Here is a 223,949-nt window from a genome sequence, read left to right on the forward strand (position 1 = left end):
CGAGATCACCACAGCGCTGGAGGCGGGGCCGAACGCGGTGCTGGTCGCCCCGCCGGGCGCGGGCAAGACCACTCGGGTGCCGCTGGCGCTGCTCGATGCGCCGTGGCGCGGCGATGGCAGGATCATCATGCTCGAACCGCGTCGCCTGGCCGCCCGGGCCGCGGCCCGGCGCATGGCGCAGACGCTGGGCGAAGCGGTGGGCGAAACCGTCGGCTATCGTGTCCGCCTTGACACCCGCGTGTCGGCCCGCACCCGCATCGAGGTGGTCACCGAAGGCGTCTTCACCCGGCTGATCCTCGACGATCCCGAGTTGACCGGCATCGCCGCTGTCCTGTTCGATGAGTTCCACGAGCGCAGCCTCGATGGTGATCTGGGGCTGGCGCTGGCGCTCGACGCCACCGCGTTGCGGCCCGATCTGCGGCTGCTGGTCATGTCGGCGACCCTCGATGGCGCGGCGGTCGCCTCGCTCCTGGGCGAAGCCCCCGTCATCTCGTCCCAAGGCCGCGCTTTCCCGGTCGAAACCCGCCACATCGTTCCCGCGCCCACGGCCCGCATCGAGCAGACGGTCACCGCCGCCGTGCGCCGCGCGCTTGATGACGATACCGGCTCGATCCTCGTCTTTCTCCCCGGTCAGGCTGAAATCCGCCGCACCGCCGAGGCGCTCGCTCCAATGCTTGGCCCCGATACCGATATCGCGCCGCTGTATGGCCAGTTGACCGCCGCCGAGCAGGATCGCGCCCTCCAGCCCAGCCCGCCGGGGCGGCGCAAGGTGGTGCTGGCCACGTCCATCGCGCAGACCTCGCTGACCATTGAGGGCGTGCGCATCGTCATCGATTCCGGCCTGTCGCGGCTGCCGGTCTATGAGCCGGGCACCGGGCTGACGCGGCTGGAAACCCGGAAAGTATCTCGCGCCGCCGCTGATCAGCGCCGGGGCCGGGCAGGGCGCACCGAGCCGGGCGTGTGCTATCGTCTCTGGCATGAGGGGCAGACGGCCAGCCTCGTCGCCTTCGATCCGCCGGAAATCCGCGAGGCCGATCTCACCGGCCTCGTCCTCGATCTCGCCGGCTGGGGTGTCAGCGATCCGGTCAGCCTTGCGTTTCTCGACCCGCCGCCCGCGCCCGCCTGGGCCGAAGCGGTTGCGCTGTTGCAAGGCCTTGGTGCGCTCGACGTCAATCAGCGCATCACCGCCCACGGCACGCTGCTCGCCCGATTGCCCCTGCATCCGCGGCTTGGCCACATGATCGCCCGCGCCGCCCCGGAAGGCGCGGCCATGGATGCGGCATTGCTCGGGGTTCTGGTGGGTGAGCCGGGACTGGGCGGCAGGGACACCGATCTCTCCACCCGGTTCGATCGCCTTCGTCATGACACCTCAAAACGCGCCGCAGAGGCCAAGGCGCTCGCTGCCCGCTGGGCCAAGGCTGCGAGCGGAGGCGGGGGACTACTGGGGGCCGATCTGGGCCGCCATCTGGCCCGCGCCTGGCCCGATCGCGTCGCCCAAGCGACGGGGCAGGGGCGGTTTCGCCTCGCCAATGGCCGTCAGGCCCGCCTCGATGAAACCGACAGCCTCGCGCGCGAAAAATTCCTCGTCGTCGCCGAAATGACCGGCACGGCGGCGGGCGCCGTGATCCGCGCCGCGCTGCCCGTCGATCTGGCGACTATCGAAGAAGAATTTGCCGGTCAGATTCACTCTGTCACCGATCTGGCCTTCGATCCGGCGTCCAAAGCGGTGCGCGCCCGGCGTCAGCGTCGGCTCGGAGCCCTGCGCCTCGAAGATGGCCCTGCCGCCATCGATGATCCGGATGCTGCCGCCCCGCTCCTTGCGGCAGGCATCGCCAGTCTCGGCATCGGCAAATTGCCCTGGAGTCGCGAGCAGACCGCGTTGCGTGAGCGCGCCACCTTCCTCTACCGCACGCTCGGGCCCGATTGGCCCGATCTCTCCGATGACGCTCTGGCCGAAAACGACGCAGACTGGCTCGTGCCCCATATCACCGGGCTGGCCCGGCTCGATGCGATCACCGCTGACAATCTTGCCGCCGCGCTGTTCGATCTGTTGCCCTGGGACAAGCGCGGCGAAATCGACATCCTGCTGCCCTCGCATTTCACCGTGCCTACCGGCAGCCGCATCCCCATCGATTATGCTGCCGAAAACGGCCCGGTGCTGGCCGTGCGGGTGCAGGAGCTGTTCGGCCTCGACACCCACCCCTCGATCGCCGGCGGCAAGGTCAAGTTGCTGCTGTCGCTGTTGTCGCCCGCCCGTCGTCCCATCCAGACGACACGCGACCTGCCCGGTTTCTGGCGCGGCAGCTGGAAGGATGTGGCCCGCGACCTGAAAGGCCGCTATCCGCGCCACCCCTGGCCGGATGATCCGCTCGCCGCCCCACCCACCAACCGCGCCAAACCGCGCGGCTAGCGCATCGGATCTAGATTTCCGCCGCTTTGCCCATCGCGCGCCAGCGCTGGCCGAGGATCAGGTCGGTGGCCTCTGCGGCAGGCAGGGGCGCGCCAATGGCGTAACCTTGCAACACGGCGCAGCCCATATCCGCAAGGATGTTCATATGTTCGCGCGATTCCACGCCCTCGGCGATGGCTTCGATGCCCAGCGACGCGCCGATCTCGATGATCGAGGCGACCAGCCGCCGCTGTTCGATTGATCCGGTGATCGGGCGCACCAGTTGCCGGTCGATCTTGAGCCGCCTCGGACGCATCTGCAACAGGCTGACGATCGAGGCATAGCCGGTACCGAAATCGTCGATTTCGACATCGATGCCCAACTCCTTGATCTGGTCGATATTCCACGACACCGGCGTGTCGCGTTCATCGAGATAGATCGATTCCACCAATTCGAACGCCACGGTTCCCGGCGCGATAGCAAGGGTTTTCAGCGAGTCTATCAGCCCCGGCTCATTGAGCCGCTGCGCTGAAATATTGACGGAGATGCGCGGCACCACCAGCCCCGCCGCCGTCCAGTCCCGGTGCTGGGCCAGCGCCTGCTCCAGGATGATCTTGTCGATGGTCGCCACCACATTGAGGTCGTCGGCAACCGCCAGGAACGCGTCGGGCTGCAACAGGCCCCGGGTCGGATGCCGCCAGCGCACCAGCGCTTCCACCCCCACGATATCGAGGGTCTGCGCATCCACCTGCGGCTGGTAGTAGGCGACGAAATGATCATTGTCGATCGCGACGAGAACATCGTCGGCCACCCGCTTGGCGGTGATGATTTCGGCCTGCAACTGCTCGGAAAAGAATTCGGCCCGGCTCCGCCCCATCCGCTTGGCCCGATACAGCGCGATATCGGCATTGACCAGCAGGGATTTGGGCGCCACCCGATGCGCATCCCCGGTGGCGATGCCGATGGACACCCCGAACCGGCACTCATGGCCCTCATAGGCGACCGGGCGGCGCATGGCGGCGATGATCCGTTCGGCGATAGCCAGAAGGCTGGCGTCGGATTTCTCGCCGATGCACAGGATGACGAATTCGTCACCGCCGATCCGCGCCACGAAGTCCGAGGGCCGCACCGCGCCCTTGAGCACATTGGCCGCGTGGATCAGCATGGCATCGCCCGCCGCATGCCCCAGCGTATCGTTGATCTGCTTGAACCGGTCGAGGTCCAGATGCAGGATCGCCATTCTGCCGGGGCTGTCGGTTCCGCGCCGGCTGAGCATGTCGAGCACATCGTCGAGATAGCGCCGGTTGGGCAGACCGGTCAGCGGGTCGTGCATGGCGTTGTGCTCGATGCGTGCCTTTGCCGTTTCCAGTTCGAAATTCTTGGCCTCGGCCTGAATCTTGGCCTGCAACAGCGCGTCGGCCAGCCCGGCATCGGCGGTGGTGTCCCAACTGACGCCCACGACGCGTGGCGAGGTTCCCGGCTCCTGGAATGCCGTGCCGATGGCCCGGATGTGGCGCACTTCGCCATCGGGCAAGACGATCCGGAATTTGGATTGGTAATGGCCGCCCGAGCGGATCGCCTCGTTGAAATCGCGCTGGGCCCGATCCTGATCGTCCGGGTGCAGGCGGTTTTGCCAGTCGTCGTAATCGCGCGGTCCGCCATCGACCGGGTGGCCGTAAAGCTCGTTCATCCGGCTGTCCCATGCGAACGTGCCGGTTACGATATTGAGTTCCCACACGCCCATTTGCGAGGTGGCCAGCGCCAGTTCCAGCCGCCGCGAAAGGCGCGAAAGCTCGATCTCCCGGCGCCGCTGGTCGATCATGCGCCGCCGCCGCTCTTCATTGAGCCGGCCCAACAGGATGACCGGCACGAGGATCAGCGCCGCCGCCAGCCCCATGCCCACCCGCAGGGCCGCGGTGTTGGGCGGGGTCTGTTCCCACCCCCCGGCGGGCACCGCCGCGATCGACCATCCGCCCCAGGGCAGCGCCACGTCGGCCCGCACCGGGTTCTGCGCGACGATTCCGGCGTCGCCGTAAAACACCCGGCTGTCGCTTTCATTGCCATCGCGCCCGGATATGGCGATGGCGATCCCGTCATCGAGCGCGCTGATGCCGGTTTCGGCATAGAGCCGGTCCGCGTCGATCACCGCCGAAACGATGCCCCAGAACGTCTCTTGCCCCGCTGCGTTGGTATGAAAGACCGGAAACCGCCCCACAAAGCCGCGTCCGCCCTGCACCAGATGCATCGGCCCGGCGAGGATGATGTCGTGAGTGTCGCGCGCCCGCAAGGCCGCGTCGCGCTGTTCCGCATTGGTGGTGTAATCGAGCCCCAGAGCTTCCCGGTTGTCGTCTTCGGGATAGACCATTTGCACCACAAGATCGGGTGCCGCCGCGACGCTGCGCAACTGGTTGTTCTGGGCCAGCAGATAGCCCGCCAGCGCCGCAAAGCGCTCCTGATCCATGTCCGGCTCGGTGCCGATCACGCTGACCAGCCCGTGCACCAGCTGCAGGTTGGAATTGATCCCGCCTTCGAGCAGCGCCCGCACAACGCCCACCTTGTCGAGCACCATGGTGCGCTGGGCCTGTTCGTAGATTTTCTGGTTCTGGTGTTCGGCGTAAAGAATGGAAACCCCGATGACCACGAGGGCAATCAGCGTCGGAATATTGCTGATCGCCACCAGCGTCCGCCACGCCCGCCTCAGCCTGCCCTGCGCTTTGCTTGCCACGGAGCGCCTGCCCCCACCGCCATTTCAACGCTCCATTATCGTCGATTATGACTTAACGGCCCCTTTAAGCCCCTCACGCCCGGTCCCAACGCTTCCACGCACCCCTATCATCCCGGACCTGATCCGGGATCCAGTACCCGGCAGCGCTCCGGCTCTTGCCTTCCCGCCTGCCACAAGAGCCCCCTTCTACCCTTGTGGGAGAAGGGCCGGGGATGAGGGGTCGCTGAATCTCCGCTCGCACCACCGAGCATACTGGCTCCCGGGTCTCCGCCCGGGATGACTCCGATGGGTGTAATCGATCTGAGTTGCCCACCCAGTCCCACCCCCCAGCCCTGTCATCCCGGACTTGATCCGGGATCCAGTACCCTGCAGCGCTCCGGCTCTTGCCCTCCGGCCTGCCAAAACAGCCCCCTTCTCCCCTCGTGGGAGAAGGGCTGGGGATGAGGGGGTCGCTGAATCTCCACTCGCACCACCGAGCATACTGGCTCCCGGGTCTCCGCCCGGGATGACCCCGGTGGGCGTAATCGATCCGGAGCCGCCCCGCCGGCAGCGCAAGCAATGTGTCTCTCGCCCAGCTCTACCCCCCAAGCAGCCATTCATGCTCGGGCTGATTATGAAACCGCCACACCCGGTGCGGCCCCGCCATCACGTTGAGATAGTACAGATCATACCCATGGATGGCCGCGCAGGGGTGGTAGCCGCGAGGCACCAGCGTCGTCACCCCATCCTCGATCAACAGCGTTTCGTCGAGCGAGCGGTCGTCGGTATAGACCCGTTGGAAGGCAAAGCCCTGCGGTGGGTTGAGCCGGTGGTAATAGGTCTCTTCGAGATAGGATTCGTGCGGCAGCGCGTCCCGGTCATGCTTGTGCGGCGGATATGATGACGTATGCCCGCCCGGCGTGATCACCTCGACCACCAGCAGACTGTCGGCCACCCCGTCGGTTTCGGGCAGGATGTTGGTGACGTAGCGCGTATTGGTGCCCGCTCCGCGCGTTTCCTGGCTCATGGTCTTTGGAGAAATCACCGTCACGGCCCGCTCTGAGAGGGCAGGGGCCGAACATACCGCCAGTTCCACCGGCCCGCGCGCCGTGACGCGCCATTCGCTGTTCCCGGGGACATAAACGGCGGCCGGTTTGCCCTCGAACGGGCTCATCCGCCCACCCATTTCGCCCAGATCGACGCCACCGGCGCTGATCCGCGCCACTCCCGAAATCAGCACAAGGCACACTTCGCGATCGCCGGTCGCAGCGCTGACCTCTTGCCCCTCGGCGAGCTTATGCACCGCAAACCCCACATAGCGCCACCCGGCGCTCTGCGGCGTCACCTCGATCACCTTCCCGGTGCCTCCCGAGGGCTTGATCAACAAGTCCATCACGTCCTCCTCACTCCCCCAACCGCGCCTGTTCATCCCCCAGCCTTCCCCCACTCTCCACCGTCATCCCGACGTTGCCCCACCCCCAGCGCTGTCATCCCAGACCTGATCCGGGATCCAGTACCCGGCAGCGTTCCGGCTCTTTCCCTTCCGTCCGCCAAAAGAGCCCCCCTTCTCCCTCGGGGGAGAAGGGATGGGGATGAGGGGGGCCGCTGGGTCTCCATCCGCACCTCCGAGCATACTGGTTCCCGGGTCTTCGCCCGGGATGACCCCGGTGGGTGTGTTCGCCCCGGAGCTGCCCCACCCCCAAGCGCTGTCATCCCGGACCCGATCCGGGATCCAGTAACCGGCAGCGCTTCGGCTCTCTCCCATCCGCCCGCCTCACGCTCCCGTGCCCTCTGCCCTCACGTCACGATCGAAAACCCCGCCCGCTCCAGTTCCGTGCGCAAATACCCATATCCCATCTTGGCATAATCGAACGGATTGGCCTTTTTCGGGTCCTGCTCGGCCTCGACCACGACCCAGCCCTCATACCCTTCCAGTTCGGCAAACACCGAAGGATAATCCACCGCGCCATCGCCGGGCACGGTATAGACCCCTGCCAGCACCGAGCGCAGAAAGCTCCAATCCTCGGCATTGGCCTTGAGCATCACCGCCTCGCGCACGTCCTTTGTGTGCACATGGCCGATGCGCGCCCTGTGGTTACGCGCCACCCGCGCTGGATCGCCGCCGCCCCAGGTCACGTGGCCGGTATCGAGCAGCAGCCCCACCGCATCGCCGGTCGAAGCCATCAGCCGGTCAATCTCCGCTTCGGTCTGCACGATGGTGCCCATATGGTGGTGGTAAACCAGCCTGAGCCCGTATTCCTGGCGGAGCTTCTGCGCAAACGCAGTCAGCCGCATCCCGAACCGGCCCCACACCCCATGCGGCAGCACAGGGCGCTCGGACAGGGGCGTCTCCATCTGCCCATGAATGGCGTTGGATGTTTCGCAGGCGATCAGCACCGAACACCCCATGTCGCGCAGCAGCGTCGCGTGCCCGCGCACCGCGTCCAGTTCCGCATTCTCGTCACGCAGCAACAATTCTGTCGAATACCATCCCGACACCAGATGATGTCCATGCGCGTCGAGAACAGGCCGCAGCGCGTCGGCGGTGCGCGGAAACTTGTTGCCCAGCTCCATGCCGGTAAACCCCGCCTCCCGCGCTTCCGCGAGGCACGTTTCGAGCGGCGTTTCCCCGCCGATCTCGATCATGTCGTCATTGGACCACCCGATTGGGTTCGCTCCGATCCGGATCATCTCAACCTGTTCCTCGTCACACTGTCGATGTGTTGTACCACCACCCCCGCCCCCCTTGTCACCCTCAGCCTTCCGCCACACGCCCGGCGGACGTGAAAGTCCGGGCGTTGCCCCACCCACCACGGTCATCCCGGACCCGATCCGGGATCCAGTAATCGGTAGCGCCCCGGTTCTTGCCCACTCCCCGCCAAGCGAGCCCCCTTCTCCCCTCGGGGAGAAGGGATGGGGATGAGGGGCCGCTGAGTCTCTGCTCTCCTCTCCGAGCATACTGGATCCCGGGTCTCCGCCCGGGATGACCCCGGTGGGTGTGATCGCCCCGGAGTTGCCCCATCCCCAGCGCTGTCATCCCGGACTTGATCCGGGATCCAGTACCCGGCAGCGCTTCGGCTTTTGCCCATCCTTCGCTGAGCCTCGGGTCAAGCCCGGAGCAGCTCCGTGAAAGGCGCCCCCACAGCTGCCTTCCTCCGCCACCCCGGACTTGCCCCGCGACCCAGCATCCCCGCGCCGCGATTTGCCCACGCAAGATCACCCGATCCGCTGATCGCCCTTTCGCTCCTCATACGCCTCGCGCCGCTCGCGCACTTCGTCCCGCGCGCTCACTTCGGGCACGGCAACGTCCCACCAATGGCCCCCGGCCTCGGTGCTGATCAGCGGGTCGGTATCGATGACGATCACGCTGGTTGTTGTGCGCTCCCGCGCCGCCGCCAGCGCCGCTTCCAGTTCGGAGATCCCTGCCACCTTTTCCGCATGCGCTCCCATGGCGCGCGCGTGGGCAGCAAAATCGATTTCGGGCATCGTCTCATGCACGGTATCGGCGAACAGATTGTTGAAGTTCGCGCCACCAGTGGCCATTTGCAGCCGGTTGATGCAGCCAAAACCGCGATTGTCGAGCAGCACCACGGTGAGTTTTTGCCCCATCATCACGGCGGTCGACAGCTCCGAATTGAGCATCATGTAACTGCCATCACCCACCGTCACCACAATCTCGGCCTCGGGCCGGGCCAGCTTGACCCCCAGCCCGCCGGCGATCTCATAGCCCATGGTCGAAAACCCGTATTCGACGTGATAGCTCCCCGGACGCCCCGCCTGCCACAGCTTGTGCAGTTCCCCCGGCAATCCGCCCGCCGCACACACGACGATGGTGTTGTCACCCGCCGTGCGCTGCACCGCGCCAATCACCTGCGCATCCGAGGGCAGGGGGGCGTTGGTGGGTGCGGTCACGGCCTCGGCGGCATCGAGCCAGTCGCGCTTGCCCGCCTCGGCGTTTGCCTGCCAGCGCTCCGCTGCCCGCCATTCGCCCAGCCGTTCGCACAGCGCGTCGAGGCCCGCCTGTGCATCGGCCAAAAGCGGCAGTGCCCCATGCTTGCCTGCGTCAAAGCCCGCAACATTGAGCCCGATAAAGTTCACCGCCTCATTTTGAAACAGCGCCCACGAACCGGTGGTGAAATCGGCCAGTCGTGTCCCCACCGCCAGCACAAGATCGGCCTCTTCGGCCAGCCGGTTGGCCGCGCTGGTGCCGGTCACCCCCACCGATCCCATGTTGAGAGCATGGTCATGGGGCAGGGCGGATTTGCCTGCCTGCGTTTCCATCACCGGAATGCCGTGTGCGCTCGCGAACGTCGCCAGTGTTTCCGCCGCGCCCGAATAGAGCACGCCGCCCCCCGCGATCAGCACCGGCTTTTCCGCCGCCCTGATCGCTGCCACAGCCCTGTCGAGTTCGCCAAGGTCCGGGCGCACCCGGCGCTGATGCCACACCGTCCGGTCAAAAAACGCTTTGGGATAGTCATAGGCCTCGGCCTGTGTGTCCTGACACAGAGCCAGCGTCACCGGCCCGCATTCGGCCGGGTCGGTCAGCACCTGCAGGGCCCGGCGCAGGGCGGGGATGATCTGTTCGGGCCGGGTGATCCTGTCGAAATAGCGCGACACCGGTTTAAAGCAGTCATTGGCCGATACCGTGCCATCGGCAAAATCCTCGACCTGCTGCAGCACCGGGTCGGGCCGCCGGTTGGCAAACACGTCGCCGGGCAGAAGCAGCACGGGAAGGCGATTGACATGGGCCAGCGCGGCGGCGGTCACCATATTGGTCGCCCCCGGCCCGATCGAGGTGGTGCAGGCCATCATCCGTCGCCGAAAGCTGGCCTTGGCATAGGCGATCGCCGCATGGGCCATGCCCTGTTCATTATGGGCGCGATAGGTCGGTAGCGTGTCGCGCACCCCGTGCAGCGCCTCGCCCATCCCCGCGACATTCCCATGCCCGAAAATCGCCCACACCCCGCCAAACAGCGGCACGGTGTGTCCATCGATCTCGGTCTCCTGCGCCGCCAAAAACCGCACCACCGCTTGCGCCATGGTCAGCCTGACCGTCTCAACCATCCTCCACCTCCTTCCCGCACCCCCTCAACCTGTCCCCACTCCATTTTATACCCCGTCCCTATCCCACCACCGCACCTCCGAGCATACTGGTTCCCGGGTCTTCGCCCGGGATGACCCCGGTGGATGTGATCGAACCGAAGTCGCCCACCCCCCAGCGCTGTCATCCCGGACTTGATCCGGGATCCAGTACCCGGCAGCGCCCCGACTCTTGCCCCCGCCACCCGAGCCCCCTTCTCCCCCGGTGGAAGAAGGGCCGGGGATGAGGGGGCGCTGAGTTTCCACCCGCATCCCCCGTTCCCGCCGAACCGCTGCGCTCCCTCATCCGCCCTCCGGGACACCTTCTCCCCCGAGGGGTAAGAGTAACGAAACTCCATCGCCGTGCCCCCACCGCACCCCCGAGCATACTGGTTCCCGGGTCTTCGCCCGGGATGACCCCGGTGGATGTGATCGAACCGAAGTCGCCCACCCCTCAGCGCTGTCATCCCGGACCCGATCCTGGACCCAGTAACCGGCAGCGCTCCGGCTCTTGCCCCAGCCCCCGCCACACGAGCCCCCTTCTCCCCCTGTGGGAGAAGGGCCGGGGATGAGGGGGCGCTGAGTTTCCACCCGCATCCCCCGTTCCCGCCGAACCGCTGCGCCCCCTCATCCGCCCTCCGAGCCCCCTTCTCCCCCGAGGGGTAAGAGTAACGAAACTCCATCGCCGTGCCCGCACCGCACCCCCGAGCATACTGGTTCCCGGGTCTTCGCCCGGGATGACCCCGGTGGATGTGATCGAACCGAAGTCGCCCACCACCCACCCCGTCATCCCGGACCTGATCCGGGATCCAGTATCCGGCAGCGTCCCGGCTCGTTCCACCCTCCGTGACCCGAGCCCCTCACACCCCCCGCGCCTCCCATGCCGCGACCAGCCCCGCAAACCGCTGGGCCATATCCTCGATCGCCTCTGCGTCCCCCATCTCCCCCGCCATCCACTTCTGTGCCGCCCCGGCAAAAATCGTCCGCCCCACGGCAAACCCCTTCACCGTCCGCGATCCCGACGTGGCGCGGAACGCCGCCTGCAACTGCTCCGCCGGTGCCTCCAGCCCCAGCAGCACCACGCCCCGGCACTGGGGGTCGTTCGTCTCGATGGTGGCGTCGATCAGCGCCCACGCCTCCGGGCCTGCCTGCGGTTCGAGTTTCCACCAATCGGGGCGGATGCCCGCCTCGTAAAGCGCGGTCAGCACGCGCGGCACGGTATCAGTCTTCAGCGTCCCGTTGCGCCCCGCAATGATCTCGATCAAAAGCTCGCGCCCCGCCCGCTGCGCCGCATCATAGAGCCCGCGCAGCGTTTCCGTCTGCGCCTGCCGTAAATCTTCCGGGTCGTCGGGATGGAAAAAACACAGGCATTTGATGGTGTGGTCCACCGGCCATTCCACCAGCCGGCCGCCCACATCGGCGCTGAATTCAAACGCGAGGGGCCGCGAGCCGGGGCGTTCCACCGGCTTGCCGATCCACAATTCGTCCCCGCGTGATGCGGCAAACAGCGCCTCGCGCCCGTGCTTGTCGTCGAGCAGCATCCCGAACCCGTCGCGCCCCGCCGCCACCTTTTGCGCCGCGGCGACGGCCAAAAGCTTGAACGCCCCGATCCGCTCGTGCGGCACCCCCAGCCGGTCGGCCACATCTTCAAGCTGGCTGCGATGGTCGATGGCCAGCGCCATCAGGTTCGGGATATCCCGCCGCCGCCCCGTGGTTGCCCAGTGCAGATGGTTGAGCGCCTCGTCGCGCCGCAGCGCCCGTTCCGGGCTGCCATGCGCGAGGAAATACTGCAATTCCTCAAAGCTGGGGATTTCCGAAGAGCACAACAGCCGCGACACGACAATCGCGCCGCTGGCATTGGCCCATGTGGCGCAGGTCGCCAGCGGTTCGCCCCGCAGCCAGCCGCGCAAAAATCCGCTCATGAACGCGTCGCCCGCGCCCAGCGTGTTGTACACCTCGATGGGAAACCCCTCGCCGACGGTCCCCGCTTCCAGGTCCTGTGGAATGTCTCCGTCATAGGCGATGCACCCCATAGGGCCGCGCTTCAGGACGATCGTGGCGGAGGTGGCCGATCGAATCGTCCTGAGCGCGGCATCCAGATCGGTCCTTCCGGAGCCGATCAGGATCTCCTCTTCCGTCCCCACCACAAGGTCGCAATGGGGTAAGACCTCAAGCAGTCGCGCCGACACCGTGTCCGAAGCGATATAGCGTTCCTCGCCCGCCGCATGCCCGGCCAGCCCCCATAGATTGGGGCGGTAGTCGATGTCGAAGATCACCTTCATGCCGTTGTCGCGGGCGATCTTGATCGCCTTGTGCTGCGCCGCCGCCGTGCTGGCTTGCGAAAAATGCGTCCCGGTCACGAGGATCGCCTCGGCGCTGGTGATGAAATCCTCGTGGATATCGGCTTCGGTGAGCGCCATGTCGGCGCAGTTCTCGCGATAAAACAGCAGCGGAAACCGCTCGTCATCTTCCACCGCCAGGATGGCCAGAGCCGTCAGCCGCTCGGGGTCGGTGATGATCCCTCGGGTCGAGGCACCCTCGCGCGCCATCTGCTCGATTATGAACCGCCCGAACTGCTCATTGCCCACCCGGCCCAGCCAAGCCGATCGCAGCCCCAGCCGCGCCGTGCCGATGGCGATGTTGGCCGGGCATCCACCCACCGATTTGGCAAAGCTGGCGACGTCTTCGAGGCGGCTACCGATCTGCTGGCCGTAAAGATCGACCGATGCCCGCCCGATGGTGATGACGTCGAGCGCGTCTTTCTGTTCACTCATCTTGGCTGGCCTCTCCCATGGACGTGATGACGTTGTCCTTTGCCTTCCTTTATGCGCATCTGGCCTGAAACGTCAATTCTGAAAGCCTTCGCTGACGGAATGTTTGTTCCAGTTCGAGGCTGGACTTTGCGCCCGGAATAGGAAAAATAGGCCTTGATGTTGGAGGTCGATGTTTCAGCCATTTCGACGCTGAACTCGTCACAAGTCCATGCATTTTTCAGTCAAGGTTGACACCAGCGGGAGCGAGACAATGGTGCGGTTCGGAATTCTGGGGGCGGGCCGGATCGGCAATGTTCACGCCCGCGCCATCGCCGGTTCAGGCCGGGCCAGCGTCGTTTCCATCGCCGATGCGATGCCCGCAGCCGCCGAGGCACTGGCCGGCGTGGTCGGGGCGAAAACGCAATCGGTAGAAGAGGTTATCGCGTCCGATGTTGACGCGATCCTGATCGCCACCCCCACCGATACCCACGCCGATCTGATCGAGGCGGCGGCCCGCGCCGGCAAGGCCATTCTGTGCGAAAAGCCGGTATCGCTGTCGGTGGCGCGCATCGAGGCTTGCCTGCAAGTAGTTGAAGATGCAGGCGTTCCTCTGATGATCGGTTTCCACCGCCGCTACGATCCCAACTTCGCTGCGCTGGAGCGGCGGCTGCGGGCCGGCGAGATCGGTGATCCCGAAATCATCACCATCACCTGCCGCGATCCCGCCGCGCCCCCCGTCTCCTATATCGAGCGCTCGGGCGGGCTCTATCGCGATATGATGATCCACGATTTCGACATGGCGCGGTTCCTGCTCGGCGGTGTGGAAATCGTGCGGGTGCATGCACTGGGTGGTGTGTTGACCGATCCTGACATCGGCAAGGCGGGCGATATCGATACCGCCAGCGTTCAGATGCAGACCGCCTCGGGTCAGATCGTCGTCATCACCAATTCCCGTCGCGCTACCTACGGTCACGACCAGCGTATCGAAGTGCATGGATCCAAAGGGCTTTTGCGCGCCGCCAATATCCACGACACCACGGTGGAACTGGCCAATGAGCGCGGCTGGACCGAGGACAAGATTCCCTTTTCCTTCGTCGAGCGCTATCACGCGGCCTACACCGCTGAAATCCACAAATTCCTCGATTTCCTCGCAACCGGCCAACCGCCCCGCGCCTCCGGCCACGATGGCCTGATGGCGCAAAAACTCGCCGAAGCCGCCAGCGAAAGCCTCAAAACCGGCCAGGCGATTTCCGTCGCCTGACTGCCTCGGAGCATAGGGTGCGCTGAACTCCGCCCGCACCACCGAGCATACTGGCTCCCGGGTCTTTGCCCGGGATGACCCCGGTATGCGTGGTCAGCTTCGGAGTCTCCCCACCCAACCCCCGTCATCCCGGACCTGATCCGGGATCCAGTAACCGGCAGCGCCTGCGGCTTCTTCTCCAGCGCCGCCAACACGCGCCCCCTTCTCCCCCTTGAGGGGGGAGGCGCCGGAGATGAGAGTGCGCCGAGCCTCCATCCGCACCCCCGAGCATACTGGCTCCCGGGTCTTTGCCCGCGATGACCCCGGTGTGCGTGGTCAGCTTCGGAGTTTCTCCACCCAACTCCCGTCATCCCGGACCTGATCCGGGATCCAGTAACCGGCAGCGCCTGCGGTTCCTTCTCCAACCCCGCCAAGCCCCGCCCAACGCGCCCCTATCGCTTCGCTTTGCGTCGGTCGGCCAGCGCCACGGCCAGTGCCATGGCCAGGGTCATGGTCGCGCTCATCGAGCGGAACCCCTCGAAATCGGCTTCGGCGATCTCGAACCAGGCATCGGCCTGCGAGGCGAGGGGGGAAAAGATGGAATCGGTGATGGCGACCACCCGCGCGCCCGCCTCGCGCATCTGGGTGGTCAGCGCCACGGTTTCGCTCGCGTAGGGGGTGAACGAGATGGCGATGACGGCATCGTTGCCATCGGCAAAGCCCGCCTGTTCCGCCGCCAGCCCGGCCACGCCATCGACGAGAATGGTGCGCACGCCCAGCTTGCCCAGCGCATAGCCCATATAGGATGCGACCGGGAACGAGCGGCGCAGCCCGACCAGATAGACCGTATGGGCCGCATCGAGCACCGTGAGAGCCTTTTCCAGAACCCGTGGATCGTGGCGCGCGCGCAGCGCCGCGATCGAGCGCAGCGAGGCGTCGGCGAACCCTTCAAGGATGGTCGAGGCGCGCGGCGCTCCGGCGTCGTGCTCGCGCAATTGCGCCATGCGCTCGTCATAGCCGAGCACCTGATCGCGCAGCCGCGAACGGAACACGTCCTGAAGGTCGGAAAACCCCTGATAGCCCAGCGCCTGCGAGAAGCGCACCAGCGTCGATGGTTGCACATGCGCCTTGGCGGCGATCGATGCGGCGGTGCCAAAGGCAACGTCGTCGGGATGGTCTAGAGCGTACTGCGCCACTTGTGTCAGCCGCGGCGGCAAATCCTCCCAGCGCGCCGCCACCCGGTCGCGCAGCGCCGCGAAATCGCGGGGCGGAAAATCCTCTTCGATCTGGCTGTCCATCGCTTTCCCGCGCGCCATTGGTCGTTCTCCCGCACCTTATCCCCGCGCCGCCCTGCGCTGCCATACTCGTCGCCGCGCTTTCCCCTTCTATTGGCCACACCTCCGCGACCGATTTTCAAAAAGCGCATGTATCGCGTGGTTTTCCCGGTGTTTTTGCACCCCGCAGGGCGATTGGCCCTTGACGCATTCTGCCTGAAATGGAATAAATATTCCACAAATATGAGCAGTGTATCAACTGTTCTATTCTGCGGCGCATGAAGCAAGGGAGGGCGACATGACGCAAACGGGCACTCCGCTGCTTGAAGCGCGCGGAATCGCCAAGTATTTCGGGGCCATAACCGCGTTGCGCGATGTCAATTTCCACGTCAATCCCGGCGAGGTGCTGGGGGTTGTGGGCGACAATGGCGCGGGCAAATCCACGCTGATGAAAATCCTGTCCGGCCTTTACCATCCGTCCGAGGGAGAGCTGATCTTCAGCGGCCAGCCGGTGCGCTTTTCCAGTCCCAAGGAGGCCCGCGCCAGGGGCATCGAGATGGTCTATCAGGACTTCGCCCTGGCCGGAAACATGCCCATTTACGAAAACATCTATATGGGCCGCGAGCCGGGCCTCAAGCTCGGGCCGATCACGATCATCGATCACAAGCGGGCCCGCCACATGGCGCAGGACCACCTCGACAATCTCCACATCAACGTCAAATCGGTCGAGCAGAACACCGAGGAACTCTCGGGCGGCCAGCGTCAGGCCGTGGCCATCGCCCGCGCCACCGCGTTCGACGCTCAGGTGGTGATCATGGACGAACCCACCGCGGCCCTTGCCATCAAGGAGGTGGGCAAGGTCCTCGATTTGATCAAGAGTCTCAAGGATCTGGGCGTTGCGGTCATCATCATCTCACACCGGATGGACGACATCTTCTACTGCTGCGATCGCGTGATGGCGCTCTATCAGGGCACCAATTTCGCCGAGAGTCTGTTGGCCGAAACCTCCCGAAACGAGGTCATCGGCTGGATCATGGGCACCAAGGGACACACAGAATCCCTTGCCCACGACCGGCTGCACTAAAGGGAAGGCGGCCCGTGCTGTACAATCCAAAACTGGCGAAATTCCTCGAATCCTACGGCATCGTGCTGGTCGTCATTGTCATGATGGTGGTCATCGCCCTGTCGCGTCCCGAGGTGTTTCTTACGCCCCAGAATCTCACCAACATCCTCAAGCAGAACGCGACGCTGGCCGTTGTCGCTCTGGGCATGTTCGTGGTGATCGTCACCGCCGGGATCGACCTGTCGGTCGGCTCGACCATGGCGTTGTCCATGGTGACGCTGGCGCTGGCCAGCCGCATGGGCCTGCCCTGGCCCATCGTGCTGCTGGTCGGCCCGCTGGTGGGCGTGGCGGTGGGCGTGGTCAATGGTATCGGGCTCACCTGGCTGAAATTGCCCCACCCCTTCATCATGACGCTGGGCACGCTCAACGCCGTGCGCGGCATTGCCTATCTCGTCACCGATGGCGCGCCGATCTCCGGCCTGCAGCCGCAGGTGCGCTATCTCGGGCAGGCCTATTACGACCTGGGCATCTTCGCCCCGCCCGCGGGCATTCCGGCCAGCCTTATCGTCGTCGCTGTCTGCGCTTTGGGCCTGTGGTTCTTTTTGGAAAAAACCTCCACCGGGCGGCACATCTACGCCATTGGCGGCAATCCGCAGGCGGCCCGGGTTTCGGGGGTCAACGTCGATCGGGTGCTGGTGCTGGTCTATGTCATTTCCGGTTTCATGGCCGGTCTGGGCGGGCTGTTGCTGGCCGGGCGCACCGATTCCGGGTTCCCCAACGCCGGCCTGATGCTCGAACTCGACGCCATCGCCGCCGTCATCATCGGCGGTGCGTCGTTCTTTGGTGGGCGCGGCACTGTCATCGGAGTTCTGGCCGGGGTGCTGATCATGGGTCTGCTGCGCAACGGGCTCAACATCAACAATGTCAGCTCGTTCTGGCAGATGGTGCTGATCGGCGTGGTGATCATCTTCGCGGTCTGGATCGACGTGGTCCGCCGCCGGGCTTCCGTGCGTCGGTAGCCCATGAGCCCGGCCTTCCGGTGCTCTCCAGCCGGAACGTCAGGGTTTCAAACTGGAGAGGAAATGGTCAAAGGGAGGACCACGATATGAAAGCATTGCTTCTGGCAGGTATAGCGCTCTCGGCCATGACTATGGGCGCGCACGCTCAGACTTTCGTTCTCGGCATGAAGGGGCCGGGGGCGGGCAACCCCTTCTGGGCCGCCGTCGAGGCCGGAGCCCGCGCAGCCGGGGAGGAACACGGCGTCGAGGTGATCGTCGTCGCCCCGCCGCAGGAATCCGACGTTCAGTCCCAGATCAACCAGATCGAGGATCTGATCGCCCAGGGTGTCGATGGCATCGCGCTGGCGCCCACCGATCCCAACGCGCTGGCTCCGGTCGTTGACTCGGCCATCGCGCAAGGCATTCCGGTGGTGTTTGTCGATACCCAGGGCACCAATGAGGGCGTGACCTTCATCGGCACCAACAACCAGGTCGGTGCAGCGCTCGCCGCACAATATATGTGCGACAACCTCGAACAGGGGGCCGATGTGGCCATCCTTCAAGGCTTGATCAGCCAGTCCACCGGGCAGGCCCGCGCGCAGGGTGCCCATGATGGGCTTACCGAATGCGGCCTCAACATCGTCGCCGAACAGCCCGCCAACTGGGATCGCGCCATGGGTCTTTCAGTGGCCGAAACCATCCTTGTGGGCAATCCCAACATCAAGGGCATCTTCGCGTCCAACGACAACATGGCGCTTGGTGCCGTCGAGGCGCTCAAGCAGGCCGCCATGCTCGACAGCGTGATGGTGGTGGGCTTTGACGCTAACCCCGATGCGGCCAATTCCATTCTCGCCGGGGAAATGACGGCCTCGATCGCGCAGGCTCCCGACAATATGGGGCGCTTCGGCATCGAGTCCCTGATTGCGCTGTCTAATGGCGAAACGCTTGAGGCCTGGGTCGATACCGGCACCGTGCTGGTCGATGCCTCGAATGCCGCTGATTACCAGTAACAGGCGGTATTGAGGGCCCGGACCTGTGACAAATGCAAAACGGCGCGACAAATTTCGCGCCGTTTTGTTGCCATGATCTTGCAAGTGCAGTGACAAGCCGGGTAGTCTAGAGGCCTTCGCGAGAGCGCGAAGGGCAAGAGCAACTTCCGGCGGTAATATGAGGCCTCTCATATTCCGCCGTCTTTTTTTATAAAAAGGCTGCTTGTCCCATGAACCCCCAGTCATCGACGCCCCGCCAGAACGGTCTTTTGCCCACAGCGCCGCTTGGTGTGGGCCTGATCGGCACCGGATACATGGGCAAGTGCCACGCGCTCGCCTGGAATGCTGTCGCTCCTGTTTTTGGCGATATCGCCCGCCCGCGCCTTGTCCATCTTGCCGAGGCCAATGAAACCCTGGCGCGCCAGCGGGGAAGGGAGCTGGGTTTTGAAAAAGCCACCGCCGACTGGCGCGACGTGATCGCCGACCCGCAGGTCGATATCGTCTCGATCACCACGCCCAACGCCTTCCACCCCCAAATGGCCATCGCGGCGCTGGAGGCGGGCAAGCATGTGTGGTGCGAAAAGCCCATGGCGCCATCGTTTGCCGATGCCGAACGCATGGCTGAAGCCGCGCAGGCCTCCGGCCGCATCGCCGCGCTGGGCTATAATTACATCCAGAACCCCGCCATCCGTCACATCGGAAAACTGCTGGACGAAGGGGTTTTGGGCAACGTCCATTCCGTGCGCATGGAGATGGACGAGGATTTCATGGCCGACCCCGATGCGCTGTTCTACTGGAAGAGCGAGGCCAGTTCGGGCTATGGCGCGCTCGATGATTTCGGCGTGCATCCCCTCTCGATCCTCACCACCCTGTTCGGGCCGGTGGAAAAGGTCATGGCCGATCTCGCCATGCCCTTTCCGCAACGCCCGACGTCCGATGGCGCGGCGCGCGCTGTGGAAACCTTCGATATCGCCCATATTCTGGTGCGTCTCGCAGGCGGCATTTCCAGCTCCATCGGCCTGTCGCGCGCCGCCTGGGGCCGCAAGGGCCGCATCGCCCTGCAAATCTTTGGTTCGGAAGGATCGATCCTGTTCGATCAGGAGCGGATGAACGAGTTCGCCCTGTTCACCCGCAGCGATGGGGCAGGGGAGGCGGGGTTCCGCACGGTGCTCACCGGACCGGTCCATCCGCCCTATGCTGCCTTCATCCCGGCGCCCGGCCACGGGCTGGGCTTTAACGACCTCAAGATCATCGAGGCGCGGGAAGTGATGCGCGCCATTGCCGGAGAAACGGCGCACATCATCGATTTTGCACAGGGCCTTGAGATCGAGCGCGCGGTGCACGCCATGGCCCATAGCTACCGCGAAGGGCGGTGGGTCGCGCTTTAAGCGGCCTGCTGCACTCCGACGGTTTGTCTCTGCCGTTCCTTCCACAGGATATAGCTCGACGCCCCAAGGATCAGCGCCGCACCCGGCCAGAAGGAAATCGACGGCACCTGTGATAGCACGATCCAGCCCAACAGCGTGTTGAGCGGCAGTTTCAGATCGTCAAACGGCTGCAGATAGGTGGCATCGGCGACCTTGTAGGACAGGGCGAGGAAATACTGCGCCGCCGCCGTCACCAGTCCCAGAAGTGCAATCAGACCCAGCGCGGCTCCCATGGGCAAGGCGAAATCGAACCCTGTCGCCAGTCCAGCAGGCAACGCCCCGGCCGGCAGTACCGCCACCGCAACCCCGAGGATCAACCCGAGCAGGAAGTGGTTGGGCGTGATCAGCACCAGCATATAGAGCGTGAGCGATTCCGGCTCCTCATCGCGCGTGAGGTATTTGGTGATCACCGACACCGTGCCCCAGCACAGCGCCGCCAAAACGGGCAGCAGCGAAGCGAAAGTGAATTGCTCGGTGCCCACCTGCGATACGAAAATCGCCCCGACAAACCCGGTGATGGTCGCTCCGAGGCGCTGGGCCGTCAGTTTTTCGCCCAGAAACAGCGTCGCGCCGATCAGGATGAAGAACGGCCCGGTCATCGACAGCGCCACCATCTGCCAGACGGGGACGCCCACGGCGAACCCGAAGGCAAAGAACTGCACCCCCAGCGCCGACAGAAAGGCGCGGGTCTGATGCCAATAGGGGTGCCTCGTCTTGAGACGGGACAGCCCGATCCGCAGGATCAGCGGAATGGCGAACAGCGTCGCGATCACATATTGCCAGAACACCACGGCGGTCGAAGGCACGCCCATCTGATAGGTGATGATGGGGGTCAAAACGTTGATCGTGGCAAAGGTCAGCCCGGCGCAGAGCATGAAAAATGCCCCCAGAACCGGTGCGTGTGTCGAAGAGGAAATCTGGTTCATGGTCGTCCTTTCCGTAACCAGTTTCCTCAGGGTTACGGGAGACGACACCTCGCGTGCCCACCTCCGCATGCGGATCGGGCACGAAAAGACGCAATCCCGTTCTCTTTCATCCGGACTATGACCGTCGGCTTCGGAGTTGCACCGAATCTGCTGACCCTTCCCGTAGGGGAAGGCGCTCGCGGGCTTGGGCCAAGGGCCCTTACCGCCGGTGGGGACTTTCACCCCGCCCTGAGAACGTTAGTAAAATGGCACTCAATCGGTGAGCGCCGAAAACGAAGATAAGAGTGAAATCCTTGCAAAGCAAGCGCGCAAAGAAAAAGGACTGCCCGATTGCTCGAACAGTCCTTCCATGAAACCGTCACGCAAGGTGACTGAACCATAGGTTCGGAGGGAGGGTCATCGCGCCGAGGGCTGCCTCGTCGAAACCACCTTACACCCAAAGTCACTCCCGCGTGCGCGGATCTCATTAGACATTGGACCACCTCCTTTCGAATGGTTGAAACTAGGGATCATGGTGACCTGATTTGCCGGTGCTGGCAACCCCTTCGCCTCAGCGCCCGAAGTCTCGGTCGATTGCTGTCCTCAGGTCAGCACGTAGCGGCGGCGATATTCGCTCGCGGCAAACACCAGCACGACCGCGATCACCACCCCGCCAACCAGAGACACCCAGTCGATCCCGGTCAGCATCAGCGCTGCTAGTTCCAGCCCGTTCCAGGGCTGGCCCGCCAGCCAATAGCCTTCGAAATCGAGCCCGGCAAACCGCAATTGGAAGCGCTCCGACAGGAACGGCCAGACCACGCCCTCGTCGAGAATATTGCGCCGGATCACCACCCGCTCGATCATCCCGATCACCACCGGTATGAAAAACGCCAGCGGAATGGCCCAGCGCCGAAAGGCGGTGGCCAGCAATCCCACCCAGGCGAAAAACGGCAGGTACCACAACAGCGTCAGCGCAAACAGCACCACCGCCGAAACCATCACGTTGACCCACGCGCCCGCCGCCTGACCGATATCGGGTGGGGCAAAACCGGGCAGCAGGCTGCCGATGGTCAGCGCCGGCAGATAGGCGATGATCCCGGTCAGCGCCAAGGCCAGAAGGATGGCGGTGGGAAACACCGTGAGCGACGCCGCCATTTTCGATCCGAGTATCTTGAAATCGCTCTGCGGCATCGATTTCCAGAACAGCATCGAATTGGAGCGGCTGTCGGCCGAAAACGCATCGCTGTAATAGAAAAACAGCATAATGATCAGATACGCCAGCCAGGCCGCCGCCCCGAGCGCAAACGCCGTTTCGTAAAACCGCAGCGCCGTGCGCGGCGCGCCCGATATCCCGACACTGATGTCGGTGCCGAGCATCGAATAGAGCGCGCCGAGCAGGAACAGCGTCAACAAGATGATGGGTCCGAATACGAACGCGCCGCGATGTTCGAGATATTCACGCTTGATCAGGGCAATCATGGCTTGCATCACGCGGCTCCCGTCTCGCGCTGCATCAGCGCAACGAACAGGTCCGACAGGCTCGGGGTCGAGACATGCCCCAGCGGCGCCAGTTGCGCACTATCGACGCCATCGAAAATCATCACCGTTTGCCCGAACCGTGTTTCGGTAAACACCGGCCCCAGCGCCCTGGCCGCCTCGATCTGCGCCGGGTCTGAAATCACCAGCTGGGCAAACTGCGTGGTCACCGTTTCCATCGGCATGTGGACGATCAACTTGCCGTCGCGGATGAACATGATGTCCGAGAGCATGAATTCGATCTCGTCCACCTGATGGGTGGTGATCAGCAGCGTACGATCCTCGGTCATGTAGTCTTCGAGCAGCCTTCGGTAGAACCGCTTGCGGTAGGTGATATCGAGGCCCAGCGTCGGCTCGTCGAGCACCAGCAGTTTCGCATCGATCGCCATCACCACCGCCAGATGCAATTGCGCCATCATCCCCTTGGAGAGGGTCTTGATCCTCGCTTCTGGCCTTATGTCTGTGCCCGACAGGAAATCGCGCGCCTTGTCCGCGCTGAATTTGGGATGGATATCGGTCAACAGCGCAAACAACTCGCGCACGCGCAAAAAGCGCGGCAGGCTGGCGACGTCGGAAATAAACGCCACATCCCGCATCAACCGCGCCCGGTTGGCAAACGGTTCGAGCCCCAGCACCTCGATCTGCCCCTCGCATTGGGTCAGCCCGAGCAGGGCGTTGAGCGTCGTTGTCTTGCCCGCGCCATTGTGGCCGACCAGCCCGTAAATGCGTCCCGCCGGGATGTCGAAATCGAGCCCGTGCAGCACTTCGGTCTTGCCGAACCGCTTACGCAACCCGCGCGCGGAAACGATTGTGGCAGGTGCGCTCATTGGCTGTCTCCGTCCGGGAGTAAATCTGTGATCGACAGGCCCAGCGCGGCGATCCGTGCCGCGATCGCGGGCCAGTCTTCATGGAGGAATTTTTCTTTCTCATAGGCCAGCAACGCAGCGCGCGCGCCCTCGGTCACATACATGCCCATGCCCCTGCGCCGTTCCACGGTGCCCAGGTCAACCAGCGACTGATAGGCCTTGGTTACGGTGAGCGGATTGACCGCCACCTCCGCCGCCACCTGCCGCACCGACGGCAAGGCTTCGCCCTCGCCAATGGTTCCATTGAGAACCATTTCGATCATCCTTTGACGGATTTGCAGAAATATCGGCTGATCATCGCGCCACTGTGTCATGCAGCTTTTACCTCAGTGTGCTACATAACTACTACACTGCTTTGGTGGCGTCAATTTTAAATGACAGCCTCCAGCCCGGAATTTCACGTCCCCCTTTGGCGGCTTCCCTTCTTCCAAAAGAGGAAAGCATCAAACTCTACGCTCCAACCCCCTTCTCCCCTCGTGGGAGAAGGTGCCCCGAAGGGGCGGATGAGGGGGTGCTGAGCATCCTCGCTCACCGCCGCGCGCGCTGAACTTCAGCGCACCCTTCACCCCATCCCTCTCCCGGGGGAGGGGGCTTCCTTCGCTGCGCCTGCGATCCTCCCCCACCTCCGAGCATACTGGATCCCGGGTCTTCGCCCGGGATGACTCCGGTGGGGTAACGTCCGCAGCGCTTTCCCACCCAACGCCCGTCATCCCGGACTTGATCCGGGATCCAGTAACCGGCAGCGCCGCCGCTCCATCCTCACCGCTGCCCCCGAACCACCCTGCACTTATCCCCGCACCCGAAATCTCCCCCATACTCTCCCTCACGACCCCGCTTACATGGACGCAAGCGCAACGAACGTTTGGGTGGGATCGGTTCGGGTTCCTCATGGGTCGCCATGGGGAAGGCCCAAAGCGGACAGATGGCCGGATGTGGATACCAGGTGGGCAAAAGCCCTCCCACGTCGCACCGGGGAAACCCGGAGGGGCAGGCGGAAGAGGCTGGCAGAAAAAGTGGTCTTTGCACTTTTTCGTTTCGTCAGCCGACCCAGGACAAACTGGGAGGCTGGCAGAAAAAGTGGCTCCCACTTTTTCGTTTCGACCAGCCGACCCAGAATAAACTGGGCGGCAGGCAGAAAGGCCGGTCTTTTCCCAACAACCCCCAGCCCGAGAAAGCCGCCATAAGCCAAAAATCCCGGACGCGTGGGGCGATGATCGCTTCATACTAAACAAAAATGTGCGGAGCGCTCATCGCCCCATGCCGTTCATCCGACCCAAGCCCCGAAGCCTTCGGCTGTCGGGCGCATGAGCCTGCTTTGAAAAGCCGTCTATCGCACCACCGTGATCCGTTCCGCCGCCCGGGTCACCCCCGTATAGAGCCAGCGTTGCGCTTCCTCGCGAAAGACGAAGCTCTCGTCGAACAGATAGACATGGTCCCATTGGCTGCCCTGCGCCTTGTGCACGGTGAGGCAATAGCCATAGGTAAATTCGTCGTATTGGCGGCGCAGCTGCCAGCTCATTTCGGCGTCGTCGCCGGTGAAAAAGCTCTGATGGGTGCGCACCTTGGTTTGCACCGATGTCCGGTCGGCATCCTCGGGGTCGATCAACATTTCCAGCGTGCCGCCCGCGCGTTTGCGGATGGTGTTGAGGGTCCAGATCTGCCCGTTAAGCAGGCGCTTTTGCGGATTGTTACGCAGGCACACCAGCCGGTCGCCCTTGACCGGAATATCGGCGGGCAGGCCGCGCAATTCTCGGATGCGGTTGTTGTAGTCGAGCCGTGTCTTGTTGCGCCCCACCAGCATCTGGTCGGCGGACAGCACTTCGGCCTGATCCACCTCGCGGCGCGATACGACCTTACTCTCGCCATAGGTGCCATAGCTGAGCCCGCGCCCCTCGCGAATCGCCAGCGACAATTCGACAATGGGGTTGTCGCGGGCCTGCCGGTGGATTTCCGTCAGCATGATGTCGGGATTCTTGGCGGTGAAAAATCCCTCGCCCTGCACCGGCGGCAACTGGAACGGATCGCCCAGCACCAGCACTTTGGTGCCAAAGCTCAGCAGGTCGGTGCCCAGGACCTCATCGACCATCGACACTTCGTCGATGACGATCAGATCGGCGGTGGCCGCCGCGGATTCCGGGTCGAGGACGAAGCGCGGCTCGCCCTCCTTTTCCGAAATGCGGGTGTAAATCAGCGAGTGGATCGTCGAGGCACCCTTGCAGCCGCGCCTGCGCATCACCAGCGCCGCCTTGCCGGTAAACGCGGCGTATTTGACGGTTTCGACATCCTGAGCCAGATGCCGGGCCAGCGTCGATTTTCCAGTTCCGGCCCAACCGAACAGCCGGAACACCTGCGGCCCGTCCGGGTCCTTGAGCCATCTGGCAACGGCCTTGAGGGCCTCTTCCTGCTGGCTGGACCAGGCGACCATTTGTGGGACAAACTCCGGCAACGGAAAATGGGAATCACTTGGCGGCCAGTATTGCCGTCCGTGGCGTCTGGCGAAAGGCCATTCGTGAACGCAAACAGAAAGAGGCAGCGATGCAGCCCCAGGACGTACTCGACTTCTGGTTCGTAGAACATGGACCCAGCGATTGGTATTCAGGCGATCCCGCGTTCGATGAACGCTGCAAGGAGCGCCTGAGCGCGGTCCATGCAAAGGCCGTGCGCTCCGAACTGTGGGCGTGGCGGAAGACAGTAGAGGGGCGGGTGGCCGAACTCGTGCTGCTCGATCAGGTGTCGCGCCAGCTGTTCCGGGGCGATGCGCGGGCCTTTGCCGCTGACACCATGGCGCTCGCGCTGGCGCAGGAGGCTGTTGCCCAGGGGCTCGACAAGGACCTCGATCTGCACCACCGGCTGTTTGTGTACATGCCCTATGAGCATGCGGAATCGGCAATTATCCAGGAAGAATCCGTGCGGCTGTTCGAAAGCCTGGGCAGCGATGATTACCTGTCCTATGCCCTCGAACACCGTGACACCATTGCCCGTTTCGGCCGGTTCCCGTTCCGCAACGCGGCGCTGGGGCGTCAGTCAACGCCGGAGGAAATCGCCTATATGCAGGAGCGTGACGGCAAGGCGTACTGAGGCGGGGCAAAAGCGCGCACCGCACCAATGGAGAATGGGTCTCGGCCCGGTCTGACGATAAAACGGGCGCTTTACTGCCCCGGAGCCCCGAAAATGAGCGCTGCGCCTCTGCCCGAACACCCCTATCGCGATGCCGTTCTGGCAGAGCTGCACGCAAGGCCGGTCGAACTGGTCGCGCCCAATATGCGCGTGCGGCGGCTGGTGTTGGGGGTGCCGACCCGCTCCGGCGCCATGGGCGCGGCCATGGATCAATTCCGTCGCTTTGCCGAGGCCAATGGCCATCACATCAAGGACAGGGCCACCCGCCAATATCAGTTCGTCACCAAAGCGCGGGTCGCCACCTGGGAATTCCATACCGAATTCATCACCATCACCTGGCACACCAAGCTTGAGGACACCGTAAGCTGGCCCGACGATATCGGGCTCGACGCGCTCGAAGAGGCGGAACTGATCGGGGCCATGCGCGTCGATATGATCGACGATCCCGTTCTGCCCGATCGGGTGTTTCCCTCGTTCAGCCCGACCAGCCTGTGCCTGGTTTCGGTCGAACACGGCAACGCCCAGGTGGCCGCCGATTTCATCCCCGATGACAACAAGTTCATCCGCTTCGAATTCGCTGCGGGCAAGCTTTCGCCGCTGCGCCGCGCCATCGCTTTGCGCCGGATTCTCGAAGTCGAGACGTATCGCACCATGGCGCTGCTGGCGCTGCCGCTGGCCCGCCAGACCGCGCCAGCCCTGCGCGCCGTCGAAATGGAACTGACCGACGTGATGGCCGATCTGACCGGGCTGGAAACCACCGAAGCGGTGCAGGAGCGGCTCAAGCGCCTGCACGATATTTCCGTGCGCTCGGGTCAGATTTCCGAACAGCTCAACTATCGTTTCGCCGCCTCTTACGCCTATGGCGCGATTTTGCAGCGCCGTCTGGAAAAGCTGCGCGAGGCGACCATCGGGCCGGGATCATCGCTGTCGAGCTTCATTGGCAACCGGGTCGAGCCGGCGCTGGCCACCTGTCAGGCCATGGACAAACGGCTTGCCGTTCTGCTGGCAAAGCTGGAGCGCGCCGTCGAACTGCTCAATGTCCGGATCAGCCTCGACATGCAGATCCAGAACAAGGCGGTGCTGGAAACCATCGCCGAGACCGCCAAGAGCCAGTTCCGGCTCCAGCACGCGGTCGAGGGGCTATCGACCATTGCTATCACCTACTACCTGATCGGTATTCTGGGTTACACCCTTGCCGGGCCCCTCGAAATGAACGGGTGGGACAAGACCCTGGTGATCTCGATCTTGTCCCCGGTTGCCCTGTTGCTGGTATTCTTTGGGCTACGCGCTCTCAGGAATGGCTTTATGCGCTCTCAGCAAGAACGGCCCTCGAAACCAGCGCGCCGTAATGGCCGATGACGACCGACGCGGTTTTATGGCCGGCTGCCGCAGCAATTTCGGGCGTTGCGCCCGCCAGCCGCGCCGCGAGGTAGCCGGCATTGAAGCTGTCGCCCGCGCCGGTTGCGTCGACCACCTTATCCACCTGCCGCGCCGCCACCCGCCAGCGCTGATCGCGGGTCACGACCAGCGCCGCGTCGGCACCGTTCTTGACCAGAACCTCGTCGCACCCGGCGCTCAGATAGCGCTCGGCGGTCGCCGCATCGTCGGCATCCCCGAAATAGGGGACTTCATCGGCATGGGTGGGCAGCACCACATTGGAAACCGAAGCTGCAAGGGTAAGCGCTTCGACCACGCTTTCCTTGTCGGCCCACAGGGCAGGGCGGATATTGGGATCGAACGCCACAAGCGCGCCCGCCGCCTTTTTCGCACCGATGGCCGAAATCAGCCTCTGGCGCGCTTCCGGCGCAAGAATGGCGAGGGTGATGCCGGAGAAATAGATCAGATCGGCGCCGGACAGGGCCGCTTCGAGCACCGCCGCATCGTCGGCCAGCATCTTTGCCGCCGAGGTGTCGCGCCAATAGGAAAAGTGCCGGTCGCCATCGGCCTGATGGATCATGTACAGCCCGGCGCGTTTGCCGGGGATGGTGCGGATTGCGCTGGTATCGATCCCGGTTGCCGCGATGAACTCCGTCATCTGGCGCGAATAGATGTCGTCACCCACGGCGGTGACATACCCCACCGACCACTCGCCGCCCAGCAGCGCATTAAGATAGTAGGCGGTGTTGAACGTGTCGCCGGCAAAGCCCAGCTTATAGACGCCGCCTTCGCCGCCGCTCATCTCGATCATTGCCTCGCCGATCGAGACTGCCTTCTTGCCCATGCCAATCCTCATAGTCCGGTTGAGGTGCGACATAACCCATCCGCGGGCGGCGAGAAAGTCCCCTCGTCTTTCGGGCGCAGCCGCGTCTCCCGTCATGCCCGCCCATCATGCCATTGTCATGGATGCGCTATATTGCCATTGTCATGATTGACCACCCATTTGCAGTGAGTACAGGAAACAGCGTGAACCCGCGACCCGAAGCGGGCCGGACCTTTTCTCCGGGCCCAGGCCTGCTGGTTGGCGCCGCAGCCGCACTGATCGTTCTGGCGCTGCTGGGTTTCGGGCGGCTGGCGGTCGCCGATGCGGCGATCACAATCGGGATGATCGCCATCGCGACCCTCATTACCCTGCGTTTTGGATCGACTCGCCGCCCGGCAGTATACGAAATCGAGATCGTCCCCGGCCTGGGTGCGGAAGCCCGGCGATTCGCCGATATCCTCACCGAGCCGTGCCTTGTCATCAACGAACGCTCGGTTCTCGAATACCTCAATCCCGCTGCGGCGCGGAATTTCCCGCGGGCCCGTCTGGGTGATCCGCTCGCCTTCACCCTGCGCGATCCCGATCTGATCAACGCCATCGACACGGCGATCGCAACCGAGCTGCCGCAAAACAGCACGCTGCATATCGCGGTTCCCAATGACGTTTGGTACCGCGCCTCGGTGGTGCCCTATCGGATGCGCGAACACGATCGTCTGCAAATCGTCATATCTCTTTATGATTTCACCGAGCAGAAGCGCACCGACCGCATGCGCACCGATTTCATCGCCAATGCCAGTCATGAACTGCGCACGCCGCTGACCTCGCTGATCGGATTCATTGAAACGCTGCAAGGCCCGGCTGCAAAAGACGAGGTCGCGCGAACGCGGTTTCTTGGCATCATGCGCGCCCAATCGGAACGCATGTCGGGGCTGATCGATGATCTTTTGTCCCTGTCGCGGCTTGAATTGCGCCAGCACGTCAAACCCACCACCGAGGTCAACCTTAACCTGCTGCTGCGCGAAGTTGCTGAAAGCCTTGAAGCCAAGCTCGAAGGCAATGGTCTTACACTGGATCTGCAACTGCCCACCGAACCATCAATCGTCATCGGCGACCGGCAGGAGCTGTTCGAGGTGGTCGAAAACCTCGCCGACAATGCCATCAAATACGGCGGTGGGGGCGGGCGGATCGAAATCGCTCTGGAGCAGCGCGAAGGCCGGACTGGGCCGCTCCATGCCATTTCGGTCACCGATTTTGGGGCCGGGATCGAGGAGGAGCACGTCCCGCGCCTCACCGAGCGCTTTTACCGGGTCGATGCGGAATCGAGCCGCCGCAAGAAAGGCACCGGGCTGGGACTGGCCATCGTCAAGCACATCGTCTCGCGCCACCATGGCCAGTTGGCCATCCGCTCGAAACCGGGAGAGGGAACACGGGTCGAAATCCTGCTCCCGCGCTGATGCCGAGTCTGTCACATTGCCGTGTCAGAGAGCATTTTCCCCAAGTCCTGTCGAAAATAACCCTTCAATATCAGTGATATGATCCGTCATCGAACTGTCATCGAAGCGACATAGAACCTTCAGTCGTGGGTTCTAGGTTTGCGCCTGTTAGCGATGGGGCCGCACAAGACGGCTCCACCAGACAGGGGCTCAACGCCCGGACGCTTCTGACACGAAGGAAGATCAGAGTCATGAAATCCGCACTTTACGCCAGCGCCGCGCTTGTGGTTGTCGCCGCCCTCGGCACGACCGCTGCCCAGGCCCAGACCCGCGACACCATCCAGATCGCCGGCTCCTCCACTGTGCTGCCTTTCTCCTCGATCGTTGCCGAGGAATTCGGCGCGGTGTTCCCTGAATTCAAGACGCCGGTGGTCGGCTCGGGCGGCACCGGCGGTGGCTTCAGCCAGTTCTGCCAGGGCGTCGGCGCCAACACCATTGACATTGCCAACGCCTCGCGCGCCATCAAGGATGGCGAGCGTGAAGCCTGCAACGCCAATGGCGTCAACGACATCCGCGAAATCCAGTTCGGCTATGATGGCATCGTGTTCGCGCTGTCGGCTGACAAGGAAGATTTCGCTCTTACCCCGGCACACATCTATCAGGCCGTTGCCGCTCAGGTTCCGGTTGATGGTGCGCTGGTCGATAACCCCTATACCAACTGGTCGCAGATCGATGCGTCCTTGCCGGACCAGCCGATTTCGCTCGCCATCCCGGGCACCAATCACGGCACCCGCGAAGTGTTCGACCAGAACGTCGTCGAAGCCGGTTGTGAAGCTGTGGGCCTGCCCGAAGGCGCTGCCGACGATGCCTGCACCACGCTGCGTCAGGACGTCGTCATCGAGATCGCCGGTGATTACACCGAAACCCTCGGTCGTCTCCAGGCCAACCCGGACACGGTCGGCGTCTTCGGTCTGTCGTTCTACGACCAGAACCGCGACACCCTCAAGGTTGCAACCGTCAATGGCATCGAGCCCAATCTCGAAACCATTGCCGCCGGTGAATACCCCGTGTCGCGCCCGCTGTTTTTCTACGTCAAGGGCGAGCACCTCGATACCATTCCGGGTCTGGCTGAATATGTCGAGTTCTTCCTCTCCGATGCCATGATCGGCTCGGGCGGGACGCTTGAAGCTGCCGGTCTGATCCCGCAGCCCGCCGATGTGACCGAAGCCGTCCGCGCCGCGTTCGCCGGTCAGTAATCCCAAACTGCATCTCGGGTCGCGCCTCAACGGCGCGGCCCATGTTCTACCGACCCACTGAACAAGGACCATCCGCTTGAACGCCTTGATGGTTGCAACCCTGTTATTGGCGCTTGTGGCTCTGGCCTATCAGGTCGGTTGGTCGCGCAGCCGCGCTCTTGCTGGAACCGGTCCAAACCGATTTCATTCCCGTTTCCATTATCACGGCATTCTCACCGCGCTTTGGGCACTGGCCCCGGTCGTTCTCGTTCTCGGCCTGTGGGCGCTGTTCGGCGATACCGTCACCAACGCCTATATCCGCTCCTTGCTGCCGCCCGATATCGTCGCTGCTGGTGGGACTGAACTCGCCAACGCTGCCGCGCGGGTGAGGGCCCTCGCATCGGGCTATGGCGTGGTCGGGGAGGTCAGCGATTACGAGGCATCTGCCGGAGATGCCCTGTCGCGGTTTCAGGTGATCGTCACCCTTTTGGTGATTGGTGCGGGGGCTGCCTGCAGCATCGCCGCGCTGCTCTATGCCCGCCGCCGGATCACGCCCCGATTACGCGCCCGCAATGCGGTTGAAAGCGCGATCACCGCGCTGCTGGTCGCCTGTTCCGGCATTGCCATCCTGACCACGGTGGGCATCGTCGCCTCGCTGGTCACCGAAGCCATTCGGTTTTTCACCTTCGTTCACCCCCTCGATTTCTTTCTCGGCACGGTCTGGAACCCGGTGTTTTCCTCGACCGGTGGAGGCAGCGGCAGTTATGGTCTGCTGCCCCTTCTCTGGGGCACATTGATGATCGCGGCCATCGCCATGTTCGTCGCCTTGCCTGTTGGGTTGATGACGGCGATCTATCTCAATCAATACGCTCCGCCCCGCCTGCGCTCCGTGGTCAAGCCGGTGGTCGAAATCCTCGCGGGTATCCCCACCATCGTTTACGGCTTTTTCGCCCTCACCACGGTCGGGCCGTTCCTGAGCGAGATGGGTGCGGCTGTCGGCATCGACATACGCAGCACCAGCGCCCTGACGGCGGGTCTGGTCATGGGCATCATGATCATCCCGTTCATTTCGTCGCTCTCTGACGATATCCTCAACCAGGTGCCCGCGGCGCTGCGGGACGGTTCGTATGGGCTGGGCGCGACCCAATCGGAAACTATCCGCCGGGTGCTGCTGCCGGCCGCCCTGCCGGGCATCGTCGGCGCGTTCCTGCTCGCGGTGTCGCGGGCCATCGGCGAGACCATGATCGTGGTGCTGGCTGCGGGCAACAGCCCGGTGCTGCGCGCCAATCCGTTCGAGCCGACATCGACGGTGACGGTCTCCATCGTCAATCAATTGACCGGCGATACCGATTTCACCGGTCCCCAGTCTCTTGTGGCTTTCGCGCTCGGTCTGACCCTGTTCGCCGTCACTCTGTGCCTGAACGTCGTCGCCCTCTATATTGTCCGCCGCTTCCGGGAGCAGTACGACTGATGTCATCGTCGCCCTCCAATCCGTCACAAGACCAAGCCAGCGCTCGGCGCGCCGTGGTGCGCGCGGGTTTGGCCCGCCGTCATCGCACCGAGCGTGCCTTCCGCTTTGCCGGCCTGCTTGCCGTCATCATGGCCTTGGGCGTCGTCGCATCGCTGTTCGCGACCATTCTGGGCAAGGGTCTGCCGGCCTTCCAGCAGCCCTACATCACCGTCGCCGTCACCTTCGATCCCGAGATCATCGATGTCGGGCCGGAACCGGTGCGTCAGGCCGGCCAGTCGGATGCCGATTTCCGGGCCGCCTCGCTGGCGTGGCAGCGGCAATTGGCGATGCTCAACTGGAACGCCATCATCGAGCACTCCATGCGCGAGCTTGTGCCCGACGGGTTGGAAATCGACACCCGCGCTCTGCTGTCTGTTGTTGAGACCAGCGAGCGCCACCGTGTGCGCGAATTGCTGGTGGCCGATCCCACGCTTCTGGGCCGCACCGTCACTCTCGATCTTCTTGCCTCGGCCAATGTCGACAACTGGCTCAAGGGGTCGATCGACCGCTCGTTGCCCGACGCGCGCCAGCAATTGACCGCTCCGGCCCGCCAGCTCTCCGATCAGCTCTATGCCGATGGCGTCATCCATATGGGCTTTTCCTGGTCGATCCTCACCAATGTCGACAGCCGCGCTGCGCCCGCTTCAGCCGGGCTGGCCGGAGCGTTCATGGGTTCGCTTTATATGATGCTGGTGGTCATCGTGCTGGCGGTGCCTATCGGGGTCGGCAGCGCCATCTATCTCGAAGAGTTCGCCCCCCGCTCGCGTCTCACCGACCTGATTGAGGTCAATATCAACAACCTCGCCGCCGTGCCATCCATAGTGTTCGGCCTGCTCGGTGCTGCCCTGTTCATCAACTATTTCCGCCTGCCACTGTCGGCGCCGCTGGTCGGTGGCCTGGTGCTCACGCTGATGACGCTGCCGACCATCATCATCGCGACCCGCGCCGCGCTCAAGGGCGTGCCGCAATCGCTGCGGCAGGCGGCGCTGGGGCTGGGGGCGTCACGCACCCAGATGGTGTTCCACCACGTCCTGCCCATGACGCTGCCATCGATCCTGACGGCGACCATCATCGGTGTCGCGCAGGCGCTGGGCGAAACGGCTCCTTTGCTGCTGATCGGCATGAACGCGTTCGTCGCGCAAATTCCATCGAGCCCAATCGATCAGGCGACCGCGCTGCCCGCGCAGATTTTCCTCTGGCAGGGCAATGAAAACCGCAATTTCTTTGAAGCGCGGACCTCGGCTGCGATCATGGTGCTGCTGGCCCTGATGATCGCCCTCAACGCAGTGGCCGTATTCCTGCGCACCCGTTTGGAACGCAACAAATGACCACATCCATGCTCACCGGAAGGAGCGCTTCCGACATGTCCGCGACCGTACTGGAAACAGCCACTCCCGTGCACCAGACCGTGCGCACCCCCGATCCCGATGCCCGTCCGGTCCGCCTGCGTGCCGAGGACGTCTCCGTGTTCTACGGAGAAAAGCAGGCCCTGTTCGATGTCTCGATCGACATTCCCGAAAAGTCGGTGTCCGCTCTGATCGGACCCTCGGGCTGCGGCAAGTCCACCTTCCTGCGCTGCATCAATCGCATGAACGACACCATCGAAGGTTGCCGGGTCACCGGGTCGATCCTGCTGGACGGGGAAAGCCTCTACGATCCGGCGCTGGACGTTGTGGAATTGCGCGCGCGCATCGGCATGGTGTTCCAGAAGCCCAACCCGTTTCCCAAATCGATCTTTGAAAATGTCGCCTACGGTCCGCGCATCCACGGGCTGGCCCGCAACAAGACCGACCTTGAGGAAATCGTCGTCACCTCGCTGCAAAAGGCCGGGCTGTACGAGGAGGTCAAAGACCGGCTCAACCAGCCCGGGACCGGGCTTTCCGGCGGCCAGCAACAGCGCCTGTGCATCGCCCGTGCCATTGCCGTTGGCCCCGAAGTGATCCTGATGGACGAGCCATGCTCGGCGCTCGACCCGATCGCCACCGCCATCATCGAGGAATTGATCGATGAATTGCGCGCCAATTACACCATCGTGATTGTCACCCACTCGATGCAGCAGGCGGCCCGCGTCTCGCAAAAGACCGCGTTCTTCCACCTGGGCAGACTGATCGAGGAAGGGCCGACCGAAGAAATTTTCACCAACCCGCGCGAAAAGCGCACCCAGGATTATATCACCGGCCGTATCGGCTAAAACCCGCAAGGTGCGGCGCGAACAGTGGCAGCCGGTTTGAGGCAAGGACACGAAAAACATGCCCAGCAATGATCACATCGTCACATCCTACACCGATGAACTCACTGAGCTGGCGCGCGCCATCTCTGAAATGGGCGGGCTGGTGGAAAAGGCCATCGTCAATGCCACCGACGCGCTGATCCGCTCGGACACCGAACTGGCACTCGCCACCGTCGCCGCCGACAAGAAGGTCGATGCGATGCAGAGCCAGATCGACGAGATGGCGGTATCGATCATCGCCCGCCGCCAGCCCATGGCGCAGGATTTGCGCCTGGTCATCGCCTCGATCCACGTCGCCAACGATCTTGAGAGAATAGGCGACATGGCCAAATCCACGGCCCGCCGCTCAACCCAGATCGAAGGGCTGGCCATGTCGAGCCAGTTCAAGAACGGTCTGCGCCATATGGGCGAACTGGCCCTGCGTCAGGTCAAGCTGGCGCTGGATTCCTTTGCCACGCGTGACAAGGATATGGCGGTAGAGGTCGTTGAGCGCGACACCGAAGTCGATGCGCTTTACGTCTCGCTGTTCCGCGAGCTTCTTACTTACATGATGGAAGATCCGCGCAACATCACCATGTGCACGCACCTGTTGTTCTGCGGCAAGAACCTCGAACGGGTCGGCGACCATTCCACCAATATCGCCGAACAGGCCTATTTCCTCGCTACCGGCAGGCCGCTGACTGCCGATAGCGAGGATTTGAAGCGCGAGCAGATCAAGAGCTAAGCCATGAATCCCAAAGTTCTTGTCGTCGAAGACGAAGCCGATCTGATCGAACTCCTGCGCTATAATCTTGAGGCGAACGATTTCGCGGTCGCAACGGCAGAGGATGCCGAAGAGGCGATGTTGCGGATCGCCGAGGGGGTGCCCGATATCATCCTGCTCGACTGGATGTTGCCCGGCACGTCGGGCATCGAGATTTGCCGCCGCATCCGCGCCCGCCCGGACACGGCCAGCATCCCCATCATCATGCTCACCGCGCGCGGCGAGGAAGAGGAAAAAATCCGCGGTCTGGCGACCGGTGCCGATGACTACGTGGTCAAGCCCTTCTCGCTGCCCGAGTTGATGGCGCGCATCAATGCCCTGTTGCGCCGATCCAACCCCAAGCTGATCGCAGCGGTGCTCAAGGCTGGTGATATCGAGATCGATCGCACCACCCATCGGGTGAGCCGCTCCGGCAAGGAAATCCATCTCGGGCCCACCGAATACCGCTTGCTGGAATATCTCATGGGCAATCCCGGACGCGTTTATTCGCGTGAGCAATTGCTCGATGGCGTGTGGGGAACAGATGTGTATGTCGATGAACGCACCGTTGACGTCCATGTGGGACGCCTGCGCAAAGCCATTAACAAGGGGCGCGCCAAGGACCCGATCCGTACCGTGCGCGGCGCGGGCTATGCCTTCAACGAAAAGTTCATTGTCGATTGAGCTTGCCCGATTGCGCGCCGCTCCTGCGCGCCCACAGTGACGAAAGCGCCAAAATGCGATAAGCCGATGCTCGCCGGAATCCTCCGCCCGCACATCAGGCTGCGGCGGACCGGATAAACTTGACTTGACGGATATAGTTTATGCGCGTTAGGTCCCGGACGTCATCGAAAGCGTTTAGAGCATGTTGCGCAGATTTTTTTCCTATTATGCGCCCTATAAGGGGCTGTTTTTCCTCGATTTCGGCTGCGCGGTCATTGTCGGTCTGCTCGAACTGGGCTTCCCTGTCGTTGTCCAGCTCTATGTGGATTATCTGCTGCCCAGTGAGAACTGGTTCTGGATTCTGGCCGCTGCAGGCGCCTTGCTGGCGGCTTATCTGCTCAACGCGGTGTTGCTCTCCATCGTGAACTATTGGGGCCATGCGCTGGGTGTCGGCATCGAGACCGATATGCGGCGGCAGGCTTTCGATCACCTGCACAAGCTCTCGTTCCGCTATTTCGACAACAAGAAGACCGGCCATCTGATCACCCACGTCACCAAGGACCTGGAGGAGGTTGGCGAGATCGCCCACCACGGGCCCGAGGACGTCTTCATCGCCATCATGACCTTCATTGGCGCTTTCATCATCATGGCGCTGATGAATCTCAAGCTTGCCGCGCTGACCCTGTTCGTCGTCCCGGTCTCGGCGTTCCTCGTCTTCAAGTACGGCAGCGCCATGACGGCAACGTGGAAGAAGCTCTATAGCCGGGTAGGGGACTTCAACGCGCGGATTGAAGAATCCATCGGTGGGGTGCGGGCCGTGCGCGCCTTTGCCAATGAAACCCACGAGCGGCGGATGTTCGAGGGCGACAATCAGAACTATCGCACCACCAAGCTGGCCGCCTACCGGATTATGACGGCCTCGATTTCGATTTCGTATCTTTCAAAAAGTTTCGTGCAGTTGCTGGTCATGCTTGCCGGCACCGCGCTGGTGATCCGGGGTGAGATCACCTATGGCGCGTTTGTCGGCTTTCTGCTGCTGATCAACGTGCTGTTCCGCCCGATCGACAAGATCATCTCGGTTATCGAGAGCTATCCCAAGGGCATCGCTGGCTTCAAGCGGTTCACCGAACTCATCGACACCGAACCCGACATCGTCGACAGCTCCGACGCGCGCAAGGTGTCCGGGCTCAAGGGCGATATCGTTTTTGACCAGGTGCAGTTTTCCTATGCCGCGGACCGCCCAATCCTGCGCGATATTTCCCTCGATATCCGGGCCGGGGAGACGGTGGCGCTGGTCGGGCCCTCGGGCGCGGGCAAGACCACCATCTGCTCGCTGCTGCCGCGCTTTTACGAAATCGACAGCGGTGCAATCACCATCGACGGCATCGATATCCGCGCCATGACCCAGGATTCCCTGCGCAGCCAGATCGGCATTGTGCAGCAGGATGTGTTCATGTTCGGCACCTCCATCCGCGACAACATCGCGTATGGCCGGCTGGGCGCGACCGATGAGGAGATCATGGACGCGGCGCGCAAGGCGCAGTTCGATAGCGTGCTCGCCCAACTCCCGGAAGGTCTCGACACCATGGTCGGAGAGCGCGGGGTCAAGCTGTCGGGCGGGCAGAAGCAGCGCCTGGCGATTGCCCGCATCTTCCTCAAGAACCCGCCCATTCTCATTCTCGATGAGGCAACCTCTGCTCTCGATACAGAAACCGAAATGCAGATCCAGCAGGCGCTGGCGACCTTGTCGGAAGGGCGGACGACATTGGTTATCGCCCACCGCCTGGCGACCATTCGCAATGCTGACCGTATCGTCGTCATCGAGGATGGACGCATTGCCGAACAGGGCAGCCATGACGCGCTGCTCGAAAAGGGCAATGCCTATGCGAGGCTGCACAACGCCCAGTTCGGCGCATGGGCGGCGGAGTGATAGTCAGGTGCGATCGGAATGGGGCGTTTCCCGCGCCGGAAACAGCGCCATTCCAAGCGTCCAGCCCAGCCAGACCGCGCCCATCCAGCCCAGGATCGAGCCGATCCCATACGCCCCGGCCATGCGCCAGTGTCCCTGGGCCAAAAGCGTCATCATTTCGAGGGAAAACAGGGAAAACGTGGTGAAGCCGCCGCAAAACCCGGTGACGAGAAATCCCTCAAGCGTCACCGACGGATTGCGCCGGATCGCCCATGCCGCAATGGCCCCGACCAGCAGCGATCCCGAGATATTGGCCGCCAGTGTACCGGCAAACGGCCAATGGGGCAGCCAGGCGCTGGTCGGAAACGACAGTCCATAACGCGCCAGCGCCCCGGCCATGCCGCCAAGGGCGATCGCTCCGATCAGCCCGATCCGGCTCATGCCAGTCCCATCATCAAGGCAAAACCCGCCGCCGTGGCGCTGATGCACAAGACCATCGAGGCAGCGATATTGAGGATTGCCGCGCCGGCCTTGCCTTCGCGCAACAAGGTCAGCGTCTGCAAGGAAAAGCTCGAAACCGTCGTATAGCTGCCAAGAACTCCGGTGACGAGCAGCAGCCACGGCACCCCGGGCGAACTTGTCGCCCCGCCCGTCGGCAACAGCCATCCGGCCATCATGCCGATGAGGAAACTTCCCGTGAAATTGACCGCGAAGATTCCGAACGTGCCGTGCCCGAGCCGCACTGTCACGCGGCGCGCCACTTCATGGCGCAGCACCGCGCCCACGGCCCCACCCGCCCCGACAGTCACGATAGCAACAACGCCCGACATCATGGCGCGAGTTGAAGCCGATTCCATTGCGCTGTCGAGAGGCATGGGGCGGACCCCATCTTGACTAGGTGCGAACAGGACCTACATAAAGCCGTCTGAGAGGACGACCTCCCCCAATGACGGGTTTTCAGTTCGGGACGGCCCGAGTGCTTGCGCGCAATCGGAAAAGCGATGCTTTCCAACGGCGCGAAAAATCGGGAGATCCGAACATGCGTACTTTCTGGGATCGCGTCCGTCACGCGCTCTGCTTTGAGATCATCGGCCTGCTGCTGGTCATACCGCTTGGCGCACTGGCCTTTTCCAAGCCGCTGGGCGACATCGGCGTCGTTGGCCTCGTCGGGGCAACCCTCGCGACCTTCTGGAATTATTTCTACAATCTGGGCTTTGACCATTTCCACAAGCGGGTAACGGGCACGACGCTCAAATCGCTTCGCATGCGGATATTCCATGCAGTGCTGTTTGAAGCGGGCCTGCTGATCGTCCTGCTGCCGTTCATCGCTTGGTATCTGCAGATTTCCCTGCTCGAAGCGCTGATCATGGATGCAGCCTTCGCGCTGTTCTACCTGGTCTATGCCTATGTCTTCAATCTGGCTTACGATCGGATTTTCCCGCTGCCGGAATGGCGCAAGCCGCAACCGCAGCAGTGAGCAGAGGCCGCATCGCCTGATCCTTGCGAGCCTCCGATACGCCAACAAAAAAGCCCCCGGTCGTAGCGGGGGCTTTTTTCGTATCAAGTCCGATGCTCTAGCGCCGTCTGCGCTCCAGCTGGTGGTAGGCGCGCTTTGAGTGGAACTCGCAATAGGGCTTGTTCTCTTCCGCATCGCGGCCACAGAAGTGGAACTCGCTGCTGACCGGATCGCCGATTGGCCATTTGCAGGTCTTTTCGGTCAACTGCAGCAGCGAAATGCGCTCGGCGACCGGGATGAACAATTCCGCCGGCTGTTCGGCGATCTCCGCCGCCATCTGAGGCTGGATCTCGGGATCGATCTTGAGCGCCGTCGCGCCGATCACCGGCGCCGGATTGCTGCGTCGCTGGCTGACTGCGCTGGCAGCCGTCGAGGCGGTGCCGCGTACGCCGGGCGAACTGGTAGGGCGACGCGGGGCCGCGGGCCGCGGCGTCTTGGCGCGCGATGCGACGCTGGCCGGCTTGGCCCGCGCCGACAATTTCAGTCTGTGAACCTTGCCGATGACGGCGTTTCGGGTCACCCCGCCGCTGAGTTCCGCAGCGATCTGACTTGCGCTGAGCCCTTCCATCCACAGTTTCTTCAGGAGGGCAACGCGCTCATCCGTCCAGGTCATCATTATGCTCCAGGCCGTATTCAAAAAATCAGAGTCAATATGCTCGCGGACAAGCAATGTTGACCGCTGACATACTAACTGTCGTATGATGATGGGGTCCGCCACACGAGATGTCGTGTTCCCAATACCGCCATACTACACGGGCTGCAAAATCGGTTGCAAGGGCCGGGGCCGGACTTTCCCCGGTTTATCCCGTCTGTTCGTCCGCTTGTGCCGCAATTGATGGCGCCTGTTGCACCGAACGCACAGCCTGTGGGCACTCTTGCTCGCCCATCATTGTGGCGCCTATGAGTCAAGGGTGCGGCAGGCCGATTTTACGCCGGTTCAATTGACTTTTATGGCCACCGCCAGCATAAGCAGAACCTGGTAAGCGCGTGCCCGGACAGTCCAGGCGCGCTTTTCGTTTTCGAGGGGCGAAAGTCCCATTCCCGATAGCAACAATAAGGCTGAAATCGAAATGTCTGCTCTCTTTGGCACGTATGCCCGGTCCGAACTCGCCTTCGTGCGGGGCGAAGGCATGCGATTGTTCACAGAGGACGGCACCGCCTATCTCGATTTCGCCTCTGGCATCGCCGTCAATGCCCTCGGCTATGGCGATCAGCACGTGACCGACACCCTCAAGGCCCAGGCCGATAAGGTCTGGCACGTCTCCAATCTCTTCACGATCCCCGAACAGGAAAAGCTGGCCCAGCGGCTGGTCGATGCAACCTTTGCCGATGCGGTGTTCTTCACCAATTCCGGTGCCGAAGCGCTCGAATGCGCCATCAAGACGGCGCGGCGCTATTTCTGGGACAAGGGTGAAAAGCAGCGCATCGATATCATCGGGTTTACCGGCTCGTTCCACGGCCGCACCATCGCCACCCTCGGCGCGGCGGGTAATGCGGCCTACACCGAAGGGTTCGGGCCGATGCCGGGCTACAAGCACGTGCATCCGGGCGATCTGGCCGCCGTCGAAGCCGTCATCGACGGCAACACCGCCGCCATTCTGATCGAGCCGGTGCAGGGCGAGGGCGGTGTCACCGCCTTTTCCGATGCCTATCTCAAGGGCCTGCGCGAGCTGTGCGACAAATACGGCCTGCTGTTGATCTACGACGAAGTGCAGTGCGGCTATGGGCGGACAGGCAAGTTCTTCGCCTATGAGTGGTCCGGCGTTGCCCCCGATATCCTGGCCGTGGCCAAGGCCATCGGAGGCGGTTTTCCGCTGGGCGCGTGCCTCGCCACAGCCGAGGTCGCCAGGGTCATGGTGCCCGGCACCCATGGCTCGACCTATGGCGGAAACCCGCTGGCTTGCGCCGTGGGCAATGCAGTGCTGGACCGCATCCTGGCACCGGGCTTCATCGAGCATGTCGAACAGATGGGCAAGCTGCTGGCCTATGAACTCCAGCAGCTCATGCAGAAATACCCCGGTTACATCACCGATGTGCGTGGCAAGGGATTGCTGGCCGGGATCAAGATCACCCCGCCGGTGCGGGCCTTCGTCGAGCGCCTCCGCGATCACAAGCTGCTGACCGTTGCGGCGGGCGACAATGTGTTGCGCCTGCTGCCGCCGCTCATCGCCACCGAGGCCGATATCCGGGAGGCGACCGGCATCCTTGCCGCCGCATTCGCCGAACTGGATGCCGAAGCTTCCAGCGCCGCGCAATAATCAAGGCTGCGGGCCCTTTTTCCCTTTTCAGGACATTCCGACATGACCGCGAGACATTTTCTCGATCTCAAGGATTTTTCCACCGACCAGTTGCGGGGCATTCTCGATCTTGCCCATGAGCTCAAAAAGCGCCTGAAAGCCGGGGAACGCCCAAGGTTGCTTGAGGACAAGGTCCTCGCCATGATCTTCGAGCGCCAGTCGACCCGGACCCGGGTTTCCTTTGACGTCGGCATGCGCCAGCTTGGTGGTGAAACCCTGATGCTCACCGGCCAGGAAATGCAGCTGGCCCGTGAGGAGACCATTGAAGACACCGCGCGGGTGATGAGCCGTTTTGTCGATGCCATCATGATCCGCATCCTCAGCCATGATGATCTGCTCGATCTGGCGGGGGCGTCTTCCGTGCCGGTGATCAATGGGCTGACCCGGCGCTCGCACCCCTGTCAGGTGATGGCCGACATCATGACGTTCGAGGAACATCGCGGGTCGCTGGCGGGCAAGAAGGTCGCCTGGATCGGGGATTCCAACAATGTGCTGGCATCGTGGGTTCATGCCACGGCGCTGTTTGGCAACACCCTGGCCATCGCGTGCCCCAAGCAATACTGGCCCGATCAGGGGCTGCTGTCCGACATCGCGGAAGTGGGCGAACCGGTAAGCCTTGGCACCGATCCGCACAAGGCGGCAGCGGATGCCGACCTGATCCTGACCGACACCTGGGTGTCGATGGGCGATACCGATGAGGGCGAGCGTCGCCGCATCTTGAAACCCTATCAGGTCAACACCAGATTGATGGCCGGCGCCGCAGCGGATGCAGTGTTCATGCATTGCCTGCCGGCGCATCGCGGCGATGAGGTCACCGATGAGGTGATCGACGGGCCGCAATCGGTCGTTTTCGACGAAGCTGAAAACCGCCTGCACATCCAGAAAGCGATACTCTGCTGGGCCTTCGGGATCGATACTCTCTAGGCGCTTCCCAGGCTCGCTGCCGTGCTGGACTGCAAGGCACCAGAAAAAGTTAGGACATGGGATGAGCGTAAGCTCCCTCGAACAGTTCGGGCTCGACAGAGCCGAGAGCGGGGACGATGTTGCCGTTCCCTTCACGCTGGAAAATCTCGACAGCCGCGGGCGCGTGGTGCGCCTTGGCTCGGCGCTTGATGTCATTATTTCCCGTCACAATTACCCCGAACCGGTCGCACGTCTTCTGGGCGAGGCGACGACGCTTGCCGCTCTGATCGGGTCGTCGCTCAAATTTGAAGGGCGCTTCATCCTGCAGACGCGGACTGACGGGCCGGTCAGCCTTCTGGTGGTCGATTTCGACACGCCGGACGGGCTGCGGGCCTATGCCCGCTTTGATGAAAAGGCCCTGGACGAGGCGGTAAAGGCCGGGCGCACCCGCCCCGAAGACCTTCTGGGCAAGGGCATCCTCGCGCTGACCGTCGATCAGGGCGTCCACACCGAGCGTTATCAGGGGATCGTCTCGCTCGATGGTGAAAGCCTCGAAGACGTCGCGCACACCTATTTCTTCCAATCCGAACAGATTCCCACACGGGTGCGGTTGGCGGTTGCCGAGCATTCCGAACGGGGCGGCGCACGGCCGGTGTGGCGCGCGGGCGGTGTGCTGGTTCAGCATCTGCCGGAACACGGCCAGTCGCGGATGCCCGATCTGCCGGGCGATGGTGATTTCGACAATGACGAGAGCGCCGACAGCGATTTCGCCGAGGACAATGGCTGGACCGAGGCGAAAATTCTGCTCGACAGCCTCAGCGACGCCGAACTGGTCGATCCCGACCTGTCATCGGAGCGCATCCTGTTTCGGCTCTACCACGAGACCGGCGTACGCATGTTCGAGCCCCAGCACCTGGTCGAGCGCTGCACCTGCACGCCCGAGCGGGTCGAACAGATGATCTACGATTTCGGCCCCGACGAACGCGCCGAAATGGTGGTCGATGGCCAGATCGAAGTCGTCTGCGAATTCTGCTCGACCCACTACCACTTCAACCCCAATCAGTTCTAAGACGGGGCGCCTTACAGCCTTCCGCATCCTATTCCTCAAGGGGAGAGAATGTTGGCGCAAGCGCTCCCACCCGAGCCCCCCTCTCCCCCTGCGCCGGGGGTGAGGGGGGGCTCTGAGGTGAAGCGACCCCAACAGGTCGAAGCCAACCCCAACGGGTCATCCCGGACTTGATCCGGGATCCAGTACACGGCAGCGGTGAGGAAAGACCACCAGCCCTGCCGATTACCGGTTCCCGGGTCTTCGCCTGGGATTAAAGGCGCGGACGGGGAGTGTTCGGCTTCCCCTCCTCATCCGCCCCATCGACCAGGATCACTCCCTTGCCAGCGCCTCGACAGGATCGAGTCGGGCCGCTGAACGCGCTGGCATGAAGCCGAAGACAATCCCGATCATCGATGAGGACAGGAAGGCCGCCACGATTGTGGGCATCGAATACGCCAGTCGCGCATCGGGCATGATCAGGGTCAGCCCCTGACCGAAGGCGAACGATAGCGCCACTCCGGCCAATCCGCCCACGAGGCACACGAGCACCGCTTCGATGAGGAACTGCCGCATGATGTCGGAGCGCCTTGCCCCCACCGCCATGCGAACGCCGATTTCCTTGGTCCGCTCCGAGACCGAAACCAGCATGATGTTCATCACGCCGATGCCCCCGACCACCAGCGAGATCACCGCGATCATCGAGATCAGCAGGGTCAGCGTCCGGCTCGTGCTCTGGATCGTTTCGCGGATGGTGTCGGTGTTTTGCAGGGTGAAGTCGATGCTGCCATGCCGTGTGCCCAGCAGCGAGGTGATGTGCTGTTCGGCTTCGGCAAGGTCGGCGCCATCGGCGATGCGGACGGCGATCGAGCCGAGGTGACGCTGGCCGAGCAGGCGCGCCATGGCGGTTGAATACGGCACCCAGACATTGAGGGAGTTACCGAACCCAAAACCCATGCTCTGGTCTTCGACGACCCCGATCACCCGCACGGGGACATTGCCCAGAATGATCACTTCGCCCAGCGCTGCGGACGCCGTGCCGAACAGGGTCTGCGCCGCCGTTTCATCGATCACCGCTTCCTGACTGCGCTCCTCGATGCCCTCCTGGCTGAAGGATACGCCCGAGATGAAAGTGCGCCCTCCGACACGGAAAAAGTCCGGGCCGACGCCGTTGACCGAGGCATTGGCGCTGACATTGCGATAGCGCGCCGGTTGGTTGGTCGACACCTGCGGCGAAACACTGTCGGCAAAATCTTCCGCCGCCAAGGCTGCCGCGTCGGCGGGAACCAGCGTCTGGATATTGCCCGCCCGCCGGTCTGCGGCGCTCGTGCCGGGATAGATGTTGATGGTGCTGGTGCCGATGGCGGAAATGTTTTCGAGCACCTGTTCCTGGCTGCCCTGGCCCAACGCCACCACCGACACCACCGACGCGATGCCGATGATGATGCCGAGCATGGTGAGAAAGGTGCGCAGCCGGTGCGCGCCCATCGCCCGCAGCGCCATGAACAGCGCCTCGCGGAACCGGTCGATGCCGCCCCACCACACCGGTGTGCGGCGCAACGCTGGCTCTTGTGCGTCGGCAGCTGCCTTCGGTGTGGGCTTCCCGGTATCGGAAATGATCACCCCGTCGCTGATTTCCACCACCCGCTGACATTGCGCGGCGATGGCGGGATCATGGGTGACGATGATGATCGTATGGCCTTCGCCATGCAACTCGCGCAGCAGCGCCATCAATTCCTTGCCCGAGCGCGAATCCAGCGCGCCGGTCGGCTCATCGGCCAGAATGACCTCGCCGCCATTCATCAGCGCGCGCGCCACGGAAACCCGCTGCTGCTGCCCCCCGGAAAGTTCTGATGGGCGATGCGATAGCCGCTCTTCCAGCCCCAGCCGCGTCAGCAATTCCGCCGCCCGCTCGCGTCGGGGCTTGCGCGCCGCACCGGCATATACCGCAGGGATTTCGACGTTCTCGACAGCATCGAGTTCGGTCAGCAATTGGTAGCGCTGGAAGATGAAGCCGAAATGCTCGCGGCGCAATTCCGCCAGCCCGTCCGGCGACAGCTTGCGCACGTCGCGACCGTTGAAGGTGAAGCTGCCCGTCCAGCCATCGTCGAGACAGCCCAGAACGTTCATCAGCGTGGATTTGCCCGAGCCCGACTGGCCGATGATCGCCACCATCTCGCCAGCGTGGATATCGAGATCGACATCCTTGAGCACCGCGAGGGTTTCATCGCCCGCGCTGTATTCCCGCCGCAGCCTGCGGATCGAGATGATCGGATCGGTCATCTGAAGAGCCCCGGCCCGCCCATCATCGCGCGCGGACCGCCGCCTCCGCCGCCGCCCGGGCCGCCGGACAGGAACGTTCCCCCGCTGCCATCGACGATCAACTCGCCCTCGGTCAACCCGTCAGTGATTTCGGCGAGCACGTTGTTGTTGAGCCCCACGCTCACCGGACGCTGCTCGATGGCGCCCGATTGCGGATCGTAGATACGAACCACGTGGCCCTGTGGCCCTCGGCTGGCCAGCGCCGAAGAGGGAACCACCAGCACGTCCTCTGCCTCTTCGAGCACGATGGTCACTTCCGCTGTCATCGAAATGCGCAGCTTGTGCTCGGGATTGGGCACGGTGAAGCGCCCGTTGTAATAGACGGCTGAAGAACTGGCTGCGGTGCCCGAAGAAATCGATTCCGGGGCGGGCTCGACATCGAGCAGCGTGGCCCCGATCTCGACGTCGGGCTCGCCAAGGATGGTGAAATACACCCGTTGCCCCGGCGACACCCGCGGCACGTCCGCTTCGGAAATCTCGGCCTTGACGATCATGGTATCGAGATTGGCGATTTTGATCAGGGTCGGCGCGTCCGAATTGGCGTTGACCGTCTGGCCTTCCTCGACCATCACCGCGACCACCGTTCCGTCCGATGGCGCGGTGATGCGGGTGCGGTCGAGATTGAGGTTTGCCGATTGCACGCTGATCCGCGCTTGCAGGATCTGCGCTTCGAACTGCTCCACCTGCGCCTGCGCCACTTCGGCGGAGATTTCGGCAGCTTCGAGTTCCGAAGCCGAAATCAGGTTCTGGTCCCGCAATTGGCGCGAGCGGTTGAGGGTCTGTTCGGCCTGCCGCGCATTGGCTTCCTGAATGCGCTTTTGCGCCTCGGCGCTGGCCAGCGCCGCCTCTGCGGCCAGCACGGTGTTTTCCTGCTCAAGGGAATCGATCTCGGCAATCAGGTCGCCGCGTTTGATGGTTTCGCCCAGCTCCACATGCAGCGCGTTGATGCGCCCGGAAACCTCGGCGCCCACATTGACCAGCGAGCTGGCTTCGAGAATGCCGGTGGCCAGAACGGTCTGTTCCACAGAGGCGCGGCGAACTGGGGTCGTGCGCGGTTCGGCGGCGGGGGCGGGCGCGGAAAAATACTGCCAGGCCAGATAACCCAGGCCGACCACGGCAACCACGACGATGAGGCGAATAACGAGTTTCAAGGGGGCATCCGGTTGTTGAACGGGTAAAACGCGCCCGGTGCGCGGGCGATGCAAATTCATCGCGACCATAGTGTGGACGGGCCGCAAGGTAACGTTAGAATTTCGTAATGATGCCCGGTTTTGTCACCGAACCAGCCCCTCAGGCCTTCCAGAAGCGCGGCGTGAACAGCACGACGATCATCAGCACTTCCAGCCTCCCCACCAGCATTCCGGCCGCCAGCAGCCATTTCGTCGTCTCCGGCACACTGGCAAAATTGCCGTTCGGGCCCAGTTCGGGGCTCAGCGCGGGCCCGACATTGGAAATCGCTGTCGCCGCCGCGCCCAGCGCGTCGAGCGGTTCGAGCCCGGTGAGAGAAAGCAGCACCGCAAGAATGAGAAAGCTGGCGAAATAGAGAAAGACGAAGCTTTGCACTGAGGTCGAAACGCTGTCGGGCAGGGGGCGGCCATTGTAACGCTTGATATAGACCATGGAGGGCAAGACGATCTGGCGGATATGCTGATAAAGGTCGCGGGCCAGCACCTGAAACCGGAAGATCTTGATGCCGCACGAAGTCGAGCCGGTGCAGCCGCCAATGAACATGATGACGAAAAACAGCGACACCGCCAGCGGCCCCCAGGCCGAAAAATCCGCAAGCCCGAACCCGCTGCCGGTCATCACCGACACCACGGAAAACAGCCCCTGCCGGAAGGCTGTTTCACCCCCGGCGATCCCGCCCGCCACCTGCACGCTTATGGCAATGAGCGTGGCAAAGGCCAGCAGTGCGAGAAAAAGGCGGACCTGTGAATCGCCGAAAAACTGCCGCACCGATCCTTGCATCACCCCGATATAGAGCACGAACGGCAGCGCGCCGAGCACCATGAACACCACCGACACATAGTGGATAGCCGGCTGCGCAAAAGCCCCCAGCGAGGCATCGCGGGTCGAAAATCCGCCGGTCGATACGGTCGAGAGCGCGTGCACCATGGCCTCGAACGGGTTCATCCCGGCCACCCAATACGCTGTGGCACAGGCTAATGTGAGAATGCCGTAGATGGTGGTCATCGCCATGGCGATCTGGGCGGCGGCAGGCAGGATTTTGTCCGGAGTTTCAAACGCTTCCGCCTTGAACATCTGCATTCCGCCCACTCGCAACATGGGCAGAACGGCAATCGCCATCACCACCACCCCCAGCCCGCCAAACCATTGCAGCAGGCCGCGCCACAGCAATATCCCGGGTGGGGCGGAATCGAGCGTAGTGATCACAGTCGCCCCGGTGGTGCTGATCCCGGACATGGCTTCGAAAACCGCATCGGAAACGCTCAGTCCAAGATCGGATATATAGAAGGGCAGGGCGCCGAACAGGGTCAGCACCAGCCAGATCAGCACCGTCATGAGAAACGCCTGGCGCAGGTTGAGGACCGCCTCGCCCCCGGTCGAAGCGCCCCACAATCCGGCCCCGGCGATTGTGGTGATCAGGGAGGAGACGAGAAACACCTGCCAGTCGGGGTGGCCGACGGCGAGGTCGGCCAGCGCGGGCAGCAGCATGGCCAATCCCAGCGCCGCCGTCAGCGCGCCAATGGCGGAAGCGATCGTGCGGAAATCCATCTGCCTGCCGTCACCCCAACACGTCCATCGACCCTACAGCAATGCGGATGACGAAGAAACGTTCGCGGTTGCTCTCCATGCCCGCGCTGCGGGATCAGAGCTGGTCGAACGCGTAAGCAAGATCGGCCAGAAGGTCATCCGCGTCTTCCAGCCCCACCGACAGTCGTAGCAGCCCGGGGGTGATGTCCATCTCGATCTGCTCGGCTTGGGAAAAACGCTGATGGGTGGTGGTCGCCGGGTGCGAGATGATCGATTTGGCATCGCCCAGATTGTTGGAAATCGCGACGATCGCCAGCGCATCGGCCACAGTGAACGCCGCTTCTTTGCCGCCCTTCGGTGTGAACGCCACCAGTGTCGATCCTCCGCTCATCTGGCGCTTGGCCAGTTCATATTGCGGATGGGAAGGATGGTATGGGTAATGCAGCGCCTCGATCTTTGGGTGGCTGGCAAGGAAATCGGCAATCCGCGCCGCGCTGTCGGTCATCGCCCTGACGCGTACGGCAAGCGTTTCAAGTCCCTTGAGCAACACCCAGGCGTTGAACGGGCTGATCGAAGGCCCGGTCTGGCGGATGATCGTATGGATATCAGCCTCGATCAGGTCGCGGTTGCCAAGGATGATGCCGCCCATGGCGCGCCCCTGGCCATCGATATGTTTGGTGGCCGAATAGGTGACCAGATCGGCCCCCAGCGCCAGCGGCTTTTGCCAGATCGGGGTGGCAAAGACGTTGTCGACGATCAGCACCGCGCCATGCGCATGGGCGATTTTGGCGACAGCTTCGATATCGACCAGATCCAGCGTTGGATTGGTCGGCGTTTCGATGAACACCACCTTGGTGTTGGGGCGCATGGCGCGGGCGAAGTTTTCCGGATCGCGGCCATCGACCAGCGTGGACTCCACCCCCCAGCGCGGCATGTAGGTCTCGACGACAAAACGACAGCCGCCGAACAGGGCGCGTGCCGCAACGATATGGTCGCCGCTGCGCACCTGGCTCATGACGGCGGTGGTTACCGCGGCCATTCCGGTGGCGGTGGCGCGGGCTGCCTCGGCCCCTTCGAGCAGGGCCATGCGCTGTTGGAACATCTCCACCGTGGGGTTGGAAAAGCGCGAATAGATGAAACCCGGTTCCTCGCCATTGAAGCGCGATTCCGCGCCTGCCGAGGTCGGATAGACATAGCCTGAATTGAAGAACAGCGCTTCCGAGGTCTCGCCGTGCTGGCTGCGCTCCATGCCCCCATGCACCAACATCGTCTGTGCCCGGCGGCGGGTGGGGTCTGCAAGCGGGTTGCCGGATTTGTCGGACATGGGAGTTCCTCGGAAAAGCAAAAAACCGGCGCGCATCGAGCGGCCGGTTCGAACTGGTCTCTTTAGCAGAAATACTTTTCCAAAAAGGCTGCCAGAAGACAGGTGTGCTGCCTGGTGGCGACCCGGTTGGAAATGTGAGCGGATACGAGCAAGAGAGTATCCGTGGTGGCCTGCAATCGGACCGGCCAAATCACCACCAACCGAATGTAAAAATTCGATCAGCGCTGACTTACTGCCAAATCGCCGTTGGCGTCAATCGCTTCGATTTGCTAAGCCGGGCCAAACACAATGCACGAGGGCGGCAGGGCAAATGAGCAACGCATGGCCAACCGGGATTTTTTCGGCCCGGCTGATCGATCAACTGGCGCAAGAGGGCGCAATTAGCGTCGGCAGGCCCTTCGACCCCGATCAGATTCAGCCTGCCAGTCTCGATCTGCGTCTGGGCCGGAAGGCGTTCCGGGTGCGCTCCAGTTTCCTGCCCGGCCCGGAAAAGACCGTTGCTGAACGGATCGAAACCCTCAAGCTGCACGAAATTGACCTCAGCGATGGCGCGGTGCTCGAACGCGGCTGCGTCTATATCGTGCCCCTGCTCGAAACCCTCGATCTGCCCGAAACGGTCAGCGCTTCCGCCAATCCAAAATCCTCGACGGGACGGCTCGATATCTTCACCCGGGTCATCACCGACAAGGCGCGCAGCTTCGACATCGTACCGGCCGGTTACAGTGGCGCGCTGTATCTTGAAATCTCGCCGCGCACCTTCCCCGTTCTGGTGCGCACCGGCTCGCGTCTGTCCCAGATGCGGTTCCGGGTTGGCGACGTTCGGCTTTCCGTCGCCGAGCACAAAGCCCTCCATGCCAGCCAGACGCTGGTGTTCGATCCCAACCTCGATGTCGGTGAGGGCGTGTCGCTCTCGATCGATCTGGAAGGCGAGGGCCGCGACGGGCTTATCGGGTTTCGCTCCAAGCGCCACACGGCGGTTGTCGATGTCGATCGTAAGGATGCCCTTGATGTGCTCGACTTCTGGGAGCCGCTGGTCAATCGCGGCTCGGGTGAGCTGATCCTCGATCCCGATGAATTCTACATCCTCGTTTCACGCGAGAGTGTGCATGTCCCGCCCGACTATGCTGCCGAGATGGTGCCGTTCGATCCGCTGGTCGGAGAGTTCCGGGTGCACTATGCCGGGTTCTTCGATCCCGGGTTTGGTCATTCGGCGGCAGGGGGGACAGGCTCGCGCGCCGTGCTCGAAGTGCGCAGTCGCGAGGTGCCGTTCCTGCTCGGTCACGGCCAGACCATCGGTCGGCTGATTTATGAGCGGATGGCCGAGCGGCCTGCCACCCTGTACGGCACGGAAATCGGATCCAACTATCAGGCCCAAAGCCTCAAACTTTCCAAGCATTTCAGGAATTATCCCTGATCTTCTCCCAAGGTTGGGAGCAAGGATGAGCAAAAAGGCCGGGTCTCCCCGGCCTTTTCGTTATCTTGTTACGCCCGGTTACTGCGCCGCAGCACGCGCAGTTTCGAGCCAGCCATCAACCTGGGCGCGGTTGTCCGCGATCCACTGGGCCGCCTGCGCTTCGATGTCATCATCGCCATCATTCATCGCAGCGTTCTGCGCATAAACGTCGGTGATCGGGATTTCGACCGCTTCGAGAAGGGCCCTAACCGCCGGATTTTCATCGAGAAATGCGGTGTTTGCGACCGCATCGATCGTGTTGGCGGGGAAGCCCAGCATGCACGGATCATTGACGCAACCTTCGACACCGCTGCGGGTCGCCGCATCGACAAGGTCCGCCATATCGTCAGGCAGGCTCACTTCCGGCACCTCGATCCAGACGACATCCTCGCCCGGGATCAACTCGTTGACGGTCCAGTTCGGCGTCCATGTATAAAACAGGATCGGACTCCCGGTCTCATACGCCGCCACCGCGTCCGCCATGGCCGAAGCGTAGCCCGCCTTGATGGGATTGATATGTGAATCAAGGTCATAGGCCTCGAAGTGATGCTCGATTGTCAGCTCGCATCCCCAGCCCGGCGGGCAGGCAACGAGATCGGCACGGCCATCCCCATCGCGGTCGAACGCGGCCTTGACGTCATCACGCTTGAAATCGTCGAGCGACGTAATCCCGAATTCCTCTGCGGAAGCAGCGTCAACGAGATAACCTTCGAGAGCGCCGCCCGAAACCACCGGCCCGATGATTTCGGCACTGCCTTCAAAAGCATGGGTGTAGGTATTGTGAATCGGGAACCATCCATCGACCCAGAGCGTCACATCCCCATAGCCCACCGACTGATAGAAAGCCGGATTGTCGAGGGTGAGCGGGGCGTTGATCGAATAGCCCAGTTCCTCGAACATCTGCTTGAAGATTTCGGTCTGAAACCAGCCCGTGTCCCAGGTCGGCTGCGCCATGATCATCGAGACGCCCGCACCGGGCTGGTCCTGTGCAATCGCAGCGACGGGTGCAGTGCTCACAAGAGCGGCTGCGGACAGGGTTGTCAGGAGTTTTTTGAGACTGAACATGATGTTTTTGTCTCCTTTTCTTTTGGTTCTCATATGGACGGGATAATCCCGCCATGCGAAGGCCGGCGCCAAGGCGCGGGCGACAGAGGCGACGGCCAAAGGCCGCCGCATCATTGAAAAGGCCGAAGAAAGCCCGGTTTTCCAGTGCGTTAGCGTCAGCTTGCCTTGCGGGCCTCGGCGACGGGCACATGCGTACCCTTGAGCCGGAACAGGTTGGACAGCACAGCGCGGAACGATACCGTCTGGGCCTGGTTCTGTTCGCCCAGTCCCTGCGTGATCCGGTCGAGCACGATGGCAAGGATGACGATGCCGACGCCACCAGCTGTTGCTCCGCCGACATCAAGGCGTCCCAGCCCGGTGTTGACCACCAGTCCCAGACCACCCGCGCCGATCAGCGCGGCGATCACCACCATCGACAGCGCCAGCATCAGCGTCTGATTGAGCCCGGCCATGATTGTGCGCAGCGCCAGCGGGAATTGCAGGTCCGTCAGCATCTGCCATCCGGTCGAGCCGAACGCTTGCGCGGCTTCGATCAGGTCGCCGCGAACATTGCGGATGCCCAGATTGGTCAGCCGGATGATCGGGGGCAACGCAAAGATGATGGTCGCGATGATACCCGGGGCCATGCCGACGCCGAACAGCATCACGATGGGCACCAGATAGACGAAGGAGGGGATGGTCTGCATGATGTCGAGCACAGGGCGCAGAACCTTCCACACCATATCGCTGCGGGCAGCCAGAATACCGGCCGGAATGCCGATCACGGCGCAGAACAGCACCGAGGTGATGATCATGGCCAGCGTGGTCATCGTATGCGGCCACAACCCGATCATGTCGATGAACGCAAAGCCCACCAGGGTGAAGATCGCCATGGCGCGCCCGGCCCACTTCCAGGCCGCCAGCGCGAAAACGCCGGTGGTCACAACCATGGGCACCGCATTGAAGAAATAATCGAGCCAGTTCAGCACCAGCGTGATCGGCACCTGGGCAGCCCTGAATGCAGGGCGGAAATTAGGCACGAGCCATCCGCGTACGAAGCCATTGATCCAGTCGTCGAACGGGAGGACGAGGAGGTCGCCAGGACTAAGCATCTTCGCGCTCCTTTGTTTTCGGTGTTTCAAGGGAGGCGGCGGCGTCATCATCTTCGGACGGACACTCGGCGTCAGTCTCGCAATCGCCGGAAAGCTGGGCGAATACCGCCTCCGGTTCGACGACGCCAACCAATCGGTCGCGATCGTCGGTCACTGCGATAGGTAATCCGCCGCTCGCCGCGCCATAAAGCTCATTGAGCTGCGCGTCGGCATCGACAGTGGGGTAGTCGGTGATCATCACCTCTTCGAGCACCGGGTTCGGAGTAGCCTCGTCCAGCGTCGCGGCGGCGAGGTCCTGATAGGTAACCACCCCGGCGATGTTGTCCTTGTCGTCGACCACGTAGAGCGCGTTGCGATTGAGGTCTTCCATTGCGCGCATGGCATCTTCAGCGTTGTCCGAGCCCAGTTTCATCGCAGCGGGGTCGTTGGAGACATCTTCCGCCGTAAACACCCGGCCACGGTCGATATCGGCGACAAACGCCGCCACATAGTCGTCAGCCGGATTGGAAACGATCTCTTGCGCCGTTCCGACCTGCACAAAGCGCCCATCCTTCATGATGGCGATCTTGTCGCCCAGCAGCAGGGCCTCGTTGAGGTCGTGGGTGATGAAAACGATGGTTTTCTTGAGTGACTTTTGCAGGACCAGCAGTTCGTCCTGCATTTCACGCCGGATCAGCGGATCGAGCGCGCCGAACGGCTCGTCCATGAGCAGAACTTCCGGCTCGGTCGCGAGGCCCCGGGCGAGGCCGACCCGCTGCTGCATGCCGCCCGACAACTCTGAAGGCAGGCTGTCCGCCCACGCGGTAAGTCCCACCTGTTCGAGGGCCTTGAGCGCTTTTTCGCGGCGCTCGTCCCGCTTCATGCCCTTGACCCGCAGGCCATAGGCAGCGTTTTCCGCCACCGTCCAATGCGGGAAGAGGGCGAAATGCTGGAACACCATGGCGATCTTGTCGCGCCGGATGTCGCGCAACTGGCGACGTCCGCAGCTGGCGACGTCTTCGCTATCAATGAGGATCGCGCCCGACGTCGGGGCGATCAACCCGTTGAGCATCCGCACCAGGGTGGATTTGCCGGATCCCGAGAGTCCCATGACGACGAAGATTTCGCCTTCGCCGACATCGAAGCTCGCATCCTGCACGCCGACCGTGGCGCCCGTGGATTCGAGGATTTCCTCTTTAGTCTTGCCCTCGGCGAGCTGCTGGAGAGCGGCTTCTGTCCTTTCGCCAAAGATCTTGAAAACGTTTCGTACCGCTAACTTGACAGGCATGAGCCCCTTTCTTGACAATTTGACCACGAAGATTGTAAATATACATTTGTATTCACTCTGTTCTTCTGAGCATAGAAATTTCCGGGCCACAGATGATTTATCATTCTGGCCGGAATCGACGTGGTCGTGAGTTGTTAACGGAAGATAATAGGGCGACGGGGCGGTGAGATCAACCGGAGGAGTTCGATTTTTTGCCGCAATTCGTGATATCAGATCACGGAATGGCAATCCGAATTGGCTCGAAACCGCTGGTATGACTGGGATTCGTCGGATTAATATGGTGCCGCTCGTTCGGTGCATTTGGCTGTGCGGATCGGGCGCGATGGCTTGACGGTCGCACGATTTTGCCGCAAAAACTTCTCCTCCGCACCGGAGTCGGCGGGTGTAGCTCAATGGTAGAGCAGAAGCTTCCCAAGCTTACGACGAGGGTTCGATTCCCTTCACCCGCTCCATTTCCTCACCCTCTCCCGTACTCAATTACGCCGGACTCCCTGCAAACGGGGCTGCCGTTGTTGTCGTTGCGGGAATAAAAAAGGGCCAGTCAAATGACCGGCCCTTTTTTAAGTTGAGTGTGTTCAGAGTACTTCCGGCCAATAGAGTTTGGACGGATTGTCGACCAGCAGCTTTTGCAAGTGTTCGGCGGTCGGGGCGATGATCTTGAGAAGATTCACAAGCTCCCCGTCGTCCGGCATATGCTTTTTGATGTTGGGATGCGGCCAGTCGGTTCCCCACAATACGCGGTCAGGAAACCGTTCCACCAGCAATCGGCCGTAATCCGCTGCGTCATGAAACGGCGGTCCGGTGCGCGACAGGCGCTCCGAGCCACACACTTTCACCCAGAAGCGCTCGTCTTCCAGCAGGTCGAGCAGCAGGCGGAATGCCCTTTGCTCCACACCGGCGCTGGCGTCGATGCGGCCCATGTGATCGATGACGGTGACGATATCGAGGGCCTTGAGGAACGGCGCCAGGTCTTCGAGCCAATGGGAATCGAAGTGCACCACGATGTGCCAGCCCAGCGGTTTGATCTTCTCGACGATCTCGCGCACCGCGTCCTTGTCTGCAGCGTCGCCCAGATGGGCGACGAAGTTGAAGCGGACACCGCGCACTCCTGCTGCGTCGAGCGCCTCCAGCTCAGCGGAGGTCACGTCACGGTCGACCATGGCGATGCCGCGATAATTGCCGTTTCCGGCTTCGAGGGCATCGACCATGGCGGCATTGTCCGTACCATGGCAGCTCGCCTGAACGATCACCGAACGGGACAGTCCCAGATGCCGGTGCAGGGCGAACAATTTATCCTTGGGAGCATCGTCAGGCCGGTAGGTGGCTGCCGAAGAGTAAGGAAAGACGTCGCCTGGCCCAAAGACGTGGCAATGGGCGTCGCACGCCCCCTCAGGGAGGGCGATGGCTGGCTTGCTGGGAGTGGGGCAGGGGGGGAGGGATGGAGCGGACATAGTCTTTTTATGCTTGAGCCTGGTTTTTTGCCTGGAAAGAAACCTTCGGGGCCGTATTCAGCACGCGCCAGAGGACGCCCCCGAGGATGATGAAGCCGGCGGCACGGGCCACGAGCGTGGTTGGGTCGACGGCATCCACCGGGCTCGGCCACAAGAGAAGGCCCGATCCGACGAAGATGATGCCCCGTTCCATCCAGCTCAGGGGACGAACAAACCAACCCGAAAACGCGATGGACAGGGTAATAATGCCGACTGTTGCGAGCGGGATGGCGAGCCAGATCTGCACAGCGCCGTCTCGGAAGAGCAGGCCCGGCATGGTGACGAACATGAACGGCACCAACAGCTTCACAAAGCCCAGTCGGATCGATTCCACCGCTGTCGCATTGGCGTCGGCACCTGAGATCGATGCGGCTGCATATGCGGCCAGTGCAACCGGCGGCGTGATGGCCGAGACAAGTCCAAAGTAGAAAATGAACATGTGAGCCACGATCGGGTCGACGCCCAGCCGGATCAGGGCCGGCGCAACCAGCACGGCCAGAAGCAGGTAAGCTGCCGAGGTGGGCAGGCCCATGCCGAGGACGAAGGCGGCAAACGCAGCCAGCAGCAGGATGAGCCAGAGATTGGTGCCACCGATTTCGACAATCAGGCTCGAAACCATCAGGCCCATGCCGGTGAGGTTGAGGACACCAATGACCGCCCCAGCTGCGGCGACAGCGGCCACGATGGGCAGCGTCGACATTAGCGTGCCACGGCAGACCCCGAGCAGATCGACGAGGCCGACCCGGGTCTCCTTGCGCCACGGGCTCAGGAACAGGGCAAAGACGATGCAATACACAGCGGCCTTGGTCGGGGTGGTGCCGGCAACCATCATGCCGATGAGTCCGATGATCGGGAGCAGCAGATAACCCTGCTTGAGCAACGTTTCCTTGAGCAGCTTCAGCCCGCCCCCGGTGTCACGCTCCAGATTGAGCCGGCCCGCTTCGAGGCGCACCGAAATCATCAGGGCCATGACATAGAGAAGGCCCGGAATCAGCCCCGCGAGCGCGATCTGCGCGTACGGAACCCCGACGATCTCGGCCATCAGAAACGCTGCTGCGCCCATGATCGGCGGCAGAATCTGCCCGGCAGACGATGACGCGGCTTCGATTGCGCCCGCAGTCTTGGCGGAAAAGCCGGTGCGGCGCATCAGCGGGATAGTGAAATTGCCGGTGGTCACCACGTTGGCGACGGCGCTGCCGTTGATGGTCCCCAGCATGGCGCTGGCGAGCGTGGCCGACAGTCCGGCTCCGCCCTGAACCCGCCCGGTGATGCCGCGGGCGATATTGACGAACACTTCGCCCGTGCCGATGCGCATGAGCAACATGCCCAGAAACGCAAACAGGAAAATGTATTCGACGGCAACGCCCATCGGGACGCCGTAAAAGCCTTCGGTCGAGAGAAACAGCGTCGAGGCAAGCCGGGAGATATCATATCCCCCGTGTCCGTAGCGCCCTTCGATCAGATAGCCGAAATAGGCATAGGCAAGCCCAAGGACGCTCAGGATGAGCAGCGACCAGCCGAGCGTAAGCCGGACCAGCAGCAGCACCACAAAGAGCGTTGCGAGGAACATGATTTCATCAAGCGGGGTCGCGATGGCACCACGCATGATGATGTCGAAATACGACTGCCAGAGATAGGGTCCAGGCAGGAGGGCAACAAGAGCGACGAGATAGAGCGCGCCCCGAAGCCATGGCGATCGCCGTTCGAGGGCGACCGCCATGAGCCCGGCCGATGCTACCACCGAAAAGAACAGCGAGCGCAACAGCAGCGCGGTGATGCCGCCATAGAAGGCGCCGTAGAGAACGAGCGCGGCGGCGATGACCGCGAACCCGACATAAAGGGTGGAGACGACTGTCGCCTCCCGATTGCCGGCTTGTGCGGAAGGCAGCCGCAGTGCACTGAGTTTTTCGAGCATGGTCGGGCCTGTGATTTCGGCTACTGGGCCTGTTCGTTAAAGTAGAGCTGAGCGCCCTGATGCAGCGGGATCGGCGTGTTCACACCGGTTTCGATGCTGATGTTGCCAGCTTCCGGATGGACCTGGGCCAGTTCGTCGAGATTGTCGAAGATGGCTTTGGTGATGGCGTAAACTGTTTCATCGGACTCGAAATGGCTCGTGAACAGCGTTGCCGGATCATTGATGGCCAGGACCGGTTCATCCTGGTCGGGATAGGTACCAGCAGGCATTTCGTACGCCTGATAGAACGGGTATTCAGCGATCAGCGGGGCGATGGTTTCCTCATCAACGGGGAGAAGCACCATCTTGCGCTGGGCGCCCAGATCGATCAGGGCAGCGGTCGGTGCGCCAGCCAGAACGACAGTCGCGTCGATCTGTTCGTTCATCAGCGCGTTGGTTCCTTCGGTATAGGAAAGGAACTGAACGTTGCCCGGATTGAACACGCCGTAGGCTTCAAGCAACCGCTGCATCAGGACAGCCGAGTTCGAGCCCGGAGGGCCGAGGTTGACGCGCTTGCCAGCCAGATCGGCCATCGAGGTGATGCCGGTGTTGGCGGTCGTCGCGATCTGCAGGATGGCAGGGTAAAGATAGGCCATCGCAGCGACCGGCAGGGCCTCTTCGAACGGCCCTTCGCCAACGCTGGCTTCATAAAGCGTGGACGACGAGGAGAAACCGAACGTCATCTGTCCTGCCGTCACGCGACGGATGTTTTCGATCGACGCGCCAGTGACTTCGGCACGCGCGAAGGCATTGTCCATGTGCTGGTTGAGCACTTCGGCCATGCCGGCCCCGATCACGTAGAACAGGCCGCCGGTTCCGCCGGTGCCGATGGAGATGCGCTCTTGGGCATGGACGGGCGCGGCCATCAGGCCGAGCGCGATCCCGGCGCTTGTGAGCAGTTTGGTCAAAGTCATGTGAAGGAAGCCTCCCGATTGAAACAAACGCGGAAATTCAAACCGCGATTTTGGACCGCTCCAGGCGGTCCGTGTTGGCCAGATCCCGGAAGCTCGCAAAGCTTGCCGCCACGATCTGGTTGACCGCCCTGTCGCGGTCATACCCGTCGACCTCGCCATCAGACAGGCGAGTGACGCGTTCTGGATTGGCCAGCGCGTAATAGAGTGCGCCGAGCAGAAATTGGCTGCGCCACACGAGACCTTCCTTGTCGGCTCCCGGGACGCATTCGGCGATGGCCTCCAAAAAGGCGCGGCTGGTCGTGTCGAAAGCCCCGGCGATAATGGCGCGGGCATCGTCGTTGCCCTCGGCGGAGAACACCGCCCGCATCCGGGTGAATTCCGCGCCGCCGCCGTCATGATCGGACGAGGTGGAAAAGGCCGGCAGCACATAGGCGCGCAAAACCGCCATCAGGCGTTCATCGACGTCCTGTATGCGCCGCGCCTCGCCCAGAAGTTCCAGGCGGCGATTGTTCATCGGCTCGGTGTGCCGCTTGTAGATTTCGCGCACGAGCCCGGCCTTCGACCCGAAATGATAGGTGAGGCTGCCCACATTGGCGTCTGCGGCCTTGGCGATGGCCCGCAGCGATACAGCATTGTAGCCGTTCGAGGAAAACAGTTTGACGGCCGCTGCCAGCAGCGCCTCGCGCACATTACCCCGTGACATGAATGGCCTCCGAAATCGTACAGTCGTACGCATTATTTGTACAACTGTATAAATTCCTTGTGCGAGTCAACGCCAAAAACAAATCCCGGGACACCTTCCGTGCAACCGGGGCCCGTCTCGATCGTTATCTGAACACGCCCAGGAAAAGAGCGCCCATCTGTTTCAATCGGAAAAGCAAGGGGCTCTGAGGAGCACGACAATGGCGAAGAAATCCCGTGAAAAAGCCGTAGCCTTCGATCGCGCCCGTGTGCCTGGCCCCAGGGAATCGCAAATCCAGGTGCGCGATGCCGGGGTTGCGGCGACACGAGATGACCAGCAGGATTGGGATGACGTGGACGAGGCTGCGGACGAAACGTTTCCCGCTTCCGATGCCACGGCGAAATATTGAGAGCGAGCCTCAATTTGTGCGCGCCGATGGTGTAGCCGAGATTGGCGCGATATCGAGCGCATCCGACAGGGCGTGGGACGCCACCGACACACAAGCGAGAAAAAAGGACACAGCATGACCCAGGCAAAACAGGGCGATACTGTGCGTATTCATTATACGGGCCGCCTCACTGACGGCACCGAATTCGATTCATCGTCCGGTCGCGACCCTTTGGAATTCCAGGTCGGCTCCGGCCAGATCATCAAGGGTCTCGACGAAAAGGTCCAAGGCATGCGGGTGGGCGACAAGGACACGGTGACCATTCCCGCCGATGACGCCTATGGTCCGCATCGTCCTGAAGGCATCCAGAGCGTGCCGCGCGACCAGATTCCCGAAGGGGTCGATGTGTCGGTCGGAGCCTTGTTGCAGGCCACCGGCGGTGATGGCAGCACGATGACCCTGACCGTGATCGAGGCTGCCGACGACACTATAACGGTCGACGCCAACCACCCTCTGGCTGGCAAGGACCTGGTGTTCGACGTTGAACTGGTCGAGGTGCTGTAACAAGTCTTGCAGCCGGCCTCGATACAATGGCCCGGCGGCCCTGTCCTTTAGAAAAAATCCAGCCAGCGTGGGTATCGCGTTCACGCCCTATGCTCGTTCAGCCTTTGCGAGGGAATTTTCCTTACAAGGGATGAAGGGCTCGTACACTCGGGCATCTGGGAACTCAGGGCAGGCACACAATGAGTATCGCCACGGGAACCGATCGCGCCGGCACGGCCCGGGTCGATAATCCGGTTATGAAACTGCACGACAGCATCGCTTCTGCGCAGTCTGCGTGGCGCAAACTCGAAGCGGAGGGTGTTTGCACGCCCTATCAGCGCCTGGGCTGGGTCGAGGCCTATCTCGCTTCCGGTTTTGCGCCCCCGCGCCCGATTTCCGTGATGGAAATCCTCGCGGGCGATAAGCCGATAGCGGTGTTTCCCTTTGAAATCACGCGCCGCTTCGGGGTGCGGATTGCCCAAATCATCGGCATGGAGATTTCCAACGGCGACGCCCCCCTGTTCGATCGTGACCATGCGAGATTGCTCACGCCCGACGCGCTGCGCCAATGGTTTGCTCAACTTCCCGCGGATATGGTCAATTTCCACTGCGTGGCCCCCCGCATCGGGCCGGACGCCAATCCGCTGGCCGCGCTGGGGGGGAGTGTCGCCCCCGATCACTTCTATATCAACGACATCGAGGCTGGCGCCGCGCCCTTTTTCGAGCAATCCCTGCCCCATAAAAGGCGCTCCAATATCCGCAGGTCCTTCCGGCGGCTCGGCGAGACATTTGGACCCGTGCGGCTCCACAGGGCACAGACGGAAGCAGAGGTCGATGCAGTGCTCGCCGTGTTTCTGGATCAGCGCGAGCGACGCTTTGCCAAGATGGGGGTCGAGAACGTCTTTGCGCAGCCCGCGTTCCGGCGGTTTTTCCGAACGCTGGCCGTCGAGGGGCTTGGCCACAAGCGGCCGTCGATCAGTTTCGATGCGCTGTACGCGGGGGACCGGATCGTCGCGACCAGCGTGGGCACCTACGGCCCGCACCATTATTCGCAATATATAAATTCGACCGAGTCCGGGGACGCCTCGCGCTATTCCCTGATGGGGGTGACCTTGTCGCTGCTGGTCGATGAATTGAGGGCCGACGAGGTCACCAGTCTTGATATGGGATTGGGTGATTTCGACTATAAGGCCGACTGGACCCACAAGCAGGAAGTGTACGATATCGTGCTGCCGATCTCCCTTGCGGGGCGGGCGGCTGCTCCGGCCATCCGCGGCGCACGGTCGCTCAAGCGCAGGATCAAGCAGACACCAGCGCTCTGGAATGCGGCGCGCGCGGTGCGTCGGGCGGTTGCATCTGCACGAAAGCGTCCGGGGGCATCAAAGGCCCAGGAAAAATAGACCGTACCAGATAAGCGCCGCCGCCGGGAGCGGGATGAGAAGGCGCATCACCCATGTTATCCAGAAGCTTTGCGCACCGGATGTCACGATCACCGTTACGGTCAGCCCCAGGCAATAGAGCATGCCCGCGATGAACGCGGATAAAGGAACGTATTCCAGAACATGCGTCGTGGTAAGAACCAGCGACAGTACTATTCCTATAGCTCCTGCGAGAATCAGGAACAGGATCCAGGGCGACAATCTCCACCCGCTCTTTTTAACAAAGGTCTGATCCCGGGTGGAAGCCGGGTCATCCTTTTCCATCTGATAGCTCGCGCTGGCGAGCATGAGGGAGTTCTTGGTCACGTTGAGATACTAACCCGTCGCGGGCAGGATATCGTCAGTATCATACATAGAGAATATACTGGCTATAAGGATACTTTCGTATCCCGTGCGGCCTGTCCCTCAGAGACCCACTCACTAGGCGCGTGGCGCACCGCCTGCTTGGCAAGCCCCCGATGCTCAGTCTTGGACCAGTAATAGGGCCGGAAGAGCAGTTCGTAACAAGCGCGCATCATCGCGTACCATGCAAGCAGCCAATAGAGCGGCAGCCCGACGACAGAGGGCATGAGGTCAGGACGATCAATACGCTGCAGCCCGATGATGCTGACTGCCGCCGCTCCGCCATATCCGAGGAGCAGCGCCATCAGTCCGGCAAGAGTCCAAAAGCCAGGTGCGCCGAACGCAGCCAGCTCGTAGGCCAGTCTCCCCAGCGTTGAGATCAGGAACAACCCGTGCGCGGCAAGCGAGAGAATCATGCCGCCGACGAAGACATAAAAGGCGAGTAGGCTTGCCCAGCCCAGATCGGCCCGAAGCCTGGCGGGCCGGGCCGAATGGACGAGCAGCGTCTGCACCCAGCCCTTGATCCAACGAGAGCGCTGGCGGATCCAGTTGTCGATCGTATCGGGGGCTTCTTCCCAGGTGCTGGTCGCCAGACTTTCGACCCGCAGGTTGAGGCGGGCCATCCGAATTCCCAAATCCGCGTCTTCGGTCACATTGAAGGCGTCCCAGGCGCCGATCCGGCGCAGGGTGGCCGTGCGGAAATGGTTGGAGGTGCCTCCCAACGGCATGGGAAACCCTGCCCGACCGACCGCTGGCAGGAAAACACCGAAATGGCCCGCATATTCCCCGGCGAACATGCGGGTGATCCAGCCACGCGAAGCGTTGTTGATGATCAGTTCCCCTTGCAGGCATTCAAGGCTGGGTTCGGCAGCAAACAGGCTGGCCGCAGCCCGCAATTGCCCCGGCTCCGGCAGGTCTTCGGCATCATAAACCACCACATGCTCTCCCCGCGCCAGCGGCAGGGCGAAGTTGAGTGCCTTTGGCTTGGTGAAGGGACGGTGGCGGGGGACGACGACAAGGGAAAAACGCCTGTCGCCCAATATCGAGCGAACCGCGGTCACGGTTCGCGGGCTGGCGCTTTCGACCACGAATTTGATGTCGAGCTTTTCGGGTGGATAGTCCAGCCTGCGCATGGCTTTGGCCAGTTGCGGCACCATATGGGCTTCGTCGCGCAGCGGGATGAGGATGGTGTAGAGCGGCAGCGCCCGGTCCGGCAGCAGGGAGGCGGGCGACAGCGGGCGATTGCGCCCATACGTCATCGCCGCCCAGAGGCGGAACACCGAAGGCGCGGCCAGGATCAAGGTCACGGCCATCAGGACATAGGGATAGATGAACAGGGCCGGGGTCAGGGTTGCGATGAGGATCGCCGCCATCGCCGCGACAAAGCCGACCCGCGTGTGCAGCGGCAGGTCAAGATGGGCGCTGGCCAGGGGGAAGCGACGCGCCAGGCGTTGCAGGGCATTGGTGATCAGCAGGTCCGAATTGGCCGCTGCAAGTCCGGCCTCTAGTGTCGCCGGCGAGACAATGCACAGCTTTTTGCGCAGGGTCTCATCCTTGTCGAGATGGGCCGACAGCGCCGCCACATGATGAAAATTGGGGGCGAGGAACAGCATTTCCTGCTGCCCCACCATTCCCCGCACCGACCGAAGGCCGCTCAGCACGTCCAGATCGATGCTCGCATCAAAAGGTTTGAGAAACGGGGCAATATCAATGAAATGCGCAAGGCCGAGCAAGCGGGACGCTTCACGATACGGCAACTCCCTGTCATGGGGATCGAGGCCAGCGAGCACCAGCATCGGATCGACCCCAAGCTGGTGCGCCCGGTCGAGCACGGCAGCGGCCTGATGCCGAGGCCAATCCGGCAGCGCGACCAGCGCTCTTGCAAGGTCGGTCGCGTCAAACGATTGCATGACGACTGGCCCCTCATTTCCCCGCCACACCCTACCAATTATCACGGCAATCAGCCATAACAGGCGCGTTATCCCCAACGGGCTGTGGAAATCGACAATGCCAGCGTTCCGAGCGGCCATAGTTGCCATCATCATCGGGTTGGCCGCATTCACGGGGGCGGGTGCGCAGAACCTGCCTGTCCATGTCGATCCCGGCGCGCGGGACGACATGCTCGATGCCATCGCAATCCCGGCCTTGCGCTTTCTGACGACCGCCGACTTCCCGCCGTTCAATTACTCTGATGCCGGAGGCAGGCTGGTCGGGTTCAACATCGACGTTGCCGACGCCATCTGCGCCCGGCTCGGAGCGCGGTGCACCATCCAGGCCTGGCCCTGGGACCGCGTCCAGGACGCGCTGGCGGAAAATCAGGGCGACGCACTGATTGCCGGTCTCGATATGGCGGGCGAGGCGGGAAGCCGGTTTGATTTTTCCAGGATTTACCTTCAACTTCCCGCAAAGTTCGTGGTTTCGCGCGCCAATTTACCGTCATTTAATCCACAAAATTTGGCCGGAACCCTCGCAGTTCGCGAAGGTTCGGCTCACGCGCAGCTGGCGGAACGCATGCTGCCGCGCACAACCATCGCCGGATACGACAGCGAGTTCGCAGCGCTCGATGCCGTGGCGTCCGGGGAGGCGGACGTCTATTTCGGTGACGGAGCCCGGGCCGCATTCTGGCTCAACGACCACCCGCAATGTTGTGATTTCGTTGGAGAATCCTATTTCCGCCCGGACCTGTTCGGAGAAGGATTTGCGGTGGCCGTTCCCAAAGGCCTCGACAATGTGCGCGTTGCCATCAACTGGGCGCTGACCCGATTACAGCGGGAGGGGCAACTGGACGAAATCTACCTGCGCTGGTTCCCCCTGGGCTTTTATTGATCAAAGCTTTCGATGCCGAATCCGCGCCGACGCCTCAATCGCCGCCGTCGTCAGCCGATCGATGGCAAAGGCATCCCGGATCATTTCGAGCATGCGCAGCTCTTCCTGATTGAGCGTGAGATCGACGGTGGCGATTTCGACCGCTAGCGCGTAGGCGGTTTCCTGCAGACGCGGTTCCAACGTTTCCGCAATCTGCCCGAGCAGGGCGTCAAGCCCGGCCTTGTTGACGGTATCGACGCAGGATGTTGCCACTTCGGGAAGTCGTGCCAGATCGAAAGTCTCGAACACCGGCCACCGGCCAATCAGCGCCGCAAAGCGGTCCAGTTCATGATCGTTCACATCCTTGTCGGACACGGCGGTGATGACCATAACGTGGACGAGGGCATCGGCGGGTGTAAGCTGCATATCTGCACCTGAATTGAATTGTCGCCGTTGAATCTAAAAGGGCGCGCCAACAAGCGCAAGCGCCAGCCCAAACGCCCGCCCGCCATTGACCTTTGGGTTTCTTGATGCAACACCGGGCGCGCTTGAATATCGTCAGCTTTGATCGATTTCCCGTGTTATTCGAAACGCATTAAAGCGCGATTTCGATCAGAACCGTTGTATGTGCTTCAGATCACGCCCCAGCTTCAAAGGAAGGGCCCTCCGTGTCCAAGATCCTGCTACCACTCGACCCCGCCGCGATCGCCGCAGCTCAGAACGCCCGCGCATGGCCGTTCGAAGAGGCGAGAAAGGTCGTCAAACGGATCGAGAAAATGGGCAAGGGTGAGGCAATCTTCGAAACCGGCTACGGACCTTCGGGGCTGCCCCACATCGGCACTTTCGGCGAGGTCTTGCGGACCACGATGGTGCGGACGGCCTTCCGCCTGCTCACCGCAGACGCGATCAAAACCCGGTTGATCTGCTTTTCTGACGATATGGACGGGATGCGCAAAATTCCCGAAAACGTCCCCTCTCGGGAGGCGCTGGAGCCCTATCTGCAGATGCCGCTGACTGCGGTTCCCGACCCTTGGGGCAATGAATATCCAAGCTTTGGCGACCACAACAACGCCATGCTGCGCCGATTCCTCGATACCTTCGGTTTCGACTACGAGTTTGCCAGCGCCACCGAGTATTACAAGTCGGGCAAATTCGACGACATGCTCCTGCGCGCGCTCGAACGCTATGATGACATCATGGCGGTCATGCTGCCGACGCTGGGCACGGAACGGCAGGCAACCTATTCGCCGATCCTGCCGATCTCCCCGACGTCCGGGCGGGTGCTCTATGTGCCGATGAAGGAGATCAATGCCAGCGACGGCACGGTGACGTTTGCGGACGAGGACGGGCGCGACGTGACGCTTCGGGTGACCGGCGGCAACGTCAAGCTGCAATGGAAGCCCGACTTCGGCATGCGTTGGGCAGCGCTGGGCGTCGACTTCGAAATGTTCGGCAAGGACCATCAAACCAATCAGGGCGTTTATGATCGGATTTGCTCGATTCTCGGCGGCACACCGCCCGAGCACTACGTCTATGAACTGTTCCTCGATGAACAGGGCCAGAAGATTTCCAAGTCGAAGGGCAATGGCATTTCGATCGACGAATGGCTGACCTACGCTTCTTCGGAAAGCCTGTCGCTGTTCATGTTTCAGAAGCCGCGCACCGCCAAGCGTCTTTATTTCGACGTGATTCCCAAGGCTGTGGACGAGTATTTCACCTTCGCCGCGTCTGCTCAAAAGCAGGACGCTGCGGCCTTGGTGGAAAATCCGGCGTTTCATATCCATTCGGGCCGCCCGCCTGCCTATGACATGCCGGTGACTTTCGGGCTGCTGCTCAACCTGGCGACCGCATCAAATCCGGAAAACCGCGATGTGATGTGGGGTTTCATCTCCGCTTACGCGCCAAATGTAAGCCCCCAGACGCACCCTCATCTGGATGAGCTGGTTGGCTATGCTGTCCGCTATTTCCAGGATTTCGTGGTGAAGACGTATCGCGCTCCCGACGATGTGGAGCGTGCGGCGCTGGAAGGCTTGTCCGAAGCGTTGGCCGCGCTGCCTGAGGGAGCTGATGGCGAAGCGATCCAGAACGCGGCACTCGACGTTGCGCGCGAGATCGAGCGCTATCAGGATCACGCAAGGGTCGGGCCAAGCGGCGGCCCGGGCGTATCAGGAGCGTTCTTCCAGATGATCTATCAGGTGCTGATCGGGCAGCAACGCGGACCGCGCTTCGGCTCGTTCGCTGCCCTCTACGGTATTGCCAACACACGGGCATTGATCGAAAAAGCGCTGCGGGGCGAACTCGCAACTACCAGCGAGGCTGAAGCGGGATAAGGCGGACGGCCGATGCCGCAAGGGCGAGGCTGCGCGGCTACTGGCTGGCCCACAGGATGCGGGCAATCCATTCTATTTCCTCGGGCCGGAAGAGGCGCGGGGGGTGGTCCGGGTTGATCGAATGTAGTTCGATCTGTTTTTCGGTGCGGCGATGCAGGATCTTGGCCATGACCTCGCCGCCTTGCGTCCGCACCACCACCCGATCGCCGCGCCGCAACTGTTCGGTGGGGGAGACGATGAGGTAGTCGCCATCGCGATAGAGCGGCTGCATGGACTCCCCGGTGACTTCGAGGGCATAGGTGCTGCCATCGCCCAGGCCGGGAAAGCTCACCTCATCCCAGCCCTGTCCTGCCGGGAAACCGGCGGCATCGAAATAACCGCCTGAGCCCGCTTGTGCAAAGCCAAGCAGGGGAACCGCCATGCGGGGGGTGCCCTGGGCGTAATCCAGGTTGCCTGAAAGCAGGGAATCAAAAGTTTCCTCGGTGGCTTCAAGCGCCTTGGCCACTGACTCGGTTGACGGCCAGCGTTCTCGCCCATCCTTGCTGACTCGCTTGGACGGATTGAACGCTGTGGCATCCAGCCCCGCCAGTTTGGCCAGCCCCGAGGTCGACAACCCGTGCCGTTCGGCAAGAGCATCGAGGGCTTCCCATAGTGAGCGATGAGTCAGCATGGAACGAAAGGTCCCTGAAAAGGATTTATGTCCGAAGTTTGCGGAAATCATTCCTATTACGCCGCGCTGGCGATGTAAAGCCATTTCGGCCCTTGGCAGAGGTTTCCCACAGGGCTAGAGCGGTTCGGGAACAAGTGGAACCACTTGTTCGGTTCGGAAGCGCGGCAAGACAAGACCTTGAAGCAGGTGGAGAGCAAATGGCCGATCCCATTTACAAGATCGTTGCCTCAGATGAGTGGGCGGCAGCAAAATCAGCCGGGCGACTCGAAGGTACCGCAGTCGATCTCGCCGATGGATACATCCACTTTTCAACAGCAGAACAACTGGCCGAAACGCTCGATAGGCACTATCGCGGACGGACGGGGCTGGTGGTGGCCCGGGTGGACCCCGATCTGATCGCTGCCGAGCTGCGCTGGGAGCCCTCCCGGGGCGGCGCGCTTTTTCCCCATCTTTACGCTCCCCTGCCTATGGCTGCTGTGAGCGCCGAATTTCTTCTCGATGCCGGCCCGGACGGCAGCTTCGATCTTTCAGAGGTAGTATGATGGTATTCGATAGCCTGATGCGCAATGCGGCCATGCAGAAGCTGGCGCAGGGCGCTTTGATGCGCATGGATGCGGAAACGGCACACCGCGCAACCATCAATGCCTTGCGCTTTGGCCTTGTACCTGGGGGCGAGCAACTGCCCTCGAACCTTGCCACGACGTTTTGTGGCCTCGACCTGCCCAGCCCCATCGGGATGGCAGCTGGTTTCGACAAGAATGGCGAGGCGTTCTCTGCCCTCGCGCGAATGGGGTTCGGATTCGTCGAGGTGGGAACCGTGACGCCGCGCCCGCAGTCGGGCAATCCGACGCCACGGGTTTTTCGCATTCCCGAGGTGATGGGGGTGGTCAACAGGCTGGGGTTCAACAATGAGGGCCACCAAGCGGCTGCGGAGCGCCTGAAACGGCGCGCGCCGGGGCAGGTCGTCGGCGTCAATATCGGAGCCAACAAGGACAGCGACGATTTCGTTGCCGATTATGTTGCCGGTGTCGTGACTTTCTCGCCGCTGGCCGATTACCTCACCGCCAATATCTCTTCGCCCAATACTCCCGGTCTGCGCAATCTTCAGGCGGAAGACGCGCTCAAACGCCTGCTCGGTGCGCTGGTCGAGACTCGTTCGGCTCAACCCAGACAGACCCCGATCCTGCTCAAGATTGCGCCCGACCTTGATGAGGGCGAAATGGATTCGATCGCGCGGACTGTGCTCGACAGTGGCATCGATGGGCTGATCGTTTCCAACACCACGATTTCACGCGATGCGGTGGCGGGGCTCACCAATTCCGAACAGGCCGGTGGATTGTCGGGCAAGCCGCTGTTTGCCCTCTCGACGCGCAGGCTGGCCCAGATGCGCCAGCGGCTGGGGCCGGATTTTCCCCTGGTCGGCGTGGGCGGCATCCATTCCGCTCAAAGCGCCATCGCCAAGTTGGAGGCCGGAGCCAATATCGTGCAGCTCTATTCCGCGCTGGTGTATGGCGGCATGGAGATGATCAACACCATTAATGCCGGCCTCTCGCAAGCGGTGTCCCAGCGAGGGCTGACCAGCGTTGCCGGCTTGACCGGATCAGCTGTGGCGGATTGGGCAGAGGGCCGGGGCGAAATCGCCTAGAGAACCTGAAACCGCTTTAGCCGAAAAGCTGGGCCTTTCGCTGCTCGATCGTCCACGCATAGATGGCGGCGCGTACCAGCAGCAGCGTATGCAGCGCTATCCAAAGGCCCCAAAGCCCGAGAACCGGCATCAGCACTGTGGCTGTTGCCAGATAGATGGCGAGCGAAATCACCATGCCGTTGCGCATGGTGGCGTTCAGCATGGCCCCGATCATCACGCCATCATAGACGAAGGCTGGCATGCCGCTCAGCGGTGTCAAAGCCACCATCACCAGATAGACCCGGGCCGTTTCCCGCACCTGGGTGTTGGTGGTCATCACATCGATGGCGACCCAGCCGCCGACCATCAGCAGGGCCGACAGGCCCAAAGCGATCAGGAACCCCCATCCAAGACCCAACCGGATAGCCTGCTCGAACGCCGGGCGCCAGCGCGCGCCCACGGCACGTCCTGACAATTGCTCGACGGCAGTTGCGAGGCCATCGAGAAAGAAGGCAGAAATCGCGAATAACTGCATCAGGATGGCATTGGCGGAAAGGGCGACCTCATCCACCCGCGCACCTTGTGCCGCGAAGTGGGCGAAGGCCGTCATCAGGGCCAGCGACCGAATGATCAGGTCCCGGCTGATGGCCACCATGCGACGCACGGCCGCCAGATCGAACAGCGCCGCCGCCGGGGTGTGATCAACGATGAAGCGAAGACCACCATAATGACGTACAACAATGGTCAATCCCCACAGGCACGCCGTGATCTGCCCGATCACGGTGCCCCATGCCGCGCCGCGTACGCCCCAGCCCAATCCTTGCACGAAGGTGATCGACAAGACGACATTGATGACGTTGATGAGCAGCTGCAGCGACATGCCCGTGCGCGCATCGGCCCGGCCATAGAACCAGCCCAGCAGTACGAAATTGACCAGCACGAACGGCACCGACACCATGCGCACGAACATGTAGTCGGAAAATGCCTCGGCGGATTCCGCAGGCGGGGCCAGAGCGAAGGCGAAGCCCGCATGGATCGGGTTGGAGAGGGCAAGCAGCACGACGCCCATCAACACCGCCACGAGCATGGCGCGCGCCATATGCAGCAGGCCTTGGAGCGGATCGCGAGCCCCCACGGCCTGGGCCGTCAGCCCGGCTGTTCCAAAGCGCAGGAAGAAGGCCAGGGAAAAAATCACGCTGAAGGCAACCGTTCCCAGCGCCAGCCCGCCAAGCAGACCGGCATCGCCCAATTGCCCGATAACAGCCGTGTCGATGACCCCGGCCAACGGCTCGGTGATAAAGGCAATCGAGGCGGGAACCGCTATGGCCCACACATCGCGGTGGCGAACCTCGAAGGGGTGAATACCAGCACTCATGGAAGGAAAACGGCCTAGCTGTGGAAATCGCTTTTGCTCAGGATCACCGGGCGGGTGGGAACCTGACAAACCGGCATGATCTCGATAAAGTTGATGTTGACATGCGGGGGCAGGGTGGCGATCCACCACACGGTTTGCGCGATGTCTTCAGGCAGCAGCGGCTCATTGTCCGCGTACATGGTTTCGTTGGCCTCGAAATCACCGCCCATGCGAACGGCCGTAAACTCCGATTTTGCGTGGCCGGGCTCGACCGAGGTGACCCGGATGCCGGTCCCCATGGTGTCGGTGCGCAAGTTCATCGAGAACTGGTGCACGAAAGCCTTGGTCGCGCCATAGACGTTGCCGCCGGTATAAGGGAAACGCCCCGCGATCGAGCCCACATTGATGATCGAGGACCCGCGTCCGACCTGCTTCACCAACGGCAGGACTTCAACGGTGGTATGCAGCAGGCCCATGATGTTTGTGTCGATCATGGTCTGCCACTGGTCGGTATCGACATTGGGGATCGCGCCGGTGCCCAACGCCAGACCGCCATTGTTGAACAGGCATGTGATGGGTTTGAAGTTTTCCGGGATGGCAGCAGCTGCACGCTGAATCGAGGCCTTGTCGGTCAGGTCCATTTCGATGCCATGGACGATCTCGGGAAATTCCGCTTCCAGTTCGGCGAGGCGATCGCGGCGGCGGCCCGTGGCAATCACCTTCCAGCCATTCTTTGCAAACAGCCGGGCTGTGGCGGCGCCGAATCCGGAGGTGGCACCGGTAATGAAAATGACGGGGAGCATGGCCTGATCCTGGGAACGCGACGATGGATAGAAGCGCAGCCAACAAAGAGCTGCGCAACCATCCTAAGGCCGGGCGCGACCCGGCTCAACAGCAGTATGCAACAATTGCGTTTATCGTCTGCGTCCCGCCGCGAGCAGGCGACCGATGAACCACAGCGGGAGCACCAGAACCGCGCCGGTCAACACGTAACTGAACCCACTGCGAAGCACCTCAAAACCGTTATCGAAGATCGAATTGAAGAATCGTTCGATCGATCCGAGGATGGCCTGAGGGCTGATGCCGAAAATCGACATCATGAAACCTACAAAAAGGCTCATGAGGATGAGACGGACGACAACCCGCCCCGGCGAGCCGCCAAGGAACGTTTCCACCCATCCGGGCCTTTGTCTTGTCTCGCGCTTGTCCATTGTGTCGGGCATTGGGGTATCGTTCTCGCCTGTGGGACCTTTGATGAGGTCACATAAGCCCGGAAAATGGCCAGTTAAAGGGGACAACCGCCGTTGAGCATTCTTTCCCCCATCATCGCGAACTGGTTTGCAAGCAGAGGATGGCGGGCCCGCGAGCATCAGCTGGCTGTTCTGGCTGCCGAGCAAAGCGGCAATTCGGTGCTGTTGATCGCCCCGACCGGGGCCGGCAAGACCCTTGCCGGTTTTCTGCCCTCGATCCAGGACCTGATCGAAAATCCCGCAACCGGCCTGCACACGCTGTACATCTCTCCCCTCAAGGCGCTGGCCGTCGATGTGGCGCGTAATCTGGCCGATCCTGTGCGCGAAATGGGCCTTGGGATTCGGATCGAGACGCGGACAGGGGATACTCCGGCTGCGCGGCGGCAGCGCCAGCGCGTCGACCCGCCGCATATCCTGATGACGACCCCCGAGCAACTGGCCCTGCTGCTCAGCCATCCTGAAAGTGCCACTCTGTTCAAAGGCCTGAAGCGTATTGTGCTCGATGAATTGCATGCGCTGGTCACGTCCAAGCGTGGCGATCTGCTCAGCCTCGGTGTGGCAAGGCTGGCGACATTGGCGCAAGAGGTCAGGGTAACAGCGCTCTCTGCGACGATCGCCCAACCCGAAACGCTGCGCGAATGGATCGCGCTCCCCGTCGCTCCGCGGTCTGCCGTGCTGATCAATGCACCCGGCGGGGTGGCTCCCGAACTGTCCATTCTGGCCAGCGATGAGCGCCTGCCCTGGGCCGGCCATTCGGCGGCCTATGCGGTGCCCGATCTCTACGAGACTATCAAGCAGCACGGAACGACCCTGTTGTTCGTCAACACCCGCAGCCAGGCCGAAATGCTGTTCCAGAACCTGTGGGCGATCAATGAGGACGGACTGGCGATCGCGCTGCACCACGGCTCGCTCTCGGTGGAGCAACGCCGCAAGGTGGAAAGCGCCATGGTCTCCGGAGCCTTGCGCGCCGTCGTGTGCACATCGACCCTAGATCTGGGCATCGACTGGGGCGATGTTGATCTTGTCGTGCAGGTGGGGGCGCCCAAAGGGGCCTCGCGCATGCTCCAGCGCATCGGGCGCTCCAACCACCGGCTTGACGAGCCCTCCAAGGCGCTGTTCGTTCCCGCTAACCGGTTCGAGGTGCTCGAATGCGAGGCGGCGCTGGAGGCGGTGGCAGCGGGCCTGCAGGATAGCGAACCCCCGCTTGCGGGCGGATTGGACGTGCTGGCCCAGCATGTGCTTGGCCTCGCTTGTGCCGCTCCGCTCGATGCAGACGAGGCCTATGATGAGATCACCCGCGCGTGGCCCTATCGCCAACTTACGCGGGAAAAGTTCGACCGGGTGCTCGATTTCGTTTCGACTGGTGGCTACGCGTTGCGGGCCTATGAGCGCTTCGCCAAACTGCGCAAAACGCCCGATGGACTCTGGCGTATCGCTAATCCGCAGGTTGCCCAGCAATATCGCCTGAATGTCGGCACCATCGTCGAAGAGCCAATGCTCAGGGTGCGTCTGGTGCGGGCACGTGGGGTCCGCAAAGGGGCGACCACCGGACCGATCGGGCGTGGCGGCAGGGTGCTGGGCGAAATCGAGGAGTATTTTATCGACCAGTTGGTGCGGGGCGACACCTTCATGTTTGGCGGCGAGATCGTCGCTTTCGAGGGCGTGGTGGAGACCGAGGCCTATGTTTCGCGCGCCTTTTCGGATAGTCCGAAAATACCCTCTTACATGGGCGGAAAGTTCCCGCTCTCGACATTCCTTGCAGACGGTGTGAGGCGCATTCTTGCCAACCCGGAACACTGGCGTGTGCTGCCCGATCAGGTGAGGCAGTGGCTGGACCTGCAAAATTACGCGTCGATGCTGCCCGACAGGGACAGCTTGCTGGTCGAAACCTTTCCGCGAGCCGACAAGCATTACATGGTTTGCTACCCGTTCGAAGGACGATTGGCGCACCAGACGCTGGGCATGCTGCTCACCCGTCGGCTCGAACGGGCCCGGGCTCAACCCCTTGGGTTTGTCGCCTCCGATTATGCGATTGCCGTCTGGTGCGCATCGGATCTTGGGGCTTTGATCGCGTCGGGCCGGCTGTCCCTCGATCAGCTTTTTGATGAAGACATGCTGGGGGATGATCTGGAAGCCTGGCTCGATGAATCGGCGCTGATGAAGCGCACCTTCCGCAATTGCGCCATCATTGCCGGGCTGATCGAACGTCGGCATCCGGGCAAAGAGAAAACCGGGCGGCAGATCACTGTGAGTTCGGACATCATCTATGACGTGCTCTATCAGCACGAGCCCGATCACATCCTGATCGAAGCAACGCGGCACGATGCGGCGCGCGGACTGCTCGACATCGAACGGTTGGGTGTCGCTCTCAAGCGCATCCGGCGCCACATCCGCCATATGAGGCTGGACCGGATCTCCCCTCTTGCGGTACCGGTGATGCTCGATATCGGCAAGGAGCCGATCTTTGGCGAGGCGCGGGATGCCGTCCTGCGCGAAGCCGCCGATGACCTGATTGCAGAGGCAATGGATTTTGGCGCAGACCCAGCCCGCCTTCGACAGTGACGAGATGTCCGCGATTCGGTTCGCAGGCGAGACTTTCCAGCCGATGGCTTCTGGTGCCCTCTATTGGCCAGCCTTCAAAGCGCTGCTGGTTGCCGATCTGCACCTTGAAAAGCTGTCGAGCTTTGCCCGGTCCGGGCAGCTTCTGCCCCCCTATGACACAGGCATGACCTTGTCACGCCTCGAACGCGATATTGCCGCCTCTGGTGCAAAGAAAGTCTTCGCCCTGGGCGATAGTTTCCACCGGGATGAAGGCACGGCGACCCTGTTGCCGAAGGACCGGCAGAGGTTGGCAGACCTCGTGGATGCCGTGGAATGGGCGTGGATCGCCGGCAATCACGATCCTGCGCCGCACGGCTTGGGCGGCAGGTGGCATTCGGAACTGTCCGCCGCAGGCTGCTCGTTGCGGCATATTCCGACGCGCGGGATTTCAGGACTGATTGCGGGTCACCTGCACCCGGCGGCCAAGGTAGCGATGAACGGCAAATCTTCGCGCCGGCGCTGCTTTGCCTGGGATGATCATCTGATGATCCTGCCCGCCTATGGCGCGTCGACGGGCAGCCTTAATATTCTCTCGCCTGCGTTCGATGGGCTGTTCGAGCCGAGCCGGTTGCGGGTAATGATGCTGGGCCGCGATCGTGCCTACCCGGTCAGTGTGCAGAGGCTCATCAGGGGTTAGCGCCGGAACAGGACACCGCCGAGCCAGCCAGTGATCAGGGCCAGCGCTACACAGGCGAGGCCGTACAGGAGCGGATGACCCACGGCGGCTTCGCCCAGAAACCGTTCGAAGCCCGATTTTTGCACGAAGAACCGCTGTGCGCGTTCTGCCACGATTTCCCCGTCCTGGATGACCAGCGCCTGCGCGAGGAATACCCCGTTCGGTACGTTGACCGGAAGCACCACGCGGGCAGAGAAAAACGTCGGTGACAGAAAGGCAACACCCCGCTCGTCGGTTCGGAACAGGCTGGCGTTGTTCATCAACCGCACCAGTTCGCTTTCAAACAGCGCCTCGTCGCCACTGGTTTCGGCAAGAGCGTTGGTCGCCTGAACCTCCATGGTGAGCTGGCGCTCAATGATGGTTTCAGGTGCAAGCAGCGTTTCCAGGGGTCGGCTGGACAGCACCCGATAGAACGAGGGCAGGCTGGAGAACAGCGCATAGTCGGCGTTGAGCATCAGGCCGAACTGACGCGCCTTGTGGCGGACCACCCGTTCGGCTACCGGTCCCCGGATCACCAGGACGACATCGTATGATCCCTGCGGCGGGGTGCCGTCCATGCTTGGCTCGATATTGCCGAACAAAGTGATGGTCTCGCCTGCGAAATTCGAATGGATCGAAATTGTCGGGTCGGATGTGCTGAACACCAGCCCCTGCGCCTGAGCCGCCACGCATGTGGCAAGGAGCGCGATCAGCGAAAGAAGCGCCCTTGCGATCATATCGTTTCCCCAAAGCTGAGCACCGCCATTGAGAACGGGTCGGTAGGAGAAAGGAACAGACTGAGCGCAAATCGGATGGCAACACCGAGGACGATCAGCGCCAGCAAGGCGCGCAATTGGTCGCCGCGCAGATATTGCCCCGCCGAAGCGCCGAACTGGGCTCCGGCCACGCTGCCCACCATCAGGCAGAAAGCCAGGATGATGTCCACGCTTTGGCTCTGCACCGCATGCAGCACACAGGTCGCCGCCATCACCGCAAGCACGTGCAGCAACGAGGTGCCCACGACCACCGAACCAGGAATGCGCAGGAGATAGACCAGCGCGGGCACCAGGATAAAGCCGCCCCCGATCCCCAGCAACGATCCCACAATGCCGATAAAAAAGCCGATGCCGACGACTGGAATGATCGAAATATAAAGCTTGGAGCGCTTGAACCGCACACGCAGCGGGAGCCCATGCACCCAGCTATGCTGGCCGGACTGCCGGCGCTGGGGTGGTCCGCCTTCGCGCGAGCGCAACAGGGAACGCACAGCTTCGATCAGCATCAATGTGCCGATCGCGCCGAGAAAGATCAGGTAGCCAAAGGAAATTGCCAGATCGAGCTGTCCGAAAGTGCGCAGGAGATCGAATATCCACACGCCAACGACTGCGCCGGCCACGCCGCCGATGACAAGGAACAGCGCGAGCGTCAGGTCGATGCCCCCGCGCCGCCAGTAAGAAAGCGACCCGGAAGTCGAGGCGGCCACGACCTGTCCGGTCACCGAAGCGACCGCAACCGGGGCGGGCACACCGGAAAAGATCAGCAGTGGCGTGAGCAGAAATCCCCCGCCGACCCCGAACAGCCCTGACAGAAAGCCGATGGCGGCCCCGATCCCCACAAGGAAGAACAGGTTCACCGACATTTCCGCAATGGGCAAATAGATCAGCACGGCCGGGCCCAATCATAGGCAGGAGCCACCGGGCGCCTGGCGATGCGTCCTGTAGCGTGGTTTTAAGGGACCGGCTGCACGGGTCAGACCGGCTGGCTTCCAAGAACGGCGAGCAGGCGCGGATTGATGGCGCCACTTTCGCTCATTCCGGTCGCACGTTCGAATGCCACGATGGCTTCCCGGGTTTTGGGGCCGGAAATTCCATCTGGCGATCCAATATCATAACCGAGCTTTCCTAAAAGCATCTGTACGCGCAGGATGACATCACGATTTCCAATGGCTGGCCCGGGATCAAAGGCGGTGTCCCACGTTCCGATCGGCGCAAAGTTGGCAGCCAGGTCGATTTCGGATGGTTTCCAGGCCCCGATCGTCTCGTCCAACGCTCGAATCGCGTCTGCATCGAGCGAACGGACAACGTCATCGCGGGCGTTGGCCGCATCCTCGTCGCCCGAGCGCGCTGCAAGGGAAAACCACACATAGGACTGCTCGAAATCCTGATCGACCCCGAGGCCGCGCGCATGCAGCATGCCCAGATTGAACTGGCTGTCGGTCATGCCTCGCGCCGCCGCCTCTTCGAACCAGTGCGCCGCGGCGGAAAAATCCTGGCTGGCGAGTTCGCCACCGGCGTAGAGCGAGGCGAGGTTGTGCATGGACATGCGGTTGCCCGCCTCCGCTGCGCGCTGATACCACAGCCGCGCCAGTTCAAGATCGCGTTCAACGCCGCGGCCGCTTTCATAGAGGCTGGCGAGGCGATATTGCGCAGGAGCAAACCCTTGCGCCGCAGAGCGTTCATACCAGGCGGCCGCCTGCGCAAAATCCTGCTCGACCACTGTGCCCTCGGTCAGGAGCGCACCCACCTCGAACTGGGCGAAGCGGTCGCCATCCTCAGCGGCGGCCCGCAAAGCTTCGGGCTCGATCGCTTCCGGTACCGCGATCGCAGGCAGTTGGGCGACGATCGCGTCTGCGGCACTGGCGGCGGTGCCCGTTGCGGCATAGCTGCTTGCCGCAGGCGATATGGCCGCTGTGACCATCGGGTCGATTGTGGGCGTCGCGGTAAACGATTGGGCATCGACTTGCGCGGCGGTGAGGCGCGATGGCTGCTCGATGATGCGAACATCCGATATCAGGCTGTCGGCTTCGCTCGCATCGTCTTCGACGAGAGGCTCGATGACGCTCAACTCTTCAAGCACAGTGTCCGGTGCGGGCGCTTCGGCCTCCACATCGGCACTTGCCGGTTCAGCGGGTAGCGAAAGGGCAGCCGTCTGGGAATTGTCCGGCCGGGCTGGCATGATGCGGTTGAGGGCGAGAGGCAGGGCGAGCGCGGCAACCACAACCAATGCGGTGCCCAGCAGCAAGGCCCGCCGATTGCGGGCGAAAAAGCCCGGCAGCGGACCCTCATCGGCAAGGTCGTCTTCGATAGCGTCCAAAGTCTCAGCCATCAGCGGCGCGCTGACCGGAAGCGCATCGGCAGCCGGTTCCGGCGCCAATTCGGCTTCGCTGCGTTGAAAACGGGCCAGCGCACGGGCGATCAGCGATTTGGGCTCGTCTTCCACAACCGGTTCGGGCTGGCGCGCCGAGCGGCGGGCTGCTTCAATGAAGCTGGCACGGCTGACATTGGGCATTTCCGGTGTACTGTCGCGCTTGCGTTCGGGCAGTACCGGTTGGGTTGAGGTTTCTCCGCCAGCAATGAAGCTCGGTTGCGGCTTGGCCGGACGGGCGATAGTGGCTGGATCGATGGCAAACGCTGTGTCAACGGCAGGCGCGGGGTCGCCGTGCTCGGGAACATCGACGAACGGATCTGCGGCGCGATGGGCTTCACCGGTGGTCGGATCGGCTGGCATCGCGTCATCGGGCTTGCGGCGCGGCCGGGGTGCAGCCTCGGCTTCGGGAGCTGCCACCGGACGCGTGTTGAGCAGCGCTTCGAGCCGCGCGATGCGATTGTCCACCTGCGCGATTGAGCTGCGCACGCCTTCAAGGTGCTCGGCCTCGCGCTCGCCGTTTGCGGACTGTGCAAACAGCGTCGCAAGCCGGTCTTCAAGCGCATCGAGGTCGGCTTTCTCCACGCCGTCGCTCTCGCGTTGCTGAAGTCCTTCAGCTTCACGGGTCTTTTGCGCAATGAGATCCGCCAGCACGCTAAAATCGGGCAGGGCGGGTGCTGGCTGTGCGTCAAGGGCGGCGAGGTTGCGCAACTGTGCGCTGGCATCATCGACGCGCTGGGCAATGTGCCGCAACTGCGCCTCTATATCGTCCGTCGGAGCCGGTTCGGCGGTGCCCAGCACATCGATGCGCTGCTCAAGGCGGGCGAAACGCGGTTCGATGGTTTCTGCAATCACATCGCGCAGAACCGAGACGCTCTCGGCGAGCAAGGTGGCTTCGTTCCGGCTTGGCGGTTCCATGCCGGCAATGCGCGCGCTAAGGGTATCGATTCTTGCCAGCAGCTCTTGCGGATCGCTCTGGTGGCTGACCGCATCGGCCAGCGCCGCCATATCGCGGCCCAGCCGTTCTATGGCCTCGGATGGATTGGACTGCGTATCCTCCAGGCTGTCGATCCGATCATAGATGTCGCGCACGCTCTGCTCGATCATCGCCATCGTCCGCGTCTGCCGCTCATCGGCTTCGGCAGCAGAGCGGGCTTCGGAGCGGCTGGTATCGATCTGATGGGTAACGAGCTTCTCGATGATGCCGGAAAGGTCATCGATACGCTGATTGGTCGCATCGGTGCTGGAGTGGCGTTCGGTGGCGATCGCCTCGGCCAGGGTGCCGATCTGCGCTTCGATGTGCTTGATCTGCCCGGTTTCGCCAACGGCGCCGGCCAGCAACTCGATGACTTCGCTCAGTTGCGCGATCTGAGTGGAAATATCCTCATGGCCACCAAGCGTTGCGATCTGCTCGCCAATGCTCGATTCGAACTGTCCGATCCGGTCACCAAGAGCATCGAGGGAGCGGGCGAAATCAGCGAACTGGGATGTTTCGGGGCTGGCTGCCGGGGGGGAGGCCGGCACCGGGGCAGGGGCTGGCTGAGCGCCGCCGGTCTGGCGGGCGCGTATCTTGCCGATGGCGTCGATGACGCTGTCGCGCATGACCGGGCGCTCCTCGGTGGGACGGTCGGCCAGCCGCGTCACGGCATGGCGCACGCTCCGCAGGGCTTCCGAATGACGGTCGTTGGCGGTTTCGGCGGCGGGAACGGGCTTCGCCGGAACGGGTCGCGCTCTGGCCGAGTGCACAGTCGCGACCTGATCTTCCACCTGATCGAGCAGCGCTACCAATTCGTTGCGCAGGCTTTCCCACTCAGCGCCGTTCGAGCGCTTATAGCCGGGTTGCGGCTCGGTCCAGTCATATTGAGGATGTGTTCGCGCCATCTTGCTTCCCGACAGGCTCTCGACAGCACATGGTTTGCGCCGTTTCCAAGCGAAGGAATCGCCTATCCTGACTCTTTGCGGTTTATGGTAAATATCGCGTTAACCGGGCGCCGATGTCGCATTGAAACAACTGGCGATTTTGCGCATGGATTGCGTCGGATCGCCGATCATGGTGATCTGAGCCGATCTGCACCGCCTTTTTCTAGCGATAAGATGCAAGGATGACCGGACCCATTCGCAAGGACCGCGCCGCGCGCCGGGGTGAGGGCCCGGCGATCTATACGATCGCCGAACTCGCCGACGCGTTCTCGATCACCCATCGGACCCTGCGCTTCTATGAAGACAAGGGCATGCTGCGCCCCCGCAGGGTCGGCAACAAGCGCCTGTATTCCAATCGGGATCGGTTGCGCTTGCGGATCATTCTGGACGGCAAGCAGGTGGGGCTGACCCTTCGCGAAATCCAGGAATACCTCGATACCTACGATTTGCGCGACGGCTCTTACGATCATCTTCGCCGGGCGCTCGACAAGGTCCACCACCAGCGCTTGCTGCTCCAGCAGCGCCGCAGCGCAATTGAAAAATCGCTGGCCGAACTCGCGCGCGTGGAAGAAATCATCGAGGGCATGCTGGCCGAGCCACAGGACCCCGATGGGCGGGGTGATATCATCTGAGGGGTGATCGGATTGGAATTGCTTGATTCCGAGAGCGATCTTCGCATTATCTTCGATTGTATTTACGATTGAGGACTACTATGGGTCCATCCATCGATCCAGTCCGGCGAGGACCTCTGCCCCAATGAGCCATCGCATCATCATTGTCGACGACCATCCGCTGTTTCGGTCCGCCTTGCGGCAAACGCTCGAAAACACCGGTGGCCAAATGGTGTTCGAAGAGGCGGGTGACATCGAGGGGTTGAGCGCCGCTCTGGAAGCCGATCGCGATTGCGATCTGGTGCTGCTCGATCTCAACATGCCTGGAGTGCGTGGATTTTCAGGGCTGCTGCTGCTTCGCGCCCAGTTCCCCGAAATCCCGGTGATGGTGGTGTCGGCGGTTGAGGATATTGCGGTCATCCGGCGGTGCTTCGATCTGGGCGCGTCAGGATTCCTCTCAAAATCGGAAAGCGCGGCGCGCATCCGCGAATCGATCGACACCATTCTCGCGGGCGGGCTGTGGCTGCCTGAGGGGGTTTCGCTCGACGAGCATGACGAGCACACCGAGGTTCTGTCGCGGCTCGCGACCCTGACACCGCAGCAGGTGCGTGTGCTGATGATGCTGTCAGATGGCCTGATGAACAAGCAGATTGCCTTTGAGCTGTCGATTTCAGAGGCGACGGTAAAGGCCCACGTCTCGGCGATCCTGCAAAAGCTCAATGTCGACAGCCGCACTCAGGCGGTGATCGCCGCTTCGAAGATCGAGCAGGGCCAGTTTGCACAACTGGTCGAAAACCACTCCTGACCAATACGTTTCGATCGATCGTCCGGCTCTACAGCCGCTTGCTCATCTGGGTGAGCAGGGCGCGCAGGGCAGCGGGCTTGACCGGCTTGTTCAGCACCGCGGTGCCGCGGGTTTCCGCCAGTTGACGCACCGATGGGGTGCGATCGGCGGTTACGAGGATGGTGGGCAAATGCCCGCCAACGATCTGTTTGAGCCACTCGATGGCATCGAGACCCGATGTCTGGTCCAGATGATAGTCCATCAGCACCAGGTCAGGCACCCAGCCCTCAAGCATTCCCAATTGTGCGATTTCCTTGAGCGAGGTGGCGGTCCTGACGTCGCAGCCCCAGTTTTCCAGAAGGCCGGACATGGCGTCGAGGATCGAACGCTCATTATCGACGCACAGGACATGCAGTCCATCGAACTGGGCAGCGGTGCGGGAAATGGCGGCCTCGTCGGCAACTGGTGCCGGTGCAGCAGCGGAGACCAGCGGCACGGTGATCGAAAAGCGCGATCCCTTGCCGACGACACTTTCTATTTCCATGGGATGATCGAGTGCCGTCAGAATGCGCTGGACGATGGATAACCCCAGGCCCAGCCCCGGAGCGATCCGCGCACCTTGTTCTAGGCGGGAGAACTCAGCGAAGATCACTTCGTGTTGGTGATGATCGATGCCAATGCCGGTATCGATCACGTCGAGGCGAACGGTGCCGCCATGCCGTCGGCAACCGACCAGGACCCGGCCGCCGGGGCGCGTATATTTGATGGCGTTGGAGACCAGATTCTGGATGACGCGAGCCAACAACATACGATCGGAGCGCACCATGAAGGATGCGCCGACCACCCTGAGGTCTATGGATTTTTCGCTAGCCAGCGGCTGGAACTCTATCTCGATCTTTTTGAGCAGATCGAGGATATCGATGACGGTGCGGGTGACTTTCAGCGCGCCCGAATCCATGCGCGAGATATCGAGCAGGGTGGACATGATCTCCTCGACCGCGTTGAGCGATGCATCGATCGAAGAGGCCAGATCGGCGGCGGGGGTGCCGCGGGTGCGTTCGTAAAGCGTCGAGGTGTAGAGCCGCGCCGCATTGAGCGGTTGCAGCAGGTCATGACTGGCGGCGGCGAGAAACCGGGTTTTCTCGTGGTTGGCCTCATCGGCCTTGGAACGAGCCTGCTCCAGCTCGGCATTGAGCAAAGTCAGGGCGCGGGTTCGGTCGTTGACGCGCTCTTCAAGCGTATGGTTGACTTGTTCAAGCGCGGCTTCCGCCTTCGCCCGGTCGGTCACATCGGAAAACGAAACGACAAGGCCGCCATCGGGCCTCCGCGATGTGTGGATTTCGAGTTGCACCCCGGTGAAATTTGTCCGCTGGGTAAGCGTTATGGCTTCGGCGGTGATCAGCCTGCGGCGTTGATCGGCCAGAACTTGCGACGTTCCGGGGCCCAGATCCCCCCGCTGGGCCATGAACAGCAGAATCTCATCGAGAGGCGTGCCGGGGGTGACTAGCGACGCCGGCAGCGCCAACCCGGCGCGATAGGGCGCATTGGCGACGACCAGATCGAGCCGCGCATCGAAAACCGCAATACCATAAGGTAGATGGTCGATGGCAGCGGCCAGACTGGCATCGGAACTGTTGAGTGTCGAATAAGGGTGAGTGGCCATGCCGCAGTCCTTGCCGGATCGTGCTTTGTGGTGGCCCTGTGAGAGCTGGATTGTCAAGCAGAACCAATGGACAGGTGCCCGGCATCGGGGCTAGCGTGGCACATGCCGGAGACGGCGGAAGCAACGACAGGGGACATTGGAATGTCATTCGTCAAGGAATTCAAGGAATTTGCCGTTAAAGGCAATATGGTCGACATGGCCGTGGGTATCATCATCGGCGGGGCCTTCGGCACAATCGTATCGTCTCTGGTGGACGACATCTTCATGCCCGTCATCGGGCTGATCCTCGGAGGAGTGGATTTTTCCAACTTCTTTATCGTGCTGTCCAACCCCGATGGCATCGCGGTTCCCTCCCTCGCGGCAGCCCAGGCGGCAGGGATTGCAACGCTCAATATCGGGCTGTTCATCAACGCGGTGGTGAAGTTTCTGATTGTGGCGTTTGCTCTTTTCATGCTGGTCAAGGGCATCAATATGTTGCGCCGGGAAACGCCCAAGGAAGAACCAGCGCCCGCTGCGCCCCCGCGCGAGGAAGTGCTGCTCACCGAAATTCGGGATATCCTCAAGGCCCAGCCCTGAGTTCTCGACCCTCAATTGTCACGGAAAGGCCCGCTCCGATGAGCGGGTCTTTTTTTGTGCACAGTCTCCAGGGCATTTTGCAAATCTACGTATTAAATCCTATTGTCCTGACCATCCTAAGAATGTATTCCTATTCATACGTAGTCAACACTACGCGATAGGCCAGTCGGCCACACCGGATACCTATAGCAAAATTCGTGCGCGATTCAGCTTAGGCCGTTCGGGGGACCGATCATGAAAGTACACCATTCGGGACGCGTAACATTCGCTCTGGCGGGAAAGTGAGGCCGGAGCGAAAGGGAAGAGTTACGCGCCTCCCCGGGGTATGGGCCGGAGTAATCCGGCGGGCCTGTCGAGCAGCGACCCACCAGTCGCAGGTATCAGATTGCCGATCTACGGAGTGGAGAAGATCTATGAATAGCGAAATATCTTATCGCCCGTTTCTCAATCGCGATCGTCTGGTTCATATCGTCGACAGCGATCAGCCTACATGCGAAGCACTCGATGTATTATTCCGGCTGGAAGGATTCCAGACGGTGATGTCACGCAATAGCGATGATTTCATTGCCCGTTTCAGTCAGCGTCGTCCCGATGTGGTCATCCTCAATTTCCTGCTGGGGAACGAGGACATGCTGCCTGCCCTGCGGCGTATCAAGGACATGCGGGCGGGTATTCCGGTATTCATGCTCGCCGACGATGCCGATGTGGACGGCACGGTTGAGGCCATGCGGGGCGGGGCGAGCGATGTATTCGTCAAGCCGGTGGATTCCGAGCGCTTCGTGCGCGCGGTGCGCGATACCTTGCGTCGCGATGTGCATATGACCGCTCTCAATGGCGGTCAGCGTCAGGTGGAGATCCGGGGCTTCACCCAACTCACCCCGCGCGAACGCGAGGTGCTGCAACTGATCACCAATGGCCAATCCAACAAGGAGGCCGGGCGCGAACTGGGCATTTCACCGCGAACCATCGAAGTGCACCGCGCCCGCGTCATGGAAAAGCTCGGCGCTAGGAATACCGCCGACCTCATGCGGATCGTCCTGACCAGCTAAAGCAGCATTTCTTGCGGGAGTGCCGTGGTCCGTATGGACCGGCCTCGGCACTCCAGTTCAACAACAACATCCGGTGGCGCGTTAGCCGCCCATGGTGGGAAGCGTAAGGTCACCAGCGGTGAGCTTGCTTTCCATCAGCCGCGGCATGTCGAAATCGCGCTGAAGATCGAGCGTTTGCCAGACCGAAATCAGTGCGTCGCAAAGCTCGTCGATCATCTCATCGCTATGGTATGGCGTCGGCGTGATACGCAGCCGCTCCGTGCCCTTGGGCACCGTGGGATAGTTGATCGGCTGGATGTAGATGTTATGCCGCTCCATCATCATGTCGCTGGCCGCTTTGCAGAGCCTTGCATCTCCGACAATGAGGGGAACGATATGGGTTTCGGTCGGCATCACCGGCAGGCCGGCTTCCGCCAGCACCCGCTTGACGCGGTTTGACTGGCGCTGATGGCCATCACGCTCGACAGACGAACTCTTGAGGTGTTCGATCGACGCAAGTGCCGCAGCGCAGAGCGCCGGGGGCAGGGCGGTGGTGAAGATGAATTCGGGCGCATAGGACCGCACTGAGTCGACAATGGCCTTGTTGGCGGTGATGTAACCGCCCATGACGCCAAAGCCTTTGGCCAGGGTACCTTCGATGACGTCGATGCGATCCATCAGGCCATCGCGCTCGCAAATGCCGCCGCCGCGCGGGCCGTACATGCCCACCGCATGGACTTCATCGATATAGGTGAGAGCGCCGAATTCGTCCGCCAGGTCGGCGATCTGCTCGATCGGGGCAATGTCGCCATCCATCGAATAAACCGACTCAAAGACGATCAGCTTGGGCCGCTGCTTGCCAGCGGCTGCCAGGAGCTCACGCAGATGCTCCATGTCGTTATGGCGGAAAATCTTCTTTTCCTGACCGGACTGGCGCACGCCCTGGATCATCGAAGCGTGATTGAGCTGATCGGACAGGATCAGACAATTGGGGATCAGCCGGGCGATGGTCGAGATCGAAGCCTCGTTGGAGACGAATCCGGATGTGAACACCAGCGCCGCTTCCTTGCGGTGCAGATCGGCCAGCGAGCGTTCGAGCTCGACCAGCGGTCGATTGGTTCCGGAAATGTTGCGGGTGCCGCCGGCGCCAGCGCCCAGCCTGCCCGCGGTTTCCTGCATGGCGCCAACCACGACAGGGTGTTGTCCCATGCCGAGATAATCGTTGGAACACCAGATGGTGATTTCACGTGCATTGTCGGCGCCATCGCGGAAAATAGCGCGCGGAAAACTGCCGGCGATGCGTTCGAGGTCAGCAAAGACGCGATAGCGTTTTTCAACTCTGAGGGCGTCGATCGCATCTTCAAAGATGCCGCGATAATCCATGAGGCCTACTCCAGTGGCGTGACCGGCGGGGAACCGGTGGCGCATGCTCCGTATTCGGGCGCGCTTCAAGACCTGCGCGCCTCATTATGATGCACCCCGGACGCGGAGTACGAAATCATCTGTACCAAATCGCGCGACAGGATGTCATTTGTAAATTGGCCGGTCGGGTCAGTATTTGCTCCCTGACCGCCGCTTGAAATATAGACGGAAACGCCGCTGAAGCCACAGGCCGATTGCCGCGACCCAATGACGCGAGTTTCGTCCTCTGACGCCTCGGCCAGGAACTCCGGCCTGACAGGTCGCACGGATCGCTATATATACAAGAGGCACAAGCACGGCCACAAACACGTTCCTGCCGCAATTGGCCACCAAAGATCGCGGCATAATCACGAAACGGTGAGCTCAACATGAAGAAACAGGCAGTTGTTCTAACAGCCGTCGCAGCCCTCCTGCTGGCGGGTTGCAGCACCAACCCTTACACGGGCGAATCCAAGATCTCCAACACGGCGGGCGGAGCACTGCTTGGCGCGGGCGGCGGAGCCATTGGCGGAGCGCTGATCGGCTCGGCGGTTGGCGACGCGCGCGTAGGCGCGCTGATCGGCGCGGGCGTGGGTGCCCTGGCCGGTGGTGCTATCGGAAACTACATGGACCAGCAGGAAGCCGAACTGCGGGCGCAGCTTCAGGGCAGCGGCGTTTCGGTGACCCGCGTGGGCGACAACATCGTCCTCAACATGCCGTCCAACGTCACCTTCGGCGTGGATCAATCCGCTGTCCAGCCGCAGTTCCAGAACACCCTGCGTTCGGTCTCGCTGGTGCTTCAGAACTATAACCAGACCCTTGTTGATATCATCGGCTACACCGACTCGACGGGTTCGGACAGCTACAACCTGACCCTCTCGCAGCAGCGTGCTACTTCTGTGTCGCGTACGCTCGCCGAGTTCGGCGTCGATTCCCGCCGCTTCTTTGTCGAAGGGCGTGGCAAGGCCAATCCGATTGCCGACAACTCCACCGAGTTCGGCCGTTCGCAGAACCGCCGCGTGGAACTCCGCATTATCCCGATCCGCTCTTAAGCGTCGATCAGGATACGTCGAAAAAAAGAGCGCGCCGCAGCCCGGCGCGCTCTTTTTGTTTTACATGACGACGATTGTAGAGCCGTAGCGGACGTTGTCGGCCAGGTGGATGATGTCATGGTGCAGCAGCCTGACGCATCCCGAAGACACCGCGTGTCCGATGGTCCAGGTTTCGCCCGTTCCGTGAACGCGATAGATCGTGTCGCGGTTGCCCTGGTGAATGTAGAGGGCGCGTGCACCGAGGGGATTGTCGAGACCGGGAGGCTGGCCGCGACGCCACTTTTCCAGCTCTGGCTGACGGTCCACCATTTCCGAAGGCGGCGTCCACACCGGCCACTCCCTTGAATAGGCAATGTGCCCGCGCCCGGACCATTCGAAGCCGGCGCGGCCCATCCCGGCGCCATAGCGCATGGCCATCCCGTCGTTCTCGACGTGATAGACGTAGAAATTGGCGGTATCGACAATCACCGTGCCCGGCTTTTCCAGCGTCGGATAGGGCACGCGCCGGCGGAAATATTGAGGGTCGAGATAGCGCAGGTCGACAGCCGGCAGCGGGAACTGCTCTTCCGGCCTTGCCGCATACATCATCACCACTTCCTCGGGAATGGGAGGAGGCAGCGTCTGCTGTTGTGTCGCTCTGGCTGGCGGGAGGATGGTGGTGCACCCTGCGGCGGTCATCGCCAGCAGGCTCGAAGCGCCAGCCATGAAGCCACGGCGGCTTATCGATAACTCGGTCATGTCGAAAATCTCATCTGTCGGCAGCGCTATCCAAACATGGGTCTGGCGCTTCCATTAACGGGGTAAAGGCTGATGTCCAGAACGGTCAGGCTCTTGGAGGGGGTAGATCGAGTGGCGGCATACGGTCTTCGCGCGGAGCGACATTGGCAAGAGACGGCCAACTTACTCCAGCATCCGGCAAAGAGGAAACCCTATCTGAGGTGAGGTTTGCATAGGCCTGGCAGCCTGGAATCAGCAAGCCGATGCCCAGTTGCTTCCAGCATCTGCCTGACTGATCGGGTTCAGCCGTTGCGGCAGAGATGTCCAGGCACACCTTCTCGGCAATGCCAGTCGACACGGCGGAAGACTTGGCAGCGGCAAAAGACGTCGACAACAAAAGCAGGCCCAAAGCCACCATCAGGATCGGTATGTAGCGGATCATGCTGTACCCGATAGCGGAGCAATCATGGCGCGAAGGTGGCAAAGTCTGGTCACACCGGCGTGAGTGGGTATTCGCGCTGGCACAGTGTTGCACAGGAGCAACTTTCAGACCGTGTCCGGGGTGTGGATGCGGCGGAATGGGGCTGGCTCCCGCGCCCGATCAATGCCAAACCTCACCTCGGATCAAACAACTCCGGACCGTCATGACCGATATTGCCAAAGCCATTGCCGTCCTCATCGCCGCTGAAATTTCTGCCCGTGCCGATCAGGTTACCGCCGCTGTGGACCTGCTCGACGGTGGCGCGACCGTGCCCTTCGTTGCCCGTTATCGCAAGGAAGTAACCGGTGGTCTCGACGACGCCCAACTGCGCACGCTCGAAACCCGGCTCGCCTATCTGCGGGAGCTTGAAGCGCGTCGGGCCGCGATCCTGCAATCGATCGATTCACAAGGCAAGCTGACCGACGAGTTGGCGGCACAGATTGCCCGGGTCACCACCAAGGCCGAGCTGGAGGACATCTATCTGCCCTTCAAACCCAAGCGCCGGACCAAGGCCGAGATCGCCCGCGAGCGCGGATTGGAGCCTTTGGCCGATGCACTATTCACCGATCGGGGGCTGATCCCGCTGACCGCCGCAGAGCAGTATCTGAGCGACGCCGTGCCCGATGCCAAGGCGGCGCTGGAGGGCGCGCGTGACATTCTTGCGGAGCGGTTTGCCGAAGACGCCGAACTGATCGGCAAGCTTCGCGATCATATGGAGCGCAACGCCGTGTTGCGGGCAAAAGTGATCGACGGCAAGCAGGATCAGGGCGCCAAGTTTGCCGACTATTTCGATCATGCCGAACCCTGGGCCAAGGTGCCCAGCCATCGGGCCTTGGCCATGCTCCGCGGTCGCAACGAGGATGTGCTGACCGTCGAACTGGAACTGGACGCCGACGTTGAGGGGCGCTTCAAGCCTGCCGAAGGCATGGTCGCAGCCCATTTCGGCATCGTCGCCGATGGCTCGGCAGCGGACCAGTGGCTGATGGAGGTTGCGCGCTGGAGCTGGCGCGTGAAGCTCTGGCTGCACCTGTCGGTGGATCTGATGGGCCGCTTGCGCGAGCGGGCCGAGGATGAGGCGATTACGGTGTTCGCGCGGAACCTCAAGGACCTGCTGCTGGCCGCGCCTGCCGGGAACCGCGCCACCATGGGGCTCGATCCTGGCATCCGCACGGGTGTGAAGGTCGCGGTGGTGGACGCCACCGGCAAGGTCCTCGATACGGCGACCATCTTCCCGTTTGCGCCCCGCAATGATGTGCAGGGTAGTCAGGCCGTGCTGATGGCGCTGATCGCCCGCCACAAGGTCGAACTGATCGCCATCGGCAACGGCACGGCAAGCCGCGAAACCGAGCGACTGACGGTTGATATCCTCTCGATGATCCCCGCGCCAAAACCGCTTAAGGTTGTGGTGAGCGAGGCAGGGGCGTCGGTCTATTCGGCTTCGGAAACCGCCTCCAACGAGTTGCCCGACCTCGACGTGTCCCTGCGGGGTGCGGTGTCGATTGCCCGGCGGCTACAGGACCCGCTGGCCGAACTGGTCAAGATCGAGCCCAAGTCGATTGGCGTCGGCCAATATCAGCACGACGTCGACCAATACCGCCTGGCGCGCTCGCTCGATGCGGTGGTCGAGGATGCGGTGAATGCCGTGGGCGTCGATCTCAATACGGCCTCTGCGCCGTTGCTGGCCCAGGTTTCCGGGCTAGGTACGTCGCTGGCGCAAGCGGTTGTCGCCCATCGAGATGCCAATGGGGCGTTCACCTCGCGCAAGCAATTACTGTCTGTCCCGCGTCTGGGCCCGAAGGCTTTTGAGCAGGCGGCAGGTTTTTTGCGCATCCGCGATGGGGCTGAGCCGCTCGATGCGTCCTCGGTTCACCCGGAAGCCTATGGCGTTGCACGAAAGATCGTCAGCGCCTGCGGACGCGATATTCGAGCGCTGATGGGCGATAGCACGGCGCTGCGAAAGCTCGACGCGAAGGATTTCGTCGATGAAAAGTTCGGGTTGCCAACCGTGCGCGATATTCTCGGTGAACTCGAAAAACCCGGCCGGGACCCACGACCCGAATTCCGCACAGCAAGCTTTGCTGATGGGATTGAGAATATTTCAGACCTCAAGCCGGGCATGATGCTGGAGGGCACCGTCACCAACGTTGCCGCTTTCGGCGCCTTCGTCGATATCGGCGTGCATCAGGACGGGCTGGTGCACGTCTCCCAACTGGCAGATCGGTTCGTCAAGGACCCCCATGAGGTGGTCAAGGCGGGCGATGTGGTCAAGGTCAGGGTGATGGAGGTCGACGCCAAGCGCAAGCGGATCGGTCTGTCGATGCGAAAGGACGCGGTGCCGGAGGAGCGTGGAGCCAATGCACCGCGCCCGGATCGCAGTACCAACCGGGCCCCGCGCCGCTCTAATCCGGAGAGCGGCGGACAGGGCGCACTGGGCGCAGCGCTGGCCGAAGCGATGCGCGGTAAGCGCTGATCGGAAAAACAGAGCCGCCCTGATGGGGCGGCTCTTGCGTTACGGCGCGATCAGTCGTTCTGGGCCAGATGGAACAGATATCCGATTCCAAAGCCCACAATGGCAGCGACTGCAAGCACGGTGCCAGCGCCGGCGGGTGCCCTCTGGGCGGCGCGGCTCAGGATATCGGCATCATGGGTCACATGCCGGGCGGCGCGTTTGGCGCTCTTGCGGGTCGTGCGCATGAACTTTTCCGCATCGTGCGCCATATCGTCAAAATCGATGCCGTGGTCGGAAAGGCTCTTTGAAATGTGCCGCAACTGGCGGCGCATTTCATCGACCTGATGGTGGATCGGCGAATTGCTGTCCTTGCGCAGGTGGAAATCAACCAATGTTTTTCTCCCGAATGAAAATGATCACGGAAGAAACGGACTGCGAGCACAGTGGTTCCAGACGCGCGCTACGGGGCGGCTGAGGACGCGCTGAGATAGCTGTGATAAGCGCCTGAACACATGAACTCGGCGATGTCACGGTGCGGTTGGCCAAGGGCTCGTGAAACCCGGGCACACACCGCCTCGGGATTGGTGCTGATTTGCGGGTCGATCAGCCCGAAATAGCAGATCACCTTGTACGGGTGCTTGAAGTTCGCTCCGAATTCGGGCCGGATCGACTCCTCAACAAAAGCCTCGCATTGATTAATGGCATCGACTGCCGACAACCCCTGAGACAGAACTGGCGTGGCGGTCACAAAGGCCGCCATCACGGCAACGAAGCTGAAGAGGACGCGCACTGAACCCACCTGAACACTGTGGTCGCACTCAACTGCAAATCGCGGGCCGCCTCAATAGGTTCGCTGACCTCTGCGCAACGATGTCCAAAATGTTGCCGAACTGCATCGGATGGCTGGTGCTAATCCGGCTCGCATATACCGGGCAGGATGGTTTCGAGCGGGCCTTGAGCTGGTTGGAGATCGCCCTTGACGATGGCGAGGGGGCGGAAGGGGGGCGTGGCCTGAACCGAAGGCTGGGCCTGACGCAGCGTATAGCACCCGGCAAAGCTCTCTAACGCACCATCGGAGTTGGTGGCTTCGATGGCGACCGGAAGCGCGTAATAGATCGTACCCGCCGCGCCTTCGGTGATTTCGGGGCCGACGAGAAGGCGCACGGAGCTTGTGTTTTCATACCCGGCGGCAAAAGCTTCGAAATCGTCTTGCAGCGCCTGCTGGTCCGTCTGTTCTGAAGGATGCTCGAAATACGACCACGCGCGCAGATATTCCTGGCGGTTGATGGCATTATAAAGTGACTCGATCACCGCAGCGGCAGTGGAGCGATCGTCATAATAGGGGTTATCGAGGACGGGTTCGTCCTGCGCCGGGGCAATCGTCGCGGTAGATGCGATTGCCAGCGCAAGAGCCAGAACATAGCGCATCAGAGGTTCTCCTTTACCGTTACCCGTAGAATCAGCCGCAAAACCGTGGCGAGAACGGGGCCGCTCTAACGCGCTGGAATGTGCTTGTCGCGCAGGGTGCGCTTTTGAGCGGCGATCCGGAACTGGGCATTGGGCGCGCCATAGCCATTATAGCCACTCCTGCGCTCGACGATTTCAAAGAAAATCCCATCGCCATAAAGGGTGGAATAGAGCTGGAAGAATTCGCCGCCGGCCTCGTCGCGGTCATACAAAATATTGCCCCCGCGCAGCACGGATATGAACGCCTCGTCGAGGCCGAACCGGGCCTGCACGTCCGCAAAATAGTTCGGTGAGATGGTCAGCGGCTCAAATCCGGTCTTGGACAGCGCCGCGGCGGTCTTGAAGATGTCGGATGAGGCAAAGGCAATGTGTTGAACCGACGATCCGAAACTCTCGGAAATGAAATGCCCCGCCAGGGTGGAGCGTCCATCGGCGCCGTTGAGGGTAATGCGCACCGAACCATCGGCGTTTTCGATCACCTGGCTGCGCACCAATCCGGCAGGATCGACCACGTCGAGCATCGGCGTCTTATGGGTATCGAACAGGGTGGTGTAAAACAGCAGCCAGGTGAGCAATTCTTCATAGTTCATGGTCTGGCCGATATGATCGATACGGGTGATGCCGATATCGGGCGCGGCTGTATCAATCGCCGTGAATTCGGTTTCCCAGACTTTCGACAGTTCCGACTTGCCGTCGATGAAATGCATCAAGCCGCCGCCAACGCCTCGAATGGCCGGAATGCGCAATTCACCCGGGCCGATCGGCTGCTCAAAGGGCTCGGCCCCAAGCGCCCTGGCACGATCGACGGTGGCTTGGGCGTCATCGACCCTCAGGCCTATATCGCAGACGCAGGTGCCATGGACGATATAGGCCGAATGGGCAAAGCCCTCGCGTTCGGTATTGACCACGATGTTGACGCCCCCGGCGCGGTAGAGCTCGACGTCCTTGCCGATATGGCTGCCGGCATGGGCGAATCCCATGGTGGCGAGCATTTTGGTGAGGTCCCGCGCTTCCGCCTCATTGGCGGCGAACTCAATGAACTCAATGCCGGTGACCTCGATGGGCGGTGGCATGGACGGCAGATCGACACTGATCCCCGGTTCAGTGCGCCGCACCGTGTCCATCAACGCGATCAGGGACCGATGGCCATCTGCTGCGATCGCGCCGGGAGAGCCACCCCTGAACTGGTCATTGAAAATTTCGAGCGACCACATTCCGGCATAACCGGTGGCAGCCACAGCGCGGGCGAAAGCGGCGACATCGAGATCGCCCTGACCGGGCATGGTGCGAAAATGTCGGCTCCAGTAGAGCAGGTCCATCTCGATGCGGGGCGCATCGGCGAGTTGGACGAAAAATATCTTGTCGCCGGGAATGGAGCGGATCGTTTCAGGGTCGATACGGCGGGCAAAGGTGTGAAAGCTGTCAACGATCAGCCCGATATTGGGATGGTCGGCGCGGCGGACGATTTCCCACGCATCGCGATGATCGTTGACATGGCGGCCCCAGGCGAGGGCTTCATAGCCGACGCGCAGATTGCGCCGTGCTGCGCGTTCGCCCAGTTCGCGCAGATCGTTAGCAGCGCGATCGATGCCGCCCAGGGAGTCCGGCGAAACGTTGGAGCAGAACAGCACCAGATCGGTGCCCAACTCCTCCATCACGTCGAATTTGCGCTCGGCGCGATCAAAGGCGCGGGTGCGCTGGGGCTCGGGCATGCCCTCGAAATCGCGAAACGGCTGGAACAGCGCGATCTCCAGCCCGTGATCGCGGACCATCCGTCCGACCTCGCGTGGGCCGCCATCGAATGCCAGAAAGTCGTTCTCGAAAATCTCGATGCCATCGAAGCCCGCTGCGGAAATCGCCGCCAGTTTTTCCCGAAAATCACCGCTGATCGAAACCGTCGCTATCGAGGTCTTCATTGGAGGCTCCAAACAAACGAACTGGTTCGTACATTGTAAGTGGGGCGGAGGTGGATGGTCAATATGGATGGGGCGTCCGGGTCCGAGTGTCAGGAAAGTCAGCCTGACAGCGCGGAGAAGCGCAACAATGGTTCGCGCGTGGCAAGACCCCCGGCGGTCGGCGACCCCGGGCGATGCTGAAATGAACGGCATGGGGCGATGAGCGCTCCGCACGTTTTGTAGTTAGTATGAAGCGATCATCGCCCCACGCATCCGGGGTTTTTGGCTTATGGCGGCGATCTCGGGCTGGGGATTGTCTAAACCACCTCGTGGCGGTTTAAGGGTGCCCCTCCGGGTTTCCCCGGTGCGACGTGGGAGGGTTTTGCCCACATGGTATCCACATCCGGCCATCTGTCCGCTTTGGGCCTTCCCCATGGCGACCCATGAGGAACTCGAACCGACCCTGCCCAAACGTTCGTTGCGCTTGCGTCCATGTAAGCGGGGTCGTGACGGGGAGTATGGGGGAGATTTGGGGTGCGGGGATAAGTGGGGGCAGCGGTGAGGATAGAGTTGCTGGCGCTGCCGGTTACTGGATCCCGGATCAGGTCCGGGATGACGTGGGGTGGGGTGGGAAAGCGCTGCGGACTTTACCCCAGCGTGTCATCCCGGGCGAAGACCCGGGATCCAGCATGCTCGGAGGTGCGGGAAGAACGCAGGCGCTGCGACAGGAGCCCCCCTCGCCCCTTGAGGGGAGAGGGCTGGGGGTGAGGGGTGCGCAGAAGCTCAGCGCCCCCTCATTCGACCGCTTCGCGGGGCCAGCCATTCGAGCATAGGCGCTGCCCAGTCGCTGTGCCGGGCTACGTGGCCTCAAAAAACTCCGGCTTGACCACGTAACGCACCACCATGTCGATGACGTTCTGGCGCAGCGAGGTCTGGGAGGCTTCGGAGCCGAAATCGCGCTGGAACAAATGTGAGAAGGTAGCGCGGTTGGAGACGTTGAAAAAGCAAAGGGCGCTGATCTGCCAGTGGATTTCCAAAGGATCGAGATCGGGGCGGAACCGGCCCTCCTCGACGCCCTTGCGATAGAGGGTTTCGATGCGGGCGATGGCCGATTGGTTGACCGCGTAAAGGTCGCTTGAGCGTTCCAGATAGCGGCCCGAATGGATGTTTTCGATCATCACCATGCGGATGAAATCTTCATGGTGGTGGTGGTGATCAAAAGTGAAGCCCACGAGGCGCTTGAGGCCTTCGAGTGCCGGAAGACTCTCGATATCGAGTTCGGCTTCGCCCTCGCGCACCACGCGATACGCGTTTTCGAGCGCGCTGACATAGAGCCCTTCCTTGTCACCGAAATAGTAGTAGATCATCCGCTTGCTGGCGCGGGTCTTGTCGGCAATCGTGTCGATGCGCGCGCCGGACAGCCCATTGAGCGCAAACTCGGACGACGCCACTTCGATGATGTTGCGGCGGGTGCCCTCGGGGTCCTGCTGCCGTCTGCCTGGTTTCTGGCGGGACTCGGATCTGGTCACGATTGATATTCTCCGGCGTGCAGGATCATTGACTAAACTAACTAGTTCGTACACACATGGTGCCATGCGTTGCTGCATTTAGGTCGCTTGGTCGGCAAAAGACAAGTGCGGCGGATATCGGCGTGTTTCCGGTGCCGGGGGTGGAGAGGCAATGGGCAATCTCAAGAGCGGATTGGCGAATCTGGTGCATCTGGGCGCCAGCGGCGCGTCCCATATCGGCCTGCTCGGCCGGGGCATCGGGGCGTCGTTATCCCCAATCATGCACCGGCGCGAAGGCGAACGGCTTGGCCTTGACTACCACTACCACCTCATCGATTTCGACGCGCTGGGGCTGGAGGACGCGGCATTGTCCGAGGTGCTGGGGGTGCTGGAGACGGTGGGATTTACGGGCGTCAATGTCACCCATCCCTTCAAGCAGTCGATACTCGCCCATCTCGACGCCCTCTCTGCCGATGCCAAAGCGATCGGGGCGGTCAACACTGTGTTGTTTGGTGCAGAAAAGGGGCGGGAAGGACACAATACCGATTGCTGGGGCTTTGCCGAAAGCTTCCGCGTCGGTATGGTTGATACGCCTCGGACCCGGGTGTTGCAGGTGGGGGCAGGGGGGGCAGGCGCGGCTGTGGCCCATGCCTTGCTCGAACTGGGCGTCGAAGATCTGGCAATCTATGATATCGCGCGGGAGCGGGCCGAGGAACTTGCCGGGCAATTGTCGCGGCCCGACCGGCGCATCTGGGTTGCAGACAGCGCCGATGCTCTGGTCGAAGGACGGGACGGCATCGTCAACACAACGCCGATCGGCATGGAGAAATACCCAGGCGTTCCGGTCGATACCGCCCGGCTCGACGCCGGACAGTGGGTGGCCGATGTCATCTATTTTCCCCGCATCACGCCGCTGATCGCCAAGGCGCGTGAGAAGGGATGCAAAACCCTGCCGGGGGCGGGCATGGCGATTTTCCAGGCGGTGAAGGCGTTTGAACTGTTTACGGGACAAAAGCCATCGCGCGCCGGCATGACCAGCACGTTTGAAGCTTCGGTCTGAGTTTCAGCCCTAGAGCTTGCCGCTGCTCAGGATATGATCGATGCCGCTGTGGATGTGGGCCGCCAGCTTGGTCTGGGCACCTTCGACATCGCGGGCAAGGGCGAGGCGGAACAGCTCCTGATGGTCCTCGGTCACTCCACCGCCGCGAAAGCTTTGCGCCAGCATGTGATAGCGGATGAACCGGTCGAAAATCGACTGGTGAATGGCCAGCAGCGACCGCGACCCGCACGCTGCGATCAGCGCGTGGTGAAAAGCGAAATCATAGCGAATCCATTCAGCCGTCCGGTCGGCCTCCCCGGCCAGAAGTGCCTTTTCGATGGTGGACAGCCGGTGATGGGCGGCGACGACATTGGCCTCCCAATCGAGATCGCCCGCTGCAAAGGACAGGGCGAGTGCGTGGTTTTCCAGAACCAGCCGCAGATCGCCGACCTCGCGCAGATTATCCACCGATGCCGGGCTGACCTCAAAACCGCGCTGGCCCTCGGCAATCACGAAATCCTCGGTGGTCAACCGGTTGAGAATCTCGCGCAGCGTGCTGACGCTGACGCCGTACTGGCTCTTGAGCCGCTCAAGCTTGAGCTTCAGGCCCGGCTTGAGCGCCCCGGAAATTATGTCGCCGCGAATGCGCCGAAAGGCCTGTTCGCCAACTGTATCGGTGATTTCGTCCGCTGATTCATTGAGCGGCCTGATAACTGACATGGAAAAATCCCTTCCGCCCTCGTGTTGCATGAAATGATGCTGGTGTCACTATCTCGCTATAGCAGGTTACGGCCATTTCATCATATGTTTTTTAAATTGACATATGATTGTGCCATAGCTAGACGTTCTGGAGCGCCAGGGAAGTGGCTTGACTTAAACGAACTAGTTCGTACATTTGAAGATCGGCGAGATGGAGGAGTTTGTCGCGCAAAAGGGTGGCAGCGCGCCAGTCGAAGCCGAAACCGATACAGGAGGAACATCGTTATGCTTTTCAGACTTACACGTCGCGCGGCCCTGCTGGGTTCACTCGCGCTCGCTGCCGTAACGGCTGTGCCGGCCGTGGCGCAGCAGCCGGTGGAATTGCGGTTCTCGGCGGTCTTTTCCGAGCAGGACATCCGTTCGCAGATGATGCAGCAATTCGCCGACCAGATTGGCGATGAATTCAACTATCAGGGCTATTATGGCGCCACCTTGTTCCGTCAGGGAACAGAACTGGTCGCCATGCAGCGCGGCAACCTCGAAATGGGGAATATCGCGCCGCAGGATATCGCCGAACAGCTTCCGGAATGGTCGATCCTGACTTCGGCCTATCTGTTCCGTGATGCCGATCACCTGCTGACGTTCTTTAACAGCGAAGCTGGGGACGAAATGAAGCAGATGGTCGAGGACCGTCTGGGCATCAAGGTACTGGGCCCCACCTATTTCGGCGCACGTCACGTTGGCATGCGTCCCGAAAAGCGGATCGAAACGCCGGCGGACATGGCTGGTATTCGTCTGCGTATGCCGGGTGGGGATGCCTGGCAGTTCCTTGGCGAAGCACTTGGGGCGAATCCGACGCCGGTGGCCTATGCCGAAGTCTATACAGCTCTCCAGACCGGCGCGATCGACGCGCAGGACAACCCGCTCCCCAACGTGCAGAACATGAAGTTCTATGAAGTGATGTCGCAGGTTGTGCTGACCTCGCACCTTGTGGGCTTCGACGTGTTGGCCATTTCTCTCAATACATGGAACAGCCTGACGCCGGAGCAGCAGGAAAAGGTACAGGCCGCCGCCGACGAGGCGATTGCGTGGAGTACTGAAGCGCATCAGCAGGGCGAGGCCGATCTGGTGGCCTATTTCGAGGAACAGGGCCTCGACGTCTATGAGCCGGATCTCGATGCTTTCCGCAGCTATGCGCAGGAAATGTACCTCAATTCGAGCCTTGCCGAAAGCTGGCCCGAAGGAATGGTCGATACCATCAACGCGCTCTAGGTCTGCGTGAAACAGTTCTGGGGTGGCCGGCTCTTTCCTGCCGCCCCAATCTGTTTTGCAAAGCATCGCCATCAAAAGCGAAGGTAAGACAATGCACAAGCTGGCCTTGATCGGGCGCTGGCTCTACCGCCGTGCGGAAAATATCAATGCCCTGATGCTGGGAGTCATGCTGGCCGCCTTCTTGATTCAGGTGGTATTTCGCTACTTCTTTCGCTGGCCAACCGGCTGGTCGTCGGAACTGACGGTCATCATGTGGCTGTGGATGGTGCTCTGGGGCGCCGCCTTTGTCGTCACCGAGGACGAAGAAATCCGGTTCGATCTGCTGTACGGCTCGGTCCGTAGCGGTGTCCGAAGGGCGATGACCATCGTCAGCGCCATCGCGCTTATCGGAATCTATCTGTACTCGCTGCCAGCGGCATACGACTACGTCACCTTCATGAAAATCCAGTCGACGTCCTATCTCAAGATCCGGTTCGACATCCTCTATTCCATCTACATCATCTTCTCGGTCGCCGTGATCTGCCGCTACGTCTGGCTTCTGATCGAAGCCATCCGGGGGCGCGCCGAGCGCAAGAACGATGATCTCACCACCGGTAGCCCCCTATGAGCTTCACCGATCCGTTTACGATCTGCATCGTCACCCTGGTCGGGTTGAGCCTTATCGGGTTGCCGATCGGGCACTCGATGATCGCCGCTTCGATCGTCTATCTCTGGCTTGCTGGCCTCGACATGGGCACGGCGGCTGAACAACTGCTCAACAGCATGTTCACCAGCTACACCATGCTGGCGGTGCCGCTGTTTATTCTGGCCGCCGAATTCATGAATTCGGGCTCCATGACCACGCGTATCCTGCACTTTGCCAACGCGCTGGTCGGACGTTTCCGGGGGGGATTGGCTCAGGTCAACGTGTTGCAGAGCCTGCTGTTTGCCGGGATGTCCGGGTCGGCGCTGGCCGATGCGGCCGGCATGGGCAAGATGATGACCCGCCTGATGACCCAGGACGGAAAATACCCCAAAAGCTTTGCTGCAGCCCTCACGGCGGTGACATCAGTGGTTGCGCCGATCCTGCCGCCTTCGATCCCGATGGTGATCTACGCGCTGGTCTCCAACGCCTCGATCGGCTTCCTGTTTCTGGCGGGGATTCTACCAGGACTGCTGATTTCCTTCGTGCAGATGGTCCTCGTTGCCTGGATGGCGCGGCGTAACAATTACCCGGTGGAAGCGCCTGTTCCGCTCAAGAAACTGCCGGGCATCACGATCCGGGCGTTCCCGGCGCTGATGTTGCCCGTGGTGCTGATCGTCGGGCTGCGGGGCGGGGTGATGACGCCGACCGAAGCGGCGGCGGTAGCCGCCGGATATGCGCTGTTCGTCTCGGTGGTGATCTATCGCGATATCAAGTGGAAGGAATTCTACTTTTCCCTGCAATCGGCGGCTCGCACCACGACCTCGATCGGGATGCTGATCGCTGCGGCACTGGTGTTCAACTATGTCGTCACCATCGAAAATATTCCCAACGCGGTCAGCAGCTTCCTGCTGCAGTACGACCTCAACCCCGTCACCTTTCTCATCATGGTCAACCTCATTCTGCTGCTGCTTGGTGCGGTGCTGGAAGGGTCGACCATCATCCTGATCTTCGTGCCCGTTCTGGTGCCGACAGCTCAGGCGCTGGGCGTTGATATGGTCCATTTCGGCGTGGTCGTGGTGTTCAACACGATGATCGGGCTGGTGACGCCACCTTATGGCCTGCTGCTGTTCGTCGTGCAGCGCATAACGGGTGCAACCATGGGGTCTATCCTCAAGGACACCATGCCGTTTCTCATTGGCCTGCTGGGGTCGCTGGCTGCCGTCACTTTCATTCCCGACCTCGTGCTGTTTGTGCCGCGCCTGTTCGGATACACAGGATAAGCCCAGGAATATCTCATGACTAAACCGATCTATGTCCTTAATGGACCTAACTTAAATCGCCTCGGGCTGCGCGAGCCGGACCTGTATGGTTCGACCACTTTGAAAGAAGTTGAGCAGCTCTGCCGCGACGCGGCGGGAGACCGGGCGGTCGAATTTCGCCAGACCAACAGCGAGGAACGCCTCATTGACTGGGTGCATGAGGCGATCGACGAGGCAGCCGGGATCATCATCAATCCGGCGGCCTTCACCTTCACCTCGCTGGCGCTGTTCGATGCACTGCGGATGTTTCCCGGTCCGATCTTCGAGCTGCACATCACCAATGTGCACAAGCGCGAGCCGGTCTATCATCACTCCCATGTCTCGCGGGTGGCGACGGCGGTGATGGCCGGACTGGGCGCTGAAGGCTATGGCGTTGCCACGACCGCCATGTGCGCCCGCAAGGATTTGCTGGATTGATGGCGGTTGGGACGCTGACCCTGGCCGAGGCGCAAGCCATTGCAAACGCAGTGGTTTCTGCCGCCAGTGAGCAAGGGTTTGCGCTGGCGGCGGCCATTGTCGACACCGGCGGCTGGCCGCACATGCAAATCCGCATGGATGGGGCGTTCCCCGCTGCGGTGGACGCGGCACTGGCCAAGGCCCGGACGGCGGCGCTCTATCGCCGCCCGTCCTCGAACTTTTCCCGCCGGGTGAAAGAGGGAATGCCCCTCGCATATCTGCCCCATGTGGTGCCGCTGGGCGGGGGCGTACTGCTCGAACGGGATGGCGTGATGGTCGGGGCGCTGGGCCTCAGCGGTGCGCTGGAGGACAGTGAAACCGCCCTGGCTGAGGCGATCGCGGCGGCATTCTCCCGTTCCGAAATCGGGCTGTAACCGCCCCCGCCGCATGGCCGGTGCGGCAAGATATTTATCATACACATAGACTTTCGTCTGATGTTTCTTGGCTATTGCCCGGGTTTTTCGCTGCTCCGCGCGGCGAAATGTTCGGAATGTTGGCTGGCAAGATGGCGGATAATGGGTGGAGTTAGCCCTGGATTGGCTCGTATTCGTCGGTCGTGCGGCGCTGAACACAGCCGTCGCGAGCGACGAATTTCCTATGCCGTTTTTAAGAACGATCGGGATTAAATAAAAACAACATACGAAATTGAAAATCTCAGATTAAACCTTGCGTGACTGATTTCTCCATGTCATCAATTGCGGGGCTCGGGAGGAGGCCCGGCGCGACAAGCGCCGATCGGGCGACAGCCTTCCGAGGCCGCTTTGAGGATTTTGGAGGACGAAACACCATGACCAAGCTGATCGCGCGCCTTGCTGGCGCCGCTACGCTCTGCGCCGCATTGACGGCCTTGCCGGCGCTGGCCCAGGAGCCGGAGCAGTACACGACATTCGAGAAATACGGCGTCTGCGGCAGCATCGACGACACGTGCTACAATCCGTGGAACAACCGGACCGAAGGTGAGGAAGCGCCCTGGAAGGTGCTGATCTATTATTACGTGGCACCGGGCGTGAACCCGCACGCCAATGTCGAGGCCGGAGTGGAAGCGCTGACGGCGCTGTTCGAGGGCGAGGGCTACGAGGTTACCGCGTCGAACGATCCGGCCACTTTCGAGAACGGCCGCAATCTCAGCTCGATGGATGCTGTCGTGTTCTTTTCGACCGGGCGTGAGGCCCTGACTGACCTCGGCAAGCACCAGCTTCAGATCTATATCCGTGGCGGCGGCGGCTTTGCCGGTATCCACAACGCCTTTGGCACCAGCTACAGCTGGACCTGGTATGAGGGCCTGCTCGGCGGCCAGTTGTTCAACCACGGCCCCCGCCAGGAAGCGGCAATCCAGGTGCAGTCGCCCAACGATCCTTCGGTGGCACATCTGACCGATGGCACGACCTTCATCGAGGAAGAGTGGTACAACATCTACCCCGATCCCCGTAAACTCACCGACATGAACATCCTGCTCACCGTGGACGAAGCCACGATGACGGCGGGGCAGTCGAGCACCCATCCGGGCATGGGCGAGGGGCACCCGGTGTCATGGTGCCACTATTACGATGGTGGCCGCGCGTGGATGACGGTGCTCGGGCACAGCCACGATATCCTCGAAGACGACAACTTCCTCCAGCACGTGCTGGGCGGCGTGAACGGCATCATGGGCAAGGACGATTTCTGCGTCCAGTAAGCCGCTTGCCGCCTGAAGGAGCGCCCCATCAACCGGGGCGCTCATCTCTCCCAAACTATCGATAGAGCATGGAGACGACAATGAGCTCGCCAGACCTCATCGTGCGCAGAAGCCGCATTGGAACGGTTTGCGGAAGCCTGCTGATTGCCCTTGCTACCATGGCAGCGACCAGCGTACAGGCGCAAACGTACGAACTGCATGGCGGCGGCATCAGCCAGGAGCAGATCGAGCGCGGGCAGGGCGCCTTTATGGCCAACTGCGCGGGCTGCCATGGCGACGACCTGCGCAGCATCGATTCCAACGCGCCCGACCTGCGCGGCCCGACCTTCAAATATGGCTGGGCCGACGCCCCGCTTTCGGAAAAGTTCGACAAGATCGTGACCACCATGCCGCCGGGCATGGGTGGCTCGCTCAGCGACCAGACCTATGCCGACATCGTGGCGTTCATCCTGTCCGTCAACGGCGTTGAGCCGTCCGGCGAGGACCTGCCCGGCGATGCCGGAGCCCTCGAAACCTATGTGGTTGCCGAGCCCTGACTTCCCTTTCCCAAAACCTAGATATCTCATGAGGAGGACAATGTGAGACTATCCAGACTTGGCATCAGCCTGATCGCCGCCGGCACCCTGCTGGTTGCCGTTCCGGCGCTGGCAGAGGTCACCGATTTTACCCCGGTGACCGATGCGGACATTCTCAATCCGGCCCCGGAAGACTGGCTGCAATGGCGCGCCGGTGTCGACAGCTGGGGCTATTCCCCCCTGTCGGAAATCACCGCCGACAATGTGGGCGAGCTTGAATATGTGTGGGGCTGGGCCATGGAGCCGGGCGAGCAGGAAACCGCCCCGATCGTGCGCGATGGCATCATGTATGTCGCCAATCCCGGCGGTATCGTACAGGCGCTCAATGCGGCCACGGGCGATCTGATCTGGGAATATCGCCGACAAATGCCCGAAGGCTTCCGCGCGGGTCGCCTGACCCGTGGCATCTCCATTTATGGCGACAAGATCTATTTCCCCAGCCCGGACGCGGTGCTGGTGGCCATCAATGCCCGGACCGGGCAGGTCGAGTGGGAATCGGTGGTCGCCGATCACGCCGACCGCAAGTCGCTGACCGCCGCGCCGCTGATTGCCGATGGCAAGGTGATCGTCGGCTTTCAGGGCTGCAACCGGTTCTCGGAAGAAAAATGCGCAGTGGTCGCCTATGACGCCGAAAGCGGCGAGGAAATGTGGCGCACCATCACCATCGAGCGTCCCGGCGAGACGGAGAACGACACCTGGGAAGACATCCCGTTTGTCCTGCGGGGCGGCGGCGATATCTGGACCACCGCGTCCTATGATGCGGACGCCAACCTCGTCTATATCGGCGTTTCGCAGGCAAAACCCTGGTCGCGGGTGAGCCGGGCCAATGATGGCGACGGGCTTTATACCACGTCGACGCTGGCCCTCGATCCGAGCACCGGCGAAATCCAGTGGCATCGCCAGTATATCCCCGGCGAAACCAACGATATGGACGAATCCTTCGAGCATATCCTTGTCGATATCGATGGCGAGCCCGCCTACGTGAACATGGGCAAGCTGGGCATCCTGTGGCGCGGCAATCGCGAGACCGGCGAATCGCTGCCTGCGTTCGATATCGGGTTGCAGGACCAGATCGACCTCAATGCCGATGGCACCTTTGCCGCCTATCGCGAAGGCAAGATCGGCGAGGTCGGGGTGCCGATGACCACGTGCCCCAGCTCGACCGGGTTCAGAAGCTGGCGCGCCATGGCGTTCAGCCCCGAAACCCGCGCGGTTTACGTGCCGCTGTCGATCAACTGCGACGACGGGGTGATCTACACCGAAGTCGAGATGGTCGAAGGCGGCGGCGGCAATGGCCGCTCGGCCACCAACCGCATCTTCCACCCGGACGATCCGGACAATCTGGGCCGCGTGCTGGCCATGGATGTCGATACCGGCGAAACGCTCTGGGAGTTCCCGATGCGCACCCCGGCCAACACCGCAACGCTGACCACAGCGGGCGGCGTGGTGTTTGCGGGCGACTGGGATCGCAACTTCTATGCGTTTGACGCCGCCAATGGCGATGTGCTGTGGAACACCCGCCTGCCGCAGGCCGCGCAGGGGTATCCGATCAGCTATGAGGCCGATGGCCGCCAGTATGTCGCGGTGCCGGTGGGCGTTGGTGGCGCCAGCTGGTCAACCAGCGTGCCCCAGGACCTTGCCCCCGAGGTGAAGCGTCCGAGCAGCGGCAACGCCATGATGGTGTTCGCCGTCAAGCAGAACTGAGTGTGGGGGCCGGGGGAAACCTCCGGCCCCGTTTTCATCAGGGCAGAGGAACGCTGAGGGATGGGCATGACGATCGGTTTAAGGCTGCGCCAGCTTGTGGCCGCTTGCATGGTGTTCAGTCTTTCTACCGCCGCCATGGGGCAGGTGCCCTTCGTGCCGCCGGAATTTTACAATGCCATCCGCCCCGATTTCGGCAACCGGCTGCCGCTGTGCCTGTTGCCCGACAGCACCACGGCCCGGCAGGATCGACAGGCGGCTCAGGACATTGCCAGTCTGCTGCTGCTCGAACCCGATGTGGTCGAGATCACCGCCGATATGGAGATGCTCGACGAGACCGGCATCTGGCCGTTTATCTTCGAGGAATTGGCGCAATCGTGCATGGGGGTGTTGGGCGTCCAGATCATTGCCGGCGAAATGCTGCCCGACTGGCTGACCATCTCGCGCCCGTATTTCGAAGCGCCCTACGTGCTGTTGTCGGCCGATCCCTCGATCAGGGCGCTTGCGGACCTTGCGCCGGGCAGCCGGTTGGGCGTGCCGCTCTATACCCCCATCGACACCGAGGTGATGGTGGCCATCAACGCCGGAACGCTCGATGGCGTGCGGCGGCTGCCCTATGATCGGCCCGAACTGATGGCGTCCCTGATGCGTTCGGGCGAGCTGGACGCGGCCATCGTCTGGGAACCGCACCTCGATCTGGACCGCTTGCAGCCGCTCGATTTTTTCGCCTTCGAGGGGAATGTGGAACCGCTGCGCGTCACCACTCGCGCCGTGGCGGTGCTGTTGCGGACCCAGGACGAGATGCTGCGCACCATGATCGACGAGGCAATCGCCGCGCTGGAGACGCAAGCGCCATAGCGCGAGCGTGGATGATCCCCGTCAAATGGCCCCAAAACAGCACCACGGCCCGGCTGTGCAGCGTGAACGTGCATGAAGCCCACAGGTTTTGTGCAGGTTTATGCGGCGCTTAGCGGCAACTCTCCTTTGGTAGTCGGTGAAAACGATACTGGAGGAGATTTTGATGAGACTGGGTCTTTTGAGGGCCGTGTCCGCGATCGCGCTGGGGACGCTGGCAGTGCCTGCGGTGGTGGCCCAAGACGCCGGGCAAGACGGCGGATTGGCCAGCGCGCAAGAGAGCGCCGGGCGTGGCGCGCCGGTTCTGGAAATGGAGTTCCAGCTGGTGGGGGCCGGTGGCCCTTATGGCGGCAGCGGCAATGCGGACACTCCGCCGGTGCTGTCCGCGCGCGACGGTGCGGTGCCCGATGGGCAGGACTTGCTCGAAGTTGATATTTTCAACTCGACCGACTTTTATGCCGACCGTGAGCTGTGGACCGATCAGCGCTATTTCCGCTGCAACAGCTCGATCGGGCTGGAATCGGTGTGGGCGGCCTATCCGGGTTCCGTCGATCTCTCCGGCGACAATTTCCCCGAAACCGCGCCCTGGGGCCATTGCGACCGCGATTATCCCCGCGAATCCATCGTCAGCCCCTATGCGTTCGATACCGCCCAGGAGCATTACGAGGCCCTGATGGCCGAGGCCGAAGCGCGCGGCGGACCGACCCAGTATTCGCAGCAGACCATGCCGGAATGGTCGGGAATCTATAGGCGGTCGAACGCGGCAATGCCGCCGTGGCAGTATGGGCACATCACCCAGATGCCGACTTTCCTGTCGCTGCTGACCGAGGAATACCAGACGCGCTTTGTGCAGCAGGCCTACCATGGCGCGGCCAGCAATGCCGCACAATGGCCGGCTTCCTATTGCTGGCCTGAAGGGTTTGGGCGGTATTTCTCCGGCCCCGGCATTCAGACCTTCCACACCTATTTTACGCCTGAAAGCGTGCTGTTCCTGGGTGGAAATGCTGACAACTTCGTCCGCGAGGTCAAACTCAACCGCGAGTTTAATTTCGAGGGCGCATTGCCGCGTCTGGGGGACGACGTTCCGCGCTGGTATGGCGAAACGGTCGGCTTCTGGGACGAAGACGTCTTGGTGACCTGGACGTCCAACATCCAGGCCTGGACCACCCACGCCGCCTTCGAGCATTCGGGGCAGTTGCAGACCATCGAGACCTATACGGCCCGGTATGACGAGGACGGCGAATTCGTCGGGCTGATCTGGGAAACCACCTGGTACGACCCCGAAGCGCTGGTCGAACCGGTACGCATCATGTTCAATCTCGATTACAACCGGGCGCTGAACGAGGGCGATCCGCATGTGTTCATCGAATGCAACCCAACCATCTTCACCGTGAACGGCCGCGCCGAACCGCTGACACCGAATGCCACGTTTGAATATTCGGTGCCCGATTGGTTCGGACGCCCCTGGGCACAGATCTGGGAGCGCCATTTCGAAGACGGCATGAGCGGAACCACCCTTGGCGGCGGTGCCCTGTTCGGCTTCTGACCCAACAAGACAACGAGGGCGGCACCAGGCTGCCCTCGATAGCTAATCCATGGCCCGTCTGGAGACCCCAGGCGGGCTTTTCCGTGCGCGCTGCGGACCATTCGACGCGCGGCGACAACATGCTTAAAAATAAAGGGAAAAAGTGGTGCTGCTGGACAGGATTGAACTGTCGGCCTCTCCCTTACCAAGGGAGTGCTCTACCACTGAGCTACAGCAGCGTTGGCGCGGGGCAGAGGGACTGCCTGCGTGCGGGCCGTTACTGCCACAGCCCATCTGTGGACGCAAGGGCAAAAAGCTGGCAGGTGTGGAGAGACGTTAACCTGCCCCAGGCCAAGCCCATGTCCAAGCCCGATCGCGATCAAAGATTGGCCGCAAAGCTCAAGGAAAATCTGCGCCGTCGCAAGGCCCAGGCCAAGGCGCGCGCTACTCCGCAGCCGACGCCAGCCGAGCGCGAGACCGGCGAGGGGGACACGAAAGAAGACCCGCAATCCCGGGCTTAGGGCTAAATTTAGCGGGTTTTGGGGTTCGTGGGGCGGGCAGACGAAGCGCTCCCGGTTCCAAGCCCCAAAAAGGCCGCAGGGCCTTGCCACTGAATTGCTGTGCGAAACCGGATTGCGCTTGCGTATGGTTTCGCTTCCAACGCGTCGCAGTTTCTGCGGGCCTCGTTTTCCCAAAGGGTTGGGGGAGCATTTCTTGCAGCCACATCCCGGCTGCGTTACCAGAGCCAACGCTTTCCGCGTCGCCCGGGTCGGGGTGATTCGCGGCCTTTTTCTGTCCAAGGAGCAGCCATATGGACCGTATCCGTCTCGTGGGTGGCAATCAGCTCAATGGCGAGATTCCCATTTCGGGAGCCAAGAACGCGGCGCTGCCGCTGATGATTGCCTCGCTGCTGACCGAAGAACCGCTGGTTCTCGTCAACGTTCCGCGCCTGGCGGACGTCAAGCAGGTCGAGCGCATTCTCGAAAACCACGGCGTCGATATCGCGGTGCATGGACGTCGGCGCGGCGATGACGACATGGGCGGCCAGCGCATCACCTTCACTGCATCCGACATCGTCGATACGACCGCTCCCTATGAGCTGGTCTCGACCATGCGCGCCAGCTTCTGGGTCATCGGGCCGCTGCTCGCCCGCGAAGGCCATGCAAAGGTTTCGCTGCCCGGCGGCTGCGCCATCGGTACGCGTCCCGTGGATTTCTACCTCGATGGATTGCGGGCGCTCGGCGCAGAAATCGACATCGATGGCGGTTATGTCGTGGCGCGCGCCCCCGGCGGGCGGCTCAAGGGCACGACCGTGACCTTCCCCAAGACGTCTGTGGGCGCGACCCACGTGGTGATGATGGCGGCGACGCTGGCCGACGGCACCACCATCATCGAGAACGCGGCGCGCGAACCCGAAGTGGTCGACCTCGCCAATTGCCTCGTCGCCATGGGTGCAAAGATCTCCGGCATCGGAACCGAACGGCTGGTGATCGAGGGCGTGGACAAGCTAGGTGGCGCGATCCACGAAGTGCTGCCCGACCGTATCGAGACGGGAACCTATGCCTTTGCCGCCGCCATGACCGGGGGCGAGGTGTTCTTGCGCAATGCGCGCCCGGACCTGTTGCAGGCGCCGCTCGACGTGCTGGCCCGCAGCGGTGTCGATGTGACACCCAAAGAGGGCGGCATCACCATCGCCCGCAATGGCAACGGCATCCTGCCCGTCGATATCGAGACCGATCCTTTCCCGGGGTTCCCCACCGATCTGCAAGCCCAGTTCATGGCGCTGATGACGCGCTCGCAGGGGGTTTCCACGATCAAGGAAACCATTTTCGAGAACCGGTTCATGCATGTGGCGGAACTCGCCCGTTTTGGAGCCAAGATCGCCGTGGACGGGCAGGTGGCGACGGTCACCGGTGTGCCTGAACTCAAAGGGGCGCAGGTGATGGCAACCGATCTGCGCGCTTCGGTGTCGCTGGTCATCGCTGGGCTGGCCGCCAAGGGCGAAACCGTGGTCAACCGCATCTATCACCTGGATCGCGGCTTTGAGCGGCTCGAAGACAAGCTCTCGCGCTGCGGTGCGGAAATCGAGCGCATTCCGGGGTAGGTGGTTCTATTTCCCCGGAGCGTGAGCGGCGCGGACGATTGAACGCTGGCGCTGGCGTGTACTGGATCCCGGATCAAGTCCGGGATGACAGGGGGGACAGGAGCCATAGGGCCGGATCACGCCCACCGGAGTCATCCCGGGCGAAGACCCGGGATTCAGTATGCGCGAGCGTTTAGATGGAGACTCGGCGCTCCGGACGTGGAGGTGCGCAGCCTTTCATCCTCGCGGGCGCTTGCGAATGTAGCAGGCTCGGGCGCCCCTCATCCGACCGCTTTGCGGCCACCTTCTCCCTCAAGGGGAGAAGGAAGGGGGCTCGTTTGGTGGGGGCTAGGGAAAAAACGCTGGCGCTGCCGGTTACTGGATCCCGGATCAAGTCCGGGATGACGGCAGTGGGAGAGGGGACGCGCTGGACAGGGAGGCCTCCCGCAGTGAGTTCGGGGTTAGCGGCTCACGGACCGACCGATTTTAACCAAAATTCCTAGCACAACGCCGAAAACGACCGCTACTAAGCCTTGGTCAATCGCCTCGCCCGATGATGCAGACCCCAGATAACGCGATGCCATTGCCGCTCTTGATTCAGCATCATCAATGCTGGCTACGAAGAAGCCGATGCCGACCCTAAGAGTGCCTAAAATCAGCGCCAGCCAAGCTATTAACGAACCCAATCGCAGAAACATGCCCCCTCCCCCCCCCACGCATAATAGTCATGGGACGATAGCTGCTTGCTACTTCGGAGTCATCCCGGGCGAAGACCCGGGATCCAGTATGCTCGGGGGTGCGGATGGAAACTCAGCGCCCCCTCATCCCCAGCCCTTCCTACGCGGGGAGAAGGGGGCTCGTTTGGTGGGGGCCGGGGAAAAAACGCTGGCACTGCCGGTTACTGGATCCCGGATCAAGTCCAGGATGACAGGAGTGGGGGGCGAGCGGGTGTGCGCGGGCAAGAGGCAGGTGAAAGGGCTTGCACTTTGGGGCACGAACGCCCAGATGTTCGGTATGAAATCTGTGGCAACTCCAACCAACGTGACCATGACAGACCTCAAACTTCTCGCGCTCGATAGCGAAGATCTCGGAATCGTTTCCGCCTATGTGCAGGATGCAGTGGTGCGGGTGGGCGACATGGGATATGCGCAGGCGGACCGTCGGTTCGTGATGCTGATGAACCGCTATGCGTGGGAAGTCGGCGACACGCGGGGGCGGGGACAGCGCAAGCGGGCCGGGCTGCATTTCGATGATGTGCTCGCCGCCCATGCGGAAGGGTTTGACCTCAACGCCAAGGATGGCGTGATGGAATTGCTGGCCATCACCTTCGAGGCGGGAGAAGCCCCGGCGGGCGAGGTTCACCTGACCTTTGCCGGTGGGGGTAGGGTGCGGCTCGAAGTCGAATGCCTCGAAGCCAGACTGCGCGATCTCGGCGGCGTATGGGCGGCCAAGGCCCAGCCAAAACACGACGTCGATTGAACGGGACGCGATTTTAAGTTCATGACTGCATTTCTTTCGAGCGCCGAACCCGGCTTTGCCCAAGCCTTCGAGACGTTGCTGGCCTCCAAGCGGGAGGCCTCGGTCGAGGTGGGCGATGTGGTGGCGAAAATCATCGCCGATGTGCGCGCACGGGGTGACGAAGCCCTGATCGAGCTGACCCACAAGTTTGACGGGCTGGCACTGACGCCCGAAACGCTGCGGTTTTCTCAAGACGAAATCGACGAGGCCTACAAGACCATCGCGCCCGCCATCCGCGAGGCGCTGGAACTGGCCCATCGTCGCATCACCGCCCATCACAAAAAGCAAAAGCCTGCCGATCATGTCTATACCGACGATATCGGTGTGACGCTGGGGATGCGCTGGACGGCGGTGGAGGCCGTGGGGCTGTATGTACCCGGCGGGCTGGCGGCCTATCCGTCATCGGTGCTGATGAATGCGATTCCCGCAAAAGTGGCCGGTGTCGAGCGGTTGGCCATGGTGGTGCCGACCCCCAGGGGCGTGGTCAATCCAGCCATTCTCGCGGCGGCGAAAATCGCCGGGGTCACGGAAATCTACCGGGTGGGTGGAGCGCAGGCGATTGCCGCGCTGGCGTTTGGAACCGCCACCATCCCGCCGGTTGCCAAGATCACCGGCCCGGGCAATGCCTATGTGGCAGCCGCCAAGCGGCAGGTGTTCGGAACCGTGGGTATCGATATGATCGCCGGGCCCTCCGAGGTGCTGATCATCGCCGATAGTTCGGCCAACCCCGCCTGGGTGGCCGCGGACCTGTTGGCTCAGGCCGAGCACGGGGCGGGGGCGCAATCGATTCTGATGACGACCGACCCGGCGCTGGGTGATGCTGTTGCTGCCGAAGTGGAGCGGCAACTGGAGACTTTGCGCGCTCCCGACAATGCTCGCGAGGGATGGGAGGAATTCGGGGCCATCATCACGGTGTCGAGCCTCGATGAAGCGGTGGGCCTGGCCAATCGGATTGCCTCCGAGCACGTTGAACTGGCGCTGGATGATCCGCAGCCGCTGGTCGGGCGCATCCGCAATGCCGGAGCGATCTTTGTCGGCCACCACACGCCCGAAGCGATCGGCGATTATGTGGGCGGCTCCAACCACGTACTGCCGACCGCCCGCTCGGCGCGGTTTGCCTCGGGACTTGGGGTGCTCGACTTCATGAAGCGTACGTCGATTCTGGGCTGTACGCCTGCGGCGCTGGCCGAACTGGCCGATGCGACAGTGACGCTGGCGGAAACCGAGGGGCTGGAGGCTCATGGCCGCTCGGTATCGATAAGGCTCAACGGATAATGGACCGGCGGCCTTTCGATCCCGAAACCGACAGGATCGTCACGGTTACGCTCGACCCCAATACCATCACCTCGATCGATCCCGATGAGGTGCATGAGTGGCGGATCGCGACTTACGATCTGATCGATTCCAACCGTTTCCGACCGGCGCGCGTCAAGGCCGAGGGGCCCTATGCGCTGCACCTGTCGATCGTGCACAACCATATCGTGCTCGATGTGCGCCACCCGGAAACTTTTCGGCCCATCGCAGCGCACTACCTCTCGCTCACTCCGTTCAGGAGCCTGATCCGCGACTATTTCCGTATCAGGGAGAGCTATTACGAGGCGATCCGCTCGGCTTCGACGTTCCAGATCGAGGCGGTGGATATGGGACGGCGCGGCCTGCACAACCAGGCGGCGGAACTGTTGATCGAGCGGCTCGACAACAAGCTGGCGATGGATCTGGAAACCGCGCGGCGGCTGTTCACGCTGATCTGCGCCGTCCAGCCCTACGCCACGCGGGTATCGGAACAGGACACGCAACTGCCCACCATCCTGTTCGTGTGCGCGATGAACTCGGTGCGTTCGCCGATTGCGGCGGCGCTGGCCCGCAAGCATTTCCCCGGACGGCTGGTGGCGCGCTCGGCCGGGGTGCGCTCGGGCAAGGTCGATCATTTCGTGCATCAGGTAATGGAAGAAATCGGCATCGACATGTCGGTGCATACGCCGCACACCATGGATGAACTCAAGGCCTCCAACTTCGATATCATCGTTACCCTTGCCGAAGATGCGCGAGCGGCAGTGGAGGAACGGGGTATCCAGGCCAGCGTGATGGAGCACTGGTCCGTCACCGATCCGTCCGAGACGGAGGGTGCGCGCGACGTGGTTTTGACGGCTTATCGGGCCCTGCGCGACGATCTCGACCGGCGGTTGCGGGAAGAGCTGGAATCCATGCTGGAGCGGGCCTCAGTCGCCGTGTGATGCAGGGCCTTTCATTTAGCGGCGTTTGCGTTTAGTTTGCGCGCCAAATCGCGCCCCGCTACAAGGCTGGAGCGGGCTGGATGCTTTTTGTCCGGCCCGGCTTGCGAAAACAGTCCTCAGGGGCATTGTCAGGAGAAAGAATGGCAAAGGAAGAAGTGCTCGAATTTCCGGGCGTCGTACTCGAATTGCTTCCCAACGCGACGTTCCGCGTGAAGCTTGAGAACGATCATGAGATTATCGCTCACACCGCAGGGCGCATGCGCAAGAACCGCATTCGCGTGCTGGCGGGCGACAAGGTGCTCGTTGAAATGACGCCTTACGACCTCACCAAGGGCCGCATCACCTATCGTTTCAAGTAATCGGGTCCGGTGAGAGCAGTGTCCAGACGCCCCGAACTCATTCTCGCCTCGGCGTCTCCGCGCCGGCTCGCACTGCTCAATCAGATCGGGATCGAGCCCGATCACCTGATTCCCGCTCATGTGGACGAAACGCCGGAAAAGGGCGAACTGCCCCGTCGGCTGGCGCAGCGCCTCGCTCATGCCAAGGCCACCGAAGTGCGCCGCAAGGCTCGGCAGGCCGGGCTGGGCGGCGACGCGGTGATTATTGCCGCCGATACAGTGGTGGCGGTGGGGCGGCGCATCTTGCCCAAGGCTGAAACCATGGACGAGGCAGCAGCATGCCTGCGGCTGCTTTCGGGCCGCGCCCATCGGGTGTTTACAGGGCTGTGCGTGATGTCAGCTTCCGGGCAGGCGCGCGAGCGGGTTGCCGATACCCGCATCCGCTTCAAGCGCCTGTCCAACAAGGAAATCGAAGCCTATCTGGCCAGCGGCGAATGGAACGGCAAGGCAGGGGGCTATGCGATTCAGGGAATCGCCGGGGCATTTGCGGTCAAGATGAGTGGCTCCTACAGCGCCGTGGTCGGGTTGCCGCTGTTTGAAACAGTGAGCCTGCTGGCGGGCGAAGGGTATCCGGTCCACTTCAACTGGCTCAATCCGGCGTCCCTGTCGGGAGTGTAGCATGGCAACCAACGTAACCCGCCTGCGTCCGTCCAAGCCCTGTCCGATCTGCGGCAAGCCCTCTGTGCAGCAGTTTCATCCGTTCTGTTCGGCCCGGTGCGCCGATGTCGATCTCAACCGCTGGCTGACGGGTAGTTATGTGATTCCCGGTGGCCGGAGTGATGGGGAGACGGATGAGGGTGGCCAAACCGGCGGCGAGGACGACGAGTAAGCGCCTGCAACATCTGTTGTTTTCGGCGCTTCGCCAGAGTTCGGCGACAAAAGTGTGATCCTCGTGGAAAATTGTTGCGCAGGTGCTGGACAGCCCCGATGGGACTGCCTATAAACCGGCCACCAACACAGCGAGCCGGTCCGGCTTCGACCCAGGATGCCCGGGTAGCTCAGTTGGTAGAGCAGCGGATTGAAAATCCGCGTGTCGGCGGTTCAATTCCGTCCCCGGGCACCACCTTCTAATTCCCGCACTGAAATCATTGAGCTTTTTCGAGTTTTCGTCTAACGCTTGCGACAGCAGGGACATTCTTAGACACTTTTGTTCACGGCCCGTCCCGTTGACTTTTGGGATTTAGGAATGCGTTCCAGCGCCTAGACCAGCTTGCTCGCACTGGCAGCGAGTCGTTTCTGATTGGCGGCGCGGGTGTAGCGCTCAACCTCTTTCAGCGTCCTGTGGCCCGTAATGGCCATGATTTCGTGCACAGACGCCCCAGCATCGGCCAAGCGGGTTGCCGCGGCCTTGCGTAGCCCGTGAGCCCTTCCTGGCACCCCGGCCTCTACACAGCGGTCCCTGAACCAGTTGCCAAAGCCGTTGAACGAGAACGGCTTGCCGAACTCAGTCACGAGATAGACCATATCCCCCAGCGGGCTCGCATCGAGCACTCGGCGCAGCTCAGGCCGAATCGGAATCTCCAGATGGACGGGCTTGGTGTCTTGGTTCTTTTGCTGTGTGAAGCGAAGCCAGCCGCCCCGCTCATGCTGCCTGCCCATCAACACGACGTCAGCCCGGCGCTGCCCGGTATATAGCAATAGAGCAAGGGCCAAGTGAGCCTTGGTGCCAATGGGGTGGTGTTTCTCGAATCGCTCAACCTCCTCGATCGTCCACGTGTGATGCCCGTCGGGGTTGTTGCTCTTCATGTACTGGACGTCTCGTGCCGGATTAGTCTGCGAATAGCCGACCTCCGGAAGCGTGGCCCAATTAAACACAGCCCGGATTGCCTTGATGCGGCCGTTTGCAGCTTCGGGCGCCCCCTTCTTTCCGTCACGGAGCATTGCAACAGTTTTTGGTGCGAAGCGAGAAAGCGGCATGTCCCGAAATGGCTTCTTTCCGCCCGGGGGGATTTCGTCCATGCAGGCAGTCAGAATTCCTCGTCGAACATAGCGTGTGCGCTTGCCAAGATCAGTGAATTTGGAGGACGCCATATACTGCTGGCATAGCCACCCGAATGTGCCGTCAATGGGGGTCTGTGGAGATTTGTCGACGGGCCGCTCACCGGCGCACAGCCGTCGGTAGTTTTCTTCCCATTCTGGCGTGCCGGGGGTGCCGTGCATCCGCACGTCCTTTTTCCCCTTCTGGCGGAAATAGACGTACCACTTTCCGCTGCCTTTCGGCACCTCGTACTCGACGACGTGTCGGGGCAGGCGAGGCCTCTTCCTATTTCCTAGCAGTAGGCGGCCCATTCATCTTGCTCCTCGGAACCATCCTCGTCACCCGGCAGGGCAGCGAAGTATCGCTCGATCTTGACCCGATCCCAAACCCGTCGTCCGTCGATTTTCTTCGGTCGAGGCATTCGGCCATCCGCCACGAGCTGGTCGAACTTGCTCGGGCTAATATCGATGTAGGCAGCGGCAGTTTCGCGCGAAAGACCGATCGGTGGCAGGGACCGTGGTAGGACGCTTTGACGTCCGTTATCATTCGCCGGCCCGCTCACCCATTGCGGCACCGGCTCAGGGCGTGTGTAGCGGGTCACGCCGCCACCCTCCGCTCACCATTGTCATTTGCGGCCAGTTGCGCAGCAACCCGCCGCAGTTCTGCGGCCTGAGCCAGTCGGCGCTGCTTGTCCGGACCCTTGGCGCGCCGTTGGTTCCAATCGGCGGTTGCGGCGAGTGACCCGGCAGAAATGCCTGCGGCAAGGGCGCGGTCGGCGGTGATAACCGGGTAGGTGAAGGCGGTCGGCAAATGCGAAATAGCCATTTGAATTTCTCCTCGTGGTAGGTGGTGGCTGGTGAGGCCGGGTGGTGGTACAGGCTGCCCGATTGCGCGCTAGGGCGCGGCAAGCGGGGCGGTTAGAGGGCAGCCAAAGCCACCCAAATCATTTCGCCGTCAAAGCGCAGCGGCCAGCAGAGCGCCAGCGTTGCAGCTGCGGCGAGCAAGCCCCATGGCAGGGCGCGCAGGAATTGTCGGTCGTGTTCGGATAGGGTGGGGCGCCAGTGGCCGGACCGCAGGGCGAGCGTGGTCATAACCGGCCCTCGGCTTTGTTGAGCGCGTCGCAAATCTGCTGGTCCAACCCAAGTGGCAAGAACTCTTGGCACTGTGCTTTGACCTGCCTTAGCGCTTCCAGCATTTCAGGAGCGGCGGCCATTTTTGCAGCCACTGCGTTGGCGTCGGCCGGGTTCTCGGTCATTACCAACGTGGCTATCGTCCTGCCGTTCGGGCCAACAATCTCGGCTGGCTTGTCCCCCCACCAGTCACCAACCTGCGGCACCATCGTCCAGTTGAACACACTCATTCCCCGTCTCCCACCAGCTCCAGCATCGCTGCCCGCCGGTCAGCCCTGCGGGCCCACTTCTTCGGCTTCGGGCGGCCGTGCTTCTTGGCCTTGTGGTCGGGGCGGCACATCGGCTCGACGCTCGATGCAAATACGCGGCCGAATGGGTCCGGCCGCGCCTCCTCGATTGTCCGTTCGTTATCCCCTGCGAAGGCGCGAGCCAGGACAAGCCCAGACACGCAGCTCGCGCCATCAGGTCTTCTGACGGGAATCGTGGTGCTGGTAATGCCGTTCGTCATGATTTTCTCCTCTGGTAGCGCTACGGGGGTGGTAATCCCGTTGCATGAGGAGAGAATGCGGCAGGCTTATGCGAAAGTCAACTATTAAATGCGATTATCGCAAGTTGCTTGCGTCCAGACGGCTAGTCCACTGTGAATCGCGCGACATAGCGGCCGATAATATGAACCTCGTCGGCGTTCACTTCGTACGTGGAGTAATCTTTGTTGGCTGGGATCAGGCGGAGCTTGAGGGGGTCAGTGCCGCGCACGACCTCGACCTGTTTGATGGTCTGCCCGCCATCTTCGTAAAGCGCGAAAACCCCCGGCATGTTAGGATTGCGGCGTGACTGGTCAATCATGACCATGTCCCCATCCTTAATCAGCGGGTGCATCGAGTTACCCTCGCACTCGACCATGTGGAGATTCTTCACGGAAGTCCGGACGCGCCGCTGAAGGACGGACGAGGGTATGTGCCACGTGCCTAATACTGCCACGGCTGCAGTATTTTCTCCGTTTCCAAGGTCAATCGTTAGGGTTTCCACGTCATCGCGTGAGCCCAGGCCAATGCTGCCGTCGATCTGCGGGATGCCGTTATCCGGGATGTTAAAGCGCATCTCGGGCGTGATGGCGGCCGGCAGCGCTAATGGCTCCGTTGCCTCGTATTCCAGATGAAGGGGCCGGATTTCACCTGCCAGCTCTCGGGCGGGCAGTTCACGACTCAGGAATATGGCGGCACGAATCATCTCCACGGCAGTCATTGACCGCTTCCTTTTGATGATCTTGCTGACCTGGTCCTGCGAAATACCGATTGCCTCAGCCAGATCGCTCTGGGTGATGTCGGCAACCTTGATGCCGGTTTCCAGCCATTTCGCTATGATTTCGCGTTCCATAAGTGCTTATCGCATAGCTGAAATGCGATTGTCACTCGCGAAGATCGCATAAAAGTATTGACAATTTTATGCGATTCGCGCATATTGCTCGTTGTCAGCAGTCACGCCAACCAAAAATACGCCCTGCGGGGAGCCGTAGCTCGGTACCACCCGCTTAGCCCCACAGGGCGCATGCGTACTCACAGCGGCGAGAAGTAGGCCAAACGGCGAACCACAACCAAAGCTTTCCGGCGTCCCGGCTACCAACCGGGCGCCTACCATTTAGAGGAGTAGGCCCATGAATTCAACGGATACAGCGAGACGCCCCAGCGGTAAGCGCCCAACCACCACAGTGCGTCGGTTGATCGAAACCGGCTGCAACACGACGCTGCGCTACATCGACATCAAGCTGCCGCGCATTTCCATCCAGCAGGCAGCGGCATGACCGGGATGCAGCAGGCAGTGGCGACCCAGCCCGCCGCAAAGCAATACGATTACGGCCTCGGCGAAACCGTCGAGGTGACCCTGCGCGGCACGATCGTCGAGCGCAAGGACGGGCCCACCGGCGACCATTACTGGGTCGAGCAGGTGCTGCCTGACGGGCGGAAGGTCCGTCAGTGGTTCAAGTCCCACGACGTCTATCCAGTTGAGGTGGCGGCATGACCGGCCCGGCGGACCAAGACGACGGCTTCTACATCGGCGACTGCGTTCGGATTTTGGGTTCGGCCATTGTTGGCTTTATCACGGGCTGGGCCGTCCATATGCGCAAGGAAGCCACCTACTGGGTCGAATACATCGACGGCACAGGCTCGCCGCAAGAGCGCGAGTGGTCCGAGTCCCAGCTTTCATTGGTCGAGCGGCACGATGACGCCGACGCGGAAGAAGCCGAAGTGACCGGAGTGGTCGTGCCGTTCCCGGTCGCGAACTAGCCGCTCGGCGGCGAACAAATAGGCGGCCACCAACCGCCGACTTACCATGAGGAGAAAATCAGATGGCCGGTAAATACGGTATTGGCGCACGTGTGCGCGACGAAGACGGTGACGTCGGAACGATTGTCGGGAAGAGAAAGGGCGAGCGGCAGGTTCGGTACGCCGGATGCATCGGCGACAGTACGTGGTTGAGCGGTGTTAAGGTCTGGTGGGCCAAGCGCAGCCTGACTGTTCTTGACGCCGCCAACGACGACACCCCTGCACGTGCCGAGCAGGAGCAGGGTGGCCAGCAGAGCACCGAGGTCAAGTTCAAGGTTGGGGATCGGGTTCGGTGGAAGGGCAAGGATAGCCATTACTACCGGCGTGACGGTGAGTACGAAATTGTCGGCGGCGGCGGCGAGCGCATGTTCCACTTGACCGACGAGGCAGGCAACCGGGAGCACAACTGGTCGCTCCGTGGACTACTGGAAAACTTTGAACCCCTGCCAACTGCCGCGCAAGCGCAAGGGGCAGACGCGCTGCAAATCCAAGTCGGGCGTTATTACCGCACGCGCGACGGGCGGAAGGTCGGGCCTGTGCGTCGTGGACGTGGTGGCGGGGCTTTCTTTTGGCGCTCTGACGGCAATAACCACGACTTCGTTGAGGCGTGGCACGAGGACGGCAGTTTTTGGCCGGTGGGCAGCCCCAATCGAAACGAAATGACGGCGGGATACGACCTCGTCGCCGAATGGCCGTCCGAGGATGAAGACCCCGTTGCGCTTGGTCCCGCAACAGCAACGCCTGCAGAGCCGAAGTTCAAAGTGGGTGATCGAGTGCGGGTGAAGGAAGACGACAGGGAGTTCGTCGTCGCAACCCGCAACGCTAAGGGTGTCATGTCACTTCGCAGCTGCTCCGGCCATGTAGGCTTCGAATGGTGGCGAGACGACGAATTGTTGCTGGTCGATTCCACCATCCGCCCCGGGCAGTTCGCGACTCTGCGCGTGAAGGTGACCGGCATTCACCCTCATGGCACGCACGCCAACGTCAACATTCCTGGCCTGCGTAACCCCAGCCACGGCGTTCCTCTGTCGGCCCTCACCGCCGCCTGAGCCATGAACTTTTGTCATCCGTATGACCAGCGGCTTCACCCGCCGCTGCGGGCGCTGCGCACCGCGCTTTTCGCGGCCGTCGTGACCCTCACCCTGCTGCTACCCGCAGCATGGGTGCTCCAAGCAATCGGGGCGTTGAGATGATGGAAATCATGCTGCTCGCCGCCCTGTGTCTGTTGCTCTGGCAGGCCTGCAATTGGCCGCCGTATGCGTGAAAATGAGGAGAAAACCTATGAGTGCAGCAGGAGTTGTTGGCGCGGTTGCAAGCGTCATTCTCGTAATCGGCGGCGTCGTTGGGTGCGCTGCCTACTATCCGCAATACGACATCTACGTGAAAGAGTCGGCGGGCCGCGCTCAGCTTGCCGAGGTTGAAAGCAACCGACGCATTCGGGTTCTGGAGGCGCAAGCTGCACTGGATGCTGCCGATCTCACCAGTCAGGCTGAAGTCGCCCGCTCGCGTGGCGTGGCCGAGGCCAACGCCATCATTGCCGATAGCCTCGGCGGCGCGGAAGGCTACCTGCGCTGGCGCTATATCGAAATGCTGGAAAACACCAGTCAGGGCGGCCGCAACGTTATTTACGTTCCGACCGAGGCGAACCTGCCAATCCTTGAGGCCGGACAGCGCCAGTCGCTCAACTAGCCTGCCGCCCGCCTAGCCACCACAACTGCCCGCTCTGCCTACCCAGCAGGGCGGGATACCAAGAGGAGAAATGCGAATGGCTTTGTCTTTGGCTAGCCTCACCACCACCAGATCCAACAACCCGCCGCGCACCGTGATTTACGGCGTCGACGGCGTGGGCAAAACCAGCCTGGCCGCCGAGTTCCCCGGGCCGGTGATCTACCTGCCGACGGAAGGCGAGACGCCGCCCAGCGACGTAGAGCTGACCACGCCGGGCGTTGTGGAATCCTTCCACGGGCTGCTCGACATCTTCGGCGAGCTGCTGACCGAGGAGCATGACTTCCGCACAGTCGTTGTCGACAGCTTGGACGGGTTGGAGCCCTTAATCTGGAAGGCAACATGCGCTCGCCTCGGCGTGGAGTCGATTGAGGCCGTTGGGTATGGTCGCGGGTACATCGAGGCTGATGCAGAATGGACCGAGTACCTGCAGGCCGTTTCTGCGCTTTCGCGGGCTGGAATCTATGTGGTCCAGCTCGCGCACCCCGAGATTATTAGGTTCGATAGCCCGACCTCGGATCCCTATTCCCGCTACACGATCAAGTTGCACAGGCGGGCGAATGCTCTCGTGCGGGAGCAGGCGGACATCGTCGCGTTCGTCAACTACCGCATTTCCTTGAAAGAGAAAGAGGTCGGCTTCAACAAGAAGGTCTCCCGCGCCGAGGGTGGCAATGAGCGGCTTGTTCACCTCAACGAGAAACCCGGCTTTGTAGCGAAGAATCGCCACTCCATGCCCGATAGCATTCCATTTAAAAAAGGGCAGGGCTTTGCGGAACTGGCGAAGTTCTTGCCGGGCGGCGAGAGAGTAGCGGCATAGTCGTGGCAGCCGAAAACGGCCAGCGGCTTCCTCGATCACGCGCGGAAGCCAAGGCGCAGGGGTCCAAGCACTATTTCACAGGAAGGCCCTGCAAGAACGGACACATCGACAAGCGCAACACACATCAGGGCGGGTGTCATGCTTGCTTTCGAATGAGAGCCAAGAAACGTCGCGAAGAAAAGCCGGATGAGGTTCGAGAGACGAGGCGCCTGTATCGCCTGAAAAACATTGAGAAAGAAAGGGAGAGGGACCGCGAAAGATCGCGGGCGCGATATGCCGAAGACCCTGACTTTCACCGCGCATACAACAAGGCATGGCGAGAAGCGAATGCCGAATCCGAGCGGGAGAGGGGTAAAGCAAAGTACCGGCGCGCAATGGAGGAAGACCCAGAGCGCGTTAGGGAGTCTGGCAGAAGGCGGGATGAGCGTAGGCGCTCTACTCCAAAGGGTCGACTTGAGAACTCCATTTCTGTTGGCGTGCACCGCGGGATTACGAAAGGCGCAAAAGCATCACGGCGGACATTCGATATTCTTGGATACAGCGTCGATGAACTAATGGCCCATCTGGAAAAGCTATTTCAGCCTGGGATGTCTTGGGAGAACTACGGGCGCGGTGGCTGGCATATCGACCACAAAGTACCTTTGTCGGCCCACAATTATAACTGTCCAGATGACTTGGACTTCAAGCGTGCATGGTCGCTCTCGAACCTCCAGCCTCTATGGGAGGCCGAAAACATGACCAAGGGCGCGACAACCACCGGGGAGTTCCAGCCCTCACTGGCCTTCGGCGCAGCGAACGACAACGACAAAGCCGATGATGAGGCGGCGTGACCGCCTCTCACATCACCACCACCACACCACCACAACATAGGAGTTTTGCATGGCCAGACTTGGTCAGCGTTTCGACGCGACTCAACATGACACCGAGCAGCGGCCCGACTACGAGGAACTGCCCAACGGCATCTATCGCCTCGAAGTCACCGAAGCGGACGTCGCCCCCACGAAGGCAGGCAACGGGACGATCCTCAAGACCGTCAACAAAGTGCTTGAGCCCGAGGAATATGAGGGTCGGCTGATCTTCAACAATTACAACCTGGAAAACGCGAATCCCACTGCCCAAGAGATTGGACAGCGCCAATTTGCGAGCCTCTGCCGCGCCCTTGAACTCGACGGCGTCGAGGACACCGATGAACTTCTGTTCAAGGGCTTCACGGTGAAAATCGGCTTGGGCAAGCCGTCGAAGGACGGCCAGTACCCCGCCCGTGCCGAGATCAAGGCCTACTACTTCCCGGACCAAGGCAACGTGCCCGTCCCCGCAATCGACGCCAACCAGCCCGCACGCCCGGCGAACGATAACCAGCGAGCAGCGGCCAACGACAACGCCCGGCCTGCCGCGCAAGCGCAGGCAGGTGGGACCAAAAAGCGCCCTTGGGGGTAAGCAGTACGCACACGGCCTAGCACCAGCCGGGGCGGCCACCAATCGCCCCGGCCTACCACCAGAGGAGAAAATCAGATGGCACTCAGAGTAGAGAAGGCCCACCTAGTCGCTGCGCTCACGCAGGCGACCAAAGCGGTGGAAACACGCAACACCGTTCCGATTTTGGCGAACGTTCTTTTGAGCGCTGACGCCAGCAAACTGACGGTCCGCGCCACAGATACAGACGTTGAAATCACCACTTCGGTTCCAGCCGACGGCGCACTCGACACCACAACCGCACCAGCGCGCACGCTGCTCGATATCGCCAAGCGGATGCCCAATGGCGCCGAAATCTCGCTGGCGCTGGACGGTGGCATTCTGACCGTTTCCCATGGCCGCAGCCGGTTCAAGGTTGCCACGCTGCCGGTTGAAGACTTCCCGACCATGACCCAGCCGGCGTACCCGGTGGGCCTAGCCATAGACTTGGCCGCGCTGCTCGCGCCGGTCGCTTTTGCCATGTCGACCGAAGAGACGCGCTTCTATCTCAACGGCGTGTACCTGCACTCTGTCCACGGCCGGCTGCGCGCGGTGGCGACCGACGGACACCGGCTGGCGGCAGTGTATGGGCCTGACCTTGACCTGCCCGAGGGCATCATCATTCCGCGCAAGACGGTCGGCATGATCCCGTCGGGCGAAATTGAGGTCGATATCGGGCCGGGCCGCATCCGGTTCACCGCTGGCGATACGGTGATTGTATCCAAGCTGGTCGAAGGTACGTTCCCCGATTACGAGCGTGTCATCCCCAAGAACAACGACCGGCCGGTGACACTGGACCGTGCCCTTATGTCGGCTGCCGTCGAGCGGGTCGGTGTGTTCGCCAGCGAGCGGGGAGGCAAGGCCGTGAAGCTCGAAGTCGCTCCGGGCGGCGTGACGTTTACTGTCAACGGTGAGGGCGGGCAGGCGAGTGACGAACTGGCTGCCGACTACACCGGTGAGCCTTTCGATATTGGCTACAACGCCAGCTATCTCACCGAAATGCTGCGCTCCGTCGAGGGCGGCAAGGTGACGTTTGAAATCAGCGATAGCAGCAGCCCGGCGAGGATTGTCGGCGCGAACGATAACTGGTGCGGCGTCCTGATGCCGATGAGGGTGTAGGGGGCGAGAGATGGGATACGTACGCGTAGAAATCGACACCGACGACGTGCTGGATGAATTGAGCGACGGCGAGTTGCTTGCAGAGGTACGGGCTCGCAAAATTGGGCTCCCCGATGACGCCCAGACCGCCGTCCGCACCGCCATCGCGCAGATACGGCGCGGCGATTTGGCCGATGCTGTGACCACGCTGGAACGTGAGTTCTTTCCGAAGTGGGCGTCGGTGTTTGAAAGCCGTGCTGCCTATGAGGCGGCGACCAACCCGCATGTGCAGCCGCTCAAGGGGCAGGGGCCTATGGGCGACTATTTCGCCAAGGCACTGGGTGCCAGCATCGCTGCGGCGGGTATGGCGAGTGAAGCGGGGTGCGGGAGGGGCGAGCCTGTTGGGGAGGCGGAGTGATGGCTAAGCACAAGTGTGAAAATAGGTTCGGCGGTGATGGCGCTCGTGGCGGTTCGTTCTTTGAGATCGAAAGCCCGAACTACGAGCATGGAACCGCAACACTTCGCGTCGGCCATTCGTGCATCATCGTGCACGATGCTGAAATTCCGATCACATGGCTTGCCGAATTGGTCGCCATAGCAACGGAGCACAAGGAAGGCATCGCGGGATTTCTCAAAGAGCACCAGTGGAGCGGCGAGAGCTATGCGCTTATGTGCGATCCGGGAGGAGTATGATGAAAACCAAGCAGGAACGCATCCGCGAACTGCGGGAGGCGGGCAAGGGGCTTCTGGAAGCCAAGCGCATCGTCGAGGACCAAGACTTGAACCGCGAAATTCTCGAGGCCCAGAACGTCGAAGACCTCAAGGGTATTCTGTGGTCGTTGGTGGCTCGCCAATAATGGCCCCGCTTCCCCGCCCCCAAGCCAGCACCGTCTCGGCCATCTACCGCGCGTATGAAGCGGCGAACGAGCACTATGACTCGCTCGGCATCTCGGTCGGCGAAATCGGCAACGAATGCGACCGCGCCCTTTGGTACAATCTGCGGTGGGCGAGCCAGCCCGAAGCCATCACGGGCCGCACGCTGTCGATCTTCCGCACCGGTGACCGGTGGGAGGAGGTGCTGGTTGACGATCTGGAGCGCATCGGCGTCGAAGTCTGGGGGCAGCAGGACCGCATCCGGCTCGCCGGTGGCCATATCCGCGGTAAATGCGACGGCAAGGCTATCGGCCTGCCCGAGGCCCCGAAGACCGAACACCTGTGCGAGTTCAAGTCCAGCAACGACGCGGGCTTCAAACAGATCGTGAAGCATGGGTGCAAGAAAGCAAAGCCCTTGCACTTTGGGCAAGTCCAGATCGGGATGCATGCTTTTGGGCTGACCCGCGCGCTTTACCTGGTGGTGAACAAAAACGACGACAGCCGGTACGCGGAGCGCATCGAGTACGACGCCGAATACTGCTTGCGAGCCATCGCCAAAGTCGAGCGGCTGATGCGGCTGCACGAGCCGCCCAGCCGGATAAGTGACAACCCCGAGTTCTTCGGCTGCCGGTTCTGCCGTCACAAAGCGGTTTGCCATGAAGGAGCGTTCCCGCGTGTCAGTTGTCGGAGTTGTTTGCATAGCACGCCGGAAATGGGCGGCGATGCTCATTGGTCGTGTGCGCGCTGGTCAAAGCCATTGTCGGTGGATGAACAGCGGCGGGCGTGTGGTGCTCATTTATTTCTCCCGGGGATGGTGCCGGGGGAGATGCTGGAAGCGGACGAGGAGGCGGAGACGGTTCGGTATAGGCTTAGGAATGGCGAGACGTGGGTGGATGGTCAGACGCACATTTCTTCCAAGTGATCTAGTTCCGATTTTGCAGCGACCATAAGGCGTTTAGCTTCTGCCTTCATCAAGCCGAATTGAGACTGCAGTGACAATTTTTGGCTGCCTTCACCGGCCACATATACTTCAATTTCCTTTCCATTATTGAAGTGGTCAATAGAGAGTTGCAGTTTCTCAAGTTGGTACTTTATAGGGGCGTGCAGGTAAGGTTCGTAATCTGAAAGTAGTTTGGCGGGGTTAGAGAGAATCATTGGCTTTCCGTCATTCTTATAAACACCGTTAGTGACCGCGAATCTCCATTCGTAGTCGAGTAGGCTCTTTCCAAGTTGAAAAGCGTAATTATTTGCGCGCTGCTCATGACGAAGAGTGAATTTCTTATTTGATGAGTGATGCTTGCGCTGAAGTTCGATTTGTCGAGAAATCATTATAACACTTGCCACGGCAGCCCCGGTTGCAAGCGCTCCTGCTATTAATGTTTGAAAACGCTCCACGAAAGAAAACGCGACGATCAGTGGAGTTAGGCTCGATGAATTCGCGCCGACGGCAATACCACTGCCTACCAACATAAGCGCGGCCAAAACGAACGCTAAAGCGAAAACCACTAGACGCAGCGACATCACCCCCCCCCGACCACCCAAGCTTCCCGGCTGCCACCAACAGCCGAGAATACCAAGAGGAGTAGATATGACAACGCCCTCAGTGCGCCCCGCATCATTCGACCGCCTATTGCTCGACCACATGGACGCGCTGCGGCGCCGCGTGTGGCGATTGACCCGCCATGGCGCCGAGGAGGTGGTCGCTGACACAGTTGAACTGGCGCTCCGCCGGTGGGCGAACTTCGACCCCGAGAAAGGCACGTTTTATCGCTGGCTGGTTTGGCAGGCGCGCGACGCTGCACGCAACTATCGCAAGGTCACGGAGAAGGTATGGGAGATGGAGCAGCAAGAAGAACTGCCATCGGGCAGGGTCGAGCCGGCGCAGCCTGACCACGCGCAGCTTTCAGCGGTGTTAGCTCACCTGTCCGGCGTCAAGGACGGCGATGTGCTGCTGCGGCGGGCCATGGGCGACACGCACCAGGAGATTGCAAACGATCGGGGCGTCTCGCGTTCGCGGATCCAGCAGCTTGAAAAGGAAGCGCGAGGGAAGCTGGTGCGGAGGGCGGCGTGATGGGGGCGAAGGAGACGAGGCACTGGACAGAGATATACGGACCGCATCCAGCCACAGCAGCTGACGCCAAAAGGCTCGGAACTCGATACTACTTGAATTGGCGCCCGTGCAATCGCGGGCACGTTAGCGTCAGATACTACCACGGAGGCTGCGTGGCTTGCCACGCGGAGCACCGCGAATCCAACCGAGAAAAGAACCGCGCCGCATCTAAGAAGTGGCGGGAAGAAAATCCAGACAAGTGCAAACAGTATCACGACGAGGCCCGCGAGAGGGGCTACCACAAAGAGTATTACGCAAGAACCCGCGAGAGGCAGATCGCGAGCGCGATGGAGTGGAACGCAAATAATCCTGAAAAGCACGCACAATCTGTTCGCAAGTATCACGAGACACACAGGGATGAACTGCTCGAGAAAGCCCGTGAACGATACAGAGAAAACCGCGAGGAAATTCTGGAGAAAGACAGGGCCTATCGTCGTGAAAACCGGGAGAAACTTCGAGAAAGCACGCGGCGGTGGAGGGAGGAAAATCCAGAGCAAGCGCGCATAACTGATCGAAACAATAAACTAAGGCGGCGCGGAGCGGTGGGAAGTCATACGCTTGCAGACATTGATCGACTTCGGGCTTTGCAGCGCCATCGGTGCGCAGAATGTGGCACTGATACGCGCAGTGCCGGGTATCATGTAGATCATGTCGTTCCGCTTGCCCTTGGCGGCACAAATTGGCCGAACAACCTCCAGATTTTGTGCCCCAAATGCAACCTGGAGAAGCACGCAACTGATCCAATTAAATTTGCGCAAAGGAAAGGAAGGTTGCTGTGACTCTCGTTCTCCGCCCCTATCAGGAAGAAGCAGTCCAGGCGGTGTTCGACTACTGGGCGTCCGAGCCCGGGAACCCGCTCGTGGACCTGGCCACGGGGCTTGGCAAGAGCGCGGTGCTATCTGAGATCATCAAGCGGCTGCTTTCCGGCTGGCCGGACATGCGTGTTCTTGTCGTCACGCATGTGGCCGAACTGATCGAGCAGAGCTATCTGGAGTTGCTCGGCATGTGGCCGTTCGCGCCGGCGGGTATCTATTCCGCGGGCCTGGGGCGGCGTGATCGTCACGCACAGGTCTTGTTCTGCGGTATCCAGACTGTTTGGGACAAGGTCGGGGCCCTTACGGCCAATGGCGCGTTCGACGTCATGTTGGTGGACGAGGCGCACCTAATTCCGGCCAAGACAGAGACCATGTACGGCCAGTTTATCAAAGGGCTGCGCGAACAAAACCCGGACATGAAGCTGTTGGGGCTTACGGCGACGCCATTCCGCTTGGATAGCGGCAGGCTAGACGAAGGCGAAGACCGGCTGTTCGATAAGGTTGTATACGAATACGGCATCGGCCCCGGCGTGCGCGACGGCTATCTTGCCCCGCTGTCCAGCAAGCCAACTGCGACGGGCTTTGACATGGCCGGCGTGGGGCGGCTGGGAGGCGACTACAAGCAGGGCGCCATGCAGCGCGCAGTGGACCGCGAGGAGGTTACGGCAGCGGCGGTGGACGAAATCGTCGCTAAGGGCACCGACCGAAAGTCCTGGCTTATCTTCGGGGCAGGCGTCGACCACGCGCTGCATATCCGCGACGAAATCCGCAAGCGGGGTGTGTCGTGCGAGACGATAACCGGAACAACGCCGCCCGAGGAACGCAGGCGCATCATCGAGGATTTCAAGGCTTATCGACTGCGGGCGATCACCAACAATTCAGTGTTGACGACGGGCTTCAATCATAAGGGTGTCGACCTAATCGCATTCATGAGGCCCACTTTGTCAGCCGCTTTGTATTTGCAAATGGCTGGGCGCGGGGTGCGCGTACTGTATGCGCCGGGAATGCCGCTGGAAACCACCGAGCAGCGACTGGAGGCTATTGCGGCTGGCCCAAAGCCAAACTGCCTTGTGCTCGATTTCGCTGGGCTGGTCGAGAAGCACGGCCCAGTGGATATGGTCGAGCCTAAGAAGCCCGGCAAGGGTGACGGGGACGCGCCTGTAAAAATCTGCCCGACCTGCGAGGAAATCCTGCATGCATCGGTGCGTGTGTGCACCTGCTGCGGTTACGAATTTCCGCCAAGCGAGGAGCCTAAGCATGCCGCCCGCGCCTCCGACGCCCCAATCCTCTCCACCACCGAGCCCGTATGGCGCGGAGTGACCGGGCGGACGTTCCGAAAGCACGCCGGAAAGGCAGGCCCGTGTGTGCGCATTGACTACCAGCTTGGGCTAACCGTTCAGAAGGATTTCGTCGGCCCGGAGGGTGCCGGTTTTTTCAAGCAAAAGTCTGACCGGTTTTGGCGCACTCACGGCGGGGATCTCCCATTTCCGTTGACGGTCGACGAGTTTCTGGACCGGGCCGACGAGCTCGTAATCACCACGGAGATCAGCGTCGTAAAAAAAGGGAAGTTTTGGAACGTTGAGTATTGGCGCGCGGGCGCGTCGCCAAGCAATGACGCAATACGCGAGCCAGCAAACGACAACGAGCGCGAGCGGCTTTCCGCGCTGGTCGCAGGGGAGGACTTCATCCCGTTCTGACAGACCGTGCTAAACGGCCGGTTGCATCGCAACTAACCACCACCACACTCGCCGCACTACCAATGCGGTGGGTTACCACAGAGGAGAAAAGCAAATGAGCGCAACCAACCCTGCGCGCCAAGGGCAGCTAGTTCTGAAAGACGCTGACCTGCGCGACTACCTCGCGCTGACCGCTTCTGACGACGAGCTCTTTCGTTTTCGAGATTTTCAAGTACCGCCAATCGGCGGGCCTAGGCGTGCAAAATATACCATCGAGCAGGCACGGTATCGTTTTGCCGACGCCATGCTCGCGGCCCGCGCATCTTAAACAAACCGCATAACCACCAACTATGCGCCACCAAGAGGAGAAAAACATGACGGCAAAAACAAACACCACACCAACGGCACCAGCCAATGACAACGCATTCCTCGCCCGCGACGTGCAGGAGTTCACCCTGCACCTTGAGGCGGTTCAGCGTGACTTCCCGGAACTAGCCGACGATTCTGACCTCGCCGCCGACACGTTCGAAGGCATGGGGTTCAACGACTTGTTGGCCCGGCTCTTGGGTGGCGCCCAAGACGCCAAGCACTTCAGCGCCGCGATTGCTGACCGTATAGGTGAACTGCGGCAGCGGCAGGAGCGGTTCAGCCGTAAGCAGGACGCCATGCGGGCTTTGATGTTCCGGCTGATGACCGCGGCGGGGCAGCAGCGCGTGCAGTTGCCGGAAGGCACGTTGTCCGTGTCAAAAGGGCGGGACTCCGTGCTGATCACCGACGAAACCCGGTTGCCGAAGTGGGCGATGCGGGTAGTGAAAAGCCCCGACAAGACCGCTATCGGCGAGCGCCTGAAGGCAGGCAAGAAGGTGGCCGGCGCCGAGATGAAGCCGGGCGAGCCTGGCCTGACGGTGCGGGTGGCTTAGGCCTTTGGATAGGTGGCTTGTGCGGCGTCGAAAGCAGCGATGAATTTGGCCGCTTCTTCAATGTCGCACAGCCACACGCCTTCCTCGTAGGGGTTCCGGCCCCCGAAGCCGAAACGTTCGGCGATTGCCGGATTGAAGCCATAGCTAGTTTTCTCGTCGGGATCGCGTCCCTTCGACTTGCTTATCGCGCGCGCAACAAACTCGATGCGCTCGACATCGTACGTCATGTGTTGGTCTCCATGCAGGTCAGCACCATAGCATACACACCACAGCCGGCCACCAACCGGCTGTGGATTACCAGGAGAAGTAGATATGAACCCGCTACCCAGCGGCCCATTTGGTGCCGTGCTCGCGGACCCGCCGTGGGGATTCACGACCTACAGCAAGAAGAACCTCGCCCCGGCGCGCGGTGTCCAGCCCTATGATGTCATGTCGCTGACCGACATCAAGGCGCTGCCAGTCGGCGACGTCGCGTCCGAAGATTGCCTGCTGTTCATGTGGACTGTTTCCCACCTGCAGGCCGCTGCCATCGACGTCGGCCGAACTTGGGGCTTCGAGCCTGTGTCAATCGCCTTTGTCTGGGATAAGGGGCGCATGGGCATGGGCTACTGGACCCGGCAGGAAGTGGAAATCTGCCACCTGTTCAAACGCGGCAAGCCTCGGCGGCTTAGCAAGGGCGTGCGCTCCGTAATTCGCGCTCCTCGCCGCGAACATTCCCGCAAGCCCGACGAGCAATATCAGCGCATCGAGGCGCTAGTCGCTGGGCCGTATCTGGAGCTGTTCGCCCGGCAGGCCCGGCCCGGTTGGGCGGCGTGGGGGAATGAGGTCGGGAAATTTCCAGCTGCGGCGAATGATAATTTGTTCGGGAGGGATGCGGCATGACTGAATTAATCAGCCTTCCGTTGCCCGTTCGCAATTTACTTGGGTCTGGGAGAATGATCATCCCAATTAAAGAAACCCTTGAGCGCGCCTAGCGCCCTTGGGCTAACGCCAAGGTAATTCAGGTTGGAGCGGAGGACGCCGGGGCGAAGGTCATTTCTGTCTCGGAAGTTGAACCTGCCGTCAGCGTCAATGTTTTCTTCGATAATATAAAGAATTGTCGTCATTGCGTAGCATTGCGCAGCCATATCCCGGCTTCGCGTTTCTATGATTGCCCGCTTATTAGGGAGGGACGCATCTAGAGCTGCTAAGTCATGCTTGCGCTCAATCAAGGCATCTCGCGCATCTCGGATATAAGCGTGCGCAACCGTGGCGAGTTGAGTGTCGATCTTCGAAAGCGTGGCAATAAGGCCGATTGTGAATGTGAAGTCCAAATCGTGCTCGTAGACAGTCTTCCGTTGCAAGGCGACAGCTGCCTGCGTGAAGCGAGCGGCGACTACTGCGCAAGCGCTAACGGCCTCTTCTCTCGCCCTTCGACGCGCTTCCTCGTTCTGGGCTTCTGCGGTGATTTTCGCAGCACTGACTACAAAAAAACCGGCTCCCAGCGCAAACAACCCGGCCAAAAGCGTCTGATACTCCCGAACCCAGCCAAGCGAAACCAGCCGTTCCAACCAGTGTATCAGCCCATCATTGCAGGCCCGATCGAATAGATCGAAGCACCCCGTCCGTCGATACCAAAAGACGACATAGAGCAGCGCCCATAGCGCGACGACGCCTCCGCCGAATACGGCGAGCCCCCTAAGCCAGTTTTTCATTCAGCCCCCAATTCAAAACAGGAGGCAGCATGACATCGAACTATTGCCACGCCAATGGGCGGCCGGCATGACCCAAGCCGCCCCGTTCCAGCCAACCGTCGACCCCGCAACCCGCTTCCCGACCACCTGCTACGCCTGCGCCCGGCACGCCCACGGCGCGGGCATAGGCAACCCCCAGCAAGACCCACGCTATCTCTGCGGAGAATGTCTGCTCATGCTCGACACCATCAAATCCATCCGCGTGTGGTCGCCGTTGGAGCGCGCCGCCGTCAGCCGGGCCGTGGATGCGGTCACGCCGTTTGTGCACCGGTTCGGCTCCGACTTGGCCGAGTGGGAGGAGGAGAACGCCGAGGAGTTCATCCGCGCGATTTGGGGCGCCTGCGCCGATGGGCTGCGGGCGGTTATTCGGGAGAGGGAGATTCCGTTTTGACGCGGGCGGCGAATGACAATCAACTCTCAATCGACTTTGAGCCGTTGCGCGTTCTGATCGGTTGTGAATGCTCCGGCATCGTACGGCGGGCATTCGATGCGCTGGGACACGACGTGTGGTCTATCGACATCAAGCCGGCCGAGGACCGCACCAACCGGCACATCGTCGGCGACATTCGCAACCACCTGAACGACGGCTGGGATTTGCTGGCCGTCATGCATCCTCCGTGCACGCGGCTCACAAATAGTGGGGTGCGCTGGCTATCGGCGCCGCCACCGGGACGCACGCTTGAGGAGATGTGGGCCGAACTCGAGGAGGGCTGCGCATTGTTTTCCGATTGCTGGAACGCGCCTATCCCTCGCATCGCCATCGAGAACCCCGTGATGCACAAGCACGCCAAGGCGCGCATTCGCAACTTTGAGCCGGCCGCGCAAAGCGTCCAGCCTTGGCAGTTCGGGACCGATCCGGACGGCCCGGACAACGTAAAAAAGCGTACCTGCTTTTGGCTGAAGGGCCTGCCGAAGCTCACCCCGACAGGCACGCTGGATGGGTCCACAGCTCGAGACGAAATTCATAAGGCCAGTCCCGGTCCGGACCGCGCAGCCCGCAGAAGTCGGTTCTTTCCGGGGATTGCTGCAGCCATGGCCGACCAGTGGGGCGGCCACGCATTGGCAGACATCACCACACACCGCGAGGCAGCATGACACTACCAACCACGCCACACGCCTACGCCTCAACCGGTTGGCCGGTATTTCCGTGCCGCCCCGGCGAGGAAACGCACCCCGAAACCGGCGAAATACTCACACCCAAGTCACCATACACGACGCGCGGATTCCGCAGCGCCAGCCGTATGCCGCGCATTATCGATCGCTGGTGGGCTGATCATCCCGACGCAATGATCGGCATCCCCACCGGTGAGCCCACCGGCGTGTGGGTGCTCGACGTCGACGTTACTGACGGCAAGCAGGGCGAGGCTACCTTGGCGGCTTTGGTGGCCACAAACGGCCCGTTGCCCGTCACGCGCGAAGCCCGCACTGCATCGGGCGGCCGGCACATCTATTTCCAGCACCACCCCGGCGTCCGCAACCGCGGCTCGCTTGGGCCGGGCCTCGACGTGCGTGGCGACGGTGGCTTTGTTATTGCACCGGGCAGCCAGCTTGCCGACGGTCGCGCATATGAGTGGCTGAATGACGAGCAACCGGCTCCGGCGCCGCAGTGGTTGCTGGACCTTGTCTTGCCATCGGCCGTCACTACCCCCGCCCAGCCATTCAGCTACCAGCCGGGCCAGAACGAGCCGTACGTCGAGCGCGCCGTTGAGGCCGAGCTTTCGGCACTGGCTGCAACACCAAGCGGTGGGCGCGGGCAGGCCGTGAACCGCAGCGCCTACAGTCTGGGCACCCTTGTCGGTGCCGGTGCCTTGTCACGCGCGGATGCCGAACAGGGGCTGTGGCAGGCTGCCGTCGCATGTGGCGTGGTTGCCAAGGACGGGGAGGCGGAGATTCACCGAAAAATCAAGCGGGGGCTCGACGCTGGCATGCAGCAGCCGCGCCACATACCGGAGCGAGAGGAGGAAGACCTAGAGCGCTGGATGCCGCACAAGCTGTTGGCGAAGTTGCAGGCCAAAGCACAACAGGTGCAGGCGGCCAAGGAACCGGCCGGCAAGCCAGCCGCAACCGGCGTAGAGCCGCAGCCAGAGCCGGATAACAGCGGCAGCAAACCGGCCAGCACCCCGCCACCTGCACCAGCCACCGACGACCTCCCCGTCAAAATCACCCCGTTCCAATGGACTGACCCGCAGCTATTGCCGCGGCGGGAGTTTGTCTATGGCACGCACCTGGTGCGCAAATACGTGTCAGTTACGGTCTCGCCGGGCGGCATCGGCAAGACCAGTCTTACCATTGCGGAGGCCCTAGCGATGGTGTCCGGTCGCCCTCTTTTGGGCACCAAGCCGCCGCGCAGGCTCAATGTGTGGTTGTTCAACGCCGAGGACCCGCGCGATGAAATGGACCGGCGCATCATGGCGGCCGCGGTGCACTATAAGCTCAAGCCCCGTGATCTTGATGGCCTGTTTCTCGACTCCGGGCGCGAGCAATCTATCATCGTGGCGCACGAAGACAAGCGCAGTGGAACGGTCATTCAGTGGCCGATCGTCGATGCTGTGATCGAGCATATCAAGAGCAACAAAATCGACGTAATGGTCATCGACCCGTTCGTGTCGACGCACGGTGTCAGCGAGAACGACAACGGTGCGATCGACAAGGTGGCCAAGCTGTGGGCCAAAATCGCCGACGTCACCAACTGCGCGATTGAAGTCGTGCACCACGTCCGCAAGTCTGACGGGCGCGACGTGACAGTCGAGGATAGCCGGGGCGCTGTATCCCTCCTGGCGGCAGCCCGATCGGCTCGTGTGCTCAACCGCATGTCAGACGAACAAGCGTCGGCGGCTGGCTTATCGCCCACCGAGCGCTTTAGCTATTTCTCGGTCACTCGCGGCAAGTCGAACCTGTCGGCGATGTCAGGCGACCTGGAATGGCGTCGTTTGCAAAGCGTGCCGCTTGGGAACGGGGCGGGCCTTACCAAGCCACAGGACCATGCGGGCGTGGTGACGGAGTGGCAGTGGCCGGGAAAGGCGGATCTGGTCGACAGCGTCAGCTCGGACAAGCTGCGGCGCATCTGCACAGAAATCGATATGGCGGACTACCGCGAGAACGAGCAGGCCAAGGATTGGGTCGGGCAGGTTGTAGCGTACGTCCTTGGGCTGGACGCCTCGGATCGAGCCGAAAAACGCCGCATCAAAAGCATGGTCACGGCATGGATCGAAGACGGCACTTTCAAGATTGTCGAGGGCCGCGATCCAGTCCGCCGGACGGCCAAGAAGTTCGTCAAGTCGGCTCAATTCAGCGAGTAAAAATCACCGCACCACCACCGAGTGCACCACCTGTTTTTGAGGTGGTGCGGTGGTGCGCACCACCATGATTTTTGTGGTGGTGCACGGTGGAGCGGGAGACACCCCGAACACCTGCACCACCACCACCCCTATAGAGGGTGGGTGGGTGGTGGGTGTGCAGCGCACCACCGGGAAGAAAAGAGGTGGTGCAGCACAAAGAGGAAAAAGTGCACCACCATGAGGTGGAGCAGTTTTGGAAGGAGCACCCCATGCCATCAGTCCGCACCCTCAAAAACGGAACCCGTGTCATCCGGGCGGCGAATGAGAACTCGATACAGGAATGGCGTATCCAAGCCGAGGCGGTTCGTCGGTTAAAGCTCGTGCCCGGATACGGTGACGAGGCTGGCCCTGATGTGACGTTCACGTTGGCTGGCGACTTCAACGCGGCTCGCCGCAGTAGGCAGGAGGCGGTGAAAGCAAAAGCCACCGGCATCGCGGCCGGGGAGCCCGACCTGCGCATCTACGGTCAGGGCGGTCGGTTGCTGCTGATCGAGTTGAAGGGGCCGAAGACGCCGGTGAGTGCCGACCAACGCAAGCGGCATGCATTGTTGATCGGATTAGGACACCGTGTCGAGATTGTCCGCGGTAAGACGATTGAGCAAGGCGCCAGCGATGTAGTTGAGCTGGTGCGTGGGTGGTTGGCCGCTGCGCAACGAAAAGTGGCTTAGAAACTGAATGCCATTGCTATTACTCGCCACAAGCTGTAATGTCCTGTTACGTTTTCAGCCGTCTTTGGCTTTCTGATCACCGGCTTGTCCGGATTGCTTAGTCACCCCTCGATTATTGCGAACGTGCCGAACTGCGCTGTGCAGGGCGGATAACTGCTCGCGTTTATCATTCGAGCAATCCAAAGGACTATCCCATGATTAATGGCACCATTAAGTTTTTCAACGCCACCAAAGGCTTTGGCTTTATCACCCCTGAAAATGGCGGTCAGGACCACTTCGTCCACATCTCCGCTGTTCAGAACTCTGGGCTTGACGGGCTCTACGAGAACGACAAGGTCACGTACGACGTTGAGACCGGTCGCGACGGTCGCGAATCCGCGATCAACCTTAAGATGGCAAGCTGATTCAGTGGGCCGCGCTTATGTGCGGCCCTCTCCCCCACAGGAGAATACATGACCAGCACTTTACGTGCCGTTGCCGAAGCCCAGTTCGCTACAATCACTCGGCGTGAAGAAGACGCGGTAGACGAGAAGGGTACGCAACTTCAAATTACACGGGAAAAGACTGCGCGCCTGAAGGCGCTGCGCCTTTCCACGGCAGCCGGACGGGCAAACACAATTTCCCTGCCGCGCAAGGTGTAGCCACTACCGTCAGCGACAAACATGCCAACCCGCCGGTTCGCCTGCGGGTTTTTTCTTGTCATTTCCTCGCTATTTTGCCTTCCAAGCACTACATTTAGAACAGCCGCACCAAAGCGACAGTGTGAAGATACCCCGTGGCCTTAAGCTGGGCAGTGCCCATTCCCGTTCACACCGGAGGAGGTCGCGATGACACCCACCAAAAGCTCTCGTCGCTCGCTTGCCGAGCAACTCTCATTCGTGCTTGCCTATCGCAATCGCCCGGAACATGCCGAGCCCGTTCAGTCCAATTGGTCGACAGTTCCGGCAAACGACAACTTCGACCCCGAAGAGGTCGCTGACTACGGCTTTGAGCGCAACCTTCTGATTACGCCATCCGTCCAGGAAATCATGCGGCATGTGAAGCGAGGACCTGTTCAACGAAACCACAAGGGCCAGATCACAGCAATCGGCCGCCTGACTTTCAGCGATGGCACACAGACGGAAAAAGCTTATCGACGGAATACAGCAGGCCGAGTTGAGGAATACGACCGTCTAATGCCTGCAGGAGCAATGCTGCGCACCGCGGAGCGCTTGCAGGCGCAAGCAGGCGGGGCCGGCTATTCGGAGGCACAGCGGGAAGCCAGCAATGCCTTCTTTGCTGATGCCTTGGCCACCGAACCGGCTCGCCACATTAAGGGGAGAAGGCGCCGCCGAGAGCCCGAGGACAGGGATTTGACGGCGGCTGAATCGCGAGCATTGATTGCCGAGGCAGTCGCCAACACCCCTATTATGCCAGCCATCAAACATTACCCTCCAGGCCTGCCTTGCGGCGGGGTCCGCGTATCAGAAAGCTTCATCGGTATGCAGAAGGGGCGCAAAGGTGAGACCGGCTCGGTTGCGTGGGAGGACGTCGCGCATCGGGTGGAGAACGTCCGTGTGTGGCGGAGAGTCCGGAAGGCGCTGCGTGAAAAGGACCGTAAGGCGCTGGATGCTGCCATGACGGCGCGAACGCTGGCCGACATTGGCGAGGCGGTTGGGCAGGAGCGTGAATACGCGCGGCGCAAGGGCGGCAAGCGGGCATTGATGGCGGCAAATGACAACCTTGCAGCCGCAATCAAGAAATTTGTCGCTTAGGGTCCATAAACCGCGATCTCACTCACAGTATGGTGAAGGGGTTGAAACACCCCGCACCGTTTCGTCGCGAGAAAATACGTCGACGGACCCGGCGCCATGTGGCGGGCTTGGTGGCAACACCAACAGGCGCCACCGCTGAGTGACCGGGTAACTATTGGGCGCTGATGTGGCGAACAGTCACGCAGGCAATACGCGTACCGTATGGGCGCGCGCTCATTTCGAACCGAAGCCAGCCCCCTGCCGTATAGAACGACGCGCAGACATAGGGACTGCAGCCCTCGCGCTGGCTTCGTCCAATCCACGCATTGGCGCTGTTCTCCTCCTGCGGCCTTTTGCGTGTGCCCGGCAGTGAGCGACCGGAAACGGTATCGCTCCTGTCGGGCGAGTATTCCCTGGCGGGCCAACATGGCAGCGCATGGCCATGCCGCGACGTGCCCTTGCACACTCCATGCGCCGCGCAGGCGGGAGCCGCTGCCGCGTAAGAGCAGCGCCGGTAGCTGGCAACCGGCAATGAATTCGCCCGAATGGGCAACAGAATTGGCAGGCGGCGCTGAAAGCAGAAGCGCCACCACATTGACCCGCATGAGGTCCGCCCACTTCGCGCTTGGGAGACAGGACAATGCGGCGAGTGGTGTCAAGTATCGGTAAGCCCGACGCGAACAGCCGGAGTAGCGCCCGGCCCTGCCAACACTCAATACCGGGTAACCGGGCCGCTGGGTTGATCGCCAGCGAGCGGCCGCGTGAAGGGCTCTGCGCTTTGTGCGCCATTCCCTACCGGCCTTCTTATTCAGCCAGTCTGGCGCAATGGTAGCGCTGCTCTTTTGTAGTGAGAAGGTTGGGGGTTCAAATCCTGCGGCTGGCACCAGTTTCGCGGGTACAAGCCCTGGTGGGCTGATCGGCCTCATAAGCCGACGCATGGTCAGTTCAATTCTGACACCCGCTACCACCCCGACTCAGCTATACGGCTTTCATGCCTACAGAATTCAAACAGTCCGGCCCGCCCATTCAGCGCGGCAATGAATCCGTAACGCCAATGGCGCCGATATATTCCTGTGAGGGCTGCGGCTTTAAAGGCGCAGCTTTCGGGCAGAAGCACGGCGATGGCGTTCTGAGCTATTGCGGCTGGCGCAACGGCGGCCCCGTGTGTGTGGGCAAAGGGCGGGCCGATTAGCCCGCCACTCGATTAGGCTACGTCTCCTTTGGAGAGCCAATCGTTTCGCACAGCCCTGAAGCCGATCGAGCTTCTGCTAGTTTCCAATAGCCCCGACTTTCGGGCGGCATCGCACGCTCGGGCTCGCACGGACGCTGCGCCTATCCAGCCATCCAGTGAGTCCTCGCAAAGCTGTTTCAAGGCCTCGAGTTCCGGGTCGTTTTCGGGCCAGAACAGATCGAGATACTCCGACAGCTCCCAGACGCTATCGGCAACAAATGTGCCCGAAACAGGCAACTTGAGCAAAAGCGGATTAGAAAAAGGCCTGTGGCTCATCTCATCCTCTTGTTCTTGATTTTTTGAGATCGACGAGGAACCCTCGCCGGTATTGGATTTAGGCGGGCTCATAGCGTTTTCAAGAGCCTCTCATGGCATCCGAAAGCGGGTGAATTATGGCGCTGCTGCGGCATCGCAGCGCAATCCAAGGCTCGCTTCGGCGGGCCTTTTTCTTTGGAGGAGAGAGCACATGACGACCGAACTTCTGCGAGACCATGCAGGCGCACTTCACCTCTACAGCGATGGTCGCCCTGTCGCTGGCGCGGTTGTGACTGGCGTTGGTGCAGACCAGCACACCGGCGAGTTGCAGGCGATCATCACGCTGCCGCTATCCAAGGCCGTAATGGGGGAAACCCGCAACGTCATTCCGTTCGTTCGCCCCGAGACCAAAGCAGCATGACCCGCGAAGGTTGGGGCCGTGAGGGCTTTGGTGGCTGACCAACGCTCCGACGCTGCCCGCGCTTATCGACGGCTGTATTCCACAGCCCGGTGGCGCCGGCTGCGAGAGCATCAGCTGTCGCTCCACCCGCTGTGCGCGTGGTGCCAGGAGATGGACATCATCGAACCCGCGACCGAGGTTCACCACTCCGATGGTGGTCACAAGGGCGATATCCAGAAGTTCTGGGAAGGTCCGTTCATCTCGACTTGCAAGCCCTGCCACGCGTCTCGCGGGCAGCGGGAGGACCTCGGCCAGACGGTCGTGACGTTCGGGCCGGACGGGTGGCCTTTGGAATAATATTCCAAACAGGTCCGGGGGGGATTCAAATGTTGCCGACCGGGGGCTTTGGTTGCCGGCTGGGGGCACAACGCTTCATAAACCGCAACAAAAAACCGATTCAGATCGGGACGATTTTCCAAGGATATAGCTATGACCGCCCGCGGCAGAAAGTCTGCGGCGAGCAAGGAAGTGTCTACCGCGCAACTGCCGGGACAGCGTCCTGCTGCGCCGCGAGGTTTGACCAAATTCCAGAAAGCTGAGTGGGAAGCGATCGTCGGCCGGATGCCTGCTGACTGGTTCACCCGTGAGACGCACGGCCTGCTAGTGCAGTACGTCCGGCACGCCGAGAACGCCGACAAGCTGGCCGGTGTGCTGGACAAGTTCCCGGTTGAGCAGCTGGCCATAGAAGACGGCGCCGAGCGCTTCGACAAGTTGACCAAAATGGCTGAGCGGGAAGGGCGCGCAATGTCGTCGCTGGCGACGCGCATGAGGCTGACGCAGCAATCCCGGTACAACGCCAAGAACGCGAGCACAGGGGCTGACAAGGCGGGCAGCGCGGCCAAGAAGCCCTGGGAGGATTGATGGGGAGCCCGGAGACTCGCGCCGAGCGCAACATTCGCTGGTGCGAGGAGCATCTGCGCATCCCGGAAGGAAGGTTCGTTGGGCAGCCGCTGAAGATGGCGGAGTTCATGAAGGACGACTTCCGCGCCATTTACGACAATCCAAACGGAACACGGCGGGCAATTATCTCTCGGGGCCGCAAGAACGCCAAGACCACCGAGAGCGCGATGATCCTGTTGCTGCACCTGTGCGGTCCGGAGGTGCGCCACAACAGCCAGCTGTTCAGCGCCGCGCAGTCGCGCGAGCAGGCGTCGCTTCTGTTCGCGCTCGCCGCGAAGATGGTGCGCATGTCTCCGACGCTGGTGCAGTACGTCGTCATTCGGGACACGGCCAAGCAGTTGTTCTGCGCGGAACTTGGAACGCTCTATCGGGCGCTATCGGCAGAGGCGTCGACCGCGTTTGGCTTGAGCCCCATCCTGACAATCCACGACGAGCTGGGCCAGGTTAAGGGGCCGCGATCCGCGCTGTATGAGGCGCTTGAGACGGCAACGGCCGCCCAAGAGGAGCCGCTGTCGATTATCATCTCGACACAGGCCCCGACCGACGCGGACTTGCTATCGGTCCTGATTGACGACGCCAAGACCGGGGCTGACCCGCGAACGGTGCTGCGCTTCCAAACAGCGCCGGATGAGGTCGAGACCTTTTCGGTCGACGCCATACGGGCAGCTAACCCAGCGTTTGACGTGTTCATGAACCAGCAAGAAGTGCTGGCGATGGCCGAAGACGCCAAGCGCATGCCGTCGCGACAGGCCGAGTTTGAGAACCTCGTTCTGAACAGGCGCGTCGAGGTCAATAGCCCGTTCATGCCGCGTGCGGTGTGGGAGGCCTGTGGCGGGGAGCCCAACCGGGACTTCTCGGGCAGGCCAGTCTATGGCGGGCTGGACTTGTCCGAAACCACTGACCTGACTGCGCTGGTGCTTATCGCGCCGGGCGAGGATGGAGTGTGGGACGTTCGGCCGACGTTCTGGCTACCCGGCGAGGGTCTGCTGGAGCGGTCGCGGTCCGACCGGGTGCCGTATGACGTTTGGGCTGCGGACGGGAAGCTGCAGACGGTGCCGGGCGCGCGCAGCATCGAATACGACTACATCGCCGAGCATCTGCGCGGCGTCTTCGATGACATGGACGTGCAGAAGATCGCTTTCGACCGGTACAACTTCCGGCATCTTCGGCCATGTCTGCTGCGGGCGGGTTTCACCGAAGACGAAATCGACGAGCGGTTCATGGAGTTCGGGCAGGGCTTCGTCTCTATGTCGCCCGCGCTACGGCAGCTTGAGAGCTGGGCCGTAAACGAAAAGCTGCGCCACGGCGGACACCCGGTCCTGAATATGTGCGCTGCCAATGCGGTGGCCAAGATGGACGACGCCGGCAACCGCAAGCTGACGAAATCGCAAAGCCGGGGCCGTATCGACGGCATGGTGAGTTTGGCGATGGCGTGCGGTGCGGCGAGTGAATACGTCGAGGTCGCCAGTAGCAACATCGGTGACTTCGTCGACAACATGACATTCTATACCTGGTAGGGGCGCTATGGGCTTCATTGATAAGTGGGTTGGTCGGGTTATCCGGCTGACCGACGGCGCCTTTTGGAAGGGCTTTTTCGGCTTCGGGACAACGAGCGGCGAGAAAGTCACGTACGAAACTGCGCTGCAATCGGAGGCGGTGTGGGCTTGCACCACGCTTATTTCTGATACCGTGGGAACGTTGTCATGCGTCGTGTACGGCGCTGATGGCGTAACAGAGGATCGGGACAGCCCACTCTTCGAACTGCTGCACTACTTGCCGAACATGGACGACACGGCCCCGGATTTCTGGTCGCAGGTCGCCCTGTGCGTCTGTCTTGATGGAAACTTTTTCGCGGAAATAAAGCGAAACGGCAGCGGCGCGATTGTGGCGCTCAACCCGCACGCGCCGCTTGCCGTCGACGTGCAGCGTAACAGCCGCAACGAGCGTGTTTACGAGGTTACCGAGGACGGCGGAACGAAGCGTCGCATTAGCGAAAAGAACATGTTTCATGTCCGGGGCAAAACGCTACCGGGGTGTGATCGTGGGCTCTCGCCAATCGAGTACGCCAAGAACACGGTTGGCAACGCGCTGGCCGGCGAGAAGGCCGTTGGCCGAATGATGAAAAGCGGGCTCATGGCATCGCTGATCGTCTCCAGCGACCAGATTCTGAATCCCGAGCAGCGCAAGCAGATCGGCGATGTGTTCGCTCAGTTCGCAGGTGCCGACAAGGCTGGTGGGGTATTGCCGCTTGAGGGCGGGATGAAGCCCTACCCGATGTCGATCAATCCGAAGGACGCGCAGCTACTTGAGAGCCGTCAGTACATCGTCGAGCAGATTTGCCGCGTGTATGGCATCCCGCCGGTGATGGTGGGTGGCAATAACGCCACTGCATGGGGCAGCGGGATTGAGCAGCTCATTCTGCAGTTCACCAAGACCTGCATGCGGCCAATGCTCAAGCGTATCGAGTACGCCATCTACCGCGATTTGTTGACGCCCGAGCAGCGCAAGACGGTCAAGGTCAAGTTCAACATGGAAGACCTGCTGCGTGGTGATAGCGCGGCGCGGGCAGAGTTCCTCACGAAGTTGGTCAACAGCGGGATTTACCACGTCGACGAAGCGCGGGCCTATGAAGGCAAGCCTCCGACTGCTGGCGGGGATAAGTCGATCGTCAACGGCACCATGCAGCGTCTCGACCAGATCGGCGTCGCCGCAAACCAGAACACCGCGGCGCCGGCTCCGGCGAGACCGGCGGCATAGTCCAAGGACACTCAATGAAATACCAACACGTTCTATCCGCCTTCGCGGCGGAGCCGTGGGCTATGGAGCGCTCAAAGGTGTCGGTTATTGCTGACTTCCTTGCGTTCAAGGCTGCCGGCGGCGCTGTCGCGGCCGATGAAATGGCTGCGCGGATTACCAAGAAACAGGACGGCGAGATCGCGCGGCGCGAAGGTGCCGTCGCGGTCATTCCGGTCTCTGGCGTCTTGGCCCCCAAGATGGACCTGATGACCGAGATTTCCGGCGGCACGTCGTACACAGCGCTACAGAAAGCGCTGCACGCGGCGCTTGCCGACCCGGATGTAAAGGCGGTCGTGCTCGACATCGATAGCCCCGGCGGAGCCGTGCCGGGGGCGCAAGAGCTTGGCGATGAAATCCGCGCGCTGCGTGGTGGCGATAAGCCAATCATCGCGCAGGTGAACCATTTGGCGGCAAGCGCAGCCTACTGGATAGCCAGCCAGGCCGACGAGATCGTAGTGTCTCCGAGCGCCCGCGCCGGCTCGATCGGCGTTTACACGGTGCACGAAGACATTTCCGTAGCGCTCGAAAAAGCCGGCGTGAAGCGGACCTATATCGCAGCCGGCGAGCACAAGGTCGAGGGCAACGAGACCGAGCCGCTGGGCGAAGATGCATTGGCGTTCATCGAGGAGCGCGTGGCGCGGTCATATGGCCGGTTCGTGCAGGCAGTGGCCGATGGGCGCGGTGTGACCGTGGCCAAGGTCGAAAAGGATTACGGCCAAGGTCGCGTGTTCTTCGCCGAGGAGCTTGTCGAGAAGGGCATGGCCGATCGTATCGGTACGCTCGCGCAGACGCTGGCGCGCTTTGGCGCCGACCAAACACCCGAGCCAGTCCGAAAGCTGCGCGCGGCTAACGGCCAGCGCGCTGAGGATGCAGAATACCTGCTCGCGGCCATGAGGGCTGGCGATCAGGTCACAATTCGCGAGTTCGAGAACGGCATCAGGGGACTGATGGGATTCTCGAAATCGGAGGCAGAGCGGGCAGCCCGGCTCTACTTCAAGATTGATCAGGGGGAACCTGATGAGGGCGAAGCAACATTGATGGCAGCCGTGAATGAAGCGCTGGCAGCCGCCGGCGACGCGCTCGCTATCGCACAGTCTTTTCCTAAATAGGATACCCGTACATGTCTGAAAATACCGCACTCGTCGAGAAGATCGGCGAGCTTGGCACCTCTTTGGCTGCCATCAAGGAAACCGTTGGCAATCTCGGAACAGAGTTCCAGGACAAGCTGGCCGCAAATGGCGAAGCTTCCACTGAGCTGACTGAGAAGGTCGACAAGGCGCTGTCCGAACTTGGTTCGGCGACCACACGCCTTGGCGAACTCGAAAAGCGCGCCGCGCGTGAGCGTGAAATTGGCGAGGAAGGCTTCAAGGGGCTCGGCGACTACCTCGTGGAGTCTGCCGCGTTCAAGGCGGCTGACCTCTCCGGCGCCTCTCGCGGCTCGATCCGCGTCAAGGCGGAACGCGCTGACATCACGTCGGCCGACACCACCGTTGGCGCTGGACGCTCGCAGGGAACGTCGCTGGTGCCGGGCCATCGTCTGGCTGGCATCATTGCCCCGCCCAATCGACAGATGACCATCCGGGACTTGCTGGCTCAGGGCGTGACCTCGTCGAACGTCATTGAGTACGTCAAGGAAACGGGCTTCACCAACGCCGCTGCGCCAGTCGCGGAGGGTGCGCTGAAGCCGAAGTCTGACCTGACCTTCAACATGGAAAGTGCGCCTGTTCGCACTCTGGCCCATATCTTCAAGATTTCGCGCCAGATGCTCGATGATGCGGTCGGCATTGCCAGCTACATCAACGCTCGCGGCACCTATGGCCTGAAGTACGTTGAAGAGGGCCAGATCCTCAATGGTGACGGCACTGGCCAGAACCTTGAGGGACTTGTTCCCCAGGCCACGGCCTTCGCTCCAGCGTTCGCGCCGACCGATGAGACGGCAATTGACCGTCTGCGTCTCGCGGTTCTTCAGGTTGCGCTTGCTGAGTATCCTGCAACTGGCTTTGTGCTCCACCCGACTGACTGGGCGCGCATTGAACTGACGAAGGATGCCGGTGGCAATTACATCGTTGGGAACGCGCAGCAGGGCATTCAGCCCACGTTGTGGAACCTGCCTGTCGTGGCCACTCAGGCGATGGCCGCCGGTGAGTTCCTCACGGGCGCGTTCAATCTCGGCGCGCAAATCTTCGACCGCATGGACGTTGAAGTCCTTCTCTCCACCGAGAACGAGGATGATTTCGTCAAGAACATGGCGACTATCCGCGTTGAGGAGCGTCTTGCACTGATCGTGCCGCGCCCTGAATCGTTCGTCACCGGCGACATTCTTCCTGCAACCGGCCCGTAATCCAAGAGCGGGCGGCTTCGGCCGCTCGCTCTCCCTTCAGGAGAGATTGCATGCGAGTTAGAGCACTCAAAACGATCAGGGGCGATTACGGCCTGCTGGTTCGCAATGCCGAAGACGATATCGACGACGCGGTGGCCAAGAAGCTGATTGCAGCCGGCTATGTGGTTGCGGTTGACAAGGTCGCTTCGGAAACGGACGCCTCCGAGACCGAGACCGAGACCGAGACCGAGACCGAGACCGTCGTGGAAGCCGCGGGCTCTCCGGCCAAGCCGAAGCGCACGCGGAAGGTGAAATAATGCCGACACCGCGAGACAGAGGTCGAAAGCGCAAGACGGCCAGCTATATCGGCGCGGGGATTATCGGTGGCGGTGCACCGCCGACGCCGGACCCGCTCGGAATAAGCGGGACGCCGGTAACGGCGGGCGTCGAAAACGAAGCATATGACGGGTTCGCGGTAACCGCCACGGGCGGTGTCGAGCCTTATGTCTATTCGCTGGTAGGAACGTGGCCTGCTGGAATCGCGGTCGACGCTGAGACCGGCGCTGTTTCCGGCACGCCGACCGACGCTGGTGAGTTCACCGACTTATCGGTTCGCGTAACCGATGGGGCCGAGGACACGGCGGATATGGAAGCATTCGTGCTGACCATTGTGCCTGACGGCGGGGGCGACTGATGGCGCTCGTCGACCTTGCGCTCGCCAAGAAGCATCTGCGGGTCGACTGGGACGATGAGAATGGCGAAATCGCCGTTTATCTCGCCGCCGCCGAAACCACGGTGATCGAATATCTCGACCGCGCAGTTCTGGCGGAAGGCGAAAGCCTACCCGAAGATGACCCGCACGCCATGGTGATCACGCCGCCTATCGCTGCAGCGATCTTGCTGCTGACCGGTGAGTTGTACGAGCGCCGCGAGCCGCCGGAAAGCAACGCCGGTGAAGCGATGCTGTCGCCAGTCGTGCGACGGCTGTTGGCACCGTATCGGGTGTGGCGGACCATGCCGGAGGATTGCTGACATGCCCCGCGTTCGTTTCACCGCAGACATGGATTGGAGCCCCAAGCAGGGCGTGACAATCGCTTACCGCAAGGGCTGGTCCGGCATGGTGGTGACGCCATGCGCCGAAGCCGCTGTGGCGGCTGGCAAGGCTGTGCGTGTGGTCAAGGCGAAGGGGGTGGCCGATGGCAGCAGGCAAGCTGAACCGGCGGGTGCACGCTCAGAAGAGGGGTGACCTTTCGGATGGCTGGGGCGGCGTAACGCCCGGCGCTGGCGAGTTTGAAACCCAGTTCACTGTAGCGGCCGAGTTCCGCCCCATGCGAGGCGGGGAGGCCGTCATTGCTGCGCGCCTAACCGGCAAGCAGCCCTATGTCGTGCGGGTGCGCAATGCAGCCACCACACGGGCCATCAGGCACGACTGGCGGCTGGTCGACGCTCGGACCAATGAAGTGCTGGAGCTGCGCTCACCGGTGCACGATCCTGACGGCAAGCGCGCTTGGCTAGAATTCGTGGTGGAGGCTGAAACACCGAATGGCTGATCCTACATTCGCCGTGCAGTTCGCCATCATGGGGCTGATACGAACCAGTATCACCGAAATTGGCCAGCGAGTGCACGATTACGTGCCACAGACTTCCGCGTTCCCATACATATCGGTTTCGGTGCCCTCGTCGGTGCCGATTGATGAGGCGTGCTGGGACCGTTCGGAGGTCATGCTTCAACTCGACGTGTGGTCGAACACGCCGTCCTCGAACGAGGTAAAATCCATTGCCCCGAAGGTACGCGATCTGCTGCACGAAACTGACATTTCGGTGGCTGGTTTCGTCGTCGATCGTGCGCGAGTCGATGGTATTTTCTACAGCCGGGAAGACAACACCGAACTGCATCGGGCCCGCATCATGGTGACGGTAGAAGCGCAGCCCGCTTAACCGCACCCCCACACACAGACAGAAACATGTGGCCGCCTTCGGGTGGCCTTTTCTTTTATGGAGGCCGCATTGGCGACCACGAAGAAGCTTCTTATCCAGTTCGGCGATGGGGATGATCCCGAAGTTTTCGCCTACAATTGCACGATCAATACGTCCCAGGACTTTACGATTGAAGGCACGACCGTAGATGCGACCGAGCCCAACTGTGAAAATCCTGATGCTCCGGCTTGGGTACTGCGCTCCATCGATACGCTTTCGGCCGGCATTAACGGCGCCGGCACTATGGATCCATTGAGTTTCGGAGTGCTCCGCGATCACATGCTTTCCGGCGAACCGTTTAACGTGCGTGTTATGCTCGACCTAACATCGCAGGCCGGCGGTGGGTATTTTGAAGGTCGGTACGTCATGACCTCACTTGGCGTCGCCAAGGAGGGTAAGGGTTATGTGTCGGCCACGGTGGCGCTCCAGTCCGATGGCGAGATCGCTTGGGTGGCGGCAGAGTAATGGGCGCATTCTATGAGGCTGAGCTGGGCGGGGAAAACCGCCGCTTTAGGCTGGCAATTGGCGAACTTCGTGAGTTGCAGGAAAAATGCGATGCCGGCCCGGCCACAATTCTCGCCCGACTTGTCAGTTTTCAGCCGCAGGTCGCCGGGCGCGGCGAGCCCAACCCTGATGACTTCGGAGGTCCCGAAAGTGACGAGTTTCGGGCCGAACTCACTATCTATTCCATTCTCCGCTCAATTGGCGGGGACTGGCGCATCAACGATATTCGCGAGCCGATCCGGCTTGGTCTGATCGGCGGCGGCATGACCCCCAGCGAAGTTTCGGTGGTTCTGGCGCGCTATGTCGACCAGATTCACAAATACCCGCTCGTGGAATATAGGCCGCTCGCGGTGGAAATCCTGATGCACGCCATTATGCCGGAGCCTGATGACCCGGTGGGAAAGTCGGTGGCCGTGACGGAGACGACGCCGACAGCGGAAGCGACAGCAACGGCAAGTTGAAGTTCTCGGCCTTTTACGGCCTCGGCGGTGCGCTGCGATACACTCCGCAGGACGTGGACCGCATGACGCTCTGGGAGTTAACCGCGGCGGTTGATGGGTTTGTCGCCAGCAAGGGCGGCGAGCAGGAGCCTGACGCGCCCAGTTATGACGAGCACCTGGAGATGGTGGCGCGGGTTGTGGGGTAGGGTGTCAGCGGCTGCGCCGCGACACCTCTATCTCGATCAGAACGGCAGCAAACCCTACGAAAATCCCGCCACCTACGATCCCGATCGCCATGAGTATGAATTGAATATCAGATACTAAACGCCCGCTAACCCAGAAGGCGAAGGCCCAGCAGGCGATCGCGAATAGCATCATCAAATATTTCACTCGGTCCCCCGGGAGCTCCAATTGGCCCGCAAGTCGAAAGTCATGGGCGCTGCTGAACTCAGCAAGCGTCTGAAAGCTATTCCGGAAGAGGTACGCAAGGCAAGCTACGACGCCGCACTTCGGGCCGGGGAGCGAATTGCGCAGGACATGCGCGCGCTGGCACCAGTGAGCAAAGACGGGTCGCACGGTAAGCCACCGGGGACGCTACGGGACAGCATTACCGTCACCGAAGGCGGGAAGAAACCACCCTCCTACAGTCAAGGTGGCGCTGGGGCGATACCGGAAAATGCGGTGGCAGTAACGGCCGGAAACTCAGGGGCTCGGTACGCGCATCTGGTCGAGTTCGGAACGAGCAGGGCCGAAGCCCAGCCGTATTTTCTCCCCGCATGGCGAAGCAATCGAGGCAGAGCTCGGCGGTCCATAAACGCAGCTATCGGCCGAGCCATCAGGAAGGCTAGGTAATGACTGAATCTGCCCAAGATCGCCTTATCGTCATGCTCGAAGCTCGGATCACCGAGTTCGAGAGGCGAATGAACAGGGCGGACCGAACTATGCGCACGAACATGCGCAATGTCGAAAGCTACGCTGAGCGGATGCGTAAGCGAGTTGATATCAGCCTTTCCCGAGTCGGCTCCAATGCTTTCCGAGGGCTCATCGTTGGGGCTGCGGCTGCCTTGGCGCCTATACTGTCCATCGGTGCTGCCCTGCGGACGGCTCAATCGGCGTTGAATGACTTCGACAAGCTCGGAAATCGGGCAGTTATGCTCGGAACCAATGTTGAGGTGCTGCAGGAATTCCACTACGCCGCCGAACAGAGCGGCATGGCAGCCGACAACTTCGACATGGCCTTGCGGAGAATGACACGTCGGGCGGCTGAAGCGGCCCAGGGTACAGGTGCAGCAAAGGGAGCATTCAAGGAACTCGGTATCGAGCTTACCGACAACGAAGGGCGGCTGAAGGCAAATGACGACCTTCTGCGGGAGGTGGCCGACAGACTTCAGAGAGTGCCTGACCACGCAGACAAGCTCCGTTTAGCCTTCCAGATGTTCGACACGGACGGCGCGGGTATGGTGCGCGTATTGGCTGATGGCTCAGCGGGACTTGATGACTTTGGAGCCAAGGCACGCGCACTTGGCCTCGTCATCGACGAACACCTGATCGTCCGGGCGCAGGAAATGAAGGCTGAGTTTGACACTGCGACAACGGTATTGAACCGCCAATTTCAACAGGCTTTGATCGCGCTAGCCCCCTTCTTGGTCCAGACCGCTCAGCTTGCGTCCAACGTCGCACACGCCGTGCGCGATATCGGCGACGCACTCCAATATTGGTCAGGCAACCTCGGAAATGTCAGCAATACCAATCTAGATCATCTGCACCGCAATCTCGGTGCCGAACGAGTTCGAATTGAAGGTGAGATCCTTCAACTGGAAAGCCGGAAGCGCCAATTGAGCGAAAATGGCTTTGACCCGATGGGCTGGGGCGCGCGCGGTATTGATACCGATATTGCGACACGAGCACAGCGATTGGCTGAAATCGCTGCAGAAGAACAGCGCATCAACAATATTCTCGCTAACCGGCCGACGCTCAGCACCCCCGGCACTCCCGACATGTCCGGGCTGCTGGATGACATGGACATCGGCGGCTCCAAGAACAAAGCCGCCTCGGCTGCTATCAAGCAGGCGGAGGCGGTCCAGCGCGTCATAGACAGCCTGATCCACGAGCGCGAGCAGCTTGGACGCACCGCCGAGGAGCAAGAGCTTTACAATCAGCTCAAGTCGGCCGGGGTCGAGCTTGAAGGCGAGTATGGCCAGGCTATTGCGGCGGCCGTATCTGAGTTGCAGGCCAAGCGTAAGGAAATCGAGGCCAACGCCGAAGCAATGAAGCTGCTGGACGATGCGGCGAACAAGGCGCTCAACACCATCATTGACGGGTTTCTTGATGGCAAGGATGCGGGAGAGGTGTTCGGCAGTGTCCTGCGCGACATTGGGCGACAGCTCATAAGCATGGGTGTTTCGGGACTGTCGAGCGGGTTTGCCGGCCTCTTCAACCTCCCAGCATTCGCAAATGGAACGCGCAATGCTCCCGGAGGGCTAGCGCTCGTGGGCGAACGCGGCCCGGAAATCGTGAATATACCACGTGGATCGCAGGTGGTTCCGAGCGCTCGCTCGCTAGCGGCGCTGGGCGGAGCCGGAGCGGGTAGCGGCTTCACCTTCGCCCCCGTCATCGACGCTCGTGGCGCGGACGTCGCGGCGGTGGCCCGGCTAGAGCAGGTCGTGCAGCGGCAGCAGGCGGAGTTCGAGGGCCGGGTGAAGCAGATTGTCAAAGGCAGGGGGCATAAATGGCGCTAACCGAACCGCTCGACCTACTGACGGCCTTCCCCGGCTGGTGCACGTCGTTCGACCTCTACGCACGGCAGGAGCAATCCCGCCACGCGTCGGGGCGCACCCGCACCAAGGACTTCGGCCAGCCGCTATGGCGCGGGGCGTGGGTATCCCGCGCCATGCGCCCCAACCAGCTTGACCACTGGCGAGCCCGTATCGAGCAAGCCATGGTCAGCCAGATGACGTTTCAGGCGTGGCAGTCGAGCCGGTGCCGGCCAATCAAGCACCCCGGCGGCACGGCGCTGCCAACCGGGAAGCTTCACAGCATTGGCGCCGATGACAAGACGGTGCGCGTCAGCGATCTGCCGGGCATTTCGCTGTCGATAGGCGACATGCTGCGCATTGGCGGCGGGCTGTATCGCGTTCTCGAAGCGGTCAGCGGCAACCCGACAGGGTTCTTCACGGTCACGCCCCACCTGTGGCCTGGAACGGTCGCTGGGCAGGACGTGGTGATCGCCAAGCCGTGGGTCGCAATGACTGTTGATCCGGGCTCGCTGTCTGCCAGCGCTGACCCACGCACCGGGCGCGGCACGATCTCATTCACGGCTACAGAGGCGCGGTAACGCGCCATCGAGGTAGTATGAAAATCGTTTCACCAAACACGGCGGCCGCTCTTGCGGCTCGCCGACTGGCCCCGCGCGACTTCCTGACGATGACGGCGCGGGACCGCGCAACTGGTGCTCCCGTCACTGTGGGGTTTTGGTCGGACCTTGCGAGCGTCTCGGCGCTGGTCGTGGACCCGGACACTGGCGCGTCGATGCTGCGGGACTTCTATGGCGCTGGCTCGCTGATATCGATCAGCGATATCCCGGCGGTGGTCGGCGTATCGGTCCAGAGCGTCACCATTACGATGAGCCAGTTGCATGACCAGGTGCAGGACGCGATCCGGTTCTATGACATCAAGCAGGCTCGGGTTGAAGTTCATTCCGGGCTGCTGGACCCGGATAGCAAGAAGCTTGTTGACCCTGCGGAACCAATCTTTGTTGGCTTTGTCGACACGGTTGAGATACGCACGCCGCGCGAGAACGAAGAAGGCGCGGCGATATTGACTTGCACGAGCGGCACGCAAGAATTGCTTCGGTCCAACCCGGCTACCCGTAGCCACGAGGACCAACAGGTTCGCGCTGCGGGTGACGCGTTCTTCAAGGATGCGGCGGTGTGCGGCGAGTGGCGGCACAACTGGGGCGCTACAGGCAAGAACGCAAAGGTCGAGACCCGCAAGGGCCTGTTCGGGTGGAATAATTTCCTGGGATTCCTATGACCGTTCGATTTGCCGAGCCCGCCGACCGCTTCCAAATAGTGCGGCTGCTGCGCGATGCGCATTCAGCAGCCGCGTCCTCGCCGGTCCCGTTCAGCGCGCCACATGCCATGGCTTTGACCGATCGACATATTGCAGGCGGCGACCTTTTGGCGCTTGTGCTTGGCAATCCAGCCAAGGGGGTGTTGCTGGCCAGTGCCCAAGACCATCCGTTTGGCGGCGCAAAATACGCCATGGAAACTGCATGGTGGATTGCCCCAGACGCTCGGGGCCGGTCGGCAATGGCCATGCTCGCCGCTTATGAAGAGTGGGCGCGCGATCGGGGCTGTGCTTTCTGCCAGATGGCGGCGTTGGTGAGCTTCCCGCAGGCGGCTCGTCTTTATGAGCGGCGCGGCTACAGTCCTGTCGAAACCCACTTCATGAAGCCGCTCTAGCTCGGCTTAGCTCAACTCTCTCGTCGTCGTTTTTAGCCCGCGTCTAGCGGGCTTTTTTGTGCGCGCTTTCGGGCGCGCGGGGGTTCTTTCATGGCCTTTTTCAGCTCAATCGGCGCCGCCATATTCGGTGCCGGTACGTTTCTGGCCGGGCTGACGACCGCCGCCCTACAAGTTGCCACCGGTATTGCGGTCAGCCTTATCGGCAAGGCCATGCAGGGCGAGCCGGAAAAGCCCAAGTTCGGAGTGCAGGGCCAGCTGCAGGGCGGCGAAGACGTGCCGCGGTCCATCAACTTGGGCTGGAACTGCACTGCCGGGTCTCTCGTCTACCACAACAGCTGGGGCAAGGGCGACATCATGTCGACCCGGGTTATCGCGCTGGGCGACCTGCCTATCCGCTCGCTCCAGCAAGTGATTGTCGATGGCGCGCCATGCACGCTTGGGCCTTCGGAGACCGGTGCGGTCACGAGCATTTTTGACCTGCTTTACCCGGGGTTCAGCGGCCCGCAGCTGATTGGTCGGCCAGTGCTCGAATACCGCAAGGGCGGTCGAGACCACCTCTGGGTGCGCTTTTACGACGGCACACAGACAGTTGCCGACCCGCTGCTGACCAACCACGTTTCCAGCGCCGAGCGCCCCTATGGGCCAGACCGAGTGGGGTACGGCGTGCCCTATGTCGTTGTGACGGCGCTCGCGCCGGAGCGCAATGACGAGGGCGAAAAGCCGCTTTTCTCCGGCATTCCAAATCTGAAGTTCGCGACCAATGGCGTCCGCTGGTACAATCCGGCGCAGGACAGCACCAACGGCGGGTCCGGAACGCAGCGCTGGGATAATCCTGCGACGTGGGGCGGCAACGCCTATGACTTCAACCCAATCGTGCAGCTGTATAATGTGCTGCGCGGAATCCGTTACAACGGCCAGTGGCTCTACGGGGCGCAGGCCATTGCGCCGGTGCGTTTACCCGCCGCCAACTGGATCGCGGCCATCAATGCTGCTCAAGCCTCCATTGCTGGCCCGTCTGGCAATGAGCCGACCTACCGCGCCGGTGGCGAGGTGCAGGTCGGCGCGCAGGTGGCAACAACGGTCGAAGCTCTGCTGACCGCCGCCAACGCGCGGTTGGTCGAGGTCGGCGGCACCTACAAGGTATATGTCGGCCCGCCGGGCGCGCCGGTCATGGCGTTCACCGACGCCGATATTTTATCGACCGAAGAGCAGTCGTTCACGCCGTTCTTCTCATTGGCCGACACCGTGAACGGTGTGGACGCGACATATCCCAACCCTGCCGAGGGCTGGAACACCAAGAAGGCGCCGCCACTGCTGCGGCCCGATCTGGAAGTGTTGGACGGCAACCGCCGTTTGATGGCGTCCGTGTCGCTGGATCTGGTACCGTACCACGGGCAGGTGCAGCGGCTCATGAAGTGGGCGCTATCCGAGGCGCTGCGTGCGCGCAGGCACACGTTTGTGCTCGGCCCGGAATTCCGGGTGCTTGAGCCCGGCGATATCGTACGGTGGTCGTCAGCCCGAAACGGGTATGTCGACAAGCTCTTTCGCGTCGATGGGGCGGTGTACAAGTCCAATCTGGACATCATCGTCGACCTGACTGAGGTCGATCCGTCCGATTATGACTGGAACCAGGCCGCCGACTATACCCCGGTGTTCGACGGGCCTTTGCAGTTGGTCGGGCCACAGCCCATGCCGATGCAGGGCTGGCAGGTCTTTCCGGCTGAGATCAAGGACGAGAAGGGCGTCAGCCGCAGGCCGAGCATTGAGGTGCGGGCCGATAGCGGCGTGCCAGGCGTCGAGCGGGTTCGCGTGCAGGTTCGCGTAGGCGACGAGAGCGGGCCGCTGATGTTCGAAGCCGAAGTGCCCTACGGCGACCCGTGGCGGTGGGTGCTATATGGCCAGTTCACGCCGAACACGCCCTATGTCGTGCGCGGAATCTTCATCGGCCCGGAGTCGGCAGAGTGGTCCGGGTGGCTTGCTGTTACGACGCCGAACATCAAGTTTGGGCCAGATGATCTAACGCTCGACCTCACCAACATCGCCCGCGACGTGCTCGACCAGCTTGGTTTGAAGCCGCGCGAACTGATCGAACGGTTCAAGCAATTCGGAACGTTGCTTGAAGAGGTGGACCGGGAAAACTACACCAAGCGTGAAGCCCTGTTCCGCGAGATCAGCGTTGAACTGGAAGGGCTGGAAGCCAGCTTCACCGAAGTGATCGAGGTCGCGCTAGGCCCGGGCGGCGCAATCGCGACGGCGCTCGAAAGCCTCTATGCGGCCATGGGCGGCAACACGGCTGAGGTCAATGTCCGGTGGGAGGCTGCGGCCGCTCCGTCTGGATACCGGGCTCGGTATGCCATTCAAGCAGCGGTCGACGATGGAGTCTTCCGAGCCGCGACAATGTTCCTCGACGTGCCCGAGGACCCCAATGAGGCGACCCGCATCGGTTTCATGGCCGACAATGTGGCGTTCTTTCTGGCCGATGGCACACCGGTGGCGCTGTTTGATGCCAATGGCGATTTCCGTAATCCGACCGGCACCGTCAGAATCTCGATGCTGCAAGACGGTGGCGGCGCTTTCAGCTTTGGGTAGATGATGGCAGTTCTTCGTGGTTTTCCAGCTGAGGGCATCGTTGCGTGTTTCGACGAGGCCCCCGGCGGCGGTGACTGGCGGGACATTAATGCGCCCCGCAACGCACCGGCCAAGAACCCCGGTGCCCATTTATCGGCGGTGCACTGGCATTCGGAGTTTTTCCAGTACGAACTGGCCATGCCGATCCAGACGGTGACGGTTAGTCATGCGGCTCTGGCGGGGCGCTCGATCTATTGGGGCTATAACCTCGTTTATGACGGCAACAATCCGGTCTCAACGATCGGGTATCTCGTGCCCGGACAGGTGGCGACGGCCTCGCATACCCTGGTCAGCCACGGGTTGGGCTATGTGCCGCTGGCGTTCGTTGCCTATGGCGGTCGCATGTTGATGCCTGGGGTGGCGGTGCAGACGGCCAGCGACGGCCGTAGCCGGTTCGTCTCCCCCTACATCACTTCCGGGGTCGTGGGGCTACGGGAGGTCTATAATTCCTCGTCGTCCGGGCTTGGCGCAGTCAGCCGGACATATCAGGTGATGGTGTTTCGGGTTCCGGTCGAGGACGCTCTGCTGCCACTGTTCGGCGGGGGCGGCGGCGAGGCGGTCGTCGGGCGCGGCAAAGTCCGCACCAGTCGTACTTATGCCCGCCATGCAGGCGGCGGCGCAACGCCGTTCAATATTGACCGAGGCCGCACTGTCGATCTCAACAATGGTCGGGTGCGGATTGCCACAGGCGGCACTGTCACAACAGAAGCGGGGTATGGCGGCGCATTCACGGCACCGCCCTTTGTGCCGGTGGGGGTGTAATGGGTAGGGTTCACAATGAGACGCCCGGCGTCATTACGGTCGAGGGAGACGGCGGTGAGATACGCTGGTCGTCCGAGTTCCCGCCGGTCAATTTGCTGCCGGAGGCCGATTGGATCGACACTAGCCTGAGCGTGGCGTTCCCGGATTTCTCCAAGTTCGTCAATTACAGTCACAACCGGTGGTATAACCCCCCATCCCAGCCTTGGCCGGGGACCGGTCCGTGGTATCCGAGCACGTCGCAGGACACCTGCGTCACCCTCACGATGATCGAGCCGGAGAACCGGGTTCTGGGACCGACGGTGATCGGCACCATTCCGGCAGGAGCCAATTACATCGACGTGCGGGTGCGGCTCAGCCGCACCAAAGCCCCGTATAACTTCCGCGACCAGGGCGTGCCGCCGCTGATCCCCAACGAGTGGGTGAGCCTGCCGGGCGGCTCGTGCCTCGTTGAGGCCACCGAGGTCTGGCGGCGGTCATTCGATATCGTTTTGTCGGGAAACGAAGTGCAGTTGATCCGGCGACAGTCAGTGATCGACCCGGGGCCACGTTCCAACTACGAAACGGGGAGCCCCCAGGACAATGGCCGTTTGCCTTTGTCGGGGGCGGGTGGCGATCCATGGGGGCTGAGCAGCTATCAGGGTTGGGGCTGGATCTCGGGCAACAACTTTGCCGGCTCCTACCGCAAGGGGCACCCGGCGGCGCTGATCCAGCACAAGCCGCCCAGCGCCAATGGCGGGCTGGGCGGGGACACGCCGCAATATGGCGGCAAGCACCCGCGCCGCTTCAACGCCTGCTCGATCAACAACAGCGCCCACGACTTTTCTTCAACCTATACCGGCCAGATCGTGATCCGGCCTGGCTACATCAGGACATAGACAGCCATGGCTTTAACAACTTGGTACTCCACCGGCACCGTGTCGGTGGAGGGCGGCAGCACGACCGTAACCGGCGCAAACCTGTTCTGGGGCGATGAGGCCATCATGCCCGGGGATCTGTTCTGCGATCCCGCCCAGCCGCTTGTGCCGCCCCAGCGGGTGCGGCAAGTAACGTCGGACAACGAGCTGGAGCTTTGGGCTCCGTGGCCGGGCACGACCATTGCCGATGCGCCTTACGAAATCCGCTATGTCGGTATCATCGAGCGTTCGACGGCGCAGACGCGGCGGGTGCTGGAACAACTGGGCGATGTGAAAGCCTATTTCGACATACAGGTCGGTACGCTTGCGGACCGGGATGCCTTCAACGCGCGCCCGGCGCGGTTCCGGGTGCTGGTCTCAGATATCGGCGATGGCCGCGCGGCGATCTATTCCAAGAACAGTTCGGCGGATGGGGACTGGTCAGAGCCAGCAATGTTCTCCGGCCCGGCGATTGAACTGGACGTCGCTTCGGTTGTTGACGCGCCGTTTGGCAGCGAACCTGACGTGACGCTGTCGCCGCGTCCGGGCGGATACGATATGAGCTTCATCATTCCGGAAGGCATGCGCCTGTTTCCCGGGGCCACCACCACGTTGCCGCCCGACCAGCCGGCGCAGGCCAATTTTGTCCCGGTGGAGGGCGGGTTCCGGCTTGATCTCGCGATCCCGCGCGGCCCGACGGGCGATATCGACGGGGTGACGCCGTTCTGGGTATCGCGGCTGGGGGCGGACGGCGATGCGGAGGCGGCGCGGCTTGGGCTAAATGCTCAGATTGCCGGGGACTATGAGCTGGCGCAACAGCCTGTGAGTCAATCCGATGCGGAGGCTGGGGTAATCGCCGAGATCCGTTCCTGGAGCCCCGAGCGGATTGCCCAGGCCATCGCTGCCCTGGCTCCAGCGGTTCCGGCTGACGTCTATCGGCGGGCCAATATCCTCGGGCCGGTCTCTCAGAACGGGGGTGTGCCAACCGGGGGCATCATCGAGCGGGGTGAAAATGCTAATGGCACGTATGTCCGGTGGGCAGACGGAACGCAGTTTTGTTGGGGGGAGGCTAGAATAGACCCGACGCCCAATGAGGTGTCGTCTGTGACTTGGATTTATCCAGCAGTGTTCGTTGGCACTCCCGGATGCCAAGTGACCACCTATGCGGCATCTGCTGTGGTCGTGCGACCAGCTATGGCCGCGTCTATGACCGAAACTCAGACAGACGTAAACATCATCCGAACAAATTCCACGCAAACAGGCGTCGGAATAATGGCCATGGGAAGGTGGTTCTAATGCATGTATCTTTCATTCCTCAGCGCCGCGACGACACGATAACGGTAGCCCGCCAAGGCGGCACTCTTACCATCAATGGCGATGCCTTCGACTTTTCCACGCTGCCAGATGGCGCGACGTTGCCGGCTACGGCGATCACCAGCAATTGGATAGTTGGAGCTGTCGCTCGCCTCGACGGTGTCCTCCACATCACCTTGCGTTGGCCGTACCAGAAGGCCGGACGCATTGATGCGCCAGATCCCATCGAGAGTCCTCCCGATGGCCTGATCGTTTTGCCCACGCTGATGGTGGATAATGATGATGATTGATTGGTCGCAGATGATAAGTGCTGAGGAAAAGGCCGTCGAAGCAGCTGCCCAAGCTCGACAGGCCGAGTTCCCCAACCTTGAGCCCGATCAGTTCTGGGGTGTGTTGCGGGCTACAGGCTATGAGCAGCCGCTACGGGCTTGGATCGACGCGATCGAGGACCCGGTGCAGCGTGGGTTCGTTTCAGCCAAGCTTGAGTTCGCCAAGCACTTCGAGCGCGATCATCCGCTGATCGAGGAGGCGCGACTGGCGCTCGATATCCCCGAGCTTGAGCTAGACGATCTTTGGAAGTATGGCGCTAGCTGAGCTGGTGAGCGATAATATACATATTATTATAGTATAAATTATCAAAGCCTAATTTTCTGAAAGTTTTCCCAAGAGTGACTAAGCTTAAACGTTATGGATCGCCTCTCCGCCCTTTAAATGCTCTTCGTTATTGACTCTAAAGTATGGTCGCCACATGCTTCGCTACCGGATAGGGAAGAACTGTTGCGTTTTATACTGGAGCGGCAAAATGAGAAAATTTCTTCGCACGTCAGTGGTCACGTTGCTGGCATCGTGCTGCCTTATTGGTCCAGCCATGGCCCTGGAGCTCAATTTGGGCATCGCAAAGGTGGGGGTTGATCTCAGAAACGGCGTAAAAGTCGATGCCAATGTCGGGGGCAGCCGAGGTGTCAATGTCGGTGCCGATGTCGGCCTCGGCGGCGATAAACTTGTCGGAGCGGACGTGGGGGCATCCATAGGCGGGAGCAATGGTATAAACGCCGATGTTGGGGCTGATGTCGGCGGACGGCGCGGCTTAGTCGATGCCAATGTGGATGCAAACGTCGGTGGTGATAGAGGTCTCAATGCAAACGTTGATGTTGGCGTAGGCAGGGGCTCGCTTGTCGACGTCGGTGTCGACGTGGGAATTGGCGGCGGAGGGACAGCTACTCCCGGAAATCCCGGCGGACCTGGCAGCCCCGGTGGGCCGGGAAATGGCGGAAATCCAGGCGGCGGATCAGACCGCCCCTCTACCGCTCGGCCTGGCGGCGTGTTGCCCGGCGGGCAATCTCTTACGACTGGCCGGGTCTCCTGCACCGTAGGTGAGCAGCAGCAGGTTCTGGCGGTGTTGGCCGCTGCTGACTATTCTAATAGCGCTGTTTCTGGGTGGAATGCTGTCACGGACGTCCAAGTGCTCACTCTTGTGGGTTGTCCGCAGCTAATACAGCAGCATTCGAATGGCCTGCTACACCAAGCAGCAGCTAGCAACAGCCTGATTACGTCAGCACTCAACAAGGCGGGCAAGCGGCCGAACCAAGTGGTATCGATCGTACGTTCTGGCTCCACGCTTCACGTATTCACGAGCTAAGTTGCTATCTCAAGGGCCCGGCCTGCCGGGCTCGCGCTACTTCACTGATCAATACTACTTTTGAGCAACTTGAAGCGAAGCCATTTCCGACGATTATCGAGAGGCAGCGTCATGCGTCCAGTCGACGCTGCGGAGGCTTGGACCCTAAGCCCCCTAGCATGGGTCCGAGCCTCGCTTGCTTCTGCTGTCTCTCTGAACTCCGCACCAAAATGCCGCCGACCTCGGGAGAAGTCGACGGCATCGTGTTGCCTGCCACATCAAGGGGACAAAGGAGAGGGGCAAGCTGTTGCGGCTGTTGGATTCGCGCTCATGTGGAGCCGCCCGCACATGGGATGCTTGAGCCTGCGAGCGGTGCCAATTGAGGGGCGAAGAATGTCCGCTCTTGTGAACGTGGCCATCTCGAAATGGTTGCAGCGAGCCTCCGGCAGATTTGGCTTCTTGCCACATTTCTAGTTTCGGGCATTATGAGCGGGCAGCGCCACGCGTCTTGCGGCGCTGCTGGGGTAGGGCCATATGCCCCTTGGCCTTCCTTATGACGCCCAACTGCCCCGCTGCCTACCTGCTCAGCGGGGCTTTTTCTTTTCGCCGCCGAAACGGCGTCACGGTTTCCGTCCGCGCTACAAACCTGTCCCGCCTTCGATGAATATCTGCAATAGCGAGTTCTTCCAGCCGTTCGAGAGCTATGTCCAAGAGGTATGCCAACTTTTTGTCGTGCCAAATCTCCCCACTCACCATGCCGCGAGCCTGCTCAACCTTGTCTTCTGCCATCATGTATACCGAAGTCATCACGCATCTCCTTACCACGACTTAGCGATTTAACCATTGGCAAAGCGCTCCGTTCCTGTCTGCGCCCGACGTATCTGGGAAGCGTGAACAGGTTCTGCTGGAAATCGGTCCAATTGTACTGATGGCGCTAACATGAGAGCTTTTCGTAAGAGCGCCGCTCCGAGTTGGAGGTCCGCCCCGGAACGGCGCCTGCTGCGCCTCCAGCTATGGAAGGGGCGAAGCGCGGCCCGCCCATGCTGGACGGAATTTGGCGCCTGATCAACAGCAATGGTCGTATGGAGCCAGTACACAGTCATTGTAGCCTTTTCTGCGTAATGGTCTCGATCATTGGGAGGGAACGTCTTCGGGGATCAGTCAATCTTACTCATAATGCGCTATGCCATGCCCTCGAAATAGGTATAACATCTTATGATGGGTCAAGGTTTCCTCTGTATCAACTATCCATCTGGCGGTTTCTTCGGAAATACTGTATCATATTGCAGTATACGGGTCCCGCAGGGGGTGGCTTGATTGCGCGATAGGCGCGTCGGCCACGGGTGAGCTGGGTGGCAATCGTGGACACAACTGAGGCGGGCGGCTTAGCATACGAGAGAGATGCGCCCGAAAGCCTGCTGGACAGTGAGCGCATGTTAGCGCTAGCCGCCCCCGAATTTAGGGCACTTAGCCATAAAGGCTCGCGCAAGGGCGTGCGTTTAGAGGCCATTTTCTGGAGCGCACTGGAAGTCGCCGCTGCCGATATCGGTATGTCGCGCAACGCCCTAGTCTTCAAGGTTCTGATGCTCGCCGGTTCTGACCAGTCGAATGCAACGTCTGTGCTTCGAACGTTCTTGATGGCTTATGCGATGCAGAGGCTGAAAGACGTCAGGGAGAATTAGCGATCTGACTAGTAGAGGTCATGATGTCAGCCAGGGCCTGATGGGGGAGCGGCAAAGAAGGCAGCTAGCCCCGGCTTGCGGCGAAGGTGGTCCTAAAAACTAAACACCACTCCGACCCTTGCTACGCGATCCTCTGTGCGAACAGCGGCGTTCCCCAGCAGCATCGAGAAATATTTCGGCTCCCCGAAATTCAGTTGCAGGACGTCGGCCGTGAGGCCGAGCGCTTCCGTTACTTGATATTTCGCCCCAATGCCGATCGCGGTGCCGACTATAAACTCGTCTTTTCGCGGTGCGCCGCGCGGGTGGAAATAGCCGCTTCCGAAGGCAACGCCAGCCGTGCCGTAAATCGAGAAGTCTTCGATCTGGAAGCCTGCTAGGGCGCGCACGGTGCCAAAGTGGTCGAGGCCGTCGATGCGGCCCCATGTCCTGTCTGAGCCAATATTTGACAGTTGGTAGTCGGCCTCGATCCCCAAAAGGATCGGGCTGGTCATTACCGTATAGCCAACCATACCGCCGATGAGCGTGCCGTTTGTCTCGGCCGTCCAGCCCGATCCGATGGCCTCCCGCTCGCCGTGGCCCGCGCCCAGAAGCACACCGGCATAGAAGTCGCCCTCCTGCGCCCCAGCAACGGTCGGCAAAGCGGCAAGCAGTGCCGCAATCACAATTGCTTTCATGATCTCCCCCTCTTTCTGGGCATGAAACGCAAAATGCCCGGCAAAGTCTAGACCGGCCCTAATAGGATTCCCTCCAATGACCCTCACTTACCGCGCCGCCCTTGAGGTGGCCGCGCACGAAGCGCTTGTGCGCCAAACCTATAAGGATAGCGTCGGGGTGCCGACCTGGTGCGTGGGTATGACCAACGCCACCGGGCACCGCGTTGAGCGCTATGTTGGCAACCCCGCGCCGCTCCAACACTGCATGAACGTGTTCGTGTGGGCGCTGCGGGCGTATGCTAAGCAGGTGGACGAGGCGTTCGCTGGCCACCGGCTGAACGAACACCAGTATGTTGCCGCCCTGTCGTTCCATTGGAACACCGGGAAGATCAAGCAGGCCGCGTGGGTGGAACATTGGAAGGCCGGCCGAGTTGCGCAAGCCCGGCAGGCGTTCATGAACTGGGTGACGCCCAAGGAAATCACCGTCCGCCGCCAAAAAGAGCGTGACCTGTTCTTTGACGGGAAGTGGACCGGCGACGGCACGATGACCGAATACACCCGCGTGCGTGCAAACATGACGCCGGACTGGTCTTCTGCTCGCCGGATATCCGTCGACAAGGAACTGCGTGCCGCGTTCGCGGGCAACCCGCCGGTGACTGTCGATCAACCAGCCCTGCCTGACAGCGTGGCACAAGCGCCGACGCTCACGCCGTCGGCGGTGAAGCCCGGTGTGCTTGTGCTGGTGGCCTTGGCTGTGGCGGCAGCTGGCGCATGGCTGCTGCGCCGCATACGCGGCCAGCGCAGCAATGAGCCGGTTGTACTGCCTGCCGATGACACGCCAGCCGACCAATAAGGAAATCCAAATGACCGTATTTATTCGTATCGGGCTGCGCTACGTCGCAGCCCTGCTGGTCGCGCGCGGCCTGCTCGATCCCGGCATGGGCGACATGCTGGCTAATGACCCCGACCTTCTGTCCGCGCTGCAAGTCCTTGCTGGTGTTGCCGCCGCGCTGGTGGCGGAAGGCTGGTACTGGCTGGCCAAGCGGCTGGGCTGGGCGACGTGATGCAGTGGCTGCTGAAGCTGCTCGCGGGCCCGGTGATCGACAAGTTCACCGGGCCGCTGCTCCGGGCCTATGAGGCCCAGCTGGCCGCCCAGAACGACACCGAGCGGCTGGAAGCCGAGCAGACGGCTCGCCGCATTGAAGCGGCGCGCGACATAGCGTTGGCCGAGACCCAACGAGCGCTGAGCGCCACGTCGGTAGGCCGCTGGCTTATCGTCGTGCCGTTCGGGATTTGGTGGGCCGCCATCTACCTGGTGCAGATTATCAACCCATGGTTCGGACTGTCGCTGGTGGTTGTCGCTGTGCCGCCCGCAATCCACGACATGGCGCTGGTTCTGGTACCGGCGATCGTTATTGCCGACGCCGGGGCGCTGGTGTTGCGCGGGAGGCGCGCATGACCATAACCTGGGAAGTCGTATCGGCGGTGCTGGTATTGCTGGGTGCAGTGTCGGGCGTTTGGTGGCGCGTGGAAGGCATGATCCGCCGCAACACGGATGATTTGGCGGCGCACCGCCTTCATATTGCCGAGGTATATGTCACGAAGGCTGGCATGACCGAGCAGACCGCACAGATCATGGCGGCCATCAACGGGGTGAGCGGGAAGCTAGACCACCTGACGGGTCGGATCGATGCGCTCTATAAGCCGGCGGCGCGCAGAAGTGGTGGCCAGTAGTGCGGCGCCCACTACATGTTGTGTTTTCGCTTGACATCCGCCGCGCAATCCTATATAAGCCTCCCATAAATTCCAAATGATTCCCATAGCCAGCCACGGTCGCAGCGCAAGCTGTGGGATGATTTTGCACATCTGAATGCACGTCCCCCGTTGGCTCCCGCCGGCGGGGGATTTTTTGTTTTGCATGCCGCGCTGACACCAAAGGCGCGGACGTACCAAGAGGAGTAGAGGATGACGGCAGAGGGCAAGCCCGACGCGCAGACAGTACGGCGCGTGCTGGAAATGATCCGCGAGCCAGCCGCAGGCGTCACGAGCGCCATGGCTGAGCACGCAGCGCAGGCGCGCAAGCGTAACGGGCACGGCGAGTATGGCTATCGCGACATGTGGCAGGCTGGTGTTGATTATCTAATCCGCAATGCGGGCGGGGTGGTGGCATGAGCCGGCCCGGGGATATCCCGCAGGACGTGTTGCAGCAGGCGCGAGCCGTGTTTGTTGCGATAAGCGGAATCGAAGACGCGGCTGATTTGCTTCGGGTGGCGTCGGGCGAGTTTGATGACGCGCCCATGCTTTCCATTGCGGCCCGCGCCATCCTTGCCGAGCGTGAGCGTTGCGCTAATATTGTAGACGAGGAGATTGAGCAGGCCCGCGAATTTGGGCCACATCACATTCCTGTCCTTTCGGCAGCCGCTCGCGCCATCCGCACCGGTGCCGCCCATGGCTAACCCCCGCCTTTCCGACGAAGACGCCATCGAAGCCGCAATCGCCTACCGCGCCTGCGGCGAGAACAAAACCGAAGCGGCCCGCACGCTTGGCCTGCCGAGACAGACGTTCACGAACCGCCTGAACCGCGCGGCGGAGCGGGGGTTGTTGGGCAACATGGAGACGTTGCCGGGTTACAGCATCCGCCAGATCACCGACACACCAAACGGGCAGTACGTCCAGCAGCGGAAAGAAGCTGGCCCAGAATGGGCGCCGACTGACGGTCTGACCATCAAAGGCAAGACAAGCCTGATCGACGCCGAAGGGCGCATTATTACCCAGCACGTGATGGAGCGGGCAGGGGCGGAAAGCCAGCGCGTAGCGCTTGAGGCAGCGGTCGAGGCGCTAAAGGAAACGCTGCCGCGCGTCGCTCCCGTGCCGTCGCACACAGCCGACACGATCTGGAACGACGACCTGCTTAACCAGTACACTGTCACCGACAACCACTTCGGCATGCTGGCGCACCGCGAGGAGACCGGCTCGGACTACGACCTGAAAATCGCCGAGCAGCTTTTCTTGGATTGGTTCTCGGCGGCAATCCGCACCAGCCCAGACGCGCACACCGGCCTATTGGCGCAGCTCGGCGACCTGATGCACCACGACAGCCTGGAATCCGTCACGCCAGCGCACAGGCACGTTCTCGACGCCGACAGCCGCTTGCACAAAGTCGTGCGAGCCGTGGTCCGGGCCTTGCGTCGCGTCATCGATATGATGCTCGCCAAGCATGAGCGCGTTCACGTCGTTATGGCGTCTGGTAATCACGACCCGGCTTCGTCGGTATGGATCCGCGAGCTACTGGCCACGCTCTACGAGAACGAACCGCGCATTACCGTCGATCGCAGCCCGGACCTCTATTATGCGTTCGAGTGGGGGCAGACCGGACTTTACTACCACCACATGCACAAGCGCGGCGTGAAAGACCTCGACCGCACATTCGCCGGGAAGTTCCGCGAAATGTTCGGGCGGTGCCAGTACAATTACGGCCATGGCGGGCATCTGCATTCCGACGCGGTGGTCGAGACAGCCCTGATGCACATCGAGCGCCACGAAACGCTTGCCGCCCCGGACGCCTACGCGAGTGGCGGCGGGTGGCTGTCTGGCCGGTCGGCCAAGGTCATTACGTACTCGAAGAAATACGGGGAGGTAGGGCGCTCGACCCTGCGACCAGAAATGGTCGCTGGGGCTTATCGGGCCGCGAACGATAATGAACCGGCGAGCGAGGGGAGGGTGGCTGCGTGAGCAAAGTCCGAAAATTGAACATTCACAACATCAAGAATCGCTTTCTGCGCGGGATAGTGATGTGGGCGGCGCTGCCGTTGGCACTGATTGTGTTGGTTGTCCCGCTTGTGCTGGCTGAATCGGCTTATGAAGCAGCGAGGGTTTTTGGTCAGCGTCTACGTGAAGTAGTGTGGCGCGACCTCATCAAATCGAACTTCCAGACATTGCTGTTTAGGAGGGTTGCAGCATGACCTCCCACAGAGAATCCCGCCGCTGGAAGCGCCTTTCGCGCACAGCCATCGGTAAGGTTCTGCGGCTGCGCGATAACGGCTGGCCGCGATACTCCGCGCCCAAACGCTCCGGGCGATGGTTCTGGGGAGCCGCCGCCTAACACCAAGTCGGGCCCACCAAGCCCGCGCTACCAAGAGGAGAAATACAGATGGAAAGATTGAAACCCATGATTTGGGCGGGATTCGGCGCGTGCGTTGCGTTGGCTTCCACTAGTATCGACAGCCCGGCGGGCGCCTTCTCGGCATTCTCGGCAATTGTGCTTGGAGTGATTGGGGCGGCAGCTGAGGTGCGCACATGACCGCCCAGCTTGTCGACATCGCCGCCCGCAAGTCGGTGGAGCGGGTGCCGACTGAGGCAGAATTATTGCGCGCGATCGAAGCATACGGCAACGCGCCGTTCACCGGCCAACTCTGGCTCGACATGGACGGCGTGTTGGCCGACTTCGACTCGGCCGCCTGTGCCGCGCTCGGAACCGACAACACGTACAAATGGGAGTGGGTCCACGGCACGAAAGCGTTCTGGGCCGGGCTGAATGCCAACCCGAATTTCTTCCTCGACCTGCCGCCGATGCGGGACGCTTGGTTCCTACTCGAAAGCGTGAGGCACCTCAATCCGAAGGTGCTTACCGCATTACCTAAGGCCGGGGCCGACGCGGTCGCGGTGCAGAAGCGGGAATGGATTGCACGTCACGTTGGTGATTTGGAGGTCGTGACCTGCTTGACGCACGAGAAGCCGGACTATTGCCAACCGGGTGACGTTCTTGTCGACGACCGGGCAGTCAACATGGCGGCGTGGGAGAAGAAGGGCGGCCAGTATGTGCTGCACACCGACGCGCTTTCGAGTGTGCGCGAATTGCGTGGAATGGGGGTGTTGTGATGGTGTTTCCTGGAACTGCTTATCTGCCAATGGCGCCCATCAATCTCAAGTGGAGCCACCATAAGCGCGAAGACTGGGGGCTAGGACCACTCGACTGGCCGCACCTTCGCCCCGCCAACGACAACCACGCTCAGGTCGCCACTTGGCCGAAAGTCGTGGCATTCACCGGCCTCGCTGGTGCCGGCAAGTCCACGGCGGCCGACATCCTCGTTCGGCGCGGTTACAGCCGCGTGAAGTTCGCGGGGCCGCTGAAAGCGATGATGCGGGCAATTGGGCTGACCGACGCCCACATCGAGGGCGACCTAAAGGAAATCCCGCACCCATGGTTGCAGGGGCAGACGCCGCGCCACGCGATGCAGACGCTTGGGACAGAATGGGGCAGGCGGTGTATCGGAGAGCAGCTTTGGACCGGGCTGTGGTGGAACGCTGCCCGCGACTGTGTTGAGCACGGTGGCCGCATCGTCACTGACGATTGCCGCTTCCAGAACGAGGCGGAAACCGTTCGCAGCTTGGGCGGCGTGGTTCTGCGGGTCGTTGGTCGTGGCGGCATTGCCGGGTCGCATAGCAGCGAGGCTATGGACTTTGATGCAGACGACATCATCGAAAACACCGGCTCGCTTGCCGACTTGGAAAGCAAGGTGCTGACGGCCATGGAGATGGCGGGGTGATGGACTGGAAAAGCTACACGTTTGGTGCGGTAAGTTTCTATCTGTTTTCCGCCGTGCTTTCCGGCATGGCCTTTGCGAAGTCTATGCCTGCGCTTAATTTGTTGGGGCAAGCGTATGTCGGCCTGACTTGGCCGGGCGCACTGTTATGCACGGCGACTATTGGCTGTGACGTGCTGCCACCTGTGGCGATCGCGCAGCACTTCTTTTCGTTCTAACCCACACACCGCCTCTTGCTCACGCAGGAGGCGGTTTCGCTGTTCTATAACACTTGCACGCCTGAACTGTACGGACCGGTCACCGGGAAGCCTTGTACAGTTTAGATGCGATTTCGTAGAATTCTTCGGGTGCGTATTCCGGGGAAAAAGCAGACGGCACGCCTGCCAATTGGTGAATTTTTCCACCCTCAGGCATGCCCTCGACTACTTCTAGCTGACCCGGTGGGTCATCCGGGAGCGCAACCTCGTCATTCGACCATATACCCGAAATTTCGCGGTAATCGTCTTCGCTCCACGTGTAGAGGCGCCGGTGCGAACCTTCATCCAAGTACTTCTGGCACTCGGGGATTTTGTCGAGCGGGATGTTGGGGGTAGGAAGCATCTTCTCGATCTCCACGCCCGTCAGCTTCTTTATGGCGAGCGCGTAGGAATGGGCGTGGACCGAGCCCCGGACCAGAAGATAGCCGCATACCTCTCGGCCGGTTGGATCGCTGAGCGTTTCGTACACCCTCAGCTTGTGAAGTCGGGCACCGCATTCAAGATGGAAGTTGTGCAGGAGATCAAAGAGGACGTTGCCGGTGGTCGTCACGAAATCGGTGTTCCAGGAAATGCCATTGGCATTGACGGGAGTGGCGCCACCGCCGTTGGAGAGAAAGGCTGAGGCGAGCCGGATATCGTTCATCGCTTCGAACGGAGCCTTGGAAATGTCTCCGCCGGGCTTGTCGTCTTGTCTTGGCTTTTCTGGGCCATTGTTCAACATTGCAACGCCGTTGCTCACCAGTTCGACGTGGGCCAGCTCCTCGGCTGTAATCGATGCTACAAGGCTATAGAACGGTCGCAGTTTGTCCTTGCTGCGGAAATTGAAGCTCTGGAACATGTAATTGCCTAGGGTGGACATTTCCCCGTATTTGCCTCCCAGCAACTCTTGTAGCGCAGCTGCCGCGTTAGGGTCCTGTTTCGCTGGGGGAGGAAGTTCAGTAATCAGTCTATCAACACGCATGAACATGGCGGTCGGTCTCCACTGTGATTCCGAGCGCAAACGAGTCCGGGCCAGAGGCGTTCCAAACAGCAGTGGCTGGATGACCTTATGTTATCGAAGACCCAGGGGGTCGCTGGGGCACCGTAGTCGACAATGGCGTATCTCGATGGTGGCGTTCAGCGTCCGTCTCGGACAACCTTTCCATCAATGCTTCGATTTGATTGTTTCTTTCGATCGGCTTTGACAGGGGCCAGCGATTCAGCAGGTCTAAGCCCTTCTCCGACTGCGAGATTTTTTGGATGATTCTGGAAATATTTGCCATAGACCGCTCTAACTTACCGAGGGCGTCAAGCGTTAGAGGCGGGAAAGGTTCCGCTCACTTTCAGTTGGTGGAAGAGTCGTATTGCTATCGGGAAAAGTGATTGTGGCCTGCAATCCAGCTGCATTCCACTCTCGGGCGATGTCGCCCTCTAGGGCGCCAATCAATGCGACTTCTAATTGACTGCCGAACCCAAACGTTATGGGCTCTTGAGGCTCGGGGCCGCCCGTTTCTTCCCACTTAATCACGACCATTCCGGATTGGTATTCAACGCGGACGGACAACCGCCCTTTCGCAACTGACAGTGCGCCATATTTCGCCGCATTAGTTGCGAGTTCATGGACAAGCAAAGCCAAGCTCGACGCTCGACTGCTGCCGATCTGCGCTGCGCTGCCCGTTACGGTTATGCAATCGCCGTCGCGATAGGGTTCGAGGATAGTTTGGATGAGGGGAAGAAGATCGACCGGCACATCCTTAGCGGTCTCGCCCTTCCAGTTTGCGAATGTCAATTCGTGCGCTCGCGCCAAAGCTGACATCCTAGCGCGAATTGTGCTCACAACGTCCTCAGGAGTAGCGCATGAACGAGCACTCAACGAAACGATGGCATGGGCAAGAGAGAACAGATTTTTGATTCGGTGCTGCATCTCGCCGACGAGCAGATGCAGACGTTTTTCCGCAATTCGCTTCTCAGAAATATCGCGGCCAATCTTGGAAGCGCCGACGATTGCTCCGGAGGAGTTTCGTATCGGAGAAATGGTCAACGACAGAGGGACTTCGGAGCCATCCTTGCGCCGACGAACAGTTTCGAAATGGTCGACCCTTTGCCCGGCGCTAATGCGAGCAAGGATTCTGGGCTCTTCCTCTAGCCGGTCTTCTGGGATGAGAATTGCTATTGGTTTTCCGATTACCTCCTCAGGGGCATAACCGAAAATTCTAGAGGCTCCACCGTTCCAGCTTTTGATGCGTCCGGAGAGATCCTTGCTGATAATGGCGTCGTTCGAACCTTCGATCAAAGCCAGGAGCCAGTCTCGGGGATCAAAATCCTCAGGCTGTTCGGTGACGTGTACTCGGCTCACTTTGGCCTCCAATATAGCTAGTCCACCTAATTTATGTCACGCGGCCCCGTATGCGAATAGTCAAACTCTCCCAATTTATGCGGCGTCGCAGCGCTTCCCGTGCAGCCAGTGAATTTTGATGGTCTCTCCGTCAGCGCCTATAAAGTTCATGCACACGCAGTCCCTACCTAGCTTAATAGAGGTGGCCGTCCGCATGTTTCCACCGTCCTATTGAATCGCCACTGGGTCAAAGTGCAGGTTCAGCATCCGCACCGTCTTCTTTCACGCCTCGCGCCACGACCTCCAATGAACCATCCGGCAGCGGGCGCTGCAGCTCCGCCGCCTCATCCCAAGGCGCGGTCAGCCACGTCTCCACTTCCTCCAACTCGGTCAAAATCACGGGCATTGCCTTTGGGTGAATCGGGCGCACTTCCCCATTCGGCTCGCTGGTAAGGAAGGCGAACAGATCGGTAGTTTCCTCGCCGACTTTGACCTTCCGCACGCTTGTCCATTGGGCCACCCATATGCCGGCGAAGAAGGCAAGCGGGCGGCTCTCATCGAGTGCGAACCAGATGTCGCCGCCCGCTGCCTTGTTGAACTCCGAGAAACTGGTGAACGGGACGACGCATCGGCTTTCCACGCCCAGCCAGCGCCGCCAGTGGGGCGACTTCGTATTCCTCACGTTCGTGACGCCAGGATCCCGGTTCTTGCCTTCTAGTACGAACTTCGGGCTAGGCATCCCCCAGCGCGCCATTGCCAGCTCGCGCTCGCCCTCGTGGTTTCGAACGATCGGCGCGGCATAGTCTGGAAAGATGCCCGGCTGAGGTGGCATGTTGCCGATGCTGTCCGCAACGCGCGTCGCCTTAACGAAATCAATGATCGCTTGGCGGTTGGTCGTGTGGCTGTAGAGATTGCACATGCGGCGGGCCTCACTCCATATCTGGAACCTGCCCGAAAGCGTACAACACATTCGGCTCGCCGTACTCCCCGATGTCGGGGTGTGCCTCGCGGGACCAAGCGATGACGCCTGCGTATCGGCCCGCCAGTGCTGCTGCCTCCGTTCGCGCCCGAGCCTCGCTTTGGAACTCGCGCGGCTCAAAGGCAGGCCGCATTCCGCCTTCGCCATCGTCCTCGAAAGCCATCACGACGATGAGCTTCGGCATTTTGTGAACAGGTGCTGTGCCGCTCATATCTGGACTCCGTTCTCGTCTGGCGGTAAATTAGAACAAAATGAGAACGCGAGCAACTGTGCAGTAGAATGAGCAAGATCCGAACCCTGCGCCACGTAGCCGATAGCGGCGCAACGATGCTGGCCGTTTGCCATGCGGTCGGCTGTCGGCATACGCGGCCAGTCGACTTGCACAAGCTGATGAAAGCGGTGGGCGAGCTTGCCAGCGTGCTACCGGTGCGAGACCAGTCGCACTTCTCGGAGCGTATGCGCTGCCCGGAGTGTGGTCACCGGGGAATGTTCTTGTGGGTAGAGCAACCGCAGAAGCCGCACCCTATCTCAAATAGCCGGATGAACTTCCTTGTAACGGCGTATGACCGCGAGACCAATCGCGTCATCTCCGACGTGCTGCGTGCCAGCGACCGGCGGGTGGCCCATGGGGGATTTTCAGTGGCCGAAGCAATCATGCCCGCGGCGCGCCTGGAAATGACCTTCCAGAACAGGATCATCCATCAGTCGCATCTGAGGATTGTGCGGGGCGGGCGGGGGTAGATTCGATCCGAGATTCGATACAGTATCCACGTAGCTTTGCAGATAAACCTGTTTCTGGGTAACCCACCCTCGACAGGCGGGATCAAACCCATTAGATACCCCTATCGAAAATCCTAATGGCTTTCGGGACGGATAGGAATCTAGGAATTCGCTAAGTATTTGAAACTCCTAAATTGGCGTGCTCCGTCCCCGGGCACCATTTATCTGTTTTTCTCCGCATCAGTTTCTGTCATGGAAATGCTCTGTATCGAACAGTCTTGTCGGTGCATAAGTTACGGCAGTCGGCGTCGTGACTTTCATTTGCGGGCGTTGATCGCGTAAGATGGCTGGCCGGCTGAGCGGAGGGCATTCTTGATCGCTAGCGTTCTCGAACCGTATGGCGCGTTGATCGTCGCTGCGGTCATTGCCATCCTTTTTGTTGCCTTTGCCCGGGAATGGCGCGCGCCTGAAGTCAGTGCCGGTGTCGCGGCATCCGCTCTTGTCGTGCTCCAGATCATTTCCGTGGACGATCTGCTGGGCGTGCTGTCCAACAGCGCCCCGGCCACCATCGCCGGCATGTTCGTGATTTCGGCGGCCTTGATGCGCACCGGCGCGCTGGAACGCTTCATGGTGCTGGTAACCTCAGGCGCCAAACGCCATCCCTACCGCTCGATGCTGCTGTTTCTGGTGTCCATCGCCATCATGTCGGCTTTCATGAACAACACGCCGCTGGTGATGATGATGATCCCGGTTGCTGTGGCGCTGTCGCGGGAAATGCAAGCCGCACCGACCAAATTGCTGATTCCGGTGTCGTTTGCGGCCATTCTGGGCGGAACCGGCACGCTGATTGGCACCTCCACCAACATTCTGGTCGATAGCGTAGCGCAGGCGCAGGGGCTGGAACCGTTCCATATTTTCGAGATTGCGCCTGTTGGGATTGTGGTGGCCATCGTCGGTATCATCACCATGCTGGCGTTCCGGTTCCTTTTGCCGGACCGCACGTCGGTGGCGGTGCTCACCTCCCAGGAGGGCAAGCAATATGTGCTCGAAGCGGTGATCGAGGACAATTCCCCCCATGTGGGCCGCAAGGCGCGGGACGTGCCAGCGTTCAACCGCTCTGACCGACAACTGATCGACGTGCTGCGCGCCAGTTTTTCCTTGCGTCGCCATATGCATGACGTGGTGCTTCAGGCCGGGGACGTTGTGGTGCTGCGCACTTCGGTAGCCGAATTGCTGTCAATGAAGGAAGAGGGCGATTTGCAACTGCCTGAGGCCGAGCACATGCAATCGCTGGGGACCCGCTCATCGTCAATGATCGAGATATTGATCGGGCCGGGTGCGGGGGTGCTGGGCAAGACCCTCAAGCATTTGCGCCTGCGCCGCCGCTACGGCGTCTATCCGCTGGCGCTGCACCGGCGCGGGGCGAGTATTTCGGAACGATTCGAAACGACACCGCTCGAAGTGGGCGATACCCTGATGATGGAAGGGGCGCCCGAAGACCTTCAGCGCATGGTCGAGGATTATGATCTGGTCAACGTCTCGGTGCCCGCCGAACGCGGTTTCCGCCGGGGCAAGGCACCGCTGGCGGTGTTCGTGCTGCTGGCAGTGGTGGTCGGGGCGGCGTTTGGGCTGATGCCGATCGCCGGCCTGGCGCTGATCGGCGCGGCAACGGTGCTGGTCACGCGCTGCGTTGAACCCGACGAGGCAGTACAGGCCGTGGACTGGCGCGTTCTGGGGCTGATCATGGCCATGCTCGCTATTGGCGTGGGGATGGAGAATGTGGGGCTGGTCGGCCATATCGTAGGCGCAATCGCGCCGCATCTGGCGCAGCTCTCGCCGCTGTTTGCACTCGGTGTCGTCTATCTGCTTTCCTCGTTTCTGACCGAAGTGGTGACCAACAATGCGGTGGCGGTAATCGTCACGCCGGTTGCCATCGGGCTGGCCGCGAGCCTGGGCGTCGATCCCCGACCCTTCGTGGTTGCAGTGATGTTTGCAGCCAGCGCGAGCTTTCTCACCCCCATCGGCTACCAGACCAACACGCTGGTCTATAGCGCCGGGGGCTACAAATTCTTCGATTTCGTACGCATCGGCCTTGTGGTCAACGTCGCGGTGTTTGCGGCGGCGATGGTGATGATTCCGCTCACCTGGTCGTTCTAGGGTCTTGACCCTGGCGACTCCCGCCGGAACCGCCGCACGCCTGCATCGTTCTTCCTGTCCAGACAAGGAGACGATCATGCCTGCAAAATCCAAGGCGCAGCAACAGGCCGCCGGAGCGGCTCTGGCCGCCAAGCGTGGCGATATCCCCAAGAAGGACCTCAAGGGCGCCTCGCGCGAAATGGCCAAATCGATGAGCGAAAAACAGCTCGAAGACATCGCCTCGACCAAGCGCAAGAACCTGCCTGAGAAAAAGCACTAACGGAGCGCTTCCAGCAAAAGTGGCTCGCACTTTTGCGGTTCGGAAGCGCGACCAGACAAGGGCTGCGCTTCCAGCAAAAGTGGCTCCACTTTTGCGTTTCGGAAGCGCTAGACGATACGTGCGTTAGGCAGCTTTTGGCGCGATGTTTGCCAGGGTCGAGACCAGCCGTTCGGCGGTCAGCGGCTTGACGCAGACCGGGGCGCTGGCGAATTCGGTGCGCAAGGCTTCGCGCTCGGGCTGGCCGGTGTGGAAGGCGAAGGGAATGCCGCGGGTCCGCAACAGCTTTGCCGCCGGGAACACTTCCTTGCCATGCAGGTCGATATCGAGCAATGCCAGATCGATACTGGCATTAAGGGCCGCCGCGCTTGCGTCCTCAAGCGAGGTGCAGGGGCCGACGACTTGCGCGCCCGCCGCCGTTAGCGTATCGGCGATATCGAGGGCGACCAGCATTTCGTCTTCGACGAGCAGTACCGTCTTGCCTGCCAGTATCCTGTCGGGCACTGTGGACCTCCCTTTCGGGCTTGGAGACACTGCGCCCAGTATGGAAGCTCCGGGTTTCGAGGGCGTTAAGAGCGGCCGGATGCTCCGTGCCGGTGATATCTTGCTCTTGGTCGGGCGGATTTGCATCAAATGCAAACAAATAGGTTGGACTCTATTTTACCATGCAGGCGTAGGGTTGTGAGCAACGGTTGAGTGGCGCTGGTTCGACTCACCAGCGCTTCCTAACCGTGGGGGCACACCGAAACAAAAACGGAGACGCCCTATGCCTTCCGCCTACATCCTGGCAAAGGACCGCATCCAGCAGGCCCGCGCCATGCTGGCCAATGATATCTGGTTCGACGCGGTTACCGATCACCTGTTCGAGGTCGCGCTGGCGCGGCTTGACGAACTGGATGCCGGGGTGTTCGACGATGCCGGCAAAAGGCCCGAAACGCTTCGCCCCGCCATGCCCGCGCGGGTGCGCCTGATGCCGTGGCTCGACCGCTGAGAGGGGCGTTTCCGGTTGAAAAACATGCTGATTTTGCTGCAAATGCGCAAAATTGTGGGAACCGGACGCCGTGCCCGAAATTTGCTAGAAAGTGAGCGTAGCGAAGAGAACTGATTCTGTTCGGCTCGCGCCGGCAAGCTTTCCATAGGGGGTTTCCGATCGGTACCGGTCCGCACGACACGATCCTCAACAAGGCCGCGATACGCTGGAGCCTTTCCAAGCTCACCCCCGTGGCCGAAACCGTCACCGCATGGACCTACAAGGTGCTGCGCGACGACAACACGCCGGCGGCGCTGCGGGTCTATAAGCCCGGGGCAGGGGATGCCGGACGGTCCGGCGCCCTGTTGGACTGGTATCGCGGCGACGGGGCCATCAGGCACTACGCCACCGCCGAAAACGCAATCCTGACCGAATGGGCCGATGGCAAGCTGCTGTCCGAGCCCGCGCTTGAGGGTCGGGACGATCAGGCCATCGGGGCGATCGCCAATCTGGTGGGAATGCTGCATGTCAGCCGCCCCAACGTGCCCGACAACCTGATGCCGCTGCGCGAATATCTTTCGGATTTCTTTGCCGCCGACGTGCGGCTGTGGCCCGATACGGCGCGCGACCTGTATGCGCGCTCGGTGGGCATCGCCTACGCCGCGCTCGACAAGCCCGCCGCCGATATTCCCCTGCATGGCAATGTGCATCACGATCGCATCGTTTTGACCGAGCGCGGATGGATTGCCCGCACCCCGATCGGACTGGTCGGCGATCCGGCCTATGAACTGGCGGCCTGCTTCGTGCACCCGTGGGGCAATGTAAACCTCGCCGCCGATCCCGTCCGCATCAACGCCATGGCGGACGTGTTTTCCGCCAAATTGGGACACCGGCGCAAACGTATCCTCGCCTACGCCGCCATCTACGCGGCCAACTCCGCCTGCCAGGCTTTGGCGGTTGGCGGTTCGATCAACTGGCAACTCGCCATCCTGCCCAACCTGCTCTCGGCCTACGATCAAGCCTGAGGTGCAGGGGGGAACTGGAGGCAGGGGGGGTGCTCACCGCGTATCCGCAAGGGAGATGGGTATCTCCGGTCGGGCGGAGAGCAAGTCCTCAGCGTCATCCCGGGCGAAGACCCGGGAACCAGTAACCGGCAGGGCTTGTGATAGAGCCGTGGCGCTGAGTGTACTGGCCCCCGGACCAAGTCCGGGGTGACAAGGGGTGGGTGAGGCGGCGATTTTGATAATCATGCCTTCACCCGTCCCTCGCGTGTCATCCGGGACCAGGACCCCGCAGCTGGCAGATTTAGCGGCCTTTTCTTCACCACCGCCGCCCGCTTCCCTTCTCCCCTTGAGGGAGAAGGTGGATCGCCCGTAGGGTGAGACGGATGAGGGGTGCTGTGAGTTTCTGCTGTCCACCAGCGCGGATGCTTTTTCTCCCGGCAGTGCACCCTCACCCCCGGCCCCTCTCCCTCAAGGGGAGAGGGGGGCGCTTTTTGCTGCGCTTACGACTCTCTTCTCAACGCTGCCCCAACCCGTCATCCCGGGCGAAAACCCGGGATCCAGCAACCGGCAGGGCTTGTGATAGAGCCGTGGCGCTGAGGGTACTGGCCCCCGGATCAAGTCCGGGGTGACAAGGGGTGGGTGAGGCGGCGATTTTGATAATCATGCCGCCACCCGTCCCTCGCGTGTCATCCGGGACCAGGACCCCGCAGCTGGCAGAGTTAGCGGCCTTTTCTTCACCACCGCCGCCCGCTTCCCTTCTCCCCTTGAGGGAGAAGATGGCCGCGAAGCGGTCGGATGAGGGGTGTTGTGAGTCCTTGCTGTCCACCAGCGCGGATGCTTTTGCCCCCGCAGTGCACCCCTCACCCCCGACCCCTCTCCCTCAAGGGGAGAGTGGGGCGCTTTTGGCGGCGCTTAGGACTCTTTTTCAACGCCTCCCCAATCCGTCATCCCGGGCGAAGACCCGGGATCCAGTAACCGGTAGGGCTTGTGATAGAGCCGTGGCGCTGAGGGTACTGGCCCCCGGATCAAGTCCGGGGTGACAAGGGGTGGGTGAGGCGGCGATTTTGATAATCATGCCCTCACCCGTCCCTCGCGTGTCATCCGGGACCAGGACCCCGTAGTTAGCGGCCTTTTCTTCACCACCGCCGCCCGCTTCCCTCAAGGGGAGAGAGGGCGCTTTTTGTAGCGCTTGCGCTGAAGCCAGCCGGGGCTACGCCGTGAGCGTACGGCGCACGGCGTCGTGCCAGCCGGCGAGTCGGGCGGCGCGGGTGGTGGGGTCCATGTCGGGCAGGAACTGTTTTTCCAGCGCCCACAGGCGGGAAAACTCGTCCATGCCGGGCCAGAGGCCGATTGCCTGTCCGGCGAGCCAGGCCGCGCCCAGAACGGTGGTTTCGAGCATGTGGGGGCGATCGACCGGGGCGTTGAGGATGTCGGCGAGGAACTGCATGGTGTAGTCCGAGGCGACCATGCCGCCATCGACCCGCAACACGGTGCGCGCGCCGTGCCCGTCCCAATCCTTGTGCATGGCGTCGAGCAGGTCGGCGGTCTGGTAGCAGACCGCTTCCAGCGCCGCGCGGGCGAAATCTTCCGGGCCGGTGTTGCGCGTCAGGCCAAAGATCGCGCCGCGCGCCTCTGCATCCCAGTAGGGCGCGCCCAGCCCGACAAAGGCAGGGACGAGATAGATATTTTGCGCCGGATCTGCCTCCAGCGCCAGCCGTCCGGAATCGGACGCCTTGCCGATGATCTTGAGCCCGTCCCGCAGCCATTGCACCGCCGCCCCGGCGACGAAAATCGAACCTTCCAGCGCATAGGTGGTCTTGCCGCCAAGCCGATAGGCGATGGTCGAGAGCAGGCGGTTTTGCGAGCGCACCAGAGTGTCGCCGGTGTTGAGCACGGCAAAGCACCCGGTGCCATAGGTGGATTTGAGCATGCCCGGCGCAAAGCAGGCCTGACCGATCACCGCCGCATGCTGATCGCCAGCGACGCCCCTAATCGGGATGGCGGCACCGAACAGCGATACCTCGGTTTCGCCATAAGCCCCGTCGCTGTCGCGCACTTCGGGAAGCATGGCTTGGGGAACATCGAGCAATGCCAGCAACTCGGCATCCCACGCGCCGGTGCCGATATCGAACATCAGGGTGCGGCTGGCATTGGTGGCGTCGGTCGCGTGAACCTTGCCGCCGGTCAACCGCCAGATCAGATAGGCGTCGATGGTGCCAAACGCCAATTCCCCCGCTTCGGCCCGCTGGCGCGCGCCCTCGATGGTGTCGAGCAGCCATTTGACCTTGGTGCCGGAAAAATAGGGATCGAGTAAAAGGCCGGTCTTGCGGCTGACCATCTCCTCATGACCTTCGGCGCGCAGTTGCGTGCAGATATCGGCGGTGCGGCGATCCTGCCAGACGATGGCCCGATGGATCGGCTTGCCGGTGGTCTTGTCCCACACGATGGTGGTTTCCCGCTGGTTGGTGATGCCCAGAGCGGCAATATCGCCCGCCTCAAGGCCCGCCTTGGCAAGCGCGGTGCGGATCGACCACAGGACCGATTTCCAGATGTCTTCGGGGTCGTGTTCGACCCAGCCGCTTTTGGGGAAATGCTGGCGGAATTCCTTCTGGCCTTGCCCGACCACCTGCATGTTCTTGTCGAACACCAGCGCGCGGCTTGAGGTCGTCCCCTGATCGATGGCCAGAATATGGCTGCGCATCACCCGTTCTCCCTGCGGCTGTTGAGCCAAAAGCCTGCCTCAATCGCGCAGCTGCGTAAAGATTGACGCGCCGGGCCAACCAGTGTCTGGTGGCCGGGGTCCCGCCTTTTGTCTCCCTGTAAAGCCGCTGCATGCTGTCTGTGCTCAACGTCATCGCCCCGGTCTTTGTGCTGATCGGGCTGGGTTATCTGGCCGTGCGGCTGAAGCTCTATCCGGAGACGGGCGTTGGCGGGCTGCTCGCCTATGTGAATAATTTTGCAACCCCGTGCCTGTTGTTCCGCGCCATGATCGACGTGGATTTCGCCTCGGCGTTCAATCCGGCGATCATCGCGCCCTATTATGCAGGGGCGTTCGCGGTGTTCGTCATCGGGGCTCTGGGGGCAGGCAGAATCTTCAGACGGACGCCCGGCGAGGCGGTGTCCGTAGGGTTTTCCGCGACCTTCACCAATACGGTGCTGGTCGGCATTCCCGTGGTGCAGCGGGCCTATGGCGATGAGGCGATGCCGATCATCTATTCGATAATCGGCCTGCACGCGCCACTGCTGATGACGCTGGGCATGTTCGTGATGGAACTGGCGCGGCGCGATGGCGGGCGGGTGAGCACGGCGCTGGTGCAGGGCGTGCGCAAGGCGGCGGTCAATCCCATCCTGATCGGCATTGCGCTGGGACTGGCCGGTAATGTGGCCGGACTTGAGCTGACGGGCGTTGTCGATGACGTGACCCTGCTGCTCGCCGGAACGGTGATGCCCGTTGCCCTGTTCGGGCTGGGCGGGGCGCTCAACCAATACAAGCTCGGCGAAACCTGGACACAGGCGCTGATGACCAGTGGATTGCAACTGATCATCCATCCGGCCATCGCCTATGTGCTGATGGTGCCGGTGCTGGGGGTCGATCCGCAGGTCGCCCGCTACGGCGTGCTGCTTGCAGCGATGCCAGCAGGTATCAATACCTATATTTTCGCGACCTTCTACAACCGCGCGGTCGATGTGGCCGCCAATACCATCCTGCTCTCGACGGTGTTGTCGCTGATCACCATCACCGGATGGCTGCTGCTGTTGGGGGCGTAAATCGATCTGGTTCTGGACGACGATTATAAATTGCGTAACAGTCGGGGCGTTCACATCCGGCATATTGGGGGCCAGCGGCTCCTGCCGATCTATCGAGGGAGACACGATGTACAAGTTTGAAGTTTATAAGGACAAGGCGGGCGAGTTCCGCTTCCGCTTTCGCGCATCCAATGGCGAGATCATGTTTGTCTCGGAAGGCTACAAGGCCAAGGCCTCGGCCATGAGTTCCATCGAATCGATTCGCAGGAATGTGCCCGATGCCGGGCTGGACGATCAGAGCGCAGCCTGAACGCATCCGTTCCGGCTATGCCTGAGGGCCCGGCACAGCGTCCGGGCCCGCTCAGCCTCATTGTCCCGGAGCCACGCTGGGCTGTTTGCGACCATTGACCATGACAACCACCAGCGGAATGGCAAAGGACAACAGCAATAGCCGCGCCACGTGATGGGCGGCGATGAACGCGGTGTCATAACCCAGTGCAATCGCCAGCGCGCCCATTGATTCGAGCCCGCCCGGTGACAGGCCCAGCCACAACTGGCCGACGGGCATCGACACCAGGAAGCTGACAGCGATGGCAAACAGGGTGGTGGCCGCAACGGTGATCGCGGTGGCGACGCTGCCGCCCCACAACGCCTGAACCATCTCGGCGCGGGTGATGCCGGCAAAACGCGAGCCGATCAGCGCGCCCATGCCGATAAAGGTGGGGGTGACCAGAAGCGGTGGCAATGCGCCCGAGAAATTTCCGGTGAGCTTCATGATGGTGGCGACCGCCATCGAGCCCAGCACATAGCCCGCCGGGATTTTGAGCCGGGTAAACACCCACCCGGCCAGCGCACAGCAGGCGGCCCCTATGGCCAGCGTGTCGAGCGCCATCATCTCCACCGGTGCGCTATCGAACTGTCCCAAAGGCAGAAACAGCGCGCCAATGGGGGCAAACAGGGTCAGCACCATTACCCGCTGCACCTGAATGACGACGATCTGGCGCGGATCGCCGGTGCCGGCGGTGGCCAGAGCCATGACGAACGAGAGGTGTCCGGGAAAGGAGCTGAGATAGGCGGTGCCGGGATCGAACCCGAAGAACCGGCGCAGCACCAGCCCGCATAGCCACACGATCACCACCAGTTCGAGCGCCAGCGCGGCCAGGGTGATCGGCCACTGGCCGATCAGCTCCAGCGTATCGGGCGCGACGCTCGCCCCCATCGACAGGCCGACACAGACAAACAGCACGTTGCGTACCGGATCGGGCATGGCCACGGGCATTCCAGCGATGGCGGCGACCGACACGGCCAGCGCCCCGCCCATCAGCACACCGCCGGGAATGCCGAAGGCATCCAGCGCCAAAGCGCCGATGGCCGCAACCAGCAGCGTCAGCGCGGTTCGGAAACCAATTTTAGGCAAGACCGGATTTCCTACTGAGCCGCCAGTGCCCGTTCGGCGATGCGCACCCAATAGCTCACGCCAAAGGGAATCGCCTCGTCGTTGAAATCATAGGTGTCGGTATGCAGGTCGGCGCTGTCGCCATTGCCGATGAAGATATAGGCACCGGGCCGGGCATTGAGCATATAGGCGAAATCTTCGCCGCCCATGGTGGGTTCGACATCGGCATTGACCCGATCCTCGCCCGCCACCTCGCGTGCCACTTCGGCGGAGAACTCGGTTTGCGCGGGAGCGTTGACCGTCACCGGATAGCCCCGGCGATAGGTTACGTGCGCTTCGGCCCCGAAGGCCTTGGCAAGCTGGGGCACCAGCCGCTGCATGCCTTCTTCCATCTGTGTGCGCACCGCTTCATCCAGCGTGCGCACCGTACCCGTCAGCTTTGCGGTGCGGGCAATGACGTTATGGGCGGTGCCGGCATTGATGGTGGTGACCGAAACAACCGCCTGCCGGATCGGGTCGAGATTGCGCGACACCAGCGTTTGCAGGCCGGTGACGATATGGGCCGAAACCACCACCGGATCGATGGCCAGATGCGGCATGGCCGCGTGACCGCCATGGCCAGTGACATCGATGATGAACTCATCGGTGCCCGCCATGATCCCGCCCGTCCGCATGGCGAAATGCCCGAGCGCAATGCCGGGCATGTTGTGCATGCCGAACACTTCGGAAATCCCGAACCGCTCCATCAGCCCGTCTTCGACCATGGCGCGCGCCCCGGCCCCGCCTTCTTCGGCGGGCTGAAAGATGACGGCAACGGTGCCATCAAAACTGCGGGTCTCGGCGAGATAGCGCGCCGCGCCCAGCAGCATGGCGGTGTGCCCGTCATGGCCGCAGGCGTGCATCTTGCCGTCGCGCGTCGAGGCGTAGGGCTTGCCGGTGCGCTCGGTGATCGGCAGGGCGTCCATATCGGCGCGCAGGCCGACGACCTTGTCCGAGGTGCCGGTGCCGCGGATCAGGCCGACCACGCCGGTGCGCCCGATCCCGGTCACCACCTCATCGACACCGAAACTGCGCAGCTTGTCGGCGACGAAGGCGGCGGTTTCATCCACGTCGTAGAGCAACTCCGGATTGGCGTGGAGCTGCTGGCGCCAGGCGGCGATATCGGAATGGAATTCGGCGACGCGATTGATGACGGGCATGGATGAACCTGAAGTCTTGAAAAGAGCGCGCCAGTCTCTCGATAGCGGCGATATTCGTCAATGGGGCCTTGAACGCCGCGTGGCGGCGGCGCTATCTGGCACCTTAAGCGTGTTGCAAGCGGTGGGGCCCGACCTGAGCGAAGATCTGAGCATCGATTTTATTGGCGGAGCGGTGGGCTATCGCCTGCGGTCCGGCGAGGGCAGGGGGCAGCCGCTGGCGCGCGCGGTGGGCCTCAAAACCCGACCGTTTCCCGCTATCGTCGATGCTACCGCCGGTATGGGACGCGATGCGTTTTTCCTAGCGTCGCTGGGGGCAGACGTGACGCTGATCGAGCGCAGCCCGCAGGTGCATGCGGCGCTTGCGGCGGCATTGGAGCGGGCGCGGAACCATAGCGAGGACCTGGCGGCCATCGTCGCGCGCATGACGCTGCTGCACGGCGATTCGCGAAAATTTCTGCCAGACCTTGCGCCCGAAATCGTGCTGGTCGATCCCATGCATCCGGAGCGGAGCAAATCGGCGCTGGTCAAAAAGCAGATGCGTGACCTGCGTGATGTGGTCGGCGCTGACACCGATGCCCATCAGTTGCTGGAGGTGGCGCTGGCCAGCGCGACGCGCCGGGTGGTGCTCAAATGGCCCCTGCGCGCTGCTGCAATTCCCGGCCTGCGCGCTCCCAGCCACCAGATCGTGGGCAAAACCACGCGCTATGATGTGTTTGTGGTGGGGTAGGGGGCAGGACCTAGTCTTTCACGTCTTCGACGATCTTGCGTAAGGCGGCATTGAGGCGGCTTTGCCACCCGCTTCCACCCTCCCGGAAATGCGCAATGATATCCGCATCGAGTCGGATGGTGGTTGACACCTTCGGGGTCTCCACCCGCGGCCGCCCCCGGCGGGGCCTCGTCGCCGCAAGCTTTTTCTGCCAGTCTTCCTGCGACAGATCGGGGGCGTCATCCGGGTCAATCCAATCGCGGTCCATAGAGTGCTTTTTCCCGGTCATTGGCTTTCCTCATAGAAATGATGCGGTAGGCGTTTGCGCGCGGCGTCCACACCAGAACCACCATACGGCCATCGAGTGTACCGATTGTGATGAAACGCGGCTCGCCGTAATCCTGCCGATCGTCTTCCACCGTCAGGGTCGTGCCACGGAAAACGTCTCCGGCCCGCGCCATGTCCAGGCCTCGATTTGCCAACGTCATTTCACGTTTGCCTTGGTCGAACGTAATGCGCATAATAAATGTTACTACGTAAAATAGGTTCCCGCAATTGCCATTGCAAACCGGAGCATGGCCACTATAAAGACGACGCGCCTTTCCCTATCCAGTTCGAGAGCGAGAATGTTCGAGACTCTTTCCAAGGCTCCCCAGGACAAGATTTTTGCGCTGATGGCTGAAATTGCCGCCGATAACAGGCCCGGCAAGATCGACCTCGGCATCGGTGTCTATAAGGACGACGACGGCAACACCCCGATCATGACCGCGGTGAAAAAAGCCGAGGAGCGGATCGTTTCGACCGGGAAAACCAAGACCTATATCGGCGTGGCCGGGAACAAGGGTTTTGCCAATGCCATGGTGAAACTGTCGCTGGGCGACAGCGTTGCGGCGGATCGCGTACGCGCTGCACAGGCGCCGGGCGGAACCGGAGCGCTGTGGGTGCTGCTCACGCTGCTCAAGCGCGCCAATCCGGACGCGACAGTGTGGATTTCCGATCCGTCCTGGCCGAACCACAAGCCGATGGCGATTGCGGCAGGCTTCAAGGTCGCCGAATATCCCTATTTCGACCCCACCACGCGCGGTGTGCGCTTTGACGATCTGCTGCGCACCCTCGATGGTCTGGGCAAGAACGATATCGTTCTGCTCCATGGCTGCTGCCATAACCCGACCGGGGCGAACCTCACCCATGAGCAGTGGGACCAGGTGGTCGCCTCGCTCAAGCGCACCGGAGCGTTCCCGCTGGTCGACATGGCCTATCAGGGCTTTGGCGACGGGCTGGAAGAAGACGCCTACGGCCTGCGCGCCATTGCCCGCGAGATCGAGGAATTCGTCTGCGCGACGAGCTGCTCGAAGAATTTTGGCCTGTATCGCGAGCGGGTTGGCTGCGCCATGCTGATCGGCAAGAACGCCACCGAGGCCGACACCGCCAATTCCCAGATGCTCAACGTGATCCGTGGCGCCTATTCGCAGCCGCCCGATCATGGCGCGGAAATCGTGCGCATGATCCTTGAGGACGACGCGCTGCGCCAGGAGTGGATGGACGAGCTCGAAGCGATGCGCAAGCGCATGGTCCACAACCGCACGGCGCTGTCCGAAGCGATCCGCAAGCGCTCCAACAGCACCGATTTCGACTTTGTCGCCGACCATCGCGGGATGTTCTCGCTGCTGGGCCTCGATGAAGCGACCGTCGACCATTTAAAAGCCGAAAATGCGGTCTATATGTTAGATGACAGCCGCGTGAATATCGCCGGTCTCGCCGATGAGCGTATCGAGCGCCTGGCCGATGCCATTGTAAGTGCCACCCGTTAATCGGGCTGAATTCAAGACTGGTTGCTGGGCCGCTGAGTTGTCCGATACATTTCGGTGACCGGCTCCACGCATGATCCCAAGGGGAAGATAATGAAGTTCTTCGTCGATACTGCTGACGTCAACGAAATCCGCGAATTGCACGATGCCGGTCTGCTCGACGGCGTCACGACCAACCCCTCGCTCATTGCCAAGTCGGGCCGTGATTTCAAGGAAGTGGTCAAGGAAATCTGCGACCTGCTGCCCGGCCTGCCGGTTTCCGCCGAAGTCGCCGCCACCGATTTCGATGGCATGATGGCCGAGGCCGACGTGCTGGCGAAAATCGCCGACAACGTGGTCATCAAGGTGCCGCTGACCCTTGCCGGTCTCAAGGCCTGCAAGGCGCTTTCGGATCGTGGCATCAAGACCAACGTGACCCTGTGCTTTTCGGCCAATCAGGCGCTGCTGGCCGCCAAGGTCGGCGCAACGTACATCTCGCCGTTCCTCGGTCGTCTCGATGACATCAATCTCGACGGCATGCAGCTGATTCAGGACATCCGGATCATCTATGACAACTACGATTTCCAGACGGAAATCCTGGCTGCCTCGATCCGCTCCGCCAATCACGTTTCCGACGCGGCGCTGGCCGGTGCCGACGTGGCGACCATTCCGCCTGCCGTTCTCAAGAAGCTGGCCGACCACCCGCTGACCGACAAGGGCCTCGCTGCCTTCGTCAAGGATTGGGAAGCGACCGGCCAGTCGATCGTCTGATTTGTCCTTGAGCGATGATGTTGCAAACAAGGTAAGACAGGCGCTGGGCACCATCGAGGTGCCCGGTGGCCTGATGCTCGCCGATTTTGCCGGCCTGTCCGATATCATCGTTACCAAAAGCGCCATCGCTTTTGCCATCTCGGTTTCTCCGGGAATGGAAAAAGCGTTCGCACCGGCGCGGACCGCTGCGGAAGCGGCTGTCACGGCGATTGCCGAAGGCCGCAAGGTGATGGTGTCGCTGACCGGCGACAAGCCGCCGGTCCAGTCGGCGCCGCAATCCGCCGGGCGCCGCCCCGGCCCCCCGCCCAAAACGCCTGTTCCGGGCATCCGTCACATCGTCGCCGTTGGCGCGGGCAAGGGCGGGGTCGGCAAATCGACCTGCGCGGTCAATATCGCGTTGGGACTGGCGAGGCGTGGTTTGAATGTCGGCCTTCTCGACGCCGATCTTTATGGGCCCTCCCTGCCCAAGATGCTCGGCATCGAAGGCCAGCCCGCCATCCGCGACGACAAGATTTTCAAGCCCTTCGAGGTCTATGGCATCAAGGCGATGTCGATCGGGCCGATGCTGACCGAAAGCCAGGCAGTGGTGTGGCGCGGGCCGATGGCCACCTCGGCCTTGAGGCAATTGCTGCGGGAAACCGATTGGGGCGAACTGGACGTTCTGGTGGTCGACCTGCCGCCCGGCACCGGCGATATCCAGATTTCGCTGGTCCAGCAGGTGGACCTGGCCGGCGCGGTGGTGGTCTCGACGCCACAGGACATGTCGCTGATCGATGCGCGAAAGGCCATCGATATGTTCCGGCGCACCAATGTTCCGGTCTTGGGCATTGTCGAGAACATGAGCTATTTTATCGCCCCCGATACCGGCACGCGCTACGACATCTTTGGCCATGGCGGTGCCAGAACCGCTGCCGAAGCGCTCGATATTCCGTTCCTCGGCGAAGTCCCGCTGGTCATGTCGATCCGCGAAAGCGGCGATGCCGGACGGCCCGCCGTGGCGGTGTCGGGCGATGGTCCCGAAGCTGCCGCCTTCATCGCCATTGCCGACCGGCTCGCCGAGAGGCTCGGCGTGGTGTCAAAGCCCCGCTGATCTCTGCCAGCCGACCCGGGCATCCTTGTTACTTTTGGTTCCTGTCGTATATTGTGGTTCCTGCAAGGCTGCTTTTCCGTTCGGATGCGCACATGAGTGTAATGAAGAAAACCGATCTCCACCCCACCGAGCAATGCCTCAAGATCAGCGAGGTGCTGGGTCGGATCGGCGACAAATGGAGCCTTTTGATCGTCGCGCGGCTGGGAGAGCGGTCCCGCCGTTTTGGCGAACTGATGCGCTCGATCGATGATATTTCCCAGCGCATGCTGACCCGCACCTTGCGCGGTCTTGAGCGCGACGGTTTGGTCAAGCGCAGGGTGATCCCCGCATTGCCGCCGCATGTCGAATACGAGCTGACCGAGTTGGGGCGCTCGCTGCAGGAACCGGTCACGGTTCTCGGCCAATGGGCCACCGAAAACCTTTCTGCCATCGACGCGGCCCGGGCCAGCTATGACGAGGCCGCCGAATAAGGCAGCTTTCCGGCCAGCCGCATCCCCGGCCGCCTTTGGCCCTCTCGTCGCCCTGCTTGGCAAGCCACGGACTTTGTGCGACGCTTCCCGTGCTGCAATACCGGGCCCGAACATGCAAAAGGGCCACCGAAAACGTTTTGGTTCCAAAACGTTTTGGAATATCGTAATGCGGCAGTTGGCGCCTTATTGGCGTCACAATGTGCGATGGGAGGACTATATGCACAAAACCCTTTTGGCCGGAGTGTCCGCTCTGGCGCTTTCCCTTGTTGCGACGACTGGCTTTGCACAGGACATCGTCCGCGGGGAGGGGGCGTTCAGCTGGGATTCGCTCGATGCCTTCGAGGCCGAATATGGCGACACGAGCGGGAGGCTCACCTTCTGGACGCCGTGGAACAGCCCCGAGGAATCGGCGCAATGGCGGGCGGTTGTGTCGTTCTTTGAAGACGCCACCGGGGTCAGCACCCAATTGGGATCCTCGCCCAATTATGAAGAGCAGGCTCGCATCGATATCGCTGCCGGTTCACCCGCCGATATCACCATCCTGCCGCAGCCGGGACTTCTGGCGACATTTGCTGCCCAAGGGGCCCTGGCCGATCTGGGCGATGACGCAACCGCCTGGCTGGGTGAAAACTACGCCGCCGGCGAATCCTGGGCCGCGCTCGGCCAGTTTGCAGGCGCGGACGGGGCCGTGCATCAGTATGCCTTCCCCTTCAAGCAGGAAATCAAATCGCTGATCTGGTACTCGCCGGACAATTTTGAGGAAATGGGATACGAGGTGCCCGAGACCATGGAGGCGCTGTTTGCTCTCCAGGATCAGATCAAGGCGGATGGCGGCACCCCGTGGTGCATCGGCATTGAATCGGGCGGCGCGACCGGCTGGGTGGCGACCGACTGGATCGAAGACCTGATGCTGCGCACCCAGTCGCCCGAAACCTATGACGCGTGGGTGACCAACGAGCTGAAGTTCAATTCGCCGGAAGTCGTCAACGCCATCGATATTTTTGGCTCGATCGTCAAGGACGATGCCAACGTGGCCGGTGGCACCGCAGCGATTGCCACCACGGCGTTTGGCGACAGCCCGGCCGGGTTGTTCACCATCCCGCCCCAGTGCTACCTGCACAAGCAGGCGTCCTTCATCGCGGCGTCGTTCCCGTCCGGAACCCAAGCCGGCACCGACTATGATTTCTTCTACATGCCGCCCTATGAGTCGGAAGATCTTGGACGCCCGGTGCTCGGCGCGGGAACCCTCGTTTCGATCACCAATGATTCGGACGCGGCGCGCGCTTTCATCGAGTATCTCAAGACCCCGATCGCGCACGAAATCTGGATGGCGCAGGACAATTCGGCGTTCCTGTCGGCCCACCATGACGTCAATGTGGATGTCTATTCCTCCGACGCGCTGCGCCAGCAGGGGGAAATCCTGCTCGAAGCGACCACGTTCCGCTTTGACGGCTCCGACATGATGCCGGCGGCCATCGGCACCGGTGCCTTCTGGTCCGGCATGGTCGATTTCGTGAACGGCGCATCCGCCCAGCAGGTCGCGGACCAGATCCAGGCCGCCTGGGACAATATCGAGGACTAGTCTGCCCAATAGTCTGCATGTGCCCATGGCGGTCCGCCGCCATGGGCAGCACTCCGGCCACCGTCCGGAGCTTGAAATTAAGACCATCCGGGAGCGTGGGGCAGGGGATGATTGTACAGATTTTCAACGCGGTGCTGGCGGTTGCGGTCGCCCTGGCCGGTGCCGCGGCCTATTTCTGGGGATCGAACTGGCTGCTCGACAAGGTGCTGGTCCGCAGCGGGGCAGCCGGTAGCGGCCAAGAGGTCGGCTATGACCGGCTGCGCACGGCGATCCGCCCCTGGCTATTTCTGTTTCCCGCACTGCTGTTTCTGTCCGTCTATCTTGTCTATCCGGTATTCGAAACCGCGCGGCTGAGCCTTTACAACGCCAATGGCAGCCGTTTTGTCGGGCTGTCGAACTATGTCTGGGCGTTTGGCGACCCGACGTTTCGCCAGTCGCTGCTCAACAACTTCCTCTGGCTGTTGATCGTGCCGGCGCTGTCCACCGGCTTCGGGCTGGTCATTGCCGTCCTCGCCGACCGGGTCTGGTGGGGCAATATCGCCAAATCGCTGATCTTCATGCCCATGGCGATCTCGTTTGTCGGGGCGTCGGTCATCTGGCGGTTTGTCTATGCCTATCGCGGCCCCGACCAGCCGCAGATCGGCGTGCTCAACGCACTGGTGACCGGCATTGGCCTGCCGCCGCAGAACTGGATCACCATGGTGCCGTGGAATTCGTTTTTCCTCATGGTCATCCTGATCTGGATCCAGACCGGCTTTGCCATGGTCATCCTCTCGGCCGCCCTGCGCGGCATTCCCGAGGAAACCATGGAAGCGGCCCGCATCGACGGCGCCAATGAGGTGCAGATTTTCTTTTCGATCATGATCCCGCAGATCACCGGCACCCTGGTCGTCGTCTGGACCACCATCACCATCACGGTCCTGAAGGTGTTCGACATCGTGTTCGCCATGACCAATGGCGAGTTCCAGACCGAAGTTCTGGCCAATCTGATGTACGCCTGGATGTTCAGGAACGGTGATTTCGGGCGGGGCTCCACCATCGCCGTGGTCATCCTGATCGCCGTTCTGCCGATCATGATCTGGAACGTCCGCAACGCCAACCGTGAGCAGGGGACGCGCTGATGAGTTCGACCGCCACACCCATCGTTTCCGCCACTGCACCCATCAAGGCCGAGCGGCCCGCTCTTCCGGCGCTCAATATCGGGCGGCTGGTGGCCAATATCGCGCTGCTGCTGATTGTGGCCCTGTGGACCTTCCCCTCAGTGGGGCTGCTGGTGTCCTCGGTGCGCGACGCGGATCAACTGGCGGTTTCGGGCTGGTGGACCTCGCTCACCACTTCGGTTCGCGCCAGTAACGCGCGGCTCGGTGACGCCGATGCCCAAATCCTTGACGACGGACCCTATGTGATTTCCGGCTCGATCCTTGAGCCTGGAACGGAAAAGATCATCGATGCTGTCGGTATCACGAGCCGGGAGCCGGGAGCCTTTGCGCCGGGTGATATCATCCCGATGCGGCAGGGGGGCGAGCTGGTCGTTGAGGAGAACGGGCAGTATCGCTGGAGTTCGACCACCGCGTTCGAACACGAGTCCGGGCCGCGCATCTATTATGTCGCCAGCGAAGCGCCGCGCTTCACCTTCGACAACTACTACCGGGTCCTGACCTCCGATGGCGTCGGACAATCCTTCATCAACTCGCTGACCGTGGTCATTCCCGCAACCATCGTGCCCATCCTGATTGCGGCCTTTGCCGCCTATGCTCTGGCGTGGATGAGTTTCCCCGGACGCGGGGTGCTGGTTGCCATCATCGTCGGGCTGCTCGTCGTCCCGCTGCAAATGTCGCTGATCCCGATCCTGCGGCTCTATAACGGCATTGCGCTCAATTTCGGCGGCGAGGCGCAGGGCTATCTGGGGGTATGGCTGGCCCATACCGGGTTTGGCCTGCCGCTGGCCATTTTCCTGTTACGCAATTACATGGCCGGTCTGCCGCGCGAAATCATGGAAAGCGCCCGCATGGATGGGGCCAGTCACTTCCAGATTTTCACCACCATGGTGCTGCCCTTGAGTTTTCCGGCGCTGGCGTCTTTCGCGATTTTCCAGTTTCTGTGGGTCTGGAACGACCTGCTCGTCGCGCTGATTTTCCTCGGATCGCAGGATACCCAACTGGTTTTGACCGGGCGTCTGATCAACCTGATCGGTACCCGCGGCAACAACTGGGAACTGCTGACCGCAGGCGCGTTCATCTCAATGGTGGTGCCGCTGATCGTCTTCTTCTCACTGCAACGCTACTTCGTCCGCGGACTGCTGGCCGGGTCGGTGAAAGGGGGGTGAGGGACCGCTGAGTTCGCCCGTTCCCCCGCCGTCATCCCGAGTCTTCGCCTGGATGAAGCGTTGAGGAAGGGCAGCACGCGAAACCTCAGCGCACCCCTCATCCCGTGCCATTCGGGCAGGGCTCTCCCCGAGAGGCGGAGGACGGGCCGCTGAGTTCCCGCATTCACCCACCGTCATCCCGGGCGAAGACCCGGGATCCAGTAACCGGCAGAGCTGCGGTTCTATCTCTACCGCTGCCGCATACTGGATCCCGGCTCAAGGCCGGGATGACCACGCTGGAGAACCAGTCACCCCGGCGCACCCCCAGCCCCTCTCCATCAGGGGAGAGAGAACCGAGCAGCAATCAGGCGCCGATCCTCAAGCGCCAACCAGCTCCACATCCCCGGCGATCGACTCTCCATCAACTCCATCGCCCAGATCGAACACCGACGGCACCAGCGTTCCTGAGATCTGCTTGCGCTCGCATTGGCGGATCACTTCGGCGACCAGCGCGCTGCCGGCGGTGCGCAGGGAAGAGCGCACATAGGTGATCTGGCCTTCGAGCGGGCCGAGATTGAGATATTGCAACTCGTCATTCATCGAGGCGACCATCACATCGCGCCCCGGAACGCGGCCCGCGCGCGAGATGGCCGCCAGCCCTTCGGTGGCCAACAGGATGGAGGAATAAAGGAACGCCGTGATCGACGGTTCGGCCAGCGCCAGCTCGGTGAGCTGATAGCCCGCTTCCACCATGGGGTGGGTGCCCTCCAGATACATCACCGCATCGGGCGAATGGCCCAGATCGCGCAGCGCATCATAGACCGCCTGCCGCCGCGTGGTGGCATAGAGAAATTGCTCATCGCCATTGATGAACGCAAAGCGCTTGTGTCCGTTGGCGAGGATCAGCTTGGTCAAATTGTAGAAATTGCCGTAATTGTCCACATCGACCCAGCCATAGCGCTCGCTGCGGGCCTCGCGCCCATGCACGACGAACGGCACACCCGCTTCGAGCAGGAACGTGATGCGCGGATCGTCAGGCCGGGGCAGGTCGACGATGAACCCGTCGACGCTGCCGTCATGCACATAGCGCTCATAGGTGGCCAACTGCCGCTGGGGGTTTTCGCTGGTCATCACGATATCGTAGTGATCCTTGCGCGCCTCGCGCAGAACGCCGGCCATCACCTCGACGAAATGCGGGTCGACGAATTTATTGTCATCGTCGGACTGTACCCAGCCGATCGAATGGCTGCGCTGGGTCACCAGCCGCTGGGCGTTGCGGTTGGGTGTGTAGCCGAGGCGGCGGGCGGTCTCCACCACCTTCTCGCGGGTTTTCTCCCCCACATCGGTATAGCCGTTCAGCGCGCGCGAAATTGTGGTGATCGAAACGTTCAGCTCCGCCGCCAGGTCCTTGATGGTGACGTTCCGGCCCGATGCCGTGCTGCGCTTGCGTGATCTCTGGATTGGCTTGTTCATCTGTGGCGGCATGTCCAGGTTGGGTGCGGCCCTTGCACAATATTGCGCGCTCCAATGCAAGTCCCGGTTGACGCAACTCGGGCGGCCAGCGTAAGGATTCTAAGCCAAAACGTTTTGGAAGCAAGCCGTGCGGCGCAAGGGGCAGGGGTGAGGGCCGATTGTCGGTCCCTGTCCGATCAGGGTTTGTCAGGCGCAACGGCTTTAGCCCCGCAGCGCCTGGATTGGGGGAGGTGCCCGTCCAATGAGCTATTTTGCGCCAGAGTCCCGGCAATATGGCCACCCGGAAGATATTTCACCGGCAGAACGCGACTGGTGGCGCGGCGCGGTGATCTATCAGATTTATCCGCGCTCGTTTCAGGACCACAACAATGACGGCGTCGGCGATCTCGTCGGGATCACCTCACGGCTCGAATATGTGGCCGATCTGGGCGTGGACGCCATCTGGCTGTCGCCGGTCTTCACCTCGCCGATGAAGGATTTCGGCTACGACGTCTCCAACTATCGCGACATCGATCCCATTTTCGGCACCCTTGAGGATTTCGATCGCCTTGTGGAAAAGGCCCATGCGCTGGGCCTGAAAGTCATCATCGATCAGGTGATCTCCCACTCGTCCGATCGTCATCCCTGGTTTGCCGAAAGCCGCCTGTCGCGCACCAATGACAAGGCGGACTGGTACGTGTGGGCCGCCCCCCGGCCCGATGGCAATCCGCCCAACAACTGGCTGTCGATCTTCGGCGGTTCGGCCTGGCACTGGGACGGGCGGCGCATGCAGTATTATCTGCACAATTTCCTCACCGCCCAGCCCGACCTCAATTTCCACAACCCCGAGGTTCAGGATGCGGTGCTGGGGGAAATGCGCTTCTGGCTCGAACGCGGGGTGGACGGGTTCCGGCTCGATACGGTCAATTTCTATTTCCATTCGCAAGGGCTGGAAAACAATCCTCCGGTGCGCCCTGAAGAGTTCAACGCCTCCACTGCGCCCGCCGTCAATCCCTACAATCTGCAAGAGCATATCTACGACAAGAGCCGGCCGGAAAATATCGGCTTTCTCAAGCGTATGCGGGCTTTGCTCGATGAATATCCCGGCACGACCACGGTGGGGGAAATCGGCGACGCCCAGCACCAGATCGATATCATGGCCCAATATACCTCGGGCAATGACATGCTCCATATGTGCTACACATTCGATTTTCTGGGCGGCGATTACACTGCCCGGCATTTCATCGAGTCGATCACCCAGGTGCAGCAAAAGGCGCCCGATGGCTGGGTGTGCCTCGCTTTTTCCAACCATGACGTGATGCGCCATGTCAGCCGCTGGGCGCCCCATGGTCATGAAGCCGCGCTGACCCGGCAGGCGGCGCTGTTGCTGCTCAGCCTGCGCGGTTCGGTGTGCCTGTATCAGGGCGAGGAACTGGGCCTGTCGGAGGCGGAAATCGCCTATGACGATCTGGCCGACCCTTATGGCATCGAGTTCTGGCCCGAGTTCAAGGGCCGCGACGGCTGCCGAACTCCCATGGTCTGGCAGGCCCATGTGCGCAATGGCGGCTTTTCGGCGGCGGATCGCACCTGGCTGCCGGTCCCGGCCCAGCATCTGGCCTTTGCGGTGGATCAGCAGGATGACGAAGCGGATTCGACCCTGACATTTTACCGCGCCGCGCTGCACTTTCGCAAACTCCAGCCCGCCCTGATCAAGGGCCGGCTCGACCTTGTGGCCGATGCGCCACCGGGCGTGTTGGCCTTCACCCGCACCCTCGGTGGCGAGACGCTGTTTTGCGCGTTCAACATGTCCACAGAGCCGGTGGGTTACGACCTGCCCGCAACTATGAAACTGACCGATGCCGGCGCGCCGGGGGCGGACGTCAAACCGGACGGCAATCGATTGAATTTCGGGCCCTTCGGCTCGTATATTGGACGCCAGGAATAGTCGCACTAGAGCGTTTTCCAGCTCGAAAACGCGATAGAATACTGAGTTGGTACAACGCCCAGGGGAGGGACGATGTCTGACCTCAAGATCACCGGACTCTACAAGCGCTACGGCAATGTAGAGGTGCTCAAGGATATCAATCTCGATATCAAATCGGGCGAGTTCATCGTCTTTGTCGGGCCCTCCGGGTGCGGCAAGTCCACATTGCTGCGCACCATTTCGGGGCTGGAGACCATTTCCGCGGGTCAGCTGGAAATCGGCGGGAGGGTCGTCAACGATGTGGCTCCCTCCAAGCGCGGCATCGCCATGGTGTTCCAGTCCTATGCGCTTTATCCGCACATGACCGTGTTCGACAACATGGCCTATTCGCTCAAACTCACCCGCACGCCGCGCGATGAAATCCGCAAGAAGGTGGAAGAAGCCGCCGAGATGTTGCAGCTGAGCCCCTATCTCGAACGCCTGCCCAAGGCGCTTTCGGGTGGGCAGCGCCAGCGCGTCGCCATCGGGCGTGCCATCGTGCGCAATCCGCAGGTGTTCCTGTTCGACGAACCGCTCTCCAACCTCGACGCAGCCCTGCGGGTCGCGACCCGGATGGAAATCGCCCGGCTCAAGGATTCCCTGCCCGAAACCACCATGATCTACGTCACCCACGATCAGGTCGAGGCAATGACCCTGGCTGACCGGATCGTGGTGCTCAAGGATGGTGTTGTGATGCAGGTGGGCACCCCCATGGAGCTTTACGACCATCCCCAATCGCTGTTCGTTGCCGGGTTCATCGGCAGCCCCAAGATGAATTTCCTCACCGGCCGCAACGCTGAACCCTATGGCGCGGCGACCGTCGGGGTGCGCCCCGAGCACATGGATATCGTTCCAGACGGGCAGGGGGCCTGGTCGGGCAAGGTCATCTATTCCGAGGATCTGGGCTCGGACAGCTACATCTATGTCGATATCGGCGAGACCGACCCGGTGATCATCCGCCAGGAGGGCAAAACGCCCTATCATACCGGCGCGGTGATCAGTTTCGAACCCCGGGCCGACCTCTACCACCGCTTCGACGCATCCGGAAAACCGGTGACCACGCCTGCAAAAACGCCGGTGACTTCGGAGGCCTGACGCACTAGGCAGCGCCCATTTTCTTTCACGAGCTCACCCCTTTTTCCCTTCTCCCCTTGAGGGAGAAGGTGGCCGCGAAGCGGACGGATGAGGGGTGCGCTGAGTTTGCCTTGCCACCCCATGCGTGAATTGCGCCTCAGCGCCCTACCACGAGGCTCGCCGGGATCGTCAGTGTCATCAGCGTACCGGTCTCGCTGGCCGGATTGAGGCTCAACGAGCAGGCGTTGACGGCGACCAGCGAACGGGTCAGCGTCAGGCCGATGCTCGATTGGCTGGGGCGGCGCTCGGTGCCATCAGCGGCAAGACCATCGCGGAACACCACGAACCGCTCGGCCAGCAGGGTAGGCGCGCGGGCGGCGTCGCGGACGTGGATCGAGACCGAGCCGTCGTCCTCGACCTGCCCTGACAGCACCACCTTGCTGCCTTCACCGGCTTCGCTGATGGCGCTGGCCAGCATGTTGAGCACCGCCTGCTTGAGCGTTGCCGCATCGACGCGGGCCAGTGGCAGGCGTTCGCTGATGGCGCTGCGCAACAGCACCCGTTCGCGTCCGGCTTCGCCGCGTACCCGCACGAGGCACTCGGCCAGCAGCGTCGCGATATCCACATCGGCGGGGGCAAGTGTCGTCTCGCCCTCGGCCAGCCGGACATAATCGTCGAGCTCATCGGCCAGATCGGCGATGGAGCTGCCGGCGGAGCGGATATCGCGGGCGTATTCGAGATAGCGGGCATTGGCCAGCGGGCCAAAGGATTCCGAAGCGATCAGTTCGGAAAACCCGGCAATGGTGTTGAGCGGGCGGCGCAGGCCGCGTGTGATCCGACTCAGCGTTGCCGCGGGTACGCTGCCGCGCCGCGCCGGTGCGACCTTTTGGGCGTCCAGCGGCCCGATCAGCCCGAAATAGCCCGCGACGATCCCCGCGCGCCCTTCGGCAAACAGCGTGAGCGTCTGGCCGGTTTGCGCGGCTTTAAGAGTCACCGCTGGACGAACACCACCGGCATAGCGGGCGGGCAGCGACAGGAACTGCCGCAAGGATGCGTGATCGCTTTGAGCCACCAGCAGATTGATCGGCGCGCCGTCCGCCGGGGCCTCGCGCTCCGGACTGCCGGGCGTAAAGGCGGTGATCAGGCCCGCCCGGTCCGCGGTCACGAAATCAAAACCCGCCAGTCGCGCCCAGAGCGCGGCGAACTGACCGACCTCGGCCTCGCGCAGCGGTTCGATATCGCTGGCCCGGGCCGACAGCATGAAGCCGGGCCGCCCCTGCCAGGTGATGGCATTGAGCCGCGCGTTGACGGCGACTTTTTCGCCATCGCTGCGCACCAGTTGCGTCACCGGCCCGGCCGGATCGCCCGAATCGATGGTCGGAAAGATCGCTGCGAGACCGAGAGCGCGCAGCGCGGTGGCGTTCTCATATCCGGTGAGATCGACCAGCGCCCGGTTGGCGAACACGATGTCCTGATCGCGGAAAATCAAGATTCCGAGCGGCAGCCGGTTGAGCACCAGCGCCTCTTCACTCAGCGCCACCAGTTCACCGCCCTGGGACGCGCCCGATTCGGGGCGGGCGGGTTCGGCGGGGGTCTCCTGGGTCACCCGGTCAGTGAGGATGCGGGAGAGTTCCTCGAAATTATAACGCGAGGCGCGATCCATCGCATCGTCAGCGGCTTTCTCCGCAGCGTCCGGCGTATCCTTTTCGGGCTGCCCGGTCTCATCCTCCGCCTCTTCATAGCTGGCGCGCTGAATGGTCAATCCGCGTCCGGAAATCTGCCAAAGCCCGGCCCGCGCCGGGGCGTCGTCGCTGCTGCTATCGGCGGCAAAGGCGGCTTCATCCTGGATAGAGGGGTCCTCGTCGCCCCAGTCCGATTGCCCGTCGCTATTGCCCGCTTCCACGTCATCGTCAAAGGCGATGGCAGCATAATCGCGTCCGGGCACGGGAGCGGAAAGGGGCGCGTCGTCCCCGGCATCGAGCGGATCGAAAAGCTGGCTGTGCCCGGCCAGCTTGTCCACCAGCGCCGCCAGTCCTTCAAGGGTTGGCACACCATCGTCTTCCGCGTCTGTTTGGGGCGCGATCTCCGGTTCGGATTCAGGCTCAGGTGCCTCCGCGATGGCCTCATCCTCCTCGACGGGCGGCTCGGGCGCTGTCTCCTGCGGGGCATCGGCAGTCTCAGTCTCGATCCCCGCCGCCGCCAGAATCTCCGGCGCAATCGGGTCGATACCGACCACCAGAAGATGCAGCTTGCCATCGGCCAGATGGATCGGGGTGCACAGGCATGTCGCCGACAGCGGCTTGCGTCCGGCGAGGAACTGCATCCGCGATGGCATGGTGCGGCCTAACAATCCCATGCGCAGGATGCGGGCGATCTGGCCCTTGATGGGGGCGGCCTTGTCCACCCGCTTGAGGCCGGACGCCTTGAGCCGCGCGCCGAACAGCGGCGCGGCGCGGTTCGTCCACACCGGGCGGTCGCCATCCTCCGCCCACAGCCACACCGGCCGCGGGTCGTTTTCGTACCGCTCTATGCTGTTGGCCTGCTCCGGGCTCTGCCAGTCGGGTGTCATTTCCTGTCCAAGTTGCTCAACCGGTCCGCTGCCGGAATGGTTGATGAAACCTTAAATATAGGGACTTTTATGGCCGGTCCACGTCCGCTTGCCCCCGTGTCGCGGCAAAGGCTCCGCATGGTTAAGGCCGGGGTAAATGCCGGCAGCAAAAAACCTGTCACGCAGCGCAGAACCGCCCTTGTCTTTGTTTTGATCTCGACCTATGGTCCGCCCCGTTCCGGGCTGACGCTGTGAGCGTCCAGATGCCCGTTGACCCGTGCCGCCTTAGCTCAGTTGGTTAGAGCGCTAGATTGTGGATCTAGAGGTCCCCCGTTCAATCCGGGGAGGCGGTACCATTTCTCCCATATTGGTTTTTTCTCGTATTGTGCCATTTACTTGGCCTCAGTGTATGGGCTTGCCGTTACCGGTTGGTTGCCAACCGGCACGGATGCGGAGCGCTTTGCGAAATGCTAGCCTTCGCCAACCTGTTAGAGCGTTTCCAGACCGCACGGAGCCAGAATGGACGATATCCCCGAATTGCCTGAAGCAACTGCTGCTTCCGATCTGGTCAATTCCGCTGTCATGGCCTCGCTTGTGCGCATGCTGCTCGCCAAGGGGCTGCTGTCGGGCGAAGACGTGCGCGAGATGTATGAGGGCGCGCTGCACCTGATCGAGGAGCAACAGGCCGGTATCGAGGGCGATAACCCCATCTTCGACATGGCGCGCGACCTGCTCGAACGCCATTTGCGCTGACTGTACGCTGCACAAAATCGGCGCGGCGTTAACGGGGCGTTAACCATAAGCGTCAACGCTTACGCACTCTATCTGAGCGTTTGGGGGCTCAGGAAGGATGAGTAGTGTACGATTTTGCTCCAAACCCAAGACTGGCGGAAGCCCTTGTGGGCCTGCCGGTGGCAGATGTGGAACGCGACCTGATTCTCGCCACCTTGCGGCGAACCAGAGGGAACCGGACCCACGCGGCGGAACTTCTGGGCCTTTCGGTCCGGACCATCCGCAACAAGCTCAAGGATTACGCGGAGCGGGGCTTTGATATCCCCTCCGTGTGCCCAAACCGGGACACCTGTTGATCCCGGGAAAACGACATCCAGCTCTGGCCCGGCGGCACCTTTGTCGCCGGCCTAAATCACTACCACCCGCGCGCCCACCGCAACGCGGCGATAAAGATCGATCACATCCTCATTGGTCATGCGGATGCAGCCCGACGACACCGAGCGCCCGATGGTCCAGGGTTCGTTGGTGCCGTGGATGCGATAAAGCGTCGAGCCCAGATAGAGCGCCCGCGCCCCCATCGGGTTATTCGGCCCGCCGGGCATGAAGCTGGGCAGGCCCGGCTGGCGCGCATGCATTTCGGCGGGCGGTGTCCAGCTTGGCCATTCGCGCTTGGCGCTGATCTTCTCGCTGCCGCGCCACTCAAACCCGGTGCGCGCCACGCCGATGCCATACCGCATGGCCTTGCCGCCCGGCATCACCAGATACAGAAAATATTGCCGCGTATCGACGATCACCGTGCCCGGCGCCTCGCTGGTCCGGTAAGTGACCACCTGCCGCAGATAGGCCGGATAGCTCACATAATCGGTCTGGTATTCGAGCATGGTGCGCGGTGTGTCGGGCGTCAGCGTCATGCCGGGCGGGGGCCCGAACATGGCATCGAGATAGCCGCGATAGCCCGATCCGGCCTGGGCAGGGACGGCGAGCAGCAGCACGGCGAAAAGGCACACAATGATCCGGGTCATCGTCAATATCCGGCAAGTTGACGTGCCCGATCCTGCGCCAAAGCCACAAAGATTGAGTCAAACGCCATGGTTAACCGGGAGCCTATGCGTATGGTTATCCAATTGCAGCCGGAGCCGATTCGTTGACTGACGCTATCTTCGCCCCCATGCGCTGCCCCTGGGCCGGCAGCGATCCGCTCTATCAGGCCTACCACGATACCGAATGGGGCTTTCCGGTTGTTGATGATACGCGGCTGTTTGAAAAGCTGTGCCTTGAAGGCTTCCAGTCCGGCCTGTCTTGGCTGACCATTTTGAAAAAGCGCGAGAATTTCCGCGCCGCATTTGCCGGGTTCGACCTCAATAGGGTCGCGGCCTTCGATGATGCCGACATCACGCGGCTGCTCGGGGATGCGGGCATTGTCCGCCACCGGGGCAAGATCGTCTCGGCGATCAACAACGCGCAACGGGCGCTTGAGGTGCAAGCAGAATTCGGATCGCTCGCCGCCTATTTCTGGCGGTTCGAGCCGACGCCGGACATGCGGCCCGACGCCTATTCATGGGAAACTCTGCGCGCCATCGCCACCACACCGGCGTCGGTGGCGCTGGCGCGCGACCTCAAAAAGCGCGGCTTTTCCTTTGTCGGCCCCACAACGTGTTACGCCTTCATGCAGGCCATGGGCATGGTCAATGACCATATGGAAGGGTGCCACTGCCGCGCCGAGGCGGAGGTGCGCCGCGGCCGGTTCCAGCGCCCTCCCGGACGAGAGGGCGCTGCTGGTTACAGCCGGAAATAGACCGATAATGCGGTCGGGACAGGGGGCGGGTCCGCCGTTATCGGCAGGCCCAGATCGCGACGCAGGGCAGGGGGCAGATCCATCGGGCGGATCGCTTGCACCTTGCGGCGGCGGCGGCCAACTGGCCGGATAGCGGTAAGAATGACCCGCCATTTGCCATGCTGGGCGATCAGGGTTTCCACTGAGACACGCAGCATGGTGGCGTCTGGGTTCATGTGAACATGCGACATCGATTTGTGCCCAGCCGCTTGTCGCGTGCCGGGTCCTCGTGTAGCCCGCGAACGACAACCGGACCTCCGGTGACGCGACGCGGGTATGGTTTGAAGTGAGACGAAGACCCGACGGCGAAACGCAAAACGCGTGTGTCGTCAGGACGTTCGGATCATGAGAGATGTTTGAAGAAAAGGGTCACAAAGGACGACCCGAAATTGCCGCGTCAGCGTGTTCGCAACACAATGCAGACTGGGGACGGGGCAAATGCGCCGTTAAATGCGACGCATCCTTCAACACCAGTGGTGAAGACGTGAGCGAAATCGGTCATGAAACGCCTCCAGGGCTCGTGTTGAAAGAGGAGGCGTTTCTAGCTGACGAAATCGTGATCGCCAAGCCCCGGTGTGACCGGTTGTCGCATATGGCTGGACAGTGTGGCGCATCAGCAACAGCGCACCTTGCCTTGTCTGGAAATGCCATATCGTTTAGGAACGGCCCGTAATTCCAGCCCTTCCACCACGGGCGACAGGGACATCTTGGACCATGGCTAAAACCAATGCGCTTATCGAACCGCGCCTGCCGCGCGGTTTCGTCGATTCCGAACCGGCTGAACTTGCCGCCATCGAGGAGATGGTTGCCAAGATTCGACATGTGTATGAGCGCTATGGGTTCGACCCGCTCCAGACGCCGTTTTTCGAATACACCGAAGCGCTGGGCAAGTTCCTGCCCGACACCGACCGGCCCAATGCCGGGGTGTTTTCCGTGCAGGATGATGACGAGCAATGGCTGAGCCTGCGCTATGACCTGACCGCGCCGCTGGCCCGTTATTTTGCCCAGAACTATCAGGACCTGCCCAAGCCGTTCCGCTCCTACCGGCAGGGCTGGGTGTTCCGCAACGAAAAGCCCGGTCCGGGCCGGTTCCGCCAGTTCATGCAGTTCGACGCCGATACGGTCGGCGCGGCGGGCCCGGAGGCCGACGCCGAAATCTGCATGATGATGGCCGACACTATGGATGCGCTGGGGCTGGCCGGAAAATATATCGTCCGCGTCAACAACCGAAAGATTCTCGACGGCGTGATGCAGACCATCGGTGTCGTCGAAGAAGACCAGAAACTCACCGTGCTGCGCGCCATCGACAAGCTCGACAAGTTCGGTCCCGAAGGCGTTCGCCTTCTGCTGGGCGAAGGCCGCAAGGATGAGAGCGGCGATTACACCGAAGGGGCGAAGCTGGGGGCCGATCAGGCCGAAGCGATCATCGAGATGATGAGCGCGGCGCGCCTCGACGATCTGGTCGATCTCGAAGCCGATGCCGGGCCCGATGGCTTCCTTGATGCGGAATTCAAGACGCCATCCCTGGCGAAATTCCCGATCACGACCGCTTTTGCCGAAGGGTTTGCCGAACTGCAAGCGATGGCCGCCCTGTTCGCCTCGGCGGGCTATGGCGCAGATCGTATCAAGATCGATCCCTCCGTGGTGCGTGGCCTCGAATATTACACCGGCCCGGTATTCGAGATCGAATTGACCTTCAGCGTGCAGAACGAAAAAGGGCAGGACGTGGTGTTCGGCTCGGTCGGCGGCGGTGGCCGTTACGACGGACTGGTCTCGCGCTTCCGCAACGAACACACCCCGGCCACCGGCTTTTCCATCGGCGTGTCGCGGCTCGCGTCGGCCCTGCGCCTCACCGGCAACCTCAAGAGCGCCGAGGTCACCGGCCCGGTTGTGGTCACGGTGATGGAAAAGGACCGCATCGCCGACTACCAGAAGATGGTTGCCGAGTTGCGCGCCGCAGGCGTTCGGGCCGAACTGTTCCTCGGCAATGCGCGCAATATGGGCCGCCAGATGAAATATGCCGACCGGCGCAATGCCCCGGCGGTGATCATTCAGGGCTCGAACGAGCGCGAGGAAGGGATCGTCCAGATCAAGGACCTCGCCGAGGGCGCCGAAGCCGCCAAGTCGATCACCGACAACGCTGCCTGGAAAATGGAACGCCCCGGCCAGTATTCGGTGCCGCGCAACGAAATGGTGGAGTTCGTCAAACACATCCCCGCCGTTGCCGCCTGGCTGAAGGCCAACGGGTGATGGCCGCCGCCAGCCGCCGTACAGCGCTTGCCGCGCTCGTTTCGGGTCCCGGCGTGACCCTCGCGGCCCCGCCGATCCTTATCCCGCCCGCGCCGTATTTCGATCTGGCGGGCGAGGAACTGGGCGCGCGAATGATCCTCACTCAGGGCAGCAACGGCAATGAATTCTGCCTGCGCCCCGATTTCACCCTGCCCATCGCCATGCAGCATATCGCGACCGGGGCCGCGACCCCCGCTGCCTACGGCTATCTGGGACCGATTTTCCGCCAGCGTATTGATGGCCCTGCCGAGTTCGATCAGGCGGGCATCGAATTGTTGGCGCTGCCCGACGCCGATCGCGCCCTCGAACGGGTGATCGGCTTCGCTCGCTCCGTCATCGACCTCTACGGGGTGACGCGCCCCTCCATCCGCATGGGCGATATCGACCTGTTCGAAACGGTGCTGGCCGCCTGCGATATGCCGGACGTTTGGCGTCCGCGTATCCGCGCCCGCTATGGCCACCCCGAGGCCATGGCGGCGCTGCTCGACCGGCTGGCTTCCCCCCAAACTCCGTCTGCTGGCCCAGTCGGGCTTCCGGCGGGTGATATCGCCGATTGGGTAAGCGAATTGATGCTGACCAACGGGTTGAGCCTCACCCAGAGCCGTTCGCCCGAGGAAATCGCCGGGCGCTATCTGGAAAAGCAGGCGCTCGAAGCCGCGCATGTGCCGCCCGCCTCCATCGACCTGCTGCGCCGCTATCTCGCCATTGCCGGGCCCGCCGATGACGCGGTCGCCGCCGTCGCCGCGCTGGCCACTGAATGCGGCATCGATCTTGCCGATACGCTGGCCATAACCCGCCGCCGCCTTGCACAGCTGCGCGAGGGCCTCGGGGGCGACAGCCTCGTCTTTGACGCTGGCTTCAGTCCACGCCTCGACTATTACACCGGCATCACCTTTGCGATTACCGGCGGCACCGGTGCCGTGCTGGTCTCGGGCGGTCAGTATGACCGGCTGCTGGCGCGGCTGGGCGCGCGCGAAGACATCCCCGCCGTCGGCTGCGCCGTGTGGGTGGAGCGGCTTGAGGCCGAGCAACAGACCCGGAAGGTGGCTCCATGAGCACCATCATGCTTGCCGTGCCGTCTAAAGGGCGCATCCAGGAAGAATCGATTGCGATCTTCGAGCGGGCGGGCCTCGCTATCGACCGTCCGGGCGGCGCACGGTCCTATCTCGGCGAGATCGATGGCTGGCCGGAAGTCACCGTGCGGTTCCTGTCGGCGTCCGAGATTGCCCGTGAGCTGATCCGGGGCACAATCGATATCGGCATCACCGGCGAAGACCTCATCCACGAAACCGCCGAAACCGGTCCTGAGCAGGTGTCCGTGGCGCGGCGTCTGGGGTTCGGGCGCGCGGACGCGGTGGTTGCGGTCCCCGATGCGTGGATCGATGTGACGGCCATGGACGATTTGTCCGACGTCGCCGCCGATTTCCGGGCCCGCCATGGGCGCTGGCTCAAGGTTGCGACCAAGTTCGTCAACCTGACCCGCCGGCATTTCGCCCGCCACGGCATTGCCGAATATCGGATCGTGGAAAGCCTCGGGGCCACCGAGGCCGCCCCGGCCTCGGGCGCTGCCGATCTCATCGTCGACATCACCTCCACCGGCTCGACCCTCAAGGCCAACGGCCTGCGCATTCTCGATGATGGGGTGATGCTCAGGAGCGAGGCGCTGCTATTGGTCTCGCGCAATGCAGATTGGTCCCAGGATCGGCTGGCGATCCTCAACCGCCTGCTGTCCGCGCTCGACGCCGAAGCGTTCACCCCCTGAAAAGGCCGAAGGGCTCACGCCGGACAGTGTCCAGCGGAGCCCTTCGCAAGCGCATCTGCGTGAGGGTCAGGCGGCTTTGCGACCATCCACCGACCATGCGCCTGCACCAAAGGCGATGACATAGAGCAGGCCGCCGGTGATGGCGATGTTCTTGAGGAAGCTGGTCATTTCCATCTGATCGGCAAAGTTGGTGTGGAAGATCAGCCCGGAAAGCAGCGTGAATGCAGCCAGCGCGGCGGCGGCCCAGCGGGTCTTGTAGCCGACGGCGAGCATGATGCCGGCAACCACTTCAAGCACAATGGTCGGCCAGATCAGAAAGCCCGGAACGCCGAAGGCTTCCATATAGCCGACGTTGAATTCGACGGCGGGCACCTTGCCCAGCCCGGCGAGAACGAAGATCACGGCCAGAAAGATACGGCCGACAACGGGAAGATTGGTCTCAAGAGTGTTCATAGCGATACGTCCGGTTTAGCGTTGGCGTTGATGGGCAGACGATGCCCCAATCCGCGCCCAGGCGGAACCCGGCCCGAAACCGACGCATTGTTCACCAAACCAGAACGATCGCTCTGGCCCGGTTTTAAAATCCGGTTGCATTGCCCGATGTCTTGAGGCTACACGCCCTGCGCGGGCCCGGATGGTTCCGGGCTCTGGAAACGGGCGGGGAGCAGCGCGTGCTTGATCTGTGGGTTCTGGTTCTTCTGGGAGGCGTCGGTGTCGTTGCCGGTTTCGTCGATGCCGTGGCCGGGGGAGGCGGGCTGATCACCATCCCTGCACTGCTGGCCGCTGGCCTGCCGCCGGTCGGCGCTCTGGCCACAAACAAGGCCCAGTCGGTTGTCGGCACCACCATGGCCGCGTGGACCTATTGGCGCAAAGGCTATGTTTCGCTGCGCTCGCTGGTGCCCGCGATCATCGCCGCCGCCATCGGGTCGCTGCTGGGCGCCGTGCTGCTCACCCGCATCGATACCTCGGCGCTCGATATCGCCGTGCCGGTGGCGGTTATCGCGGTCGCGCTGTATTTCAGCTTTTCGCCCTCGATCCGCGATATCGACGGCAGCCCGCGCCTTGGTTGGAAACAATGGTTGCCGGTGTTCGGCTTTCTGCTGGGGTTTTACGATGGGGTCTTCGGGCCCGGCACAGGCTCGTTCCTGCTGCTGGTGTTCGTGGCGCTGTTCGGTCTGTCCGCCGCCCGTGCCTCAGCCAATACCAAGATTCTCAATCTGGTATCCAACCTTGCCGCGCTGATCTTTTTCATCTTTTCGGGCGAGGTGGTGTGGATGGTGGCAGCCGTGATGGCAGTGGGCCAGATTTTCGGCGGCTATCTGGGCGCCGTCACTGGCATCCGCTTTGGTGCTCGCATCATCCGTCCGCTGGTGATCGTGGTCTCCGTCACCCTCGCCATCAAGCTGCTGTTCTTCCCATAAAGCGCCGCTGAAACGCCTGCGTTTACAGCAAGCCCCAAAAACGAAAAGGGCGGCTCCGAAGAACCGCCCTTCCGTTCGAGACCTGGAGAGGTCTGAGCTTTTTGGGACCTTAGAAGCCCATATCACCCATGCCGCCCATTCCGCCGCCGCCGGGCATTGCCGGTGCTTCGTCCTTGGGCAGTTCTGCGATCATGGCTTCGGTGGTGACCAGAAGGCCGGCAACCGAGGCAGCGTCCTGAAGGGCGGTGCGCACGACCTTGACCGGGTCGATAATGCCCATCTTGATCATGTCGCCATATTCGCCGGTCTGGGCGTCATAGCCAAAAGTGTCGGAAGCTTCGTCGAGGATCTTGCCCACAACGATCGAGCCTTCGTCGCCCGCATTGTTGGCGATCTGACGGACCGGCTCCTGCAGAGCGCGCTTGACGATGGCGATACCGGCGTCCTGGTCACGGTTTGCACCGGTGACGCTGAGGGCGGCCGAAGCGCGCAGCAGCGCGACGCCACCACCCGGAACGATGCCTTCTTCGACGGCAGCGCGGGTTGCGTTGAGCGCGTCATCGACGCGATCCTTGCGCTCCTTGACTTCGATTTCGGTCGAACCGCCGACCTTGATCACGGCAACACCGCCAGCGAGCTTGGCCAGGCGCTCCTGGAGCTTCTCGCGGTCGTAGTCCGAAGTGGTTTCTTCGATCTGCGCCTTGATCTGGTTCACGCGGCCTTCGATGTCGTCCTTGGAGCCGGCACCATCGACGATGGTGGTGTTTTCCTTGGAGATTTCGACGCGCTTGGCAGTGCCCAGCATGTCGAGCGACACGTTCTCAAGCTTGATGCCAAGGTCTTCCGAGATCACCTGGCCACCGGTGAGGATGGCGATGTCTTCGAGCATGGCCTTGCGGCGATCGCCGAAGCCCGGTGCCTTGACGGCAGCGACCTTGAGGCCACCGCGCAGACGGTTGACGACGAGGGTTGCGAGGGCTTCGCCTTCCACGTCTTCAGCAATGATCAGCAGCGGACGCTGGCTCTGCACAACGGCTTCGAGGACCGGCAGGAGAGCCTGCAGGTTCGAGAGCTTCTTTTCGTGCAGCAGGATGAACGGATCGTCGAGCGCTGCGACCATCTTTTCGGTGTTGGTCACGAAGTACGGCGAGAGGTAGCCGCGGTCGAACTGCATGCCTTCGACGACATCGAGTTCGGTTTCAGCGGTCTTGGCTTCCTCGACGGTAATCACGCCTTCATTGCCGACCTTCTGCATGGCGTCGGAAATCATTTCACCGATTTCTTTTTCGCCGTTTGCGGAAATGGTGCCGACCTGGGCGACTTCACCCGAAGAGGTGATCTTGACGGCCTTGGAGGCGAGGTTGGAGACGATCTCGGTCACGGCGAGATCGATACCGCGCTTGAGGTCCATCGGGTTCATGCCGGCGGCGACAGCCTTGACGCCTTCGACAACGATGGACTGAGCGAGCACGGTCGCAGTGGTGGTGCCGTCACCGGCGATGTCGTTGGTCTTGGAGGCCACGGCGCGCACCATCTGGGCGCCCATGTTTTCGAACTTGTCTTCAAGTTCGATTTCCTTGGCAACCGACACACCGTCCTTGGTGATGCGCGGAGCGCCAAAGCTCTTGTCGATGACCACGTTGCGACCCTTGGGGCCGAGGGTTACCTTGACGGCGTTGGCCAGGATGTTGACGCCGCGCAGCATCTTGTCGCGGGCGTCAGTCGAAAACTTTACTTCCTTAGCGGACATGTAAGTTTACTCCGAAAAATTGGGAAAGGAGGCGGAGAGGGATTAACCCTCGATCACGCCCATGATGTCGGACTCTTTCATGATCAGGACGTCTTCGCCGTCGATCTTGACTTCGGTGCCGCTCCACTTGCCAAACAGCACGCGGTCGCCAGCCTTGACGTCCAGAGCAGTGATCTTGCCGCTGTCATCGCGGGCGCCGGGGCCAACCGAGACGATCACGCCTTCAGAGGGCTTTTCCTTGGCAGTGTCGGGGATGATGATGCCGCCAGCAGTCTTTTCCTCGCTGTCGACGCGCCGGACCACAACACGGTCATGCAGGGGACGGAAGCTCATGGTCGCTCCTTTGGAACGTAATGTTGAGATGCAATTTTCTCCGCTGTTAGCACTCACTAGGTGAGAGTGCCAGCAGCACGCCTGACGAGATAGGAACAGCGGCAATGTGAGTCAAGCGCGCGCTCGGCAAATAATTTTGCATCCCCCCGCCGGGCTTGCTATGCGAGGCGGCACCAGCCGGACGTGCCAGAGCTTCGGAGACTGATAACACTGCCATGAATACCGCCCCTGCCTCCGAGATCGACACCGCGACCTGGACCGCACCGGTCCTGTCCGTCATCGTTCCGACCTTCAACGAGCGCGACAACATCGCGCCGCTTGTCGACAAGCTCGAAGCCGCGCTGGCCGGGATCGCGTTCGAAGTCATCATCGTCGATGACAACAGCCCCGATGGCACCGCCGAACTCGCCAAGACCCTCGCCGTTCACAAGCCCCACGTCCGCTGCATCCATCGCATCGGGCGGCGCGGGCTGTCCTCGGCCTGCATCGAGGGCATGGCGTCGTCTTCCGCCGAATTTGTCGCTGTCATCGATGCCGATCACCAGCACGACGAAGCCATCCTGCCCAAAATGCTCGAAAAGGCACAAGCAGGCGCCGATGTGGTGGTCGGGACGCGCTATTCCGGGGAGGGCAGTTCCCAATCCGGCTTCACCGCCAGCCGTCAGATGGGCTCGACCCTCGCCACCCAGCTCTCGGGCATTCTCACCGGCAAGGCGCTGTCCGATCCCATGAGCGGCTTTTTCCTCATGCGGCGTTCGCTGTTCAATGAGATCGTGCCCTCGCTATCGCGCGAAGGCTTCAAGATTCTGCTCGACATCATCGCCACCGGCAACCGCCAGTTGGGCCGCAAGCTGGCCATCGCCGAAGTGCCCTATGATTTCCGCCCCCGCCACGCGGGCGAAAGCAAGATGAGCGCACTGGTCGTCGCCCAGTTCCTTGGCCTGATCGTGTCCCAGATTTCACGCGGCCTGCTGCCCACCAGCTTCCTGCTGTTCGCGCTTGTCGGCGCGTCTGGGGTGCTCGTCCATCTCGTGGTCCTCACCTTCGCTTTCGAGGCCCTCGATTTCAACTTCGCCAACAGCCAGATCGTCGCGACGCTGGTGGCCATGACCACCAACTACATTCTCAACAACGAGTTGACCTACGCCGACAAGAAGCTGCGCGGGGTCAAATTCTGGACCGGCCTTTTAAGCTTTTACGTCGTGTGCAGCTTCGGCGCGATCGCCAATATCTCGGTCGCCAGCGTGCTGTTCGAAGCTCACCTCGCCAATTTCCTTATCGCCGGTATCGCCGGCGTGGTGATGAGCGTCGTCTTCAACTACGCGGTCACCCGCATGTTCACATGGCGGTGACGCGGTTCCCAACGCTTGCCAGGGGCTTCCCTTCTCCCCGTGAGGGAGAAGGTGGGCTTTCGCAAAGCGAAAGGTCGGATGAGGGGTGCGCAGCGCGCGCCATACCAAACGGAGTCTGCGATGTCTTCTGACCGATCCCGCATCGGCCCCTTCACCCCCCTGCAGGCGACTCTCATCCTCATCGCCGCCACCTTCGTCCTGCGCCTCATTGGTGCGGCGGTGGTCGGCTGGGGCACCGGGGAGGCCTATTATCTGGCCTCGGCGCGTCAGTTCCATCTTTCCTATTTCGACCAGCCGCCGCTGTCGCTGTGGACCATCTGGGCCACGCTCAAACTCACCGGGTCGGACAGCCTTCTGGTCATCCGCCTGCCCTTCGTCGTGATGTTTTCCGTCTCGACCTGGCTGGTGTTCGATATCACCCGCCGCATCCACACCCCGCTGGGTGGCTTTTACGCGGCGTTGATCGTCAATGCCTGCGTGCTGCTTTCGCTCTCGGTCGGCTCGTGGACCCAGCCCGATGCGCCCATGCTGCTGTTCTGGCTGGCCACCGTCCGAGTGCTGCTTGAAATCTTCTTCGGCGACGGCGCGCGCCACCCCTATCGCTGGTGGGCGCTGGCCGGTGTGTTTCTGGGCCTCACCTTCCTCTCCAAGTACCACGCGGTTTTCCTCGTCGCCGGAACGGGTCTGTTCATCGTCGCCAACTCCACCCAGCGCCGCTGGCTCACCCATCGCGCGCCCTGGCTGGCGCTGCTGATCGCGCTGGTGATCTTCTCCCCCGTAATCATCTGGAACGCCCAGAACGATTGGGCCTCCTTCGGCTTCCAGGGTGGCCGGGCGCTTGCGGAATCCGGCCTGCGCTGGGAAGGGTTCATCCGCATGATCTGGGGCCAGCTGCTCTATATGGTGCCCTGGCTGGCCATTCCGGCGCTCTATATCGGGGGCAGGGCGCTCGCCGCCGGTCCGCGCGGTCAGTTTCCCTCTGGGGCCACGCCGGGCGCCGCTGCGCTGTTCGCCTATATCGGTTGGCCGCCGGTGATCTTTTTCACCCTCGTTGCGCTCTGGAGCGATACACAGTTCCACTTCCACTGGCAGGCGCCGGGATACCTGATGCTGTTCATGCTGATGGGGGCCTGGGCCGCCAACCGCGATGGCAAGGCCATTCGCATCTGGCTCTATGGCTCGGCGATTGCAACGCTGGCCATCCTCACGCTGCTGGTCTCCCACGCCGCCACCGGCTGGGCGCGCGCCGTGTTCCCCGGCGAGTGGGAAGACCCCACCGCCCTGCAACTGCCCTGGACTGAACTCGGCGACGACCTTGCCGCCCGCAATGCCTTTGCTGAAAACAACCTCTTCATCGCCGGCACCAACTGGATCGACTGCGGCTATATCGACACCCAGGTCGCAGGCCGTTTGCCGTTTGCCTGCTTTGGGTCCGATCCGCGCAACCTGCACTACAATTTCGATCCTGAAACGCATCGGGGCTGGAACGCTTATCTGGTGGCCCAGACCGCCAACCCCGATCGCATCCTGAGCGCCTATGCCGACAGCTTCGAGAGCATCGAGCATCTGGAAACCCTGACCATCTCACGCGCGGGCCACGTGGAACTGGACGGCATTCAGGTGTTTTATGCACAGGGGTTCGCAGGCCAATAAAACGAGGACCACGACTATGACCGATGCACTGGACGCGGGACCCTTCTTCCACGGCACGGTCGCCGATTTGCAGGTGGGTGATCTCCTCACCGCCGGATATCAATCGAACTATCGCCCCGAAGTGCTCATGAACCACATCTACTTCACCGCCCTTGTGGACGGTGCCGGACTTGCCGCCGAAATCGCGGCGGAACTCACCAAAGGCAGCGCGACCCCGCGGGTTTATGTCGTAGAGCCGACCGGCACATTCGAGAACGATCCGAACGTGACCGACAAGAAATTTCCCGGCAATCCCACGCGCTCATACCGCAGCAGCGCACCGCTCAGGATCATCGGCGAAATCACCGATTGGACCAGATTGACGCCGGAGGCACTGCAATCGTGGCGCGAGCGCTTGACCGCGCTGCTCTCGGATGAGCGCGGCGAAATCATAAACTGATACCTGCAACGCGCATCCCTCAGCCCGCCCAACCGCAACCCGAGCATACTGGATTCCGGGTCTGGGCCCGGGATGACGGCGGTGGCTATGAAAAGCCGAGGCTGCCCCAAATGATTGTCGGCGCTGTTAGCGGAGCGCCACGCTCACCCCTTTCCCCAACAGTCATCCCGGACGTGATCCGGGATCCAGTAACCGGCAGAGCGAGCAATCGTCTCGCGCGCTGCGACGAAGAGGAGAGGAGCTCCGCCCGTTCATTGCTGCGGGTCCTGTCGTTATGGTATTTTGCGGCGTGAGGTGAACGGGCTGATGGAAGGATAACCCCATGCCCTATGAATTCACGGTCAGTGGCCGCATCGCCCGGTCCGTGCACGATGTGTTCGAAGCGGTGGCCGATCCGGCCATGCTATCAAAATATTTCACCACCGGTGGCGCCAAAGGGCGGCTTGAAACCGGGGCCACGGTGACCTGGGATTTCCACGATTTTCCCGGCGCATTCCCTGTGCATGTGGTTGAAAGCGCGCCCGACACAAAGATCGTGCTGCGTTGGGACGCTGCGCCGGACGCGGATGGAGCCGAACCCTATCAGACCACGGTGACCATCACGTTCGAGGCGCTCAACGATGGCCGCACCCTGGTGCGCATCCACGAGGCTGGCTTCCACGAGACCGAAGCTGGCCTCAAGGCATCCTACGGCAACTGCGAAGGCTGGACCGGCATGCTCTGCGCCCTGCGCGTGTGGATCGAGCACGGCATCAATCTGCGCGACGGGTTTTATAAGTAGATTGGCAGCTCACAATCCACGGCCCCTTGCGCCGCTCTTTCCCGTGGAAGTGACCGCGAAACATAGCATGATGGCAATGGCGTTCTATGAGAAGTCAAGTCTTCGCATGGCAGACATTCCAGTCAGCCTGTTGAACCTCAGGCGTAGCGCGGCTATGTATTCCGAGCCGATAAGAGGTGGCCGGTTGGTATCCCGGCGCCATAGCTTTTGCTGTGGTACTCGTCGCTCTGCGTCCCATCGGCACCAATCGCATTTTTGCTTGGATGGTGCTGGCGTGGACGTGGTGTCCGTCAGCCTGCGTGCCACGGAGACCGCTTTGCCTAAAAAGACCACCTTCGTTTTTCAGATTATCATGACCTTCATGATGGCTCTGGCCATGTCCGGTACGCTCGGATTCCTCAATTTTGGCTTGGAATTCTGGTCGCGCTGGCTGCAAACCTTCATCATAGTCTGGCCCATTGCCTTCATCTGTACTCGCGTCATCAACCCGATTGCCTTCAAGATCGCGTTCAAGATTGCTCCGCCTCACCAGGAGTGAGCCGTTTTGTGGGGGCGGGGCTGGAGTCGTCTGCAGGCGACCCTACGCCGCCCCGGCCCGCTCCCAGCCCAGTTTCTTGCGGTAGATCGTCGAAGGGCTGATTTCCAGCGCCGCTGCTGCCCGGGCGATGTTGCCCCCACCGTCATCCCGGACTTGATCCGGGATCCAGTAACCGGCAGAGCCAGTCATCGGCCCCCGCTCTGCTGCGCCGAAGCCCCGGAAACTGTCCAGCAAACGATTGACAATCGTCTCTGAAGCCGTAGCGTTGCTTTTGGCCTGTGCAGCCAGCCGCTCGCACCCGTCAAGGGAGGGGTGAATGCACCAATTCGGTGGTTTGACCCGCAACTCCTGGGCAGGCCGTCAGCAATGCGAGCACTGATCGTTTTCTTCTGCCCGTGAGAAGGATCGAACCGATGCATAGCTTTATGGATGCAAAACTTATGGCGAAGCTGCTGCGGCAGGCTCTCGCCGACCGAAGCGTCACACTTACGCACAGCGATAGCCTCGAACTTGTCTCCCGGCAGTTCGGTTTTGCCAATTGGAACATGCTCAGTGTCAGAATCGAACGGGCAAAGTCCGGCGATGGATTGCTCCCGGATGGCTGGTTCAAAGCTGGAAAAAGCCCGCAACTATACGACACCCGAATGGATCATGATGGTGCTGGCGTCCTCATCGCAGCCAGGCAGGACCTTCAACGCGAGATTCATGGGGATGATTTCTGCACTGTAATGCAGAGTGTGGATGCCGAGCCGTTCAGGAACAAGCGCATGCGCCTTGCCGGTGAGCTGCGCACGCAAGACGCCGGAACCGGAGCCACAATCTGGTTCCGTGTAGATGGTGCCAAGGGAACGCTCTTGTTCGATAACCTCGAATTGCAGAGACCCGATGGACCACTTGTCGGAACGCAAGGCTGGAGTGAGCGGTCAGTGGTTTTTGATATACCCGAAGACGCCCTGAGCCTGCACTATGGGTTCTTTCTGAAAGGAACGGGCAAATGCTGGTCTCGTCAGTTCAGTCTGAACGAAGTCGATGGCAGCGTACCGACTAACCGTAACAAGGGGCCGGTTCTTCCGCGCCCCACCAATCTCGACTTCGGACAACCTCCTGTAAATTAGGACGCAAGGCAAAAAGGGCAGGGGCTACGCCGCCCCGGCCCGCTCCCAGCCCAGTTTCTTGCGATAGATGGTCGAGGGGCTGATTTCCAGCGCTGCTGCTGCCCGGGCGATGTTGCCGCCGAAGGCGTCGAGGGCGTCTTCGATGATGCGCTGTTCCTGCCGCCACATCGGCTCTATCGAGGTCGGGATGCCTGCTGCCGGGCGCGCCGCGACATAGGCGTTGCGCGATTCATAATCGGCGGCAAAGGCCATCTGCGCCGAGACCAGCCCGCCATCGAACATCACGACGATGCGGCGAACGAGATTCTGGAGCTGGCGGACATTGCCCGGCCATTCGCGCGCCACGAACAGGTCGGCGACATCGGGGGCAAAGCCGGAAAATCTCTTGCTTTCCTCGCGCGCAAACTCGGTCAGGAAGCTTTGCGCCAGCGGCATGATATCGCCGGGCCGCTGCCGCAGCGGCGGCAGGTGAATCGGTAGCACATGCAGGCGATAGAACAGGTCTTCACGGAATTTGCGCTCGCTCACCAGCTGCATGGGGTTGCGGTTGGTGGCGCAGATCACCCGCACATCCACCGCACGCGCCACGGACTCGCCCACCCGCGTGATGGTGCCGGTTTGCAAAAAGCGGAGCAGTTTGGCTTGCAGCGCCAGGTCCATCTCGCCGATTTCATCGAGAAACAGCGTGCCTTTGTCCGCCATCTCGATGGCGCCCTTGCGGTCCTCATGCGCGCCCGTGTAGGCGCCCCGGATCGCGCCGAACACTTCGGCTTCCATCAATTCGCGCGGGATCGCCCCGGCATTGATGGCGATGAACGGCTTGTCGGCGCGGGGCGAGCGCTTGTGCAGCGCCGCCGCGGACACTTCCTTGCCGGTGCCGCTTTCGCCGGTGATGAACACCGGGGCCGCCGACGGCGCAATGCGCAGAATCTGGTCGTAGATCGCCTGCATCTGTGGGGTTGTGCCCACAAAACCCTCGAAATCAGGGAGGGTTTTTGGCGTTTCGCAGACGATGGCGCGGGCCTTGCCGTGGCGCTGCCCGAGTTCGCCCAGTCGTGCCGCCAGCACCGGGCCGGAAATCGGCAGGGCCAGATAATCGTGCGCTCCGGCCCGCATGGCAGCAACCGCCAGCGACACCGAGCCCCCATCGGCAAGGGCGACGATCAGCGCTCCATCGGCCGATGCGGCAAGGCTGGCAAAGGCCGCCTCGCCATCGCTGGTCGGGCCGTCGATGCTGCCGGTTTCCGCAAGGATCACATCGAAACTGGTGTTCCGCAGGCTGTCGAGCGCCTGCCGGAAGCTGGTGCAATGGACAAGCGAGATTGCCTTGCCCCAGTGGCCGAAAATGGTGGCCATCGTCGTGCGCGCCCGATCCGGCGCGCTGTCGATCAGCAACAGTTTCACATCTGCGTCCGATGGAGGTCCATCACGCATCGGGCCGTTTCTCCTTGCCAGATTGCGGGCGTTGGCTTGAGGAGCAGTATCAATCCGTTAGGGTAAACAAACGGTTGGCACGAAGCTTTTTTGCAACAGCAGCAAATGGTACACCTGCTGAGACGCTAAAATTTGATTCCCTCCTTGGGGGCGAGAGCCGGGTGCAGGGACTGATCTTGATTTTTATCGGTGTGTGCGGGGCCGCTCTGGGCGCTGCCGCCTATTTTGCGCTCGGCTTCACCCCCATCGAAGCCGGGCTGCTGGCGCTTGTCGTTGTGCTGGGCGGGGTATTGATCGAGGAACGCGCCGCCCGCCGCCGCGCCTTCCGCCGGCTCGAAACCGGGGTTGAGGAGATGGGGCGCCTCCTCGCCACCGATGCGCGGGCCGGGCAGGTGCTCTCCAAAAGGGTCAATGCGCTCGCCGATCTCGAAGCCGGGCCGCGCCTTGATGTGGTCGAGGCCGATATGAGCGTTCTGGGCACTGTGGTGCGTCAGGTGGCCCAGGCCGTCTCGGATTTGGAAACGGCTCAGGCCGCCCTTGCGCCACCGATCCCAGACACCGGCGACGAGCCAACCGTGCCGCAGCCGCCCGCCATCGCGCTGGAGCATGTGCGCCGGGCCCTCGATGAGGGCCGGCTGGTGCACCACGCCCGCCCGGTGCTGACCCTGCCCCAGCGCAAGGTCCATGCTTATGAGCTGATTGCCCGCCTCGAACTGGACGGGCGGCTCGCCGATCCGCCCGAATTCATGCCGGTCGCAACCGCCGAAGGGCGCGTGATCCTGCGCCGCATCGATCTGCTGGGTGCCCATGAGGCCATCCGCATCGCGCGCCGGGCCCGGCTGGCGGGCGAACCCGTGCGGCTGTTCCTCGGCCTTTCGGTCGCAACGCTCGACGACCGGCCTTCGCTCGACCAGCTTTTGACCCTTCTGGCCGCCAATCGTGCCGTCAACACCGATATCGCCTTTGCGCTTGAGTATCGCGACTGGGCCGCGCTCTCGCGCCCGGAGACCGATGCGCTGGCCAGTCTGGTGCAGCACGGAATCACTCTGGCGCTGCGCAATGCCACCACCCTGCGCCTCGATTTTGCCGCGCTGGCCGACAAGGGTGTGCGCACCATCACCACCAGTGCCCGCACCTTCCTGCGCACCCCCGAAGCGCTGACCGACTTTCATTCCTCCGACATCAACGACTATATCAAGCGCTTCGGCGTCAATCTCGTTGTCACCGGGCTCGAAGCCGAAAGCGAGATTCTGGCGCTGCTCGATGATGGCGTGCGGATCGCGCAGGGCCCCGTTCTTGGCGCCACCGCTCCCCTGCGCGCCGATTTGCGTGACGATGGCGACGATGATCTGCGCCGCGCCGCCACGCGCTGACATAAGGAGGCGTTATGCCCGTCCCCACCGGCCCGACCCCGGGCCTTGCTGCCCTTGCCCAATCCTACCCCGCGATCCTCTCGGATGTGTGGGGCGTCGTCCATAACGGCATCGAGCCCCATTGGAGCGCCGTCGAAGCTCTGGTGCGCTATCGCGAGGCGGGCGGGCGGGTGGTGCTGATCACCAACGCTCCGCGTCCCGCGCCGCCGATCTTCGAGCAACTCGACGCCATGGGCGTGCCGCGCGAGGCCTATGACGGCCTGGTCACCTCGGGCGATGCCACGCGCGAATTGCTGGAAAACTGGCGCGGTCGCACCGTGGCCCGCGTGGGTCCCCTTGTTGACGATGTGCTGTTTGACGGGCTCGACCTCACCTTCGGCTCCGACGCCGAGGCGACGGCAGTGGTGGTTTCCGATCTCGATACCGACAACGACACCCCCGCCGATTATACCGACCGCATGGCCATCTGGCGCTCCCGCGACCTGCCGCTGATCTGCGCCAACCCCGACAAGGTTGTGGAGGAAGGCGACCGCATCGTCTATTGCGGCGGCGCGCTGGCCGATGCCTATGAAGACATCGGGGGCCGCGTGATGATGGCGGGCAAGCCCTACAACCCGATTTACGCGTTGAGCAAATCGGTGCTCCATGAAGCCGGTGGCCGCCGCTTTGACCACAGCGAAATCCTCGCCATCGGTGATTCGGTCCGCACCGATGCTGTGGGCGCCGCCCAGTTCGGGGTGGACCTGCTGTTCATCACCGGCTCGATCCACGCCGCCGAACTCGATGCCTTCAACAATCCGCCCGCCAAACGCGTGTCCGATCTGGTCTCGGTCTCCCGCGCCAACATGGTGGGCTTCATGCCAAGGCTGGTCTGGTAAAGTCGGCGTCCCGGTACCGGGAACCCCCACAATGCCCGACCTCGCCACGTTCATCGCTGCCAATCTGCCGGTGCGCGCCGTTCTGGGCCTCCCGCACATCCGGCTGCACACCGCCGTGCCGGAAAGCGGCGTCTGGCGCTTGGCCGAGGGGGGCACGCCGCCTTATTGGGCGTGGCCCTGGCCCGGCGGGCTGGCGCTGGCCCACCATCTCCATGCCCACCCCGAACTCGTCTCCGGAAAAACCGTCCTCGACCTTGGCACCGGTTCGGGGCTGGTCGCCATCGCGGCTGCTCTGGCCGGGGCCAAACCGGTCACCGCCTGCGACCCCGATCCCGTTGCCATCGCCGCCGTGACGCTCAACGCCTCCCTCAACGACGTCCCCATCGTCGCCCAGGCTGGCGATCCCCTTGATGGCCCGCCGCAGGAAGCAGAAATCATCCTGGTCGGCGACCTGTTCTACGCCGCCGATCTTGCCCGCCGCGTCACGGCCTATCTCGATCGCTGCGTTGGCGCGGGCCGCACGGTGTATGTTGGCGATATCGGTCGCGCCCACCTGCCGCACAACCGCCTGACGCCCCTCGCGCGCTATCCTCTTGCCGATTTCGGCGAGCCTGCCACTGGCGCCTTGCACCCCGCCAGCGTGTGCCAATACAAATTGCCTGTCTGAACGCTTGCATTTGGCGCAACAAAAAGGCAGTTTTCGCCCAATTCTCCAACGGCCTCACCCTGGTGCCCATGACCGCCGGTTCTTCCTTTGCCCGTCTCGACGGTCTATCCACCGTTCCCTCCGCATTGCGAGGCGCTGTGATCGCCATCGGCAATTTCGATGGCTGCCATCGGGGGCATCAGCAGGTTTTCGCTGCCGCTCAGGCGCTCGCCGCCCAAAAGGGCGTCCCGGCACTGATGCTGACCTTCGAGCCGCACCCGCGCGACGTGTTTGCGCCAAAGCCGTTTCTGCACCGGCTCACCTATGCCGATGCCAAGGCGCGCCTCGCCAAGGCCTTCGGCTTCGATGCCATTGCCATCATCGAATTTTCCCGCGATCTGGCGTCCGTTGAAGCGGGCGAGTTCGTTCGGCGCTATCTGGTCGAGGCGCTGGACGTCTCGGGCGTGGTGGTCGGTGCCGATTTCCATTTCGGCAAGGGCAGGGCAGGCACCCCCGATTTCCTTGTGGCGCAAGGCGCCGAGCTGGGTTTCGCGGTCGAAGTTTGCACCATGCTCGATGATGGCGAAATCCCGGTTTCGTCGTCCCGGGTGCGCGACGCGCTGGCCGCTGGCGATGTCCTCGTCGCCAACCAGTTGCTGGGCTACCGGCACTTTTTCTCCGGCACGGTGATTGAGGGCGACAAGCGTGGCCGCCTTCTGGGTTTCCCCACCGCCAACATGGCCGTGCCCGAAACCTTTGGCCTCGCCCAGGGCGTCTATGCCGCAAAAGTGAAGATCGGCGATGAGGTGTTTTCCGGCGTTTCGGCCTATGGAAAGCCGATGTTCGACAACACCCACCCGCCGTTTGAAACCTTCATCTTCGATCTCTCCCGCGATCTGTACGGCCAGACCATCGAGATCGCGCTGCTCGATTTCATCCGTGGCCAGATGACCTTTGACGGCCTCGATCCCTTGATCGCGCAGATGACACGCGACGCCGAAACCGCGCGAATTATCACCGCCCAGGCGGCCCCGCTCTCCGAGCTTGATGCTGCCCTGGGCTTTGTTTCCTAGCCAATAGGGAAATCCGCGCCCATCCCCCGTTGTCATCCCGGCTCAAGACCCGGGATGACAACGTTGGTGACTGGCAGCTACGAGTGCACACCCCCTCTTCCTCAAGGGGGATGTCTGCCGAAGCGCTGCCGCTCCCCTTCTCCCCTTGAGGGAGAAGGTGGCCGCGAAGCGGTCGGATGAGGGGTGCCGCATCGGCTTTGCCGATGCGCAGCCGCAAGGCTGAGCAACGTTGCCAAAAGCTCCCTTCTCCCACGAGGGGAGAAGGCTAACTCGGGCATTGTCCGGGTCGAAACACGGCACCGTCCCCAAACCCATTGGCAATCCTTCCCCGCCGCTGCTAAAAGCGGCTGAACATCAGTCCGACTGAAGATTTATCGCGAGTTCTTATGACCGACACGCAAGCGGGCGCGACGCCTAAAGACGACAAGGCCGGGCGCGACTATTCCGCCACCCTTTTCCTGCCGCAGACCGATTTTCCCATGCGCGCGGGCCTTCCCCAGCGCGAGCCGGAATGGCTCAAGCGCTGGGAAGACATGGACCTCTACAAGGTCCTGCGCGAACAGAGCAAGGATCGGGAGAAGTTCACGCTTCACGATGGCCCTCCCTACGCCAACGGCAATATTCATATCGGTCACGCGCTCAACAAGACCCTCAAAGACCTGGTTTCGCGCTCCATGCAGATGCTGGGCTACAATTCGGCCTATGTGCCGGGTTGGGACTGTCATGGCCTGCCCATTGAGTGGAAGATCGAGGAGCAGTATCGCGCCAAGGGCCGCAATAAGGACGAGGTGCCGATCAACGAATTCCGCGCCGAATGCCGCACCTTTGCCGAGCATTGGGTCGATGTGCAGCGCGAGGAATTCAAGCGCCTGGGCGTGATGGGCGATTGGGCCAACCCCTATCTGACCATGAGCTACGACGCCGAAGCCACCATCGCTTCGGAACTGATGAAGGTGGCCGGGTCCGGTCAGCTGTATCGCGGGTCAAAGCCCGTCATGTGGTCGGTGGTCGAACGCACCGCGTTGGCCGAGGCTGAGATCGAATATCAGGATTACGAGTCCGACGCGATCTGGGTGAAGTTCCCGGTGGCCGAAGGCAGCCATTCCGATGCCTTTGTCGTCATCTGGACCACCACACCGTGGACAATCCCCGGCAACCGCGCCGTCGCCTGGTCCTCGCGCGTCGATTACGGCCTTTATGAAGTCGAAACCGTCGAGAACGATTTCGGCCCCCAGCCGGGCGAAAAGCTGATCTTTGCCGATACGCTGGCCGAGGACAGTGCGCAGAAAGCCAAGTTGACCTTGAAGCGTCTCGTTGATGTGACAGCCGATGATTTGCGCTCCATGACCCTCCACCATCCCTTGCGCGGGCTTGGTGGTGGCTACGAGTTTCTGGTGCCGCTCATCGATGGCGATCACGTCACCGACGATGCAGGCACCGGGTTCGTACACACCGCCCCCGGCCATGGTGCTGACGACTTTGAGGCATGGCAGGACAACGCCCGTGCGCTTGAAGCGCGCGGTATTGATCCGTCCATCCCCTTCATCGTCGACGATGCCGGGTTTTACACCGCAGCCGCTCCCGGCTTTGGTCCCGATGCCGAAGGTGGACCCGCCCGCGTCATCGACGACAAGGGCAAGAAGGGCGACGCCAACAATCGCGTCATCAAGGAACTGATCGCCGCCGACAAGCTGTTCGCTCGCGGTCGGCTCAAGCACCAGTATCCCCACTCCTGGCGCTCGAAAAAGCCGATCATCTTCCGCAACACCCCCCAATGGTTCGTCTATATGGACAAGGACCTTGAGGGCAAAACTCTGAACGCAACGCCTGCCACGGAAACCCCTTCTCCCCTGGTGGGAGAAGGTGCCCGAAGGGCGGATGAGGGGGGCGCAGACACCCTGCGCACCCGTGCCCTTGCCGCCATCGACGTGACCAAATTCGTGCCCCCCGCCGGGCAGAACCGCCTGCGCGCGATGATCGCCGATCGCCCCGATTGGGT

At 61.8% G+C, this 223,949-nt stretch carries 232 protein-coding genes, 5 tRNA genes, 2 pseudogenes and 1 riboswitch (1 of these 240 running past the window's edge); of the genes and pseudogenes, 160 read left to right on the plus strand and 79 right to left on the minus strand.

Features of this window, described 5'->3' with window-relative positions; genetic code table 11:
- Nucleotides 1–2,410 (plus strand): ATP-dependent helicase HrpB (hrpB, locus tag VNS12_RS12790; RefSeq protein WP_414693121.1); only part of this gene is annotated, 2,410 nt, incomplete at its 5' end.
- Between the two features lie 10 nt (nt 2,411–2,420).
- Here hrpB and VNS12_RS12795 read toward each other — a convergent pair.
- The 5 genes from VNS12_RS12795 to VNS12_RS12815 form a co-directional block, all read right to left on the minus strand.
- The gene (locus VNS12_RS12795; RefSeq protein WP_325488230.1) at nt 2,421–5,114 is read right to left on the minus strand and encodes a bifunctional diguanylate cyclase/phosphodiesterase; all 2,694 of its coding nucleotides are present in this window, start codon (nt 5,112–5,114) and stop codon (nt 2,421–2,423) included.
- 577 nt (nt 5,115–5,691) lie between these two features.
- Nucleotides 5,692–6,489: a 5-deoxy-glucuronate isomerase gene (iolB, locus tag VNS12_RS12800; protein ID WP_325488231.1), complete on the minus strand. Its 798-nt coding sequence runs from the start codon at nt 6,487–6,489 to the stop codon at nt 5,692–5,694.
- 401 nt (nt 6,490–6,890) lie between these two features.
- Nucleotides 6,891–7,784: a myo-inosose-2 dehydratase gene (gene iolE, locus VNS12_RS12805; RefSeq protein WP_325488232.1), complete on the minus strand. Its 894-nt coding sequence runs from the start codon at nt 7,782–7,784 to the stop codon at nt 6,891–6,893.
- 525 nt (nt 7,785–8,309) lie between these two features.
- Nucleotides 8,310–10,157 carry a 3D-(3,5/4)-trihydroxycyclohexane-1,2-dione acylhydrolase (decyclizing) gene (iolD, locus tag VNS12_RS12810; RefSeq protein ID WP_325488233.1) on the minus strand — a complete coding sequence of 616 codons (1,848 nt, stop codon included), beginning with the start codon at nt 10,155–10,157 and terminating at the stop codon, nt 8,310–8,312.
- 875 nt (nt 10,158–11,032) lie between these two features.
- The gene (locus VNS12_RS12815; RefSeq protein WP_325488234.1) at nt 11,033–12,946 is read right to left on the minus strand and encodes a bifunctional 5-dehydro-2-deoxygluconokinase/5-dehydro-2-deoxyphosphogluconate aldolase; all 1,914 of its coding nucleotides are present in this window, start codon (nt 12,944–12,946) and stop codon (nt 11,033–11,035) included.
- Between the two features lie 250 nt (nt 12,947–13,196).
- Between VNS12_RS12815 and iolG the strand changes: the two genes are divergently transcribed.
- Nucleotides 13,197–14,186 carry an inositol 2-dehydrogenase gene (gene iolG / locus VNS12_RS12820; RefSeq protein ID WP_325488235.1) on the plus strand — a complete coding sequence of 330 codons (990 nt, stop codon included), beginning with the start codon at nt 13,197–13,199 and terminating at the stop codon, nt 14,184–14,186.
- A gap of 431 nt (nt 14,187–14,617) precedes the next feature.
- On the opposite strand, the gene VNS12_RS12825 is transcribed toward iolG, so the two are convergent.
- Nucleotides 14,618–15,481, minus strand: a complete 864-nt coding sequence (locus VNS12_RS12825; RefSeq protein ID WP_325488236.1) for a MurR/RpiR family transcriptional regulator — start codon at nt 15,479–15,481, stop codon at nt 14,618–14,620.
- 256 nt (nt 15,482–15,737) lie between these two features.
- Here VNS12_RS12825 and VNS12_RS12830 point away from each other — a divergent pair, with 256 nt between their 5' ends.
- From VNS12_RS12830 to VNS12_RS12845, 4 genes are all read left to right on the plus strand, one after another.
- Nucleotides 15,738–16,523: an ATP-binding cassette domain-containing protein gene (locus VNS12_RS12830; protein ID WP_325488237.1), complete on the plus strand. Its 786-nt coding sequence runs from the start codon at nt 15,738–15,740 to the stop codon at nt 16,521–16,523.
- A 14-nt stretch (nt 16,524–16,537) separates the two neighbouring features.
- Complete coding sequence (locus VNS12_RS12835) at nt 16,538–17,521, plus strand: ABC transporter permease (RefSeq protein ID WP_325488238.1); 984 nt, start codon at nt 16,538–16,540, stop codon at nt 17,519–17,521.
- Nucleotides 17,522–17,607: 86 nt separating this feature from the next.
- The gene (locus VNS12_RS12840) at nt 17,608–18,510 is read left to right on the plus strand and encodes a sugar ABC transporter substrate-binding protein (RefSeq protein ID WP_325488239.1); all 903 of its coding nucleotides are present in this window, start codon (nt 17,608–17,610) and stop codon (nt 18,508–18,510) included.
- Between the two features lie 209 nt (nt 18,511–18,719).
- Nucleotides 18,720–19,877: a Gfo/Idh/MocA family protein gene (locus VNS12_RS12845; RefSeq protein WP_325488240.1), complete on the plus strand. Its 1,158-nt coding sequence runs from the start codon at nt 18,720–18,722 to the stop codon at nt 19,875–19,877.
- Here VNS12_RS12845 and VNS12_RS12850 read toward each other — a convergent pair.
- From VNS12_RS12850 to VNS12_RS12870, 5 genes are all read right to left on the minus strand, one after another.
- Entirely contained in the window at nt 19,874–20,842 is a 969-nt protein-coding gene (locus tag VNS12_RS12850) for a DMT family transporter (RefSeq protein WP_325488241.1), read from the minus strand. The two genes, VNS12_RS12845 and VNS12_RS12850, sit on opposite strands and share 4 nt — an antisense overlap.
- Nucleotides 20,843–20,936: 94 nt before the next feature.
- Nucleotides 20,937–21,082: riboswitch (FMN riboswitch) on the minus strand.
- Between the two features lie 342 nt (nt 21,083–21,424).
- On the minus strand, nt 21,425–22,309 hold the full coding sequence (locus VNS12_RS12855) for a hypothetical protein (protein ID WP_325488242.1): 885 nt from the start codon (nt 22,307–22,309) through the stop codon (nt 21,425–21,427).
- The gene (locus VNS12_RS12860; RefSeq protein ID WP_325488243.1) at nt 22,309–23,184 is read right to left on the minus strand and encodes an ABC transporter ATP-binding protein; all 876 of its coding nucleotides are present in this window, start codon (nt 23,182–23,184) and stop codon (nt 22,309–22,311) included. Before VNS12_RS12860 ends, VNS12_RS12855 begins: the two co-directional genes overlap by 1 nt.
- The gene (locus VNS12_RS12865) at nt 23,181–23,537 is read right to left on the minus strand and encodes a GntR family transcriptional regulator (protein ID WP_325488244.1); all 357 of its coding nucleotides are present in this window, start codon (nt 23,535–23,537) and stop codon (nt 23,181–23,183) included. Before VNS12_RS12865 ends, VNS12_RS12860 begins: the two co-directional genes overlap by 4 nt.
- A 1,013-nt stretch (nt 23,538–24,550) precedes the next feature.
- A complete protein-coding gene (locus VNS12_RS12870) occupies nt 24,551–25,648 on the minus strand; it encodes an ATP-dependent DNA helicase (RefSeq protein ID WP_325488245.1) in 1,098 nt (365 codons plus the stop codon).
- A gap of 110 nt (nt 25,649–25,758) precedes the next feature.
- Between VNS12_RS12870 and VNS12_RS12875 the strand changes: the two genes are divergently transcribed.
- Together VNS12_RS12875 and VNS12_RS12880 are read left to right on the plus strand one after the other, a co-directional pair.
- Nucleotides 25,759–26,301, plus strand: a complete 543-nt coding sequence (locus tag VNS12_RS12875; RefSeq protein WP_325488246.1) for a DUF924 family protein — start codon at nt 25,759–25,761, stop codon at nt 26,299–26,301.
- Between the two features lie 93 nt (nt 26,302–26,394).
- A complete protein-coding gene (locus VNS12_RS12880) occupies nt 26,395–27,699 on the plus strand; it encodes a DUF3422 domain-containing protein (protein ID WP_325488247.1) in 1,305 nt (434 codons plus the stop codon).
- Here the strand turns inward: VNS12_RS12880 and VNS12_RS12885 are convergent.
- Nucleotides 27,644–28,561 carry a sugar kinase gene (locus tag VNS12_RS12885; RefSeq protein WP_325488248.1) on the minus strand — a complete coding sequence of 306 codons (918 nt, stop codon included), beginning with the start codon at nt 28,559–28,561 and terminating at the stop codon, nt 27,644–27,646. The genes VNS12_RS12880 and VNS12_RS12885 overlap by 56 nt on opposite strands.
- A 182-nt stretch (nt 28,562–28,743) precedes the next feature.
- Here VNS12_RS12885 and VNS12_RS12890 point away from each other — a divergent pair, with 182 nt between their 5' ends.
- From VNS12_RS12890 to VNS12_RS12925, 8 genes are all read left to right on the plus strand, one after another.
- Nucleotides 28,744–29,994, plus strand: a complete 1,251-nt coding sequence (locus VNS12_RS12890; protein ID WP_325488249.1) for a sensor histidine kinase — start codon at nt 28,744–28,746, stop codon at nt 29,992–29,994.
- Nucleotides 29,995–30,224: 230 nt separating this feature from the next.
- Nucleotides 30,225–31,229, plus strand: a complete 1,005-nt coding sequence (locus tag VNS12_RS12895; protein ID WP_325488250.1) for a substrate-binding domain-containing protein — start codon at nt 30,225–30,227, stop codon at nt 31,227–31,229.
- 88 nt (nt 31,230–31,317) lie between these two features.
- Nucleotides 31,318–32,679 (plus strand): phosphate ABC transporter permease subunit PstC, encoded by a 1,362-nt coding sequence (pstC, locus tag VNS12_RS12900; RefSeq protein ID WP_414693124.1) that lies wholly within the window; start codon nt 31,318–31,320, stop codon nt 32,677–32,679.
- Nucleotides 32,679–34,046 carry a phosphate ABC transporter permease PstA gene (gene pstA / locus VNS12_RS12905; RefSeq protein ID WP_325488252.1) on the plus strand — a complete coding sequence of 456 codons (1,368 nt, stop codon included), beginning with the start codon at nt 32,679–32,681 and terminating at the stop codon, nt 34,044–34,046. The genes pstC and pstA overlap by 1 nt, the downstream gene beginning before the upstream one ends.
- A gap of 35 nt (nt 34,047–34,081) precedes the next feature.
- Nucleotides 34,082–34,909, plus strand: a complete 828-nt coding sequence (gene pstB, locus VNS12_RS12910) for a phosphate ABC transporter ATP-binding protein PstB (RefSeq protein WP_325488253.1) — start codon at nt 34,082–34,084, stop codon at nt 34,907–34,909.
- A gap of 58 nt (nt 34,910–34,967) precedes the next feature.
- On the plus strand, nt 34,968–35,672 hold the full coding sequence (phoU, locus tag VNS12_RS12915) for a phosphate signaling complex protein PhoU (protein ID WP_325488254.1): 705 nt from the start codon (nt 34,968–34,970) through the stop codon (nt 35,670–35,672).
- A 3-nt stretch (nt 35,673–35,675) separates the two neighbouring features.
- On the plus strand, nt 35,676–36,374 hold the full coding sequence (gene phoB / locus VNS12_RS12920; RefSeq protein WP_325488255.1) for a phosphate regulon transcriptional regulator PhoB: 699 nt from the start codon (nt 35,676–35,678) through the stop codon (nt 36,372–36,374).
- Between the two features lie 181 nt (nt 36,375–36,555).
- The gene (locus VNS12_RS12925) at nt 36,556–38,283 is read left to right on the plus strand and encodes an ABC transporter ATP-binding protein (RefSeq protein WP_325488256.1); all 1,728 of its coding nucleotides are present in this window, start codon (nt 36,556–36,558) and stop codon (nt 38,281–38,283) included.
- Nucleotides 38,284–38,286: 3 nt separating this feature from the next.
- On the opposite strand, the gene VNS12_RS12930 is transcribed toward VNS12_RS12925, so the two are convergent.
- Complete coding sequence (locus VNS12_RS12930; RefSeq protein WP_325488257.1) at nt 38,287–38,703, minus strand: fluoride efflux transporter FluC; 417 nt, start codon at nt 38,701–38,703, stop codon at nt 38,287–38,289.
- Nucleotides 38,700–39,137 (minus strand): fluoride efflux transporter FluC, encoded by a 438-nt coding sequence (locus tag VNS12_RS12935; RefSeq protein WP_325488258.1) that lies wholly within the window; start codon nt 39,135–39,137, stop codon nt 38,700–38,702. The genes VNS12_RS12930 and VNS12_RS12935 overlap by 4 nt, the downstream gene beginning before the upstream one ends.
- 164 nt (nt 39,138–39,301) lie before the next feature.
- Here VNS12_RS12935 and VNS12_RS12940 point away from each other — a divergent pair, with 164 nt between their 5' ends.
- Complete coding sequence (locus VNS12_RS12940; protein ID WP_325488259.1) at nt 39,302–39,739, plus strand: PACE efflux transporter; 438 nt, start codon at nt 39,302–39,304, stop codon at nt 39,737–39,739.
- Between the two features lie 97 nt (nt 39,740–39,836).
- Here the strand turns inward: VNS12_RS12940 and VNS12_RS12945 are convergent, their stop codons facing one another.
- A complete protein-coding gene (locus tag VNS12_RS12945; protein WP_325488528.1) occupies nt 39,837–40,391 on the minus strand; it encodes a GcrA family cell cycle regulator in 555 nt (184 codons plus the stop codon).
- A gap of 457 nt (nt 40,392–40,848) precedes the next feature.
- Here VNS12_RS12945 and VNS12_RS12950 point away from each other — a divergent pair, with 457 nt between their 5' ends.
- The 3 genes from VNS12_RS12950 to VNS12_RS12960 all read left to right on the plus strand — a co-directional run bounded on the left by VNS12_RS12950 (nt 40,849) and on the right by VNS12_RS12960 (nt 44,047).
- Entirely contained in the window at nt 40,849–42,036 is a 1,188-nt protein-coding gene (locus VNS12_RS12950) for an aspartate aminotransferase family protein (protein WP_325488260.1), read from the plus strand.
- 42 nt (nt 42,037–42,078) lie between these two features.
- Nucleotides 42,079–42,999: an ornithine carbamoyltransferase gene (gene argF, locus VNS12_RS12955; RefSeq protein WP_325488261.1), complete on the plus strand. Its 921-nt coding sequence runs from the start codon at nt 42,079–42,081 to the stop codon at nt 42,997–42,999.
- Between the two features lie 61 nt (nt 43,000–43,060).
- Nucleotides 43,061–44,047, plus strand: coding sequence for an Hsp33 family molecular chaperone (locus tag VNS12_RS12960; protein ID WP_325488262.1), 987 nt, complete (start codon nt 43,061–43,063; stop codon nt 44,045–44,047).
- A 309-nt stretch (nt 44,048–44,356) separates the two neighbouring features.
- On the opposite strand, the gene VNS12_RS12965 is transcribed toward VNS12_RS12960, so the two are convergent.
- From VNS12_RS12965 to metZ, 4 genes are all read right to left on the minus strand, one after another.
- Complete coding sequence (locus tag VNS12_RS12965; protein ID WP_325488263.1) at nt 44,357–46,306, minus strand: MacB family efflux pump subunit; 1,950 nt, start codon at nt 46,304–46,306, stop codon at nt 44,357–44,359.
- Nucleotides 46,303–47,496, minus strand: a complete 1,194-nt coding sequence (locus VNS12_RS12970) for an efflux RND transporter periplasmic adaptor subunit (protein WP_325488264.1) — start codon at nt 47,494–47,496, stop codon at nt 46,303–46,305. Before VNS12_RS12970 ends, VNS12_RS12965 begins: the two co-directional genes overlap by 4 nt.
- Nucleotides 47,497–47,635: 139 nt before the next feature.
- The gene (locus tag VNS12_RS12975) at nt 47,636–49,081 is read right to left on the minus strand and encodes a TrkH family potassium uptake protein (RefSeq protein ID WP_325488265.1); all 1,446 of its coding nucleotides are present in this window, start codon (nt 49,079–49,081) and stop codon (nt 47,636–47,638) included.
- Nucleotides 49,082–49,175: 94 nt separating this feature from the next.
- Nucleotides 49,176–50,384: an O-succinylhomoserine sulfhydrylase gene (gene metZ, locus VNS12_RS12980; RefSeq protein ID WP_325488266.1), complete on the minus strand. Its 1,209-nt coding sequence runs from the start codon at nt 50,382–50,384 to the stop codon at nt 49,176–49,178.
- 310 nt (nt 50,385–50,694) lie between these two features.
- Here metZ and VNS12_RS12985 point away from each other — a divergent pair, with 310 nt between their 5' ends.
- Nucleotides 50,695–51,798, plus strand: a complete 1,104-nt coding sequence (locus VNS12_RS12985; RefSeq protein WP_325488267.1) for a 2'-deoxycytidine 5'-triphosphate deaminase — start codon at nt 50,695–50,697, stop codon at nt 51,796–51,798.
- 78 nt (nt 51,799–51,876) lie between these two features.
- Here VNS12_RS12985 and proX read toward each other — a convergent pair whose 3' ends face one another.
- From proX to VNS12_RS13000, 3 genes are all read right to left on the minus strand, one after another.
- Nucleotides 51,877–52,902, minus strand: coding sequence for a glycine betaine/L-proline ABC transporter substrate-binding protein ProX (proX, locus tag VNS12_RS12990; RefSeq protein WP_325488268.1), 1,026 nt, complete (start codon nt 52,900–52,902; stop codon nt 51,877–51,879).
- Nucleotides 52,903–53,057: 155 nt separating this feature from the next.
- A complete protein-coding gene (locus VNS12_RS12995; protein WP_325488269.1) occupies nt 53,058–53,993 on the minus strand; it encodes an ABC transporter permease in 936 nt (311 codons plus the stop codon).
- Entirely contained in the window at nt 53,986–55,260 is a 1,275-nt protein-coding gene (locus VNS12_RS13000) for a quaternary amine ABC transporter ATP-binding protein (RefSeq protein WP_325488270.1), read from the minus strand. Before VNS12_RS13000 ends, VNS12_RS12995 begins: the two co-directional genes overlap by 8 nt.
- Before the next feature lie 378 nt (nt 55,261–55,638).
- Between VNS12_RS13000 and VNS12_RS13005 the strand changes: the two genes are divergently transcribed.
- A tRNA-Gly gene (locus VNS12_RS13005) sits at nt 55,639–55,712 on the plus strand.
- Nucleotides 55,713–55,835: 123 nt separating this feature from the next.
- Here VNS12_RS13005 and VNS12_RS13010 read toward each other — a convergent pair.
- The 4 genes from VNS12_RS13010 to VNS12_RS13025 are packed head-to-tail and all read right to left on the minus strand — an operon-like array spanning nt 55,836 to nt 60,321.
- Nucleotides 55,836–56,711 carry an amidohydrolase family protein gene (locus VNS12_RS13010; protein WP_325488271.1) on the minus strand — a complete coding sequence of 292 codons (876 nt, stop codon included), beginning with the start codon at nt 56,709–56,711 and terminating at the stop codon, nt 55,836–55,838.
- 7 nt (nt 56,712–56,718) lie between these two features.
- Nucleotides 56,719–58,665 (minus strand): TRAP transporter permease, encoded by a 1,947-nt coding sequence (locus tag VNS12_RS13015; RefSeq protein WP_325488272.1) that lies wholly within the window; start codon nt 58,663–58,665, stop codon nt 56,719–56,721.
- 20 nt (nt 58,666–58,685) lie between these two features.
- Nucleotides 58,686–59,618 carry a TAXI family TRAP transporter solute-binding subunit gene (locus VNS12_RS13020; RefSeq protein ID WP_325488273.1) on the minus strand — a complete coding sequence of 311 codons (933 nt, stop codon included), beginning with the start codon at nt 59,616–59,618 and terminating at the stop codon, nt 58,686–58,688.
- Nucleotides 59,619–59,655: 37 nt separating this feature from the next.
- Complete coding sequence (locus tag VNS12_RS13025) at nt 59,656–60,321, minus strand: TetR/AcrR family transcriptional regulator (protein ID WP_325488274.1); 666 nt, start codon at nt 60,319–60,321, stop codon at nt 59,656–59,658.
- 199 nt (nt 60,322–60,520) lie between these two features.
- On the opposite strand from VNS12_RS13025, the gene VNS12_RS13030 reads away from it, so the two are divergent.
- The 3 genes from VNS12_RS13030 (at nt 60,521) to VNS12_RS13040 (ending at nt 62,631) form a co-directional block, all read left to right on the plus strand.
- Nucleotides 60,521–60,709, plus strand: a complete 189-nt coding sequence (locus VNS12_RS13030) for a hypothetical protein (protein ID WP_325488275.1) — start codon at nt 60,521–60,523, stop codon at nt 60,707–60,709.
- A gap of 114 nt (nt 60,710–60,823) precedes the next feature.
- The gene (locus tag VNS12_RS13035; protein WP_325488276.1) at nt 60,824–61,252 is read left to right on the plus strand and encodes an FKBP-type peptidyl-prolyl cis-trans isomerase; all 429 of its coding nucleotides are present in this window, start codon (nt 60,824–60,826) and stop codon (nt 61,250–61,252) included.
- 179 nt (nt 61,253–61,431) lie between these two features.
- Nucleotides 61,432–62,631, plus strand: coding sequence for a GNAT family N-acetyltransferase (locus tag VNS12_RS13040; RefSeq protein ID WP_325488277.1), 1,200 nt, complete (start codon nt 61,432–61,434; stop codon nt 62,629–62,631).
- On the opposite strand, the gene VNS12_RS13045 is transcribed toward VNS12_RS13040, so the two are convergent.
- Nucleotides 62,611–62,958 carry a hypothetical protein gene (locus VNS12_RS13045; RefSeq protein WP_325488278.1) on the minus strand — a complete coding sequence of 116 codons (348 nt, stop codon included), beginning with the start codon at nt 62,956–62,958 and terminating at the stop codon, nt 62,611–62,613. The genes VNS12_RS13040 and VNS12_RS13045 overlap by 21 nt on opposite strands.
- 80 nt (nt 62,959–63,038) lie before the next feature.
- Entirely contained in the window at nt 63,039–64,922 is a 1,884-nt protein-coding gene (locus VNS12_RS13050; protein ID WP_325488279.1) for a glycosyltransferase family 2 protein, read from the minus strand.
- A 97-nt stretch (nt 64,923–65,019) separates the two neighbouring features.
- Between VNS12_RS13050 and VNS12_RS13055 the strand changes: the two genes are divergently transcribed.
- Entirely contained in the window at nt 65,020–65,838 is an 819-nt protein-coding gene (locus VNS12_RS13055; protein WP_325488280.1) for a transporter substrate-binding domain-containing protein, read from the plus strand.
- On the opposite strand, the gene VNS12_RS13060 is transcribed toward VNS12_RS13055, so the two are convergent.
- A complete protein-coding gene (locus VNS12_RS13060) occupies nt 65,839–66,243 on the minus strand; it encodes a tellurite resistance TerB family protein (RefSeq protein ID WP_325488281.1) in 405 nt (134 codons plus the stop codon). It lies immediately after the preceding gene.
- Nucleotides 66,244–66,485: 242 nt separating this feature from the next.
- Here VNS12_RS13060 and VNS12_RS13065 point away from each other — a divergent pair, with 242 nt between their 5' ends.
- The gene (locus tag VNS12_RS13065; protein ID WP_325488282.1) at nt 66,486–68,147 is read left to right on the plus strand and encodes a lysine--tRNA ligase; all 1,662 of its coding nucleotides are present in this window, start codon (nt 66,486–66,488) and stop codon (nt 68,145–68,147) included.
- Nucleotides 68,148–68,184: 37 nt separating this feature from the next.
- Here the strand turns inward: VNS12_RS13065 and VNS12_RS13070 are convergent, their stop codons facing one another.
- Entirely contained in the window at nt 68,185–68,817 is a 633-nt protein-coding gene (locus tag VNS12_RS13070) for a S24 family peptidase (RefSeq protein WP_325488283.1), read from the minus strand.
- A gap of 197 nt (nt 68,818–69,014) precedes the next feature.
- Between VNS12_RS13070 and VNS12_RS13075 the strand changes: the two genes are divergently transcribed.
- A complete protein-coding gene (locus tag VNS12_RS13075; RefSeq protein WP_325488284.1) occupies nt 69,015–69,359 on the plus strand; it encodes a DUF952 domain-containing protein in 345 nt (114 codons plus the stop codon).
- Nucleotides 69,356–70,462 (plus strand): quinone-dependent dihydroorotate dehydrogenase, encoded by a 1,107-nt coding sequence (locus tag VNS12_RS13080; protein WP_414693122.1) that lies wholly within the window; start codon nt 69,356–69,358, stop codon nt 70,460–70,462. Before VNS12_RS13075 ends, VNS12_RS13080 begins: the two co-directional genes overlap by 4 nt.
- A gap of 16 nt (nt 70,463–70,478) precedes the next feature.
- Here the strand turns inward: VNS12_RS13080 and VNS12_RS13085 are convergent, their stop codons facing one another.
- From VNS12_RS13085 to VNS12_RS13095, 3 genes are all read right to left on the minus strand, one after another.
- Nucleotides 70,479–71,816 (minus strand): MATE family efflux transporter, encoded by a 1,338-nt coding sequence (locus tag VNS12_RS13085; protein WP_325488285.1) that lies wholly within the window; start codon nt 71,814–71,816, stop codon nt 70,479–70,481.
- 14 nt (nt 71,817–71,830) lie between these two features.
- The gene (locus VNS12_RS13090) at nt 71,831–72,598 is read right to left on the minus strand and encodes an SDR family NAD(P)-dependent oxidoreductase (protein WP_325488286.1); all 768 of its coding nucleotides are present in this window, start codon (nt 72,596–72,598) and stop codon (nt 71,831–71,833) included.
- Nucleotides 72,599–72,709: 111 nt separating this feature from the next.
- Nucleotides 72,710–73,018, minus strand: coding sequence for a DUF6460 domain-containing protein (locus VNS12_RS13095; RefSeq protein WP_325488287.1), 309 nt, complete (start codon nt 73,016–73,018; stop codon nt 72,710–72,712).
- Between the two features lie 81 nt (nt 73,019–73,099).
- Between VNS12_RS13095 and VNS12_RS13100 the strand changes: the two genes are divergently transcribed.
- Both VNS12_RS13100 and pdeM read left to right on the plus strand, forming a co-directional pair.
- Nucleotides 73,100–75,607 carry a ligase-associated DNA damage response DEXH box helicase gene (locus VNS12_RS13100; protein ID WP_325488288.1) on the plus strand — a complete coding sequence of 836 codons (2,508 nt, stop codon included), beginning with the start codon at nt 73,100–73,102 and terminating at the stop codon, nt 75,605–75,607.
- The gene (pdeM, locus tag VNS12_RS13105) at nt 75,576–76,283 is read left to right on the plus strand and encodes a ligase-associated DNA damage response endonuclease PdeM (protein WP_325488289.1); all 708 of its coding nucleotides are present in this window, start codon (nt 75,576–75,578) and stop codon (nt 76,281–76,283) included. Before VNS12_RS13100 ends, pdeM begins: the two co-directional genes overlap by 32 nt.
- Here pdeM and VNS12_RS13110 read toward each other — a convergent pair.
- The 3 genes from VNS12_RS13110 to VNS12_RS13120 all read right to left on the minus strand — a co-directional run bounded on the left by VNS12_RS13110 (nt 76,280) and on the right by VNS12_RS13120 (nt 81,326).
- On the minus strand, nt 76,280–77,038 hold the full coding sequence (locus VNS12_RS13110; RefSeq protein ID WP_325488290.1) for a TIGR02186 family protein: 759 nt from the start codon (nt 77,036–77,038) through the stop codon (nt 76,280–76,282). The genes pdeM and VNS12_RS13110 overlap by 4 nt on opposite strands.
- Nucleotides 77,035–77,967, minus strand: a complete 933-nt coding sequence (locus VNS12_RS13115; protein ID WP_325488291.1) for a sulfite exporter TauE/SafE family protein — start codon at nt 77,965–77,967, stop codon at nt 77,035–77,037. The genes VNS12_RS13110 and VNS12_RS13115 overlap by 4 nt, the downstream gene beginning before the upstream one ends.
- 83 nt (nt 77,968–78,050) lie before the next feature.
- Nucleotides 78,051–81,326 (minus strand): peptidoglycan-binding protein, encoded by a 3,276-nt coding sequence (locus VNS12_RS13120; protein ID WP_325488292.1) that lies wholly within the window; start codon nt 81,324–81,326, stop codon nt 78,051–78,053.
- Between the two features lie 221 nt (nt 81,327–81,547).
- Between VNS12_RS13120 and VNS12_RS13125 the strand changes: the two genes are divergently transcribed.
- A complete protein-coding gene (locus VNS12_RS13125; RefSeq protein ID WP_325488293.1) occupies nt 81,548–81,997 on the plus strand; it encodes a MerR family transcriptional regulator in 450 nt (149 codons plus the stop codon).
- A 124-nt stretch (nt 81,998–82,121) separates the two neighbouring features.
- Nucleotides 82,122–82,781 carry a response regulator transcription factor gene (locus tag VNS12_RS13130; protein WP_325488294.1) on the plus strand — a complete coding sequence of 220 codons (660 nt, stop codon included), beginning with the start codon at nt 82,122–82,124 and terminating at the stop codon, nt 82,779–82,781.
- 28 nt (nt 82,782–82,809) lie between these two features.
- Here the strand turns inward: VNS12_RS13130 and VNS12_RS13135 are convergent, their stop codons facing one another.
- Nucleotides 82,810–84,423: a hybrid sensor histidine kinase/response regulator gene (locus tag VNS12_RS13135; protein ID WP_325488295.1), complete on the minus strand. Its 1,614-nt coding sequence runs from the start codon at nt 84,421–84,423 to the stop codon at nt 82,810–82,812.
- A gap of 141 nt (nt 84,424–84,564) precedes the next feature.
- Between VNS12_RS13135 and mscL the strand changes: the two genes are divergently transcribed.
- Nucleotides 84,565–84,999, plus strand: a complete 435-nt coding sequence (gene mscL, locus VNS12_RS13140; protein WP_325488296.1) for a large conductance mechanosensitive channel protein MscL — start codon at nt 84,565–84,567, stop codon at nt 84,997–84,999.
- 413 nt (nt 85,000–85,412) lie between these two features.
- The gene (locus tag VNS12_RS13145; protein WP_325488297.1) at nt 85,413–86,048 is read left to right on the plus strand and encodes a response regulator transcription factor; all 636 of its coding nucleotides are present in this window, start codon (nt 85,413–85,415) and stop codon (nt 86,046–86,048) included.
- 81 nt (nt 86,049–86,129) lie between these two features.
- Here the strand turns inward: VNS12_RS13145 and hemA are convergent, their stop codons facing one another.
- Entirely contained in the window at nt 86,130–87,410 is a 1,281-nt protein-coding gene (gene hemA / locus VNS12_RS13150; protein ID WP_325488298.1) for a 5-aminolevulinate synthase, read from the minus strand.
- A 407-nt stretch (nt 87,411–87,817) separates the two neighbouring features.
- Between hemA and VNS12_RS13155 the strand changes: the two genes are divergently transcribed.
- Nucleotides 87,818–88,480, plus strand: coding sequence for a YiaD family glycine zipper/OmpA-like lipoprotein (locus VNS12_RS13155; protein ID WP_325488299.1), 663 nt, complete (start codon nt 87,818–87,820; stop codon nt 88,478–88,480).
- Nucleotides 88,481–88,540: 60 nt separating this feature from the next.
- Here VNS12_RS13155 and VNS12_RS13160 read toward each other — a convergent pair whose 3' ends face one another.
- Both VNS12_RS13160 and VNS12_RS13165 read right to left on the minus strand, forming a co-directional pair.
- Nucleotides 88,541–89,218, minus strand: a complete 678-nt coding sequence (locus VNS12_RS13160) for a L,D-transpeptidase (protein ID WP_325488300.1) — start codon at nt 89,216–89,218, stop codon at nt 88,541–88,543.
- An 85-nt stretch (nt 89,219–89,303) separates the two neighbouring features.
- Nucleotides 89,304–89,639: a hypothetical protein gene (locus VNS12_RS13165; RefSeq protein ID WP_325488301.1), complete on the minus strand. Its 336-nt coding sequence runs from the start codon at nt 89,637–89,639 to the stop codon at nt 89,304–89,306.
- A gap of 202 nt (nt 89,640–89,841) precedes the next feature.
- On the opposite strand from VNS12_RS13165, the gene VNS12_RS13170 reads away from it, so the two are divergent.
- Nucleotides 89,842–92,148, plus strand: coding sequence for a Tex family protein (locus tag VNS12_RS13170; protein ID WP_325488302.1), 2,307 nt, complete (start codon nt 89,842–89,844; stop codon nt 92,146–92,148).
- Between the two features lie 50 nt (nt 92,149–92,198).
- Here VNS12_RS13170 and VNS12_RS13175 read toward each other — a convergent pair whose 3' ends face one another.
- The 5 genes from VNS12_RS13175 to VNS12_RS13195 form a co-directional block, all read right to left on the minus strand.
- On the minus strand, nt 92,199–92,519 hold the full coding sequence (locus VNS12_RS13175) for a hypothetical protein (protein ID WP_325488303.1): 321 nt from the start codon (nt 92,517–92,519) through the stop codon (nt 92,199–92,201).
- Between the two features lie 68 nt (nt 92,520–92,587).
- Nucleotides 92,588–92,917: a hypothetical protein gene (locus VNS12_RS13180; protein ID WP_325488304.1), complete on the minus strand. Its 330-nt coding sequence runs from the start codon at nt 92,915–92,917 to the stop codon at nt 92,588–92,590.
- 119 nt (nt 92,918–93,036) lie between these two features.
- Nucleotides 93,037–93,555 carry a hypothetical protein gene (locus VNS12_RS13185; protein ID WP_325488305.1) on the minus strand — a complete coding sequence of 173 codons (519 nt, stop codon included), beginning with the start codon at nt 93,553–93,555 and terminating at the stop codon, nt 93,037–93,039.
- A gap of 65 nt (nt 93,556–93,620) precedes the next feature.
- Nucleotides 93,621–95,510 (minus strand): bifunctional sugar phosphate isomerase/epimerase/4-hydroxyphenylpyruvate dioxygenase family protein, encoded by a 1,890-nt coding sequence (locus VNS12_RS13190; RefSeq protein ID WP_325488306.1) that lies wholly within the window; start codon nt 95,508–95,510, stop codon nt 93,621–93,623.
- Between the two features lie 836 nt (nt 95,511–96,346).
- Nucleotides 96,347–97,027 carry a TetR/AcrR family transcriptional regulator gene (locus VNS12_RS13195; RefSeq protein WP_414693125.1) on the minus strand — a complete coding sequence of 227 codons (681 nt, stop codon included), beginning with the start codon at nt 97,025–97,027 and terminating at the stop codon, nt 96,347–96,349.
- Nucleotides 97,028–97,169: 142 nt separating this feature from the next.
- On the opposite strand from VNS12_RS13195, the gene VNS12_RS13200 reads away from it, so the two are divergent.
- The gene (locus tag VNS12_RS13200; RefSeq protein ID WP_325488308.1) at nt 97,170–98,057 is read left to right on the plus strand and encodes a shikimate dehydrogenase; all 888 of its coding nucleotides are present in this window, start codon (nt 97,170–97,172) and stop codon (nt 98,055–98,057) included.
- Nucleotides 98,058–98,066: 9 nt separating this feature from the next.
- Here VNS12_RS13200 and VNS12_RS13205 read toward each other — a convergent pair whose 3' ends face one another.
- Nucleotides 98,067–98,756: a GntR family transcriptional regulator gene (locus tag VNS12_RS13205; RefSeq protein WP_325488309.1), complete on the minus strand. Its 690-nt coding sequence runs from the start codon at nt 98,754–98,756 to the stop codon at nt 98,067–98,069.
- A 264-nt stretch (nt 98,757–99,020) separates the two neighbouring features.
- Between VNS12_RS13205 and dctP the strand changes: the two genes are divergently transcribed.
- The 10 genes from dctP (at nt 99,021) to VNS12_RS13255 (ending at nt 108,759) form a co-directional block, all read left to right on the plus strand.
- On the plus strand, nt 99,021–100,007 hold the full coding sequence (gene dctP / locus VNS12_RS13210; protein ID WP_325488310.1) for a TRAP transporter substrate-binding protein DctP: 987 nt from the start codon (nt 99,021–99,023) through the stop codon (nt 100,005–100,007).
- Nucleotides 100,008–100,098: 91 nt separating this feature from the next.
- The gene (locus VNS12_RS13215; RefSeq protein WP_325488311.1) at nt 100,099–100,614 is read left to right on the plus strand and encodes a TRAP transporter small permease; all 516 of its coding nucleotides are present in this window, start codon (nt 100,099–100,101) and stop codon (nt 100,612–100,614) included.
- A complete protein-coding gene (locus VNS12_RS13220; protein WP_325488312.1) occupies nt 100,611–101,912 on the plus strand; it encodes a TRAP transporter large permease in 1,302 nt (433 codons plus the stop codon). The genes VNS12_RS13215 and VNS12_RS13220 overlap by 4 nt, the downstream gene beginning before the upstream one ends.
- Nucleotides 101,913–101,927: 15 nt before the next feature.
- A complete protein-coding gene (locus VNS12_RS13225; RefSeq protein ID WP_325488313.1) occupies nt 101,928–102,368 on the plus strand; it encodes a type II 3-dehydroquinate dehydratase in 441 nt (146 codons plus the stop codon).
- The gene (locus tag VNS12_RS13230; RefSeq protein ID WP_325488314.1) at nt 102,368–102,781 is read left to right on the plus strand and encodes a GlcG/HbpS family heme-binding protein; all 414 of its coding nucleotides are present in this window, start codon (nt 102,368–102,370) and stop codon (nt 102,779–102,781) included. Before VNS12_RS13225 ends, VNS12_RS13230 begins: the two co-directional genes overlap by 1 nt.
- A gap of 413 nt (nt 102,782–103,194) precedes the next feature.
- The gene (locus VNS12_RS13235) at nt 103,195–104,082 is read left to right on the plus strand and encodes a ThuA domain-containing protein (RefSeq protein ID WP_325488315.1); all 888 of its coding nucleotides are present in this window, start codon (nt 103,195–103,197) and stop codon (nt 104,080–104,082) included.
- A gap of 80 nt (nt 104,083–104,162) precedes the next feature.
- Complete coding sequence (locus VNS12_RS13240) at nt 104,163–104,618, plus strand: cytochrome c (RefSeq protein ID WP_325488316.1); 456 nt, start codon at nt 104,163–104,165, stop codon at nt 104,616–104,618.
- A gap of 42 nt (nt 104,619–104,660) precedes the next feature.
- Nucleotides 104,661–106,361: a pyrroloquinoline quinone-dependent dehydrogenase gene (locus VNS12_RS13245; protein WP_325488317.1), complete on the plus strand. Its 1,701-nt coding sequence runs from the start codon at nt 104,661–104,663 to the stop codon at nt 106,359–106,361.
- Nucleotides 106,362–106,427: 66 nt separating this feature from the next.
- Nucleotides 106,428–107,216 (plus strand): hypothetical protein, encoded by a 789-nt coding sequence (locus VNS12_RS13250; protein ID WP_325488318.1) that lies wholly within the window; start codon nt 106,428–106,430, stop codon nt 107,214–107,216.
- 163 nt (nt 107,217–107,379) lie between these two features.
- A complete protein-coding gene (locus VNS12_RS13255; RefSeq protein WP_325488319.1) occupies nt 107,380–108,759 on the plus strand; it encodes a hypothetical protein in 1,380 nt (459 codons plus the stop codon).
- 143 nt (nt 108,760–108,902) lie between these two features.
- Here the strand turns inward: VNS12_RS13255 and VNS12_RS13260 are convergent.
- Nucleotides 108,903–108,977 (minus strand) — tRNA-Thr (locus tag VNS12_RS13260).
- 120 nt (nt 108,978–109,097) lie between these two features.
- On the opposite strand from VNS12_RS13260, the gene VNS12_RS13265 reads away from it, so the two are divergent.
- On the plus strand, nt 109,098–109,259 hold the full coding sequence (locus tag VNS12_RS13265; RefSeq protein ID WP_325488320.1) for a hypothetical protein: 162 nt from the start codon (nt 109,098–109,100) through the stop codon (nt 109,257–109,259).
- A gap of 290 nt (nt 109,260–109,549) precedes the next feature.
- Entirely contained in the window at nt 109,550–110,842 is a 1,293-nt protein-coding gene (murA, locus tag VNS12_RS13270) for a UDP-N-acetylglucosamine 1-carboxyvinyltransferase (protein WP_325488321.1), read from the plus strand.
- A gap of 440 nt (nt 110,843–111,282) precedes the next feature.
- Here murA and VNS12_RS13275 read toward each other — a convergent pair whose 3' ends face one another.
- Nucleotides 111,283–111,519, minus strand: coding sequence for a hypothetical protein (locus VNS12_RS13275; protein ID WP_325488322.1), 237 nt, complete (start codon nt 111,517–111,519; stop codon nt 111,283–111,285).
- Between the two features lie 316 nt (nt 111,520–111,835).
- Here VNS12_RS13275 and VNS12_RS13280 point away from each other — a divergent pair, with 316 nt between their 5' ends.
- The 7 genes from VNS12_RS13280 (at nt 111,836) to VNS12_RS13310 (ending at nt 116,034) form a co-directional block, all read left to right on the plus strand.
- The gene (locus tag VNS12_RS13280; protein ID WP_325488323.1) at nt 111,836–112,300 is read left to right on the plus strand and encodes a DUF2948 family protein; all 465 of its coding nucleotides are present in this window, start codon (nt 111,836–111,838) and stop codon (nt 112,298–112,300) included.
- Nucleotides 112,301–112,321: 21 nt separating this feature from the next.
- Nucleotides 112,322–113,614 carry a histidinol dehydrogenase gene (gene hisD / locus VNS12_RS13285; protein ID WP_325488324.1) on the plus strand — a complete coding sequence of 431 codons (1,293 nt, stop codon included), beginning with the start codon at nt 112,322–112,324 and terminating at the stop codon, nt 113,612–113,614.
- Nucleotides 113,614–114,573, plus strand: a complete 960-nt coding sequence (locus VNS12_RS13290) for a UPF0262 family protein (RefSeq protein ID WP_325488325.1) — start codon at nt 113,614–113,616, stop codon at nt 114,571–114,573. Before hisD ends, VNS12_RS13290 begins: the two co-directional genes overlap by 1 nt.
- A 140-nt stretch (nt 114,574–114,713) precedes the next feature.
- Nucleotides 114,714–114,932: a translation initiation factor IF-1 gene (gene infA / locus VNS12_RS13295; protein ID WP_325488326.1), complete on the plus strand. Its 219-nt coding sequence runs from the start codon at nt 114,714–114,716 to the stop codon at nt 114,930–114,932.
- An 18-nt stretch (nt 114,933–114,950) separates the two neighbouring features.
- On the plus strand, nt 114,951–115,589 hold the full coding sequence (locus VNS12_RS13300) for a Maf family nucleotide pyrophosphatase (RefSeq protein WP_325488327.1): 639 nt from the start codon (nt 114,951–114,953) through the stop codon (nt 115,587–115,589).
- A gap of 1 nt (nt 115,590) precedes the next feature.
- Nucleotides 115,591–115,800, plus strand: coding sequence for a DNA gyrase inhibitor YacG (gene yacG, locus VNS12_RS13305; protein ID WP_325488328.1), 210 nt, complete (start codon nt 115,591–115,593; stop codon nt 115,798–115,800).
- Nucleotides 115,801–115,958: 158 nt separating this feature from the next.
- Nucleotides 115,959–116,034, plus strand: a tRNA-Phe gene (locus tag VNS12_RS13310).
- Between the two features lie 137 nt (nt 116,035–116,171).
- Here the strand turns inward: VNS12_RS13310 and VNS12_RS13315 are convergent.
- The 7 genes from VNS12_RS13315 to VNS12_RS13345 form a co-directional block, all read right to left on the minus strand.
- A complete protein-coding gene (locus tag VNS12_RS13315; protein WP_325488329.1) occupies nt 116,172–117,260 on the minus strand; it encodes a tyrosine-type recombinase/integrase in 1,089 nt (362 codons plus the stop codon).
- Nucleotides 117,242–117,511, minus strand: a complete 270-nt coding sequence (locus tag VNS12_RS13320) for a helix-turn-helix transcriptional regulator (RefSeq protein WP_325488530.1) — start codon at nt 117,509–117,511, stop codon at nt 117,242–117,244. Before VNS12_RS13320 ends, VNS12_RS13315 begins: the two co-directional genes overlap by 19 nt.
- A gap of 35 nt (nt 117,512–117,546) precedes the next feature.
- Entirely contained in the window at nt 117,547–117,774 is a 228-nt protein-coding gene (locus tag VNS12_RS13325; protein ID WP_325488330.1) for a hypothetical protein, read from the minus strand.
- Nucleotides 117,775–117,866: 92 nt separating this feature from the next.
- Nucleotides 117,867–118,040 carry a hypothetical protein gene (locus tag VNS12_RS13330; protein ID WP_325488331.1) on the minus strand — a complete coding sequence of 58 codons (174 nt, stop codon included), beginning with the start codon at nt 118,038–118,040 and terminating at the stop codon, nt 117,867–117,869.
- Nucleotides 118,037–118,309: a hypothetical protein gene (locus VNS12_RS13335; protein ID WP_325488332.1), complete on the minus strand. Its 273-nt coding sequence runs from the start codon at nt 118,307–118,309 to the stop codon at nt 118,037–118,039. Before VNS12_RS13335 ends, VNS12_RS13330 begins: the two co-directional genes overlap by 4 nt.
- Nucleotides 118,306–118,587 (minus strand): hypothetical protein, encoded by a 282-nt coding sequence (locus VNS12_RS13340; protein WP_325488333.1) that lies wholly within the window; start codon nt 118,585–118,587, stop codon nt 118,306–118,308. The genes VNS12_RS13335 and VNS12_RS13340 overlap by 4 nt, the downstream gene beginning before the upstream one ends.
- A gap of 122 nt (nt 118,588–118,709) precedes the next feature.
- The gene (locus tag VNS12_RS13345; protein ID WP_325488334.1) at nt 118,710–119,456 is read right to left on the minus strand and encodes a LexA family transcriptional regulator; all 747 of its coding nucleotides are present in this window, start codon (nt 119,454–119,456) and stop codon (nt 118,710–118,712) included.
- 277 nt (nt 119,457–119,733) lie between these two features.
- On the opposite strand from VNS12_RS13345, the gene VNS12_RS13350 reads away from it, so the two are divergent.
- The 13 genes from VNS12_RS13350 to VNS12_RS13410 all read left to right on the plus strand — a co-directional run bounded on the left by VNS12_RS13350 (nt 119,734) and on the right by VNS12_RS13410 (nt 127,290).
- The gene (locus tag VNS12_RS13350) at nt 119,734–119,880 is read left to right on the plus strand and encodes a hypothetical protein (RefSeq protein WP_325488335.1); all 147 of its coding nucleotides are present in this window, start codon (nt 119,734–119,736) and stop codon (nt 119,878–119,880) included.
- Nucleotides 119,877–120,098, plus strand: a complete 222-nt coding sequence (locus VNS12_RS13355) for a hypothetical protein (RefSeq protein ID WP_325488336.1) — start codon at nt 119,877–119,879, stop codon at nt 120,096–120,098. Before VNS12_RS13350 ends, VNS12_RS13355 begins: the two co-directional genes overlap by 4 nt.
- Complete coding sequence (locus VNS12_RS13360) at nt 120,095–120,364, plus strand: hypothetical protein (protein WP_325488337.1); 270 nt, start codon at nt 120,095–120,097, stop codon at nt 120,362–120,364. Before VNS12_RS13355 ends, VNS12_RS13360 begins: the two co-directional genes overlap by 4 nt.
- Nucleotides 120,365–120,426: 62 nt before the next feature.
- A complete protein-coding gene (locus VNS12_RS13365; protein ID WP_325488338.1) occupies nt 120,427–121,452 on the plus strand; it encodes a hypothetical protein in 1,026 nt (341 codons plus the stop codon).
- Between the two features lie 232 nt (nt 121,453–121,684).
- Nucleotides 121,685–122,092 carry a membrane protease subunit gene (locus tag VNS12_RS13370; protein WP_325488339.1) on the plus strand — a complete coding sequence of 136 codons (408 nt, stop codon included), beginning with the start codon at nt 121,685–121,687 and terminating at the stop codon, nt 122,090–122,092.
- Between the two features lie 76 nt (nt 122,093–122,168).
- Nucleotides 122,169–122,945, plus strand: coding sequence for an ATP-binding protein (locus VNS12_RS13375; protein ID WP_325488340.1), 777 nt, complete (start codon nt 122,169–122,171; stop codon nt 122,943–122,945).
- Nucleotides 122,946–123,097: 152 nt separating this feature from the next.
- Nucleotides 123,098–123,775: a hypothetical protein gene (locus VNS12_RS13380; RefSeq protein ID WP_325488341.1), complete on the plus strand. Its 678-nt coding sequence runs from the start codon at nt 123,098–123,100 to the stop codon at nt 123,773–123,775.
- Nucleotides 123,776–123,824: 49 nt separating this feature from the next.
- Nucleotides 123,825–124,382 (plus strand): DUF669 domain-containing protein, encoded by a 558-nt coding sequence (locus tag VNS12_RS13385; RefSeq protein WP_325488342.1) that lies wholly within the window; start codon nt 123,825–123,827, stop codon nt 124,380–124,382.
- Between the two features lie 75 nt (nt 124,383–124,457).
- Nucleotides 124,458–125,516: a DNA polymerase III subunit beta gene (gene dnaN, locus VNS12_RS13390; RefSeq protein ID WP_325488343.1), complete on the plus strand. Its 1,059-nt coding sequence runs from the start codon at nt 124,458–124,460 to the stop codon at nt 125,514–125,516.
- Nucleotides 125,517–125,526: 10 nt separating this feature from the next.
- On the plus strand, nt 125,527–125,913 hold the full coding sequence (locus VNS12_RS13395) for a hypothetical protein (protein WP_325488344.1): 387 nt from the start codon (nt 125,527–125,529) through the stop codon (nt 125,911–125,913).
- Nucleotides 125,913–126,188, plus strand: coding sequence for a hypothetical protein (locus VNS12_RS13400; RefSeq protein WP_325488345.1), 276 nt, complete (start codon nt 125,913–125,915; stop codon nt 126,186–126,188). The genes VNS12_RS13395 and VNS12_RS13400 overlap by 1 nt, the downstream gene beginning before the upstream one ends.
- A complete protein-coding gene (locus tag VNS12_RS13405) occupies nt 126,185–126,352 on the plus strand; it encodes a hypothetical protein (protein WP_325488346.1) in 168 nt (55 codons plus the stop codon). The genes VNS12_RS13400 and VNS12_RS13405 overlap by 4 nt, the downstream gene beginning before the upstream one ends.
- Nucleotides 126,352–127,290, plus strand: a complete 939-nt coding sequence (locus VNS12_RS13410) for an oxidoreductase (RefSeq protein WP_325488347.1) — start codon at nt 126,352–126,354, stop codon at nt 127,288–127,290. Before VNS12_RS13405 ends, VNS12_RS13410 begins: the two co-directional genes overlap by 1 nt.
- Here VNS12_RS13410 and VNS12_RS13415 read toward each other — a convergent pair.
- The gene (locus VNS12_RS13415; protein WP_325488348.1) at nt 127,266–127,889 is read right to left on the minus strand and encodes a hypothetical protein; all 624 of its coding nucleotides are present in this window, start codon (nt 127,887–127,889) and stop codon (nt 127,266–127,268) included. The genes VNS12_RS13410 and VNS12_RS13415 overlap by 25 nt on opposite strands.
- Before the next feature lie 67 nt (nt 127,890–127,956).
- Between VNS12_RS13415 and VNS12_RS13420 the strand changes: the two genes are divergently transcribed.
- The 5 genes from VNS12_RS13420 (at nt 127,957) to VNS12_RS13440 (ending at nt 131,889) form a co-directional block, all read left to right on the plus strand.
- On the plus strand, nt 127,957–128,439 hold the full coding sequence (locus VNS12_RS13420; protein ID WP_325488349.1) for a sigma-70 family RNA polymerase sigma factor: 483 nt from the start codon (nt 127,957–127,959) through the stop codon (nt 128,437–128,439).
- A 152-nt stretch (nt 128,440–128,591) separates the two neighbouring features.
- Nucleotides 128,592–129,257 (plus strand): HNH endonuclease, encoded by a 666-nt coding sequence (locus VNS12_RS13425; RefSeq protein ID WP_325488350.1) that lies wholly within the window; start codon nt 128,592–128,594, stop codon nt 129,255–129,257.
- On the plus strand, nt 129,254–130,990 hold the full coding sequence (locus tag VNS12_RS13430; RefSeq protein WP_325488351.1) for a DEAD/DEAH box helicase: 1,737 nt from the start codon (nt 129,254–129,256) through the stop codon (nt 130,988–130,990). The genes VNS12_RS13425 and VNS12_RS13430 overlap by 4 nt, the downstream gene beginning before the upstream one ends.
- 94 nt (nt 130,991–131,084) lie before the next feature.
- Entirely contained in the window at nt 131,085–131,297 is a 213-nt protein-coding gene (locus VNS12_RS13435; protein WP_325488352.1) for a hypothetical protein, read from the plus strand.
- Nucleotides 131,298–131,343: 46 nt separating this feature from the next.
- Nucleotides 131,344–131,889, plus strand: coding sequence for a siphovirus Gp157 family protein (locus VNS12_RS13440; protein ID WP_325488353.1), 546 nt, complete (start codon nt 131,344–131,346; stop codon nt 131,887–131,889).
- On the opposite strand, the gene VNS12_RS13445 is transcribed toward VNS12_RS13440, so the two are convergent.
- Nucleotides 131,886–132,116, minus strand: a complete 231-nt coding sequence (locus tag VNS12_RS13445; protein ID WP_325488354.1) for a hypothetical protein — start codon at nt 132,114–132,116, stop codon at nt 131,886–131,888. The two genes, VNS12_RS13440 and VNS12_RS13445, sit on opposite strands and share 4 nt — an antisense overlap.
- An 85-nt stretch (nt 132,117–132,201) precedes the next feature.
- Between VNS12_RS13445 and VNS12_RS13450 the strand changes: the two genes are divergently transcribed.
- On the plus strand, nt 132,202–132,771 hold the full coding sequence (locus VNS12_RS13450) for an MT-A70 family methyltransferase (protein ID WP_325488355.1): 570 nt from the start codon (nt 132,202–132,204) through the stop codon (nt 132,769–132,771).
- 35 nt (nt 132,772–132,806) lie between these two features.
- Here VNS12_RS13450 and VNS12_RS13455 read toward each other — a convergent pair whose 3' ends face one another.
- Entirely contained in the window at nt 132,807–133,583 is a 777-nt protein-coding gene (locus tag VNS12_RS13455; RefSeq protein WP_325488356.1) for a hypothetical protein, read from the minus strand.
- Nucleotides 133,584–133,797: 214 nt separating this feature from the next.
- Between VNS12_RS13455 and VNS12_RS13460 the strand changes: the two genes are divergently transcribed.
- The 36 genes from VNS12_RS13460 to VNS12_RS13635 all read left to right on the plus strand — a co-directional run bounded on the left by VNS12_RS13460 (nt 133,798) and on the right by VNS12_RS13635 (nt 161,943).
- Entirely contained in the window at nt 133,798–134,013 is a 216-nt protein-coding gene (locus VNS12_RS13460) for a DUF6511 domain-containing protein (protein WP_325488357.1), read from the plus strand.
- Nucleotides 134,010–134,717: a hypothetical protein gene (locus tag VNS12_RS13465; protein ID WP_325488358.1), complete on the plus strand. Its 708-nt coding sequence runs from the start codon at nt 134,010–134,012 to the stop codon at nt 134,715–134,717. Before VNS12_RS13460 ends, VNS12_RS13465 begins: the two co-directional genes overlap by 4 nt.
- Complete coding sequence (locus tag VNS12_RS13470) at nt 134,714–136,921, plus strand: bifunctional DNA primase/polymerase (RefSeq protein WP_325488359.1); 2,208 nt, start codon at nt 134,714–134,716, stop codon at nt 136,919–136,921. The genes VNS12_RS13465 and VNS12_RS13470 overlap by 4 nt, the downstream gene beginning before the upstream one ends.
- A gap of 182 nt (nt 136,922–137,103) precedes the next feature.
- The gene (locus VNS12_RS13475) at nt 137,104–137,628 is read left to right on the plus strand and encodes a VRR-NUC domain-containing protein (protein ID WP_325488360.1); all 525 of its coding nucleotides are present in this window, start codon (nt 137,104–137,106) and stop codon (nt 137,626–137,628) included.
- A 194-nt stretch (nt 137,629–137,822) separates the two neighbouring features.
- Entirely contained in the window at nt 137,823–138,032 is a 210-nt protein-coding gene (locus VNS12_RS13480) for a cold-shock protein (RefSeq protein ID WP_325488361.1), read from the plus strand.
- A 48-nt stretch (nt 138,033–138,080) separates the two neighbouring features.
- Nucleotides 138,081–138,269 (plus strand): hypothetical protein, encoded by a 189-nt coding sequence (locus VNS12_RS13485; protein WP_325488362.1) that lies wholly within the window; start codon nt 138,081–138,083, stop codon nt 138,267–138,269.
- A 186-nt stretch (nt 138,270–138,455) separates the two neighbouring features.
- Complete coding sequence (locus tag VNS12_RS13490; protein ID WP_325488363.1) at nt 138,456–139,382, plus strand: hypothetical protein; 927 nt, start codon at nt 138,456–138,458, stop codon at nt 139,380–139,382.
- Between the two features lie 869 nt (nt 139,383–140,251).
- Nucleotides 140,252–140,328 (plus strand) — tRNA-Ile (locus VNS12_RS13495).
- Between the two features lie 730 nt (nt 140,329–141,058).
- On the plus strand, nt 141,059–141,268 hold the full coding sequence (locus VNS12_RS13500; RefSeq protein WP_325488364.1) for a hypothetical protein: 210 nt from the start codon (nt 141,059–141,061) through the stop codon (nt 141,266–141,268).
- Nucleotides 141,269–141,298: 30 nt separating this feature from the next.
- Complete coding sequence (locus VNS12_RS13505; protein ID WP_325488365.1) at nt 141,299–141,604, plus strand: HNH endonuclease; 306 nt, start codon at nt 141,299–141,301, stop codon at nt 141,602–141,604.
- A gap of 132 nt (nt 141,605–141,736) precedes the next feature.
- Nucleotides 141,737–142,168: a hypothetical protein gene (locus VNS12_RS13510; protein WP_325488366.1), complete on the plus strand. Its 432-nt coding sequence runs from the start codon at nt 141,737–141,739 to the stop codon at nt 142,166–142,168.
- On the plus strand, nt 142,168–143,724 hold the full coding sequence (locus tag VNS12_RS13515) for a terminase large subunit (protein WP_325488367.1): 1,557 nt from the start codon (nt 142,168–142,170) through the stop codon (nt 143,722–143,724). Before VNS12_RS13510 ends, VNS12_RS13515 begins: the two co-directional genes overlap by 1 nt.
- A 7-nt stretch (nt 143,725–143,731) precedes the next feature.
- Nucleotides 143,732–144,964: a phage portal protein gene (locus tag VNS12_RS13520; RefSeq protein WP_325488368.1), complete on the plus strand. Its 1,233-nt coding sequence runs from the start codon at nt 143,732–143,734 to the stop codon at nt 144,962–144,964.
- Nucleotides 144,965–144,978: 14 nt separating this feature from the next.
- The gene (locus VNS12_RS13525) at nt 144,979–146,112 is read left to right on the plus strand and encodes a S49 family peptidase (protein WP_325488369.1); all 1,134 of its coding nucleotides are present in this window, start codon (nt 144,979–144,981) and stop codon (nt 146,110–146,112) included.
- Between the two features lie 11 nt (nt 146,113–146,123).
- Entirely contained in the window at nt 146,124–147,344 is a 1,221-nt protein-coding gene (locus VNS12_RS13530) for a phage major capsid protein (protein ID WP_325488370.1), read from the plus strand.
- Between the two features lie 50 nt (nt 147,345–147,394).
- Nucleotides 147,395–147,640 carry a hypothetical protein gene (locus tag VNS12_RS13535; protein ID WP_325488371.1) on the plus strand — a complete coding sequence of 82 codons (246 nt, stop codon included), beginning with the start codon at nt 147,395–147,397 and terminating at the stop codon, nt 147,638–147,640.
- A complete protein-coding gene (locus VNS12_RS13540; RefSeq protein ID WP_325488372.1) occupies nt 147,640–148,017 on the plus strand; it encodes a putative Ig domain-containing protein in 378 nt (125 codons plus the stop codon). The genes VNS12_RS13535 and VNS12_RS13540 overlap by 1 nt, the downstream gene beginning before the upstream one ends.
- Nucleotides 148,017–148,355 (plus strand): head-tail connector protein, encoded by a 339-nt coding sequence (locus VNS12_RS13545; RefSeq protein WP_325488373.1) that lies wholly within the window; start codon nt 148,017–148,019, stop codon nt 148,353–148,355. Before VNS12_RS13540 ends, VNS12_RS13545 begins: the two co-directional genes overlap by 1 nt.
- 1 nt (nt 148,356) lies before the next feature.
- Entirely contained in the window at nt 148,357–148,569 is a 213-nt protein-coding gene (locus tag VNS12_RS13550) for a hypothetical protein (protein ID WP_325488374.1), read from the plus strand.
- On the plus strand, nt 148,520–148,873 hold the full coding sequence (locus VNS12_RS13555; protein WP_325488375.1) for a head-tail adaptor protein: 354 nt from the start codon (nt 148,520–148,522) through the stop codon (nt 148,871–148,873). Before VNS12_RS13550 ends, VNS12_RS13555 begins: the two co-directional genes overlap by 50 nt.
- Complete coding sequence (locus VNS12_RS13560) at nt 148,866–149,261, plus strand: DUF3168 domain-containing protein (protein ID WP_325488376.1); 396 nt, start codon at nt 148,866–148,868, stop codon at nt 149,259–149,261. Before VNS12_RS13555 ends, VNS12_RS13560 begins: the two co-directional genes overlap by 8 nt.
- Before the next feature lie 69 nt (nt 149,262–149,330).
- Nucleotides 149,331–149,765, plus strand: coding sequence for a phage tail tube protein (locus VNS12_RS13565; protein ID WP_325488377.1), 435 nt, complete (start codon nt 149,331–149,333; stop codon nt 149,763–149,765).
- Nucleotides 149,765–150,265: a gene transfer agent family protein gene (locus VNS12_RS13570; RefSeq protein WP_325488378.1), complete on the plus strand. Its 501-nt coding sequence runs from the start codon at nt 149,765–149,767 to the stop codon at nt 150,263–150,265. The genes VNS12_RS13565 and VNS12_RS13570 overlap by 1 nt, the downstream gene beginning before the upstream one ends.
- A gap of 62 nt (nt 150,266–150,327) precedes the next feature.
- Nucleotides 150,328–150,450, plus strand: a complete 123-nt coding sequence (locus VNS12_RS13575; protein WP_325488379.1) for a hypothetical protein — start codon at nt 150,328–150,330, stop codon at nt 150,448–150,450.
- Between the two features lie 226 nt (nt 150,451–150,676).
- On the plus strand, nt 150,677–151,096 hold the full coding sequence (locus tag VNS12_RS13580; protein ID WP_325488531.1) for an HK97-gp10 family putative phage morphogenesis protein: 420 nt from the start codon (nt 150,677–150,679) through the stop codon (nt 151,094–151,096).
- Nucleotides 151,096–152,982 carry a hypothetical protein gene (locus VNS12_RS13585; protein WP_325488380.1) on the plus strand — a complete coding sequence of 629 codons (1,887 nt, stop codon included), beginning with the start codon at nt 151,096–151,098 and terminating at the stop codon, nt 152,980–152,982. The genes VNS12_RS13580 and VNS12_RS13585 overlap by 1 nt, the downstream gene beginning before the upstream one ends.
- Nucleotides 152,973–153,578, plus strand: coding sequence for a hypothetical protein (locus VNS12_RS13590; RefSeq protein WP_325488381.1), 606 nt, complete (start codon nt 152,973–152,975; stop codon nt 153,576–153,578). The genes VNS12_RS13585 and VNS12_RS13590 overlap by 10 nt, the downstream gene beginning before the upstream one ends.
- A 17-nt stretch (nt 153,579–153,595) precedes the next feature.
- Nucleotides 153,596–154,276, plus strand: a complete 681-nt coding sequence (locus tag VNS12_RS13595; RefSeq protein WP_325488382.1) for a hypothetical protein — start codon at nt 153,596–153,598, stop codon at nt 154,274–154,276.
- Nucleotides 154,273–154,707 (plus strand): GNAT family N-acetyltransferase, encoded by a 435-nt coding sequence (locus VNS12_RS13600; RefSeq protein WP_325488383.1) that lies wholly within the window; start codon nt 154,273–154,275, stop codon nt 154,705–154,707. Before VNS12_RS13595 ends, VNS12_RS13600 begins: the two co-directional genes overlap by 4 nt.
- 90 nt (nt 154,708–154,797) lie before the next feature.
- Nucleotides 154,798–157,296, plus strand: coding sequence for a phage tail protein (locus VNS12_RS13605; RefSeq protein ID WP_325488384.1), 2,499 nt, complete (start codon nt 154,798–154,800; stop codon nt 157,294–157,296).
- On the plus strand, nt 157,297–158,097 hold the full coding sequence (locus tag VNS12_RS13610) for a hypothetical protein (protein WP_325488385.1): 801 nt from the start codon (nt 157,297–157,299) through the stop codon (nt 158,095–158,097).
- On the plus strand, nt 158,097–158,972 hold the full coding sequence (locus VNS12_RS13615; RefSeq protein ID WP_325488386.1) for a hypothetical protein: 876 nt from the start codon (nt 158,097–158,099) through the stop codon (nt 158,970–158,972). The genes VNS12_RS13610 and VNS12_RS13615 overlap by 1 nt, the downstream gene beginning before the upstream one ends.
- Nucleotides 158,973–158,978: 6 nt before the next feature.
- Nucleotides 158,979–160,286 carry a hypothetical protein gene (locus tag VNS12_RS13620; protein WP_325488387.1) on the plus strand — a complete coding sequence of 436 codons (1,308 nt, stop codon included), beginning with the start codon at nt 158,979–158,981 and terminating at the stop codon, nt 160,284–160,286.
- Nucleotides 160,286–160,594 carry a hypothetical protein gene (locus tag VNS12_RS13625; RefSeq protein ID WP_325488388.1) on the plus strand — a complete coding sequence of 103 codons (309 nt, stop codon included), beginning with the start codon at nt 160,286–160,288 and terminating at the stop codon, nt 160,592–160,594. The genes VNS12_RS13620 and VNS12_RS13625 overlap by 1 nt, the downstream gene beginning before the upstream one ends.
- Complete coding sequence (locus VNS12_RS13630; RefSeq protein ID WP_325488389.1) at nt 160,581–160,898, plus strand: hypothetical protein; 318 nt, start codon at nt 160,581–160,583, stop codon at nt 160,896–160,898. Before VNS12_RS13625 ends, VNS12_RS13630 begins: the two co-directional genes overlap by 14 nt.
- A 208-nt stretch (nt 160,899–161,106) precedes the next feature.
- A complete protein-coding gene (locus VNS12_RS13635) occupies nt 161,107–161,943 on the plus strand; it encodes a hypothetical protein (RefSeq protein WP_325488390.1) in 837 nt (278 codons plus the stop codon).
- A 555-nt stretch (nt 161,944–162,498) separates the two neighbouring features.
- Here VNS12_RS13635 and VNS12_RS13640 read toward each other — a convergent pair.
- Nucleotides 162,499–162,729, minus strand: a complete 231-nt coding sequence (locus VNS12_RS13640) for a hypothetical protein (protein ID WP_325488391.1) — start codon at nt 162,727–162,729, stop codon at nt 162,499–162,501.
- A gap of 554 nt (nt 162,730–163,283) precedes the next feature.
- On the opposite strand from VNS12_RS13640, the gene VNS12_RS13645 reads away from it, so the two are divergent.
- The gene (locus tag VNS12_RS13645; RefSeq protein ID WP_325488392.1) at nt 163,284–163,604 is read left to right on the plus strand and encodes a ribbon-helix-helix domain-containing protein; all 321 of its coding nucleotides are present in this window, start codon (nt 163,284–163,286) and stop codon (nt 163,602–163,604) included.
- Between the two features lie 92 nt (nt 163,605–163,696).
- Here VNS12_RS13645 and VNS12_RS13650 read toward each other — a convergent pair whose 3' ends face one another.
- Entirely contained in the window at nt 163,697–164,278 is a 582-nt protein-coding gene (locus VNS12_RS13650; protein ID WP_325488393.1) for an outer membrane protein, read from the minus strand.
- A gap of 76 nt (nt 164,279–164,354) precedes the next feature.
- Here VNS12_RS13650 and VNS12_RS13655 point away from each other — a divergent pair, with 76 nt between their 5' ends.
- The 11 genes from VNS12_RS13655 to VNS12_RS13705 all read left to right on the plus strand — a co-directional run bounded on the left by VNS12_RS13655 (nt 164,355) and on the right by VNS12_RS13705 (nt 170,018).
- Nucleotides 164,355–165,110, plus strand: coding sequence for a lysozyme (locus VNS12_RS13655; protein WP_325488394.1), 756 nt, complete (start codon nt 164,355–164,357; stop codon nt 165,108–165,110).
- A gap of 10 nt (nt 165,111–165,120) precedes the next feature.
- A complete protein-coding gene (locus tag VNS12_RS13660; RefSeq protein WP_325488395.1) occupies nt 165,121–165,321 on the plus strand; it encodes a Pam3-gp28 family putative phage holin in 201 nt (66 codons plus the stop codon).
- Nucleotides 165,321–165,716 carry a hypothetical protein gene (locus VNS12_RS13665; RefSeq protein ID WP_325488396.1) on the plus strand — a complete coding sequence of 132 codons (396 nt, stop codon included), beginning with the start codon at nt 165,321–165,323 and terminating at the stop codon, nt 165,714–165,716. Before VNS12_RS13660 ends, VNS12_RS13665 begins: the two co-directional genes overlap by 1 nt.
- Nucleotides 165,713–165,991 (plus strand): hypothetical protein, encoded by a 279-nt coding sequence (locus VNS12_RS13670; RefSeq protein WP_325488397.1) that lies wholly within the window; start codon nt 165,713–165,715, stop codon nt 165,989–165,991. Before VNS12_RS13665 ends, VNS12_RS13670 begins: the two co-directional genes overlap by 4 nt.
- 231 nt (nt 165,992–166,222) lie before the next feature.
- On the plus strand, nt 166,223–166,429 hold the full coding sequence (locus VNS12_RS13675) for a hypothetical protein (protein WP_325488398.1): 207 nt from the start codon (nt 166,223–166,225) through the stop codon (nt 166,427–166,429).
- Entirely contained in the window at nt 166,426–166,713 is a 288-nt protein-coding gene (locus tag VNS12_RS13680) for a hypothetical protein (RefSeq protein WP_325488399.1), read from the plus strand. The genes VNS12_RS13675 and VNS12_RS13680 overlap by 4 nt, the downstream gene beginning before the upstream one ends.
- Nucleotides 166,706–167,989 (plus strand): oxidoreductase, encoded by a 1,284-nt coding sequence (locus VNS12_RS13685; protein WP_325488400.1) that lies wholly within the window; start codon nt 166,706–166,708, stop codon nt 167,987–167,989. Before VNS12_RS13680 ends, VNS12_RS13685 begins: the two co-directional genes overlap by 8 nt.
- Nucleotides 167,986–168,219: a hypothetical protein gene (locus VNS12_RS13690; RefSeq protein ID WP_325488401.1), complete on the plus strand. Its 234-nt coding sequence runs from the start codon at nt 167,986–167,988 to the stop codon at nt 168,217–168,219. The genes VNS12_RS13685 and VNS12_RS13690 overlap by 4 nt, the downstream gene beginning before the upstream one ends.
- 334 nt (nt 168,220–168,553) lie before the next feature.
- Nucleotides 168,554–169,135 carry a 5' nucleotidase, NT5C type gene (locus VNS12_RS13695; protein WP_325488402.1) on the plus strand — a complete coding sequence of 194 codons (582 nt, stop codon included), beginning with the start codon at nt 168,554–168,556 and terminating at the stop codon, nt 169,133–169,135.
- Nucleotides 169,136–169,164: 29 nt separating this feature from the next.
- Nucleotides 169,165–169,803 (plus strand): deoxynucleotide monophosphate kinase family protein, encoded by a 639-nt coding sequence (locus tag VNS12_RS13700; RefSeq protein ID WP_325488403.1) that lies wholly within the window; start codon nt 169,165–169,167, stop codon nt 169,801–169,803.
- Nucleotides 169,800–170,018, plus strand: coding sequence for a hypothetical protein (locus VNS12_RS13705; RefSeq protein ID WP_325488404.1), 219 nt, complete (start codon nt 169,800–169,802; stop codon nt 170,016–170,018). Before VNS12_RS13700 ends, VNS12_RS13705 begins: the two co-directional genes overlap by 4 nt.
- A 79-nt stretch (nt 170,019–170,097) precedes the next feature.
- Here the strand turns inward: VNS12_RS13705 and VNS12_RS13710 are convergent, their stop codons facing one another.
- From VNS12_RS13710 to VNS12_RS13725, 4 genes are all read right to left on the minus strand, one after another.
- On the minus strand, nt 170,098–171,024 hold the full coding sequence (locus VNS12_RS13710; RefSeq protein ID WP_325488405.1) for a manganese catalase family protein: 927 nt from the start codon (nt 171,022–171,024) through the stop codon (nt 170,098–170,100).
- A 327-nt stretch (nt 171,025–171,351) separates the two neighbouring features.
- Entirely contained in the window at nt 171,352–172,392 is a 1,041-nt protein-coding gene (locus VNS12_RS13715; RefSeq protein ID WP_325488406.1) for a PAS domain S-box protein, read from the minus strand.
- A 226-nt stretch (nt 172,393–172,618) separates the two neighbouring features.
- Nucleotides 172,619–173,290: an SOS response-associated peptidase gene (locus tag VNS12_RS13720; RefSeq protein ID WP_325488407.1), complete on the minus strand. Its 672-nt coding sequence runs from the start codon at nt 173,288–173,290 to the stop codon at nt 172,619–172,621.
- Nucleotides 173,291–173,300: 10 nt separating this feature from the next.
- A complete protein-coding gene (locus tag VNS12_RS13725; protein WP_325488408.1) occupies nt 173,301–173,561 on the minus strand; it encodes a hypothetical protein in 261 nt (86 codons plus the stop codon).
- Nucleotides 173,562–173,629: 68 nt separating this feature from the next.
- Between VNS12_RS13725 and VNS12_RS13730 the strand changes: the two genes are divergently transcribed.
- The 3 genes from VNS12_RS13730 to VNS12_RS13740 all read left to right on the plus strand — a co-directional run bounded on the left by VNS12_RS13730 (nt 173,630) and on the right by VNS12_RS13740 (nt 176,486).
- The gene (locus VNS12_RS13730) at nt 173,630–174,091 is read left to right on the plus strand and encodes a hypothetical protein (protein WP_325488409.1); all 462 of its coding nucleotides are present in this window, start codon (nt 173,630–173,632) and stop codon (nt 174,089–174,091) included.
- Between the two features lie 351 nt (nt 174,092–174,442).
- Nucleotides 174,443–176,227, plus strand: a complete 1,785-nt coding sequence (locus tag VNS12_RS13735) for an SLC13 family permease (protein WP_325488410.1) — start codon at nt 174,443–174,445, stop codon at nt 176,225–176,227.
- A 76-nt stretch (nt 176,228–176,303) separates the two neighbouring features.
- The gene (locus tag VNS12_RS13740) at nt 176,304–176,486 is read left to right on the plus strand and encodes a DUF3008 family protein (protein ID WP_325488411.1); all 183 of its coding nucleotides are present in this window, start codon (nt 176,304–176,306) and stop codon (nt 176,484–176,486) included.
- Between the two features lie 123 nt (nt 176,487–176,609).
- Here the strand turns inward: VNS12_RS13740 and VNS12_RS13745 are convergent, their stop codons facing one another.
- Nucleotides 176,610–176,987 carry a response regulator gene (locus VNS12_RS13745; protein ID WP_325488412.1) on the minus strand — a complete coding sequence of 126 codons (378 nt, stop codon included), beginning with the start codon at nt 176,985–176,987 and terminating at the stop codon, nt 176,610–176,612.
- A gap of 262 nt (nt 176,988–177,249) precedes the next feature.
- Between VNS12_RS13745 and VNS12_RS13750 the strand changes: the two genes are divergently transcribed.
- Together VNS12_RS13750 and VNS12_RS13755 are read left to right on the plus strand one after the other, a co-directional pair.
- Complete coding sequence (locus VNS12_RS13750; RefSeq protein WP_325488413.1) at nt 177,250–177,474, plus strand: hypothetical protein; 225 nt, start codon at nt 177,250–177,252, stop codon at nt 177,472–177,474.
- Between the two features lie 200 nt (nt 177,475–177,674).
- Complete coding sequence (locus VNS12_RS13755) at nt 177,675–178,478, plus strand: aminoglycoside phosphotransferase family protein (RefSeq protein ID WP_325488532.1); 804 nt, start codon at nt 177,675–177,677, stop codon at nt 178,476–178,478.
- Nucleotides 178,479–179,667: 1,189 nt separating this feature from the next.
- Here VNS12_RS13755 and glpK read toward each other — a convergent pair.
- Nucleotides 179,668–181,158: a glycerol kinase GlpK gene (glpK, locus tag VNS12_RS13760; protein WP_325488414.1), complete on the minus strand. Its 1,491-nt coding sequence runs from the start codon at nt 181,156–181,158 to the stop codon at nt 179,668–179,670.
- A gap of 131 nt (nt 181,159–181,289) precedes the next feature.
- Between glpK and VNS12_RS13765 the strand changes: the two genes are divergently transcribed.
- Nucleotides 181,290–182,225: an AEC family transporter gene (locus VNS12_RS13765; protein ID WP_325488415.1), complete on the plus strand. Its 936-nt coding sequence runs from the start codon at nt 181,290–181,292 to the stop codon at nt 182,223–182,225.
- A gap of 106 nt (nt 182,226–182,331) precedes the next feature.
- Nucleotides 182,332–182,514, plus strand: a complete 183-nt coding sequence (locus VNS12_RS13770; protein ID WP_325488416.1) for a YegP family protein — start codon at nt 182,332–182,334, stop codon at nt 182,512–182,514.
- Between the two features lie 57 nt (nt 182,515–182,571).
- Here the strand turns inward: VNS12_RS13770 and VNS12_RS13775 are convergent, their stop codons facing one another.
- Both VNS12_RS13775 and VNS12_RS13780 read right to left on the minus strand, forming a co-directional pair.
- The gene (locus VNS12_RS13775; protein WP_325488417.1) at nt 182,572–183,621 is read right to left on the minus strand and encodes an AbrB family transcriptional regulator; all 1,050 of its coding nucleotides are present in this window, start codon (nt 183,619–183,621) and stop codon (nt 182,572–182,574) included.
- An 11-nt stretch (nt 183,622–183,632) separates the two neighbouring features.
- Complete coding sequence (locus VNS12_RS13780; protein ID WP_325488418.1) at nt 183,633–184,799, minus strand: M20 aminoacylase family protein; 1,167 nt, start codon at nt 184,797–184,799, stop codon at nt 183,633–183,635.
- On the opposite strand from VNS12_RS13780, the gene VNS12_RS13785 reads away from it, so the two are divergent.
- Nucleotides 184,798–185,526 (plus strand): class I SAM-dependent methyltransferase, encoded by a 729-nt coding sequence (locus tag VNS12_RS13785; protein ID WP_325488419.1) that lies wholly within the window; start codon nt 184,798–184,800, stop codon nt 185,524–185,526. The two genes, VNS12_RS13780 and VNS12_RS13785, sit on opposite strands and share 2 nt — an antisense overlap.
- 10 nt (nt 185,527–185,536) lie before the next feature.
- Here the strand turns inward: VNS12_RS13785 and VNS12_RS13790 are convergent, their stop codons facing one another.
- A complete protein-coding gene (locus VNS12_RS13790) occupies nt 185,537–185,794 on the minus strand; it encodes a BrnA antitoxin family protein (RefSeq protein ID WP_325488420.1) in 258 nt (85 codons plus the stop codon).
- A complete protein-coding gene (locus tag VNS12_RS13795; protein ID WP_325488421.1) occupies nt 185,754–185,993 on the minus strand; it encodes a BrnT family toxin in 240 nt (79 codons plus the stop codon). The genes VNS12_RS13790 and VNS12_RS13795 overlap by 41 nt, the downstream gene beginning before the upstream one ends.
- Before the next feature lie 138 nt (nt 185,994–186,131).
- On the opposite strand from VNS12_RS13795, the gene VNS12_RS13800 reads away from it, so the two are divergent.
- The 7 genes from VNS12_RS13800 (at nt 186,132) to VNS12_RS13830 (ending at nt 193,531) form a co-directional block, all read left to right on the plus strand.
- Nucleotides 186,132–187,316 carry an amino acid aminotransferase gene (locus VNS12_RS13800; protein ID WP_325488422.1) on the plus strand — a complete coding sequence of 395 codons (1,185 nt, stop codon included), beginning with the start codon at nt 186,132–186,134 and terminating at the stop codon, nt 187,314–187,316.
- Between the two features lie 90 nt (nt 187,317–187,406).
- The gene (gene fsa / locus VNS12_RS13805; RefSeq protein WP_325488423.1) at nt 187,407–188,063 is read left to right on the plus strand and encodes a fructose-6-phosphate aldolase; all 657 of its coding nucleotides are present in this window, start codon (nt 187,407–187,409) and stop codon (nt 188,061–188,063) included.
- Between the two features lie 7 nt (nt 188,064–188,070).
- On the plus strand, nt 188,071–189,153 hold the full coding sequence (locus VNS12_RS13810) for an Mrp/NBP35 family ATP-binding protein (RefSeq protein WP_414693123.1): 1,083 nt from the start codon (nt 188,071–188,073) through the stop codon (nt 189,151–189,153).
- Nucleotides 189,154–189,254: 101 nt separating this feature from the next.
- Nucleotides 189,255–189,623: a winged helix-turn-helix transcriptional regulator gene (locus tag VNS12_RS13815; protein ID WP_325488425.1), complete on the plus strand. Its 369-nt coding sequence runs from the start codon at nt 189,255–189,257 to the stop codon at nt 189,621–189,623.
- A 217-nt stretch (nt 189,624–189,840) separates the two neighbouring features.
- Nucleotides 189,841–191,205: an ABC transporter substrate-binding protein gene (locus VNS12_RS13820; RefSeq protein ID WP_325488426.1), complete on the plus strand. Its 1,365-nt coding sequence runs from the start codon at nt 189,841–189,843 to the stop codon at nt 191,203–191,205.
- 107 nt (nt 191,206–191,312) lie between these two features.
- Nucleotides 191,313–192,326, plus strand: a complete 1,014-nt coding sequence (locus VNS12_RS13825; RefSeq protein WP_325488427.1) for a carbohydrate ABC transporter permease — start codon at nt 191,313–191,315, stop codon at nt 192,324–192,326.
- Nucleotides 192,326–193,531, plus strand: coding sequence for a carbohydrate ABC transporter permease (locus tag VNS12_RS13830; protein ID WP_325488428.1), 1,206 nt, complete (start codon nt 192,326–192,328; stop codon nt 193,529–193,531). The genes VNS12_RS13825 and VNS12_RS13830 overlap by 1 nt, the downstream gene beginning before the upstream one ends.
- A 357-nt stretch (nt 193,532–193,888) precedes the next feature.
- Here VNS12_RS13830 and VNS12_RS13835 read toward each other — a convergent pair whose 3' ends face one another.
- Nucleotides 193,889–194,983: a LacI family DNA-binding transcriptional regulator gene (locus VNS12_RS13835; RefSeq protein WP_325488429.1), complete on the minus strand. Its 1,095-nt coding sequence runs from the start codon at nt 194,981–194,983 to the stop codon at nt 193,889–193,891.
- Between the two features lie 241 nt (nt 194,984–195,224).
- Between VNS12_RS13835 and bglA the strand changes: the two genes are divergently transcribed.
- Nucleotides 195,225–196,907: a beta-galactosidase BglA gene (bglA, locus tag VNS12_RS13840; protein ID WP_325488430.1), complete on the plus strand. Its 1,683-nt coding sequence runs from the start codon at nt 195,225–195,227 to the stop codon at nt 196,905–196,907.
- A gap of 72 nt (nt 196,908–196,979) precedes the next feature.
- Nucleotides 196,980–198,020: an ABC transporter ATP-binding protein gene (locus VNS12_RS13845; protein WP_325488431.1), complete on the plus strand. Its 1,041-nt coding sequence runs from the start codon at nt 196,980–196,982 to the stop codon at nt 198,018–198,020.
- 136 nt (nt 198,021–198,156) lie between these two features.
- Here the strand turns inward: VNS12_RS13845 and VNS12_RS13850 are convergent, their stop codons facing one another.
- Nucleotides 198,157–200,568 carry a sensor histidine kinase gene (locus VNS12_RS13850; RefSeq protein ID WP_325488432.1) on the minus strand — a complete coding sequence of 804 codons (2,412 nt, stop codon included), beginning with the start codon at nt 200,566–200,568 and terminating at the stop codon, nt 198,157–198,159.
- A 258-nt stretch (nt 200,569–200,826) separates the two neighbouring features.
- Between VNS12_RS13850 and VNS12_RS13855 the strand changes: the two genes are divergently transcribed.
- The 3 genes and pseudogenes from VNS12_RS13855 to VNS12_RS13865 all read left to right on the plus strand — a co-directional run.
- Nucleotides 200,827–200,903, plus strand: a tRNA-His gene (locus VNS12_RS13855).
- Between the two features lie 163 nt (nt 200,904–201,066).
- Nucleotides 201,067–201,300: a hypothetical protein gene (locus VNS12_RS13860; RefSeq protein ID WP_325488433.1), complete on the plus strand. Its 234-nt coding sequence runs from the start codon at nt 201,067–201,069 to the stop codon at nt 201,298–201,300.
- Between the two features lie 128 nt (nt 201,301–201,428).
- A pseudogene (locus VNS12_RS13865) lies at nt 201,429–201,635 on the plus strand (helix-turn-helix domain-containing protein); the annotation flags it as partial.
- 51 nt (nt 201,636–201,686) lie between these two features.
- Here VNS12_RS13865 and VNS12_RS13870 read toward each other — a convergent pair.
- A complete protein-coding gene (locus VNS12_RS13870; RefSeq protein WP_325488434.1) occupies nt 201,687–202,301 on the minus strand; it encodes a L,D-transpeptidase in 615 nt (204 codons plus the stop codon).
- A gap of 146 nt (nt 202,302–202,447) precedes the next feature.
- On the opposite strand from VNS12_RS13870, the gene VNS12_RS13875 reads away from it, so the two are divergent.
- Nucleotides 202,448–203,074 carry a DNA-3-methyladenine glycosylase I gene (locus VNS12_RS13875; RefSeq protein ID WP_325488533.1) on the plus strand — a complete coding sequence of 209 codons (627 nt, stop codon included), beginning with the start codon at nt 202,448–202,450 and terminating at the stop codon, nt 203,072–203,074.
- On the opposite strand, the gene VNS12_RS13880 is transcribed toward VNS12_RS13875, so the two are convergent.
- Nucleotides 203,059–203,304, minus strand: coding sequence for a hypothetical protein (locus VNS12_RS13880; RefSeq protein ID WP_325488435.1), 246 nt, complete (start codon nt 203,302–203,304; stop codon nt 203,059–203,061). The two genes, VNS12_RS13875 and VNS12_RS13880, sit on opposite strands and share 16 nt — an antisense overlap.
- 523 nt (nt 203,305–203,827) lie before the next feature.
- Between VNS12_RS13880 and hisS the strand changes: the two genes are divergently transcribed.
- The 3 genes from hisS to hisG are packed head-to-tail and all read left to right on the plus strand — an operon-like array spanning nt 203,828 to nt 207,164.
- Entirely contained in the window at nt 203,828–205,363 is a 1,536-nt protein-coding gene (hisS, locus tag VNS12_RS13885) for a histidine--tRNA ligase (protein WP_325488436.1), read from the plus strand.
- A complete protein-coding gene (locus VNS12_RS13890; RefSeq protein WP_325488437.1) occupies nt 205,363–206,457 on the plus strand; it encodes an ATP phosphoribosyltransferase regulatory subunit in 1,095 nt (364 codons plus the stop codon). Before hisS ends, VNS12_RS13890 begins: the two co-directional genes overlap by 1 nt.
- Nucleotides 206,454–207,164 (plus strand): ATP phosphoribosyltransferase, encoded by a 711-nt coding sequence (gene hisG / locus VNS12_RS13895; RefSeq protein WP_325488438.1) that lies wholly within the window; start codon nt 206,454–206,456, stop codon nt 207,162–207,164. The genes VNS12_RS13890 and hisG overlap by 4 nt, the downstream gene beginning before the upstream one ends.
- Before the next feature lie 66 nt (nt 207,165–207,230).
- Here the strand turns inward: hisG and VNS12_RS13900 are convergent, their stop codons facing one another.
- Nucleotides 207,231–207,617 (minus strand): DoxX family protein, encoded by a 387-nt coding sequence (locus tag VNS12_RS13900; RefSeq protein WP_325488439.1) that lies wholly within the window; start codon nt 207,615–207,617, stop codon nt 207,231–207,233.
- A gap of 218 nt (nt 207,618–207,835) precedes the next feature.
- On the opposite strand from VNS12_RS13900, the gene VNS12_RS13905 reads away from it, so the two are divergent.
- Nucleotides 207,836–208,585 carry a TSUP family transporter gene (locus VNS12_RS13905; RefSeq protein WP_325488440.1) on the plus strand — a complete coding sequence of 250 codons (750 nt, stop codon included), beginning with the start codon at nt 207,836–207,838 and terminating at the stop codon, nt 208,583–208,585.
- Nucleotides 208,586–208,694: 109 nt separating this feature from the next.
- On the opposite strand, the gene groL is transcribed toward VNS12_RS13905, so the two are convergent.
- Nucleotides 208,695–210,335: a chaperonin GroEL gene (groL, locus tag VNS12_RS13910; RefSeq protein WP_325488441.1), complete on the minus strand. Its 1,641-nt coding sequence runs from the start codon at nt 210,333–210,335 to the stop codon at nt 208,695–208,697.
- 42 nt (nt 210,336–210,377) lie between these two features.
- Nucleotides 210,378–210,668 (minus strand): co-chaperone GroES, encoded by a 291-nt coding sequence (locus tag VNS12_RS13915; protein WP_325488442.1) that lies wholly within the window; start codon nt 210,666–210,668, stop codon nt 210,378–210,380.
- Between the two features lie 215 nt (nt 210,669–210,883).
- Here VNS12_RS13915 and VNS12_RS13920 point away from each other — a divergent pair, with 215 nt between their 5' ends.
- From VNS12_RS13920 to VNS12_RS13940, 5 genes are all read left to right on the plus strand, one after another.
- Nucleotides 210,884–212,020, plus strand: coding sequence for a glycosyltransferase family 2 protein (locus VNS12_RS13920; protein ID WP_325488443.1), 1,137 nt, complete (start codon nt 210,884–210,886; stop codon nt 212,018–212,020).
- A 120-nt stretch (nt 212,021–212,140) separates the two neighbouring features.
- Nucleotides 212,141–213,673 (plus strand): ArnT family glycosyltransferase, encoded by a 1,533-nt coding sequence (locus VNS12_RS13925; RefSeq protein ID WP_325488444.1) that lies wholly within the window; start codon nt 212,141–212,143, stop codon nt 213,671–213,673.
- A 16-nt stretch (nt 213,674–213,689) separates the two neighbouring features.
- Complete coding sequence (arr, locus tag VNS12_RS13930) at nt 213,690–214,112, plus strand: NAD(+)--rifampin ADP-ribosyltransferase (protein ID WP_325488445.1); 423 nt, start codon at nt 213,690–213,692, stop codon at nt 214,110–214,112.
- A gap of 322 nt (nt 214,113–214,434) precedes the next feature.
- Nucleotides 214,435–214,893, plus strand: coding sequence for an SRPBCC family protein (locus VNS12_RS13935; protein ID WP_325488446.1), 459 nt, complete (start codon nt 214,435–214,437; stop codon nt 214,891–214,893).
- Nucleotides 214,894–215,167: 274 nt separating this feature from the next.
- Nucleotides 215,168–215,431, plus strand: a complete 264-nt coding sequence (locus VNS12_RS13940; protein ID WP_325488447.1) for a DUF2798 domain-containing protein — start codon at nt 215,168–215,170, stop codon at nt 215,429–215,431.
- A 42-nt stretch (nt 215,432–215,473) separates the two neighbouring features.
- Here VNS12_RS13940 and VNS12_RS13945 read toward each other — a convergent pair whose 3' ends face one another.
- On the minus strand, nt 215,474–215,620 hold the full coding sequence (locus tag VNS12_RS13945; RefSeq protein ID WP_325488448.1) for a helix-turn-helix domain-containing protein: 147 nt from the start codon (nt 215,618–215,620) through the stop codon (nt 215,474–215,476).
- Between the two features lie 224 nt (nt 215,621–215,844).
- Between VNS12_RS13945 and VNS12_RS13950 the strand changes: the two are divergent.
- Nucleotides 215,845–216,003: pseudogene (locus tag VNS12_RS13950) on the plus strand (glyoxalase superfamily protein); the annotation flags it as partial.
- 567 nt (nt 216,004–216,570) lie between these two features.
- Here VNS12_RS13950 and VNS12_RS13955 read toward each other — a convergent pair.
- The gene (locus tag VNS12_RS13955) at nt 216,571–217,980 is read right to left on the minus strand and encodes a sigma-54 dependent transcriptional regulator (RefSeq protein ID WP_325488449.1); all 1,410 of its coding nucleotides are present in this window, start codon (nt 217,978–217,980) and stop codon (nt 216,571–216,573) included.
- A 176-nt stretch (nt 217,981–218,156) separates the two neighbouring features.
- Here VNS12_RS13955 and VNS12_RS13960 point away from each other — a divergent pair, with 176 nt between their 5' ends.
- From VNS12_RS13960 to ileS, 5 genes are all read left to right on the plus strand, one after another.
- Nucleotides 218,157–219,353, plus strand: a complete 1,197-nt coding sequence (locus VNS12_RS13960) for an EAL domain-containing protein (RefSeq protein ID WP_325488450.1) — start codon at nt 218,157–218,159, stop codon at nt 219,351–219,353.
- A 14-nt stretch (nt 219,354–219,367) separates the two neighbouring features.
- The gene (locus tag VNS12_RS13965) at nt 219,368–220,231 is read left to right on the plus strand and encodes a TIGR01459 family HAD-type hydrolase (RefSeq protein WP_325488451.1); all 864 of its coding nucleotides are present in this window, start codon (nt 219,368–219,370) and stop codon (nt 220,229–220,231) included.
- 31 nt (nt 220,232–220,262) lie between these two features.
- Nucleotides 220,263–220,898, plus strand: a complete 636-nt coding sequence (locus VNS12_RS13970; protein ID WP_325488452.1) for a class I SAM-dependent methyltransferase — start codon at nt 220,263–220,265, stop codon at nt 220,896–220,898.
- A gap of 68 nt (nt 220,899–220,966) precedes the next feature.
- Nucleotides 220,967–221,950 (plus strand): bifunctional riboflavin kinase/FAD synthetase, encoded by a 984-nt coding sequence (locus VNS12_RS13975; protein WP_325488453.1) that lies wholly within the window; start codon nt 220,967–220,969, stop codon nt 221,948–221,950.
- 386 nt (nt 221,951–222,336) lie between these two features.
- Nucleotides 222,337–223,949: the 5' portion of an isoleucine--tRNA ligase gene (gene ileS, locus VNS12_RS13980; protein WP_325488454.1), read on the plus strand. Its footprint extends 1,429 nt past the window's final position; only the first 1,613 of its 3,042 coding nucleotides appear in the window; it begins with the start codon at nt 222,337–222,339; its stop codon lies beyond the right edge, outside the window.

This window comes from Pelagibacterium sp., assembly GCF_035555455.1.
In the GTDB taxonomy this organism is placed as follows: Bacteria; Pseudomonadota; Alphaproteobacteria; order Rhizobiales; family Devosiaceae; genus Pelagibacterium.

Bases quoted from the DNA above. Each gene is read 5' to 3' on its own strand.
- iolE (WP_325488232.1), bottom strand. From the start codon at position 7,784: ATGATCCGGATCGGAGCGAACCCAATCGGGTGGTCCAATGACGACATG.
- iolD (WP_325488233.1), bottom strand. From the start codon at position 10,157: ATGGTTGAGACGGTCAGGCTGACCATGGCGCAAGCGGTGGTGCGGTTT.
- VNS12_RS12815 (WP_325488234.1), bottom strand. From the start codon at position 12,946: ATGAGTGAACAGAAAGACGCGCTCGACGTCATCACCATCGGGCGGGCA.
- iolG (WP_325488235.1), top strand. From the start codon at position 13,197: ATGGTGCGGTTCGGAATTCTGGGGGCGGGCCGGATCGGCAATGTTCAC.
- VNS12_RS12825 (WP_325488236.1), bottom strand. From the start codon at position 15,481: ATGGCGCGCGGGAAAGCGATGGACAGCCAGATCGAAGAGGATTTTCCG.
- VNS12_RS12830 (WP_325488237.1), top strand. From the start codon at position 15,738: ATGACGCAAACGGGCACTCCGCTGCTTGAAGCGCGCGGAATCGCCAAG.
- VNS12_RS12840 (WP_325488239.1), top strand. From the start codon at position 17,608: ATGAAAGCATTGCTTCTGGCAGGTATAGCGCTCTCGGCCATGACTATG.
- VNS12_RS12845 (WP_325488240.1), top strand. From the start codon at position 18,720: ATGAACCCCCAGTCATCGACGCCCCGCCAGAACGGTCTTTTGCCCACA.
- VNS12_RS12850 (WP_325488241.1), bottom strand. From the start codon at position 20,842: ATGAACCAGATTTCCTCTTCGACACACGCACCGGTTCTGGGGGCATTT.
- VNS12_RS12855 (WP_325488242.1), bottom strand. From the start codon at position 22,309: ATGCAAGCCATGATTGCCCTGATCAAGCGTGAATATCTCGAACATCGC.
- VNS12_RS12860 (WP_325488243.1), bottom strand. From the start codon at position 23,184: ATGAGCGCACCTGCCACAATCGTTTCCGCGCGCGGGTTGCGTAAGCGG.
- VNS12_RS12865 (WP_325488244.1), bottom strand. From the start codon at position 23,537: ATGACACAGTGGCGCGATGATCAGCCGATATTTCTGCAAATCCGTCAA.
- VNS12_RS12870 (WP_325488245.1), bottom strand. From the start codon at position 25,648: ATGGTCGCCTGGTCCAGCCAGCAGGAAGAGGCCCTCAAGGCCGTTGCC.
- VNS12_RS12875 (WP_325488246.1), top strand. From the start codon at position 25,759: ATGCAGCCCCAGGACGTACTCGACTTCTGGTTCGTAGAACATGGACCC.
- VNS12_RS12880 (WP_325488247.1), top strand. From the start codon at position 26,395: ATGAGCGCTGCGCCTCTGCCCGAACACCCCTATCGCGATGCCGTTCTG.
- VNS12_RS12885 (WP_325488248.1), bottom strand. From the start codon at position 28,561: ATGGGCAAGAAGGCAGTCTCGATCGGCGAGGCAATGATCGAGATGAGC.
- VNS12_RS12895 (WP_325488250.1), top strand. From the start codon at position 30,225: ATGAAATCCGCACTTTACGCCAGCGCCGCGCTTGTGGTTGTCGCCGCC.
- pstC (WP_414693124.1), top strand. From the start codon at position 31,318: ATGGTTGCAACCCTGTTATTGGCGCTTGTGGCTCTGGCCTATCAGGTC.
- pstA (WP_325488252.1), top strand. From the start codon at position 32,679: ATGTCATCGTCGCCCTCCAATCCGTCACAAGACCAAGCCAGCGCTCGG.
- pstB (WP_325488253.1), top strand. From the start codon at position 34,082: ATGTCCGCGACCGTACTGGAAACAGCCACTCCCGTGCACCAGACCGTG.
- phoU (WP_325488254.1), top strand. From the start codon at position 34,968: ATGCCCAGCAATGATCACATCGTCACATCCTACACCGATGAACTCACT.
- phoB (WP_325488255.1), top strand. From the start codon at position 35,676: ATGAATCCCAAAGTTCTTGTCGTCGAAGACGAAGCCGATCTGATCGAA.
- VNS12_RS12925 (WP_325488256.1), top strand. From the start codon at position 36,556: ATGTTGCGCAGATTTTTTTCCTATTATGCGCCCTATAAGGGGCTGTTT.
- VNS12_RS12930 (WP_325488257.1), bottom strand. From the start codon at position 38,703: ATGAGCCGGATCGGGCTGATCGGAGCGATCGCCCTTGGCGGCATGGCC.
- VNS12_RS12935 (WP_325488258.1), bottom strand. From the start codon at position 39,137: ATGCCTCTCGACAGCGCAATGGAATCGGCTTCAACTCGCGCCATGATG.
- VNS12_RS12940 (WP_325488259.1), top strand. From the start codon at position 39,302: ATGCGTACTTTCTGGGATCGCGTCCGTCACGCGCTCTGCTTTGAGATC.
- VNS12_RS12945 (WP_325488528.1), bottom strand. From the start codon at position 40,391: ATGACCTGGACGGATGAGCGCGTTGCCCTCCTGAAGAAACTGTGGATG.
- VNS12_RS12950 (WP_325488260.1), top strand. From the start codon at position 40,849: ATGTCTGCTCTCTTTGGCACGTATGCCCGGTCCGAACTCGCCTTCGTG.
- argF (WP_325488261.1), top strand. From the start codon at position 42,079: ATGACCGCGAGACATTTTCTCGATCTCAAGGATTTTTCCACCGACCAG.
- VNS12_RS12960 (WP_325488262.1), top strand. From the start codon at position 43,061: ATGAGCGTAAGCTCCCTCGAACAGTTCGGGCTCGACAGAGCCGAGAGC.
- VNS12_RS12965 (WP_325488263.1), bottom strand. From the start codon at position 46,306: ATGACCGATCCGATCATCTCGATCCGCAGGCTGCGGCGGGAATACAGC.
- VNS12_RS12975 (WP_325488265.1), bottom strand. From the start codon at position 49,081: ATGGATTTCCGCACGATCGCTTCCGCCATTGGCGCGCTGACGGCGGCG.
- metZ (WP_325488266.1), bottom strand. From the start codon at position 50,384: ATGTCCGACAAATCCGGCAACCCGCTTGCAGACCCCACCCGCCGCCGG.
- VNS12_RS12985 (WP_325488267.1), top strand. From the start codon at position 50,695: ATGAGCAACGCATGGCCAACCGGGATTTTTTCGGCCCGGCTGATCGAT.
- proX (WP_325488268.1), bottom strand. From the start codon at position 52,902: ATGTTCAGTCTCAAAAAACTCCTGACAACCCTGTCCGCAGCCGCTCTT.
- VNS12_RS12995 (WP_325488269.1), bottom strand. From the start codon at position 53,993: ATGCTTAGTCCTGGCGACCTCCTCGTCCTCCCGTTCGACGACTGGATC.
- VNS12_RS13000 (WP_325488270.1), bottom strand. From the start codon at position 55,260: ATGCCTGTCAAGTTAGCGGTACGAAACGTTTTCAAGATCTTTGGCGAA.
- VNS12_RS13010 (WP_325488271.1), bottom strand. From the start codon at position 56,711: ATGTCCGCTCCATCCCTCCCCCCCTGCCCCACTCCCAGCAAGCCAGCC.
- VNS12_RS13015 (WP_325488272.1), bottom strand. From the start codon at position 58,665: ATGCTCGAAAAACTCAGTGCACTGCGGCTGCCTTCCGCACAAGCCGGC.
- VNS12_RS13020 (WP_325488273.1), bottom strand. From the start codon at position 59,618: ATGACTTTGACCAAACTGCTCACAAGCGCCGGGATCGCGCTCGGCCTG.
- VNS12_RS13025 (WP_325488274.1), bottom strand. From the start codon at position 60,321: ATGTCACGGGGTAATGTGCGCGAGGCGCTGCTGGCAGCGGCCGTCAAA.
- VNS12_RS13030 (WP_325488275.1), top strand. From the start codon at position 60,521: ATGGCGAAGAAATCCCGTGAAAAAGCCGTAGCCTTCGATCGCGCCCGT.
- VNS12_RS13035 (WP_325488276.1), top strand. From the start codon at position 60,824: ATGACCCAGGCAAAACAGGGCGATACTGTGCGTATTCATTATACGGGC.
- VNS12_RS13040 (WP_325488277.1), top strand. From the start codon at position 61,432: ATGAGTATCGCCACGGGAACCGATCGCGCCGGCACGGCCCGGGTCGAT.
- VNS12_RS13045 (WP_325488278.1), bottom strand. From the start codon at position 62,958: ATGCTCGCCAGCGCGAGCTATCAGATGGAAAAGGATGACCCGGCTTCC.
- VNS12_RS13050 (WP_325488279.1), bottom strand. From the start codon at position 64,922: ATGCAATCGTTTGACGCGACCGACCTTGCAAGAGCGCTGGTCGCGCTG.
- VNS12_RS13055 (WP_325488280.1), top strand. From the start codon at position 65,020: ATGCCAGCGTTCCGAGCGGCCATAGTTGCCATCATCATCGGGTTGGCC.
- VNS12_RS13060 (WP_325488281.1), bottom strand. From the start codon at position 66,243: ATGCAGCTTACACCCGCCGATGCCCTCGTCCACGTTATGGTCATCACC.
- VNS12_RS13070 (WP_325488283.1), bottom strand. From the start codon at position 68,817: ATGCTGACTCATCGCTCACTATGGGAAGCCCTCGATGCTCTTGCCGAA.
- VNS12_RS13075 (WP_325488284.1), top strand. From the start codon at position 69,015: ATGGCCGATCCCATTTACAAGATCGTTGCCTCAGATGAGTGGGCGGCA.
- VNS12_RS13080 (WP_414693122.1), top strand. From the start codon at position 69,356: ATGATGGTATTCGATAGCCTGATGCGCAATGCGGCCATGCAGAAGCTG.
- VNS12_RS13085 (WP_325488285.1), bottom strand. From the start codon at position 71,816: ATGAGTGCTGGTATTCACCCCTTCGAGGTTCGCCACCGCGATGTGTGG.
- VNS12_RS13090 (WP_325488286.1), bottom strand. From the start codon at position 72,598: ATGCTCCCCGTCATTTTCATTACCGGTGCCACCTCCGGATTCGGCGCC.
- VNS12_RS13095 (WP_325488287.1), bottom strand. From the start codon at position 73,018: ATGCCCGACACAATGGACAAGCGCGAGACAAGACAAAGGCCCGGATGG.
- VNS12_RS13110 (WP_325488290.1), bottom strand. From the start codon at position 77,038: ATGATCGCAAGGGCGCTTCTTTCGCTGATCGCGCTCCTTGCCACATGC.
- VNS12_RS13120 (WP_325488292.1), bottom strand. From the start codon at position 81,326: ATGGCGCGAACACATCCTCAATATGACTGGACCGAGCCGCAACCCGGC.
- VNS12_RS13125 (WP_325488293.1), top strand. From the start codon at position 81,548: ATGACCGGACCCATTCGCAAGGACCGCGCCGCGCGCCGGGGTGAGGGC.
- VNS12_RS13130 (WP_325488294.1), top strand. From the start codon at position 82,122: ATGAGCCATCGCATCATCATTGTCGACGACCATCCGCTGTTTCGGTCC.
- VNS12_RS13135 (WP_325488295.1), bottom strand. From the start codon at position 84,423: ATGGCCACTCACCCTTATTCGACACTCAACAGTTCCGATGCCAGTCTG.
- mscL (WP_325488296.1), top strand. From the start codon at position 84,565: ATGTCATTCGTCAAGGAATTCAAGGAATTTGCCGTTAAAGGCAATATG.
- VNS12_RS13145 (WP_325488297.1), top strand. From the start codon at position 85,413: ATGAATAGCGAAATATCTTATCGCCCGTTTCTCAATCGCGATCGTCTG.
- hemA (WP_325488298.1), bottom strand. From the start codon at position 87,410: ATGGATTATCGCGGCATCTTTGAAGATGCGATCGACGCCCTCAGAGTT.
- VNS12_RS13155 (WP_325488299.1), top strand. From the start codon at position 87,818: ATGAAGAAACAGGCAGTTGTTCTAACAGCCGTCGCAGCCCTCCTGCTG.
- VNS12_RS13160 (WP_325488300.1), bottom strand. From the start codon at position 89,218: ATGACCGAGTTATCGATAAGCCGCCGTGGCTTCATGGCTGGCGCTTCG.
- VNS12_RS13165 (WP_325488301.1), bottom strand. From the start codon at position 89,639: ATGATCCGCTACATACCGATCCTGATGGTGGCTTTGGGCCTGCTTTTG.
- VNS12_RS13170 (WP_325488302.1), top strand. From the start codon at position 89,842: ATGACCGATATTGCCAAAGCCATTGCCGTCCTCATCGCCGCTGAAATT.
- VNS12_RS13185 (WP_325488305.1), bottom strand. From the start codon at position 93,555: ATGCGCTATGTTCTGGCTCTTGCGCTGGCAATCGCATCTACCGCGACG.
- VNS12_RS13190 (WP_325488306.1), bottom strand. From the start codon at position 95,510: ATGAAGACCTCGATAGCGACGGTTTCGATCAGCGGTGATTTTCGGGAA.
- VNS12_RS13200 (WP_325488308.1), top strand. From the start codon at position 97,170: ATGGGCAATCTCAAGAGCGGATTGGCGAATCTGGTGCATCTGGGCGCC.
- VNS12_RS13205 (WP_325488309.1), bottom strand. From the start codon at position 98,756: ATGTCAGTTATCAGGCCGCTCAATGAATCAGCGGACGAAATCACCGAT.
- dctP (WP_325488310.1), top strand. From the start codon at position 99,021: ATGCTTTTCAGACTTACACGTCGCGCGGCCCTGCTGGGTTCACTCGCG.
- VNS12_RS13215 (WP_325488311.1), top strand. From the start codon at position 100,099: ATGCACAAGCTGGCCTTGATCGGGCGCTGGCTCTACCGCCGTGCGGAA.
- VNS12_RS13220 (WP_325488312.1), top strand. From the start codon at position 100,611: ATGAGCTTCACCGATCCGTTTACGATCTGCATCGTCACCCTGGTCGGG.
- VNS12_RS13225 (WP_325488313.1), top strand. From the start codon at position 101,928: ATGACTAAACCGATCTATGTCCTTAATGGACCTAACTTAAATCGCCTC.
- VNS12_RS13230 (WP_325488314.1), top strand. From the start codon at position 102,368: ATGGCGGTTGGGACGCTGACCCTGGCCGAGGCGCAAGCCATTGCAAAC.
- VNS12_RS13235 (WP_325488315.1), top strand. From the start codon at position 103,195: ATGACCAAGCTGATCGCGCGCCTTGCTGGCGCCGCTACGCTCTGCGCC.
- VNS12_RS13240 (WP_325488316.1), top strand. From the start codon at position 104,163: ATGAGCTCGCCAGACCTCATCGTGCGCAGAAGCCGCATTGGAACGGTT.
- VNS12_RS13250 (WP_325488318.1), top strand. From the start codon at position 106,428: ATGACGATCGGTTTAAGGCTGCGCCAGCTTGTGGCCGCTTGCATGGTG.
- VNS12_RS13255 (WP_325488319.1), top strand. From the start codon at position 107,380: ATGAGACTGGGTCTTTTGAGGGCCGTGTCCGCGATCGCGCTGGGGACG.
- VNS12_RS13265 (WP_325488320.1), top strand. From the start codon at position 109,098: ATGTCCAAGCCCGATCGCGATCAAAGATTGGCCGCAAAGCTCAAGGAA.
- murA (WP_325488321.1), top strand. From the start codon at position 109,550: ATGGACCGTATCCGTCTCGTGGGTGGCAATCAGCTCAATGGCGAGATT.
- VNS12_RS13275 (WP_325488322.1), bottom strand. From the start codon at position 111,519: ATGTTTCTGCGATTGGGTTCGTTAATAGCTTGGCTGGCGCTGATTTTA.
- VNS12_RS13280 (WP_325488323.1), top strand. From the start codon at position 111,836: ATGAAATCTGTGGCAACTCCAACCAACGTGACCATGACAGACCTCAAA.
- hisD (WP_325488324.1), top strand. From the start codon at position 112,322: ATGACTGCATTTCTTTCGAGCGCCGAACCCGGCTTTGCCCAAGCCTTC.
- VNS12_RS13290 (WP_325488325.1), top strand. From the start codon at position 113,614: ATGGACCGGCGGCCTTTCGATCCCGAAACCGACAGGATCGTCACGGTT.
- infA (WP_325488326.1), top strand. From the start codon at position 114,714: ATGGCAAAGGAAGAAGTGCTCGAATTTCCGGGCGTCGTACTCGAATTG.
- yacG (WP_325488328.1), top strand. From the start codon at position 115,591: ATGGCAACCAACGTAACCCGCCTGCGTCCGTCCAAGCCCTGTCCGATC.
- VNS12_RS13315 (WP_325488329.1), bottom strand. From the start codon at position 117,260: ATGGGCCGCCTACTGCTAGGAAATAGGAAGAGGCCTCGCCTGCCCCGA.
- VNS12_RS13325 (WP_325488330.1), bottom strand. From the start codon at position 117,774: ATGGCTATTTCGCATTTGCCGACCGCCTTCACCTACCCGGTTATCACC.
- VNS12_RS13330 (WP_325488331.1), bottom strand. From the start codon at position 118,040: ATGACCACGCTCGCCCTGCGGTCCGGCCACTGGCGCCCCACCCTATCC.
- VNS12_RS13335 (WP_325488332.1), bottom strand. From the start codon at position 118,309: ATGAGTGTGTTCAACTGGACGATGGTGCCGCAGGTTGGTGACTGGTGG.
- VNS12_RS13340 (WP_325488333.1), bottom strand. From the start codon at position 118,587: ATGACGAACGGCATTACCAGCACCACGATTCCCGTCAGAAGACCTGAT.
- VNS12_RS13345 (WP_325488334.1), bottom strand. From the start codon at position 119,456: ATGGAACGCGAAATCATAGCGAAATGGCTGGAAACCGGCATCAAGGTT.
- VNS12_RS13350 (WP_325488335.1), top strand. From the start codon at position 119,734: ATGAATTCAACGGATACAGCGAGACGCCCCAGCGGTAAGCGCCCAACC.
- VNS12_RS13355 (WP_325488336.1), top strand. From the start codon at position 119,877: ATGACCGGGATGCAGCAGGCAGTGGCGACCCAGCCCGCCGCAAAGCAA.
- VNS12_RS13360 (WP_325488337.1), top strand. From the start codon at position 120,095: ATGACCGGCCCGGCGGACCAAGACGACGGCTTCTACATCGGCGACTGC.
- VNS12_RS13365 (WP_325488338.1), top strand. From the start codon at position 120,427: ATGGCCGGTAAATACGGTATTGGCGCACGTGTGCGCGACGAAGACGGT.
- VNS12_RS13370 (WP_325488339.1), top strand. From the start codon at position 121,685: ATGAGTGCAGCAGGAGTTGTTGGCGCGGTTGCAAGCGTCATTCTCGTA.
- VNS12_RS13375 (WP_325488340.1), top strand. From the start codon at position 122,169: ATGGCTTTGTCTTTGGCTAGCCTCACCACCACCAGATCCAACAACCCG.
- VNS12_RS13380 (WP_325488341.1), top strand. From the start codon at position 123,098: ATGAGAGCCAAGAAACGTCGCGAAGAAAAGCCGGATGAGGTTCGAGAG.
- VNS12_RS13385 (WP_325488342.1), top strand. From the start codon at position 123,825: ATGGCCAGACTTGGTCAGCGTTTCGACGCGACTCAACATGACACCGAG.
- dnaN (WP_325488343.1), top strand. From the start codon at position 124,458: ATGGCACTCAGAGTAGAGAAGGCCCACCTAGTCGCTGCGCTCACGCAG.
- VNS12_RS13395 (WP_325488344.1), top strand. From the start codon at position 125,527: ATGGGATACGTACGCGTAGAAATCGACACCGACGACGTGCTGGATGAA.
- VNS12_RS13400 (WP_325488345.1), top strand. From the start codon at position 125,913: ATGGCTAAGCACAAGTGTGAAAATAGGTTCGGCGGTGATGGCGCTCGT.
- VNS12_RS13405 (WP_325488346.1), top strand. From the start codon at position 126,185: ATGATGAAAACCAAGCAGGAACGCATCCGCGAACTGCGGGAGGCGGGC.
- VNS12_RS13410 (WP_325488347.1), top strand. From the start codon at position 126,352: ATGGCCCCGCTTCCCCGCCCCCAAGCCAGCACCGTCTCGGCCATCTAC.
- VNS12_RS13415 (WP_325488348.1), bottom strand. From the start codon at position 127,889: ATGTCGCTGCGTCTAGTGGTTTTCGCTTTAGCGTTCGTTTTGGCCGCG.
- VNS12_RS13420 (WP_325488349.1), top strand. From the start codon at position 127,957: ATGACAACGCCCTCAGTGCGCCCCGCATCATTCGACCGCCTATTGCTC.
- VNS12_RS13435 (WP_325488352.1), top strand. From the start codon at position 131,085: ATGAGCGCAACCAACCCTGCGCGCCAAGGGCAGCTAGTTCTGAAAGAC.
- VNS12_RS13440 (WP_325488353.1), top strand. From the start codon at position 131,344: ATGACGGCAAAAACAAACACCACACCAACGGCACCAGCCAATGACAAC.
- VNS12_RS13445 (WP_325488354.1), bottom strand. From the start codon at position 132,116: ATGACGTACGATGTCGAGCGCATCGAGTTTGTTGCGCGCGCGATAAGC.
- VNS12_RS13450 (WP_325488355.1), top strand. From the start codon at position 132,202: ATGAACCCGCTACCCAGCGGCCCATTTGGTGCCGTGCTCGCGGACCCG.
- VNS12_RS13455 (WP_325488356.1), bottom strand. From the start codon at position 133,583: ATGAAAAACTGGCTTAGGGGGCTCGCCGTATTCGGCGGAGGCGTCGTC.
- VNS12_RS13460 (WP_325488357.1), top strand. From the start codon at position 133,798: ATGCTCGACACCATCAAATCCATCCGCGTGTGGTCGCCGTTGGAGCGC.
- VNS12_RS13470 (WP_325488359.1), top strand. From the start codon at position 134,714: ATGACACTACCAACCACGCCACACGCCTACGCCTCAACCGGTTGGCCG.
- VNS12_RS13480 (WP_325488361.1), top strand. From the start codon at position 137,823: ATGATTAATGGCACCATTAAGTTTTTCAACGCCACCAAAGGCTTTGGC.
- VNS12_RS13485 (WP_325488362.1), top strand. From the start codon at position 138,081: ATGACCAGCACTTTACGTGCCGTTGCCGAAGCCCAGTTCGCTACAATC.
- VNS12_RS13490 (WP_325488363.1), top strand. From the start codon at position 138,456: ATGACACCCACCAAAAGCTCTCGTCGCTCGCTTGCCGAGCAACTCTCA.
- VNS12_RS13500 (WP_325488364.1), top strand. From the start codon at position 141,059: ATGACGACCGAACTTCTGCGAGACCATGCAGGCGCACTTCACCTCTAC.
- VNS12_RS13510 (WP_325488366.1), top strand. From the start codon at position 141,737: ATGACCGCCCGCGGCAGAAAGTCTGCGGCGAGCAAGGAAGTGTCTACC.
- VNS12_RS13515 (WP_325488367.1), top strand. From the start codon at position 142,168: ATGGGGAGCCCGGAGACTCGCGCCGAGCGCAACATTCGCTGGTGCGAG.
- VNS12_RS13520 (WP_325488368.1), top strand. From the start codon at position 143,732: ATGGGCTTCATTGATAAGTGGGTTGGTCGGGTTATCCGGCTGACCGAC.
- VNS12_RS13525 (WP_325488369.1), top strand. From the start codon at position 144,979: ATGAAATACCAACACGTTCTATCCGCCTTCGCGGCGGAGCCGTGGGCT.
- VNS12_RS13530 (WP_325488370.1), top strand. From the start codon at position 146,124: ATGTCTGAAAATACCGCACTCGTCGAGAAGATCGGCGAGCTTGGCACC.
- VNS12_RS13535 (WP_325488371.1), top strand. From the start codon at position 147,395: ATGCGAGTTAGAGCACTCAAAACGATCAGGGGCGATTACGGCCTGCTG.
- VNS12_RS13540 (WP_325488372.1), top strand. From the start codon at position 147,640: ATGCCGACACCGCGAGACAGAGGTCGAAAGCGCAAGACGGCCAGCTAT.
- VNS12_RS13545 (WP_325488373.1), top strand. From the start codon at position 148,017: ATGGCGCTCGTCGACCTTGCGCTCGCCAAGAAGCATCTGCGGGTCGAC.
- VNS12_RS13550 (WP_325488374.1), top strand. From the start codon at position 148,357: ATGCCCCGCGTTCGTTTCACCGCAGACATGGATTGGAGCCCCAAGCAG.
- VNS12_RS13555 (WP_325488375.1), top strand. From the start codon at position 148,520: ATGGCAGCAGGCAAGCTGAACCGGCGGGTGCACGCTCAGAAGAGGGGT.
- VNS12_RS13560 (WP_325488376.1), top strand. From the start codon at position 148,866: ATGGCTGATCCTACATTCGCCGTGCAGTTCGCCATCATGGGGCTGATA.
- VNS12_RS13570 (WP_325488378.1), top strand. From the start codon at position 149,765: ATGGGCGCATTCTATGAGGCTGAGCTGGGCGGGGAAAACCGCCGCTTT.
- VNS12_RS13575 (WP_325488379.1), top strand. From the start codon at position 150,328: ATGACGCTCTGGGAGTTAACCGCGGCGGTTGATGGGTTTGTCGCCAGC.
- VNS12_RS13580 (WP_325488531.1), top strand. From the start codon at position 150,677: ATGGGCGCTGCTGAACTCAGCAAGCGTCTGAAAGCTATTCCGGAAGAG.
- VNS12_RS13585 (WP_325488380.1), top strand. From the start codon at position 151,096: ATGACTGAATCTGCCCAAGATCGCCTTATCGTCATGCTCGAAGCTCGG.
- VNS12_RS13590 (WP_325488381.1), top strand. From the start codon at position 152,973: ATGGCGCTAACCGAACCGCTCGACCTACTGACGGCCTTCCCCGGCTGG.
- VNS12_RS13595 (WP_325488382.1), top strand. From the start codon at position 153,596: ATGAAAATCGTTTCACCAAACACGGCGGCCGCTCTTGCGGCTCGCCGA.
- VNS12_RS13600 (WP_325488383.1), top strand. From the start codon at position 154,273: ATGACCGTTCGATTTGCCGAGCCCGCCGACCGCTTCCAAATAGTGCGG.
- VNS12_RS13605 (WP_325488384.1), top strand. From the start codon at position 154,798: ATGGCCTTTTTCAGCTCAATCGGCGCCGCCATATTCGGTGCCGGTACG.
- VNS12_RS13610 (WP_325488385.1), top strand. From the start codon at position 157,297: ATGATGGCAGTTCTTCGTGGTTTTCCAGCTGAGGGCATCGTTGCGTGT.
- VNS12_RS13615 (WP_325488386.1), top strand. From the start codon at position 158,097: ATGGGTAGGGTTCACAATGAGACGCCCGGCGTCATTACGGTCGAGGGA.
- VNS12_RS13620 (WP_325488387.1), top strand. From the start codon at position 158,979: ATGGCTTTAACAACTTGGTACTCCACCGGCACCGTGTCGGTGGAGGGC.
- VNS12_RS13625 (WP_325488388.1), top strand. From the start codon at position 160,286: ATGCATGTATCTTTCATTCCTCAGCGCCGCGACGACACGATAACGGTA.
- VNS12_RS13630 (WP_325488389.1), top strand. From the start codon at position 160,581: ATGATGATGATTGATTGGTCGCAGATGATAAGTGCTGAGGAAAAGGCC.
- VNS12_RS13635 (WP_325488390.1), top strand. From the start codon at position 161,107: ATGAGAAAATTTCTTCGCACGTCAGTGGTCACGTTGCTGGCATCGTGC.
- VNS12_RS13640 (WP_325488391.1), bottom strand. From the start codon at position 162,729: ATGACTTCGGTATACATGATGGCAGAAGACAAGGTTGAGCAGGCTCGC.
- VNS12_RS13650 (WP_325488393.1), bottom strand. From the start codon at position 164,278: ATGAAAGCAATTGTGATTGCGGCACTGCTTGCCGCTTTGCCGACCGTT.
- VNS12_RS13655 (WP_325488394.1), top strand. From the start codon at position 164,355: ATGACCCTCACTTACCGCGCCGCCCTTGAGGTGGCCGCGCACGAAGCG.
- VNS12_RS13660 (WP_325488395.1), top strand. From the start codon at position 165,121: ATGACCGTATTTATTCGTATCGGGCTGCGCTACGTCGCAGCCCTGCTG.
- VNS12_RS13665 (WP_325488396.1), top strand. From the start codon at position 165,321: ATGCAGTGGCTGCTGAAGCTGCTCGCGGGCCCGGTGATCGACAAGTTC.
- VNS12_RS13670 (WP_325488397.1), top strand. From the start codon at position 165,713: ATGACCATAACCTGGGAAGTCGTATCGGCGGTGCTGGTATTGCTGGGT.
- VNS12_RS13675 (WP_325488398.1), top strand. From the start codon at position 166,223: ATGACGGCAGAGGGCAAGCCCGACGCGCAGACAGTACGGCGCGTGCTG.
- VNS12_RS13680 (WP_325488399.1), top strand. From the start codon at position 166,426: ATGAGCCGGCCCGGGGATATCCCGCAGGACGTGTTGCAGCAGGCGCGA.
- VNS12_RS13685 (WP_325488400.1), top strand. From the start codon at position 166,706: ATGGCTAACCCCCGCCTTTCCGACGAAGACGCCATCGAAGCCGCAATC.
- VNS12_RS13695 (WP_325488402.1), top strand. From the start codon at position 168,554: ATGACCGCCCAGCTTGTCGACATCGCCGCCCGCAAGTCGGTGGAGCGG.
- VNS12_RS13700 (WP_325488403.1), top strand. From the start codon at position 169,165: ATGGCGCCCATCAATCTCAAGTGGAGCCACCATAAGCGCGAAGACTGG.
- VNS12_RS13710 (WP_325488405.1), bottom strand. From the start codon at position 171,024: ATGTTCATGCGTGTTGATAGACTGATTACTGAACTTCCTCCCCCAGCG.
- VNS12_RS13720 (WP_325488407.1), bottom strand. From the start codon at position 173,290: ATGTGCAATCTCTACAGCCACACGACCAACCGCCAAGCGATCATTGAT.
- VNS12_RS13725 (WP_325488408.1), bottom strand. From the start codon at position 173,561: ATGAGCGGCACAGCACCTGTTCACAAAATGCCGAAGCTCATCGTCGTG.
- VNS12_RS13730 (WP_325488409.1), top strand. From the start codon at position 173,630: ATGAGCAAGATCCGAACCCTGCGCCACGTAGCCGATAGCGGCGCAACG.
- VNS12_RS13740 (WP_325488411.1), top strand. From the start codon at position 176,304: ATGCCTGCAAAATCCAAGGCGCAGCAACAGGCCGCCGGAGCGGCTCTG.
- VNS12_RS13750 (WP_325488413.1), top strand. From the start codon at position 177,250: ATGCCTTCCGCCTACATCCTGGCAAAGGACCGCATCCAGCAGGCCCGC.
- glpK (WP_325488414.1), bottom strand. From the start codon at position 181,158: ATGCGCAGCCATATTCTGGCCATCGATCAGGGGACGACCTCAAGCCGC.
- VNS12_RS13765 (WP_325488415.1), top strand. From the start codon at position 181,290: ATGCTGTCTGTGCTCAACGTCATCGCCCCGGTCTTTGTGCTGATCGGG.
- VNS12_RS13770 (WP_325488416.1), top strand. From the start codon at position 182,332: ATGTACAAGTTTGAAGTTTATAAGGACAAGGCGGGCGAGTTCCGCTTC.
- VNS12_RS13785 (WP_325488419.1), top strand. From the start codon at position 184,798: ATGGATGAACCTGAAGTCTTGAAAAGAGCGCGCCAGTCTCTCGATAGC.
- VNS12_RS13780 (WP_325488418.1), bottom strand. From the start codon at position 184,799: ATGCCCGTCATCAATCGCGTCGCCGAATTCCATTCCGATATCGCCGCC.
- VNS12_RS13790 (WP_325488420.1), bottom strand. From the start codon at position 185,794: ATGACCGGGAAAAAGCACTCTATGGACCGCGATTGGATTGACCCGGAT.
- VNS12_RS13795 (WP_325488421.1), bottom strand. From the start codon at position 185,993: ATGACGTTGGCAAATCGAGGCCTGGACATGGCGCGGGCCGGAGACGTT.
- VNS12_RS13800 (WP_325488422.1), top strand. From the start codon at position 186,132: ATGTTCGAGACTCTTTCCAAGGCTCCCCAGGACAAGATTTTTGCGCTG.
- fsa (WP_325488423.1), top strand. From the start codon at position 187,407: ATGAAGTTCTTCGTCGATACTGCTGACGTCAACGAAATCCGCGAATTG.
- VNS12_RS13815 (WP_325488425.1), top strand. From the start codon at position 189,255: ATGAAGAAAACCGATCTCCACCCCACCGAGCAATGCCTCAAGATCAGC.
- VNS12_RS13820 (WP_325488426.1), top strand. From the start codon at position 189,841: ATGCACAAAACCCTTTTGGCCGGAGTGTCCGCTCTGGCGCTTTCCCTT.
- VNS12_RS13825 (WP_325488427.1), top strand. From the start codon at position 191,313: ATGATTGTACAGATTTTCAACGCGGTGCTGGCGGTTGCGGTCGCCCTG.
- VNS12_RS13830 (WP_325488428.1), top strand. From the start codon at position 192,326: ATGAGTTCGACCGCCACACCCATCGTTTCCGCCACTGCACCCATCAAG.
- VNS12_RS13835 (WP_325488429.1), bottom strand. From the start codon at position 194,983: ATGAACAAGCCAATCCAGAGATCACGCAAGCGCAGCACGGCATCGGGC.
- bglA (WP_325488430.1), top strand. From the start codon at position 195,225: ATGAGCTATTTTGCGCCAGAGTCCCGGCAATATGGCCACCCGGAAGAT.
- VNS12_RS13845 (WP_325488431.1), top strand. From the start codon at position 196,980: ATGTCTGACCTCAAGATCACCGGACTCTACAAGCGCTACGGCAATGTA.
- VNS12_RS13850 (WP_325488432.1), bottom strand. From the start codon at position 200,568: ATGACACCCGACTGGCAGAGCCCGGAGCAGGCCAACAGCATAGAGCGG.
- VNS12_RS13860 (WP_325488433.1), top strand. From the start codon at position 201,067: ATGGACGATATCCCCGAATTGCCTGAAGCAACTGCTGCTTCCGATCTG.
- VNS12_RS13870 (WP_325488434.1), bottom strand. From the start codon at position 202,301: ATGACCCGGATCATTGTGTGCCTTTTCGCCGTGCTGCTGCTCGCCGTC.
- VNS12_RS13875 (WP_325488533.1), top strand. From the start codon at position 202,448: ATGCGCTGCCCCTGGGCCGGCAGCGATCCGCTCTATCAGGCCTACCAC.
- VNS12_RS13880 (WP_325488435.1), bottom strand. From the start codon at position 203,304: ATGTCGCATGTTCACATGAACCCAGACGCCACCATGCTGCGTGTCTCA.
- hisS (WP_325488436.1), top strand. From the start codon at position 203,828: ATGGCTAAAACCAATGCGCTTATCGAACCGCGCCTGCCGCGCGGTTTC.
- VNS12_RS13890 (WP_325488437.1), top strand. From the start codon at position 205,363: ATGGCCGCCGCCAGCCGCCGTACAGCGCTTGCCGCGCTCGTTTCGGGT.
- hisG (WP_325488438.1), top strand. From the start codon at position 206,454: ATGAGCACCATCATGCTTGCCGTGCCGTCTAAAGGGCGCATCCAGGAA.
- VNS12_RS13900 (WP_325488439.1), bottom strand. From the start codon at position 207,617: ATGAACACTCTTGAGACCAATCTTCCCGTTGTCGGCCGTATCTTTCTG.
- groL (WP_325488441.1), bottom strand. From the start codon at position 210,335: ATGTCCGCTAAGGAAGTAAAGTTTTCGACTGACGCCCGCGACAAGATG.
- VNS12_RS13915 (WP_325488442.1), bottom strand. From the start codon at position 210,668: ATGAGCTTCCGTCCCCTGCATGACCGTGTTGTGGTCCGGCGCGTCGAC.
- VNS12_RS13920 (WP_325488443.1), top strand. From the start codon at position 210,884: ATGAATACCGCCCCTGCCTCCGAGATCGACACCGCGACCTGGACCGCA.
- VNS12_RS13925 (WP_325488444.1), top strand. From the start codon at position 212,141: ATGTCTTCTGACCGATCCCGCATCGGCCCCTTCACCCCCCTGCAGGCG.
- arr (WP_325488445.1), top strand. From the start codon at position 213,690: ATGACCGATGCACTGGACGCGGGACCCTTCTTCCACGGCACGGTCGCC.
- VNS12_RS13935 (WP_325488446.1), top strand. From the start codon at position 214,435: ATGCCCTATGAATTCACGGTCAGTGGCCGCATCGCCCGGTCCGTGCAC.
- VNS12_RS13945 (WP_325488448.1), bottom strand. From the start codon at position 215,620: ATGACTGGCTCTGCCGGTTACTGGATCCCGGATCAAGTCCGGGATGAC.
- VNS12_RS13955 (WP_325488449.1), bottom strand. From the start codon at position 217,980: ATGCGTGATGGACCTCCATCGGACGCAGATGTGAAACTGTTGCTGATC.
- VNS12_RS13965 (WP_325488451.1), top strand. From the start codon at position 219,368: ATGCCCGTCCCCACCGGCCCGACCCCGGGCCTTGCTGCCCTTGCCCAA.
- VNS12_RS13970 (WP_325488452.1), top strand. From the start codon at position 220,263: ATGCCCGACCTCGCCACGTTCATCGCTGCCAATCTGCCGGTGCGCGCC.
- VNS12_RS13975 (WP_325488453.1), top strand. From the start codon at position 220,967: ATGACCGCCGGTTCTTCCTTTGCCCGTCTCGACGGTCTATCCACCGTT.